Origin of the sequence: Rhodopirellula halodulae, from assembly GCF_020966775.1 — a bacterium.
Lineage (GTDB): Bacteria > Planctomycetota > Planctomycetia > Pirellulales > Pirellulaceae > Rhodopirellula > Rhodopirellula halodulae.
The window spans coordinates 299,023-529,708 of sequence record NZ_JAJKFV010000011.1; the positions used below are offsets into that span (position 1 = coordinate 299,023).

179 protein-coding genes, 1 tRNA gene and 1 pseudogene (1 of these 181 cut by a window edge) are annotated in these 230,686 nt (G+C 55.6%); 70 read left to right on the plus strand and 111 right to left on the minus strand.

Annotated elements, in window-relative coordinates; translation table 11 throughout:
• Positions 1-368: 368 nt before the first annotated feature.
• Complete coding sequence (locus tag LOC70_RS09695; RefSeq protein WP_230253407.1) at positions 369-1,436, minus strand: acyltransferase family protein; 1,068 nt, start codon at positions 1,434-1,436, stop codon at positions 369-371.
• Between the two features lie 534 nt (positions 1,437-1,970).
• On the opposite strand from LOC70_RS09695, the gene LOC70_RS09700 reads away from it, so the two are divergent.
• Positions 1,971-2,795, plus strand: a complete 825-nt coding sequence (locus LOC70_RS09700) for an IS5 family transposase (RefSeq protein ID WP_230253408.1) — start codon at positions 1,971-1,973, stop codon at positions 2,793-2,795.
• Between the two features lie 181 nt (positions 2,796-2,976).
• Here LOC70_RS09700 and LOC70_RS09705 read toward each other — a convergent pair whose 3' ends face one another.
• The 6 genes from LOC70_RS09705 to LOC70_RS24250 all read right to left on the minus strand — a co-directional run bounded on the left by LOC70_RS09705 (position 2,977) and on the right by LOC70_RS24250 (position 7,022).
• Entirely contained in the window at positions 2,977-3,786 is an 810-nt protein-coding gene (locus LOC70_RS09705; protein WP_230253409.1) for a glycosyltransferase family 2 protein, read from the minus strand.
• 14 nt (positions 3,787-3,800) lie between these two features.
• Positions 3,801-4,304 carry a putative colanic acid biosynthesis acetyltransferase gene (locus LOC70_RS09710; protein ID WP_230253410.1) on the minus strand — a complete coding sequence of 168 codons (504 nt, stop codon included), beginning with the start codon at positions 4,302-4,304 and terminating at the stop codon, positions 3,801-3,803.
• Positions 4,305-4,424: 120 nt separating this feature from the next.
• On the minus strand, positions 4,425-4,667 hold the full coding sequence (locus LOC70_RS24465; RefSeq protein WP_315857232.1) for a hypothetical protein: 243 nt from the start codon (positions 4,665-4,667) through the stop codon (positions 4,425-4,427).
• Complete coding sequence (locus LOC70_RS09715) at positions 4,664-5,362, minus strand: NAD-dependent epimerase/dehydratase family protein (protein WP_315857233.1); 699 nt, start codon at positions 5,360-5,362, stop codon at positions 4,664-4,666. The genes LOC70_RS24465 and LOC70_RS09715 overlap by 4 nt, the downstream gene beginning before the upstream one ends.
• A 250-nt stretch (positions 5,363-5,612) precedes the next feature.
• Positions 5,613-6,731: a glycosyltransferase gene (locus tag LOC70_RS09720; protein ID WP_230253411.1), complete on the minus strand. Its 1,119-nt coding sequence runs from the start codon at positions 6,729-6,731 to the stop codon at positions 5,613-5,615.
• A 156-nt stretch (positions 6,732-6,887) separates the two neighbouring features.
• Entirely contained in the window at positions 6,888-7,022 is a 135-nt protein-coding gene (locus LOC70_RS24250) for a hypothetical protein (RefSeq protein ID WP_255715860.1), read from the minus strand.
• Here LOC70_RS24250 and LOC70_RS09725 point away from each other — a divergent pair.
• Positions 7,021-8,313, plus strand: coding sequence for an IS701 family transposase (locus LOC70_RS09725; RefSeq protein ID WP_230253412.1), 1,293 nt, complete (start codon positions 7,021-7,023; stop codon positions 8,311-8,313). The two genes, LOC70_RS24250 and LOC70_RS09725, sit on opposite strands and share 2 nt — an antisense overlap.
• Before the next feature lie 92 nt (positions 8,314-8,405).
• Here the strand turns inward: LOC70_RS09725 and LOC70_RS24255 are convergent.
• The 11 genes and pseudogenes from LOC70_RS24255 to LOC70_RS09780 form a co-directional block, all read right to left on the minus strand.
• A pseudogene (locus LOC70_RS24255) lies at positions 8,406-8,576 on the minus strand (DapH/DapD/GlmU-related protein); the annotation flags it as partial.
• Positions 8,577-9,000: 424 nt separating this feature from the next.
• Positions 9,001-9,618, minus strand: a complete 618-nt coding sequence (locus tag LOC70_RS24470) for an acyltransferase (protein WP_315857234.1) — start codon at positions 9,616-9,618, stop codon at positions 9,001-9,003.
• Positions 9,615-10,823: a glycosyltransferase family 4 protein gene (locus LOC70_RS09740; protein WP_230253414.1), complete on the minus strand. Its 1,209-nt coding sequence runs from the start codon at positions 10,821-10,823 to the stop codon at positions 9,615-9,617. The genes LOC70_RS24470 and LOC70_RS09740 overlap by 4 nt, the downstream gene beginning before the upstream one ends.
• Complete coding sequence (locus tag LOC70_RS09745) at positions 10,823-12,163, minus strand: hypothetical protein (RefSeq protein ID WP_230253415.1); 1,341 nt, start codon at positions 12,161-12,163, stop codon at positions 10,823-10,825. The genes LOC70_RS09740 and LOC70_RS09745 overlap by 1 nt, the downstream gene beginning before the upstream one ends.
• A gap of 245 nt (positions 12,164-12,408) precedes the next feature.
• Positions 12,409-13,740: a lipopolysaccharide biosynthesis protein gene (locus LOC70_RS09750; protein ID WP_230253416.1), complete on the minus strand. Its 1,332-nt coding sequence runs from the start codon at positions 13,738-13,740 to the stop codon at positions 12,409-12,411.
• 59 nt (positions 13,741-13,799) lie between these two features.
• Positions 13,800-14,741, minus strand: coding sequence for an NAD-dependent epimerase/dehydratase family protein (locus LOC70_RS09755; protein ID WP_230253417.1), 942 nt, complete (start codon positions 14,739-14,741; stop codon positions 13,800-13,802).
• Positions 14,738-15,835 (minus strand): glycosyltransferase family 4 protein, encoded by a 1,098-nt coding sequence (locus LOC70_RS09760; RefSeq protein ID WP_230253418.1) that lies wholly within the window; start codon positions 15,833-15,835, stop codon positions 14,738-14,740. The genes LOC70_RS09755 and LOC70_RS09760 overlap by 4 nt, the downstream gene beginning before the upstream one ends.
• A 208-nt stretch (positions 15,836-16,043) precedes the next feature.
• On the minus strand, positions 16,044-17,180 hold the full coding sequence (gmd, locus tag LOC70_RS09765) for a GDP-mannose 4,6-dehydratase (RefSeq protein ID WP_230253419.1): 1,137 nt from the start codon (positions 17,178-17,180) through the stop codon (positions 16,044-16,046).
• A gap of 179 nt (positions 17,181-17,359) precedes the next feature.
• A complete protein-coding gene (locus LOC70_RS09770; protein WP_230253420.1) occupies positions 17,360-17,704 on the minus strand; it encodes a four helix bundle protein in 345 nt (114 codons plus the stop codon).
• A gap of 198 nt (positions 17,705-17,902) precedes the next feature.
• Positions 17,903-19,591 (minus strand): exopolysaccharide biosynthesis polyprenyl glycosylphosphotransferase, encoded by a 1,689-nt coding sequence (locus LOC70_RS09775; RefSeq protein ID WP_230253421.1) that lies wholly within the window; start codon positions 19,589-19,591, stop codon positions 17,903-17,905.
• Between the two features lie 674 nt (positions 19,592-20,265).
• Complete coding sequence (locus tag LOC70_RS09780; protein ID WP_230253422.1) at positions 20,266-22,758, minus strand: polysaccharide biosynthesis tyrosine autokinase; 2,493 nt, start codon at positions 22,756-22,758, stop codon at positions 20,266-20,268.
• 1,720 nt (positions 22,759-24,478) lie between these two features.
• On the opposite strand from LOC70_RS09780, the gene LOC70_RS09785 reads away from it, so the two are divergent.
• Both LOC70_RS09785 and LOC70_RS09790 read left to right on the plus strand, forming a co-directional pair.
• The gene (locus LOC70_RS09785) at positions 24,479-25,945 is read left to right on the plus strand and encodes a Gfo/Idh/MocA family protein (RefSeq protein WP_315857235.1); all 1,467 of its coding nucleotides are present in this window, start codon (positions 24,479-24,481) and stop codon (positions 25,943-25,945) included.
• A gap of 596 nt (positions 25,946-26,541) precedes the next feature.
• Positions 26,542-27,372 carry a putative RNA methyltransferase gene (locus tag LOC70_RS09790; RefSeq protein ID WP_230253424.1) on the plus strand — a complete coding sequence of 277 codons (831 nt, stop codon included), beginning with the start codon at positions 26,542-26,544 and terminating at the stop codon, positions 27,370-27,372.
• Positions 27,373-27,477: 105 nt separating this feature from the next.
• On the opposite strand, the gene LOC70_RS09795 is transcribed toward LOC70_RS09790, so the two are convergent.
• From LOC70_RS09795 to LOC70_RS09810, 4 genes are all read right to left on the minus strand, one after another.
• On the minus strand, positions 27,478-29,250 hold the full coding sequence (locus LOC70_RS09795; protein WP_230253646.1) for a DEAD/DEAH box helicase: 1,773 nt from the start codon (positions 29,248-29,250) through the stop codon (positions 27,478-27,480).
• Positions 29,251-29,414: 164 nt separating this feature from the next.
• Positions 29,415-29,945: a hypothetical protein gene (locus LOC70_RS09800; RefSeq protein ID WP_230253425.1), complete on the minus strand. Its 531-nt coding sequence runs from the start codon at positions 29,943-29,945 to the stop codon at positions 29,415-29,417.
• A 333-nt stretch (positions 29,946-30,278) separates the two neighbouring features.
• Positions 30,279-31,721, minus strand: a complete 1,443-nt coding sequence (locus LOC70_RS09805; protein ID WP_315857243.1) for a S1C family serine protease — start codon at positions 31,719-31,721, stop codon at positions 30,279-30,281.
• A 578-nt stretch (positions 31,722-32,299) separates the two neighbouring features.
• Complete coding sequence (locus LOC70_RS09810) at positions 32,300-34,591, minus strand: tetratricopeptide repeat protein (protein ID WP_230253427.1); 2,292 nt, start codon at positions 34,589-34,591, stop codon at positions 32,300-32,302.
• A gap of 402 nt (positions 34,592-34,993) precedes the next feature.
• Between LOC70_RS09810 and LOC70_RS09815 the strand changes: the two genes are divergently transcribed.
• From LOC70_RS09815 to LOC70_RS09835, 4 genes are all read left to right on the plus strand, one after another.
• Positions 34,994-35,776 carry a hypothetical protein gene (locus LOC70_RS09815; RefSeq protein ID WP_230253428.1) on the plus strand — a complete coding sequence of 261 codons (783 nt, stop codon included), beginning with the start codon at positions 34,994-34,996 and terminating at the stop codon, positions 35,774-35,776.
• Between the two features lie 315 nt (positions 35,777-36,091).
• The gene (locus LOC70_RS09820; RefSeq protein ID WP_230253429.1) at positions 36,092-36,955 is read left to right on the plus strand and encodes a Nif3-like dinuclear metal center hexameric protein; all 864 of its coding nucleotides are present in this window, start codon (positions 36,092-36,094) and stop codon (positions 36,953-36,955) included.
• A gap of 69 nt (positions 36,956-37,024) precedes the next feature.
• Positions 37,025-40,744 carry a preprotein translocase subunit SecA gene (locus tag LOC70_RS24475; protein WP_315857236.1) on the plus strand — a complete coding sequence of 1,240 codons (3,720 nt, stop codon included), beginning with the start codon at positions 37,025-37,027 and terminating at the stop codon, positions 40,742-40,744.
• Positions 40,745-40,936: 192 nt separating this feature from the next.
• Positions 40,937-42,250, plus strand: coding sequence for a 3-deoxy-D-manno-octulosonic acid transferase (locus tag LOC70_RS09835; protein WP_230253430.1), 1,314 nt, complete (start codon positions 40,937-40,939; stop codon positions 42,248-42,250).
• 136 nt (positions 42,251-42,386) lie between these two features.
• On the opposite strand, the gene LOC70_RS09840 is transcribed toward LOC70_RS09835, so the two are convergent.
• Genes LOC70_RS09840 through LOC70_RS09850 form a run of 3 tightly spaced genes read right to left on the minus strand, consistent with a single transcriptional unit; the run spans position 42,387 to position 45,263 of the window.
• Positions 42,387-43,517 carry a DNA polymerase III subunit gene (locus LOC70_RS09840; protein ID WP_230253431.1) on the minus strand — a complete coding sequence of 377 codons (1,131 nt, stop codon included), beginning with the start codon at positions 43,515-43,517 and terminating at the stop codon, positions 42,387-42,389.
• A 3-nt stretch (positions 43,518-43,520) separates the two neighbouring features.
• Positions 43,521-43,994, minus strand: a complete 474-nt coding sequence (rpiB, locus tag LOC70_RS09845) for a ribose 5-phosphate isomerase B (protein ID WP_230253432.1) — start codon at positions 43,992-43,994, stop codon at positions 43,521-43,523.
• A 3-nt stretch (positions 43,995-43,997) separates the two neighbouring features.
• Positions 43,998-45,263, minus strand: coding sequence for an arsenate reductase/protein-tyrosine-phosphatase family protein (locus LOC70_RS09850; RefSeq protein WP_230253433.1), 1,266 nt, complete (start codon positions 45,261-45,263; stop codon positions 43,998-44,000).
• Positions 45,264-45,460: 197 nt separating this feature from the next.
• Here LOC70_RS09850 and LOC70_RS09855 point away from each other — a divergent pair, with 197 nt between their 5' ends.
• A complete protein-coding gene (locus LOC70_RS09855) occupies positions 45,461-46,423 on the plus strand; it encodes an NHL repeat-containing protein (protein ID WP_315857244.1) in 963 nt (320 codons plus the stop codon).
• An 86-nt stretch (positions 46,424-46,509) separates the two neighbouring features.
• Here LOC70_RS09855 and LOC70_RS09860 read toward each other — a convergent pair whose 3' ends face one another.
• Positions 46,510-47,373 carry an SGNH/GDSL hydrolase family protein gene (locus LOC70_RS09860; RefSeq protein ID WP_230253435.1) on the minus strand — a complete coding sequence of 288 codons (864 nt, stop codon included), beginning with the start codon at positions 47,371-47,373 and terminating at the stop codon, positions 46,510-46,512.
• A gap of 365 nt (positions 47,374-47,738) precedes the next feature.
• Between LOC70_RS09860 and LOC70_RS09865 the strand changes: the two genes are divergently transcribed.
• The 3 genes from LOC70_RS09865 to LOC70_RS09875 all read left to right on the plus strand — a co-directional run bounded on the left by LOC70_RS09865 (position 47,739) and on the right by LOC70_RS09875 (position 49,153).
• The gene (locus tag LOC70_RS09865; RefSeq protein ID WP_230253648.1) at positions 47,739-48,356 is read left to right on the plus strand and encodes a ClpP family protease; all 618 of its coding nucleotides are present in this window, start codon (positions 47,739-47,741) and stop codon (positions 48,354-48,356) included.
• A 58-nt stretch (positions 48,357-48,414) separates the two neighbouring features.
• The gene (clpP, locus tag LOC70_RS09870; RefSeq protein ID WP_230253436.1) at positions 48,415-49,002 is read left to right on the plus strand and encodes an ATP-dependent Clp endopeptidase proteolytic subunit ClpP; all 588 of its coding nucleotides are present in this window, start codon (positions 48,415-48,417) and stop codon (positions 49,000-49,002) included.
• Between the two features lie 76 nt (positions 49,003-49,078).
• A tRNA-Tyr gene (locus LOC70_RS09875) sits at positions 49,079-49,153 on the plus strand.
• A 93-nt stretch (positions 49,154-49,246) separates the two neighbouring features.
• On the opposite strand, the gene argH is transcribed toward LOC70_RS09875, so the two are convergent.
• Positions 49,247-50,629: an argininosuccinate lyase gene (argH, locus tag LOC70_RS09880; protein ID WP_230253437.1), complete on the minus strand. Its 1,383-nt coding sequence runs from the start codon at positions 50,627-50,629 to the stop codon at positions 49,247-49,249.
• A 125-nt stretch (positions 50,630-50,754) separates the two neighbouring features.
• Between argH and LOC70_RS09885 the strand changes: the two genes are divergently transcribed.
• The gene (locus LOC70_RS09885; protein WP_230253438.1) at positions 50,755-53,736 is read left to right on the plus strand and encodes a hypothetical protein; all 2,982 of its coding nucleotides are present in this window, start codon (positions 50,755-50,757) and stop codon (positions 53,734-53,736) included.
• A 71-nt stretch (positions 53,737-53,807) separates the two neighbouring features.
• Here LOC70_RS09885 and LOC70_RS09890 read toward each other — a convergent pair whose 3' ends face one another.
• Complete coding sequence (locus LOC70_RS09890; protein WP_230253439.1) at positions 53,808-55,157, minus strand: outer membrane protein assembly factor BamB family protein; 1,350 nt, start codon at positions 55,155-55,157, stop codon at positions 53,808-53,810.
• 147 nt (positions 55,158-55,304) lie between these two features.
• On the opposite strand from LOC70_RS09890, the gene LOC70_RS09895 reads away from it, so the two are divergent.
• Both LOC70_RS09895 and LOC70_RS09900 read left to right on the plus strand, forming a co-directional pair.
• Positions 55,305-56,642, plus strand: coding sequence for a GNAT family N-acetyltransferase (locus tag LOC70_RS09895; protein ID WP_230253440.1), 1,338 nt, complete (start codon positions 55,305-55,307; stop codon positions 56,640-56,642).
• Between the two features lie 12 nt (positions 56,643-56,654).
• Entirely contained in the window at positions 56,655-57,374 is a 720-nt protein-coding gene (locus LOC70_RS09900) for a GNAT family N-acetyltransferase (protein ID WP_230253441.1), read from the plus strand.
• 31 nt (positions 57,375-57,405) lie between these two features.
• Here the strand turns inward: LOC70_RS09900 and LOC70_RS09905 are convergent, their stop codons facing one another.
• From LOC70_RS09905 to rimO, 11 genes are all read right to left on the minus strand, one after another.
• On the minus strand, positions 57,406-58,080 hold the full coding sequence (locus tag LOC70_RS09905) for an alpha/beta hydrolase (RefSeq protein WP_230253442.1): 675 nt from the start codon (positions 58,078-58,080) through the stop codon (positions 57,406-57,408).
• Between the two features lie 245 nt (positions 58,081-58,325).
• Positions 58,326-59,189: a hypothetical protein gene (locus LOC70_RS09910; protein ID WP_230253443.1), complete on the minus strand. Its 864-nt coding sequence runs from the start codon at positions 59,187-59,189 to the stop codon at positions 58,326-58,328.
• A gap of 44 nt (positions 59,190-59,233) precedes the next feature.
• Entirely contained in the window at positions 59,234-59,758 is a 525-nt protein-coding gene (locus LOC70_RS09915) for a hypothetical protein (RefSeq protein ID WP_230253444.1), read from the minus strand.
• 213 nt (positions 59,759-59,971) lie between these two features.
• Positions 59,972-61,465 (minus strand): Asp-tRNA(Asn)/Glu-tRNA(Gln) amidotransferase subunit GatB, encoded by a 1,494-nt coding sequence (gene gatB, locus LOC70_RS09920; protein ID WP_230253445.1) that lies wholly within the window; start codon positions 61,463-61,465, stop codon positions 59,972-59,974.
• 66 nt (positions 61,466-61,531) lie between these two features.
• The gene (locus LOC70_RS09925; protein ID WP_230253446.1) at positions 61,532-62,395 is read right to left on the minus strand and encodes an alpha/beta fold hydrolase; all 864 of its coding nucleotides are present in this window, start codon (positions 62,393-62,395) and stop codon (positions 61,532-61,534) included.
• Positions 62,392-63,579 (minus strand): dipeptide epimerase, encoded by a 1,188-nt coding sequence (locus LOC70_RS09930; RefSeq protein ID WP_230253447.1) that lies wholly within the window; start codon positions 63,577-63,579, stop codon positions 62,392-62,394. The genes LOC70_RS09925 and LOC70_RS09930 overlap by 4 nt, the downstream gene beginning before the upstream one ends.
• Positions 63,566-64,573: an NAD-dependent epimerase/dehydratase family protein gene (locus LOC70_RS09935; RefSeq protein ID WP_230253448.1), complete on the minus strand. Its 1,008-nt coding sequence runs from the start codon at positions 64,571-64,573 to the stop codon at positions 63,566-63,568. Before LOC70_RS09935 ends, LOC70_RS09930 begins: the two co-directional genes overlap by 14 nt.
• Positions 64,574-64,704: 131 nt before the next feature.
• Positions 64,705-67,224 (minus strand): excinuclease ABC subunit UvrA, encoded by a 2,520-nt coding sequence (gene uvrA, locus LOC70_RS09940; RefSeq protein ID WP_230253449.1) that lies wholly within the window; start codon positions 67,222-67,224, stop codon positions 64,705-64,707.
• Positions 67,221-68,498, minus strand: a complete 1,278-nt coding sequence (locus LOC70_RS09945) for a CPBP family intramembrane glutamic endopeptidase (protein WP_390889030.1) — start codon at positions 68,496-68,498, stop codon at positions 67,221-67,223. Before LOC70_RS09945 ends, uvrA begins: the two co-directional genes overlap by 4 nt.
• A gap of 29 nt (positions 68,499-68,527) precedes the next feature.
• A complete protein-coding gene (gene pgsA / locus LOC70_RS09950) occupies positions 68,528-69,250 on the minus strand; it encodes a CDP-diacylglycerol--glycerol-3-phosphate 3-phosphatidyltransferase (RefSeq protein WP_230253451.1) in 723 nt (240 codons plus the stop codon).
• Between the two features lie 46 nt (positions 69,251-69,296).
• On the minus strand, positions 69,297-70,727 hold the full coding sequence (gene rimO, locus LOC70_RS09955) for a 30S ribosomal protein S12 methylthiotransferase RimO (protein WP_230253452.1): 1,431 nt from the start codon (positions 70,725-70,727) through the stop codon (positions 69,297-69,299).
• Between the two features lie 403 nt (positions 70,728-71,130).
• Between rimO and lysS the strand changes: the two genes are divergently transcribed.
• Complete coding sequence (lysS, locus tag LOC70_RS09960) at positions 71,131-72,702, plus strand: lysine--tRNA ligase (protein WP_230253453.1); 1,572 nt, start codon at positions 71,131-71,133, stop codon at positions 72,700-72,702.
• A 250-nt stretch (positions 72,703-72,952) separates the two neighbouring features.
• Positions 72,953-75,589, plus strand: a complete 2,637-nt coding sequence (amt, locus tag LOC70_RS09965) for an ammonium transporter (RefSeq protein ID WP_230253454.1) — start codon at positions 72,953-72,955, stop codon at positions 75,587-75,589.
• 41 nt (positions 75,590-75,630) lie between these two features.
• Here the strand turns inward: amt and LOC70_RS09970 are convergent, their stop codons facing one another.
• From LOC70_RS09970 to LOC70_RS09990, 6 genes are all read right to left on the minus strand, one after another.
• A complete protein-coding gene (locus LOC70_RS09970; protein WP_230253455.1) occupies positions 75,631-75,849 on the minus strand; it encodes a DUF5989 family protein in 219 nt (72 codons plus the stop codon).
• A 7-nt stretch (positions 75,850-75,856) separates the two neighbouring features.
• Positions 75,857-76,264, minus strand: a complete 408-nt coding sequence (locus LOC70_RS09975) for an SxtJ family membrane protein (RefSeq protein ID WP_230253456.1) — start codon at positions 76,262-76,264, stop codon at positions 75,857-75,859.
• Between the two features lie 9 nt (positions 76,265-76,273).
• The gene (locus tag LOC70_RS09980; RefSeq protein WP_230253457.1) at positions 76,274-78,100 is read right to left on the minus strand and encodes a carbamoyltransferase family protein; all 1,827 of its coding nucleotides are present in this window, start codon (positions 78,098-78,100) and stop codon (positions 76,274-76,276) included.
• Complete coding sequence (locus LOC70_RS24265) at positions 78,097-78,225, minus strand: hypothetical protein (RefSeq protein WP_255715867.1); 129 nt, start codon at positions 78,223-78,225, stop codon at positions 78,097-78,099. The genes LOC70_RS09980 and LOC70_RS24265 overlap by 4 nt, the downstream gene beginning before the upstream one ends.
• Before the next feature lie 40 nt (positions 78,226-78,265).
• On the minus strand, positions 78,266-79,636 hold the full coding sequence (thrC, locus tag LOC70_RS09985; protein WP_230253458.1) for a threonine synthase: 1,371 nt from the start codon (positions 79,634-79,636) through the stop codon (positions 78,266-78,268).
• A gap of 174 nt (positions 79,637-79,810) precedes the next feature.
• The gene (locus LOC70_RS09990; RefSeq protein ID WP_230253459.1) at positions 79,811-80,290 is read right to left on the minus strand and encodes a hypothetical protein; all 480 of its coding nucleotides are present in this window, start codon (positions 80,288-80,290) and stop codon (positions 79,811-79,813) included.
• Positions 80,291-80,640: 350 nt separating this feature from the next.
• On the opposite strand from LOC70_RS09990, the gene LOC70_RS09995 reads away from it, so the two are divergent.
• Both LOC70_RS09995 and LOC70_RS10000 read left to right on the plus strand, forming a co-directional pair.
• Complete coding sequence (locus LOC70_RS09995; protein ID WP_230253460.1) at positions 80,641-81,732, plus strand: substrate-binding domain-containing protein; 1,092 nt, start codon at positions 80,641-80,643, stop codon at positions 81,730-81,732.
• 207 nt (positions 81,733-81,939) lie between these two features.
• A complete protein-coding gene (locus tag LOC70_RS10000) occupies positions 81,940-82,137 on the plus strand; it encodes a hypothetical protein (RefSeq protein WP_230253461.1) in 198 nt (65 codons plus the stop codon).
• A gap of 80 nt (positions 82,138-82,217) precedes the next feature.
• Here LOC70_RS10000 and LOC70_RS10005 read toward each other — a convergent pair whose 3' ends face one another.
• Positions 82,218-82,976 carry a metallophosphoesterase family protein gene (locus LOC70_RS10005; protein WP_230253462.1) on the minus strand — a complete coding sequence of 253 codons (759 nt, stop codon included), beginning with the start codon at positions 82,974-82,976 and terminating at the stop codon, positions 82,218-82,220.
• 4 nt (positions 82,977-82,980) lie between these two features.
• On the minus strand, positions 82,981-83,739 hold the full coding sequence (locus LOC70_RS10010; protein WP_230253463.1) for a metallophosphoesterase family protein: 759 nt from the start codon (positions 83,737-83,739) through the stop codon (positions 82,981-82,983).
• Positions 83,740-83,848: 109 nt separating this feature from the next.
• Here LOC70_RS10010 and tsaB point away from each other — a divergent pair, with 109 nt between their 5' ends.
• On the plus strand, positions 83,849-84,685 hold the full coding sequence (gene tsaB / locus LOC70_RS10015; protein WP_230253464.1) for a tRNA (adenosine(37)-N6)-threonylcarbamoyltransferase complex dimerization subunit type 1 TsaB: 837 nt from the start codon (positions 83,849-83,851) through the stop codon (positions 84,683-84,685).
• Between the two features lie 25 nt (positions 84,686-84,710).
• On the opposite strand, the gene LOC70_RS10020 is transcribed toward tsaB, so the two are convergent.
• The 7 genes from LOC70_RS10020 to LOC70_RS10050 form a co-directional block, all read right to left on the minus strand.
• The gene (locus LOC70_RS10020; RefSeq protein ID WP_230253465.1) at positions 84,711-86,420 is read right to left on the minus strand and encodes a BamA/OMP85 family outer membrane protein; all 1,710 of its coding nucleotides are present in this window, start codon (positions 86,418-86,420) and stop codon (positions 84,711-84,713) included.
• A complete protein-coding gene (locus LOC70_RS10025; protein ID WP_230253466.1) occupies positions 86,417-87,865 on the minus strand; it encodes a BamA/OMP85 family outer membrane protein in 1,449 nt (482 codons plus the stop codon). Before LOC70_RS10025 ends, LOC70_RS10020 begins: the two co-directional genes overlap by 4 nt.
• Before the next feature lie 202 nt (positions 87,866-88,067).
• Positions 88,068-88,907 carry a hypothetical protein gene (locus LOC70_RS10030; protein ID WP_230253467.1) on the minus strand — a complete coding sequence of 280 codons (840 nt, stop codon included), beginning with the start codon at positions 88,905-88,907 and terminating at the stop codon, positions 88,068-88,070.
• Between the two features lie 119 nt (positions 88,908-89,026).
• Complete coding sequence (locus tag LOC70_RS10035; protein ID WP_230253468.1) at positions 89,027-89,857, minus strand: phosphoenolpyruvate hydrolase family protein; 831 nt, start codon at positions 89,855-89,857, stop codon at positions 89,027-89,029.
• Positions 89,858-90,081: 224 nt separating this feature from the next.
• Complete coding sequence (locus tag LOC70_RS10040) at positions 90,082-92,826, minus strand: PAS domain-containing hybrid sensor histidine kinase/response regulator (RefSeq protein ID WP_230253469.1); 2,745 nt, start codon at positions 92,824-92,826, stop codon at positions 90,082-90,084.
• A complete protein-coding gene (locus tag LOC70_RS10045) occupies positions 92,823-98,042 on the minus strand; it encodes a PAS domain S-box protein (protein ID WP_230253470.1) in 5,220 nt (1,739 codons plus the stop codon). Before LOC70_RS10045 ends, LOC70_RS10040 begins: the two co-directional genes overlap by 4 nt.
• Positions 98,043-98,142: 100 nt before the next feature.
• A complete protein-coding gene (locus LOC70_RS10050) occupies positions 98,143-98,391 on the minus strand; it encodes a MerR family DNA-binding transcriptional regulator (RefSeq protein ID WP_230253471.1) in 249 nt (82 codons plus the stop codon).
• Between the two features lie 314 nt (positions 98,392-98,705).
• On the opposite strand from LOC70_RS10050, the gene LOC70_RS10055 reads away from it, so the two are divergent.
• The gene (locus LOC70_RS10055; RefSeq protein WP_230253472.1) at positions 98,706-98,918 is read left to right on the plus strand and encodes a hypothetical protein; all 213 of its coding nucleotides are present in this window, start codon (positions 98,706-98,708) and stop codon (positions 98,916-98,918) included.
• Between the two features lie 65 nt (positions 98,919-98,983).
• Positions 98,984-99,319 carry a cupin domain-containing protein gene (locus tag LOC70_RS10060; RefSeq protein ID WP_230253473.1) on the plus strand — a complete coding sequence of 112 codons (336 nt, stop codon included), beginning with the start codon at positions 98,984-98,986 and terminating at the stop codon, positions 99,317-99,319.
• Positions 99,320-99,377: 58 nt separating this feature from the next.
• Here the strand turns inward: LOC70_RS10060 and LOC70_RS10065 are convergent, their stop codons facing one another.
• The gene (locus LOC70_RS10065) at positions 99,378-100,946 is read right to left on the minus strand and encodes a tetratricopeptide repeat protein (protein ID WP_449314295.1); all 1,569 of its coding nucleotides are present in this window, start codon (positions 100,944-100,946) and stop codon (positions 99,378-99,380) included.
• Positions 100,947-101,271: 325 nt separating this feature from the next.
• Between LOC70_RS10065 and LOC70_RS10070 the strand changes: the two genes are divergently transcribed.
• The 8 genes from LOC70_RS10070 (at position 101,272) to LOC70_RS10105 (ending at position 106,612) form a co-directional block, all read left to right on the plus strand.
• Positions 101,272-102,432: a hypothetical protein gene (locus LOC70_RS10070; RefSeq protein ID WP_230253475.1), complete on the plus strand. Its 1,161-nt coding sequence runs from the start codon at positions 101,272-101,274 to the stop codon at positions 102,430-102,432.
• Between the two features lie 270 nt (positions 102,433-102,702).
• The gene (locus LOC70_RS10075; protein ID WP_230253476.1) at positions 102,703-103,089 is read left to right on the plus strand and encodes a hypothetical protein; all 387 of its coding nucleotides are present in this window, start codon (positions 102,703-102,705) and stop codon (positions 103,087-103,089) included.
• Positions 103,090-103,177: 88 nt separating this feature from the next.
• Positions 103,178-103,870, plus strand: coding sequence for a hypothetical protein (locus tag LOC70_RS10080; RefSeq protein ID WP_230253477.1), 693 nt, complete (start codon positions 103,178-103,180; stop codon positions 103,868-103,870).
• Between the two features lie 331 nt (positions 103,871-104,201).
• Positions 104,202-104,369: a DUF1328 domain-containing protein gene (locus LOC70_RS10085; protein WP_230253478.1), complete on the plus strand. Its 168-nt coding sequence runs from the start codon at positions 104,202-104,204 to the stop codon at positions 104,367-104,369.
• Positions 104,370-104,423: 54 nt separating this feature from the next.
• Positions 104,424-104,777: a hypothetical protein gene (locus LOC70_RS10090; protein WP_230253479.1), complete on the plus strand. Its 354-nt coding sequence runs from the start codon at positions 104,424-104,426 to the stop codon at positions 104,775-104,777.
• Between the two features lie 123 nt (positions 104,778-104,900).
• Complete coding sequence (locus LOC70_RS10095) at positions 104,901-105,197, plus strand: Rho termination factor N-terminal domain-containing protein (protein WP_230253480.1); 297 nt, start codon at positions 104,901-104,903, stop codon at positions 105,195-105,197.
• 44 nt (positions 105,198-105,241) lie between these two features.
• Complete coding sequence (locus LOC70_RS10100) at positions 105,242-105,682, plus strand: hypothetical protein (RefSeq protein ID WP_230253481.1); 441 nt, start codon at positions 105,242-105,244, stop codon at positions 105,680-105,682.
• 216 nt (positions 105,683-105,898) lie between these two features.
• A complete protein-coding gene (locus LOC70_RS10105) occupies positions 105,899-106,612 on the plus strand; it encodes a ZIP family metal transporter (protein WP_230253482.1) in 714 nt (237 codons plus the stop codon).
• Positions 106,613-106,693: 81 nt separating this feature from the next.
• Here the strand turns inward: LOC70_RS10105 and LOC70_RS10110 are convergent, their stop codons facing one another.
• The 3 genes from LOC70_RS10110 to LOC70_RS10120 all read right to left on the minus strand — a co-directional run bounded on the left by LOC70_RS10110 (position 106,694) and on the right by LOC70_RS10120 (position 110,068).
• Entirely contained in the window at positions 106,694-107,719 is a 1,026-nt protein-coding gene (locus tag LOC70_RS10110; protein WP_230253483.1) for an NADP-dependent oxidoreductase, read from the minus strand.
• On the minus strand, positions 107,716-109,095 hold the full coding sequence (locus LOC70_RS10115) for an NAD-dependent succinate-semialdehyde dehydrogenase (RefSeq protein WP_230253484.1): 1,380 nt from the start codon (positions 109,093-109,095) through the stop codon (positions 107,716-107,718). Before LOC70_RS10115 ends, LOC70_RS10110 begins: the two co-directional genes overlap by 4 nt.
• An 82-nt stretch (positions 109,096-109,177) precedes the next feature.
• Positions 109,178-110,068: an SDR family NAD(P)-dependent oxidoreductase gene (locus LOC70_RS10120; RefSeq protein WP_255715869.1), complete on the minus strand. Its 891-nt coding sequence runs from the start codon at positions 110,066-110,068 to the stop codon at positions 109,178-109,180.
• 181 nt (positions 110,069-110,249) lie between these two features.
• Here LOC70_RS10120 and LOC70_RS10125 point away from each other — a divergent pair, with 181 nt between their 5' ends.
• The gene (locus tag LOC70_RS10125; protein ID WP_230253485.1) at positions 110,250-110,942 is read left to right on the plus strand and encodes a hypothetical protein; all 693 of its coding nucleotides are present in this window, start codon (positions 110,250-110,252) and stop codon (positions 110,940-110,942) included.
• A 222-nt stretch (positions 110,943-111,164) separates the two neighbouring features.
• Positions 111,165-111,533, plus strand: coding sequence for a quaternary ammonium compound efflux SMR transporter SugE (gene sugE, locus LOC70_RS10130; protein WP_230253486.1), 369 nt, complete (start codon positions 111,165-111,167; stop codon positions 111,531-111,533).
• A gap of 37 nt (positions 111,534-111,570) precedes the next feature.
• Here sugE and LOC70_RS10135 read toward each other — a convergent pair whose 3' ends face one another.
• On the minus strand, positions 111,571-112,044 hold the full coding sequence (locus LOC70_RS10135) for a DUF1569 domain-containing protein (protein WP_230253650.1): 474 nt from the start codon (positions 112,042-112,044) through the stop codon (positions 111,571-111,573).
• A gap of 532 nt (positions 112,045-112,576) precedes the next feature.
• Here LOC70_RS10135 and LOC70_RS10140 point away from each other — a divergent pair.
• Together LOC70_RS10140 and LOC70_RS10145 are read left to right on the plus strand one after the other, a co-directional pair.
• A complete protein-coding gene (locus tag LOC70_RS10140) occupies positions 112,577-114,379 on the plus strand; it encodes an efflux RND transporter periplasmic adaptor subunit (protein ID WP_230253487.1) in 1,803 nt (600 codons plus the stop codon).
• Complete coding sequence (locus tag LOC70_RS10145) at positions 114,376-117,723, plus strand: efflux RND transporter permease subunit (RefSeq protein WP_230253488.1); 3,348 nt, start codon at positions 114,376-114,378, stop codon at positions 117,721-117,723. The genes LOC70_RS10140 and LOC70_RS10145 overlap by 4 nt, the downstream gene beginning before the upstream one ends.
• Before the next feature lie 26 nt (positions 117,724-117,749).
• Here the strand turns inward: LOC70_RS10145 and LOC70_RS10150 are convergent, their stop codons facing one another.
• Positions 117,750-118,373, minus strand: coding sequence for an HD domain-containing protein (locus LOC70_RS10150; RefSeq protein WP_230253489.1), 624 nt, complete (start codon positions 118,371-118,373; stop codon positions 117,750-117,752).
• Positions 118,374-118,536: 163 nt separating this feature from the next.
• Here LOC70_RS10150 and LOC70_RS10155 point away from each other — a divergent pair, with 163 nt between their 5' ends.
• The 6 genes from LOC70_RS10155 (at position 118,537) to LOC70_RS10180 (ending at position 125,807) form a co-directional block, all read left to right on the plus strand.
• Complete coding sequence (locus LOC70_RS10155) at positions 118,537-119,385, plus strand: PhzF family phenazine biosynthesis protein (RefSeq protein ID WP_230253490.1); 849 nt, start codon at positions 118,537-118,539, stop codon at positions 119,383-119,385.
• 9 nt (positions 119,386-119,394) lie between these two features.
• Positions 119,395-119,955, plus strand: a complete 561-nt coding sequence (locus tag LOC70_RS10160; protein ID WP_230253491.1) for a GNAT family N-acetyltransferase — start codon at positions 119,395-119,397, stop codon at positions 119,953-119,955.
• 253 nt (positions 119,956-120,208) lie between these two features.
• Positions 120,209-120,715 (plus strand): MarR family winged helix-turn-helix transcriptional regulator, encoded by a 507-nt coding sequence (locus LOC70_RS10165; protein ID WP_230253492.1) that lies wholly within the window; start codon positions 120,209-120,211, stop codon positions 120,713-120,715.
• Between the two features lie 144 nt (positions 120,716-120,859).
• A complete protein-coding gene (locus tag LOC70_RS10170) occupies positions 120,860-121,483 on the plus strand; it encodes a sigma-70 family RNA polymerase sigma factor (protein ID WP_230253493.1) in 624 nt (207 codons plus the stop codon).
• Between the two features lie 51 nt (positions 121,484-121,534).
• Positions 121,535-123,844 (plus strand): serine/threonine protein kinase, encoded by a 2,310-nt coding sequence (locus LOC70_RS10175; RefSeq protein ID WP_230253494.1) that lies wholly within the window; start codon positions 121,535-121,537, stop codon positions 123,842-123,844.
• Positions 123,845-124,016: 172 nt separating this feature from the next.
• Complete coding sequence (locus tag LOC70_RS10180; RefSeq protein ID WP_230253495.1) at positions 124,017-125,807, plus strand: LamG-like jellyroll fold domain-containing protein; 1,791 nt, start codon at positions 124,017-124,019, stop codon at positions 125,805-125,807.
• A 38-nt stretch (positions 125,808-125,845) separates the two neighbouring features.
• Here the strand turns inward: LOC70_RS10180 and LOC70_RS10185 are convergent, their stop codons facing one another.
• The 3 genes from LOC70_RS10185 to LOC70_RS10195 are packed head-to-tail and all read right to left on the minus strand — an operon-like array spanning position 125,846 to position 129,331.
• Positions 125,846-126,520, minus strand: a complete 675-nt coding sequence (locus LOC70_RS10185; RefSeq protein ID WP_230253496.1) for a DUF4956 domain-containing protein — start codon at positions 126,518-126,520, stop codon at positions 125,846-125,848.
• On the minus strand, positions 126,513-127,403 hold the full coding sequence (locus LOC70_RS10190; protein WP_230253497.1) for a polyphosphate polymerase domain-containing protein: 891 nt from the start codon (positions 127,401-127,403) through the stop codon (positions 126,513-126,515). Before LOC70_RS10190 ends, LOC70_RS10185 begins: the two co-directional genes overlap by 8 nt.
• Before the next feature lie 20 nt (positions 127,404-127,423).
• Positions 127,424-129,331 carry a CotH kinase family protein gene (locus LOC70_RS10195; protein WP_230253498.1) on the minus strand — a complete coding sequence of 636 codons (1,908 nt, stop codon included), beginning with the start codon at positions 129,329-129,331 and terminating at the stop codon, positions 127,424-127,426.
• A gap of 339 nt (positions 129,332-129,670) precedes the next feature.
• Between LOC70_RS10195 and LOC70_RS10200 the strand changes: the two genes are divergently transcribed.
• A complete protein-coding gene (locus LOC70_RS10200; RefSeq protein WP_230253499.1) occupies positions 129,671-130,798 on the plus strand; it encodes a prenyltransferase/squalene oxidase repeat-containing protein in 1,128 nt (375 codons plus the stop codon).
• 63 nt (positions 130,799-130,861) lie between these two features.
• Positions 130,862-131,662, plus strand: coding sequence for a hypothetical protein (locus tag LOC70_RS10205; protein WP_230253500.1), 801 nt, complete (start codon positions 130,862-130,864; stop codon positions 131,660-131,662).
• 22 nt (positions 131,663-131,684) lie between these two features.
• Here the strand turns inward: LOC70_RS10205 and LOC70_RS10210 are convergent, their stop codons facing one another.
• The 6 genes from LOC70_RS10210 to LOC70_RS10235 all read right to left on the minus strand — a co-directional run bounded on the left by LOC70_RS10210 (position 131,685) and on the right by LOC70_RS10235 (position 137,013).
• Positions 131,685-132,413, minus strand: a complete 729-nt coding sequence (locus LOC70_RS10210; RefSeq protein ID WP_230253501.1) for a flavodoxin domain-containing protein — start codon at positions 132,411-132,413, stop codon at positions 131,685-131,687.
• Positions 132,410-133,216, minus strand: a complete 807-nt coding sequence (locus LOC70_RS10215; RefSeq protein ID WP_230253651.1) for a DUF4198 domain-containing protein — start codon at positions 133,214-133,216, stop codon at positions 132,410-132,412. Before LOC70_RS10215 ends, LOC70_RS10210 begins: the two co-directional genes overlap by 4 nt.
• 50 nt (positions 133,217-133,266) lie before the next feature.
• On the minus strand, positions 133,267-133,809 hold the full coding sequence (locus LOC70_RS10220) for a DUF2271 domain-containing protein (RefSeq protein ID WP_230253502.1): 543 nt from the start codon (positions 133,807-133,809) through the stop codon (positions 133,267-133,269).
• Between the two features lie 31 nt (positions 133,810-133,840).
• The gene (locus LOC70_RS10225) at positions 133,841-134,497 is read right to left on the minus strand and encodes a PepSY-associated TM helix domain-containing protein (RefSeq protein ID WP_230253503.1); all 657 of its coding nucleotides are present in this window, start codon (positions 134,495-134,497) and stop codon (positions 133,841-133,843) included.
• 21 nt (positions 134,498-134,518) lie between these two features.
• A complete protein-coding gene (locus LOC70_RS10230) occupies positions 134,519-135,565 on the minus strand; it encodes a DUF1559 domain-containing protein (RefSeq protein WP_230253652.1) in 1,047 nt (348 codons plus the stop codon).
• A gap of 656 nt (positions 135,566-136,221) precedes the next feature.
• Positions 136,222-137,013 carry an ABC transporter ATP-binding protein gene (locus LOC70_RS10235; RefSeq protein WP_230253504.1) on the minus strand — a complete coding sequence of 264 codons (792 nt, stop codon included), beginning with the start codon at positions 137,011-137,013 and terminating at the stop codon, positions 136,222-136,224.
• A gap of 341 nt (positions 137,014-137,354) precedes the next feature.
• Here LOC70_RS10235 and LOC70_RS10240 point away from each other — a divergent pair, with 341 nt between their 5' ends.
• Together LOC70_RS10240 and LOC70_RS10245 are read left to right on the plus strand one after the other, a co-directional pair.
• Positions 137,355-139,040, plus strand: coding sequence for an alpha/beta hydrolase (locus LOC70_RS10240; RefSeq protein WP_230253505.1), 1,686 nt, complete (start codon positions 137,355-137,357; stop codon positions 139,038-139,040).
• A 246-nt stretch (positions 139,041-139,286) separates the two neighbouring features.
• Complete coding sequence (locus LOC70_RS10245) at positions 139,287-142,229, plus strand: ABC transporter permease (protein ID WP_230253506.1); 2,943 nt, start codon at positions 139,287-139,289, stop codon at positions 142,227-142,229.
• A 47-nt stretch (positions 142,230-142,276) separates the two neighbouring features.
• Here the strand turns inward: LOC70_RS10245 and LOC70_RS10250 are convergent, their stop codons facing one another.
• A complete protein-coding gene (locus tag LOC70_RS10250) occupies positions 142,277-143,707 on the minus strand; it encodes a sigma-54-dependent transcriptional regulator (protein ID WP_230253507.1) in 1,431 nt (476 codons plus the stop codon).
• Between the two features lie 10 nt (positions 143,708-143,717).
• The gene (locus LOC70_RS10255; protein ID WP_255715959.1) at positions 143,718-145,049 is read right to left on the minus strand and encodes a sensor histidine kinase; all 1,332 of its coding nucleotides are present in this window, start codon (positions 145,047-145,049) and stop codon (positions 143,718-143,720) included.
• A 355-nt stretch (positions 145,050-145,404) separates the two neighbouring features.
• Here LOC70_RS10255 and LOC70_RS10260 point away from each other — a divergent pair, with 355 nt between their 5' ends.
• From LOC70_RS10260 to LOC70_RS10270, 3 genes are all read left to right on the plus strand, one after another.
• A complete protein-coding gene (locus LOC70_RS10260) occupies positions 145,405-146,415 on the plus strand; it encodes a DUF1559 domain-containing protein (RefSeq protein ID WP_230253509.1) in 1,011 nt (336 codons plus the stop codon).
• A 358-nt stretch (positions 146,416-146,773) separates the two neighbouring features.
• Positions 146,774-147,298 (plus strand): hypothetical protein, encoded by a 525-nt coding sequence (locus LOC70_RS10265; protein ID WP_230253510.1) that lies wholly within the window; start codon positions 146,774-146,776, stop codon positions 147,296-147,298.
• Positions 147,289-147,528: a hypothetical protein gene (locus tag LOC70_RS10270; RefSeq protein WP_230253511.1), complete on the plus strand. Its 240-nt coding sequence runs from the start codon at positions 147,289-147,291 to the stop codon at positions 147,526-147,528. The genes LOC70_RS10265 and LOC70_RS10270 overlap by 10 nt, the downstream gene beginning before the upstream one ends.
• 43 nt (positions 147,529-147,571) lie before the next feature.
• Here the strand turns inward: LOC70_RS10270 and ppk2 are convergent, their stop codons facing one another.
• The 13 genes from ppk2 to LOC70_RS10335 all read right to left on the minus strand — a co-directional run bounded on the left by ppk2 (position 147,572) and on the right by LOC70_RS10335 (position 163,184).
• Positions 147,572-148,483: a polyphosphate kinase 2 gene (gene ppk2, locus LOC70_RS10275; protein ID WP_230253512.1), complete on the minus strand. Its 912-nt coding sequence runs from the start codon at positions 148,481-148,483 to the stop codon at positions 147,572-147,574.
• Positions 148,480-148,710, minus strand: coding sequence for a hypothetical protein (locus LOC70_RS10280; RefSeq protein WP_230253513.1), 231 nt, complete (start codon positions 148,708-148,710; stop codon positions 148,480-148,482). The genes ppk2 and LOC70_RS10280 overlap by 4 nt, the downstream gene beginning before the upstream one ends.
• A gap of 11 nt (positions 148,711-148,721) precedes the next feature.
• On the minus strand, positions 148,722-149,882 hold the full coding sequence (locus LOC70_RS10285; RefSeq protein ID WP_315857245.1) for a Na/Pi symporter: 1,161 nt from the start codon (positions 149,880-149,882) through the stop codon (positions 148,722-148,724).
• A gap of 471 nt (positions 149,883-150,353) precedes the next feature.
• Positions 150,354-151,001: a DUF3124 domain-containing protein gene (locus LOC70_RS10290; RefSeq protein ID WP_230253515.1), complete on the minus strand. Its 648-nt coding sequence runs from the start codon at positions 150,999-151,001 to the stop codon at positions 150,354-150,356.
• 110 nt (positions 151,002-151,111) lie between these two features.
• Positions 151,112-153,430, minus strand: coding sequence for a SulP family inorganic anion transporter (locus LOC70_RS10295; protein WP_230253516.1), 2,319 nt, complete (start codon positions 153,428-153,430; stop codon positions 151,112-151,114).
• 267 nt (positions 153,431-153,697) lie between these two features.
• Positions 153,698-154,009, minus strand: coding sequence for a hypothetical protein (locus tag LOC70_RS10300; RefSeq protein ID WP_230253517.1), 312 nt, complete (start codon positions 154,007-154,009; stop codon positions 153,698-153,700).
• A 123-nt stretch (positions 154,010-154,132) separates the two neighbouring features.
• Complete coding sequence (locus tag LOC70_RS10305) at positions 154,133-155,890, minus strand: potassium/proton antiporter (RefSeq protein WP_230253518.1); 1,758 nt, start codon at positions 155,888-155,890, stop codon at positions 154,133-154,135.
• A gap of 178 nt (positions 155,891-156,068) precedes the next feature.
• On the minus strand, positions 156,069-159,239 hold the full coding sequence (locus LOC70_RS10310) for an efflux RND transporter permease subunit (RefSeq protein ID WP_230253519.1): 3,171 nt from the start codon (positions 159,237-159,239) through the stop codon (positions 156,069-156,071).
• Positions 159,236-160,663, minus strand: a complete 1,428-nt coding sequence (locus tag LOC70_RS10315) for an efflux RND transporter periplasmic adaptor subunit (protein WP_390889023.1) — start codon at positions 160,661-160,663, stop codon at positions 159,236-159,238. The genes LOC70_RS10310 and LOC70_RS10315 overlap by 4 nt, the downstream gene beginning before the upstream one ends.
• Positions 160,660-161,121, minus strand: a complete 462-nt coding sequence (locus LOC70_RS10320) for a DoxX family protein (protein ID WP_230253520.1) — start codon at positions 161,119-161,121, stop codon at positions 160,660-160,662. The genes LOC70_RS10315 and LOC70_RS10320 overlap by 4 nt, the downstream gene beginning before the upstream one ends.
• Before the next feature lie 147 nt (positions 161,122-161,268).
• Positions 161,269-161,754: a MarR family winged helix-turn-helix transcriptional regulator gene (locus LOC70_RS10325; RefSeq protein ID WP_230253521.1), complete on the minus strand. Its 486-nt coding sequence runs from the start codon at positions 161,752-161,754 to the stop codon at positions 161,269-161,271.
• A gap of 223 nt (positions 161,755-161,977) precedes the next feature.
• Complete coding sequence (locus tag LOC70_RS10330) at positions 161,978-162,394, minus strand: RrF2 family transcriptional regulator (protein WP_230253522.1); 417 nt, start codon at positions 162,392-162,394, stop codon at positions 161,978-161,980.
• 505 nt (positions 162,395-162,899) lie between these two features.
• Positions 162,900-163,184 carry a hypothetical protein gene (locus tag LOC70_RS10335; protein ID WP_230253523.1) on the minus strand — a complete coding sequence of 95 codons (285 nt, stop codon included), beginning with the start codon at positions 163,182-163,184 and terminating at the stop codon, positions 162,900-162,902.
• Between the two features lie 104 nt (positions 163,185-163,288).
• Between LOC70_RS10335 and LOC70_RS10340 the strand changes: the two genes are divergently transcribed.
• Together LOC70_RS10340 and LOC70_RS10345 are read left to right on the plus strand one after the other, a co-directional pair.
• Positions 163,289-166,183, plus strand: a complete 2,895-nt coding sequence (locus tag LOC70_RS10340) for a multiheme c-type cytochrome (protein ID WP_230253524.1) — start codon at positions 163,289-163,291, stop codon at positions 166,181-166,183.
• Complete coding sequence (locus LOC70_RS10345) at positions 166,173-168,044, plus strand: CRTAC1 family protein (protein WP_230253525.1); 1,872 nt, start codon at positions 166,173-166,175, stop codon at positions 168,042-168,044. The genes LOC70_RS10340 and LOC70_RS10345 overlap by 11 nt, the downstream gene beginning before the upstream one ends.
• 40 nt (positions 168,045-168,084) lie before the next feature.
• Here LOC70_RS10345 and LOC70_RS10350 read toward each other — a convergent pair whose 3' ends face one another.
• Genes LOC70_RS10350 through LOC70_RS10360 form a run of 3 tightly spaced genes read right to left on the minus strand, consistent with a single transcriptional unit; the run spans position 168,085 to position 172,218 of the window.
• On the minus strand, positions 168,085-169,218 hold the full coding sequence (locus tag LOC70_RS10350) for a response regulator (RefSeq protein WP_230253526.1): 1,134 nt from the start codon (positions 169,216-169,218) through the stop codon (positions 168,085-168,087).
• 39 nt (positions 169,219-169,257) lie between these two features.
• On the minus strand, positions 169,258-171,564 hold the full coding sequence (locus LOC70_RS10355) for a PAS domain-containing sensor histidine kinase (protein ID WP_230253527.1): 2,307 nt from the start codon (positions 171,562-171,564) through the stop codon (positions 169,258-169,260).
• 18 nt (positions 171,565-171,582) lie between these two features.
• Entirely contained in the window at positions 171,583-172,218 is a 636-nt protein-coding gene (locus LOC70_RS10360) for a RedB (protein ID WP_230253528.1), read from the minus strand.
• Positions 172,219-172,581: 363 nt separating this feature from the next.
• On the opposite strand from LOC70_RS10360, the gene LOC70_RS10365 reads away from it, so the two are divergent.
• Positions 172,582-173,826, plus strand: a complete 1,245-nt coding sequence (locus LOC70_RS10365) for a threonine/serine exporter family protein (RefSeq protein ID WP_230253529.1) — start codon at positions 172,582-172,584, stop codon at positions 173,824-173,826.
• Positions 173,827-173,868: 42 nt separating this feature from the next.
• Here LOC70_RS10365 and mntR read toward each other — a convergent pair whose 3' ends face one another.
• Positions 173,869-174,282, minus strand: a complete 414-nt coding sequence (mntR, locus tag LOC70_RS10370; protein WP_230253530.1) for a manganese-binding transcriptional regulator MntR — start codon at positions 174,280-174,282, stop codon at positions 173,869-173,871.
• A 299-nt stretch (positions 174,283-174,581) separates the two neighbouring features.
• Here mntR and LOC70_RS10375 point away from each other — a divergent pair, with 299 nt between their 5' ends.
• Both LOC70_RS10375 and LOC70_RS10380 read left to right on the plus strand, forming a co-directional pair.
• On the plus strand, positions 174,582-175,727 hold the full coding sequence (locus LOC70_RS10375) for a DUF1559 domain-containing protein (RefSeq protein ID WP_230253531.1): 1,146 nt from the start codon (positions 174,582-174,584) through the stop codon (positions 175,725-175,727).
• On the plus strand, positions 175,727-176,089 hold the full coding sequence (locus tag LOC70_RS10380) for a hypothetical protein (RefSeq protein WP_230253532.1): 363 nt from the start codon (positions 175,727-175,729) through the stop codon (positions 176,087-176,089). The genes LOC70_RS10375 and LOC70_RS10380 overlap by 1 nt, the downstream gene beginning before the upstream one ends.
• 60 nt (positions 176,090-176,149) lie before the next feature.
• Here the strand turns inward: LOC70_RS10380 and LOC70_RS10385 are convergent, their stop codons facing one another.
• On the minus strand, positions 176,150-176,992 hold the full coding sequence (locus tag LOC70_RS10385) for an endonuclease/exonuclease/phosphatase family protein (protein ID WP_230253533.1): 843 nt from the start codon (positions 176,990-176,992) through the stop codon (positions 176,150-176,152).
• Between the two features lie 463 nt (positions 176,993-177,455).
• On the opposite strand from LOC70_RS10385, the gene LOC70_RS10390 reads away from it, so the two are divergent.
• Together LOC70_RS10390 and LOC70_RS10395 are read left to right on the plus strand one after the other, a co-directional pair.
• Positions 177,456-178,151, plus strand: a complete 696-nt coding sequence (locus LOC70_RS10390; protein ID WP_230253534.1) for a DUF4142 domain-containing protein — start codon at positions 177,456-177,458, stop codon at positions 178,149-178,151.
• Between the two features lie 277 nt (positions 178,152-178,428).
• On the plus strand, positions 178,429-180,069 hold the full coding sequence (locus LOC70_RS10395) for an arylsulfatase (protein ID WP_230253535.1): 1,641 nt from the start codon (positions 178,429-178,431) through the stop codon (positions 180,067-180,069).
• Positions 180,070-180,124: 55 nt separating this feature from the next.
• Here the strand turns inward: LOC70_RS10395 and LOC70_RS10400 are convergent, their stop codons facing one another.
• On the minus strand, positions 180,125-180,457 hold the full coding sequence (locus LOC70_RS10400; protein ID WP_230253536.1) for a tRNA-binding protein: 333 nt from the start codon (positions 180,455-180,457) through the stop codon (positions 180,125-180,127).
• Between the two features lie 191 nt (positions 180,458-180,648).
• Between LOC70_RS10400 and LOC70_RS10405 the strand changes: the two genes are divergently transcribed.
• Positions 180,649-181,104, plus strand: a complete 456-nt coding sequence (locus LOC70_RS10405) for a DUF1569 domain-containing protein (protein ID WP_230253537.1) — start codon at positions 180,649-180,651, stop codon at positions 181,102-181,104.
• A gap of 80 nt (positions 181,105-181,184) precedes the next feature.
• On the opposite strand, the gene LOC70_RS10410 is transcribed toward LOC70_RS10405, so the two are convergent.
• Entirely contained in the window at positions 181,185-182,732 is a 1,548-nt protein-coding gene (locus tag LOC70_RS10410; RefSeq protein ID WP_230253538.1) for an arylsulfatase, read from the minus strand.
• A 16-nt stretch (positions 182,733-182,748) separates the two neighbouring features.
• The gene (locus tag LOC70_RS10415; RefSeq protein WP_230253539.1) at positions 182,749-184,260 is read right to left on the minus strand and encodes a sulfatase; all 1,512 of its coding nucleotides are present in this window, start codon (positions 184,258-184,260) and stop codon (positions 182,749-182,751) included.
• Between the two features lie 534 nt (positions 184,261-184,794).
• On the opposite strand from LOC70_RS10415, the gene LOC70_RS10420 reads away from it, so the two are divergent.
• The 10 genes from LOC70_RS10420 to ahr all read left to right on the plus strand — a co-directional run bounded on the left by LOC70_RS10420 (position 184,795) and on the right by ahr (position 199,921).
• The gene (locus LOC70_RS10420) at positions 184,795-186,858 is read left to right on the plus strand and encodes a peroxidase family protein (RefSeq protein ID WP_390889024.1); all 2,064 of its coding nucleotides are present in this window, start codon (positions 184,795-184,797) and stop codon (positions 186,856-186,858) included.
• Between the two features lie 70 nt (positions 186,859-186,928).
• The gene (locus tag LOC70_RS10425) at positions 186,929-188,860 is read left to right on the plus strand and encodes a matrixin family metalloprotease (protein ID WP_230253541.1); all 1,932 of its coding nucleotides are present in this window, start codon (positions 186,929-186,931) and stop codon (positions 188,858-188,860) included.
• A gap of 337 nt (positions 188,861-189,197) precedes the next feature.
• Entirely contained in the window at positions 189,198-189,872 is a 675-nt protein-coding gene (locus LOC70_RS10430) for a sigma-70 family RNA polymerase sigma factor (RefSeq protein ID WP_230253542.1), read from the plus strand.
• Positions 189,872-192,514 carry a serine/threonine-protein kinase gene (locus tag LOC70_RS10435; protein ID WP_230253654.1) on the plus strand — a complete coding sequence of 881 codons (2,643 nt, stop codon included), beginning with the start codon at positions 189,872-189,874 and terminating at the stop codon, positions 192,512-192,514. The genes LOC70_RS10430 and LOC70_RS10435 overlap by 1 nt, the downstream gene beginning before the upstream one ends.
• Positions 192,511-194,028: a hypothetical protein gene (locus LOC70_RS10440; protein ID WP_230253543.1), complete on the plus strand. Its 1,518-nt coding sequence runs from the start codon at positions 192,511-192,513 to the stop codon at positions 194,026-194,028. The genes LOC70_RS10435 and LOC70_RS10440 overlap by 4 nt, the downstream gene beginning before the upstream one ends.
• Positions 194,029-194,317: 289 nt before the next feature.
• Positions 194,318-195,733 carry an outer membrane protein assembly factor BamB family protein gene (locus LOC70_RS10445; protein ID WP_230253655.1) on the plus strand — a complete coding sequence of 472 codons (1,416 nt, stop codon included), beginning with the start codon at positions 194,318-194,320 and terminating at the stop codon, positions 195,731-195,733.
• A 129-nt stretch (positions 195,734-195,862) separates the two neighbouring features.
• On the plus strand, positions 195,863-196,711 hold the full coding sequence (locus LOC70_RS10450; protein WP_230253544.1) for a dienelactone hydrolase family protein: 849 nt from the start codon (positions 195,863-195,865) through the stop codon (positions 196,709-196,711).
• A 116-nt stretch (positions 196,712-196,827) separates the two neighbouring features.
• Positions 196,828-197,463 carry a protein-tyrosine-phosphatase gene (locus LOC70_RS10455; protein WP_230253545.1) on the plus strand — a complete coding sequence of 212 codons (636 nt, stop codon included), beginning with the start codon at positions 196,828-196,830 and terminating at the stop codon, positions 197,461-197,463.
• A gap of 246 nt (positions 197,464-197,709) precedes the next feature.
• Complete coding sequence (locus LOC70_RS10460; protein WP_230253546.1) at positions 197,710-198,828, plus strand: alkene reductase; 1,119 nt, start codon at positions 197,710-197,712, stop codon at positions 198,826-198,828.
• A gap of 82 nt (positions 198,829-198,910) precedes the next feature.
• Positions 198,911-199,921: an NADPH-dependent aldehyde reductase Ahr gene (ahr, locus tag LOC70_RS10465; RefSeq protein ID WP_230253547.1), complete on the plus strand. Its 1,011-nt coding sequence runs from the start codon at positions 198,911-198,913 to the stop codon at positions 199,919-199,921.
• 27 nt (positions 199,922-199,948) lie between these two features.
• Here the strand turns inward: ahr and LOC70_RS10470 are convergent, their stop codons facing one another.
• The 11 genes from LOC70_RS10470 to LOC70_RS10520 form a co-directional block, all read right to left on the minus strand.
• Positions 199,949-203,065, minus strand: a complete 3,117-nt coding sequence (locus LOC70_RS10470) for an efflux RND transporter permease subunit (RefSeq protein WP_230253548.1) — start codon at positions 203,063-203,065, stop codon at positions 199,949-199,951.
• Positions 203,062-204,387 (minus strand): efflux RND transporter periplasmic adaptor subunit, encoded by a 1,326-nt coding sequence (locus LOC70_RS10475; protein WP_230253549.1) that lies wholly within the window; start codon positions 204,385-204,387, stop codon positions 203,062-203,064. The genes LOC70_RS10470 and LOC70_RS10475 overlap by 4 nt, the downstream gene beginning before the upstream one ends.
• Positions 204,380-205,813, minus strand: a complete 1,434-nt coding sequence (locus LOC70_RS10480) for a TolC family protein (protein WP_230253550.1) — start codon at positions 205,811-205,813, stop codon at positions 204,380-204,382. Before LOC70_RS10480 ends, LOC70_RS10475 begins: the two co-directional genes overlap by 8 nt.
• Before the next feature lie 70 nt (positions 205,814-205,883).
• Positions 205,884-206,933, minus strand: coding sequence for a prenyltransferase/squalene oxidase repeat-containing protein (locus LOC70_RS10485; RefSeq protein WP_230253551.1), 1,050 nt, complete (start codon positions 206,931-206,933; stop codon positions 205,884-205,886).
• Between the two features lie 43 nt (positions 206,934-206,976).
• Positions 206,977-207,462, minus strand: coding sequence for a magnesium-dependent phosphatase-1 (locus LOC70_RS10490; protein ID WP_230253552.1), 486 nt, complete (start codon positions 207,460-207,462; stop codon positions 206,977-206,979).
• A gap of 11 nt (positions 207,463-207,473) precedes the next feature.
• Complete coding sequence (gene arsC, locus LOC70_RS10495) at positions 207,474-207,824, minus strand: arsenate reductase (glutaredoxin) (protein WP_230253656.1); 351 nt, start codon at positions 207,822-207,824, stop codon at positions 207,474-207,476.
• An 86-nt stretch (positions 207,825-207,910) separates the two neighbouring features.
• Complete coding sequence (locus tag LOC70_RS10500) at positions 207,911-208,642, minus strand: NAD(P)-dependent oxidoreductase (RefSeq protein WP_230253553.1); 732 nt, start codon at positions 208,640-208,642, stop codon at positions 207,911-207,913.
• A gap of 79 nt (positions 208,643-208,721) precedes the next feature.
• A complete protein-coding gene (locus tag LOC70_RS10505) occupies positions 208,722-210,494 on the minus strand; it encodes an NPCBM/NEW2 domain-containing protein (RefSeq protein WP_230253554.1) in 1,773 nt (590 codons plus the stop codon).
• Positions 210,495-210,647: 153 nt separating this feature from the next.
• Positions 210,648-212,258, minus strand: coding sequence for an ammonia-forming cytochrome c nitrite reductase subunit c552 (locus LOC70_RS10510; RefSeq protein WP_230253555.1), 1,611 nt, complete (start codon positions 212,256-212,258; stop codon positions 210,648-210,650).
• A gap of 55 nt (positions 212,259-212,313) precedes the next feature.
• Complete coding sequence (gene nrfH, locus LOC70_RS10515; protein ID WP_306796881.1) at positions 212,314-212,799, minus strand: cytochrome c nitrite reductase small subunit; 486 nt, start codon at positions 212,797-212,799, stop codon at positions 212,314-212,316.
• Positions 212,800-213,045: 246 nt separating this feature from the next.
• Positions 213,046-213,528 (minus strand): rhodanese-like domain-containing protein, encoded by a 483-nt coding sequence (locus LOC70_RS10520; RefSeq protein WP_230253557.1) that lies wholly within the window; start codon positions 213,526-213,528, stop codon positions 213,046-213,048.
• A gap of 104 nt (positions 213,529-213,632) precedes the next feature.
• Between LOC70_RS10520 and LOC70_RS10525 the strand changes: the two genes are divergently transcribed.
• The 3 genes from LOC70_RS10525 (at position 213,633) to LOC70_RS10535 (ending at position 216,071) form a co-directional block, all read left to right on the plus strand.
• The gene (locus LOC70_RS10525) at positions 213,633-214,460 is read left to right on the plus strand and encodes a MerR family transcriptional regulator (protein ID WP_230253558.1); all 828 of its coding nucleotides are present in this window, start codon (positions 213,633-213,635) and stop codon (positions 214,458-214,460) included.
• A 75-nt stretch (positions 214,461-214,535) separates the two neighbouring features.
• Entirely contained in the window at positions 214,536-214,928 is a 393-nt protein-coding gene (locus LOC70_RS10530; RefSeq protein WP_230253559.1) for a CoA-binding protein, read from the plus strand.
• Between the two features lie 231 nt (positions 214,929-215,159).
• Complete coding sequence (locus LOC70_RS10535) at positions 215,160-216,071, plus strand: universal stress protein (RefSeq protein ID WP_230253560.1); 912 nt, start codon at positions 215,160-215,162, stop codon at positions 216,069-216,071.
• 148 nt (positions 216,072-216,219) lie between these two features.
• Here the strand turns inward: LOC70_RS10535 and LOC70_RS10540 are convergent, their stop codons facing one another.
• The 4 genes from LOC70_RS10540 to LOC70_RS10555 all read right to left on the minus strand — a co-directional run bounded on the left by LOC70_RS10540 (position 216,220) and on the right by LOC70_RS10555 (position 220,067).
• Entirely contained in the window at positions 216,220-217,167 is a 948-nt protein-coding gene (locus LOC70_RS10540) for a universal stress protein (protein ID WP_230253561.1), read from the minus strand.
• A 195-nt stretch (positions 217,168-217,362) separates the two neighbouring features.
• Entirely contained in the window at positions 217,363-218,277 is a 915-nt protein-coding gene (locus LOC70_RS10545; RefSeq protein WP_230253562.1) for a universal stress protein, read from the minus strand.
• Positions 218,277-219,731, minus strand: a complete 1,455-nt coding sequence (locus LOC70_RS10550) for a sigma-54-dependent transcriptional regulator (RefSeq protein ID WP_230253563.1) — start codon at positions 219,729-219,731, stop codon at positions 218,277-218,279. Before LOC70_RS10550 ends, LOC70_RS10545 begins: the two co-directional genes overlap by 1 nt.
• 162 nt (positions 219,732-219,893) lie before the next feature.
• Positions 219,894-220,067 carry a hypothetical protein gene (locus tag LOC70_RS10555; RefSeq protein WP_230253564.1) on the minus strand — a complete coding sequence of 58 codons (174 nt, stop codon included), beginning with the start codon at positions 220,065-220,067 and terminating at the stop codon, positions 219,894-219,896.
• A gap of 1 nt (position 220,068) precedes the next feature.
• Between LOC70_RS10555 and LOC70_RS10560 the strand changes: the two genes are divergently transcribed.
• Both LOC70_RS10560 and LOC70_RS10565 read left to right on the plus strand, forming a co-directional pair.
• Positions 220,069-221,595, plus strand: coding sequence for an ATP-binding protein (locus tag LOC70_RS10560; RefSeq protein ID WP_230253565.1), 1,527 nt, complete (start codon positions 220,069-220,071; stop codon positions 221,593-221,595).
• Positions 221,596-221,619: 24 nt separating this feature from the next.
• The gene (locus LOC70_RS10565) at positions 221,620-222,753 is read left to right on the plus strand and encodes a two-component system sensor histidine kinase NtrB (RefSeq protein WP_230253566.1); all 1,134 of its coding nucleotides are present in this window, start codon (positions 221,620-221,622) and stop codon (positions 222,751-222,753) included.
• Positions 222,754-222,762: 9 nt separating this feature from the next.
• Here LOC70_RS10565 and LOC70_RS10570 read toward each other — a convergent pair whose 3' ends face one another.
• The 4 genes in view from LOC70_RS10570 to LOC70_RS10585 are tightly spaced (at most 52 nt apart) and all read right to left on the minus strand, a layout consistent with a single transcriptional unit that may run on beyond the window.
• Positions 222,763-225,300: a chemotaxis protein CheB gene (locus LOC70_RS10570; protein ID WP_230253567.1), complete on the minus strand. Its 2,538-nt coding sequence runs from the start codon at positions 225,298-225,300 to the stop codon at positions 222,763-222,765.
• Positions 225,293-228,562: a chemotaxis protein CheB gene (locus tag LOC70_RS10575; protein ID WP_230253568.1), complete on the minus strand. Its 3,270-nt coding sequence runs from the start codon at positions 228,560-228,562 to the stop codon at positions 225,293-225,295. The genes LOC70_RS10570 and LOC70_RS10575 overlap by 8 nt, the downstream gene beginning before the upstream one ends.
• 52 nt (positions 228,563-228,614) lie before the next feature.
• Complete coding sequence (locus LOC70_RS10580; RefSeq protein ID WP_230253569.1) at positions 228,615-229,055, minus strand: response regulator; 441 nt, start codon at positions 229,053-229,055, stop codon at positions 228,615-228,617.
• A protein-coding gene (locus LOC70_RS10585; RefSeq protein ID WP_230253570.1) for a sensor histidine kinase crosses the window boundary here: on the minus strand, positions 229,006-230,686 show its 3' portion. Its footprint extends 17 nt past the window's final position; only the last 1,681 of its 1,698 coding nucleotides appear in the window; the start codon falls outside the window, past its right edge; the stop codon is at positions 229,006-229,008. The genes LOC70_RS10580 and LOC70_RS10585 overlap by 50 nt, the downstream gene beginning before the upstream one ends.

Consider the following 230,686-nt stretch of genomic DNA (forward strand, 5'->3'; position numbering starts at 1 on the left):
ACGACTGACGACTGACGACTGACGACTGACGACTGACGACTGACGACTGACGACTGACGACTGACGACTGACGACTGACGACTCGCCTCTCGTTCACCCGGCATCCATAGGCGTCGCTACAGCGCCACTTCAAAAAAGCACTTATCCTCGCCAATCAAACACTGATCCCAAGCTAGTTCGCTGCCGCGGCGAACCATACCAGTCCCCGGAATCGCCAGCAGTCGCATAAAAAGACTACCCGACCAGCGCAAGCAACTTTCAACAGCCGCAAGCTTGAAACATAAGCCCAAAGCCACGAAGCAAGTCGACGAAGAAAACACTGCAGCGTTATAGAATCCAGTGCCTACAGTCATCAGAAATTCAAAAGGTTATGAGGAACTCTTCACTGGAACCGTCTTCCCAGCTAACCACCTGCGAACACGGGGATACACAACGATTTCCGCAAACACGCAAAAAGCAACTGTGATGGTCACATAAGCCAAGAGTTCTAACACTGGCGACCCCAGAAAGCTCAAGTACGTTGCGTGTACGATGCTGTTGTAGTGCAAAACATAAAGCGAGAATGAAATCGGCGCGACCGCCGAAAATGCACTAATCGTCCAACCAAAACCAAACCAATTGCTTTGCCGCCATGCAAAAGCCAAAAGGACCAGAACAATTGCACCGATTAAGTGCCGTGTCTCAAGCACCGGATGAATCCCCAAGAACAACGAATCACCTCGCCGAAATGCAGCTACACAAAGGACGATCATTGGAACTGATGCAAGAGCAACGTAGCACAAAGGCGTAACAATCTCCTTCACCCGCACCTGCCCCAAATTTCGCATAACCGCCGCGGCATGCGCTCCAATCCACCAAATCCCGAAGTAGAGAAATATTCGGCTAAGTGGATTGGGCTGCAACGCATAAGTTATCCCTCCAAGAACACAGATAGATCCGACAACGTGCGAACGCACACGCCAGTCTTTTACCAAGAAGACCAACGGAAACAACATGTAGAACCACCACTCGTAATGCAGTGACCATAGCGGACTATTGCCATACAAAGGACCACAGATCGTAGCGGGCTTCGCACTCACAAAATCTTGCAACATAAAAGCATTGCCCAAAAGACGCCTAGGTGTTTCGAAAACCAAACGCCCAGCGGCAATCGATGCCATTGTGAACATTGCAACCACCGCCAATGCCCATACCGAGTAGATACGCGTGAAACGTTTCGCGAAGTACGTCCGAAACTTCTCGATTGGCATATTGGGCTTGGAAGTGGCCCAAAAAATGACAAAACCGGACAGCACGAAAAACACCATAACCGCCTCCTGCCCCAACTTAAAAGCGTGAGCCACCTTCCCCAGTGATGGGTTCGCAAGCACCCAATGCCCAACGCAGACGTAAACGGCAGCAAAACCACGGGCTGCTTCAAGTCGATGAAACTTCATTATTCACTTTAAAAAAACAAGCCGGAACCAACCCCGTCGAGGGGATAAAGCGGTAAGAGCAATTGCCAAGATGCTAGTCGAATTGCACTTCCACAACCATCAAGTTGCCATATAGACAGAACACCGGGATAAAAACCTGCGTTCATATCCTAGTACTCAAAGGCCAACTGTCGCGATTCAAGCTTCAAAGACGCCTCCAATTATTGTACTAGGGGTGACTAGAAGGCTCGACAACTTGCTATCGTGCTTCCCGGATTTTGCAGTAGACCTGCGTAAAGTAGGACATCTTCAACAAAGCGAACACGAACCCGCGTGATCCATCCAGGAAGCCACGTATAAAGAGACAGGCGCCGACGAAATAACTGGCCCGGCGAGCGGTGACGTTACGATTCGGTACTTCAGCTTTTGCTTCCACGTCATCGACGCTCGATCTTCCTCCGGCCTAGGCACTGCCTCGCAATTGATCTTTGAACAGAAAAACACATTTGGCAACCTCCTAGGTGTCTTACCACAGATACCCACGGAGGAAGCCAAATGTCACGCCATGATCTCACGGATGAGGAGTGGAACGCAATCCAAAATTGTTTGCCGAGTCGATCGCGTGGAAGGCCCTGGGCCGACCATCGTCGTGTCATCAACGGAATCCTCTGGGTGCTTCATACAGGCAGCCCTTGGCGAGATCTTCCGGCTGAGTTCGGGTGCTGGCAGATTGTTTACAACCGCTTTCGTCGCTGGATCTACGAGAACGTCTGGGATCGTATGTATGAACGACTGATCAAGCGGGCTGATGCACTCGATCAAATAGATCGCTCTCTGTGGTGTGCTGATGGCAGCGTGGTTCGAGCTCATCGAGCGGCCTCCGGAATGTTGCCGCAGAGCGATGAAAACGACGAATTGAATGCACTCGGACGGTCTCGCGGTGGATATTCAACGAAGCTCCACCTGTTGACCGATGCCAACGGAATCGTTCTGGCCTGCACGGCGACACCAGGTCAGCGCCATGATTCGACAGAGTTTGAATGCTTGATGGCAAATAGCGTCTTGTCGATTCATCGCACCGACAAAAGGCCTCAAGGAATCTCAGGTGACAAGGGCTACAGTTCTCACGCGATCCGCGAAGCGATCACCAAGCTCGGAATCCAACCCATCACACCCACCAAAAGCAATGAGCATCCAAACCCGAATTTTGACAAAGAGCAGCACCGCAGACGCAATATCGTCGAGCGTGCAATTGGATGGCTCAAGGAATCGCGACGAGTGGCAACCCGATACGATAAGCTGACGTCTTCCTACCTGACGTTCGTGCAACTCGCAGCGATGCGAAAGCTAATCAAACTATGCTTACGAGACAGTGCCTAGCTAGGAACCGCGCCGCTTCCCAAGAGGAATACTCGTTGTGTTTGGCAATGTAGTGGTGCAGCGGACGAAAGTCCCGGTGATCGATCTCGGATCGAATGGTCCCCAAGGTGCCATCGAAAATCGGATAGTCATGGATCCGAAAATCCATGTGACTCGTACCGCAGCGCCTGCAGAACGTCATTCATGACGCTTTCTCTGCGTCTTGATGCACTTGCATTTCTCGCATTTTAATTTTGATCAAGAACTCGTAGTACGCAATATTAACGCAATAAATGAAGCCTGGTGCTCCCTCTAGAAAGCCCAACTTAATAATATAAGCGTGCAAGAAACGAATCAGTGGCCAACCGGGAACTCCAGTTAAAGCAAGCTTGATCGCTGGATTGCGAACAGATGGAGCCCTGTCAAACATCGCACTAAGGGATTTTTCACTGGAAAAACGAGCCATAGCCTCATCGGTGGAATAGCGGTTGTGACGCGATATCCAATTCGACCACCCTTTCGAGAAGCCAAAGTGCAAGTAGGGTTCCCTTATATACCCAACTTCGCCCCGAAGATCGCACTCTTTCTGCCCATGCCCGAAATCTGTGAACCTAGCCATACCTTTCCGCAGCAGCCGAAACTGCCATTTTGGGAAACTGTCACAGCGTTTTAGCCACCGTGACTCCAGCATCATCTTCCAACAGCAATAAAACCCAGCCGTCTCAGTCCCGGCTGATTCAACGGCATCCAGAATGCTTAAAGAAAACTCTTTCGTTGCAACTTCATCGGCATCAAGAAACAGAATCCAATCATGCTTGAGTGCAAGTTCATCGAGTGCGTGGTTGCGTTGCTTCCCAAAAGATGCGAACGGATGATAGCTCACCTGGGCACCGGATTCCTCAGCAATGGCAATGGTCCTGTCTGAACTGCCAGAGTCTAGAACATGGACGTCATCGCACCAATCCAACGCAGCGAGACACGCCGGAAGATCCCTTTCTTCGTCTTTTGTCAAGATAATTACCGATATCATGACGTTGACCTGCCAGCTTTTTGAAGTCGACGTTTGCGGATCTCTCTCGCTGGATTGCCAACATAAATGCCGTTGGCATCCGCGTCCTTGAACAAGCACGCTCGTGCGCCAACGACAGCGCCATTCGCGACAGTCACTCCGGGACCGATGAACGCTTCCGCCGCCACCCAGGCACCACGGCCAATTTCAATGGGTGCCACCGTCAATTGGAAATGTTGATCGCCCACGTCATGGCTGGCGGCACACAAAGAAGCGTCTTGCGAAACGATGGCACCTTCACGCAGCGTGATCTTGCCCATGCAATAGCAATTGGATCTTGGCCCCAAACAACTTCGAGACTCCATCCTTAAGTTGCTGGGCAACCAAATACGAGCGTTCCCGTAGATGTTCGCATCCCAGGCAATATCCCCACCAAACAAACGAACGATCGCGACTCGGTAGTACCGAAGCGGCGGCGGCGTCCAAGAAGCGAGCAGTTTCCATGCAACCGTCCACAACACGCGAAACAAACGATTGGACAGAGAGTAGCTGGGGCCACCTTCCAACGGTCTCGTAGAACTAGCATCGAGGAGTTCAGACTGACTCAAGTTATTCTCCTAATACGCTCCAAGTAGGACAGTTCACAAGGTGGCGAACCAGGCTGTTTCACATATACCGGGTAATTTTTGCCACCACTCGCAGTTGCTCTTGTACCAATCCACGCATTTCCGCAGGCCATCTTCTAAACCAACTTTCGGCTCCCAGTCTAGCAAGGCTTTCGCTTTCGCTATGTCGGCCCAAGTCGACTTCATATCCGCCACATGCGCGTCTTGATAATTCACGACCGCAGTTTTCCCAAGCATCTCCTCAAGACTCTTGATCACATGGTTGATTGAGATGGGCGTATTCCCTCCACCCAAGTTGATAATTTCATAGCCCACTTGTTTAGTCGCCAGAATAGCCCCCTGGCAATATCGTCAACGAAGGTGAAGTCACGCGAGTGTTCACCATCTCCATAGACGGAGATTGGCGTACCCATCTCAATAGCGTGGATAAATCGAAAGCAACTCATATCAGGCCGTCCGGCAGGTCCGTACACCGTGAAATATCTCACCACCGAAACATCGACCCCATAAAGATGGCGGTAAGCATACGCCATCGATTCAGCAGCTTTTTTCGTAGCCGCATATGGCGAAATAGGAGCATTTACAGGAAGCGATTCCAAGAACGGCATCGCCTGACCTGCGTAAAGCGATGAAGTGGATGCCAGGACAAACTTCTTGACACCTTGAAGGCGCCCTTTCTCAAGCAGATGTAAGCTACCCGTTGAATTTGTCTGCATATAGACATGCTGGTTGGCCATGCTGAAGCGGACTCCAGCTCGTGCTGCAAGATTCAAGACGACATCGAACTTGTCGTCTAGGAACACAGCGGAAACTGCATTGCGATCTCCGATATCGACGCACCGAAACTGAAAATGCTTAGACCGCCTCAATGATTCCCAGCGATGAAACTTCAAGGCCACGTCGTAGTAGTCATTAAGATTGTCAATCCCGACGACCTCGACCCCCTGGTCCAATAGTTGCTGGGCGACGCAAGACCCAATAAACCCTGCGAACCGGTTACGAGCATTTTTCTCACAGACTTATCACCATGCATCATGCACCTTCATGGCTACATCGACTCTCGGATATCCAAGCCGAGACAAGCTTGGCAATTGCGATTGCGTATTAAACAGCGTTGAACAGATGGACGGTCAAATCCTACTAAGGAAGGTCAAATCGCTTGTCCCAGATTGAACCCAATTTATTGGGATACGCTGAAGGCATTTAGCCGGCCCCAAGTTCCTCATATTGGTTAACAACTCGCTCCAGCGTGAAGCGTTCTTCAACCAAGCGTCTAGCTTGCTTCCCTGCCTCTACCAGATCGGTACGCAAGCAGAACTCTTCGAGTGTCTGGTACAGTTCATCGGGATCCAGAGTGGTCTGGAGCCCCGCGCCCGTCTCGGCAACTTCGGGAAAATTACAGCCTGGAGTGACAATTGCAGGCACCTGCCAAGACAAGGCTTCGACAACTGCGTTAGGGAACCCCTCGCTGTGACTCGGAAGAACGAACCCATCAGCAATTTGGAAGCACGCATTTTTGCGAGATCCGCTGACTTCACCTAGAAAGTGAACGTTCCCCTCATTCCCGCGTAGCAGCGTTTCGATACGCTCTCGATATGCATCATCGCCATAAGAACCAGCTACAACTAGGTGCCAGCGGGGCTGACGCTTGCTAAGTTTGAAAAATTGCGGAAGGAAGCGGTCGAGTCCCTTCTTGGGGTCAATTCGTCCTAGATACAGGAGTACCCGAGCATCACTGGGAACCTTGACACCTAGATTTCGGTAGGCTAAGTCCTGATCAAACTGCTCAACATTCGGCAAAACGACTCCGTTAGGTACTACCTTGACATTGGCTGTAGGATACATCGCTTGGATGTATCCCTGCTCAATGGACGTGTTCGCCAAAATGGACGCTGCGCGATTCAGGTTTCGATTGACGTAACCAACTTTTGCGAGCCGTTTTTTCCACGGTGACTTGGATAAGATATAATTTTCAAGCATGCCGCAAGATCGAATATGCAGTTTGCCCGAGTCGACACCAGACAGCCTTAAAGCCAATCCGTCGATTGCCCCCCAAATCCCACTAACGATGATCGCATCAACCTTCTCGGCCAACTGATGTATTCGGCGACTCGCCCCAACCGCGGAGCGAACGCCAGCATCACCAGCAACATGTTCAAGTTTTATGTCACGTGATAATGCAACAGCTTCGGACTCAATTGGCACCGACGCAATCGTGACCTGATGCCCACGTTTGACCAGCTGATTCGCGATAGCTGCCGCCACGCGCGGAGGACCACCCGACTTGACAGCGATTCCCTCAACAATAAACAGAAATTGCATTCTTTACCTAATTGCACTTTAGGCGATCGGATGTGACCAGGAAATTGATGTAGCCACGAAAATGGCCCGCGTGGAAAATGGAGGTTCTCATACACTCCCAAGTACCACGGGGCCAAGGATGGCGAAGCGTAAGCACAGCGGCAGACCGCCACAAGCTCAATCTGGTTCGAAGTCCAAACCGTCCCAGCACGACAAGCGAAGCCGACTGGGCAGACCCAATGCCGATCGCAGACGGACCACCGAGGCGGCCGTGCCGCTGACCGGAGGCATCGCCACATTGGCTACCGCCATGAGTGGAATGCTGGATGCTCGGATCGGTTTTCGATTGCCGATCGTCGTCGCCGGTGCAATGCTCGCCGGTGGTGGCCGCACCGCGGCAAGCTGGTTTCGCCGAGCCAGTGTGAAGGACGACTGGGATCGGTTTTACTTGCTGTTGCGGTCGGTCGGCAAAGACGCCGCTTCGTTGATACTGCCGATCTTGATGTTCATCCTCAGGAAGTTCGATCCTGCCGAGGGAGGCTACTGGACGGTGGCGATTGATGACTCCCCGACCAAGCGGTTCGGCCCACAAGTTGAAGCGGCCAACATTCACCACAATCCGACACCTGGACCGGGTGATGGCGACTGGCTTTACGGTCACAACTGGGTCTGTTTGGCGATCGTACCTTCGCATCCGCTCTTCGGAGTGATTGCCTTGCCGTTGCTTTCGCGTTTGTACGTCCGGAAAGTGGACATCGATGCCTTGGTGGATCGCTATGTTTGGGAACTTCGCACCAAACACCAACTCGCGTTGGACCTTTGCCGGCAAGTGATCCGGCATCTCCGCGCCCTCGGCAGCAAAGCCGCCTTTGTAGTTGTTTTCGATGGTGCGTACGCAGCCAAGACGCTGGTGCGTCCGCTCTTGGATGAGGGTGCAACCGTGGTAACGAGGCTTCGTCGTGATGCCAAGCTGTTTGACCTTCCGGTGAACAAAGCGGGTCAGCGTGGGCGTCCTCGCAAGTATGGGAAGAACCGAATTCGTCTGAGCAATCGTGCTAGGAATCGACAAGGATGGAAGACGATCACCTACGCGTGTCGCGGCGTGATGGTCGCAGGCCGATACAAGACGTTCTTGGCGACCAGTCACATCACCGGCTGCCCGATCCGTGTGGTGTTGCTTGAGCCTGCCAGCGGAAACTGGGCGGCGTACATCAGCACTGACACGTCGATGGAAGTGGCAACGATCCTGAAGATCGTATCGGACCGGTGGACTATCGAAGAACACTTCCACGACGTCAAAGAGATCTGGGGTGCCGGTGAACAACAGGTTCGCAATGCCTGGTCGAGCATCGGATGCTGGCACTTGTGCGGATGGCTGTACGCGATGGTCGAACTGGAATGCTGGGACGAGTCTTCGGACGAATTGGTCGACCGCAGCGACCGACCATGGGACAAGCCCGATCGTCGCCCGTCCCATCAAGACCGTCGGCGTCGAATCGCCCGCAAAATGCTGCACAAATCATTTTTGAGCGATCTGGAACCCGGCGCCGACCCATCGAAAATCAGGCAGCGACTCGATCAGTTGCTGGCCTTGGCCGCATGAGACAACACCACGTTACAAGCAATCACCTAAAGTGCAGTTACCTAAACTGCCTGAAAAATAAGCGGCTGTAACTTCAGCAACACAAACCAGGGTTATGCATGATCTCGAAAGCGGATCAGCTTTGCGGGGTTACCACCAACAATAGACCACGCTTCAACGTCTTTAGTAACGATTGCCCCAGCACCAACAATTGCATGGTCACCGATAGTAACACCCGGCAGGATAACGGCGCGTGTTCCAATCCAAACATCATTTCCGATAACAACAGGTCGTCGCACAGTTTCGCCTTGCTCTCGCATCGAGATATCCGAACGGCGAAACTCGTGGCTTGACGAGAGGACTGTAACCTCTGGCCCCAACATTACATCATCACCAATTTTCGTATCACACGCGATTCGGCAGTGAATATTAATTGACGAATAGTCGCCAATCTCAATATCTTGACCGGCTCCTAAATGCACCAACTTATGAACTTTAACATCCGTACCCATGCCCTTAAAAAACTGCCTCGCCAATGTTTTCCGAACCCACATACTTAGACTTCCTAACGGAAGTGGTGGGTCGGGAAGAAAGTTCGCGAACGCATAGAAAAGGAAAAGCGAAAGCGTGCTTCTAACACTCAAGCGTTTGCGTTTTAACAAAGATTGGCTGGAATCGTGAAATTGCTGTTTCATGAGCTCATCTCGATCACCTTGTCCTCAATACTCTAGCTGGTGAACCAACTGCCACTGAATATTCCGGTATGTCCTTTGTGACAACTGAGTTTGCTCCGATTACAGCTCCATCACCTATTTCAACACCACCAACGACCATGCACCCGCGACCAATCCACACATTTTTGCCGATCAGAATACTGCTGCCTGTGTAGCCCTGCTCCTTTATAGGCGTGCAACGATCTGAGAACGCATGGTTGTAGTCCCTTATACTAGTGTATTCTCCAATTGACGTACCTTCACCAACAGTGATCCCATACAAGGCAGTTAGAACACAACCATCATTGATCGTCACGTTCTCTTCGAGACGTATTGGAGCAGTCTTGCCGCCCTGAAAAACGCAACGTTTTCCGATCCGCACAAAATCATGCAAAACGATTGGACAGCAAGGAACGACGAACGATGGTAAACCGTCAATCCTAACCCCCCTTCCGATCTGGGAGAAGCCGTAGCGGCCGATCGTCTTGAAGTAATACAGCCAGAATCGTTGGCGAACGAACCGAGACGCATACCACAGCAACGCGAATGGAAGCCTAACGCCATAACGACCCACCAAGTACTCAAGGTCCTGAGCAATTTGCCGCCCCCTCATAGGTTTGCTTCCACATTCTTTTCGTTAACCACATCGCGAAGAGCCGCTTCATAGTTTGCAAACTGGAAATCGCGAATTGAATTAAGTGAATTCGAGGCAATAGTATTTCGATACTCATCATCCGATGCCAGACGTCCAATCGCACCAACAAACCCATCAACATCGCCTGCTTCAAACTCAAACCCATTGAAAGAATGTTGAACAACTGAACCCGTTTGCTTTGTAGTCACTACAGGCAAACCGAATGACATCGCCTCATAAGTTGCGACCGAAGAACCTTCCAGATAACTTGGTAGAAAAAACGCTCCAGCCTCAATCAACTTATTTTTCAGAGCGGGGTGCGGCAAAACACCAAGGTACTCAACGTTCGAATTGCCGTACCGGGAAGAATACGCATCAAATTCTTCAGACACTGACCCGGCGACTTGAAATACAATATTGTCAATCCGCCTCAGCACTTTAGCTACCCGAAAGAGATCTTCTAGCCCCTTTCGCCGTGCATCGTTGCCTACGAAAAGCACCTTCATTTTTGAACTTGTCCTAACCGGTAGCGTGGATAGTGGTTTGAAAGGAGTCCAGTAAGGGAGCACCCTGATTTTGTGCGTCGGAACACCGTAGGACCTTAGTTCGTCAAAGACGAATTGCGAGGGAGCAAGAATTAAGTCTGCCAGCTCCCACTCTCTACTTTCCCTTTCACCAAGGCTACGAAAGTGATCCCGCCACAAATCGCAATCGGACGGTTCACCGTACGCGGAGAGTGCTTTCGCCTGACTTTGTCTCGGAGCAACACACTGCTCAAGAACCTTCGTTTTGGCTGAGCAACTTTCAAACACCTCTTTGGCGGCCGTATCTAGGCAATAGACCGTGTCTGGCACGTGATTACTAAGACCAACGGACCTGAGATAGCACTTAGCGAGCGACGCCGCTGCAGCTATTTGCATTTCGTACTTCCGATGCTCTGGCTTGAATCGCAGGTGATACCTCAACTTCAAACCAGCGACGTAATCACAATGCAGCGTACCACATTTGAGATCCACAGCGTAGCGATCAGCAGAAACGCGAGACGGCAAAGCAACCCTACCAAACAGATGGTTGCGAAATGCGATATCTGTGCACAAAACACCTAGTTGCGACGCCTTATCAAATACCTTTGCGACATCAAAAGACCGTCGTGGCGTGAGTTGAACCACATCGACCACAGGCATTATAGAATCTCCTCTGGCGTATGCAGCTTGCTCGCATCCACGGTTCTGTTGCGGACTATTTTGCTACGCGCAACCAGCTTGGGAAACAAATATAGGCAAACATAGACAAGACATGTCCAAGGCAAAGCCAACACCGGGCAAGCTGAAAATGAATCATAAATAGTAAACGGAATAAAAACTGTCAGGACGCAATAAATCAATCGCAACCTTGCGTCGTTGGAAGCAAAGCAGGTGTCATAGAGCTTGGCTACGAGCACACCAAAGGCGACGAAGTAGAACACGCCAAACCAACCAAACGCCAAGAACGCGTCTCCAAAACCGAATCTTGTTAGGTAGAATTTACTATTTGAGTACGCAACATGAGAATCTGAAGCGGTCGCCCTAACCACATCTAAGTCAGGCTGCGGAAACTGAAACGCAGCCTTAACCGCATCACCGAACAGAGTAGAACTCACATACTGAAAAGTTATTTTATTAATAAACTCAACGCCATATGAATAGCTGCCTGTCTTCTCTACGGCAGCCATATCTTTCGATACCTCAATCACTTCATTTGTCCCTTCTCCAGCAATGCCACCTTGCAACTCATCTGAAAAGCTAATACTTGCCACTTCAGAGAACTCAAAATTGCGAGTAAATGCCCTGATCGACGGCAACAAAAAGAAAACAAACAGCACAAAAAGAACCCCTAGCCCAATTTGCCTGGGACTAAGTGTTTTGCCGTTGATAGCCCATAGCGGAACCAGGATTGACAATGGCAGGAACAAGGTATCACTTCGCCGACCGGAAATAAAAATAAACGGCAATGACGATAGCACGCACACAATAAATATCGCCAGGCAATTCCTGTTGCGAGTCAAGAGAAAACCGCCCCAGGCGAGAACTTGTATTGGCCGCAAAAGCCTCGCGAAAAACAGAAAGATAGCAAAGCTTCCACCGAGCACGCTGCCGTATTCGGTCGGGTTGATCTGCGATAGCGACGCGAGTGCAACGAGCAAAAATGGCACCAACGACAAACTCAACAATGAACCCGAAATATTTCGCTTCGGCTTATCGGGTTTACTTCGAAATCGCCTGAATCTTTTATAGAAATGGATTGCTGACACCATGCAAATCAAAGCAAACCATGCGAAACGCAAGAATTCAGCGCTGGCCATCCGATCAGAATTGCCAAGGTTGGCTATGAGCGTCGGCAACACCATTACAGAAAACGTTGCCGAAATCAGGAACGGAAGCTGATACGCGAGAGCGGGGTTCTTCCTCGTGCGTAGCAACTCACCTGTAACAACCCCGGTTAGCAGGAACACCGGTACGCATTTCAATACTGTATCGCTCAACATTAGCTGCACTATCATACTGACAAGAGCACTTCGCATTTTGTCCTAGATGGCAACTCTTCGCTGACATCACATAATCCAAAGCGAATCTGGTTCGACTACATCGCCTGAATCGCATTAACAGCGGTCAACCTGACTATGGAAACACGCATTGAAATCGGCACTGTGTTTTTCTCTTGAGACCTGAAAAACAGCCAGCAGGGGGTAGCTTCGAATACTGGACTGGAACAAAGGAGACCGCCACAGCGCTATGTTATGGAGCGTTCAACCTTAGCCCACCTAGCGTCCCCCAGGATTCTATAGCACTCGTAGGCGGCAAAAGGAATAACCAGGAAATCGAAGAGAATCACTGACATAGCCGCTCCGGGAAGACCATTGGTCATCGTCAACTGATAGCAGATCGGAATGGTAACCAGGCATAACACGAGATACCAAAAAGCAAAACGTTCGTGTTCGTTTGACGCATTAATCAACGTCGTATAACCAAACCAAATCGCACTTGTTGGTATCGTAAGAACGAACAGACGCAGCACGGTTTGATCAAGTTCGACCATCGATCCCGTCCATTGCTGATAGATCATTGGCCCGAAGAGCACTAGCGAAAACGAAGCAATCATTGCGACGACGCCGTTTAATAAGAGAGTGATCCTAAGAAGCCGTCTAACCTTGTCGAATTCCCCTAGCCCAAGCAAAGTGGTGTACTCCGGCCAAACCGATTGCCCTAGCAGGTTAAAGATTTGCTGAGCGGACCGGACAAGCGTCCGGCAAGTACTAAACCCAACCACCGCAAGTGGGCCGAGTGCCGAATTCACAACAAGGACAGTTCCCTGAAGTAAAAATGCATTTCCCAACGGGAACACACAGTAGGCAAGCCCCTTCCGAAAGCAGCGGGTGAAATCGTTGTAATTGCAACCCGCTAGTCCGAGCTTCAATTCTGGGCAAATGCGCAACCCAAAGAATAGACCTGCGGAAGCGAATGCGATATTTGCGAGCAAGAGAGCAGTGGCGGCTGCGGAAACAGACCTAAAAAAGTGCAGTGCAATTACCAGCAGGCATAGAGTCACGAGTGGGCGTGTTGAACGCAACAAGATTGCAAGGTCAGCTCTACCTTTCGAACGAAATAACGCATCGCCAAGTGATCCCTGGAGACCGACGATTGAAGCACAGCAAAGTACAATGAGTATCAATTTCAGTCTATTCTCCGAAATATTCGCCACGCCAAGGAGTCCGCCCCAGTTTACCAATGGAACCCCAACAGCTACGATCGCCATAACAGCAGCAGAGACACTTATGATTCCCACAAGTGCCGAATGAAAGACTCGCTCTGCCGCCTTCCAATCACCTGTTGCGGACTTCAGGGAGATTTCATTTGCAGCAACCGCCCCAAATCCTACGTCCGCCATCGAGAGCCACGCAGGAATCGATGAAAGAACGATCCAAACCGCGTAAGTTCCCGGCCCTAGATAAGCTAAGAAAATCGGAACCTGGGCAACCGTCACCAGGCTGCCTGAGATCTTCCCAAACGAAGACGCCGAAATGTTTGACAATAGTCGTTTTTTTATTGACGTCTTTGAGCTCATCAGCATCCTTCTCTTATGCATAGCAGCGAAAGTCTATCGCTTCCATCGGACACTCGCCACTAACGGTCAAGTTCCTGGACACTACACGCCCAGTCAAAATACCTTTCTATTTCATCACGCAATGTAGCCTCGCATGTAAAACCGATTGTCTTCAATTTTGTGCAGTCTGCTTGCCACTTTGCAGGATCTCCCGTTCTGCTCGCACCTGAAAATTCGAGACCGAGGTTTGTGTTGCTTGCAGCAAGCATGGTAGCGGCAACGTCGCGAACAGTCGTCTGCTTACCGCTGGCTACATTGAACACAGAACTTGAGTTCTCAATATCGCATTGTGCGATATTGAGAGCTGCCCTGGCAATATCTGAAGCATGAACATAGTCCCGTGTCTCCTCTCCGGTCCCAAACAGGCCTATCTTCTCTTGCCCTGACCTGCTCGCCTCATTGATCTTCATCGCAATATCCCAGAGCAGTTGTTTGCGAAGTCCAGTCCCATAGGCAGAGAAAATCCTCATGACACTTACGCGAATGCCGTACAAACGGGCATATTCGGCGGCGAGAGTCTCGACTACCTTTTTGTGGATTCCGTAAGGCGAAATAGGGCAAAGAGGATGTTCTTCAGTTATTGGCAATTCGGTCGGTTCGCCATAGACCGCAGCACTAGAGGCGACAATGCAATGACAGTCGGCTTGATGCTTAGCAAGATACAGAAGCAGGTTAGCCGTCCCCGGCAACGCAGCTAAAAAATCTTGGTATGGGAAGTTAACAGACAAAGGTACGTGACTGGACGCAGCCAAATGAAAACAAAACTTGAACTTGGTGTCAACAAACGCCTCCTCAAGCGAACAAGCCTCAAGGTTCCCGTGGACAAATCTCGCCCAATCAATATTACCCGGATCGTTACTCCTTGCTACGCAATACACACGATAGCCTTGCGCCAAGCAATGTCGGGCAATATATTTCCCCAGGAAGCCATTGCCGCCAGTTATTAGCACAGAATCATTCATTGATTAAAGTAGACCTCTGGGCTTTTGAGCATTTCACGCCATGTATCTTCATGTACGGAGCGGGACTGGTGGCAACTAAACCATGACTTCAAGCGTTGGTTGTTGAAAACCTTCCGCTGGATCCGATCGATAAACCTAATCAAGCCAGCGTTCAACGCAGTTCTCCCCGTTTCTACAACGAGTGCATCGTCGTTCTCAATCAAACAGTCCGCGATTGCGCCAACGTTGCAACTAAGAAACGGCAGGCCAACACTCGCGGACTCTAGCAACACTAGAGGCAAACCTTCGGTTCGTTGGCTGGGGGCGACCAATCCGTGATAACTTGCAAGCAACTTCGAATATTCATCCCCACCAGGGTACACTCCCTTTATAGCAACCGTCTCCGAGAGAAAAGCAGATTCTCCTATAGCGCTCCGAAGAGCACTCTCCTCCGGACCACGCCCCCAAATGTCAAGTGATACATCCTTCCTTCCTAGTTCAGACAAAGCAGCTAAAAGGACAGCTAGACCTTTGTTTGCAGCGAGCCGGCCGAAATACGCTAGTTGAATGTTGCCGGAGTTTTGCCAATTGTTCGCGAGTTGAGTGCTCACGTATATTTGATGGAAGCATGGCAGAGGTTTGAGCGGTCCGTCGTATTGCATTTTCGAGATGATCGGCTCGGACAACTTTTGAGATTGAACCGCAACTGCGTCGTATCCAGCTATCATTTCCTTCAGCAACTTGCTTTTTGGCTGATAGTCATCAGTGACTACCTGAAAAATTTTGTAAGGTCGTTCTCCGAGAGCCCTTCCCATGGCGGCGTATCCGCGCCCGCAAGCGGTACTAATGAGTAAATCTGGATGAAATTTTTTCGCCTTAGCTATAGCGCTATACCAACTCAGTGTTTTAAGGAATTGGCCGGTCAGTTTTCCGTTTTTCCCAACCACACTTGCCGAGTGCTGTACCTTTCCATCTGGGTTTTGGTCTGAGTCGCGAATACAAATCGAAAACACTTCATGGCCTTCGTTTCTAAGAAACTTCACCAATTCATCGAAATGTACCTGGAGTCCTCCGTTAAGACCTCCTGAACCTAACACGCATATTCTTTTTTTCATCTGATTGAAATACGGATCCTGAACGGGTCGATGCGAATGGGCTGCGGGGATGCAAAGTTGAGAAAGAGTAACTTGAGATTTGTTCTTTCGACAGACTGCGGTATCGTAGCTAGAACAGTTGAGCTAACCCAGAAGCGTCGCTCCAAGTACCACAAAGCCCAAATCTAAATGCATTTCAGCTGCGAGCATGGCGGATGCAATTCTACGTTCACTCGACCGCCACGCTGACGCTATGCCCGTGTTTTTTAAGCAAGGCATGTCGCCTCGCAATGTCGAGGTCGCTTTCGACCATCTCGGCGCACATTTCCTCGACGGTGATTTCGGGGACCCAACCAAGACGCTCTTTGGCTTTGGCGGGGTCGCCGAGCAGGGTTTCGACTTCCGCCGGGCGGAAGTAGCGGGGGTCGACTTTGACAATCACGTCGCCGACGGAAATCGCGGGGGCTCTTTCGGAATCGGTGATCTTGGTGACGGTGGCGATCTCGTCGACACCCTCCCCACTGAACTCGACTTCCATTCCGGCCTCTTCCGCGGACATGCGGACGAATTCTCGCACGGTGATCTGCTTGCCGGTCGCGATCACAAAGTCCTCGGCGACTTCCTGCTGCAACATCATCCACTGCATTCGCACGTAGTCTTTGGCGTGCCCCCAATCCCTGAGCGCATCCATGTTGCCGAGGTACAGGCAGGGCTCGAGGCCTTGAGCAATGTTGGCCATCCCTCGGGTGATCTTGCGGGTCACGAAGGTCTCGCCACGACGGGGGCTCTCGTGGTTGAACAGGATCCCGTTGCAGGCATACATCCCATAGGACTCGCGGTAGTTGACCGTGATCCAGTACGCGTACATCTTCGCGGCCGCGTACGGTGAGCGAGGGTAAAACGGCGTGGTTTCCTTCTGCGGGATCTCCTGCACCAGCCCAAACAACTCGGACGTGCTGGCTTGGTAGAATCGGGTCTTCTCCTCCAGCCCTAGGAACCGGATCGCTTCCAGCAATCTCAGCGTGCCCAAGCCGTCGACGTCGGCGGTGTACTCGGGGGATTCAAACGAGACCGCGACGTGGGACTGGGCCCCCAGGTTGTACACCTCGTCGGGCTGGACCTCGGCCATGATCCGGGTCAGGTTGCTGGTGTCGGTCAGGTCGCCGTAGTGCAGCTTGAAGCGAGCGTCTGAGCCATTTTGGGTGCATTGGGCCTGCGGCGACTGGTAGATGTGATCGACACGCTGCGTGTTGAAAGAGGACGCTCGACGCTTGATCCCGTGGACTTCGTAACCTTTTTCCAGCAACAGCTCCGCGAGGTAGGAACCGTCCTGGCCGGTTACGCCGGTGATGAGCGCTTTTTTCATAGTTGCGAGTTGCGAGTTGCGAGTTGCGAGTTGCGAGTTGCGAGTTGCGAGTTGCGAGTTGCGAGTTGCGAGTTGCGAGTTGCGAGTTGCGAGTTGCGAGTTGCGAGGGGCGAGGGGCGAGGGGCGAGGGGCGTTTTTCTCGTGTCTCGCGACTAGCCGCTCGCTACTTTCTCTAACCGCTACTCTCTTCTGTGTCGTTGAATCAATGCACCCAGCATTCGCCCGAGCTGCAAGGCTTCGTCTGCCCATTGCTGACCGTCGGGCTTTTCAATGTAACCGGCTTCGATTCCGATCAAAATCTGCGTCCGAAGTTCGCCCGCCGAACCTTTCGCGTAGGCTAAGAATCTCGCGATCTCTTTTTCGCTGTCTCGCTCGTAACCTTCGGCGATATCGGATGGAATCGAAAGCCCGCTACGAGTGAGCTGGTCTCGAAACCCGAAGTCCCTCAAGGCTTTCGTTTGCTGATAGAGCGTTGCAGAAAGCCGAGCCGAGCGTTTCCAAACTTCGAGGTTTTCGTAGGACACGGGACAGGACTTTGTTTTTTTGGATAGTTGCGAGCGGCGAGTTGGATGTAGCCGGATTCGCCGAGAACTCGGAAGGGAGGACAAAGCGGTTTCTCGTTTCTCGTTTCTCGTTTCTCGTTTCTCGTTTCTCGTTTCTCGTTTCTTTCTAAAAACTGACGACTAAAAACTAGAAACTCTTGCTGTATTTGCTCCGCAAATTCAGCAAGCCCCTTCCCGGAAGAGGGCGGTTTTGATGGTTCGCCAGAGAATGAAGATGTCACCGGTGATGGACCAGTTGTGAAGGTAGAACCGGTCGAAGTGAATTCGCTGCTCGTAGGAGGTGTCGTTGCGGCCGCTGACTTGCCAAAGCCCAGTGATTCCGGGACGAACCATTTGATACATCTCAAAGACCTCAGGATGGCCCTGAATGTATTCCCGGTCGTAGTTGCCACAATCAATGATCGGTCGGGGACCGACCAGGCTCATCTCGCCTTTCAGCACGTTCAGGAGTTGCGGCAGCTCGTCCAGGCTGGTTTTACGGAGGAAGTCGCCGACGCGAGTGATCCGGGGATCGTTTCGCAGTTTGTGCGTGGCCTCCCACTCGGCTTGCATGTCGGGATGGTTGTCGAGGTAGTCACGTAATTTCTCGTCGGCGTTGCAGACCATGCTGCGAAATTTCATCGCCTGAAACGGCCGGCGGTAGCGACCGACTCGGGACTGACTGTAGAAAATCGGTCCAGGATCAAAGACCTTGATCGCGACACCAATGATCAGCATCACGGGCAACCAAAGCGGCAAAGTCCCCAACACCAAGATCAAATCCATCCCACGTTTGAGAAACTGCGCTTTCGGGCAATTCAGTGTGGTCCGACAATGCATTTGCACCTGACCGTCCGCCTCGATCAATCGCACAGATTCAGTGGGATGCTGCTCCAGTTCGGTTGGCACGGCAACGTGCGGAATGCCGTGAAACTGATGAAACGCGTTGCCCGCGAGGCGATTTCGTTCCGCGATCACGATCCGACAAGCGCCCGAATCGTGAAGAACCTCCTCGAGCACTGCGATCGGGCCCATGTGCAATCGCTGCCCTCGACCGATCCGCTCAGCCATGGTTTGGCACCACGCCGCTTCTCGACGGTAGGCTTCTCGCCACGCGTGATCGCCGTCAGGCCGATCGGCCTCGCCTGCGTTGCGAGAGCCTTGCGCTCGCGTTGCCCAATGCGGCAGGGGATCAAAGACGATGCCCACAGGACGCACACCTTCCGTTTGGCAACTGAGCAGGCGATCAAACAAGCGTGCCGCCCGCTCGCCGTTGCCGACAACCAAGACGGGTTGCTTCCACCAATGAAACCGGCAGAACCAACGTCGCACCATCGGACGCACCGCACTGAGGCAGAACGTCAAGGAAGCACACAGCACCAACCAACCCAACCAAGGAAAACGCACCAATCCGGTGGCAAAGAGCATCCCCAGCCCCAATGCGGAACAGACCTGGACGGAGGTTTTCAGAATTTGCCTGAACTCGATCGAGTAGTTGACACCGCACCCCGGGTAGAGCTCATGCATGTGATGCAGTAGCACCGACAGCACCACCACCGCGACGACAAACCACGGTTGCGCCAACGTTCCGGTGCCAATGCCACAAGCGAGTGACAACGTCGCGGCCAAGGCGGCGGCCAGCACATCGGCGACAATCAGCGGAACGGCGGTTTGCAGGTCATACCATGCTTGCCGACGGCCCATCTGAATTGCACCTTCGGTGCTGATCCTTTGGATACCGGCTCCAAAGAATTCGCCCGAACCAGTTTCCGACCTGCGTTCCAGGTGGCGGACCACCCGGTTGCTTGAGATCTCCTCTCCACGGAGGACTCCGGAATCGGTTGCATCGTCTAACGCGATAGCGCTCATACTGTTCTCATCCTTGGATGAAGTGAAAGCGTGTTGACGGAAAGAAGTTGGGGGAGAAAGACAGAAAGTTAAAAGAAGCGAGTTGCGAGCGGCGAGTTGCCAGATTCGCTGAGGGAACTTCGTTGGCAGTTCCCAGCCTTACTGACGCGGCGTGTGTGACGCTTCGTCGCCGGGGTGGGATTGGTAGCCGAACTTTGGTAGCCGGATTCGTCAAGAATTCGGGAGGCTAGTTGCTAGCTAGCAGTCGATTACAGCCTGATTCGCATAGCGTTTCAGAAGCAAATTGACATTTGCCTTGCTAACGCGACGGGTTGTGTCGCTTCGTCACCGGGACGGGTTTGGTAGCCGGATTCGCGGAGAATTCGGAACGGACTTGGTGAGACGTCGCGTTGAATGCTGGTGAGACGGCGACGGAGTTTGCACTGGAGGGGTGGGGAATCACAGGCTGGAAGCCTTTTTCTACCCCACATCTTTACGGAGCCGCTCACGTAAGGAATACAGGCGATACGAAGCCAAGCATCCCTTGATCAAAGAAACGTTAGTGTTCCCTTGGCCGCTCTGGCGGAACACTAATCTCCGCTGATCAGACACTAATCTTCGGTGTTTCGAGATGTGGTGTTTAAAAAGGCTGGAAGCCTATGCCACAGGTGGGGTCCGAATTCTGGCGAATCCAGCTACGGGGTGGGGTGGCCGTTGGAGGATCCGTTGACGACCGAGCCGTTGGTGGCGTGGCCGTTGGTCGAGGCAGCTTCGGGGATGGGGAGCGAACGGGTTGTCGCGGGCGTGGTTCGTTTGCTGGACGAACGTTTGCGACGTGGGGTGGAACCCGTATCGTCGTCATCGTTGGCTTCATAATAGCGCCGATAGCTGGCCACGTACCCGTATTGTTTTTTGCCGTAGTAGTCGTAAGAGCTATAAGCGTAGTGATTGCTCCGTGAATCGCGACTGTTGACGATGATCCCGTCGATCGCGATGCCCTTGTCCGTCAGCACTTCCGTGGCTCGCTCCACCAATGTCCGATTGTTCTTTTCGATCCGCACCGTCAAGAAGACCCCATCGACTTCGTCGGCCACGATCGATGGATCAGCAACCGCCAGAAGCGGCGGGGTGTCAATCAAAACAATGTCATAACGCTCGCGAGCCAATTCAAGAAACGCAACCCATTGCGATGATTCCAACAACTCCGATGGCTCCGATGTTCGTGAACCGGAACTGCATAGGTACAGGTTTTCCTGTTCACATGATTGAATGCATTGATCCGCCACAGACGAATCGATTGCCCCCGAATGACCGAGCGCGTCCGACAATCCAGGAGAACGCTGGACACCAAAATTTGCGGCAACCGTTGGCCGCCTCATGTCGGCATCGATCAACAAAACACGTTTGCCGGTCTGAGCCACCGAGATGGCTAGGTTCGCAATTGTCGTGGACTTCCCGTCCGAAGGACTGGGGCTGGTGATCAGAAAGACCTTCTTTGATTGACTCTTTGCGGCGAAAAGAAGCGAAGTCCGAAGCACGCGAAATGTCTCCGACTCCGTCCCCCGTGGCAGGTGATGGGTCACCAACATCGGCGACATGACCGAACCCTCCGCAACCTTCTTTTTCAGTGACGATTCCTTCAGGCGGGGCACATGAGCCAGAATGGTCGCGCCCACCACGCGTTCCACTTCCGCCGGATCGTGAAAGGTGCGGTCCGTCATCTCCGCGAGCAACGCCAAAGCCAACCCCAACATGCCGCCGGCAAGAATTCCCAAAGCGGCAATTTTCGATTTGGACGGCCAGACCGGAACACTCGCAGGCAGTGGCATCACAATCAAGTCCGTAGCAAAACCGGAGTAATCATTCGTCAGATTGATTTCGTGCAGACGCTGAAACACCTCGTCGTAGCGAGCTTGAGCACGCTCCAAGTTTGCCTTCAGCGAGTTTCCCAGCAGGAAAGTCGTTTCGACTTCTTTGGCAAGCTTCGATTCCTTCTCCGACAACTCCAACAGTTGCTCTTCCCGCTTTTCCAATTCCGTGATGTCGCTTTGAAGCACACGGTAGTAGCTTGCGAGAATCTCGGCGGGCTTTGCCTCAACACGTTTCTCTTCTTCAGGACGAGCGGCACGCGTTTCCTCAACAAACCGACGCATGTTTTCCAGCTCGGTCCGCAAAGCACGGACGCTTGGATGATTTTCGCCGAACTCCGCCGCCATCAACCGTTCTTTGCTCGAAAGAGTCAACAACTGCTGATATTCAGTGCGGGTGGACTCTTGCATCACGGCTCGCGAGAGAAGCTCGTCGTTGGTTTGGTCGTCACGATTGGCGGAGATTGCCAGAAATGCATTGACCCGCGCGATTTCTTCTGAGTCCAGCAGCGACATCACGTGAACATCTGTCAGCGATTCCGGTGCCCTGTCTTTTACGAAATCACGAATCACGACTCGACGGGATCGTGCATGTGACAGTGACTCGCGGATGCCGTCGAGCTGTTGTTCAATGTTGTTGAGACGCAAGCGATGAACATCCTCGAGTGAATCACCGCCATTCTCTCGCGATGAAATCAACGCCGGGACCGATGCGACGAACTCGCGATAGGCTTGGTCCGCTTCACGAAGCGATTTTTCGTTCTGGACCTGTGCTTTGGCAATCAGTTCCGCGGCCTCATTCCCCACGCTGCTTGTCTGATCTTCGATATAAGACTGATAGCTATCAAAGACCGCCTGTAACGTTGTGGCAGCCATGTCCGGATCCGGATTTTGATAGGTTGCTTTCAGCACACTGGCACTCTTTGCCAGTCCATCGCCACCTTTGCTAACCGTCAAATTTCCGGCCAAGTCGCCAACGCCAATATTCAGGCCTGCATTCTGAATCGCTTGTTCGATGATTTTAGGACTCGCAAATAACTCCATATGAGTCGCCAAAACCTCCTCTTGCATGGACGCCATCGACTCAGCGGAATTTCCTGTTCCAGTGCTTGCTAGTTCTCCCGAACGCTGCCCAACGAGCACAGCCAATTTTGACTCGTAGATCGGTACTTGATTCACGAAGTAGATGGTCGCCAATGTTGCGCCGACAAAGATTCCGAGCGCAATCAGGTGATAGCGTCGGCGAACAATTCCGAGCAGATCCAGATCGATGTCTAGATCATCAACTTCGTGATCGTCGTGGGTGTTGCTGCGAATCATGGAAGTACTGACTCGATTGCCTATTGAATGGTGCGGCGGCGAAAACTGCCTAAAACGCAATGCTGGGTTGCTGCGGTCATCTCGCCACACAGTTTTGCGTTTGTGCAGCGAACATGCTTTCGATTGACGTGACGTAGCGAAACTCGCCAAGACTTTCGTTTATCCGCGTCTTTCTAAAGTCACTGAGGAAACCTCGCCCCATGCGAACGATGCAGGTTCGAAACCCTATCCCGTAAAACTGAGCCGGGAAAAAATGAACTCACCCAACCTTTGTACAGGTTACCTGAACCCTCTCCAGAGCAACGCGAAATATTCAATCCTACCCCGCATTTTCGAACCACTTTGGCTTCGTTTTCAAAGCCGCACAACTTCTCACCAAGCCACAACAAACCATTTCAACGGAACCTTCACCGCCCTTGCGGCATCCCCACCTGACCGCGTCACGAATCAAGATGGTGTCAAGCAATGATAGCGTGAAACGCTGTCAAGCCGCTCCAACAGCAGGTCACAAAGAGCGACCTGTGTGACCTGATTCGTCGTGGTGCCAGAGATCAAATGGTAGCTTGCTCTCTTTTTGCGCACACTTCGTGCTCTTGGGTGACCGAACACCCCACCCGAATGGACGGATTCAACAGTCCGCCGTTCCGCGATCAGGATAAACGGGACTCCCCAGTATTCAATAGGCAACCGGTTCCAATTGGGGGATTCAGAAATAACGGACGCCTGAGCGTGTGCATTGAGGGCGAACGGCGACCTTTCCGCCGAAAAGAGTTTCGCCTTCATTGAATTTTAAAGCGTGGCTGTTTGGGCAAAGTGTCCGCCAAGAAAGGTCCGCTACACCGCGGATCGGTCGAGTGACAGCAATTTGTTGCCGCCGGTGTAGCCGGAAATCGAATTTCGTGACATCCGGATATCCAAGTTGCCAAGCCGCCGTCGCGATCCGGCGAGGATCCCCTCATCGTGTCCGATTGAAATGGATGTCGCGGATCACTCCGTGGTCCAGCCTCGAGTGAGTGCAGTGGGAGAGGGCGATTCGTCACTTGGAAAGTGACGGCTACGTTGGCGAATGGCGTGTCGGGAGAGTCTGGAAGAACAACGTCGGGGTTGTTCGGTATTTCAGGGCGTGAGTCCGAATGCTTGACGAATTCAGCTACGGGAGTAATGAACGTCGCGGATCACTCCGTGGTCCAGCGTTGGGTAGGCGGAATCGGAAAGGGAGATTCGTCACTCGGAAAGTGACGGCTACTTTGAGGGTGAACGGCGTGTCGGGATAGCTTGGAAAAGCAACGTTGCGGTTGTTCGGTATCTCAGGGTGTGGGTTCGAATTCTTGACGAATTCCGGCTACGAGGGGTGAGCGAATTCGGCGGCGGGATTGGGGAACCGTGAGGGAACGGGGCGGGTGATGCGCGGCGCGGGTTGGGTTCGGATATGCTGGTGGCCCCGGATTTTTGATCCGGATCCCCTCCCCATCTTTCCCGCCTTTGGAGCCCGCTCGTGACTCAACATGCTTTTCCTGAAAACGTTTCGGATCCTCGTCAGACAACAACGATGGCTGACGGCGCGGTGAGCGCTCGACCGTCGTTGACAGCGAATGATGGGGGCCGAATTCTGGCGAATCCGGCTACGGTAGAAGGAGAGAATCCGGGTACGACAGAAGAAGCAAATTCGGCGACATTCGGAGAGAATTCGGCGACGGTAGAAGAGGATCTAGCGACGACGATGATGAGGATTGAATGTTCGACACCGGACGGCTTGCGCCGTTCCGCTAAGGGTTTCGACGGCGTGCGTCGGTCGGCTAACGGTGATGGAGAGTTGGCACGGCGGAGGTTTTTAAAGTCGGCGGCGGTTGTGGGTGGGGTGGCTGCCGGGGCGACTTTGAATGCTCGGGCGGTGCATGGGCAGGAGACGCCGGATGTGATTCAAGTCGCTTTGGTCGGTGCGGGCGGTCGTGGGACGGGCGCGGCAAATGATGCGTTGCATGCGGACAACGCTCGGTTGAAAGTCGTCGCGGTGGCAGATGTCTTCCCGGAGAACGTGGCTCGCAGTGTCAAAGCCCTCTCGAATGAACACATCGATGCACCGGAGAAAGTGGACGTGCCGGAGGAACGGCAGTTTGTTGGCTTCGATGCCTACAAGCATGCGATGGACACGCTGAATCCCGGCGACATTGTGATCTTGGCAACGCCGCTGGCGTTTCGCTGGGTCCACTTCGAGTACGCGATCGAGAAGGGGCTGAACGTGTTCATGGAGAAACCGCTGACGGCGGATGGTCCTTCCTCCAAACAGATGCTGGAACTGGCGGCCAAGGCGGATGAAAAGAATTTGAAGTGCGGCGTGGGATTGATGGTTCGTCATTGCCGCGGTCGGCAAGAGTTGTTCAAGCGTATTCAAGACGGCCAGATTGGCGACATCATCATGATGCGAGCCTACCGGATGCACGGTCCGATCGCGTCCGCGTTCACCAAACGACGCTCGGATGACATGCCAGAAACGCTGTGGCAGATCAAGAATTTCCATAGTTTCTTGTGGGCCAGCGGGGGTTGCTTCAGCGACTTTTACATCCACCAGATTGACGAGACATCATGGATGAAGGATGCCTGGCCGGTGAAGGCACAGGCGTTGGGTGGCCGGCATTACCGCGGCGATTGGATCGACCAAAACTTTGACACTTACGCGGTCGAGTACACCTATCCCGACGGCAGCAAACTGTTCTTTGACGGCCGCTGCATGAAGGGCTGCCGCAACGACATGTCGAGCACGGTGCACGGCAGCAAAGGGTCAGCGATCGTGAGCACGTCGGGGCACACGCCGGGCAAGGTGCGGATCTTTGAAGGACAAAACCAAAGTCGCCGCGAAGTGGCTTGGGCTTACCCGCAACCGGAGAAGAATCCGTATCGGTTGGAATGGACGGACTTGGTCGACGCGATCATTCACGACAATCCTTACAACGAGGTGCCACGCGGTGTGCAAGCGAGCTTGGTGACCAGCATGGGACGGATGGCGGCACACACGGGCCAAGAGATCACGCTGGATCAAATGCTGAATTGCCCGCACGAGTTCGCACCGGGCGTGGCGGAGTTGACGGTGGATGGACCGGCCCCGGTGATCGCGAATGCGGACGGGTCGTACCCGGTGCCTCAGCCGGGAATCCTGCGTGAGGCGGAGTACGAGTTGTTTGACGTGTGAAGGATGTAGCCGGATTCATTCAAGACGTAGCTGAATTGGTCAAGAATTTGGGCGAGCGATGACGTGCGACATCCGAATTCTGGCGAATCCGGCTACGGGTGAGTGATATCGTCCGGTGGGAACCGGACCTACGAAGTCAGGTCCGTCTTGACCGGATGAGACATTGCCGACAGGTTCACGTGTTTTTGGTAAACGCATTGAGCCGGACCGAATTCTTGACGAATTCGGCTACGAGCGTTGAATGGCATGAATGTCGCGGATCACTCCGTGGTCCAGCGTGGGATGGTGGGACGAGACCTGGAATTAACAGGTCTCGTTTCGAGGGTGATTGGGCTGAGTCCCCATGTCACGCGGGGTGAGTTGGTGTGCGAGATGGCAAGGCATTGCTGGATGCCTCGCTTCTGCGAAGCATCGGCTGGGTGCCATGTGAGACATGGCCTACAGTGGTGTTCCGCTTACCGGGTTGCTGCCGTGTTCACAGAGAATTCGGCGACGGTCGAGTGGCATTGGTGTGGTTGTCCGGTGGAACCGGACCTACGAAGTGAGATCGTCCGGTGGGAACCGGACCTACGAATTTAGGATAGGAAGACACAGGTTTGTTTGAGTTGCGATGCACGGTTCGAAATTGCGGCCGCGTTCTTTCTGAGGTGGAACGTGGACTGAAATGCGAGCAAGGGCACCATTTCGATCGGGCTCGCGAAGGCTATTACAGTCTGTCCCAGCCTCAGGATCGCAAGTCCAAGATCCCCGGCGACGCGGACGCTGCGGTGGAAGCACGGCATCGTTGGTTGCAACGCGGGCATGGAAACGGATTGATCGAGGCACTCAAGCCTTGGGTTGAATCGACCGCAGGACAAAGCACCGATCGAACCGTCGATTTGGGATGCGGGGAAGGATCGTTTGGGCCGGCATTGTTTGCGAACATCCCACAACGCTACTGCGGCATCGACCTGTCGAAAAAGGCGATCAAACTGGCGGCGCGTGGTTGGAAAGAAGCGACTTGGGTGTGGGCCAATGCGGACCGGGCGTTGCCGATTGCGGACCGCAGCGTGTTACGCGTGGTTTCTCTGTTCGGGAGAAGGCCAACGTCCGAGATGGCTCGCATCCTGACCCACGATGGGGTGGCAATCGTCGCGGTGCCAGGAGAAAAGGATTTGATCGAGTTGCGTGAACATGTTCAGCAATCGGGGCAACGACGCAGCCGTTGGCAGAAGGTGGTCGACGAGATGGCGGAAGCCGGCTTGCAACTTCGCGAGCATTGTTTGTGGAAGGACCAAGTTGAATTGGATGGCGATGCGATCGCGGATGCGATGGCCATGACCTATCGCGGCGTCCGGTTTTCGCAGAATGCTCGCGTGCAAACCGCCACCGCGATGCGCGTGACGTTGGCGGCTGATTTGATGTTGTTTGAGAAAGCCGCGACGTAGATTCGGGTGTTGCAGCGGTGCGACGTTCGGTGGAACCGACAGCATCGTTCGGTGGAACCGAACCTACGGGCTTTGTTCGGTGGGACCGAACCTACAGGAAACGAATCAGGCGACTTTTTTGCCGCCGGGGGCTCTTAGGTCGAACAGGCCGAAGATTTCGTCGCGAGTGAGGCCGCCGGTCTTTGCGAGCGGGCCCGATTTGGCTGGTCCTTCGCCCATGGGATTCTTCGTCGGGTCCTTTTGATCCGCGAAAAGCATGTCGAACATTTCGCGTTTCTGATCCAGCACCGCGGCGATGCGTTGCTCAATGGTATTGACTGCCATCATGCGAGTCACGGTCACGCTGCCCGCCGCACCAATCCGGTGAGCCCGGTTGATGGCTTGGTCTTCAATCGCGGGATTCCACCATCGATCAAACAGGAAGACATAACGGCAAAACTGCAGATTCAATCCAACGCTGCCGGCACCGTAGCTCATCAAAATGATGTGGCTGTTGGGATCGTTTTTGAATTGTTCGATCACGCCTTCGCGTTTTTTGTGCGGGACTTTGCCGTGGTATTCCAGTGGTCCGAATCGCTCCAGCGTCGGACGCATTTTTTCAATCGTCTTGGTCCACTGGCTGAACAAGATTGCTTTTTGGCCGCTGGCGGCGACCTCTTCCATGTCGGCTTCCAAACGCTGCAGTTTGGCACTGGAATTGGTCACCGGATCGAAGTTGCAAATCTGTTTCAATCGCAGCACCAATTCAAACACGTGCTGCACGGTCAACGCTTCTTCGAGTTCCTCCAGGTGAACCACGCCTTCCTTTTCGGCGGATTCGTACCGCGACCATTGCTCCGGCGTCAGGTCGACATCCGCATCGCGATACAACTTGGGCGGCATGTCATCGAGCACCATGTCTTTCGTGCGTCGAAGAATGTAGTCCCCCGCCATGCCAGCCATTTGCGACATCGGCATCCCGGTTTGCAGATAGCCGGGCGAGAGAAAATCAAAGATGCCCACCAAATCATCCGGCGAGTTCTCCACCGGAGTTCCCGTGAGCGCCCACGAGCGTGTCCGAGGAATGGCACGAATGATTTCGCTGGTGGTATTGTTGGTGTTTTTGATGCGTTGGGCTTCGTCCAAAGCCACCAAATCAAAATGCAGACCGCTTTCCAGAACAATGTCCTTGTCGCGCATCAGCAATTCGTAGTTGGCAATCTTGACCGGCACATTGGGTTCGCGCCACTGGAACTCACGCTTTGCCGCGTTGCCTTCGATTGCGGCAACGGGAATCTCCGGGGCCCACACGCTGAACTCGCGCAGCCAGTTGCTGACCAAAGGCTTGGGACAGATCAACAGCACACTGCGAAGTTCGCCGCTGCAGAGCAACATTCGCATGGTGCTGACCGCTTGCATCGTTTTGCCCAATCCCATCTCGTCCGCCAACACACAGGCGTACCGCGGAAAGAGAAAGGCGATGCCATCGAGCTGATAGGGAAACGGCTCAAAGGGAAAGTTCAACTGGCCACTACCCACCAACAAATCCAACGGCGGCTGCAGCAGGTAGTACAAACGATCCTGCAACTTCACGATGTCGTTGGGCGGCTTGATACGAGACCGCTTGCCGAGCGATTTGCGTTTCTTGCGAACCGCTTCGGTGACTTCGTTGGTCTCTGCACCAATCGTTCCGGCGACAGCGCCGGCCGGTGGGTCTTGTTTCTTTGGAATCCACGACGCGAACTCGGGGAACAGAAAGCCCGTGGTGCGAGCCCGCAGCGGCGGCAACTTGATCGGCACCCGCATCGGCTGCAGAGCGGGCAACGTCCACTCATGGGCTTCCGATGCAAACGCGGTGGCCAGATCCCAACTGTTGCCCGCATCGATCTCACACTGCATGGCCGGCCGCGAGGAGGCCGGGTGACTCACGCGCGATAGACTTTCGGCCAGAGAGTTTGACTCTGGAAATTTTGACTCCGGAGATTCAATACCAGCGTCGGGCTGTGAGTCAATTTTTCCGGATTCGGATGGAGCGGGGACCGAGGGAGACTTTCGGAACCACACTACGCCGCCCTCGCGATTTGGGATTGAGCTTCTCGGATCGCTTCACGAATCCGTTCGAACGGCTCAATCAAATCAGGAAAGTCGCCCAACTGCTCAGCGACTTGTTCGGCCGCCTCGACTTGTTCCATTGCCACCAAGACCTTTTCATCGCGAATTCGCATCACGCAGTGGCCGGCGTGTTCGCGAGCGATGGTCGCTTTGCCGTCGTTTTCCGGTGTGGCGACGAAGCCCAACGTGCAGTCGGCATCGTTCATGCGAAGCGATTCCGTTTGCTCGCACAACAACATGGAAATCGGCGTGCGGCATTTCTTCAGCAACGTCGGCCCGATCACGTCGCAAATCAAATGCTGACGCAACGTGTTGCCAAACAGGATCTCATGAGCCTTGGTGGGACGCAGTGGCAACGTGCATTGAAATTCCAGTGGTCGCCCGCCTCCATTGAGAACCAGCAATCCACCGGTCCACCCGGTGCGTTCTTGTTGAACGGTCGTGAAGTATCCAAGCGTCGCAGGTGCCAATTTCGACTCCATCGTGGATTCGATTGTGAATGTTTGTGTCAATCTGTTTGTGTTCGTCAAGGTGTGGTGCCGGAGAACGGACTCAACGGACATGCGGGTGTCCATCGAGTCCGCTCGCCAGGCAACAGGACGATCGATCGCGTCCCGGCTGGGTCGACGAACGAGCCTGGTGCGTCCGTGGGGATGCAGCCGGCTCGTTCGTCCCGGGACGAATCGATCGGTTGAGTGGAAACCTTTGACTTGCATCCGTGGGGCAAAACGGATGCAAACCAATGAGTCGCGATGACGGATCAGTCGATTCGCTTCCGGTTGCTCACGAGCTTTGCAGGAAGCGACTGTTTCCGATCAATGACGAGTCAGTTGGCTTCCCTGAGAAGCGAGTTGCAAATGGCCATACAGCGTTTGGTCCTTTCGAACGAGGAAGAACTTTGCTTTGGAACCACGACGGATGTTGGGTTGTTCCAAGATCTCCGCCAAATCTTCCACGGCGGCGGTTTGCCACACGTGGATGCCCAACAAGACGTCGCCTGCCGCGATGCCTTGTTCTGAAGCGGCGGAGCCCGGACGAACATCCGTGACGATCAATCCGCCGCGATAGTTGGTACGAAGTCGTGAGTTCATTCGGCGAACGAACGATTCGCCGGCCGGTCGAACCGAGACACCAATCACTTGCCACGCCAAAGCCGACGCGGGATCACCAAATGCCTGGGCCGAAGCCGCCGTGGCAAGTTCCGTCTGGAAGAAGTCGCCGTCGCGTTCGAACTCCACCTTCAACGGATCGCCCGGTCGCAATTCCAGCACGGACAGTGCGTAGTTCAATGGGTCTTCGATCGATTGTTCGTTCAGTCGCACCAGCCGATCGCCCCGTTGCAAACCGGCTTGGTAAGCCGACCCGCCATCGTCCAATTGTGTGACCTGGATTCCGCCACGCGAGGTGGGTGCCCCCTGCATTCCGATCACCATTCGGCGACTGTTGTGTCGGTCGATCATGTCGGTGACCGTTTCCAACACTTGATCAATCGGAATGGCAAAAGCAATCTGTTGAGCACCGACTCGAACGGCGACGTTGACGCCGATCATCTCGCCATCAATGTTCAGCAGTGGGCCACCCGAGTTGCCCGGGTTGATTCCGGCACTGGTTTGAATCAGGTCACGGTATTGCTGCGTCTCGTTGACCGGTACATCGCGGTGCAGTGCACTGATGATGCCTTCAGTGCTGGTGTGCACATAGCCGAACGCATTCCCGATCGCGATGACCGTCTCGCCGATCATCAAGTCATCGCTGCGACCGCGAGGGATCGTTGGGAACGGGCCATTGCCTCGCAACTTCACCAATGCCAAATCGCTCTGGGGATCCGTCGCGATCAAGTCAGCTCGGGTGGCTTCCCCCGAATGCAAGGTCACGTTGAGATCATTGACGTCTTCCACGACGTGGTAGTTGGTGATCACGTATCCACGCGGGTCGATGACCACACCGGTTCCCATTCCGTTGACTTGCCGGAAAGAATCAGGCGAAGCCCCCGCCATGTTGGCAGCGGTGTTGCGGATCGTCTTTTGACCGTGCAGGTTCACAACCGACGGTGACGCACGACGAATCGCGGTGACCGTGGGCGTTTCACGCATCGAGCGGCTGGACCGAGCGTTGGTTCGCATCTCACGAACGCTGGTCTCGGCGGCGCGATAGCTGGTGGCGGTGACGTTTTGTAGGTCGTCAGCGGTCACCGTACCGACGCCGGCACCACTGGCGGTGAAACCGGCCAGCAATCCCATCGACAACAACACGCCCAGGGATGGGGAACGATGCGCCGACACGTGGCGTGAAGGCGAATGTTTTAGAAACCAACGCATGCAATCCCCGCACTTACGCAATCAAGCGGAAGTCATTGAAACAATGAATCAGCCCTCCACCTTGGTGATGGGTTGACTCGCAAAGGACACAGCCGCGAACCGACAAAGCGGAAGCACGTGATGTGACCGGTACGAGGGTTAGCATCGGACATCGCCGCAAGATCGCTTGATGTGCGCCAGACCGCGCCGCAAGGTTTGCCAATCTTCACAATCGACGAAAAATGAGACTTTTCGGTGAAGTTCAAAGCGGTCGAGAAAACGCAGAGAAACGCCGCTCCGCCAATAAAACCTTCCAATATTGGACGTTTTTTGGCCTGTTTAAGTCAGCTCGATCACCGCGTCCACGTTCACTCTTTGGCGGCGACCACGCGGCAACGCAATAAGGTCTCGTCCAAAGATTAGCTACCGAATCAAATGATAGCGGAAGGGCGCAAGCCCTCCGGTTTCGCGGCACCAGACGGCTTGCAGGCTGTTGTCTTATTTGCAGTTCCACTTGAACGGCAACTTGTTTACGGAAGCTATTGATTCAAGAAACTGAGCGGGCCGTCCGGTGGCACCACTCCCAAGCGACGTTGCCGGTCGGTTCGTTCCTGCGCCGAGCCTTCCGCGATGGGCAGCTCAACCTCGGGAAGTTCATCCAGTGTCTTTCCAGGATTGGCATCCAACCACGATGTCTCGAACAGTTTCAATTGTCTTTGCAATGGAGGCGAATGCGGCGTCAACTGAACCGCACGACGCTGCGTCCGAATGGCGGCGGGCAGATTGCCAGCGGCGTAGTAGCAACGACCGCAGGTATCCAGCAATGCTTCGCTGCCGGGGCTCAACTCCAACGAACGAATGCTGCGCTGCAGAGCCTTTTCGTAGTCGCCCTCCGTATTACTGACCAACCAAGCGTATTGGTTGTAGAAGTTGGCCAATAACAAATCGCGGATCGCAACCTGGCGTCCTGAACGACCGTTGCCTGATTGGCGGAACGTTTCTTGAGTTTCTGCGATGTCTTCATCAATTTCGCTCAAGACGGATTCGATTCGCGCCACCACCGACTCTTTCCAAGGTTCGTCCCATTCCAAACGATACATCGCGATCAGAATGTCAATGTTCTCGGTGTCCATTTCGAACGCCGCCTGCAATCGTTTGCTGGCCGCGGTGGGATCCTGCTTGGCGGCCAAATCCAATCCAGCTTGAAAATCCAACAAGCTTCTCAACGATTGATAGTCAAAATCGTGCGCCATGTAGCGATGGCGAAAACTGTCATCCTTTTCCATCCGTTCCACCAGTGGTTGCAACACCTCGACCACTTCCGCGGGACGTTGCAGCTCAGCCAGATGTTCCGCCAACTCAGTGCGTGCCATGGCGGCCGAGATATTCGCTAGCGGCAACTGATCGACCATCATTCGGTATTCATCTTGTGCCCAGTCGTACAATCCGCGATCCAGCAAATCCGCCGCCGATCGCAGATGGGCTTGCTCGTTGTTCTCAAGCAAAACCGGATGCAGTTGGGGTGCGTCTTCCTCGTCGGCGTTGACCACCGGATTCAACTTCAACGCCATCTCAGCTCGCTGTTCAGCCAACTCCGGTTGGTCCGATCGCAACAAGGCCTCCGCCGAGGCGTACAGCAGCGGTGGCGACTTTTCAAACAGCGACTGATGCTTGGCGTGAGCCGCCGTCACCACATCAAACAGTTGGTGATCGATCGCCCACAAAGCAGCGTCGGTCAATTCGCGGGTTCGTGACGGAATGACATCAATGTGCCGGATAAAGAAACTGGCCGCTTCGTCGGACTGGCCCAGCACGAGGGCTCGTTCGGCATTCAACCATGTCAAATGAAACAGCTCATCGCCTGTCACCACGCCCAGTTGCCACTGGGAATTCTCGGCGGGATCGGTTTGCCAATGAATCTCCATCTGCTCGATCAAGTCCGTCCACGCCTGCGGATCGAAGAGTCCCGATGTCAACTCATTGGCATACTGTTTGAGCCACTGGCTGGAGATGCGTGGGTCTTCTTCGAACACCACGTCCAAGTGTTTGGCCATGAGCGATCGGTCGTGTTCGCTGAGCCCTTTCCAACGAGACTCCTCGTCTTTCGCAATACCATCCGCGTTCGAGTTCGCGGGCAGCCCGTTCTCTCGCCCATCCATTTCGCGAACCGGTTGAGCCAACAACGCCAGCGCCGCGAAACGGCTGAGCGACGATTCCGGTTCGAACCGCGCCACTCGCACCAACGCCGGAAAGGACTCCATGATTGGCAAACTGGCCAATCGACTGATCCGTTGCTTTCGGGCCATCACCGTTCGCGAACTGAACTCATCGAGGATCTCTCGCACTTCGTCGGAGTCCGAGCTGATCGCCCACTGAACCCGTCCGTCGCTGGTGAGCTTTCTGGCAACGATCGCAACTTCGTTGTCGGGGTGGTACCTGGCCCGTCGCAACGCATCAAACGCCGCCAAACCGATCCGAGACAACTGTTGACGGGAACGAACCCGCGTCGCGTAGCTATCGGATCCCAAGCCCTCAATCAACGCGGCGATCTCTTCGTCGTCCGCGATGGGGACCGTGCTCAGCCATTCACTGTCAGCGTTTGCGGATTGGATCCAGCCGCCATTGCTGGCACCGCCGACAAAGCCCCCGACCCCCAAGATCCCAGCATCCCAGATTGCAGCGAGAGGGCTGAACAGACACCCAACCGCGATCAACACCGCCCAGCGTTGATCCGCAATCCAACGTCGATCGGCATCCCACCAAGTGATTCGACGAGTCGTGGGACGAGCAATTCGTTTCGGCTCGCGGGTGGGAGGGGCTTGGATTCGCATCGTTGGATCTTCCGGTGAACGAGAGAATCGATTCAAAATTGGCACTCCGAATTGTAGCAATTTTCGATCTGCAAAATTGAAAATGCCCGTCGATACGGACTGGAACACACCTGGAATGGCCGCGTGATGAACACTCGATGCGTTGCCTCACGCGGTCGGCCAGAGGGATCCCGTCACGAACCGGCAATCCAAACCCCGCGATGAAACAGGCGTATTCGACGACGCGACGCACACGCCCATCAAGAGTTTCGCGGCCCCTCCGCGAGCGGGAATGGCATCGATTTGGATGCTTGGGGGCGAAGTTTGATTCCCCGGATTTGTTTGATTCTGTCGTTGGCGACAACTAAGCTTGGACCGTCTGTTGTTCAACATTCCGCTCTTAGTCACAGGGTCCCCGTCGCGATGAAGATTCGCTTTGCCTCGCCACTTCTCCTTTTCGCCTTGGCGATTGGCTTTTTGACCGCCACCCAGACCAACACTTCGCACGCTCAATCCGCTGTTTTGGCCGAGATCTACGGGCGCGGAGTCCACGCCTACAACGCTGGGAACTACAGCAAGGCGTACGAGTTGCTTTCGATGGCGATCGACAACAACATTCGCGACCCACGTGCCTATTACTTCCGCGGGTTGGCCGCCAACGCCAGCGGCATGGGATACGCCGAAGGCGATTGGCAAATGGGTGCCGATTTGGAAGCCCGCGGTGGTGACAGCCGCTCGATCGGTCAAGCGTTGTCGCGCGTCCAAGGCTCGCAACGTCTGAAACTGGAGTCCATTCGCGAAAAAGCTCGATTGCAAGCCTTGGCATCGGGCGTGGCTCGTTCAAATGTTCGTGCCGGTGAATTGGGCATGTCCGCTCAACCCGCTCCTGTGCGTCCCACTCCAGGAGCTAACCCAGGTTTGCAGCGAACCGCCACCCCGCCACCAACTCCGGGTGCCGACGACAATCCATTCGCTGATGATTTGGCTTCGGAAGATCCCGTCGTCGAGTCAAACGATGCCTTCGAAGGTGCGATGGACAACCCGCTGGCAACCGAAACGGCACCTGCCGACGCAGCCGCCGCTCCCGCCGACGCTGGTGGCAGCCCGTTTGACGGTGGCGGAGCCGACGCATCGAACCCATTCGCCCCATCGGGTGATGCGAATCCATTCGGTGCCGGTGACGACGATCCTTTCAAGGACTTTTAATCCAGTCTCGATTTCACGTGCTGTCAGTTCTGTCTTTGAGCAGGGTCTGTCTGACAGCAGGCAAACATCTGTCGCCTTTCGAAGAGCGAAAGCGGTCTGAACAAAGACTGCTTTCGCGGAACGAAAGGCGATCTCTGTTTTGCCCCCGGCGTTTCGCTCGTTCGAATCGAGTTTCTCGCCCGTTCCTTCCGATGCGTCCCGCTGGTTCAGCCGCGTGAGATTCAACCATCCGCGAACCCGTTTGGCTTGCGGATAGCGATTCGACGTTCGTAAAGTGTGCTTTTCCCGCCACTTTCTCTGTTGAACGCGAATTCAGTGTCTTTGACCATCGAATCCATTTGCCAATCGCTTTCCGCCATCGCTCCATTGAAGTTGGCAGAAGAGTGGGACAACGTGGGGTTGCTGATGGGCGACCGCTCGATGGAAGCCCACCGGATTTTGACTTGCCTGACGATCACCCCCGCCGTGGTGGAGGAAGCGATCGAACTGGCGGCCGATTTGATCATCACGCATCATCCGTTGCCGTTCAAACCGATGGCTCGGATCACGACTGATTCCGCGGCCGGATCGCTGGTTTGGAAACTCTGCCGAGCCGGCATCGCCGTGTATAGCGCCCACACCGCCTATGATTCCGCCGCTGGTGGGATCAACGACCAATGGGCACAGCGTCTGTCGTTGATGCAAATCAAACCGCTCAACCCGTTTCTCGAAGATCCCAGCGTGGGATCAGGTCGCTACGGGGAACTGCCCGAGCCGATGACCGCTCGGGAGTTTTTGGCTTTCGCGGCAAATTCATCTGGATCCACGCGGCCGAGGTTGGTCGGTGATTTTGACCGGCCAGTGCGTCGGATCGGCATTGGCTGTGGCAGCGGAGGCTCGTTTGTCGGAGCCGCCCGTCGTCGCGGTTGCGATCTGCTGCTGACCGGCGAAGCCACGCTGCACACGTGTTTGGAGGCGGAAAACACGGGATTAACGCTGGCCCTGGTCGGTCACCACGCCAGCGAACGATTCGCGATGGAAACGCTGGCGGAACGCCTGCTCCGTGAGATCCAGCCGCTGCACGAAAACTTCGCTGGCCAGACCACCGACACGCCGGCGTCCCCTACGGGCAATTGGGTCCGCAGCAGCCAAAGGGAACGAGATCCGATCGCAGTTGACCCAATTTCCCTGAACCCGTAACGTTGGAAGTTGGCATGGTTTACGTAAGCCGCACGCTTTCACCCCCCAATCGCACTGATTTGATCTTTTATGTCCATCCTGGAACGTCTTTGGGACCTCCTTGGCCTCGTCTTCGGTAGCACGTTTGAACGTGCCGGTAGCCTGGCCACCAGTGTGTTCGGGTCTGCCAACGCGAGGCAGGTTGCCAAATTGCAGGAAGCCGCCGATCGCATCGGCACGATGGAATCGAAGTACGCCGCGTTGTCAGACGAAGAGCTGCGCGAACAAACGTTCTTGTTCCGCAAACGACTTCGCGAAGGCGAAACGCTCGACGACATCATGGAAGAAGCGTTCGCGGTCTGTCGCGAAGGCGGCAAACGTTTCCTCGGCATGCGTCACTACGACGTTCAGTTGATTGGTGGCATGGTGCTGCACTCCGGCGCGATCGCGGAAATGGTCACCGGGGAAGGGAAAACTCTGGTTGCCACATTGCCCGCCTACCTGAACGCATTGGAAGCCAAAGGCGTTCACGTCATCACGGTCAACGATTACTTGGCACGTCGCGATATGGAGTGGATGGCACCGCTTTATATGAACTTGGGTTTGACCGTTGCCGCCATTCAATCGGGAATGTCGACCAGCGAAAAACAAGCCGCCTACCAGTGCGACATCACCTACGGAACCAACAACGAGTTCGGTTTCGATTACTTGCGTGACAACATGCGTCCCGCGGCCAAAGGCGACGATCGATTCCCCAGCGAGGTGCAGCAGTGCCAAGGCCCGTTGAACTACGCCATCATCGACGAAGTGGACAACATTCTGATCGATGAAGCTCGGACACCATTGATCATCAGCGGCCCCGCCGACTTGGATTTGGGACGCTATGGCGAAGCGGATCGCGTCGCACGACAACTTCGCAAAGAAGAACACTTCACCGTCGACGAGAAACAACACAACGTCACGCTCACCGACGAAGGCGTCCGCGCCGCAGAGGAATTGGCGGGAGTGGAAAGTTTCTACACCGCGGGCAACATGGAATGGCCGCACCTGATCGACAACGCTCTGAAAGCACATTACCTGTACAAGCTGGACGTGAACTACGTCATCAAAGACAAGCAAATTGTCATTGTTGATGAGTTCACGGGCCGATTGATGGAAGGCCGCCAATGGAGCGATGGTTTGCACCAAGCCGTGGAAGCCAAAGAAGGCGTGCCGATCAAACAGGAAACGCAAACCTTCGCCACGGCATCGCTGCAGAACATCTTCAAGATGTACAAGAAGCTCTCGGGGATGACCGGTACGGCAATGACCGAGGCCGATGAGTTCTGGAAGATCTACAAGCTCGATGTGGTCGCGATTCCGACTCACCGTGGCTTGCAGCGCATCGAACATCCCGACCTGATCTACCTAACCGAAAAAGACAAGTTTAACGCCATCGCCGACGATGTCGAACGAACCCACAAATGGGACGTCTTGGTGCTGAAAGACGGCAGTGAGACTTGGGGCAAAATCAAGTCCGAGAACGACTCGACGATCGAATTGCAAGGCAAGGGCGAAAAGCAAACCGAAAGCTTCAACCGTGACCAAGTGGTTTCGATCGAGCGTGCCGGACGGCCGGTCTTGGTCGGTACCGTCAGCATCGAAAAGAGCGAACGGTTGTCGGCGTTGCTCGAACGACGCGGCATCAAACACGACGTTCTGAACGCGAAACAGCACGGCCGTGAAGCGGACATCGTTTCACAAGCGGGTCGCATCGGGGCGGTCACCATCGCGACCAATATGGCGGGTCGTGGTACCGACATCATCCTGGGTGGTAACCCGGAAACGCTGGCGTGGGCCCAACTGCAACACAAATACCCCACGCGTCTGGAAGTGCCGGACGACGAATGGAAAGCACTCGTCGATGAGATCGACGAACGCGAAAACATGAGTGCCGAAGGCAAGATCGTTCGTGAGATCGGCGGTCTGTACGTGCTCGGTACTGAGCGTCACGAATCGCGCCGGATCGACTTGCAGCTTCGCGGTCGTTGCGGTCGTCAAGGCGACCCCGGTGGCAGCCGATTCTTCCTGTCGTTGGAAGACGACTTGATGCGAATCTTTGCTGGCGACTTCGTCAAAAGCATGATGGAACGCATGGGCATGAAAGAAGGCGAAGCCATCGAATCTTCGCTGGTCACCCGACGCATCGCCGCGGCTCAAAAGAAAGTTGAAGAACGCAACTTTGAAATTCGAAAGAGCTTGCTCGAATACGACGAAGTGATGGACGAGCAACGCAAACGCGTTTATCGCTATCGCCAAAACTTGTTGGACGGACACAGCTCACGCGAAATGTTGCTGTCTTTGATCCACAACGAAATCCAATCGCACGTGGAAACGTTCCTGGAACCCAACTACGGCGTCGAAACGTTCTCCACGTTTGCCGGTGGGAAGCTGGGTTGCCAATTGGACGCTCGCGATTTCCAGAACATGGATTTCGAAATGGCCAACACTTACGCCAAGGATCAAGCCGAACGTGCGGCCGAAGTCACCGTTGCCGAAGCCGTGGAGGAGAACCTTCCCGAGGCAATGGAAGAGGAGTGGAACTGGAAGGCCATGGCGACTTGGGCGAACACTCGCCTGAGCACCAACTACCAAGACCACCAACTGAAGAACAAAGACCGTGATGAGATGATCGATGAATTGATCTCACACGCTCACCAACAAATCGAAGACACGGATCTGACCGAAGGCGAACCGCTGCTCGAATCCGACTACGGCCTGCGAGTGCTGTGTGCTTGGATGCGACACAAGTTCGGAATCGAAACGACACCGGAAGAGTTCCGCGAAGTCGAGGATCGCCGCAAGGTCACCGAAGAGCTCAACCAACGTGCTGAAGCGGCCTACTCCGAGAAGGAAGCCGAGTACCCAGTCCTCACCGGGATTTCTCGCTTCACAGAAAAACAGGGTGCCCAAGTTTCACTGGACCGCGAAGGTTTGGTGTCCTGGGTTCGCGGACGATTCGATCACGAGCTGAGCATCGATGAAGTCAAGCTAAATCGCGACGATTTGAAGACGCAACTGATTCAGTACAGCAAGCAAACGGCGGGAGCGTCTGGCGAAGTCCAGGCAAAGGCCAACGAAAAGGTCGCGGACCTATTCGGCAAGGCCGACGACGACGTGACCGCATCGCTCGCCAGCGGGCAGACCGGGAAGCTAGAGGCCCTGGCAACTTGGTTGCAGGAAGAACTGGGTCACCGCAGCACGACCGAAGATTTGTCGCGGATGAATCGCCAAGAATTGACGTTGGCGGTCAACGGTGCCGTGGATGACAAGTTCCACCCCGAAATGCGACGCATGGAACGCCAGATCCTACTGAACATCGTCGACGATTCGTGGAAGAACCACTTGTTGACGATGGACCATTTGCGAAGCAGTGTCGGGCTGAAGGGCTACGCTCAGATGGACCCAAAAGTCGAATACAAACGCGAAGGCATGCGTTTGTTTGAATCGATGTGGGATTCAATCGGCGAGCGAGTGACCGACCTGATCTTCCGCATGGAGTCTTTTAACGACGACTTCATTCGAAGCACCTGGGTGGATGCCCGTCCACGGCATGACGACGCTCACGAAGCGGGACGCATCGCGGCTCAGAAGGCAGCTCAAATGGAGTCCAACACCGCCGCACAACGTGCCGCCGCTGCCAGCGAAACGCAAACCGAAGGCAGCGTGGACACCATTCGCGCGGAAGAACCACGCATTGGACGAAACTCCCCCTGCCCGTGCGGTAGTGGCAAGAAGTACAAGAACTGTTGCATGCGTCGCGAAGGCTAGTGCCACACTCTCCGCCCAGCACAACGGTAGGTCCGGTTCCACCGGACAACACCACGTAGGTCCGGTTCCACCGGACAAACCCAACGCAACTCGGTTCCACCGGCCCCGGAAAAACCATCCCGCAGCTTTCGCAAGGGAACCACCTGGTTCCCTCGTCGCACCACAAGGCCCGCATCGCCAAGGAAGGCAACCATGTGGCTCAATCTCGCTTATCTCTTCGCATTGACCGCTGTCTCACCCGTGGTCGTTTACCGGATGCTGCGGCACGGTCGCTATCGACGCGGCATCGGCGAAAAACTGTTCGGCATTTCCGCTGATCGAGGCAACCAATTGCGCGGCGGATCGAATGGCGTGCTTTGGTTGCATGCCGTCAGTGTCGGTGAAGTCAATCTGCTTCCGGAATTAGTCCGCCGATTGCAAAAACGATCACCGCAATCCGCCATTGCAATCAGCTCGTCAACGGACACGGGGTATGACTTGGCTTGCAAGCATTTTGGAACCGAACGAGTCTTCTTCTGTCCCTTGGATTTCAGCTGGGCCGTTCATCGCACGCTGAAACACTTGGGTTGCCAACAATTGGTGCTGGCCGAATTGGAATTGTGGCCCAACTTGATCCACGCCGCTGAATCGCACGGATGTCGAGTCGCCGTGATCAACGGACGACTCAGCGAGACCAGCGCGTCGCGTTACCAACAGTTTTCACGTTGGCTGCGGCCGACGTTTGAACGATTGAACCAAGTTGGTTGCCAAGACACCGCCGCGGCGGAGCGTTTTGTCGCCTGTGGCGTGAATGAGAAAAACGTGGTGGTCACAGGATCCCTGAAGTTTGACAACGCCCCCACGACGCGAGACACGTCCGAGGTCAACGAGCGAATCAATTGGGCCGGCGTCGATCCGTGGCATCGCGTGTGGTGCTTTGGCAGCACGCAGTCCGGTGAGGAGAGCATGGGACTCCGCGTTTACCAACAACTTCGCGAGCGTCATCCTGACCTGAGGTTGATCCTGGTCCCACGTCACAAGGAACGATTCGACGAGGTGGCGTCGCAAATCCAAGACGCCGGCCTGAAGCCGGTGCGTCGCAGTCGAAACGAGAGCCAATACGCGGACCAATGGGATTCCGACGAAGTCATCCTGATCGACACCATCGGCGAACTTCGTCATTGGTGGGGCGTTTGCCACATCGCCACCGTTGGCGGCAGCTTTGGTGACCGAGGAGGTCAAAACATGCTCGAGCCCGCTGGCTACGGGTGTGCTGTGTCGTTCGGCCCCAACACCAAGAACTTCGACACCATAGCCAAGCAGTTGCTCGCGGCTGAGGGTGCTGTTCGGGTGGCCGACGAGTTGGAGCTGACGCAATTCGTCACGAAATGCGTGACCGATGTCGCTTCGGCGGACGCTCTGGGACAGGCCGCGGCGAAGTTGGTTCAACAACATCGTGGGGCGTACAACGAAACCCTGCAGATGCTTCGCGGGGAGGATCTTCGCAGCGTGGTACGAGCTGCCTGAGGTGCCCGTCCGGTGGAACCGGACCTACAACAACCCGTCCGGTGGAACCGGACATACAGTGGATCGTCCGGTGGAACCGGACCTACGTGGTGAGTTGGTGGAACTGGAGGGAGGCTGGATTAAGCGAGCACTCTTGCTAGCCGATGGCTCCGCGATCACCGGTGGTGGCCAGCGTTAGATCGGCGGCGTAGCAATCGACAAGCGTCCCCAGGTTCGCACTTCGATCAATTTCTCGAAATGTTCGCAGCGTGCGGTCCAAACGACGATGCGTGGCGGGATCGTACTCGCCGGACTTGGCATCGTTCCGCAATTGCCTGCGGTAGTGCTGCACGGCAATGGAAAAAACATCTCGCAGTGCGGCACGTCGCTTAGGAACGTCCTTGCTAATCGAATCCAGATGCCCATTGATCAATCGAGCGATCGCGACGGGATCGGGGACGGGAGCGTCCAATTGGTTCCACAACGCTTCGCGAATTTTGTCACCGCCACCGCGAACCAGACGGATCGCAACGTGCATGTCGCCGGCGGACAATTCGATTGCCGCGTCCAATGCCTCGTCCGATACCGAGTCAACCTGCAACTCGTCGTCTTCCGTTGCCGACCACTGCAACTGTTTGCGAAGCAGTTGGCGGCCATGTTCCCCGGTGGGTGATTGGAACCTCAGGACTTGGCAACGCGAACGAATGGTCGGCAGTTGTCGTTGCTCGCTGCTACCAATCAAGATGATCAACGCGTTGGCGGGTGGCTCTTCCAACGTCTTCAGCAAACAGTTGGCACCTTCTTCGTTCAAAAAGTCCGCGTCATGAAGAATCGCGACTTTACGTTTCGCCTGCATCGGTCTCAGGTGCACGTCGTGGCAAAAACCTTCTTGCAAACGCGCGTCCACCGGGCCAATCAACAACTCCAACGGGATCAGAGTTTTGTCGTCGGGCTTGCTGACTTGAATGAAATCAGGATGTGTTCCGGCACGGACCTGAACGCACGCGGGGCAGGTATTGCACGGTGCCATCTGTTCCGGCGAACTGCGTTCACACAGCAAGGTTTGCGTCAGCAAGACCGCGGCGGATGTTTTGCCCACGCCACTGGGTCCCACAAACAGCAGGCTTCCACCCAAGCGACCTTGCTGGATTGCAGCGGACAGTCCAGCGATCAATCGGTCATGACCGATCAAGTCCGACCAAGCATCCAGCGGAGGCGCATCGATCGCGATGGCACGCGTTGTCTTGGCGGCTTTTGATCCGGAACCCGAAGCTTTCTTGGCGGCCACCGATCAGCCGTCGAGGTTGGAGTTGGAGGTTTCGCTACCGTCCAAAGCGGTGATCTTGTCGATGCGTTGCGCGTGACGGCCGCATTCAAACTCCGTCCGCAGCCACATCAACACCAACTCATCGATGGGACGTTCGCCGATCAAATCACCGGGCAAGCACAGCACGTTGACATCGTTGTGACGCCGCGACATTTCGACGATGACTTCGTCGTAACAGGACGCCGCCCGAACACCGTGGAATTTGTTGGCGACAATGGCCATCCCGATTCCGGTACCGCAAATCAAAATCCCGCGGTCCAGCTTGCCGTCTTGAATCTGCTTGGCAACTCGGATCGCGAAGTCCGGGTAGTCCACCGGGTCGGTGGAATCCGTTCCTTCGTCACACACTTCAAAGCCTTCTCGTTGGAGCGTTTGCACCAACCGTGCTTTGATATGCACGCCGCGATGGTCGCTAGCTAAGCCTACTTTGATCGTCATGCCTTACTCCGAACCAACATTATGTGGCATTGGTTCGTCATCCGGGCCTTCGTCGGGACCATCAGACGGAAAAAAATCGGCGGGAAGTTGGCCCAGCCAACCTTCCAGTTCACCCACGATTTGATCCGCACATTGTTCGTAAACATCGACGGGCATGCCCACGGGATCGCTGATATCGCCCCCGTCACGTCGCAGGGTGAACACGCGTTCGGCACGATCCGGCCACGCCGCGACGATTGCTTCGCGGTGGCGGCGGGTCATGGTCAAAACCAAATCCGCCATCGACATCAAGGATTCTTCCAAGGGCTGGCTGGCGTGTCCCGTCAAATCCAACCCGCGTTTGCCCATCACTTGGACCGCCTGAGGACTGGCACCGCTGCCATGTCCCGCGGCAACGCCCGCCGAAACCACTCGGGCCACGTCTTCGCGACCAAACTTGCGACGCAACGCTTCGCGGAGCAGGGTTTCGGCCATGGGGCTGCGACAGGTGTTGCCGGTGCAGACGAGTGCGATGACTGGTTTGACGAATTGATTCATAGCAGCTTGTTGGATGACTCCCGTTCGCTCGACGTGCCACTGATTGCCCGTCACGCGGACCACCGTTCCCTCATCACCATAACGACTGATGCCGTCGTCGAGCAGCAGTGGCAGCGTTTCCCCCGTTCCTTCCGCCAAAGCAGACTGAAGTTTTTCCGCCGTATTGGGGGGCGATTGGTCCGGACGCCCGATTTCGGCCCAAACCAACGGTGCGGATAAATAGCGATGGATGTGGCTCAGCAACCGATGTTCGGACACCCGAAAGGCGACCGCACCACCGCCCGATGCGGATTCGCAACCGGCACCGACTCGAAGCACATTCGCGACGATTTCAGGCAAACAACTCGTCGCGGAAACGGCATCATCGCATTGAGCGATCAACGTCAGCGGACCGGGAAAGCAGCGTTCCGACAACCGTCGAGCCAGCGGGGTCATCGGCATCAAGAAATCTCCCACCGCGTCACCACTGCGGACGGACAAAGCAATCGCCCCGGATTCTTGAGCTGGTGCAACGATCGTCGCCTCGTCATCTGCGTCGCCGTCGACTTTCCAATCGCGGCATGCGGCGGTCCACTTGGCCAATCGGCGCACGGCCGCCGGACAGAGAGAACTGGCCACCAAACCATAGACTGTCTCGCTGGGCACACCGATGACTTGGCCCTCGACCAGCGCTTGCACGCTGCGATGCACGATGTCACGCGGGTCGTCAGTGGTTTGCAGGTCGTAAATCATGAGCTGTGCAAGAAGAGTTCTGCATCCGCGAATGCGATGGACTGTTATGCTAGCGATTTGGGGTCGTGGATGGCAGCCTGCCAGATTGGTGGCAGGTTCGAACGCTCCGCCATCCTGCTACCCACCACGCTTCCGATTCTCGTTTCCATCCCGAGCCACCGCCCTTGGACGAAACATCCGATCGACGAGACACCTGGATGCCGCTGGATCGTCGTGATGCGATCCGGCGAATGTTGCTGGGTGCTGCCGGGGCGTTGGCAATGTCCCCGCTTTCAGGGTGCGTCGCGTCCGCGATGGGCGGAACCCCGGACCTCGTTTGGGGCCGACGTGGGCTGTCCGATGGTCGATTTCTGAAACCGCGTGCGATGGCGATCGATCCGGAGGACCAACTCTACATCGTCGACACGACCGGCCGGATCCAAGTTTTTGATGCTGATGGACAACATTTACGAACCTGGAAGACGCCCGAAACCGCAAACGGGCGGCCTACTGGGATGATCTTTGACGGCCAGCGCAAACGCTTGCTGGTGGCCGACACTCATTACTACCGAATGCTGGCGTTCACCGCAGAAGGCGAGATCGTTCCCGAAGAACAAATTGGCGGAACCTCGGGCGATGGCCCCGGCGAATTTGCCTTTGTCACCGACATCGCGATCGATGCGAGTGGTTGCCGCTACATCGGAGAGTATGGAGCTTCCGACCGGATTCAGCGTTTCGCCCCCGATGGCCAATTCATGACGCAGTGGGGCGGAACGGGCCGCGAAATCCAACGCTTTGTTCGTCCACAAAGCTTGATGGTCGACGGTGATACGCTCTGGATCGCGGACGCCTGCAATCATCGTGTGCAACGATACGACATCTCCCAAACCGAACCGAAATGGATCGGATCCTGGGGCCATGAAGGCAAACAGCTTGGCGAATTCTACTATCCCTACGGCATTGACATCGACGAGGACGGCACCGTGCTGGTTTGCGAATACGGCAACCAACGCGTTCAACGCCTGACCCCCGATGGCGATCCGATCGCGTCATGGGGCGCGCCCGGCCACGGACCGGGTCAGCTCTACCAACCATGGGGTTTGGTCATCGACTCCAAACGCCGCGTGCACGTGCTGGACAGCAACAACCATCGTGTTCAGCGGTTTTATCTACCCGGGTGATTGGACCGTCTCGATCCAACAGGCGGCACTCGAAATCGATGCACTCAATCGACGGCCCGTGCGGAACGACCAATATCGGTGGTCGCTCAGTCGTGGGCTTGCTCACGAAAAACGTCAGTCAATCGCTGGCGGATCAATCCGCCCCAAAGGTCATACCCGGCTTCGTTCAAATGCAATTGATCCTCGACAAACAAGTCTTCACGAGGCTGATTTTCGTGCGTCAAAAACGTTTCGGCGGTGGCCACAAAGTGGACATTGGGTTCGGTGAAGCAAACCTCACGCAACATCGCGTTGAGCTGGCGAATCTTCGGCCAAGCGTCATAGCGAGACCGCGTGGGAGTCACCTCCACGAGCAACACCGGTGCGTCCGGACGATGTTCTCGCGAGATGCGGACGACGTGGCGAACCAAGGGTTCGACTTGCTCCGGCGTGAAATCCGTTTCGCGGCCTGAGATGTCATTGCCAACGAAAATCACCACGCCGCGATAGTCGTGGGGGGTGATCAATCGCTGGGCGAAAACCGCCAAGTCGGAATACTTTGCACCACCGTAGCCGCGTGGAATCACACGAAATGGCGAAAGGTCCTCCGCCGCCGAGTCCCAACGCCGAATGCTGCTGCTGCCGATCAGTAGGATGCCATCGGCGGGATCATCGGTCTGCTCATCGAGCGTTTCATATTTGCGAATCTCCTTTTCCCAGCGTTTGGTGGCGGCTTCCACGTAGGGTGCCAAGACATCACTGGAGGTTGGCTGTGTGACTGACAGCTCTGTATTCGCGGATTCCTTCTCAGCGATGTCACCGCCAGCAATGTCATTGCCAGCCCGGTCCTGAGCCATCGCGGAACAGACCGCACATAACATCAAACCGACTGCCAACGTTTGACGGAAAACGCGTGCGAGCAGGAAACGGTCGGCACCCATTTCGGTGCGAGAGAGATTCAAGGAGGGCATCTTGGCGGGGTTGCTGGGTGGGAAGAATGCAAGGCGGGGAGGGCGAAAAGTTAAGATGCGTAGTTTAGCAGGTTTTGCATCGAGTTTCGCACGCGCCGTGCATGCACGTCACCGCTTGCCGAGACCAAACATTTGCGACGCGGGTCGATAATTTGCTACGGAAGAGCACCGACGAACACCTTCGCCGGTCAACCCGTCTTGTCACCTGGTGTTCAATCGCGAACACTGAACCTTCTTGTCCCGAATGGGCCATTTGTTCATGACGGCAACCCTGTTTTCCACGCCAAAGGCTACCACGAATGTCCGATCCGTTTGGTTCCCCGTTTCCGTCCCTGCATGATCAGAACCTAAACGCGCAACACGCCATGGCTTCGGATCATCTTCGCGCCAGCGCGGCTTCTTATCAAAGCTATCAACGCCAACGTCAGATGACGCTGGGCGATTTGCTGCTTGAAAACCGAATCGTGTTCATGCAAGGCGAGATTCACTACGCCAATGCAAACGAAATCGTGATGAAGCTGTTGTATCTTCAGAGCGAAAACCGTCGCAAAGACATCCACCTTTACATCAATTCGCCCGGCGGCAGCGTCACCGCCACCTTGGCGATCTATGACACCATGCAAATGCTGTCTTGCCCAGTCGCGACCTACTGCGTTGGGGAAGCTTGCAGCGGAGCCGCCGTGTTGTTGATCGGTGGTGCCAAAGGCAAACGCTTCTGCCTGCCCAACAGCCGCGTGATGATGCACCAACCTTTGGGCGGTGTATCTGGACAAGTCAGCGACATCGAAATCCAAGCCGCGGAAATGTTCCGTTACCGCGACAAGCTGAACGAGATCATCGCTAGCCACTGCGATAAATCAGTGGAACAAATCGCGAAAGACACCGATCGCGACTTCTTCTTGGACGCACAACAAGCCAAAGAGTACGGGCTCGTTGACGACATCTTGCTGGGAACTCCCGCAGGCGAAAACGAAGAGGACTGATTCGGTCCCACTTCGGCATTCTCTTTCATCAACGAACTCAACCCATTAGGACATCATCATGCCCGTTATCCCTTACGTGGTCGAAAGCAACGGCCGCGAAGAACGCACCTACGACATCTACAGCCGGTTGCTCAAGGACCGCATCATTTTCTTGGGCCAGCAGGTCGACGACCAAATCAGCAACGCGTTGGTCGCTCAGATGTTGTTTTTGCAAGCGGATGATCCCAAGAAGGACATCCACATGTACATCAACTCACCCGGCGGAAGCATCACCGCAGGCATGGCAATCTACGACACGATGCAGTTCGTTTCGTGCGATGTGGCCACCTACTGCATCGGACAAGCCGCCTCGATGGGCGCCGTGCTGTTGACCGCCGGTGCCAAAGGCAAACGCTTTGCACTGCCCAACGCCCGGATCATGATTCACCAACCGCTGGCCGGCATGCAGGGAACCGCTCGCGAAGTGGAAATTCATGTGGCGGAACTGCGTCGTATCAAGCAACGCATGAACGAAATCATGATCGAGCACACCGGTCACTCGCTCGAGAAGATCGAAGAAGACACCGATCGCGACCGTTTCATGTCGGCTGATGAAGCACGTGAATACGGATTGATTGACAAGGTTGTCAAAAGCATCGACGACTGATCAACGATGATGTAAGGCGGGGCCGAATCCCTCGGCCCCGTCTTCGCATCGGTCGTCCAAGACAGGATGTCTCGCCGCCCCCTTCGTCTAGCGGCCCAGGACATCGGCCCATATCAGGCCGGAAACGCTCGTTCGAATCGGGCAGGGGGTATTCTTGCGATTCTCGCTTCCAGACGCGTTCAGCACGTCGAGATCAATTCCAAAGTGCTGCCCTCGCGAGCCTCGGCCGACAGCGACTCGAGACTCACGCCTTCTCCAAACGCGATGTCCACTGCTGGATCTGCTCGCGAACTCGATCCGGTGCGGTCGAACCTTCGCTGCGGAACGCGGCGATCGCATTGGCGGTCCCCAACACTTCGTAAACCGATTCGTCGATCTGATCGCTGAGGGATCGATACGTTTCGATCGGCAAGTCGGACAACGCGACGCCGGTCTTCATGGCTTCTTGCACGATGGCACCAACCAAGTGATGAGCGGTCCGCTGCGGCATGCCTCGAGCGATCATCCATTCCATCAACGTGGTCGCGTCGAGATAACCCTTTTCGATGCGTGCCGAGATCGATTCACGCTTCAGCTCCGCGCCGCGAACAATCGGTGCGGCCAACTCCAGCATCGCTCGCGTGGTGTCAAACGCGTCGAACAATGGCGGCTTGTCTTCTTGCAAATCACGGTTGTAGGCCAGCGGCAGGTTTTTGATCAGCAACATGAGTGTTTGCAGTGCACCCATCACCCGAGCCGACTTGCCGCGAGTCAACTCCAACGTGTCCGGATTGACCTTTTGTGGCATGATGCTGCTGCCGGTGCAGAAAGCTTGCGGGATTTGAATGAAGTCGTACTCGACGGTGCTCCACAAAATCCACTCTTCCGCCCAACCGCTCAGGTGAGAGGCGATCATCGACATCACAAACGTCGATTCCACCACAAAATCGCGGTCGCTGCTGGTGTCCAAACTATTCGCGGTGATGCCATCAAAATCGAGCGCCGCGGCGGTGTGTCGGCGATCAATCGGCAACGTTGTTCCCGCGACCGCAGCGATCCCCAGCGACGATTGATTCACCCGTCGACGACAATCCGCGATGCGTTGACGATCCCGTTCGAACTTTTCGATATAAGCCAACCAATAGTGCGAGGCGAGCACCGGTTGTGCCCGCTGCAGGTGCGTGTAGGCGGGTAGCACGATGTCAAAGTCATTTTCACATCGCGAAAGAAAAGCGGCTTGCAGATCGACCAGCAACGCATCAATTTCATCGAGGGATTGCCGGATCCACATCCGGGTGTCCGTGCTGACTTGGTCGTTCCGACTGCGCGCCGTATGCAGCTTTCGTCCGGTGTCGCCAATGCGATCAATCAAAGCTTGTTCAACATGCATGTGGATGTCTTCCAGCTCGAACCGCATCGGCAACTCGCCTCGGTCCAGCTCGCCTCGGATGACCTCCAAAGTGTCCTTGATGAGTTTGAATTCCTCTTCCGTCAACAAACCAACTTCTCGCAGCATGTCCGCGTGAGCGATCGATCCGCGAATGTCGTGTTCGTACAACCGCGAGTCGAAACTGATGCTTTCGGCGTAGGCTTCCAGCCGGCTATCGGTTTCAGCTTGGAAGACACCACTTCGAGACGGACTGGCCACGGTTGACTTTCTGGGTGAGAGGTTTCGAATGTTCAAGATTCAGTGCCTGCAACGCGGGCACAAATAGAATGTCGCAAGACACGGCTGGTGAAAACCACGCTGCCGATCCCCACGAGACTCTGATCATGCCTTCCACGTCGGAACAATCCACCCCCGTTGGCTTTTTGTTGCCCACGATTCTCACCGCAGCAGCCAGAGCGATCTCGGTGCTCACGCTGGCCAAACTGGGGGTTCTGTTGGGCGTTTGGTGCGGGTTGGGTGCGGGCCTCAACCAGTCGTTTGCTCAATTTCCGTTTCCCATCGCTCCGGTCCAGCCGCCCCCGATCGCTCCCGTTCCATTTGGTGCTCCAGCCTCGCCACAACCGGGCGGCCCACCACAACCAGGCACCCCAACGATCGGTGTGGACGTTCGCGTCCAAGCGGTCGCGGGCACCCCGTACGGCGTGGCGGTCATCGAAATGCCACTGACCAATCCGGTGGTTGGCCCCGGGCCCGGTCCGCTGACCATCGATGGCGAAGCAGCTCCGGCGAGCACACGCATTTTGTATCCCGTCAGCAATGACGTGCGAGTGACCACCGGCCGACCGCCATCAGAACAGCCCGTGCCCCGCATCGGCCGCGGACGGTTGCTGAACCGCATGGGCAACCTGATTCGCGAATTGGCATCGGGCGACGAAGCCACCGAACAAACGGTCGGCCGACGTGTCATGTTTTTGTTCACCGGCGACCAACCATTTTCCGTTCCTGTTCGAGACCACTTGGGCACGTTGACGATGGTCGATGTCCGCCCCGTTTCCGATCCGGCGTTGGCGGCATCCATGCAAACCGCTTGGTGGGAAGAAACCACCGCCGTCGCGAAAGCTCAGATCGACGCGACTGATACACCTCCATGGATTCCGACCTACATGATTGCCATGTTGTCGGGCCGACTGAACTTGCCACTGCCCGCTTGGTTTGGCCGCGGGAAAGAATCCGAGACCAAGGATCCTTTGTTGAACACGCTGGAATGGATCGGCGGAGCAGCGGGCGTGGCCAATGAAGTCTTCGCCAGTGCGGCAGCAGGTGGGTCACTGCAAGGCACCTTGGACGATCCTTCTCCCACCCAAGTCGCCGCGTTACCGCTACCGCAAGCCCCCGCATGGCAAGTGCCAATGACACCGGCGTTGGAAGAGCCGCCCGCGATGGAAACCATCGCCAGCTTCGTGCCACCGGAGTGCTTTTATTTGCGGTACGGATCCTTCGAAAATTACCTGTGGTTCCGCGATCTCACGCAGGAATACGGCGGCGACATTTCGCGAATGATCACGCTCAGCGGTGTCAGCAACGAATCGGCGCAGCGATTGGAAGAACAACTCGGCGTGCAAACCAATGCAATGAGTCGCTTGCTCGGGCCCAGCGTCATCGAAGACCAAGCTTTGATTGGTCGAGACATGTACCTGGATGACGGAGCCTCGATCGGTGTGCTGTTTCATTCGAAGAATTTGTTTCTTCTGCGAAGCAGCCTGAACAATGACCGCAGCAAACTGGCAAACTCCGATGACTCACTGACGCTCAAGACAATCGATTTGCCACATGGAACCGCGACCGTGATGCGTAGCAGCGATAACCGGGTGCGTTCCTTCATGGTGGAAGCCGACCCGTGCATTTTGGTGACCAACAGCCAAACGGTTGCGGATCGTTTCTTAGAAGTCGCTCAAACGGGGCAGTCACTGGCCGCCACCAATGACTTTCAACTGGCGCGTTCTTACATGCCACTGGAACGCAACGACACCATTTTCGCGTACTTCTCCGCCGAGATGCTGCAGGGCTTGCTAGACCCAGCTTACCTGATTGAACTTCGACGTCGCATGCAGGCGGAAGCGGACATTGCGCTAGTGCGTTTGGCTCGCATGGCCGCCCAATCACACGCGACACAGGATCGACCCGCCGTTCGCGAAATTGACGCTTTGATTGAAAACGGTTTTCTGCCTGAGAACTTTGGCGATCGGGCCGACGGCACCGGGGTGGTCGCCTTCGCCAACCAATTGGTCGACACGCGGCGAGGAGCCCGCGGCACGTTTCTGCCGATCGCGGACAATCCAGTCGAACGCGTGACCGCCAGCGAAGCACGTTGGTACGGTCAGATCGCATCGGCTTATGACGATCAGTTCAGCTCACTGGACCCAATCGTGATTGGCATTCAACGCGAATCGTTCCCGATTGATCCGAACGGACCGAGTAACGGCGAACGAAGAGAACGACTAACGATCCATGCCGAGATTGCTCCGTGGCAACCTGAAAACTACGGAAGCTGGGCCAAGCAATTGGGGCCGCCCACTCAAGTCGCGATGGAGTTTGCGCCGGATGACGTGGTTGCCCTGCAAGCTCACGTGGCATCGGAAACCCTTGGGCCGCCAACACACCTTTTCGCCGCCATCAAGGACTCGACGCCACCAGAACCCGAATCCATCGATGGTTTGCTGAGCAAGTATCGAGCACTGAAAACACTACCGGGATACCTTGGTGCGTGGCCTCAACCCGGGGCTCTGGATCGCTTGCCGCTGGGGCTTGGCCGAGGCCAGCCGGTTGGTCCTGGAATGACTCGTTTGATTGGCGGTCTCTATCGCTACACCGGTGGCGGATTCAGTGTGCTGTCGTTTCAACCGGAAGTGTTGGACACATCCCTTCCGCACCTGTCGGCCAACGAGGTGGACGATCCGGCTCAGGTGCGTGGCCGCATCGACAACCTCAACGGCACTCAGCTGGAAGGCTGGGTGAATCAACAACTCTACGAACGAGCGGCCGCCGCCAGCCGGGCCGGAGCCGATTTTCTCAATTCGTTGATGTCACAGCTTGGCGTTCCCGTCGACGATGTCATCGATGAAGCCGAATTGGTGCTAGGCGGGCGGCCGCAGTGCCCACTCGGCGGCGAGTATCAATTCGATCCGAACCGCCGTCGATTCATCAGCACCGCTTGGTCATCGGACCAATTGGGACCGTCTCCTTACGCTCCCAACGGCTACCAAACTCCACTGCTGACATGGTTCCGCGGTGCGGAGTTCCGATTGACTCAGTACACCAACCGATTGATTGCGGACGCCACGATCGAGATTGCCCGCGCTCAGTAGTTCCCGGCGTCTGCAGTCATGACATTCGCTCACGTGATGCGCCACTCGGAGTCAACCGACTCGGGTGAACATCACTTGGTGTTCAAACAGCAAAGCTGGTCGTTGATTCGCAGGAACAAACGACCATCGGCATAGGCGGGCGTGGCTCCGACGGGGCCGCCCAAGTCAAACTTGCTGATCGATCCCGGCTGATCGCTAGCGGACATCACGTACGCGGTCCCATCCAGCGAGATTGCCAACAACTGATCGCCAACAATGATCGGCGAAGCACCGAAGTTTCCGCCCAAACGCTTGCTCCAAACATTGCTTCCATCTTCCCAGCGGACGCAGGACGCGATCCCATTGTCGGAAATCAAAAACATCCAAGGACCTTTGACGGCTGGGGTGGGGACGTAGGGAGCCGCTTTATCAATTCGGAACACCTCCACCGGCTTTTGCGAATCATCCTGTGGGATTCGGACCGCAGACAAGTAGTTGCCTCCTCCGCCACTGCCGCAGGTTCCAAAGGCCAAATCACCGATGACCAACGGGCAACTGCAGCACCGTTTGTTGAAGACATTCAATGACCACTTCAGTTTTCCAGTATCTGGATCCAATCCAAAGATCCCGTTACCGGTGCTGGCACCAATCAAGTAGCGTCCATCCGTGGTGGGAACACCATAGGAAGGGCGCGTGGAGGTCAGTGGTGACTCCCAGATGGTTGCTCCCGTCGATGGATCAAACGCCAACATGAAACTTTTGCCCGGCGTCTGCCAAGCTTCCAGGCTCTTGGATTGCTGGTCGTTGAACAACAACAGTTTGGAATCGATCACCACGGGGCTTGCGCCAAAACCATGCACACCCGACCAAGGGCCCAGATTTCGGGACCAAATCAGCTCGCCGTTCAGATCGTAAGTGAGCAACTCCGCATGGTTGGCGTCCGCGTAGGCAAAATGGACTCGCCCTTCATGGACCGCCGGAGTGCTCGAAGCAGCGGTGTTGCGACTGTGCCGGTGACGCTCGACGAAGGGATGCGAACGCTTCCAGAGCAACTCACCCGTCTTGGCATCGAGACTCAGCAAATTCAGCGACATCGATTCGGTGTCTTGCTCCGCCGACGTGCTGAGCAAAAACACTTTTCCATCGGCCACCACGGGTGACCCGACATGACGGGCGTTTAAGTCAGCCGTCCATGCATAGTCAGCCTCGGTCCATTCGGACGGCAGCGTGCCCGCACCGGCGTCACCGTGCGATGCCTCGCCGTGAAAACGACTCCAAGAATCTGCCACATTTCGCGGCGAAGACTCCTCGGCCAGCAAGGTTGCCGGAGCGGCCAGGGTGAGTCCCGCGCAGACAGCGAATCCTCGACAGAGGGAGGGCAAACCGAAGCGTTCGGAGACTCGCTGGACTGATTTCAGACGCATATTGACGGTGGTGGGCATATTTTCAGGTGAGAGAAAGGGGATTGCCGCGTCGGGTTATGACGACTTTGCGGGAGGTGGGAGGTGGAGTCGTGAAGACGCTGTGATTGTAAGTCAAAACCACTTGCCCGTCGCAACAAACAGACGGGGGGTGGCCTAGAGTTCGACATGATCCACATTGAAATCTGCAAAGCGCCCGAAGACTTGTTGGCCAACGTGAACGCCTGGGACGGTGTGGCGGGGGGGATCCCCTTTCGTCAATCGTTTTGGCTCCACTCTTGGTGGCAACAATTTGGTGATCCCGCGCGGGCTTACTTCCTGTTGGCTCGCGATGAGGATGACGTTTGCCGTGGCATCCTGCCGCTGGAACGATCGCCTGACGACCTGCGTCGGTTACAAACCATCGCCGCCGGCAACGTCTGTACCGATCACGTTTCGCTGCTTGTCAACGCGAAAGACCGTGATGAGGTGATTCGTGGATTCGCCAACCACTTGCTCGAGGTCGCTGGCGATCGCGAATTCGGTTGGGACCAAATTGATTTCGACGGCACCGTGGCGGGTGACCCGACCATGGAATCGTTTCTACGTTGCCTTCAAGACTTTGGCAACGAACCGTCCGTTCGGACTCGGATGAATGTCTGGTTCAATCGCTGCGAACCGACGTGGGACGATTTGCTGACCAAACGCTCACGCAAATACCGCCATCGAGTGCGGCGTCTGCTGAAGCAGCTGGACGAAAGCGATGGAGAACTGTTCGTACGAGATGTAAGCGATCCGAACCAAGTCCACGAGGGTCTTTCAACGCTCGTGCGTTTGCATCAACAACGCTGGGAAGGCGTTGGTGAACCGGGGACCTACGCTGATCCACGTCTTTTACGGTTTGTTACGAACGCCACACTCGAGATGAGTGAACGCGGTCGCTTGTTGTTGCCGCAACTGGTGTATCGCGGCGAAGTCATCGCAACCGAACTTCACTACATCGGTGATGACCAGCGTCAATATTGCTATAGCACCGGTGTGAACCATGCATTCCCCGAATTGAAGCCGGGCATTCTTTTGAACTCATACATGTTCCGCGAAGCCCATCGTCACGGTCGTGCGGGCATCGACTACATGCGTGGCGATGAGACCTACAAGAGTCGCCTGCATTCTCAGCCGATTCCGTTGCTAGAAATCACACTGTTCGCCAAACACGCCCGTGGTCAAATGCGACGTGCACAGGATCACGCAACACAAATGCTGAAGGTTCAGTGGCGGAAGATGAAAGAGCTGCCGCAATCGTGTGTACTGAACCTGGACGAAGCATTCCGCGACGAATACCGCGAATACTTACCTGACCAATCCGTCGCGAAAATGCCGTTGGGACAGTATCAAACCTCCTCGAAGCTCCCCGTCGCGAAAGCGATGGAAGCCCACGCATCGACGACCAAAGCGATGGATTCGGTGCTGGAGCCGACTTCCGCGGGCGTCTATCCGGCGTTTGGTCTCGCTGCCGAAACGGTTTGAGGCGGCACCAACATGCCCTTCACCCATCTCTACCGAGCGATCCGCCGATTACACGTGATTGACGTCACCTGTTTGCTGCATGCGGATGCGAATACGGTCACGGACGCACCGACCGCGGACAGCCGGCTTCTTGATTCCGAGATAACAATTCAACAGATCGCTCCAGCGGAACTCGCAAACCTGAAAAGCGATGATCGGATCCATCCCGTGGTCGGCTCCGGCATCGCACACACCGACGCTTCCTCCGATCACATCGCCGGAGACCAGTGGCTGGTCGGTGCGTTCGAGAACGAACGTGTGGTCGCGTTTGTCTGGGCCGCAACCGGATACATTCCCGCGTCTGACAACTACAGCCGCAGTGTTCATCTCGGATCGTCTTTGACCATGCCGCCTCACTGCGGTTTTCTGTTCAACGCATGGACGGATCCAAATCATCGTGGTCGCGGTCTGATGGGTGCATTGCTTCGCGAACTCGTTGCGAAAGATCTGCTACAGCTCCGGCTCACCGATTGGTTCGCAACGACCGACTGGACGAACCATGCCTCCCAGCGTGTCTTTGCCAACAGCGGATTCGAAACGATCGGACGTCTCTACCGAATGGGGCGAGGCCAGATGCAAGCAAGCCTGGTGCCCGATTTGGAACGTCGTATGAATCAAAGTCTGACGAGCGACGATCCACGAAGCCGACCCTTGATCGCATCGGACGCACCGGGCCTGCGCCGGGCTTGGTGACCACTCGCCATTGGTTGAAAAAGCCACGAGCTCACACGGGAAATTGACGCCTGATCCAACGGAGAGCGTGTTCGACAACGGGTCGATGGTCTTCATCCAGAATCCCGTCGTGCGGCAACCCTGATAGCTCGACCACATGCTTTTGTCCCACGTAAGCTGCATGAACACCTTGTTGGTACTCGGGCAGAACCAGAGTGTCTTTTTCGGACATCAGAAAGACGGCGGGCAACTTGCATCGCGCCGCCAGGTCCATCGCATCGACGCTCTTTGGCAGAACCGCCGACACGTGTTGCATCGCCGTGGTCGCTCGCCAACGAGCAGAAATATTCAAGATGACGCGGCGTAGGTCAGGTGGATTCCGAACCCACAGCACGGCCGCAGGATGGTCCGCCTTCAGCGTGGCGGCGACGTGCATTGCGGGCAAGCACCCCAAACTGTTGCCGCACAACCACACACGAGTCTGCTTGCCGTCTTCTCGTTTGCCCGCACGCGCCGCCAAGACTCGCTCGGACCAAGCCGCGGCAAACTCGGAGAACGTTTTCAACGACGGCTTCCCGGGACTGTTTCCATACCCCGGCGGATTCCACGTCCAGACTTCCGCAGACCTGTCCGATTCGGCATTCACTTGCAAAGGAAACGGGGACGAGCGTTCAGCACGGCCTCCGGTGCCAGGGAATTTCAGCACCAGATCATCGGGACGTTTCAACGCTTCCCAAGACTCAAGATGTCCCGGTTCCTCAATATCCCACGACGCTGCAGCCCCCAAGCGATGGACAAAACATTCGATCCATGGCGAGTCGCCATGTTTGGAATGCGATGACCTTGCCGCCAAAGGCACGCGGCATCTGATCTGGGGCCTGTAATCAATCGGCTCCGTCGTCGGTCGCAAAACAAAGCGGTTCAGCAAACCGAAACGAATTCTGCGAGACCAATTTCGAATCGGCTGCATGCTCATGCCTCGACCGTCTCCGCGGTCGTAGCATTTCTGAAATCAGTTTCTGATTGCAGTTTGGAAGGGATCCATCCGGCCAGCGACAAACCGATCAGCGGACAAAGCACGGAGAACAGCATGAAATTCGAAAAAAGAGCAATGAACGTGAAGACACACGCACCGATGATGGCTGCCCATCGTGGCGGCAGCAACCAAATCCCCAAACCACCAATCGCCTCCACCAGCACGACTTTCCGGCTGTAGGCTGTGGCGATCGTTCGCAAGGTTTCTGTTTCAAAGGTGCTTCGCAGCCAGTTGAACACCCAAAAATCACGGTCAACGAAGTAGATTTCCCACAAGACTTCGCCGGACCAATATTCAGGCGTCCATTTGCCGGCTGCACCGCCCAGCAACACCACCGAGACAATGACGCGGCTTAGACGACTGGCTTTGCGTTGAAGTTCCCGAGCCGAGTCGACATTCAATCGAGTGCAGTACCAAAAGGCCCACAAACTGCACCACCAAAACGTGACAAATGTCATGTCGTTGTAGCTGCCTTGGTGCCACAGCATCACCGTCGCCGCCAACCAAGTGATCGCCGAGGCAACCTTTCGCTTGAATGCGTCTTCCGTGATCCAAGCCAATACGATTGAGATTGCCGCGATCACATAAGCCGCACGGAGGACCGTCGCGGATTGCAGCCACTGCGGAAAGAACGTGTGCTGGATAGGAATCGCGTGATAAACCCGATCGGCCAACAAGAAGAATGACCACTTCCAAAACAGCCCGAGCATCATGCCCGCCCACGTCAGATGCAGCGGCGTGAGCGATGTCCACTTCACCGTCGCCAGCGGATGGCGATCCATTTGGGCATGAACCGACATGGACCGATTGCTATCGTTTGCTTCCAGTGCGGAGTCCATCGCGTTCATGGCCGGTCCTCTTCGCGGAGCACCATTTGCCAAACGCCCGCTTCATCGCGAGAGAGCTGATAGGTCGACTGCAGAAACTCGCCTCGGTAGTGCGACTCTATCACTAGCCAGCGATCAGCGTCTTCTTGCAGATAACGCACTCGACCGTTTGCGAACGTGAATTCGCGCGTCGGATAATGATTGATTGTTCGTGACGCGACCACGCCGAGTTCATCGGACGTCTCCTCCAGCGGAGTAAGCCAAAATGGATCGACCAACCCGGAAAGTTCATCCTGAGGCGGCAGGTCTCGAACCTCGGTGGTGTTTTTGAAGTTGTACATGGCCGGAATCGGCGTCTGCACCGCCCACTGCACAAACGATGGCGTCCGCAGATGAAATCGGTTCATCGTGGAGTGAATAATGGGTGGGCACCACGGCATCAACAACAACCATCCCGCCACCAAAACCGCGACGCTCATCAGCAGACGATAACCCCAATCGGGTTTCGACGTTGAGCGGCTGGATTCTTCGGAAGACTGCATGGCCCCGACGCCAATTGATGTGGTGCATCGACTTGATCGACTTGGACCGCGAAACGATCTGCTGTCGAAAGATACTGAAACGTACCCTATCCACCATCATCGGCAGTTTTCGCGTCCGATCTGCGACTTCCCACCGCCCCTGAACCCGAGCCCTCCGCCAGCCCAAACCGGTTGTGCGGATTGTAGCGGCGGGCGACTTCCTGCCTCTGCAGGTCACATCTTGGCAATCAGATCCATCAGCAATTGCCGGACTGCCTGCGGCGAAGCGTTGGGATTTTTCTTCTTGGCTTGACCGATCAAGGCCCCCACGGCCTGCTGCTTGCCACCTTTCACGTCCTCAACGACTTGTGGATTGGCCGCCAACAATTCCTGGCACAGCGATTCCAATGCGTCGTCGTCAACGGCTTCGATCCCCAACGATTTGGTCGCTTGCTCGATCGATTCATCGTGTGTCAGCAAATGTTCAAACACATCGCGAGCTCGATTGTTGTCAAGCTTACCGTCGCTGATCATGCGAATCAGTTCGCCCAACTTCTCTGCCGAAACCGGAAATTCGCGAATGTCGACGTCGCGATCTTTCATCGTTCGCATAACGTCTTGCATCATCCAGGAGGATGTCCGACGTCCATCACCACTGACACCCGCCGCGGTTTCAAAATAATCGATCAAGGCAGGCCCTTGATTGACGATCACATCGGCATCGTAAGGTTTGATCCCGTGCTGCGTTTGCAAACGTTCGCGAGTGACCGCCGGCAATTCGCCTAGCGTTTGCGAAATGGAGTCCACGAAATCACGCGGCAATCGCACGGGCAACAAGTCCGGATCGGGGAAGTACCGGTAATCGGCCGACTCTTCCTTCTCACGCTGGGCAAACGTTTGCTCGGCCGAATCATCCCATCCGCGGGTCGTTTTCGGAGCATCGTCGATGGTTTGCCGGTTTTCTTCCCATGCGATCAGTTGACGCTGCACCTCGTAGTCGATCGCCCGCTGGACGTTTCGGAAGCTGTTCAGGTTTTTGATTTCGACGATCGGAGTTGCGATCTTCTTGCCTTCCACATCAACGTGCAAGTTCACGTTGGCGTCGACACGAAGGCTGCCTTCCTGCATCTCGCAGTCCGACACATTCAGGTGCGTCAGCAACAACTTTAGCTCGCCGAGGTAAGCCTTGGCTTCTTCGGCCGAGCGAAGGTCGGGCTGGCTGACAATTTCCAAAAGCGGCGTGCCGCATCGGTTCAGATCGATTTTGGTATCGCTGACTCCGGACGCTTCATCATGCATGCTTTTGCCGGCGTCCTCCTCCAAGTGAGCGCGTACGATCCCGATCCGACGTTCCGTTTCGCCTTCGTCGGTGCTGATCTCCAAATGACCATCGGCACAGATCGGTAAATCAAACTGACTGATCTGATACCCCTTCGGCAAATCGGGATAGAAGTACTGCTTTCGATCCCATTTGGTCAGCGGAGGGATATCGCAGTTGAGCGCCAAACCAGTTTTGACCGACAACGCGATTGCTTCACGGTTCATGACTGGCAACGCACCGGGCATTCCCAAACAAACCGGGCACACCTGCGTGTTGGGAGGAGCCCCGAACTCGGTGGTGCAACCACAGAACAATTTGGTTTGCGTTTTCAGTTGGACGTGGACTTCCAACCCGATGATGGTGGTCACAGGGTATTTCTGGCAGGCCAAAATCGCGGAGGCGGTCATGCGTGAAGCCGATGAATCAGGAAAACGAGTGTTCGTCCGGCAATATCCCGCATCCTTTCGATGGGCTCAATCCCCAGCGGATTCACCGAGCCGCGTCACCCAACCCACGAGATCGCGAAAGTAGGGTCTCGGGTCGGGCTCGAACTCGAAGGTGTGAGCCGCGTTGTCGTAGCAGGTCACCTCACGGTGGACGCCGGCCGTCCGATCGAACCAAGCTCGTGTTTCCTCGTTGTCGACGATTCGATCCTTTCCCGCCAACACCAACCAGCTCGGCACAGAGATCTTCTCCGCGATCGCACGGGCCCTACGGGTCAGCTTGCGATCCTCCAACGCGAAGCGAACCGACACTTTCCGCAGTGTCAGTGAATCCTTTCGAATGAACTCTTGCCAGCGCTGGACGCCCGTGAACAACGACGGGTCCTTAAGCGGAATGGGAACACGCAAGCGGGCCAATCCCGCCCGAGCCAAACCGCCCAAGATCGCGTACTTGGCCGGAGACGGAAACTGAGCGGCATGAATTCCGGGGCAAATCAGAGCCAAACCGTCAAGCAAATCCGGACGCTCCGCCGCCAACACCGCAGCCAGCTTTCCTCCCCAGCTGATCCCGCCCAGGACCAGTGGTACATCGCGTGGTTGTGACTCCAAAAAGTAAACCAGATCATCGATCCACAACCGCCAATCGCTCACATCGCCGCGACGATCTGGGTTTCCCCCAGAGCCTCGCCGATCCAAAAACCGGACGTCTACCGATGCATTCGCCAGCGCGTCACAACTGGCCAAGTACCAACCTGAATGGCTGACGATGCCGTGCACAAACACAACGCGTGCTCGCGGTTTGCCCACGGCCCAACGTCGCGACATCAACAATGCTCCGTCGTCACCATCGACCATTTCGATTCGCCCGCGTTGCGAGTCGGCATGCAGACTCATGTTGCCTCGCCCCGTACGACCAAGTGCGACTTTGAGTTGCTTTGCAGCCAATCTTCGCGAATGGTCACACCCAATCCGGGCTTCGTGATCGCGGGAGCCCGACCACCGTATCGAAACGTGATGTCCTCTTCCGTCGGCAGTGTGCTCAATAGGTGCCGATCGTAGGACCCTTCCATGTAACGTATGTTGGACACGGAACTGGCCCAATGACGACCGGCGGCCGAGAGAACACCGGACTCACCTGGATGGCAACCAAGCTGATATCCCAACCCGGCTCGTTTGGCCAAAGCTGCCAAACGCAGACAACTCAAAAAACCACCGCATTTGGACAAGCGAAGATTGAACAGGTCGCAGGTTTGACTCGCTATCGCATGCTCCGCGTCCACAAGACTGGTGAGTGATTCGTCCAACATCACGGGAACACCAATCGCATCTCGCATCGTCGACAACGCATCGACTTCCGCATGTGCCACTGGCTGTTCGATGCACGTCACACGATACCGCCGAAGCGGCTCCATTTTGCGAACCACCTCTTCCGGCTTCCATGCTTCATTGGCATCCAAACGCAGATCCACCCCGCGACCGATCCAACGTCGGATTCGGGCCACGCGAGAGGGATCGTCTTGGCCTTCCACGCCAACTTTGATTTTGCACTGTGCAAACCCATACGCACGCATCTTCAACGCGGACACACGTTCGCTTTTGGCACCGGAGGAAGTGATGGTGGTGCTGTATCGGACTTGAGACTGAGGCAGATAAATGCCGGCCGCTTCCGGTACATGCTGAACCAAATCACTGATCGGTTGCCCAAAACATTTTCCAAAGGCATCCAGCAAACTCAATTCCACCGCACATCGCAGCGAATTTGATCCACAACCACGTGGGTTGTCGGTCTGCTTGTGAAATTGCAAGGCATCGCAGAGCGTGATCACTTCGTCCCAATTCGACGCCGATAAGTCAAATACAGGATTGAGATTGGAACCTGCCAACTGCTGGAGACATCCTTCGGGCGTTTCGCCGGTGACATACGGTCGCGGAACGCCTTCTCCCCAACCGATCGTTCCGTCCGCTAATCGACATCGAATCAGCAGGTTGATGCTTTCCGTGCGAGTGAACGATGCATGCTTGATTTCGCGTTTGAGCGGTAGCGGCACCAAGTACGCCGTGAGCTCAGCAACTCGCATTTTCGTCCGCCCACTTCAAAGCGTCTTGGATTCCTTCGCGAAAATCGACCTTCGGTTGATAGCCCAACAATCGCTTCGCCTTTTCGATGCTGAAGTCCAAATTGAGCGTCATGAATTTCATGGTCGCTCCGGTCAACAACGGCGGTTCACTGGCACCACGCAGGCGACCGTAGGTTTCCAATACCGGACGAGCCATTTTCGCGAACCACAACGGAACGCGTTTGGGCGGTGGCAGCTCCAAGTAGTCGGCCACCGCGCCGAGAAACTCTTCCCGAGTGACCAAACGCTCATCCCGAATGTTGAACGTTTCGCCCACGGCCTCGTCTCGTTGCATGCACAAGAACAGACCGTCGATCAAGTTGTCGATGCAGGTATTGTTGAGCTTCCGCTGGCCGTCACCGATCATGCGAATCGTTCCGTTTCGGAATCGTCGCATCAATCGCGGCAGAATCCGCCGGTCTCCTTCCCCATAGGTGAATCCCGGACGAGCGATCACGGTGGGCATACCGGTTTCACGATGAGCGGCAGCAATGACGCCTTCGGCGAGAGCCTTGGTGTGCGTGTACCCATCGAACCCTCTCAAGTCGACCGGGGTCGTTTCATCGGTTCCAAAATGATGCGTCGCTTGATAGACCCCGAGCGCGCTCAAATGAACTAGCCGCCGCAGGCGATCCGATCCTGATGCGAAACGCACCAGTTCGCTGACCGCGTCCAGATTGATTGGACGATAGGTCGAGACCGGCCCCCAATCACCGACGTAGGCCGCGGTGTGGACGATCACATCGCTCTTGCGAATCGCGTTTTGATAGTCAGGCCCTGGGTCCGTGAGATCAGCCGTGATCCATTCGACATCGAACCCATCCAACACCGAACGGTCCGATCCGGAACGAACAACCGCACGGACATGATGTCCCTCCGCAATCGCTCGCCGAACCACCGGCGCACCAATCATCCCGGTAGCGCCGGTCACCAAAATGCTTTCGGGTTGAGTCATGGAATCGTTGGCACGAGGTCAGAATACGGTATGGAAGCCGATGCAAGCCTAATCATGTCGCTCGCAGAAGGAACCCGCCTTTACGAACGCAGCCACTGATGGAGTGGCTTCTCGCCTGAGTCCAATCGTTCTTATGAGATTCGCAAATACTTTCCCGTCGCGGATTCGGGGCAGGCGGCGATGGTTTCTGGGGGGCCTTCGGTGATCAGTTGGCCTCCATTGGAACCGCCACCGGGGCCGAGATCGAGCAGCCAATCGCAAGCTGCCAGCAGATCCGATTGGTGTTCGATAACCAGCACTGTATTGCCAGCTTCGACCAAGCGGTCCAGCACGACCAAGAGCCGTTGGACGTCCGCGAAATGCAGACCGGTCGTGGGTTCGTCCAGGACGTAGAAGGTGTTTCCAGTCGCCGGCCGAGCGAGTTCGGTCGCGAGTTTGATCCGTTGAGCTTCACCACCGCTGAGCGTTGTGCTGGACTGTCCCAGCGTCACGTAGCCCAGTCCGACATCGACCAGCGAAGTCAGCAAGTGATGCACCTTGGGAACGTTCTCGAAGAACTGCTGAGCCGACTCGATGGTCATGTTGAGCACGTCCGCGATGGTGGCTCCTTTGAAACGCACTTGCAACGTTTGGCGGTTGAAGCGTTTTCCGCCACAGCGTGAACACTCAATCAACAAGTCGCTGAGGAAGTTCATCTCGATGCGTTCGAAACCATTTCCCTTGCAAACATCACAACGTCCCGCCGGACTATTGAAACTGAAACGGTTCGCTGCAAAGCCAAGCGTCTTGGCTTCACGCGTGCTGGCGTAGACCTGTCGAATCGGATCCAGCACCCCGGCATAAGTGGCCGGACAGCTTCGCGTCGTCCGCCCAATCGGCGTTTGATCAATCGGCACCAACTTATCGATGTGCTGTGCGCCGGAGAGACGTTTGTGAGGTCCGGGCTTGTCCGCAACCAACCCCAGCTTCTCCGCCAAAGCGGGATAGAGCGTGTCAACGATCAGGGAGCTTTTGCCGCTGCCGGAAACGCCACTGACTCCCACCAAGCACCCCAAGGGGATCTTGGCCGTCACGTTCTGCAAATTGTTCAACGTCGCACCGGTCAACGTCAGCTGATGCGACTTTCGTGGTTGTCTGCGCGGACGATCCAGTCCAATGCTCGACTGACCGGACAAGTAATTTCCAGTCGGACTGGTCGGATCAGCGGCAACCTCATCGGCAGTCCCTTGGCTGACTAGTCGTCCGCCATGTTGCCCCGCACCAGGACCAATCTCGATCACGTGATCCGCAGCGCGAATTGTGTCCTCGTCATGTTCGACAATCACGATCGTATTGCCGGCAACTTGCAACTCTTTGATCGCTTCGAGCAAGCGGTGATGATCCGCCGGGTGCAAACCAATCGACGGTTCGTCCAAAACGTAGCAAACACCCACCAGCCCGCTGCCGATGCTGGTCGCCAGGCGAACTCGCTGAAGTTCACCACCACTGAGCGTTTCAGCGGATCGATCCAACGTCAGGTAGTCGACCCCAACTCGTCGCAGGAATTCAATTCGACGGACCACTTCGGACTGGATCGGTGCAGCGACCTTCTGTTGCAAAGCATCCAACGGCTTCGCAATGTTCTCCATCCAGTTTTGTGCCTCGGCCAAAGGCATTCGGCAAAGGGCGTCGATCGCGACATCGTGAATCGTCACCGCTAACGACGAGGCTCGCAGCCGGCCTCCTTCGCATGCGGGGCACGTGACCTGATGCGTTTCGTCATCCGGATCCGCCACCTTGCCCAAACCTTGGCAGGTCGGGCACGCGCCGTAAGGACTGTTGAAGCTAAAGGTTCGCGGCTCGAGTTCCTCGAAGCTTTCACCGCATTCCAAACAGGTCATCGACGTGCTGAACAGCTTCGTTTCCGGTTCGCCGTCGCCATGATCGATCAGCGCCGAACACATGCCTCCCGCCAATCGAAGTGCCAGCCGAGTGGACTCATCCAATCGGGACTCCACGCCGTCTTTGATGACGAGTCGATCGACCACCGCCTCGATGGTGTGGTTCTTGCGCACGGCCAACGGCGGCACGTCCTCCAGCAGATACATCTCGCCATCGACTCGGGCTCGGACCAACCCATGGCCACCGATTTGCTCCAGCACGTCGGCGTGAGCACCTTTGCGTCCGCGAACCATCGGGCTCATCAGAGTCAGCTTGGTACGCTCCGGCAACGCCGACAGCGTGGCGACAATTCGGTCCGGAGTCTGCGTGCTGATTGTGCTGCCACAGGAAACGCAATGCGGAACGCCGACGCGAGCGTACAACAGACGCAGGTAATCGTAGATCTCAGTGATGGTCGCCACGGTGCTGCGAGCCGAATGTGTTCCGCTCTTCTGATCGATGGACAGCGTGGGTGCCAATCCATCGATCCAATCCACGTCGGGACGAGGAATCGCATCCAAATACTGCCGAGCGTAGGTCGACAAACTGTCGATGTATTGACGTTGGCCCTCAGCGAACAAGGTGTCAAACGCGAGTGAGCTTTTGCCGCTTCCTGACACCCCGGAAATCACCGTGATCGCATCACGTGGGATATCAACATCCAAATCGCGCAGGTTGTGAACGCGTGCGCCACGAATCCGAATCAGATTGTCCGCCGCTGCCGAGATCATGTTCGAGACATCTCGATCAACGTCATCACCATCGTCAGTCCGTTGAGAACGAAGTGGACGATGATCGGCGGAACCAAGGATCCGGTTTGGCGATACAAATATCCCAAACCGAGCGACAAAAAGAACAGCGGGATGGGTGCCAAGCCTTGCCCCCAATGCATCAATGCAAAAACGAGACTGGCAATGACGATGGGCCAGACCGCCTTGGGAGTCCAATCGCTCGGATCCATTTCCCGCGGTGCTTCCGGCGTCACGACTTCCGCCTCGGCCGCAACTTCCTCCGCAAACGTGTCGTCAGTTTCTTCGACACCCACGGCGTACGGAGTCGATTCCCCCGTCTGCGAATCGGCGGGAGTAGGACTTCCCGCGAATGCTTGTTGCACGCGTTCAAACCGCCAATCCGCCAATCGCTGCAATCCTCCCTGCAACAATCCTCGAATCCAAAACTCCTCGACCACCGGGGTCACCAACGCCGTCGTCACGAACAACAAACCAAACACGGCATAGTCGGGTCCAGCTTCGGCGTCTTCGGGCTGCAAGGCATCCAACACCGGATGCGAATATTCCTGCAACGCGGAGACGACTCCCATGATCACCATGGTCGGCGGCAAAATCATTAACGCGGAACGAAAGCCCAACCACACATCACCACGTTGAGGAACCAAACCAACTCGCGAAATGGTTTGGCGGTGATTCAACATCAACAGCAGCAACGTGATCAGCGTTGCTGACATCATGCCCATCGAACTCAGTGCCAACTGAGGAACCGAGATGGCGGGTGCTTCGACAGCAGGCGATTCCGTTTCGTCTGCAACCGGACCTTCCACCTCCAACGGTTGCTCACTCGTCTCGTCCGGTTCGGCGGGCAACGTTTCATCGGCGGATTCCGACAGCGGATCGGTCGCGACCAAGGGCTCCGACTGAGGATCCAACAAATCGTCGGCCATCTGAGCGGGCGGATCGATCCAACCAGCAAACAGAAACACACCTTGCAGAAGCGACGCACTGAATAGCAACGCTCCCGCAAACACGAAGAAGTAGATCACCGACCAGAAAGGCAGATGCCGAGGCCGCACCGGCACAAACGCTTTCATACCGAATGGTCGTCGTCCACTGGCCAGCAAGCGAATCCAATTCACCATGGAAGCACCAAACGCCATCAGCAACAGCAACGACACCATGGTGAGTGCCAATTCAGCCGGGCCGATCTCCGTGACCTCGGCAATGTCTTCGGTTGCCTCCGCCAACTCCGCCTGCGCGAATCCAAAGCTCATCCAACCTTGCTCAACCAAGCCCTCCAATTTCATCGTGTGGGCATTTCGGTTGAGGTGACTCGATAGGTGTCTTCGTCGACCAACGATGATGTCTCATCTGGATCGGAAAGGCGATCATTGGTCAGGTGCATGGTGTCAGTTGCTGAATCAGTGCTGGTGTGGACGGAAGGTTCCGCGGGGACTTCCAATCCCGCATCGGACTGCATCACACGTGCCGCAATCATGGTGTAGTCGACGCCGGAGTAAACGGTCAACGCGATGGCGGCCCACAACAGCCCCCAACTGGTCCAATCCAACCAAACGGGAACTGGCGACACGATATAGGTTAGCAGCACGGCAACAACCGCCGCACACTGCAGCACCATCTTCCATTTGCCCAACCAGCTCGCTGAAAAGTCGCCTCCAGCACCCTCGATGATGCCACGCAGACTGGTCACCAACAATTCACGAGCGACAACGATCGTCGCCATCCACGAAGCCACAGGACTATCAGGCACTTCCACCAATGCAATGAACGATCCGCAGATGATGATCTTGTCCACAAAGGGATCAAAGATGCGTCCCAGCTTGGTGACTTGTCCATACTTGCGAGCCCAATAGCCGTCCATCCAATCGGTTGACGCGGCAATCAAGAACACGATCATCGCGGCCAAAGGCATTCCGGATGGAATCAACGCCATCACCGCGATTGCCAACACAAACCGCGCGGTCGTCAAAGCATTGGGGACGTTGTAGATCGAGGGACCAGCCATAAGGCGACCAAAATCAAAGGGGATGAGAAATCATGGAGTCGTGGTCTTAGGTTGCAGCGGCCACCAAGTCATAACCCTGCGAAGCGACAATTTCGCAAGGTCGGATCTGCCCGATTTCAACGGGAGAATCCGGATCAACCTGCGAGACGTAAATCAATCCGTCCACGTCGGGTGCTTCACTGCGAGAGCGTCCAATGAACACGTTTTCTTGTTCAGGCATTTCGGCGTCGATCAAAATTTCCTCGGTTCCACCGACCCGTGAATCGTTCCAATCAAACGCGATTTTTTGTTGCAGCTCCATCAGGTCATCGCGGCGCCGCGCGGCAACCTCGGGATCGACGCGGTTGGGCAATCGGGCCGCGGGTGTGTCTTCTTCGATGCTGTAAGTGAAGACCCCCAAGTTTTCGAAGCGTGACTCCTGCACGAAGTCCATCAATTCCTGGAAGTCCTCTTCGGTTTCACCGGGGAAGCCCGTGATCATGGTGGTTCGCATCACCAACGAATCGATTCGCGAACGGAGCTTCTGCACGATCTCGGTTTGCAACGCCCGCGTGGTTTTACGAGCCATCCGTTTCAGCATCTTGTCACTGGCGTGCTGCAGCGGCATATCGATGTAGGGCACAATTCGTTTCGCCGACGCCAACGTGTCAATCAAGGCGTCATCGATGTACATCGGATAGAAATACATCAAACGAATCCAGTCGATCGAATCGATCTTGTCGAGTTCCTTTAGCAACTGGTTCAAACGTGGTTCGCCGTAACGATCCATGCCGTAGTACGTCGTGTCTTGAGCCACGATCACCACTTCGCGAACACCGCTGTCGCCCAACCGTCGAGCCTCCTCGACGACTTGTTCGATCGGCTTGCTGAAGTGCTTGCCTCGCATCTTGGGAATCGCGCAAAACGTACACAGACGATCGCAGCCCTCGCTGATTTTCAGATAGGCAAAGTGACGCGGCGTCACAGCGGCTCGCATCGCATCGCTGAGTGGGTTGACCGCCGCGGGTTTGAAGATCGTGCGTTGTTCTTGTAGTCCCGAATACAGATCGTCGACCACCGACACAATGTCGTTGCGACCAAACACACCAACCAGTGCATCGATATCGGGGCGAGCCTGCAGCAGCTTGTCTTGCTGGCGTTCGGCCAAGCACCCCGTCACGACAACGTTGCGAAGCTTGCCATCTCGCTTCAGCGTCAACATCTCGTCGATCGCAGCCATCGACTCATCGCGTGCGGAATCAATGAACCCGCAGGTATTGACCACCACAAAGTCGGCTCCTTCGACGGAGTCCACCATCTGGTAGCCGTCGGCATCCAAACGCCCCAGCATCTGCTCGGTATCGACCAAATTCTTGGGACACCCCAACGACACGACTGCGTAACGCCCCCGCGAGGAGCCCGCTTCCGATTCGTTCGCCGGGCTGGTCCCCGGTGATGCGACCGTTACGTTGTTTTGCGGGAGAATGGGAAGTTGCATCAAACGAATTCTGTCGTCGAGGAAAAGGAAGCCAAACGCGGGAAAAAACGGCCCGCAGGATCGTGTGAGAAGCCCTCCATTAGAACACAAACCCGCATTTTCGCAATTTACAAACGAGATCAAACCATCCCCGATCTCGCCGTGGATCGCCGCGGGGAACTCCGCTCAACGCGGGCGAAAATCCCGGCTCGTCGGCGGTGCTGCCTGACCAGTGCCCACCGGCCCGGTGATCCTTCGCGAAATTCCGGACCAAGCACCAGAAAATCTGCTCGGGGCGGTGCTCCTGAAGTCCGAGCGATCAACCGTGACGAAGCACAAAAACCGGCTCCCTTGCGTGAATGATCGGTCAAATTCACAATCGTCGGTCCGTTCGATTTCTTTCACCTTACCGAGCACATTTTCCGTGACCGATACGCCTTCCAACGCTGCTGACCTCGACTTGACCGACCCCCACGCGGCTCGCCGGCACAAATTGGAAGAAATCGCCGCCAAAGGCATTGATCCATGGGGTCAACGTTTTGACGACCGCTTGCTGGTAGGCCAGTGCCGCGACCGTATTGCCGAGATCCAGTGGCAGAAAAAGGACGGCGACACAATCGCATTGCCTGATGTTGAAAGCGAAGACGTCGACTACCGCCAATGGAAGGCTGACAACGGGCCCGGCGAGGAAATCGGCCCGATCGTTCGCGTCGCCGGTCGAATCCTGCTTTCGCGGCCAACGGGCAAACTGATCTTCCTGAACATTCGCGACTGGACAGGCGACATCCAGATCTTCGTTGGCAAGAAGCAAGTCGGCGACGAGAACTTTGACTTGGCCAAACTGTTTGACCTGGGTGACTTGATCGGCGTTCAAGGACGCTTGGGCCGGACCAACACCGGAGAACTGACGGTCTTCGCCGAGGAGCTTTTCCTGTTGACCAAGATGCTGGAAGTCCCGCCCGAAAAGCACGCGGGGATGACCAACCAAGACCTGCGTCAACGCATGCGTTATGCCGATTTGGCGTTCAACGACGGTGTGATGCAAACCTTCCTCGATCGAACCAAGATCATCAAAAGCGTTCGCTCCACGTTGGACGGCGAAGGCTTCTGCGAGGTCGAGGGCCCAACGCTGCACACGGTTCCCGGTGGCGCGGCGGCTCGTCCGTTTGAAACGCATCACAACGCGTTGGACATGAAGCTGACCATGCGGATCGCGCTGGAACTGCACCTCAAGCGATTGATGGTCGGCGGCATGGAACGCGTTTACGAACTGGGCCGCGTGTATCGAAACGAAGGACTGTCGCCGCGGCACAATCCTGAGTTCACCATGCTGGAAACCTATCAGGCTTACGGCAACTACGAGTCCATGATGGACTTGACCGAGAAAATCATTTGCGATGCGATCGACAAGATCGGTGGCGGCTACAAACGCGAATACAACGGCACGATGCTTGACTTCACGCCGCCGTTTGAACGCGCGACGTACGCCGAGTTGTTTCAGAAAGCGACCGGCGTTGACCCGGCCGACGAAGACGCGGTGAAGACCTACGCCAAGAGCTTGAAGCTGGAAACCGAAGGTAAACACCCCGACGTGATCCGCAACGAGATCTTCGAGGAAAAAGTGGAAGACTCGCTGCAGGGCCCAATCTTCGTCACCGATTACCCGGCAAGCATCTGCCCACTGACCAAACGCAAAACGGACAATCCCGAAATCGCCGAACGATTTGAAATGTTCATTTGCGGGATGGAACTGGCCAACGCGTACACCGAACTGAACGATCCGGACCTGCAGGAAGAGTTGTTCAAGACTCAGCTTGAAGGCCAAGACGACGAGGACTCGATGGCCAAGATGGACCACGACTTTGTCCGCGCCCTCCGCTACGGCATGCCTCCCGCAGGCGGCCTGGGAATCGGGATCGATCGCTTGGTGATGGTGCTCACCAACCAGAAGTCCATCCGAGACGTGATCCTGTTCCCGGTCCTTCGGCCGGAATAGCCCCCCCCTCTCCTGGAAGGCCTGCTTGCGCCAAGCGTCCGTCCTCTGTCGCTACAACCCGCACAGTCTCGCGGCCGAGGACGATTTCGATGGATGCATCCGGCGATTCTTGCGCTGTCCCGCCGTTCGTATTGAAGCGTTCGTTGGTCACTTGTGGCGGCGAGGGCGGAGCAGCCTTTGTGTGATCTGAATCCAACAGAGCACAAAGCACGAGCAGAGAACGATGGGGCATTTGTCTTTCCCAAACGCGATGCGCGCTCTCGCGCAAGCCGACTCTTTCAGCAACGAAAACCACCAAGCAGATTGGCTCGTTCTTTGCGCCGCCATCGTGCTGCTGATGCAAGCCGGCTTCATGTGCTTGGAATCAGGGTTGGTGCGAGAAAAGAACTCCATCAATACCGCAGTGAAAAACCTGACGGACCTGCTGGTCTCGGTGTGTTTCTATTGGATCGCCGGATTCGCCTTGATGTTCGGCACAACCTCGTTGGGTTTGGTGGGGACGGGTCAGTGGATGCCTGACTTCTCGTCCACTGAATCTTTGGCCGCTTTTTTTCTGTTCCAAGCGATGTTTTGTGGAACGGCAGCCACGATTGTCTCGGGTGCGGTCGCGGAACGCATGCGTTTCCACGGATACCTGCTGACCTGTGCTTTGATTGCAGTCTTCATCTATCCCGTGGTGGGACACTGGGCATGGGCCAGTGGAGTGGACGGCGTCAACCAAGGCTGGCTAGAGAACATCGGCTTCCGCGACTTCGCTGGCAGTACCGTGGTGCACTCGGTTGGCGGATGGGCAGCCCTCGCAGCTTGCATCGCGATCGGGCCTCGTCTGGGAAGATTTCGCGGGAACGGTCGGGTTCGCGAAATTCAACCCAGCAATTTGACATTGGCATATCTGGGAACGTTCATCCTTTTCTTTGGCTGGTTCGGATTCAACTGCGGCAGCACGCTGCAAGTCAATCGCGACATCGCGCCCATCGCGGTCAACACATTGCTCGGAGGATGTTTCGGAGGCATCTCAGCGGTGTTGATCTCTTCGTTGCGACTCGGAGTGCCAGAACCAAAATCCATTTGCAATGGATTGCTTGGCGGACTCGTGTCCATCACCGCGGCAGGCAACATGATCGACCCCCGATCGGCCGCCATCATCGGCGCCATCGCGGGTGTAATCGTAATTTTGTCAGAGTGGCTACTGCTGAAGTTCAAGATCGACGATGCTGTTGGGGCGATTCCTGTCCATGGTTTTTGTGGAGCCTGGGGCACCATCGCATTGGCGGCTTTCATCCACGAGGAATCCCTTCCCGCACACACGAGCCGCTGGGAATTCTTCTCGATTCAGTCCCTCGGTGTGACGGCAACGTTTGCGTATGTCTTCGGTGGAATCTATGGCTTGCTTCGTTTGCTGCAGTGGTGCTATCCGTTGCGAGTCAAAGCCAAAACGGAACAAATCGGGCTGAACGTGGTCGAACACAATGCCTCCAGTCGCCTGCTGGACCTGGCAGTCAGCATGGATTCAGCGGCCAAATTGAAACGCTTGCATCCGGATTGCAAAATCGCACCGGAGTTCGGCACGGCGGTGGGAGATTTGATCGCAAGCTTCAACCAAATGGTCGACCAGATCTGCAACGATCAATCAGCTCTCGAGGCAGCCACCCAACGAGCGGAATCGCTCACCGTGATCTTGGACGAATCGCCCAACGAGATTGTGATCATTCATGCGGAAACGGGACGAATCGTCAGCATGAACTGCGGTGCCAGAGCGAACATGCAGTGGGACGAAGACGAACTCCCTGAACTCATGTTCGAAGACTTGTTCGAGACGGGTTTTCAAACACTCCAAGAATTCCGCCACTCCGAATTCAACGGCGACCGAGCCTTCACTCAACGGACCGTGAGTGCCCTCCGGAAAGATGGCTCGAACTACCCGGCCTCAATCAGCGTGCAACACGCTGATTTCCTCGACCAGCAAGTCCTCGTCATTTTGACGGTCGACATGACTGACCAAGAACAGATGAAGGAGCGTCTGCATGCGGCGGAGAAGATGGAAGCCATTGGGCTGCTCGCATCAGGAATTGCCCACGAAATCAACACGCCTCTCCAAAGCATCACTGGAAACGTCGAGTTCATTCAAGACTTCCAGTCAAACATCCAACACATTCTGACGGAACTTTCGGCCCCGACCTGCAGCGATGCTCAACGCAAAGAATTGGCATCGCAGATCGGAACTCGGCGTTGGTCGCGATGGATCAACGAAAGCGGGGAGGCTCTCGAAGAAACACAAGATTCCATCGGTCGAATTGTCAGCATCGTCAACGCGATGCGAGTGCTCACTCATCCCGGCGCGAACACAAAGGCCAGCGCGAACCTGAACGAAGTCATCCGCAATGCCGCCGCAATTTCACGTCCCCGCTGGCGAGACGCAGCCGCGATTCACTGGGGCTTGTGTGAATCGGAACCGCTGATCGAATGCCATGCCAACGAACTGGCCCAAGTTTTCTGCAACCTGTTTGTCAACGCTGGGGACGCCATTCGTGAGAAAATGCGTGAACAGAATAGCGATTGCCTCGGTGAAATTCGCGTGGTGACAACCGTCGACAGCAACGGACTGAAAATCGCGATTTCGGACACCGGAAACGGGATGCCCGAATCCGTCCGCCGACGCTGCTTCGAACAGTTCTTCACCACCAAACCCGTGGGACAAGGCACGGGGCAGGGTCTCTCGATCGCCTATCAAATCATCGTGGACCGCCACGGAGGAACCATGGAAGTGACATCGGACGGATCCAACGGGACTCAGTTCGACATCTGGATTCCGGCGGAAGGCATGTCGAGCAACCGGGACGCTCAATCGAACAATCCATCAACGCAATGTGTCGACCAATCGTGCTAACGCTGCCATCCATCGTGACCTGAACGCAAGTTTCGGATGGCTTAAAACAGCGTGTAGATGAATGGGGCGGCACCGCTGGTTGCCATGATGCTGATCACCCCGACCAGCAACAGTGAACCAAGCAACGGGATCAGCCACCACTTCTTGTTCTCCCGCAAAAAGAAGAAGAACTCCTGCACCAATCCCACCTCCTGTTGCTGGGATTCTCGTTCGAAGGCATCGGACGAATTGGATTCAGATGGCGATTCGTTGTCGGTCATGGATTCGTCAGAATTGCTTGAAGTATTGTTCTGCGGCGACGTCTTGTTTTCGGTCTTGCCAGGTGCTCGCGTGGTGTCTCTCACGCAAACGCAACGCATCATGCCCCACCACACGCAGCGCCATTGCCAAAGGTGTCAACACGACGAAGTAGATGGCACCAAACAACAGATGCCCGACCAAAAACGCGAGCGGGAAGGTGAGCCACTGCCAACCGCGAATGATTTTTTCCTGGGTGGCGGGCAGTGCATAGTACACCGAGGTCGTGACCACGGCGCATCCAACCAACAACGCCGAGGGCCAAACACCCAACGACCGCGACAACCAAGCGAATATCAGCAATAGCAACCCCAGCGAAGCTCCAAACCACCGTCGCATGGATGGACTGGGCGCGGCCGATAGATCAATCAAAGGCATGACGAGACCTCAATCCGGGGCAAGATCACTCAGGTAGGTCTGACTGGACTCCACCGCCGCAGTCGGCTGCTCACTCCGGAGCATCAAATGGTTACCAACCACCAAAGCATCCATCTGCGTTGCCAGAAAACAACGATAGGCGTCCGCTGCCGTGCGAACGATCGGCTCGCCACGAACGTTGAAACTGGTGTTGATCAACGCTGGGCAACCGGTCCGATCGTGAAACGCTTTCAACAAGGCATGAAACCTTGGGTGCCGCTGTTGGCTGACCGTTTGGACGCGTGCGGAGTAGTCGAGGTGGGTGATCGCTGGCAAATCACTCCGCACTTGTTTGACTCGTTCGATTCCACTTGCCTCCGCGGTCGACTTTCGACGATCAGGATTCACATCGAACGTGAACAGCATGTAAGGGCTCTCGACATCTTCGGGCACTTCAAAACACTCCGAAGCATGCTCCTTCAACACCGACGGTGCGAATGGACGGAAGGATTCTCGATACTTGATCTTCAAATTCATCGTCGTCTGCATTTCAGAATCGCGGGGATCTCCCAAAATGCTGCGGGCTCCCAAGGACCTCGGACCAAATTCCATCTTTCCTTGAACCCAACCCACCACGTTTCCCGTGGCCAATAGCTCGGCAACTTCACGATCCAAATTCGCGGGATCGTCGAACGATCTCACAACGGCGCCCTGTGACTTCAGTTGCTGGATCTCTTCGTCTTCATCAATGGCGGGTCCCAACAGAGTTCCCCGCTGAGCGTCCGAGGGATTGACGGCACGTTCGTTCCGCAGCAATTCATGCCAGATCAACCAAGCCACGCCTAGCGCGCCACCGGCGTCGCCCGCAGCCGGTTGAACCCAGATCCGGTCGAACGGACCTTCACGAAGCAATCGTCCGTTGGCGACACAATTCAATGCGACACCACCTGCCAAGCACAACGAATGTAACTTGGTTTGTTCGTGGACGTATCTCGCCAATCCAAGCACCAACTCTTCCGTGACCAACTGAATACTCGCGGCGATATCCATGTCGACTTGCCGGACCGGAGCCTCCGGTTCACGACGCTGCACGCTCAGCAAACGTTCCAGTGCAGCACCCGTCATCCGCAGCGTGTGCGGAAACGTGAAGAAGTCCATGTTCAATGAATAGCTGCCATCCTCGTGCTGGCATACCAATCGATCACGAATGACCTCCGCGAATTTTGGCTCGCCGTAAGGTGCCAACCCCATCAGTTTGTATTCGCCGGAGTTGACGCGGAACCCACAGAAATAGGTGAAAGCGGAATACAACAATCCAAGCGAATGCGGAAAGCGAATCTCTTGCTTCAAACGCAAACGCGCCCCTTCACCAACACCCCAACTCGTGGTTGCCCACTCGCCAACACCATCAATCGTCAGCACGGCGGCCCGCTCAAACGGACTGGGATAGTATGCACTCGCCGCGTGCGATTCGTGGTGCTCGCAAAACACGATGCGGCGCTGAGTCTTTCCGCCAAGCTGCTTTCGAATTTCGCGGGGAAGATGAAGTTTGGTCTGCAACCAAGACGGCATGGCTCGCGAAAACGAGCGGTAACCACGTGGAGCGTAGGCCAGATAGGTTTCGAGCAGACGCTCGAACTTCAACAACGGTTTTTCATAGAAACCGACGTAATCGATATCAGAGACGCTGGCCCCAATCTCATTCAGACACCCTTCGAGCGCGAGCGACGGAAAGGCAGCATCATGCTTCTTCCGAGTGAATCGTTCTTCACTTGCGGCCGCCACCACCTTGCCGTCCTCCACCAGCGCCACCGCGGAGTCGTGGTAGAAGGCAGAGATTCCAAGGATAAGTGTCATCGCCACATTGTAGCTGGATACGCTTCATCGAGGGACTCCGCATCCAGGAGTAACAAGGCTCCCGCCCAAGACGCGACGTTGATGAACGAAGGCCCCTGCTTCTCGACACCAGCAAACGGCGGCATCGAGAGTCAGGATTCATTTTTCAGCCGCTGTGCCAGACAACTAGGAAGCGTGGCTTTCTAAACGGCGAGCGATCTCATCTTTCACCGCGTTGGCATCCGCGGGCAGGTGAGTGGCTGGGTTGGCAAGGTTGCAATCGATGCCCTCCAGCTTTGATTCGTGATAACCAACCTTAAAGTCCGTGAACTTCAACCCGTGAGCCGTGCTAATCACCACGGTCTTGTCTTGCGACTTGATCGTTCCACGATCGATCAGCTTCTTCAGCACCGCCAAAGCAACACCGGTATGCGGGCAGGTAAACATGCCGGTCAGGTCCGCTCGAGCACAAGCATCGGCCAATTCACCCTCGCTGGCTTGCTCCACAATCCCGTCGGTTTCTTTGACGGCCTTGACCGCTTTCGCGTAGCTGACCGGATCACCGATTCGAATCGCGTTGGCCAGCGTGTCTTGAGCGGTGACGCTGACCTTTTCTTTGAATCCCTGTTTGTAAGCCTCGTAGAACGGGTTGGCACGTTCGGCCTGAGCCGCGACCAAACGAGGCATCCGATTGATCAGCCCCAGATCCATCATCAACTGGAACCCTTTGTAGAGCGCACTGATATTCCCCAGGTTACCCACGGGAATGATGATCCAATCAGGCACTTCCCATTGAAACTGACGCACCATTTCGATGCCGACGGTCTTCTGACCTTCGATCCGCAGGCTGTTCATCGAGTTTGCCAGGTAGATCGAATTGTCCCTGGTGACTTCTTGCACGATTTTCATGCAACCATCGAAGTCGGTGTCCAGAGCCAACACGTGAGCCCCATTGGCGACCGGCTGAATCAACTGGGCCGTGCTGACTTTTCCCGCGGGCAAGAAGATGACCGCGGGGATTCCGGCATAAGCCGCGTAGGCCGCCAGTGCCGCGCTGGTGTCGCCCGTGCTCGCACATGCCACCGCTTTGACGCTGCTTCCCTGCGCCATCATTTGTTTAACGACGCTGACCAGCACCGTCATGCCCAAGTCCTTGAAGCTGCCCGTGTGGCTGTTGCCACACAATTTGATCCACAGATCGGGTACGCCGAGCTGGTCACCGAGACGCTCCGCCCAGAACAAGTTGGTGTTGCCCTCGAACATGCTGACGACATTCTCGTCGGCCAATGATGGCACCACCCATTCCCGCATTCCCCAAACACCGCTGCCGTACGGCCACTTGGAAGTGCTGGCACGCGAATCAAAGAGTTGCTGCCACTGGTAGGCGTTGCGTTTTTTCAGAGGTTCTCGCTCGTGATAGACCTCCAGCAGACTGCCGCAACTAGGGCAGGTGTAGATCACGTCGTAGATCGAGTGTTTGCCGCTGCAACCTGAAATGCAACGAAAATAGGTGGTTTGGTGATCCACGTTGGGCTGGGACTCGACGGCGAGTGACATGAGGAGATCCTGATGCGATGAAATGAGGGGCCGACATTATGGTCACAGCCCCGCAGCAGGCAAAGGGCGAACGCCTCATTCTCAGCGTTTGAGCCAACCGCTGAAAATGAATCACTTTCGCCCTCAAATCGCGTCGCCTTCACGATCGGTCGGGTGCCCGAATAAGCTGCCTGCTCAAGGGTAGTAATAGGGCCGACCAACGCCGTAATAACCAGGCGCGACATAGTAGGTCCCGGTCCCGAATCCGATCGTGCCTCCGGGCCCCACACGGAATCCAGTCCCACTGACCGATCCAGGTACGTATCCGTATCCATAGCTGCGATACCCGTATCCGCTGTAACCACCGTATCCGTAGGTCGGAATTCGATTCAAAACCCGGCGGGGAATCCGGTTGGTATAGGTGTATCCGCTGCCGGTGGAACGAGGCGTGACCGCGGGACGCTGCACCGTGTAGTTATTCTGCGGCAGCCCTCCTCGCTGAGAAATGATGCTGCTACCGCCACGATCAAATCCGTTGCTCTGAATTCCATATCGATAGCCCTGTGCCGAAGCATCCTGCGACAGAACCACGCTGGCAACGACTGCCACCGCGAGCCCGCCCACCCACGTGAATTTCGAGCTGAAACGCGGCCGCGTTTGTAGAAAAGTGTTCATTGCAAACCTCGACAAAAAGAGAAGAAACAGCAGACATGCCCGTCGCCGTACCGTTCGCCATTTTAGGCGTGACGACCACGACGGTCCTCTTAAGAAATGACCGCAACAACGCATTTCCCCGCCAATTGATACCGAACTCTCGCCTGAAAACCTGAAATCCAGACAGCCAATTTCCACGAAACGGCCGCTTCAACTGCAAGCAATCTCGATCGAGCGACTCTGCTAAACTGAGCGTTTCTCACGATCCATCGGATGAGCATCACCTGAGTCGACCGGGACACGGGCAGTGCGGAATCCCAAAATCGTGGCCAAGCGTTTAACAGACTTTTCCTCTTTTTCGATTGATCGGCATGGTTCGAATTTGGTTGGGATGCGTTGGTTTGATCTTGCTCGTTGGATGCAGCAAATCAAATTCCACTTCGGTGAGCACGGCTGAAGGTGGCGGCGATACCGCGGCGGAAGTGGTGGATGCCGACGGTTTCCCCAAACAATGCGGCAACTACACCGTGCTGGGAATCCTGACGGACAACCAAGACAATTCGAAAGCCAAAGAGAACGCCGAAACCACCTTGCTTCGACATCCCGACGTCGCGTGCATGGTCGGACTCTGGAGCCAGAACACGCCGATGATTTTGGCCGCTTTGCGAAGCAGCGACGCTCTGGGCAAGGTTCAGGTTGTTGGATTTGACGAACACCCCGACACTTTGGCGGGCATTCGAGAACAATCCGTTTATGGAACGGTGGTCCAACAACCTTACGCGTTTGGTTTCCGAAGTGTGCAATGGCTGACGACGCTCGCCACCGGAGGCCAGGTCGAAGTTCCCGACAGCGGAATGATCATCATCCCTCACCGATCCATCACCGCCGACAACGTCAGTGAATTCGCGGCCGACGTCGAGAAGATGAAATCGGGCGAAGGTCCGATCTTGTCGGGTGACGAAACGATCGACGGCAAAGGCATTCGCGTTGCTTACATCACGAACTCACTCGATCCGTTTTGGACTCTCGCCGATGCGGGCTGCAAACGAGCCGCCGAAACCTTTGGCTGCGAGGTCGACGTGCAAATGCCGTCCACTGGGACCATCGAAGAACAAAAACGATTCCTGGAATCCAACGTGGCCGCCAAAGTTGATGGAATTGCAATCAGCCCGATCGACCCCGAAAACCAAGTCGCCATGATCAACGAAGCTTGCCAGGCCACCACGGTGATCTGCCAAGACAGCGACGCCCCAGCATCCCGACGGGAATTTTATTTGGGCACCAGCAATTACCTCGCCGGACGCGCCGCGGGGAAACTGATCCAAGAAGCAATTCCCGAGGGAGGCGAGGTGATGTTGTTCGTTGGAAAAATGGAAGTGCTCAACGCCCAAGAGCGAAGCCAAGGGATCATGGACGAACTGGCGGGCAAACCCATTCCAGCCATTCTTCAAAACGCGAATTGACGCGTCGTTGTTTTGCCAAGGCGGGTACGACCGTTCGTCGGATCGATACAACCGTTGCGATCGGATCGGTCGCCGTGCAAGGGCCACTGTTTTGTTCAGCTCGGCCGGAGCCACACCACCCGAACGTTCGAAACGTGACGTAGGTTTGCTTAGCGAGCCAAAGTGTGTGGCTCATTGCGCCCAGCCAATCTCTTGAAGAGTTTGACCATGAACGCCATTCCTCCCGCGGTCCAGCAAGTCTTGCAGGCACGCCAGGACGCGACTCAGACGCAAATCGATGTCGCTTTGCTCGGACAGAATCTGGACGTGCAGAAGCAAACCGGCGATGCGATCGTCCAAATGATCAGCGAAGTCGTCGACGTTCAAAAGCAATTGGCCAGCGGCCACATTGACGTCCGAGTCTGAGGACGCGACATCGCGTTGAGCAAGAGGCTCCGCGATTCAGCAAGTCCCTTATCCAGCGGGACATTTCTTCAACCGCGAGCTCAGCGGCCTTCGCGAAGGCGATAGCCCAGGAAGTTATCGAGTTCCGCTTCTGCTTCGATCGCCTGAACCGTTCGCTCGATGTCATATTCGACTCGGCGGAACATCACTACATCCGGTTCAACAACGACGTAGCAACTTCGTGGATCACCGTCGCGCGGCTGCCCGACGCTGCCGACATTGATCATCAACTTCGCATTGGGGTCCGCCAACGAATAACCCGTTCCGGTATCGGCGGGCCGCACAAATCGCTGCTCCATCGTGAACACTCCCGGCACGTGCGTGTGCCCTTGGAAGCAAACTCGCGGCACGAGCGAAAACAGCTTCTCCATCTTCTTTGAGTTCTGGGCGTCTTCCGGAAAGACATATTCGTTCGTGGGCCCACGAGGTGAACCGTGCACGAACAACCAGTGATCCTCACGAACCGTTCGCGGCAACCCACACAGATACTCAACGCGTCGGCGACTGGCACCGGGGTCGTCACCGGGCTCTTCCAATTTGCTGCGGGTCCAAAAAATGGCCTGCTCGGCGGCCACATTGAATCCTTCCGGGTCAAATAGCGAACTGCTGTCGTGGTTGCCCAGCACGCAAAAATCAAACCCCATGACCGTGTCGAGACAAGCACATGGTTCCGGGCCGTAACCCACCACATCGCCCAAACACACGATGCGGTCAACTTTTTGCGTTTCGATATCGGCGAGGACGGCTTCCAGTGCGGACAGGTTGCCGTGAATGTCACTCAGAATGGCGGTACGTGTCACCCGATCAATGCCCTCGTTTCAAACGATCGCCCAAGGCATCGTCCAGATCGGGTTGTGCGTAGATTTTCTTGGCCGTTTGCTCGATGTCGTATTCCACTCGGCGATAGGTGACCGTCTTCTCGTCGGTATCGAGCACCACGTAGCATGAACGATTGTTTTCGTCGCGAGGCTGACCAACACTGCCGACGTTGAACATCAACTTCTGGTTGCCCAACCGAAAGACATGGTCACTCTCATCCGGCGTGATGAATTCACATTCGGTCGTGAACACGCCGGGAAGGTGAGTGTGCCCCATGAAGCAATACTGTTCGACTTTGCCGAACAGAATCTCCATTTTGCGGGCATCATAGACGTATTCCGGGAACACGTATTCGTTGGTTGGATCCCGGGGGGAACCGTGTACAAACTTGTAGTCGCCGTCGTTGAAGTAGCGTGGCAACTCGCCCAAGAAATCCCAACGAGCGTTCATCTGAGCCGGGCCACCTTTGCCGCTATCCAGCTCATCGCGAGTCCAATAAATCGCTCGCAACGCCATCGGATTGAACCCGTCAGGATCAAACAAGGCGGCTTGATCGTGGTTGCCAAGGATGGTGTGCTTGCAGCGACGCATCACCAGATCCAAGCACTCGCACGGGTTGGGGCCGTAGCCGATGATATCGCCCAGGCACACAACTTCCTGAACACCGACCGTGTCGATGTCTTCCAGAACCGCCTGCAGAGCTTCCAGGTTCCCGTGGATGTCGCTGATCAACGCTCGCTTCACAAAATTCCTCGGTCACCTCACCTGGATGCTGGCCTGAACAACGATCATTGTAGTCTGGACTAAATTTGCACGACAATCCCACGCAACCGCTTCCCTTCATTCTCTTCCAATGAATTCTCGCCCCGACGAATCTTCGCCATCCCGCGAGACCTCATCGCACCACAGCGCAGCTTTGGCCGGCGTCGGATTAGCACTCGAAGTCATCGGCCGCGAAGGCTCCGTCGCCCGAATTGAAAGCGGACGCATCACTCATGCGGAGAACCTACCGCCCGAAACGCGCGCGACCGCTTCGTTGACGCCGGCACTGCAACGACTGCTCGATCAACACAGCCATGGAAACGGAGAAAAGGCAGGCAAGAGCAGCGACGAGTCGCCGCCCGTGGACTTCGTCGCCGTGGCGAATGGCCCGGGTTCTTTCACGGGACTGCGGATCGCCGCAGCCACAGCCAAAACGCTGGCTTATGCCTGGGGCATCCCCGTCGTGACCATCGACTCGCTTTCCGTTTTGGCCAACGCGATCGAATCATCCGAACTGGAACCGGAAACCGCCCCCGAGTTGCTCGTTGGCTTGGATGCCTACCGCGGACAAACGTTCGCAGCTTCATTCCGGTTGACGCTGGCGAAATCGTCTCGCCCCATTTGGAAGTTGAACGGACCCATCGAACTTCTCAGCCGACCAGCCTGGCTGGACCGTCTGAAAGCGACTCCAACCAAAAGCCTGATCACCGGGGACGCTGTCAAAGAAGACCTTCCGATCGATCACCTGAAACATTTTCCACCGACCGAGATCTACGCCGAAACATTGGCTCGAATCGCCGAACCCAAGTTCCAGGCGGGCGATGTCACGGATCCCATGTCCGTTTTGCCGGAGTACTTTCGCCCCAGCGCCGCGGAAGAGAAAGCTTCCGCGAATCAAGCGACCAACCCATCGCCCACCAAACCGTGAAGCGTCACGTTGCCCGCTGGCAAGATTATCGAATCGCACTCATGTAGAAGCTGAACATTCGCTCGTCGTCGAATTCGGATTTGGCGACGGGGAACGCGAAGTCAAACGCCAAAGGTGCCGGCCCCAACATCGGAATTGCGACGCGGAAACCAAAACCAGGTGCGACTCGGAAATTGTCCGCATCGATTTCGATGTCTTGCTCCACCGTGCCAAAGTCCACAAAGGCGACTCCGCGAAATGCATCGTCTGCCGTCAGCGGGAACATGTACTCGACCGTGTTCAGCCATTGGAACCGACCACCGACTTCGACGCCGTTGATGACGGGACTGGCACCACGGAAATCGAAACCACGAATCGTTGAATAACCACCGGCGAAATAGTTTTCGAAGATAGGCGTTTCATCGCCGCTGAACCCGAGTTGAGTTCCAAACGACAAGGTTTGTTTTCCCGAACCATCCGCCCGCTCTCTCAGCAAGAAGTATTTGCGATACTCCGCTTCAAAAGTCGAGTAGTCGAAATCACCGAACGTTTGTTCGAAGCTCAATTCAAAGTAGTGGCCGCGACTGGGTTGCAGCGGACTATTGCGAGTGTCATGGATCAGCGACGCCATGCCCGAATACAGAGCGTTGTCGCCGACCACATCGTTCAGTTGCTGAACTGTATTCACGCGAGGATCGCTGATCTCGACATTTTGCCCGCTGAAGCCGACTGATACCGAAAGGTCAGGCGTCACACGATACCCAAAGCTGGCACGACCACCCAAGCGGTTCTCGTCCCAATCGTTGAAGTTTCGGTCGTAGAGAAAACCACTGAGCGACATGCTGATGGGCAAGTAACCCAACAAGTTCGGATCTGCGAACTGCAAGGTGTACCGTTGAAAGTCGCTACCGGGTGCCGCTTCCAATCGGAACGTTTGGCCGGCACCACGAAATGCGGTGCCGCTGAACATGTCGCTGAACGAACGCGGCCAACGACTGATGTCGAAGTTGCGTTCGTCAATGGTGATCTGGCCGGTGACACCGGCGTCGCTGTTGACGGCACCACCAAACATCAAACGTCCGGTGCGAGCCGGATAACCTTGGATGATCAAGTCCGCTTCACGAACCGTGGGCTGCGTGACAACTGGTGGAGCCAAATTGGGCGAAGACGGGAACGAATCCTGGAGCGGCCCGGACAACGTCCCTCCGCCTTGGTAGGTCGTGCCTCCGGAATAGGTCGGTGCCGCGTAGGGATTGGACGCACCTGGTTGTGCAGCACCGTAGCTGGGTTGTGCCGCACCGTAACCCGGTTGTGCCGCACCATAGCTAGGCTGAGCTTCACCGTAACTTTGCTGAGGAGCCCCGTAGGTGGGCTGAGTCCCATAGGCCGATTGACCGTAAGCGGATTGGCCGTAGGTACTGGCCCCAGCGGATCCTTGCAGCGATGGCGGGGCCGCGTAGGACGATGGCGGAGCTGGAGCCGGATAACTGGTTTGTGCGTTGGCGTCATTGACCGGTGAGATCACACCCTGCGAAAAAACCATGATTGTCGCAAGGAATGCAATCACGCCACGTCGTCTCGCGAAAGCTTCCGTTTTGGCAAACGGCGTGCTGGCGGAGATCAACGTCTGGGCCAATGACGGATTGTCGTTGACCGAGTCGGAGGCGTCTGATTCATTCGGTGGGGTCACAGCACGCATCCATGACATGAAGCGGAACTTGAATGGTCGGTGAAACGGGTTGGTCTTCGGGTTCATCGCAGCGATCCCTCCAACGGCTTCACAATGATGTCCGGGGGAGCAGCGATCGATGGGTTGGTTTCCAACAGGTTGCTACGTTCGATTCGGTTTCGCCCCGTTTCCAATTCGCGTCGATCAATGAGGTCGCCTTCTCGCAACTCCAGCAAGTTCAGCATGGTGGTCTCTTTCATCAAATGGGGTTCGCCATCGATTTCGACGCGGATGCTGCCAACCTTCCATTGATCGCCTTCGGTGATTTCGTAGACCAGATCCACAATCCCGCTCTCATCACGCATGATGGTCTTGGGATCGACTTCGGCGTAGATGAAGCCCAACTCGCCATAGCCATAAACGATCTCGCCGATATCTTTTCGCATTGCGGTGCCGCTGAAGACGTCTCCGGCCTTCAACTCCATTCTTCGCCGCAATGATTCTTCGGTGATGTATTCATTCCCAACGATTTGAACGTCGCCGATGCTGAAACGAGGTCCTTCGTTGACGACATAGACCACCGTCAACCATTTGCCGGTGTCGTCGTACTCGAAACGTCGTCCCACCGTGGCGGTCAAAAAGCCAAGGTTGTGGTAGTAGGATGCCAACACATCCACGTCGCCGTCGATCTTTTTGATGTCCGCGACGTTACCGAGATAGCTCATGAATCCGAGCATCGGACCCCGGCTTTGAATGACTTTCTTCAGCCGTGATTCGCTGACGATCGAACAACCTTCGATCTTGATGTCCGCGATGCGTTCTTTGGGGCCTTCATTGATTCGAAAGACCACCGCGTTGGCGTCGTCGGGCAAACCCACCGACGCCACGATGGATGCTTGGTTGAAACCTTCTTCGTGGTAGTAATCCATCAATCGACGCTTGCCGGTTTCGATGGAAAACTGGCTCAGCGGATCGCCATCATTGATTCCAGAACGCCCCGACAATTCGCGATCATTCATGCGATAGTTGCCGTGGTAAATCACTTGGGAAACCAGTGCTCGTTCACGCAAGTAGAACGTCACCAAGACGCCTTTTTGCGGGGCCGGGTTTGATCCGTTGGATTGCGTGTGCCGTTCTTCGATCTCGAACGTGACGTTGTCGAAGGATCCCATGTCGTTCAATCGACCGACATCGGACAACACCGTTTCTTCGCTGTAGAACCGACCTTTGCGAGTTTGCAGCTCAGCAAGAATGGTGGTCGTGCTGATGACTTGGTTGCCGATCACTCGAACGTCGGCCACGATCGCATCACCATCTTCACGACGCAGGGCCATGCCGTCGCGGTTGTGGATGTGGTCGCGAAATTTGGGTTTGGTTTCCGCTGCGGGAGCTTGAGCTTGTCCACCGCCCATACCGCCGCCACCGAATTGGGCATGCAGCGTCTTGGGTGAGCAGGCGATGGCCACGCAGCACACAAAACCCGCGATGAGACGGCCTTTTGCGAAGTTGCAGCAAGAGAGTCGAGACGGCATGAGCAGCCAGTTCCGTGGCACGAGAAACGAGTATCTCCCCGTCTCTACCAATGGTTCCTGGCGTGCCACAAGGCGAATACGCCCACTCGCATGAACTTCAATCAAGTTTGCAGGAAGAAATTTCGTCGTGAAACTGATTCGTGAATTTCACGACACAGCGGTGTGAAACTCATTCCGACAACGTCGCACCCTCAGTCCCGTTTCACGCCGCTCCGTGCTTCACCAGCTTGTCCTTGAAAGACTGGAAAAAGCTTCGGTCCTTCGCGTACTGATCCGGATCCATTTGATTCTTGAAATAGTCCAGATAGTCGATCCAGCCCTGAGCCTCATCGACGTACGAGTACCCTGGATCGGTCATCGGATTGACCCAATCAGGATCGCCGGGTTCACGTTGTCCCACGATCTGGCCGTCACCATTGGTGATGAAATTCGCCGTCAGCACCGGCAGCTTCATTCGCAATTCATAGATCGCCCGCTCACCCCACGACATGCCCTCCGTGGCCTCGTCCCAAGCCGCCGTGACCTCCGGTGATGTCGTGCTGTCCGGGAACCGGATCGAGTTGGCAATTCCGGACTGAGTGATGCCATCGCGATTCAAGTCAACTTGAGCCGCCGGCGGCACCAGCAGGTTCAATGCGCCCTCTTCACTCAACGAGTTCACTTGAATCGGGTCGACCAATCCATGAATTGCCTGCACGGTCTCGAGCGATTCCTGATCGAGACCGCCGAGGAACTTCTTTGGCGCCGCGTACCCACCTTGTTCATAGGCGTCCGACAGGACACCGGCGAACGAAACGCCCAATGCATCCGCGTCCTCAGTTGCCTGGTAGCGTCCCAAACGCTCCACGCGATACCAATCCGTCCACGACTGCTCGATCTGGGATTCGAGTGGCACGTCGGAGGACAACGGTTCAGCGTTCGCGTAACCATCTCGTCCGAATTGATTCAGAACCTCGCTGAACACGCTCTGAACGTTTTGGTTTTGAACCCGCCGATGGTCATCCAACGTCACCGGTCCGGTTTGTCGATGGTCGATTCGCACTTGAGATTCCAACTGTCGCGTGAGAAGTGCCCTGCACGTCTATCGACCGAGAATCGGGTTCCGTTTGACGGGATCAATCCAAAGCGACGAATTTTCGCGTCGTCAAATTGCCCACTTTGTCAGGGAGTGAGTTTCAGCTCCACGAATCGTCGAACTTGCTCCGTGATCGCACGCTCGGTCGGCAAGCGTTCCATCGAACTGGCACCGTAGAACCCGTCAATCGGACAGCGATCCATCACGTACTGAGCGTCGTCAGGCTCGGCAATCGGCCCTCCGTGACACAACACATACACATTCGACCGAACGGATCTCGCGGCTTCTGCAATTTCGTTCACCGCTCGAACACTGTCGTCCAACGTCATCGCGGTTTGAGCTCCAATGGTTCCCGAGGTCGTCAGCCCCATGTGAGCGACGATCACATCCGCTCCCACCGAAGTCAGCTCGCGAGCCTGCGAAGCATCAAATGCGTACGGCGTGGTCAGCAAGTCCATGTTGTGCGCCGCCGCGATGCATTCGATCTCCAAAGCGAAACTCATCCCGGTCTCTTCCAAGTTCGCGCGGAAGGTTCCATCGATCAAACCAACGGTCGGGAAGTTCTGCACGCCCGCATAGCCCAGTGATTTCAGCTCATGCAGAAAGTGATCTCGCAACAGAAAAGGATCGGTGCCGCAAACCCCCGCCAAGACCGGCGTGTGCTTCACCGCGGTCAAAACCTCCGGTGCCAACTCCTTCACGATTTCATTCGCGTTTCCGTAAGGCAACAAGCCCGACAAGGATCCCCGTCCCGCCATCCGGTAACGCCCCGAGTTGTAAACGACGATCAAATCGATCCCGGCCGCTTCTTCGCACTTCGCCGAGATCCCCGTTCCAGCTCCGCCGCCGATGATCGGCTGACCGGAGGCACGCTTTTTCTCAAAACCAGCCAGGATGGATGCTCGGGAATGACTCATAGGAAACTGTTCGACACAAAAACGAGACGAGAAGCAGACAAGTTGCGGCAGGCAGCGATGCGGCTCAAAACCTAGAACACGATCGTTCCACGTGTGCAAACCGCAGGGACCGCCGACAGTGAACACGGTAAGCAAACCGGCGCGGTAAGCAAGCCGACAGTTCCAATGAACTGGTTCAGAGCACCTTGCTCAGACAACCAGCGACGCCGCAACGTCGCGGGATCTCAGGAGGTCAGACGCGAAATCATCTGGATCAGCTTTTGTTGATCCAGCGGCTTGGTCGTGTAGTCGGTGCATCCCGCGGCCAGACACTCTTCGCGGTCGCTCTTCATCGCATTGGCCGTCAACGCGATGATCGGCAACTTGCAATCACGACGTCTCAATTCCGCCGTGGCTTCGTAGCCATCCATGACGGGCATTTGCATGTCCATCACGATCAGATCAACCGGCGGAGATTCCTTGGACTCGATGAAGTCAATCGCCTCCTTGCCATTGGTGGCGGTGTAAACCGTGCTACCGGCTTTCTCAATGAAGTGCTGAGCCAGATAGCGAATGTCACGCCGGTCATCGACCACCAACACATTGGCTGTCAATCGAATGTCGGACTTCGGAGCTTTCTTCTCCGGTTGGGTGTTCAGGTTGGGTTGGATCAACTTGTCAGCCGCTTTCACCTTCAAGCTCAGCGTGAATCGACTGCCGCGACCGGGCTGACTGGAAACATCGATCTGGCCGCCCAACGCGTGCGACAATCGACGGCAGATCGTCAGTCCCAATCCGGTCCCGCCATAAGAACGGGTGGAAGTGTTGTCCAACTGCGTGAAGGGCTCGAACAGCGAATCCAACTTCTCCTTTGGAATCCCCACGCCCGTATCGATGATGTCGAAGTACAACAAACTCGAACGTTCGTCGTAACGGACGTGCAAATGCACTTCACCGTCATTGGTGAACTTGATCGCATTGCCAACCAGGTTCAACAAAATTTGCCGCAACCGAATCGCGTCCGTGCGAATGGTTTCGGGGATCGGTCCTGCAAACGTGATCTTCAGCGGCAGATCCTTTTCCGCTGCCCGGACATCCATCAATGATCGAACGTCGCCGACGATCGAATCCGGACGAATCGGTTGTTCTTGCAACTCCATCTTTCCAGCGTCAATCTTCGACAGGTCCAAAATGTCGTTGATGATCGTCAACAAGAAGTTGCCATTGCGCCGGATGGTCTCAACGACCAACAAGTTGTCGGGATCCTTCAGGTGATCAATCAAGATGTCAGCGTGCCCGAGAATCGCGGACATGGGCGTGCGAATTTCGTGCGACATGTTGGCCAAGAATTCACCGCGAGAACGGTTGGCCATCTCGGCGGATTGTTTGGCTTGCTGAAGTGACTGTTCGAATAGTTTTCGATCCGTGATGTCTTGGACCGTGCCCACGCGACGAATGACGCGGCGGTTGTCTGCGTTGCCCTCTCGAAACGTACGGCCGGTGTCGATCAACCAGCGGGTCTCTCCGTCGGGCCGAACAATCCGAAACTCAATCGAGTGTTTTTCGGGACCATCCGCAGCCATGGATTGATCCAGCACTTCTTGAAACGCTTCGCGGTCTTTGGGGTGAATCAGCGAAAGGTAACGGTCCGCACTCGGGTTTCCTTCGGGTGGCAAACCAAGAATGCGAAACAGTTCGTCGGACCAAACACTCAACGCATCGGTTTCGTGAATGTCGTAGGTTCCGAATCCGGTGGTCTCGGCTGCCAAACGCAATCGACTTTCACTTGCTTCAATATCGGCAGCACGCTGACGCAGCGATTCTTCGGCGACGTGGCGGTCGTGTACATCGATCACGCTGCCGATGTAGCCTTCGAAGTTGCCTTTGGCATCAAACTTTGGCCGCCCCGCATCGATCGCCCATCGATAGGTCCCTTTGGAAGTGCGAAGGCGATAATCGTGCTCAAACGGTCGACGGCTATTCAAGGACGACATGATGATCTCACGAGTTTCCTCGCGGTCATCGGGATGCACCATGTCCAACCATCCGGTCCCCAGGCCATCCATCTGCGATTGACCGGTGTAGTCCTGCCAACCTCGCGAAAGAAAAGTGCAGGCGTGGTTCACGTCGGTCACCCACAACATCGCCGGCGCCGCGTCGGTCATTTCGCGAAAATACTGTTCGCGTCGGCGGATTGATTCAGCGATCTGCTCATGCTCCGTCGCGTCGTAGAAGTAACACACGACACCGTGACTGCCGTCCGGCAAAGTTGTGCGTTCAATTTCCCATTCGTACGCTTCGATTTCAGAGGTGTCGTTACGATGCTCGACAAAACCCGGTGCCTGATATCGCTCTCCGGTCTTCAACGTGTGTTGAAAATGCTCGACGATCTCCGCAGCGAAATCCGAACGCCATAACGTGTGCATGATGGTTTTGAAGTCGTAACCCTCAATCGGCTGAAACTGGCGAAAGACCTCTTTTGTTCCGTTGCTGACATATCGCATCTTTAAATTGGAATCGACAACGTAAATCCCAAAGGGGCTGTTCTGAACCAAGCTCTCAAAAGTCTCCTGGGAACGCTTCAGCACCTCCTCCGCGTTCTTCTGTGGCGTGATGTCGACCGCCGCCAAGAGGGACGAAACTGGTTTGCGTTCGCCCCCCGTTTCTTCAAACACAATCCTCTTACGAATACTTAACCAGCGGACTTCGCCTGAGCGATGAATGATCCGATGCTCCATCGAGAATTCACCGACTCCCTTCGGGTCCATCGAATCCGCCAAACAGGCTTCGATCTCGGCACGGTCGTCCGGGTGAAACTTCGAATGCACATCGTCACGGCTGATCTTTTCGCCGTAGGGCAGGTCGAACAGTTTGGCAGCATGTTCGTCCGCCGACGCCAATTGCGTGGCGTAGTCGATGTGAATGACACCGATCGATGACATCGAAAGTGCCAACCGAAGTTGTTGTTCTGAGGTGGTAAGTTCACTCATGTCAGTTTGTTTACCAATTGAATGAGTTTTGCTGCGTCAATCGGTTTACTCAGGTAGTCGTTGCATCCCGCTTCCAGGCACAGGTTCATGTCGCCCTGCATCGCATCCGCCGTCAGCGCGATGATGGGACCTTCAAACCCGAGTTCACGTAATTTTTTGGCGGTGGCATATCCGTCCAACGTTGGCATTTGCATGTCCAGCACGATCACGTCCGGACAGTTGTCCTCTTCCATGCATCGGATCACCGTGTCCACCGCTTGTTGACCGTCTTCACATTCATCGACCGTGGCCCCCGCCTTGGTCAAAATTCGTTTACTCAGAAACCGAATGTCTCGGCGATCGTCCACGATCAAAGCGTAGCAGTCCAAGCTGATGGTGGCGTCCGATGATCCCGCAAGTGCCGCGACAGCTTCATGGTGATCATCCCGATGATCCACCAATTCGACGTCCGTCAAATCGCCGGTCGACACACAGAGCGTGAACGTGCTGCCTTCTCCCAGCTGGCTGCGGAACGAAATCTCGCCCCCCAGCATTTCCGCCAATCGTTGACTGATCGTCAGCCCCAAACCCGTGCCGCCAAAGGTGCGGCTGACACTGCTATCGCCCTGCGAAAACGGCTGGAACAACTGCGATTGCTGGTCGTCTGAGATACCAATGCCCGTGTCGATCACGTCCATGCACAACCGATCGGGCGACGACTTCATGCGTACCGCCAAAGTCACGCTTCCCGACGGTGTGAACTTGATTGCATTGCCGACCAAGTTGATCAGAACCTGTTTCAATCGCTTTGAATCGGATTGGATGAATTGTGGCAACTGATCGTCGTATTGGACCGTCAGTTCCAAACCGGCTTCCTTCGCACGGACCTCCATGATGCTGCGAACGTCTTCGATCAAACGACAGGGATCAAACCGCTCTTGCTCGACGTCCAACTTGCCTGCTTCGATCTTCGAAAGATCCAAGATGTCGTTGATGATGTCCAGCAAGTAATCCCCATTGCGACGAATGGTTTGCAGGTGATGCGACGCCTCTTCGTCATGAATGAATTCCTGCAGCAACTCGGCATACCCCAAGATGGCCGTCATCGGCGTGCGAATTTCGTGAGACATGTTGGCCAAGAAGGCACTTTTGGATGCGCTGGCCTCGTTCGCACGTCGTTCACTTTCCCGAAGCGTCTCGGCTTGGACATGTTCCTGCGTGCTATCCCAGTTCACGCCGTACATGCGAGTCACCTTGCCCGATTTTCCTCGGACAATTTCGCCCATGCCGGTGATCCATCGCAACTCACCATCCGGCTTCACAATCCGAAACTCAAACTCGTAATCGCATTCGCCTTGGGTTGCTTCCTCCCAGTGTTCTTTCAGTCCTGCGAGATCCTCGGGGTGCACCAGTGAGAACAGCAGGTCGGGATTGGCTCCGTCTTCCGGCTGCAGCCCAAGCAACTCGTACAGTTCCTTGGTCCAATAGCTTTTCTTCGGAGTCCATTCCCACGCCGCCATGCCGCCGGCTCGCAACGCCATTTGCATTCGACGCGACGCGTTCTTTTTGGCCTGTTCGGACTTCACGCGATCCGTCACATCACGAACGATTCCGACGTACTTGTGTTCGCCGGACAAGGACGTTTCGCTGACCGACAAATCCAAATCGAACGTGGAACCGTCTTTGCGACGACCGATGACCTGTCGTTGATGGCCAATGATGTGCTGCTGCCCGGTTCGGTCGTAAGTCTTTAAATAGCCGTCGTGTTCGCTGTGTTCGGGCTCGGGCATCAGCATGTTGATGTTTTTGCCGATCAATTCATCCAACTCGAACCCAAATATCTTGGTCGCCGCGACATTGACTGAGTTGATGATTCCGCGTCGATCGATGGTGATGATCCCATCGACCGCCGTGTTGAAGATTGCTTCCAAACGCACCGCAATTTCGCGATTTTCAAGCTCGGCCTTCTTTCGGTCTCGAATGTCCACACCGGAGGGGATCAGATATTCAATCTCGCCCTGATCATCGAAGACGGGTGCGATCATGAAATCAATCAACACCCCTTCCTCACCAGCCGAGAACAGTGACACGTCAAAGCGTACCGGTTCGCCCTCAAACGCCTTCTGCATTGCATCTTGCATTTGCTTCTGCACCGCGGCGTCGTAGCTCCACCAAGGTGCTTCCGCGAACGGTTTTCCGATGACGTCGTCTCGCTGCACTTTCGCGATCGCCAGTGACCGATCGTCCACCTCCACCAACAACCCGTCCCGATCGATCACGCCGACCAGCCCCAATTGATTGTTGATCACGCGTCGAAGGTGAGCCTCGCGTCCAGCCAACTCGATACGACTTTGCTTTTGATCGTGAACATCAATGTTCATCCCGACCCAACGCGCGACGCTGCCGTCCGGTCCCCGCTGCGGCGCGGTTCGGACTTGGAACCATCGGTAATCACCGAAACGACTGAGCAGCCGATACTCCATGACCAAAGGACTGCCTTTCGCCACGGCATCGGTCCAAAGTTTCCATGTCAATTCGCGATCGTCTGGATGAATCGCATTCAACCAACCATCGCCTATCCACTGTTCATAAGTTTGGCCGGTGTATTCCCGCCAACTGGGCGAATCCGATTGCACCGTGCCGGCCGCATCCGTGATCCAAACGATCTGTGCCGAGGCACGGACCAACGTTTGGAACAGTTCTTCGCTTTCACTGAGCTGCGTCACATCCGTGAAGGTCAAAACGATCCCGTCGAGATTGCCCGTGTGGGATCGGTACGGCAGCACTCGGCGAATGAATGCTTTTCCTGAGTTTGCCACGATGGTGTCTTCCATCCCATCGGATTTCACCAGCTCATCCCAGGCCGGCAGGGCAGGCATGTCGTGAACATTGGGCACAATTTGCGTCAGCGGACGTCCGATGTCCGTGGCGATCAATCCATAAATTTCCGTCGCCGCGGGAGTGAAACTACGGATCGACAAGTCATCGTCCAAGAAAATGGTGGCGATGCGAGTGCTCCGCAATAGATTCTCCAGGTCCGAATTGGCTCGGGCGACCGCTTCGCTGGTGGTGCGGATTTCCTCTTTTGAGTTTTCCAGTTTTTCATTCGCGGCTTGCAGCCCGCGGTTCATGGCCAGTAACTCGTCGTAGGAAGACTTCAACTCCTCGTTGGTCGCTTCCATCTCCTGCATCGAGCGTTCCAGGTCATCTCGCGTGGTCGCAAGCTCCTGTTCCAATTGTTCGATCAGGTGTTGAGCTTCCTCGTTGGAAAACTCTCGTGGTGGCAGACCTTCGCTCGTGTCGGTGGAACCATCTTTTTCCAACACCGGCACACCGATGTCCTGGAAGACGACCATGAACAATTCCGATTCGTGGCCCAATTGCATCATGGGCTGAATCGTCAGCTTGACTCGTTGGTGGCCTTTGTCGGTGGCCAGATACAGGTCCTCACGAACCACACGCCGCCGATTGACCTTGGCTTCCGCGAACGCACTCCGCAAACCGATCCGCAGACCACGACTGGCCATCTTAATGAGATTGTTCTGAAACAGTCCCTCACCGCTGGAAAGATAAGGACTGGTGTCTGCCAACGAGCACACCACTTGGCCTTCGAGGTCGACCACCACCGACTTCGGTGCGAACTCATCCAAGACAATTCGCTGCAAGACCTGATGGATTTCTTGGCTGTCATCACCCGATGGCAAAATTGCTGCGGGACGCGCCGCTTCCACCGCACTCAAGAAACCTCGTGAATCGCTGCTGGATTCCAACGTTGCACTGCCGCGGCGCTGGTTGATTCGATGGGTCGAATTCACGCTGCGAAATAGCTCGCCATGCGACGAAATCGTCTCGCTGGGTCCGAGGAACAAAAAGCCATTGGGGCGTAGTGCGTAGTGGAACAGCGGGATGAGCTTCTTCTGCAGATGAGGCCCCAAGTAAATCAACAGATTTCGGCAGGAAATCAGATCCTGTCGAGAGAACGGAGCGTCACTGATCAGGTTGTGCAATGAAAACAGAATCGACTCACGCAAATCACGTTTAACGTGATAGCGTTTTCCTCGCTTCACAAAGAAACGCTTCAGCCGCTCGTCGGACACATGTTCGGCGATCCCCAGTGAGTAAACGCCCTGCCGCGCCGTCGCCAACGCTCGCTCGTCAATGTCACTGGCGATGATTTGAAAGGTAGGCAGTTCAATCTCATCGTTTGATTCGCTTCGCTGCGTCTGCCATCGATCTAAATGCTCGTAGCACAACATGGCCAAGGTGTAGGCCTCCTCTCCCGTCGCGCATCCAGGAACCCAAATTCGTACGGGATCCGCCGGCGAACGACCTTGAAAGATCCGCGGCAGCACATTCTCCGCCAGACGCTCGAACGACTCTGGGTCGCGAAAGAATGTCGTGACGCCAATCAGCAATTCTCGAAACAGATTCTGTGCTTCTTCTTGGTCATCCCTCATTCGCGTGAGGTAATCCGCCACGCTGGGAATTTGCAGCACCTGCATCCGCCGCAGGATGCGACGAGTCAACGTCCCGACTTTGTAATGCCGAAAGTTGTGCTTCGTCGCCGCATACAACACGTCAGCGACTTCCGGGATCGCATGCTCGATTTGTTGCAGGATCGTTCCGTCACCAATCTCTTCGGACTGATGGGTCAAGTAGCGAACATAGTCTTTCAGTTCATGTGCAATGCTCTCCGGTGTCAGCACGTGATCGGCAACACCGGTGGTGGCGGCGTTCCGGGGCATCGAATCAAATCGAGCGGAGCTGGATGTTTGCGCGAAAGTCATCCCGCCCGCGTCGCTGATTGACTTCAGCCCCAGCGTTCCATCCGTTCCCATCCCCGAAAGGATCACGCCAACCCCCATGTCACCTTGGGTTTCGGCAATCGAATGGAAGAAGTAATCGATCGGCGTCGCGGTTGACTCGTTCGTCGCCTGCTTGACCACCAATCGAGACGTGCGACTGATCGACAACAAACTGTTCGGTGGACATAGATAAACGTGGTTGGGCTTCAACAATTTACGAGAGTTCACCTCCACCAGGTGCAGAGACGTTGTCTCGGCCAAGCGAAGAGCCAACGGGGACTGCAACTCCGATTGATCCTGCGCGACGAATACCACCGACAAATTGGGCGAATCACCCAACGCCGCCAAAAACTCTTGCAGAGCTTCCAGTCCACCGGCGCCGGCTCCCACACCGACCACCAGTGATTTCGATCGTGTTTGTGGTTCGCTCAAGGAAGTTGACTCTGTCCCTCAGCGGGAGCAACAAGAGAAAGCTCACGGAAGATCGCGAGCGGGGCGGACTCAATTTTGATGGCGACGGCGCGGCGGATGATCATGATTGTCGCTCGGCAATTGCCTGTTCCAAGAACAACTCCAGATCTTCCGGGCGGTAATAGCGATAGCCGGTCAAACGGTTCTTCTGCGGGACCAAACGCCCTGATTTGTCCCAGTTCCGAAGCGTCTCTTTGCTAACGCCGAGAAACGCGGCCGCTTCACCGACTCGATACCAACCATCGAAGCAGGGAGCACAGTGCTCAGTGCGAGTCTCTGTGAAAGTCTCTGTGCGATGCTGTGTGCTCATGGAAACGCTCCAAAGAATCAAACCTTACAAACGACCAAGGACGGAGATTGGACGCCAGAAGGACTTGGTGGTCAATCGACGCGTCGTTGCAAACACTTCGTCAATCTCAGATTGCCACCGCGACTGTTCGTTTAGCGTCCAAACCACCCGGTCTTCGGTCGCTGAGCAACCAACTCAGTCACATCGCCGAGCGACGACCGCGTCGGCATGCTCGCAATCGGATTTGTGGTCCCGGCTCAGACTCGTACCGAACGGCTTTGGCACCTGATTCGCTTCTCTGTGGCTTTTGCGATCGCCACGAACGTCGTCGCGAGATGCAATTCCAGTTCCCATCGTTAGGCAATCCCATGCGCCAAACTCGAGACCTCATTCACTTTTTGCTGCTGACCGCAGCCATGGTTGCCGGCTTCATCGTTTCCGGTTGCGACAACAAAGAAACCGTGCTCGACGTTGACACACCGGACGGCGGTGTGGAAGTCAATCGTGACATCGACGACGGATCGCTTTCTGTTGACGTGCAGGACTGACTCTCGCGTCCCATTGCACGTCGATTCCGAACGCCGCACGTCAATCCAAAAGGTCACACATCATCATGGACATCCCTCAAATCACTCCCAAGGCCACCGCAGAGAAAGGGGCAATGGGACAAATCTATTTGGCAACCGGAAAGCAAGTCGCGTTGCGGCAATGGCAAGAAGCTCCCGGAGGATTCGGTCCGCCCACCAATCGCGAATATGAAACCGTGGGCTATCTGCTGAGCGGCGTATTGGAAATTGAATTTGATGGTGGCATCGCGACGATGAACTCCGGCGACTCTTGGTTGGTGCCGGCCGGCGCCAACCATCGCTATCGGGTTCTCGAACCCATCATGGCAATCGAAGCCACCGCACCGCCCGCCCGCTTCGCTGATCGCGATCATCCCGTCTAAGCGGCGAACACGATCGCCAATGGTTGCTCGTTTATTGGTCGATCGCGGGAACGCTTCTTCAGCGTTTGAATCCAACAAAGAATCCAACTTCGGATCGCTCCGTGTCGAAACTCTCGTTGTCGGATGCGAACCGATCATGTCCGGCCACAGTGGAAACGGACCACTGCTCTGTCCACTGATAGGTTAGCTTTCCGTGCACCCGCCAAAAAATCTCATCACGGCCAATCGGATCCGTGAAGTCAGGGTAGTTTCGATAGCCAACGCCCCAGGTGGGAGTGAATGTCCAGCGGTCCCAGAACGACCAATCGGTTGATCCGTGCAAGTTGACTGACAGATAACGGTAGTCGTCTCCCTTGGTATTGGCATATTCCAAGTCCGTGCCCAACACGAGCATGGGCAACGATTCCCAAGCGGTCCGTTTGAAATGGCTTCCGCCGAAAGTAATCGTTGTCCCGTCCAAGGAAGTCTGGTCCGGCGTCACCCCGTCGTCCTCGAAGTCTGACTGAGCCACCGTGGTGTAGCCGTACCAGGCATTCAAGTCTGGACGGATCACGGTGACGGAAGCGGTTCCCGCGTGCCGATTGCCGACCTGGTTTCCGTCGAAGAAGTCATTCGAGAAAACGTATTCCATTCTTCCGATGACCTCGTTGCCACCGAAGGTGAAGTCTCGTTCTGCGAACGCACCGGGTTGAAAGCTCGCGAGATTGAATTCTTGAAATTGGCTTTCGTTGGCGGTGAAGTAACCTCGAAACAGGACGCCCGCACGCGAAGTTTCATTGCGAAACAGTTTCCAGTCCATATCAGGGCTGGCGTACCACTGGAAACTGGCTTGCTCGTCCTGCGCCAAGTCTCGGCTGATGGGTGTCAACGTGACGTTGGTGTTGTAAAGCAATCCTGTTTCCAAATAGATGCGAAACGCATTGCCGGGTGCCTCTGCTTCCTCTTCCAACTGCCTCAATCGATTCTCGAGATCATCCGATCCGTCGAACGTTTGGATCTCGTAGCCGACGGTCTGCGTGAGCGGATTGGCGGTCGGTGATTGCGAAAACGGGTCGTACGCGGGCAATGGATCCGCTTGCATCGCAGTGTCGGGCAGCCCGCTGGACATCGGCAAGCTTGCAGGTGAACCGGTTGAGATCACGGGTGAACCGGGCAAGATCGCGGGAGCCGATCCATCGGTCGTTGGCATTCCCAGTTGCGCAACCGCATGCGACGGAACCGACACGTTCTCCGGAATCTCCAAACCCATCGCTCGAACTTGGTCCGCATAGGTGCTCTCGGGTGCGATCGCCAACACCTCTTGAAAATGTTGCTTCGCTGCTTCACCACGAGACACCTGTTGGAGCAAGGTTCCCAAGTCGAAGTGAGCCGCCGCGTTGTATGGATCCAACTCAAGGGCTTTGCGAGTCGACGTCACCGCCTCGTCCGTTTGCCCCAACGCTTTTTGCATTCGCCCCAAGCTTCGCCATGAATCGGAATGCCCTGGATTGCTTTGCACCTTCGCCAGCAACATTTCCAACATGCGTAGCTGAGCGTCAGACGGCGCGGCGGGCGATGCTGGCACGCTCGGCAATGCCTGCTCGGCTGCGATTGCCTCGGCTGCGACGGCCTCGATTTGTGTGCCCATCCAAAAACATGTTCCCACGCACACGGCGATTAACCATTGCCGAGTCGTGCGAGCTTTCATCAGGACCTTCCAATCAAGCATTGGGGCAGCAATAGGCAGTGTTTTCAGTGGAGACATCAAACGGACGACGCTTTGGCGAAGTCAGCAATTCCTCTGGCAACGCGGCGAATGGTTTGCTTAGTGTGCCGCTGATCCGAGGGTGAACGTCCGTTCGCTCGCGATTTGTAAACACTGATGCTCAACGGTCGCCACCCCGAAATACGACGGTCGTGTGGAAGGGCCCCAGTCGCCGGCATCGAGAAACTCAAATGGAGTCGATTCACGGATGAAACGTCACACCACCAAAGCTTTGGCCTTCGCATGCATCGTGAGCGCAGGGTCGGTGCAAGCCCAAGGTCTGGACGGAGCTCTTTCGCGAGTTCAATCTCAAGTTCAGCAAAACGTTCAAAGCCAAGTGCAACAACGCGTTCAGGCTCGCGTTCAAAACCAAGTCCAAGCCAACGTCCAAAGCCAGGTTCAGCAGCGGATCCAAGCCAACGTTGCCAATGGCATCCAAGCTCGCGTCGGAAACCAGATCCAAGCTTCCGTTCAAACGGCCGCCGGTCTGGCAGCTCGTGCACAAGCCCAGGCTCGCGCAACAACAAACCAAGCTTCACGAACCAACGTGAATGCAAACGCCAACATCAATGTGCAGGCCAACGCCAACGCAAACGTTGCTGGCAACCGAGCCAACAGCAACACCGCCCTGGGTACCTCGCTGGGCACCTCCGCTCGCTTCGCGGCACCCATCCAAATCAGCAACGCGGAAGTGCAAGCCTACGATTCGGTCTTCGGACAATTCAATCCGCTCCGTTCGTCCGCCGTCTTGCAAGCCGCTGCCAACGCACGGCAGTCAACCGTCGCGCGAAGCGAAGCCCCCACTTCGCCTTCGTCGCCATCCAATCCTGCACCCGAGCAACCTTCCGCTCCCGAAACGACCGGCCCTCAGTCACCCGAGACTCCTGAATTCGCCGGTGGCTCTTTGCTGGGCAATGCCAACGCCCGTGCTCGCGGCGTCGCAGCGGTTGCTTCGCAAGCCAACGGCAACTTTGGCGTCGCCGGTGTGCTGGCTTCGGACGTCGACTTCTCGTCGTTGATTCGTGTCGCCGCTCGCCAACGTCGTGCTGAAATCGCTCAAATGCGTGATCAAGCTTTGGCATCAGCCAACGCGGAATTGCTCGCCCAGGCCGATGCGATGGAAGCACAACTGGACGCCTTCGCGACCGCGCAACAAGAGGCACTCGTCTCCGCACAATCGACTTCACAAGAATTGCAAGCGACCACCCAAGAGCAATTGAGCGCCGCTTCCTCGGTGAACGGTTCGGTTCAAGCCAATGGACAACTCAACACTCAAGCGGCAACCACGGGAACCGCCAACACCGCCGCTGGCGCAGCAGGTCAAGCGGAAGCATCCGCGGCAAGCGCTGCCGGTGGAACCATCCGCTGATTGCCATCACGACAACCCACTAGCTGAGAAGGCGGGAGTTTCGACTTCCGCCTTTTTTCGTGGACCAATGGCTGCTGGTCCCAACAGCCAAAACGTCCATTAGCCCCCTAACTTTTCCTTGACACAAATTCGCATTTTCGGCCAAAACCAGTTCGTTGAATTGGTATGCGAATTGCCATTTGAGCCCCACTGCAAAGCTCGCTTTTGCGAACGCTGGAACACCTCCCCACTGTGGGCCCATCTCTCCTTCTCTCACTCGAGGAACAAACCATGAAATCAATCACCTCTTTGATGTTGGCCGCGTGCATGATGTTTGCCATCGGCTGCGACGAGTCCGCTTTCGACCAGGAAGCCGACGCCCTTCGTGACGCCACCCAAGAACAGGCCGAAGACATCCGGGACCAATCCCAGGCCGCCGCTGAACAAACACGTGAACAAGCTCAGCAAAAGGCAGAAGCCATCCGAAACCAAGCTGAAAATGCTCCCGAAAACGCGGAGGATGCAGCGGAAAACCGAGCTGATAAGATTGAGGAGCGAGGCGAGACCAAGGCTGACCAAACGGAAAGTCAAGGCGAGCAAAAAGCCGACGCGTTGGAAGACGCTGGTGAACAGAAAGCAGATCGTCTCGAAGAAATCGACGAAGTCGAAGCCGAATGATCCCGCTGTCGTTCTGATAGTTCAACCTTGCAAATGCTTGGTGGTCGTTGGGCTGCCAAGCATTTTTTCTTTTGGATCGAGTTGTTCGATGCGTCATCCCCTCGGAATATCCACGCGCCTCGTGGTCGCTCTGGCTGCGATCGTTCTTTTGGCGGTCGCCGCCACCATTGGTTTTCTTTCGCTCAGCTCGATCGAACATCTCGCGAAAGGCTCAGCGACGCACACCGTGTTGCTGGACTGCGAGTACGAAAAGTTTCGGCAGATCATGGTTCGCAAAAACGCAACCGCGGCGATCGTTGAACAAACCGGAATGAAGCTACTGGAAGAAAAACTAGAAGACCTTCAACTGGACACACAACAAGACGACCGACCACTCCTGAACGCCATTCGCGGCCAATCCAAAGCGGAAGTGCAAGCTGTCAAACGATTGCGAGTTTCTTTGGATGACCCTCACATCGAAGCCGACGAACTGATGCTCCGCCAACGAGCGGACATTCAAAACACCTCGATGGAAGTGATCACTCAGTCGGTTGCCGCTGCTGAGAATCTGGAATCCTACGCAACAACTTTGCGTGCGACGCCCAGCGGGCAAAAGACCAACGTGGAACTAAGCGTGTCTTTGGAAGTCCGCGTCACTGTTCCCAAAGCCTTCACCGGGCGAGCCGACCGTGAAGTTCAAAAGTCAGCAGAAGAAGGTGTTCAAGAACAAGCCAAAGGTCTGCAGCGTTTCGTTGGTGAACACGCGGGCAAACGCTTCATCCTGCCTGACCTGGGCGGTTGATCATCCACCAACGCGGTCAATCGCATGATTGACGACCGCGCCGCGGCCGAGCTCCGGTCTTCTCTCACCGTCAATCACTGCGACCTGCGGTCGAAAAACAAACGAATTGAGTGCCCAGCAATCAACTCAGTGGTTTATCTTCGTTGGAACGTGCGTTTGCAATTGGCGAACTCGGACGGGCTCGTGGTCCAGCATCGATTTCTCAGCGATTTCGTCTGCATCGACCGATTCTGAAATGCTTCGGCACGGGAATCGCTTTCTCCTCAGGTAACAACGCGTCAAGCACGATGCACGTGCTTCGCGTCAACAAACTAAAACCTGGAGAAAGATCATGTTGGGTTGGGCTTTGACGTTTTTGGTAATCGCACTCATCGCAGCCGCGTTGGGATTCGGTGGCTTGGCTGGAACCGCCGCCAGTGTCGCGAAAATTTTGTTCATCGTCTTCCTCGTGCTGTTCGTCATTGGATTGGTGATGGGACGTCGCGGACCAACGGTCTAAGCGACGTTGGGACTTTCGGAACGGTCCATAGCAAACCTCCATCAAGGAACTGAGATGAGTCAGGAACTCAACCCGCAATCGGAACAAGCGTTGGACGAACTGGCCGATCTTGTTTGCCAATCATTGAAAAATGAAGGCGATGATTTAGTTCATCGACAAGACGGACTTCTGAAGACGCTTCTGATGAGCGGACATCATTGGAAATCGGATGAAACGGTGATGACCGAAGTCGAGCGGCGAGTGAAAGATCGCTGCGGCGACACGGCCATGCACCGTGGCGGCGAATTGACCGCTTTAACATCGCGATTGAGCCAGAAGTTTGGATCGTTGCAGCGTTGGGAAAGCAAGTCTCCTTCGGATGACTCGCCAGCCAAACCAGCCAACATCAGCTCGGCCACCGATGCCTGAACAGGACTGCTGACGGGCGAGCAAAACTCTCTCCGTCAGCGATCGCATTTCAGCAAGCTGGCTGATCGACTTACTTCACGCCGGATTTCTTTACCAAACATCAATTGGCAATGCAGGAGTCACATGGCCACGTGGACAGACAAAGACGAACGTCAGTACGAACACATCAAGGAAAATGAGCTTGATCGTGGGAAAGACGAAGAGTCCGCGGAAGAAATCGCCGCTCGGACCGTCAACAAGCAACGACGGAAAGAGGGTCGTACTCCCAATCAAATAACACAGGGGACGGGCAATCCACACACCTCCCTGGAAGACCGAACGGTGGATGAACTTCACAACTTGGCCTCGGAGTTGAAAGTCGAAGGCCGAAGCAAGATGAACAAATCGGAATTGATCGAAGCCATACGCCGAAAACGTTGATTCAAAACGTCGGCGGATCGGAAGCACTCAGAAAGAAAGGAAAGATGATGTCGACGGAGTTAAAAGAAGTGGAAGGGTTGCAGTGGGTTCGCGTTCGTGACGCGATTCAGAAACGTTGGCCCGAGATCAACAAGCAGGAGTTGGCTCAATGCCCCAACAACCTGGATCACCTGACGGACTTCGTGAGCAAGCGAGTCAGTGATTCCCAGGAGGAGATTGAGTCGGTCGTGCGTGAGTTCGCTCCGCATGAATCGCTCATCGATCGAATCAGCCACAACGCAACGGATCAGGTGGGACGAGCAAGCGAATCAGCCCGTTTCGCTGTGATGCGTGCCGACGAATGCATCGCGGAACGTCCCACTCAATCGGTGCTGGCTAGCTTTGCAGCCGGCTTGATTCTCGGCGTCACGGTCACCGCCTTGTGGTTGCACCAGAAACCCGAGCCCTCACGCTGGGAACGATTGAAAAGCCAGTCTTGGAACTGATCGCAGAACGCAAATTGGGTGTCGCTGATATTTCTTCTTGCAGCCAGCCCTTTGCGAATTGAGACGAATCACAGAAAGCCGGTCGATGTCCCAGCAGAGGACGTCGGCCGGCTTTTTTTGATGTCCAAAACGTTAGACTGTTGCCCGAGGCGAAAACGTTAGACTGACCTTCGCATCTCACGCAGTGAATCATGACTTCAGCCGCCGAGAATCCAATTGACTGAACTCATTCAAGTCTTGTCGCTCACAACGCTGGCAGGTGCGGCGATTCCCGTCGGCGGTCTGATTGCCATGATCGAACGCATCTCGCCGGAGTGGCTGGAGAACGAATTTCGCCACAGCGTGATCGCCTTTGGCGGAGGCGTGCTCGTGTCTGCCGTGGCGTTGGTGCTCGTTCCGGATGGAATCAAGGAACTATCGCTACCTTGGATCGTAACGGCGTTCGTACTGGGCGGACTTCTGTTCTGGGGGCTGGAAACTCTGCTCGCCCAAATGAAGGGCTCAATGTCTCAATTGATCGCGATGTTGTCTGATTTCATTCCGGAAGCAATCGCCTTGGGCGCCGCCTTCGCAACGGGAGAAAGTGCGGGCCTTCTGCTCGCCGTGCTCATCGGATTGCAAAACCTACCGGAAGGGTTCAACGCATTCCGAGAACTTGAAGCCTCCTCCAAGATCCCGAGGAAGAAAATCGTGGCGTACCTGGCAGCCTGCGTTCCGCTTGGCCCTTTCTCAGGATGGCTCGGATACGAATACCTGTCGAACTACCCGCGTGCGGTCGACTTCATCATGCTGCTCGCCGCCAGCGGTATTCTCTATCTCACGTTTCAAGACCTGGCACCACAAGCCAAAACGGATAATCAGCGGGCTCCAGCGATCGGAGCCGTGTTCGGTTTCCTGCTTGGCTTGATCGGCCACGTGCTACTGAAGTAGGCATTGGAAAAAAGGAGCCGATTTCGACCGGATGACATGACTTGAATCATCTCATCCGGCCACAACAACGGCCCCTTCGAATCAGTTGATCTTGACCAACTGCTTACCAAGATTGTCTCCGTCGAAAAGTCCCATGAATGCGTCTGGGGCGTTTTCAATTCCTTCGGTGACGGTCTCTTCCCAGACGACCTTGTCGTCCTGAATCAACCCTGACATGTCACTCACAAATTCGTCCTTCGCATCCATGTGATCGCGAACGATGAAGCCTTCCAATCGCAGACGTTTGGCGATGACCTTGAACAAATTGCGGGGAGCCGATGGTGCTTCGGTGGCGTTGTAAGTCGCGATCATTCCGCACTCCACGCAAACACCATTGTCGTTCATGTTGTCGATAGCGGCTTCGAGGTGTTCCGCTCCAACGTTGTCGAAGTAAACATCCACACCATCGGGAGCATGTTCCGACAGCGTCTGACTGAGGTCATCGACTTCCTTGTAGTTGATCACCGCATCGATGCCTGTCTTAGCTTTCAACCAGTCGATCTTTTCCGACTTGCCGGCACTGCCGATCACGCGACAGCCCATGGCTTTGGCGAGCTGGCAAACGATCGAACCAACCGCACCTGATGCGGCGGAAACAAACACGGTTTGCCCCTTCTGCAGCTTCGCAATATGGTGCAACCCCACCCAGGCGGTCATGCCGGTCATGCCCAACGCACCGAGATATGCTTGCACGGGAGCGAGCTCTGGATCGACCGTGGTGACATTCTCACCGCCCGACACCCAATACTCCCGCCAACCCAAATTGCCGAGCACCGTGTCGCCTTCTTGAAAGTCCGGATTCCGCGATTGAATCACCTCACCGATGCAACCGCCTTCCAGTGGTTCGTCAATTTGGAACGGAGGAACATAGCTATCGGTGTCTTTCATACGTCCTCGCATGTAAGGGTCCACCGACATCCAGTGATTTCGCACCAGAATTTCGCCCTCTTCGATTGGCCCAACCTTCACTGTCCGCAAGGCAAAATTGTCTCGGGTCGGACGGCCGCTCGGTCGCGAAACCAATTCGATCTGTTTGGATTCGACTTGTTGGGTGGTTGCAGTGCTCATGACGTTTCCTTTTCACCGAGGTGGATCAGTTTTTTGTTAACGAATTCCAAAATCCCAAGGTGCGACAATTCGCGACCGTAGCCGGAATTTTTGATGCCACCGAATGGCAACTCCGCTTGGGAATTGGTGGGCTGGTTCAAGAACATCATTCCCGTTTCAATCTGCTCCGCGACGCGGCGACCTCGCTCGACGTCTCGCGTGTAGACACTTCCTCCCAGCCCATAGGAGGAATCATTCGCAAGCTCAATGGCGGCCTGCTCATCCGGGACGATGTAGACAGTTGCGACAGGGCCAAACAGCTCTTGGTCGAACGTTGGCATGTCAGGAGTGACTTCCGTCAAAATGGTCGGATTGAAGAAGGCTCCGTCACGGTCGGGACGATCGCCACCAAGAATGACTTTCGCGCCCGCATCAATCGAAGACTGGACCTGCACCAACAACTTTTTTGCGGCGTCTTCCGTCGACAAGGGAGCAAGCGTCGTCTCCTCGTCCATAGGATCGCCCATCTTCAGTTCCTGGAATTGTTTTCTCAGACCATCCACGAAGGTGTCCGCGACAGATTTCAGAACGATGAATCGCTTGGAAGCCACACAGGACTGTCCCGCGTTGACCATGCGTCCCTTGACCGCCTGTTCCAACACCAAATCCATGTCGGCGTCATCCAGAACGATGAAAGGATCGTTGCCACCCAGCTCCAAGACGCTGCGTTTCAGATTCTTTCCTGCCGATGCCGCGACCGCACGTCCCGCGGGTTCGCTGCCGGTTAACGACACGCCTTGAACTCGGGAATCTGCAACGATTGGATCCACGAACTCGGAAGGGATGAAAAGGTTTTGATAGACACCGTCCGGCAGCCCGCACTCTTCAAACAACTCTTCAATCGCCGCGGCACATTGGGGAACGTTGCTAGCGTGTTTCACCATCACGGTGTTGCCCGCCATGATGTTTGGCGTCGCGAAGCGAACGACTTGATAGAACGGGAAATTCCAGGGCATCACACCCATCAAGACGCCGATTGGCTCCAAGTGCAAATACGCGTTGGCGTCGACTCGTTCCATCGGCTGATCAGCCAGAAATTCCTCCGCCCCGTTGGCATAGAACTCAGCGATGTCGGCACAGTAGTCGATCTCGTATTTACTCTCAGAGATCCGTTTTCCCATGTCCAACGTGATTGTACGAGCGAACTCGTCGGCATCTTCGCGAAGCAACTTGGCAAACTTCAGTAGACACCTCTTGCGTTCATCGAACGACGTCTTTCGCCACGCCCCAAACGCCTTGTGAGCTTTCTCGATGGCGTCCATCGCCGCTTCTTTATGCAGCGGTTCGTATTCACGGATGGTTTGGTTGTTGGCTGGATTGACACTGACAATTGACATGGGGAAACCTTCATTGAGTTCATTGATAGAGAAGCGAAAACGTGCCGTTCACGTTCCCGGTAAGGCGAGGCGAGCGATGCTCTCAGGCGGATTGCATCTTGCCGACCAACTTCCGTGTCGCACTTCGAGGCAAGAAGCCGGTGGAGGTGACCATCAAACGGTTCATCCAACCGGGGATCACCACGTCCTCGTTTTTCAGATAGCCACGCACCCCGGCGCGAGCCACATCCTCAGCGGACATGGCTGCGGAAGAGAACATGTCCAACTTGCCCATTCCGGAATCTTCGCCGAAGCCTGTTTCGGTGGGCCCGGGTTCCAAACAAGTCACGTGGACGGCCGTACCCGACAGTTCCTCACGCAAGCCTTCCGTGAATGACAAGACATAGGCCTTCGTCGCGTAGTAAACCGCCATGTTGGGACCGGCCTGATGAGCCGCGATCGAGCCGACATTCAGGACGCCGCCGCGATTGCGTTGGATCATGGACGGAAGCAACATGCGAGTTAGCCGCGTCAGCGCCACCACATTGACCATTACCATGTCCGTTTGCCGATCCGCCGACAGTTCCGAAAACCGTCCCAGCGCACCAAAGCCCGCGTTGTTCACTAGCGTGTCGACTTGCAGCGATTGCTGCTGCAGTTGATCGCAGAGCCCGTCGACCGCTTGGGGTTGCGACAAATCGCAGGTCAAGACCGTCGCGTTTCTCGCGTGGATGGATTCGATTTCCGAAGCCAATTCACGCAGTTTTTCTTCACGACGAGCCACCAGGATCAGGTCGTAGCCTTCGCTGGCAAACTGTTTCGCAATTTCGCGGCCGATTCCGGAGGAGGCTCCCGTGACGAGGGCGTTGGGATGAGTGTCCATGTTTCTTCTCTGGTTCACCTGAGGTGTAAACGGGTCCCGTTTGGCCTTCATCATTTCGCGAAAACCAGACGCTCGAATGATCGAGTGAATGCCAAGCGACGCAGATTCCATGCCGAACTATCGCTAGCAGACTCGCCTCGGCATCCACGGGCTTGTTGCTTCCCGCCCTTCGGCGGCATGGAAGATGCGATAGTGGTGCTTCGTTTCGACGCTCGACTCCGTTGAGAAGCGAGCCCGAAACATTCGCTACCCAATTTCAACCACACAGCCTCTCTTGCCAGAACGACCTCTCATGAATTGGCTCTTGCACCAATGGATTGTCGCGGGACTTGTTTCCTCGGCGGCACGCTTTGTCCCGATCCCGTTCGTCGATGATGTGATCCAAGATCAATGTCGCCGTTACGTCGTCGCCCGGACCTTGGAAGCGCACGACCGTTCGGATCTGAAGAAAGAACTGCGTGCCTACCACTCGAGCGATGCGGGCTGCGTGGCGGGCTGTCTTGGCATGCTCGCCAAGGCTCCCCTGAAGCTGATTCTGTTTCCAATTCGGAAAATTGTCGCGCTGTTCACTTCTGTGCGTGGCGTCCCTTTGGAAGTGATCCGAACCATTTTGCTCGGCCGCACTCTGGATCGCATGCTTCGCGACGAGGTATTGGGAAAAACGGTTTCAACCCAACAGGTGCTGGCAATGAGGGAGTCCTTCAACATCGCGTTTGCAAGAATGGATTTTCGCGTGGCCCGCGCGGCCATGTCCGACGCACTCGCCAACGTCCAGGACTGGAAAGAATCGGCCAAGGACATGGCCACCAGTTTGTCCGGCGACCAATCCCACACACCTTCCGAAGATCAATTGCAAGGCGACAAAGCCATCAACGAATCCGCCGAACGTGTCGAAGAGGCACTCCGCCAACCCGAACTGGTGAAACTGTTCGCCGAGTTCGACCAACGATTCGACGAAGCCTACCAGGACCGATCGATCGCTTGATAGCTGGTCACCATCGTCACGGGATCAACGGATTCCCTCGAACCGTCGGTTTTGGTAACCAAAGACCACTGAGTCATTCCGAAAACGGGCATCCAATTCAGCATGCCTGTTCGGACTCGTCGCTCCTTTGAACATTGCTGTCCTTCGGAGTTGCTGTTGCAACGGGGACACGCCAAAGGAACGCGTGGACTACCAATGGGCAGACTTCATCAAGGAATCAGAATGGCTTGGTTGTTTTTGTTGGTTGCGGGATTGTTGGAGATTGGCTGGGCGGTCGGCCTGAAGTACACCGAGGGTTTTTCTCGTCCGGTGCCAACCTTGATCACGGTTGTGATCATGATCGCAAGCTTCTTCACGCTGTCGCTGGCCCTGCGTGAGATTCCGCTGGGGACTGGCTACGCCGTTTGGACTGGCATCGGAGCGGTCGGGACTGCCATCGCGGGCATCGTGCTATTCAACGAACCCAAGGATGTGGTTCGCTTGCTATGCATCGGGTTGATTGTGGCGGGAATCGTCGGTCTGAAACTCGCATCACCGCACACGGGCGACAATGCGTCGACGACGGTGGACCAAACAACCTCCCGCCCATGATCCTTTCACCCAAGATGATGAGAAGCTTGAGTTCGGATCAGCGGTCCGCTTCAGCTTTTCGGGGTCGCAAAAACCTTAGATGATGAGCAGCGTGCAAACGATGAATCTCTTCGAATTCGGAACGGCTCAAACGCCCAAACGCCGGATGCGGTGAGTAATCACCTGGGTGTGAAAGAAACTGCTCCACGCTCTCCGCAAATGCGTCGATGGCTTGGTCATCGTCAACATCCTGCGGCGGAACAAACATGCCCGCCGTTTTTATTCCGCGCGGCGAATCGGGACGTCGGATCTTCGGCAACAGCCAACGCCTCATGGCTGGTCGCAGAAATGCGAACAACGACATCCAGCCTGGGTAGCCGTGCACGCTGGGGTCTTGGACCAGTTTCAGATGGAGGCAGATTTGCCCCAACGACCAATTGCCCATCGGCTCGTAGCCGGTTTCCAACAAAGACCGAGCGTCCACGACGGCGTCACGCAAGTGAGCGAACTGGATCGTACGAAGTTCAGACATCATTCTGCACTGCTGAGCTTTGCCATCGGATAGCGTTGCGTGGGAGTGACGAAATCATCCACTGGATGGTCCGTTTCTTGAGAAGCGATTCCAATCGAGTCGATGACTCCATTTTCGACCGAAACCCATGGACTCGACAGAGCTTTCTTCGGTGGCGGATTGTCACATGGGCACGAGACCAAGTGAGTCCCCCACTCTTTAACCCGGACGGGCACCAAGTGTCGCACCTGACATTTCAACGCATTGGCGGATGGGGACTTCGGATGAACATCGTGGCTGGACGCGTCAAACCACACCTGCGCGGCCTCCAATGACTCTTCGGCATGTGATTACACTTCGCCAACTCGTTTCGCGATTGATCCGCCCAAGAACGACCGCGACGAACAACTGACTTTGACGGTCGCTCGGGCCATCTGCCAGCACCCCGTTTGACGCTTTGATGAATTTCAAAACGTGGTAAAACCGCGCCGCTAACGCTTGATCTCCGTTCCCATTTCAGCGTCCCTCTTCAGCTCCTTTATCGATGGATTCCATGGCAACTCGGTTCTTGCATTCGCGACTTCGCACAGTCCCGCTCTTGGTTTGGATCGCCTTCGGTTGCCTGCCCGGATGCCAATCGGATGAGGAAGTCTCTTTTGAGAAATCACCCCGTCCGGTCGAAGCAATGACGCTGACGAGATCCATCCCGGTCTCGTCCTACACCGCTTCCGGGAGTGTTCAATCATGGAAAACCGAGGACCTCGGGTTTGAGGTCAGCGGCAAAGTCCTGTGGGTGCTGGAACCCGGCGAGAACATCGACGGTCGGATCGTTGACGCCGACGGTGACTTGATTCAGTCCGGCACGCCGCTGGCTCAGATCGAACCGGACCGCTACGAGATTGCGGTGCAATCCGCCGAAGCCGATCTCGAGGTGGCGCAGCTGAATCAAGAGAGCATCCAAATTCGGTTGGAAGAATCCATGCCAGCGGAACTCGAATCCGCCCGCGCCAACCTAGCGCTCGCCGAGATGGAGTTCGCTCGCATCAGCAACCTTAAAGAACAGAACGCGGCCTCCAAAAGCGAGTACGACCAAGCGAGAAACCAAGTCCAAACTCGCTTGGCAGCATTGAATGGATTGATCGCCACCGAAAAGCAAACGCGAGCCGAACTGAAGTCAGCCGAATCACAAATCCGTCGGGCTCAGCAAACTCTGCGTGATGCTCGTCGCGACCTGGAACACACCACGCTCTACGCGTCCTACCAGGGCCAGGTCTCCGCCGTGAACGTCGTCCCAGGCAGCGTGATCGACGCGGGCGATCCCGTGCTGACCCTACAGATGACCAATCCGATCAAGGTCGAAGTTGAACTTTCCGCCAAACAATCTCGGTCGATGCGGCAACGCCATCAAATGCCGGTGACCCATTCGTTGCCCGATGGAACGAAACGACACACCAATGGCTATGTGTACAACGTCGATGCCAGTGCGGATCCTGACACGCGCACATTCACCATGACTTTGCTGCTATTGAACGAACAACTGCAAGACCGACTGCCGAATGGATTGCCAGAAGACAAAATCGCTCGCACAAGCGACCTTTGGCCGCTTCGTTTGAATCGCATGATGGGCACGCCCGAGGATGTGTTGTTGGTGGAAGAGGAATCCATCCATCGCGACAACCAAGGTGCCTACATCTATTTGGTCACCAATGGCAAACTGCGAGACAAGCTGCCGCCAATCATCAAGGTTCGTCGTCAACGCATCGTCGAACAAGACATGCGAGTCCCTTTTCTTGGAAACTGGACGTTCTGCAGCGTGACCATGTTGGACGACAACGGCCAACCCACCGACATTGATCTGGACAGCATCTACACGGGAAAATGGATCAGCTCGTCAACCGTTACCTCCGAAGATCCCACGCCCGGTGGAACAGCGCCGGCAAATTGGGATGGTAAATCCGTCGTCGTCGCACCGGGTTCCGAATGGATGCTGCGCCCCGGCGAGTTGGTGACGGTTGACTTGGCGGACCAAGACACCAGCGAAGGCTTTTTCGTTCCATTTGACGCTTTGGATGAAGAAGCCGACCAGATCTTTCTCTACATCGTTTCCGAAGGTGTTGCCAAGCAGATTCCGGTTCAAGTGATGGACCGAGACAACCTGGACACGGGCTCGATGATCGAAGTCAAATCGCCTGAATTGCAAGAAGGCATGCAGGTCGTCATTCGCGGCGTGCATTATCTCACCGATGGCGAAAACGTTCGCGTGGTGGGCGAGGCGCAACGATTGGACGAAATGGAAGAAGGCCATCTGCCCGGCAATCCCATGCCACCAATGGTGGTGGAGGGAGTCCAAGAATGAATTTGCCCGCTTTGGCGGTGAAGTACCGCCCGATCGTCTTTTCCCTCGCAATCCTCGCGATGGCTTGGGGTGCGATTACCTATGTGACCATTCCGCGACGCGAAGACCCTGAGTTCACGATCCGCGTGTGTGTGGTCTCCACGACTTGGCCGGGGGCTCCCGCCGAAACGGTCGAGGAACTGATCACGGACAAGATCGAACAAAACCTGACCAGCATCGAAGAGGTCAAACTCACGCGATCCACCACACTCACCGGCCAATCGACGGTATTCGTTGAGTTGGAAGACAACATCGCGCCACAAGACATCCAAAATGTCTGGGACAAGGTCCGCGCTCGTGTCGATTTGGTTCCCATGCCGGCGGAGAACGTTCGTCCGATCGTCAATGACGAGTTCGGTGACACGGCGGTTCTGCTACTGGGGATCCATCAAACGCCAGCCAAAGGTCGTGAAACGATCCGAGAACGGGACCGGTACACTCTTCGCGAATTGGAACAGTACGCGGAGGACGTCCAGGACACGCTGCGATTGCTACCCGGTGTCGCCAAAGTGGACATGTTCGGGCAACGATCCGAAGCAATCTACATCGAAACCGATCTGGGAAACTGGGCCCAACTCGAGCTGACCACCAACCAATTGGAATCGTTGGCGGATGATCGCAACATCATTCAAGCCGGTGGTGAAATCGATACCGACGCGGGTCACTTTTCCGTCAAAACCGAAGGCGAGTTCAACGCGGTTGACGAGATCACTCAAATCGCCAGCACCGTTCGGACTCAAAGCGGCGACAACAGCGTCACGCTGGCGGAACTTGGATTGACCGTCACCCGCGATTACGAAGACCCCGCGAACTACATCTGCCGAGTCGGCGACGCGGAAGGCAGCACGCCCGCGGTGATGCTGGGCATCACCATGAAGTCGGGTTCCAACATCATCGATGTCTGCGAAGCCGCGAAAAACCGAGTTCGTGAAATGTCCGATGTCGAGCAACGCTTGCCACCGGACATTGCCGTCACCGCGGTGTCCGATCAAAGCGAAAGCGTGGCCAACAAAATCCGTGATGTGATCATCAACGTGGTCGAGGCGGTTTTGATTGTCGTCGTCGTGGTTTACTTGGTGGTCGGGTTCCGCACGTCGTTTGTCATGGCAGCCAACATTCCAATCGTGGTGGTGGTGAGCGTTGGAATGATCGCAGTGTTCGGTGTGCAGCTTGAACAAATTTCCTTGGCCGCTCTGATCATCTCGCTGGGGTTGCTGGTCGACAACGCAGTCCAAGTTTGCGATCAAGCTCGATCGAATCAAATCGCGGGGATGACACCGTTCCAAGCCGCGATTGAAGGTGCGAACACGTTGGCGGTTCCCATGTTGGTTGGAACCTTGACCACCATGGCGGCCTTCGTGCCCATGTTGTTCAGCCTGGAAGGTGGTGGCAAAGAGTATGTTTACAGCTTGCCCGTGACGGTTTCGACCACATTGGCATTGAGCTGGGTGTTGGCGATGACTCTGTGTGTGATCCTGGCCGGCATGTTCATACGAGGCCCCAAAGCGGATCAATCCGGTTCGCCCGTGGTCGGCGTCTGGAACCGAATTGCGGGATGGTTGCCACGCAGAAAACGAAACGCGGCTTCCACCAATGCCACGACGAACCCCAAACGAAGCGAGAACCTTGCGTTTCGTCTTTACGGTGTCTTCGGCGGCATGGCGGTGAAGTTCAAATGGTTGACCGCTTTGGCGACGTTGGCATTGATGGTTGGTATCTTGTCGCTGCCGGTCAGCTCGGAATTCTTCCCCGACGCCGCGGGAACTCAGTTCGCGGTGAAGGTGATCCTTCCCGAAACCGCCACCATCGAACAAACCGATCAAGTCACCCGGCAAGTCGAAACAATCCTGCGGCGACTCGCCAAAGATTCCTCCGAGGACAGCGGTTTCTCACAACCACCTTTGCGTGTGTATCGAAGTCTGATCGGCGGTGGTGGTTCCCGATGGCATTTGGGTTGGGAGCCCGAACCCAAATCACGATTTTTCGCGGAGGTCTTGGTCCGCACAACGGACACATCGGTGACACGACACTACGCCCAACGCGTTCGAGAAATTGCGGAAAAAGGCGACGCCGATTTGGGGCTGGAACCAATCGTGGGTGCACGGATCATTCCCGTTCGCTTGGCCTTGGGACCGCCTGCGGATCCGTTGGTGTTTCGAATTTCCGGGAACGGTTTTGCCGATCCTCGTGTGCTGCGACAGACCGCCGACAAAGTCAAACGTCTCGTTGCCGCTCAGCCGGAAACTTGGGACGTCAATGATTCTTGGGGTGTCGATGGCTATCAAATTCAAGTCGATGTTCAACAAGATCGTGCGGTGCTCGCCGGAGTCACCAACTCACAAATCGCCCGAACACTGAACTCGTATTACTCCGGTTTGCAACTGACAACCTTTCGGGAAGGCGACCATCAGGTGCCAATCTACTTCCGCTTGAAAGCCAGTGAACGCAAATCGATTCGTGGTTTTCAAGAAGCTTTTGTGGAGGGCGACCGCGGTAAGATCCCGCTCTCGTCAATCGCGGTGCTGCAACCACGTTTTGAGATTGCCAAGATCGAACGTCGCAAAATGAATCGCACCATCGAAGTCAGCTCTCAAATGGAACCGGGCGTGACGGGCAACGATGTGGTCGCTCGCGTATTGAAGTCAGACGAGATGCAGCAGATCCAATCGGAGTTGCCGACGGGCTACTGGATCGAACCCGGTGGAGCGTATGAAGAAAGTGCCAAAGCTGGTGGGCAGATGATGAAATCGTTCGCGACCTCGTTTCTGTTGATCATTTTGTGTCTAATCTTTCAATACAACAATTGGTCCAAACCTCTGATCATTCTTTCCACCTTGCCATTGGCATTGGTGGGTGCATGGCTGGGCCTGTTTTTGTCGGACAAATCACTCGGGTTCATGCCGCAGCTCGGAATTTTGGCGTTGTTTGGGATCGTGCTGAACACAGCGATCATCTTCATCGAATTCGCTGACATCTTGATCGCCGAACGTGCGAATCAGAAAACACCGGAGGAACAAACCGAAGGGCATCTCGCCGGTCTAACGCGAGAAGAATTTCGTGATTGTTTGATCGAAGCAGGCAAGCAACGCATGCTGCCGATCTTTTTGACCACCGCGACAACGGTGGGCGGTTTGATTCCATTGGCACTCAGCGGCGGGCCACTTTGGGAAGGCTTGGCCTGGTGCATGATCGTTGGCTTGTTGCTGACCACCACGCTCACGCTGTTCATCGTTCCAGCGTTCTACGCGATCCTGGTCGAAACCTTTCGTGTCGCGCCGGTTCCGCATCCGACGCAGAACCCATGATGCAGGCAACGCGAATCGCGAGAATCTCAACCTTCAGATTCGCGTCGAAATTGGTCCACGAACGAATGCATGAACTGCTCTCGCTGTTCCGCGATTTGTTTTGCCGCGTCGGTGTTCAGCAAGCCTTTCAGTCGAAACAGCTTGTCGTAGAAATGTCTCATTCCGGTCTTGGGTGAATTGGGGTCCGTCGGATCCGCCCCGCTGAGATGAAAAGGCTGTCCAAACGCGGCGCCGAATTCAATCGTTCGCACAATCCCGATGGCTCCTATGGCATCCAATCGATCGGCATCCTGGACGATCTGGCCTTCCAACGACAGAGGTTCCGCTGAGTCACGTTTGCGAAACGAAAGATTGTCGACGATGTGCACCACGTGCTGAACAATCGCCGGCTCCACCCCCAGTTGGCAAAGAATCTCTTCGGAGAACTCGCCGCTACGCTCAACCCCGTCGTGAAATTTGGCATCTCCCACGTCGTGCAGCCACGCAGCCAATTCCACCACGAATCGGTCTCCTCCCGAGGCGGCCTGTATCTCGCAAGCATTCCGATGAACACGTCGCACGTGGTCGACACCGTGCCCCGCTTGCTGCCCCGCCATTCGCTGGTGAACGATGGATGCGACTTCGTCGACAATTTCCAATGATGTTTTCATGGTCGAATCGTAGTCGTTTCGCCTCCTCTCGCGGAGACCTCGTTCACTCTTAGTTTTATGCCAGCCTGAACCTTTCCGAACGAAATCACCTCGCTACAAGAAAATTGTTTAAACCCCAACAGCACGCTTCCCCGATTCCAATTTTCTTCTATCGACCATTCCAATGAAACCTAACCTGTGGCAAGTCGACGCTTTCGCCTCCCGTCCATTTGAAGGCAATCCGGCCGCGATTTGTGTGTTGGAAGATTTCCCCTGTGACGACTGGATGCAGAGCCTGGCGGGTGAAATCAATTTGTCGGAAACGGCGTATGTTGTGCCGGGTGAAACCGCGACTCGCTTCCAACTGCGTTGGTTCACTCCCAACACGGAAGTCGACCTTTGCGGGCACGCAACGCTCGCAGCCGCTCACGTCTTGAACGAACAAGGACGTTGGAATCTGACCGAACCCCTGGTATTCGAAACGCGAAGCGGTGACCTGACATGCCTTGGCGGTGAACACGGCATCACGTTGGATTTTCCAGTCAGCTCTCTCCGAAAGCTGGACGATGCCAATCAAGAGCTACGAGAACAACTTGCAGCGGCGTTTCCGAGCCATTCAGACGAGGTGCAGCGAGCAGCAATCCACGAAACGGAGTTCGATTTGATGCTCGTTTTCGACCGAGCATCTTCTGTGCACGAACTGGTTCCTAACTTGGCTTTGTTGCAAACCATCCCAACTCGCGGGGTGATGGTCACGGCACCGGCTGAGTCGAGCCAGTCTGATTTTGTGTCTCGTTTTTTTGCTCCGCAGTGCGGCATCGCTGAAGACCCCGTCACTGGTTCGGCTCATTGCGCATTGGCTCCCTATTGGTCGCAGCGGCTTCAGAAAGATGAGTTGATTGGATACCAAGCATCCCAACGCGGCGGGTACGTCCGATGCGAAGTTCAATCCGATCGAGTCTTGTTGACGGGATCCGCAGTCACGGTCCTTGAATCTCGCATGCGTATCCCGATTCAAACCGCATTGTCGTAATGGGTAATCATGTCCGGACATCTGAATTCGCAAAGCTCTCCCGCCGTGCAATACCAGATCCGAGAATGGTCGGGCAAGGACGCCTCAGCCTGCTGGCAACTGTTTCACGACACGGTGCATCGAGTGAACATTCGCGACTACGACGAGCGAGCCGTCAACGCGTGGGCTCCGCGTCAAACGGATCTGACTCAATGGACCGACCGTTTTCGAGGCAACATCGCTTTGGTAGCTGAATGGTCTTCGCCGGACGCGACTCCGGCGACGGCCACCAACTCAATCGTCGGTTTCGTCGATCTTCGACCGGATGGCTATCTGGACCGTCTCTTTGTCTCGGCCGACCACCAACGTGTTGGCATCGCTCGTTCGCTTTGGATCGAGATGCGCCGGCGTGCTGCCGCTGCAGGTTGCACGCGAATCGAAACGGAAGCCAGCATCACCGCCAAGCCATTCTTTGAGTCGCAAGGTTTTCAATGCGTTGCCACGCAAACGGTTTGCTGCCGCGGCGTGGACTTAACGAACTACCGGATGCGATATCAAATGCCGTTAGATCTTTTGTCAGGCCTGCCCTGAGTTTCAAATTGTACCTCCATCTTTGAACCGATTTACAATCGATGGACGTGCAAGATGTCAGATGCAGCATTTCCCGAATGACTGGTCGCACTCCATCGAAGTTGGTGTGATCCGTTCGTTTGAGATCATGATCCGGACGCTGCAACTCCGAACGAGGCTCTGTTCCGCTTCCCCCCTTGATTGACGGGGACTCCATGGGAGCGGGACTCAAGTGTCTTGGTCAATCGAATGCCCTTAAGATCGATCCCGGCTGATGAGTTCTCTTCGAGAAGAACTGAAGAAAAGAGGTCCATTTGAATCGCTTGAACAAGAAGCGATGCTGGCGATCCTGCGCACCAGCGACTTGCTGGAAAATCGATTGGCACGTTTGCTTCGTGAATTCAATCTCACTCCGTCGCAATACAATGCCATGCGGATCATGCGGGGCGAGGGCAAACCCATGCCGTGTTTGGAAGTCGCCCAGCGGATGATTCAGGTTGCTCCCGCGATCACGCGAGTCGTCGATCAGTTGCAAAGTCGTGATCTGATTGTGAAGCAGCAATCCAGCACGGATCGCCGCGTCCACTTGGTCACGGTCACGAGTCAGGGGCTCGAGTTGCTGTCCGAGCTGGACGAGCCGATTCAAACGCTGCATCGATCCTTGTTGGGCGAAGTCGCTGCCGAAGATTTGCAATCGTTGAACCGCATTCTGCTGGCGGCTCGTCAGAACATTGCAAACGCGGAATCGAAAAATTCGAGCGTGAACGGCACATCGAAATGAACCGCGAGCATCCTTCCTTCGGGGTGGCTCTGATAAAGTGAGATTTTTCGCGGCGGTTTCATCCTTGCGCGGCAACTCTTCCTTTGGCATCCACGGGTGCATCGCGGCACAACCTCACGCCGAGCGTTCCCGCGGGCAATGACCATGAATGAAAATCCCCCCGGAAACTCGACTCAGACGCACATCGCGAATCTGATCTCCGAAGCACAAGGCGGCAATCAAGACGCCTTGGGTGAGCTGCTGGAAAATTACCGCAAGTTCGTGGTCTTTTTGGCTCGATCCGGGCTGCACAATCACTTGCAGGGCAAAGCCGATCCTTCGGATTTGGCACAGGAAGTTTGCATTGCGGCGCAGGGGAACATTGGCGAGTTCCGAGGCAATTCCCCCGAAGAGTTCGCAGGGTGGTTGCGAGGAATTCTGTCCAACATCTTGGCGATGCACCTTCGAAAGTACTTGGGCACGCAAAAACGGGATCCTCGTATGGAACAGCATCTCAATGCCACGCTCGCCAACGCTTCGGGTTTTCTGCAATCCAAATTGGCGGCGGACATGACCTCGCCCAGCCAGCAATTTGCTCGCAACGAAGCTTTTCTGCAGCTCGCCGCATCGCTCGAGTCGCTACCGGAACATTACCGACAAGTCATCGTGCTACGACACGTCGAGGGACTTCCCTTCGCGGAAGTTGCCAACGCCATGGGCAAGAGTGTCGACAGCGTAGAAAAACTTTGGGTTCGAGCATTGGCCAAACTACGAACCATGATGACGTGATCGAATGCACTGCATTGAGCCGATTGCTCACAACGCAACAGGGAGTCGTCCATGACCACGTTCGATGATACCAACGACAATGGCGTCGTTGCTGCGGTCAAAGACTACATGCGTTTGCTTGAACAAGGAAACGCTCCGACCATCGAAGCCTTTCTCTCACAACATGCATCGATCCAGGACGAGTTGCGTCCCGCCTTGGAAGGACTGGCGATGTTGCACGGTGCGGGTGCCTCCTCGGACAAAGCATCCGCCGCGGTTGCACCGGACGACGAATTCACAGCCAAGCCCATCGGCGACTTTCAAATCGTGGGCGAGATTGGTCGCGGGGGTATGGGAGTTGTCTACGAAGCCGTGCAGCTCTCGCTCGGACGGAAGGTTGCGCTGAAAGTCCTTCCGTTTGCGAGCGGTTTGGACGAAGTCCGTTTGCAACGTTTTCGCAACGAGGCTCATGCCGCGGCGGCATTGCACCACACCAACATCGTTCCGGTATACGCGGTCGGCAGCGATCGAGGTGTGCACTACTACGCCATGCAGTTGATCGACGGCAGAACCCTGGCGGATCTGATTGAGGAAATGCGTCGCGATCATGCGTTGACCAAAGCGGACGACACACCGGCGGTTGCTTCGTCTCGTAGCCCAAACACACGTTTGAATAACACAACGGCACTCGGGACCACCGCCGGCCGAAGGCGTCACTACGAAACGCTCGTGCGGATGGCCCACGAAGCCGCCGTCGCGATCGAACATGCTCATCAATACGGAGTCATCCATCGCGATATCAAACCGGGAAATCTGCTGATCGATCGTGCGGGAAAAGTTTGGGTCACCGACTTTGGCTTGGCTCACATCGAATCCGACACCAACAACTTGACGCGAACCGGCGACCCGATGGGCACGTTGCGTTACGCCTCGCCGGAACAGGCATCAGGAAACCGAATGGTGATGGACCATCGCACCGATGTGTATTCCTTCGGTGTGACGCTGTACGAACTGCTGACGCTGCGTCCCGCGATCCAAGGCAATGGCTTTCGCGATTTGCTCAATGCGGTCATCGAAGTCGAGCCACCTTCCCCCATTTCGATCATCCCCAGTCTTCCCGCGGAACTGGACACCATCGTTCGTAAAGCGATCGCCAAGCAGCCTTCGGAACGCTACGCATCGATGAAAGCTCTGGCGGATGATTTGCAATGCTGGCTCGATGACAAACCGATCCAAGCCAAGCCACCAACGACGTTGGAAAGGCTTGCGAAATGGCGTCGCCGAAACAGCGGACTGGTCGCGGCCGCCTTTGGAATGTTGCTTGTCGCCTCAGCGGCGTTGCTGGTGACCGTGTTCTTGGTTTGGCGAGCACAACAACGCACGCAGTTGGCACTCGACCGAGAAACGAACCAAAGGGAATTGGCGGAAGAAAGCTTTCAACAGGCCCGCGCGGCCGTCGATGCTTTCAGCACACTCAGCGAAAGCGAACTCGCCTATCGCGGTGACATGCAGGATTTACGTCGTAGTTTCCTGGAAACATCGTTGTCCTTCTATCGCGACTTCCTCGAATTGCGAGCGGACGATCCCGACTTGAAGACCGAATTGGCCGCCACGTCGGCGCGGGTCGAATCCATGGTCGAGGAACTGCAATTGCTAGAGGACATCGGTCCGTTGATGCAACTCGCCGAGCCCCCGGTGCAGGCGGAACTTGGAATCGATTCGGAGCGTGCCGAACAGATCACGCGAGCGATCCAAAAACTGCAAACCGAACGACAACTCATCGCACGCCAGACGCCGGGATCCGAAACCGCCAGCAGCGAACAACTGACGACGCTGCTGAGCGATTTCGATGCGTATTTGACGGACCAACTGAGCCCGCCTCAACTGGAGCGTTTGCGTCAAATCGCAAGACAACGACGCCTGCCGTTCACGTTTAAATCCGCCGAGGTGGTCACGGCTTTGAACCTGAGCCGAGAACAACGTACCGCCATCAACCGAATCATCCAGGAAACACGACCGTTCCGTGGCGGCCCGATGCATCATGAACGTGGGGATCGTGAACGTCGGCGAGACGACGACCGGCGAGACAAACCCGGACCAGGTTTCGACTTTGGTTTCTTCGAGCAATTTCGCATGGACGGTCCCGGTCGTGAGGGGCCCGGTCGCGAGGGGCCCGGTCGCGAGGGGCCCGGTCGCGAGGGGCCGCCGTCAGAACGAGGCGGCTTTCCCGGCATGGGCGGCGGACGTCCAGACTTTCGCGGCCCGAGTGACATGTGGCGATCCGACGCGACTCGATACACCGTCGAAAAAATCATGGAGATCCTGACGCCTCAGCAACGACGGATCTGGAACGAATTGATCGGCGAACCTTTCACGCGATGACTCGTCCGGTTGACTGATGCCGGAACGCGAAGCGATCCGCGGTGGTGCCTCTGAACCAACCAGACAGCCCAGATTGTTGCCCCCGAATCGTTGCACCACGTGTCGACAGCGACGATGCTGTGGCGTGAGATCATTCTTTGCCCCACGCTCGTTACGCTTGATAAAAACCTCGATGCATCTGTTTGGAACGCCACTCCGTGCTTTGTTGTTGGTTGTCATTGGCAACGTTTCGATCACATTCGCCGAGGACACGGCACGCTGGTCGATGGATTCATCCTCACCGAACACGCTTTTGGTTGGCAAAACGCCTGCGTATCGAGACGGTGTCGAAGGGCACTGCTCTGCGTTTGATGGCAACACTGTTTTGGAACTTGACGGCGCAAGCGGTCTTCCTGACAGCAAGCATTTCACCCTGGTTGTCTGGGTCAATCCACACACGCTGAATCGAAATCAACAGGCGATCGCCGCTAAGAATCGGTATTCGCTTGGTGAACGCGAATGGACACTGATGCTGGATACCGATCGTCGATTCCGCCTGTACGTCCGAGAAGAAGGCTGGCGTACGATCTCGGGTCCCGACGCTCGCCCAGGCAGCTGGCACCAACTGATCTTTGTTCGGAATGCGAATGAGATCACGTTTTACGTCGATGGTGAGAAACAGGGGGAGCTTTCCATCAACGCTCTCGCAACCACCAACGCTCCCGTGACCGTCGGAGGAGTGAATGACAATGGCAACCTGCGGCAGACCCTCGTCGGTGCCATTGATGAAGTCCAATTGCTGCCAAAGTCATTGACCGAAGCCGACGTGAAACAGTTCTACCGCCCCGTCACCTCGAAGCACGCTCTTCCCGAACCACCGCAACTGGAAACATTGTGGGACGAGTCCGAAGCACTTCCGACGGCGAGCAATTTGACACCGGCTGACGATGTGAAATTCCACGTCATTCAAACTTGGAATGAACCCGTGGATGGGTATCGGTTTTTGCACGGTGTTGCGTTGCAATTTCATCGCGGTCGTCTGTTCGCATCCTTCGGTCACAACCAAGGCGACGAGAACACGGTCACCGAAGAGGCTCACTACCGAATCAGTGACGATCAAGGAATGAGCTGGGGGCCACTTCACATCATCGATCATGGAGAAGAAGAAAATCTGGCCGTCAGCCATGGTGTCTTTCTATCGGAAGGAAATTCGCTCTGGGCGTTTCACGGTTCCTACTACGGACGCATGGAAGACATCCACACGCGAGCGTACCGATACGACGAGAACAGTGATCAATGGACTCCATTGGGACGTGTGATCGGCGAGGGGTTCTGGCCGATGAACCAACCCGTGCGGATGGAGGATGGAAACTGGATCATGCCCGGACTGCTCGGCAAACGTTACGACAGCAACCAAGCCTTTCCGGCGGCGGTCGCAATCAGTCACGGCAACCATTTTGAAAAGTGGGACCTCGTTCGAATCCCGGTCGACAAAAACATCCATCAAATGTGGGGCGAATCCAGTCTGTGGGTATCAGGCGAGAACGTCTTCAACGTCTCACGTTTTGGTGACGACGCGAAAGCGTTGCTGGCAACCAGCGATGATTACGGCAGGACTTGGTCCCCATCGAAGATCAGCAACCTTCCCATGGCGACATCCAAACCCGCCGCAGGAGTCTTGAGCACGGGGCAGCGTTATCTGGTCTGCACAACGGCCGCTGAGAATGGTGGAAGACGCATGCCCCTGACCATCGCGATCTCACGCCCAGGTGAGAACGTGTTTTCGAAAGTGCTGGTCCTTCGCCGTGCCATGCAGCCCAATGCCCCGGGTGAGTCCGCCAAACGACTCAGCCTGTCTTACCCGTATGCAATCGAACATGACGGGCATTTGTATGTTGGCTACTCCAACAACGGAGGTCGCTCGGCCAACTTGAACAGCGCGGAGATGGCGGTGGTCCCCATCGAATCGCTCCGCACCGATTGAACTTTCGCTCGGAAACCAATTGCTCAGCAGCAAGGTTCTCAAAGCGGCTTGGTGGCCAGCGATTCAACGGTTGGAATTGCATTGAGCGCCGCAATCAGTTGGCTCGCATCCGAGCCTTCCAATGGTTCATAGCGATACACCAACTCCAACGATCCACCACGACGAGCGGTTTCAGCCGAAACGATTTCGTAGCTCTTGGTCAGCCGTTTCAATTCGTCTTCCCATCCACCAATCGAGTGCAGACCAACCTTCATCGTCAACCGCCACTGGTTCTTCGTCTTGGTGGTTGATTCGCTCGCCTTGTTCGCAGGACGCTCTCCATTGAACTGAGTCGCCCAGGTCAGGGTGATCAATCCAAGGAACGCGACCCAGTACTGACCGGCGCCGATGGCCATGCCGACCACGACGGCTGCCAGTACAAACGCAACGTCCCGAGTGGAAGACACCGCGGCACGGAAGCGAACGATCGACAGCGCGCCCACGAGACTGAAGGCGCGAGCAATGTTGTCGCCGATGATCTGTGTCGCCATCGCGATCAGCACACTCATCAAAACCAACGTCAGCGTGAGATGCTGCCCGGAATCCGGAGCGGACTTGATCCGCGCGATCAACGCAACGCACCAACCGCACAACCATGACAGAACCAAACGCAGCGCCAGCACCGAAAGATCGGCGTCCACCTGGGTCGAGATCGGAGGTAACCAATCAGGCATACAACAAACGCTCCGATCGCGAAGACAATTCGGTGGGAGCTTCGCACACCGGGACCTCTTGATCCAAGTTCCAGCAACGCACCGCCGCCCGGTACTTCGAGAAACCAGTCACCGGGATCGGAAACGTTCGAAGCAGCTCTTTGAAAACGTGCGGCATGTAGCGATGAAACTTCAGTTCCAAAATCTCATACTCCGTCGCCTGCACTCGATGAGCTCGCTCATGTGCGTCGTCTTCCCTGGCCACCTGCCAACCGCGAGCCGGGCTGGCGTGCAGATGGCTGTCGATGGTCAAACGAATGTTTTGGCCCGAGGCATCCGCCATCCGAGCAAACCGTTGGTAGTGGACTTGCGTCGTGGGCTGCAATCGATGCAACTGCGTTTTGGTGATGAACCAATCACCAAACCATTCTTCCGACGATGAATCCTCGATCGACAACAGACGGCATGGCCGCTCGGTGTTCAATCGATGCTCCAACTGATTTCGAATTTCCGTTTCATCACCGACCACTCGAGTCTTGTTGACTTCGCACTTCTTTTTGCGTTTGCTCTCCAGCCAAAGCTTCGACTCGCTGCCATAGCGGCGGATGCGATACTTCTTCTTCCCCACCACTCCGGTCTCGTGAAAGAGATCCAAGTCAGGCGAATCCAGATACAACGTGTTCACGTCATAGGTGTCACCTGAATCGCAATGTGGATCTGCCGCCAAATGTTCGCGAGCCCACTGTTTGACATCCGCTGCCAAACAAGGCTCCAGTTGATACTTCAGTTCGATTCGCTTGTCTTTCATGACGCTGCTTGCAAGATGGTTGATACAAACAAACGCCTCGGCACTGCCGGCGGATGGAGCACCGTGTGGATGCAGCACCAAGGCGTTTGACTTCAAAGGAGAATTCGAGGGACGTCCTACTTCAGCAAAAATTCGCGTCGTCCGTCGGCGAATTGCTTGATGTTCATCGAGCCATGGCCTCGTCCCTGTGGTTCATGTGCGACGTCGCTCTCACCAGTCATCGCTTGGAACGATTCAAAAGTCCCCAGCTTACGGGTATCGACTTTCAGCAACGGCTCGATTTTCGAGGCTTGCGATTGAACGAACGGTCCGATCGTTTTCCAGTCCAACGACTCTTCCGCGATTTGTCTTACCTTCGACAAGTAGGCTTCCTTGTACGCAGGCACTGCCAACACTTTGCTGCGAAGCGGTTTGCTCGGATCGTTCAATCCAATCAATGGATCCAAGCCCAACGGAGACGACGATGCGCTGTCATCGGGACGCCCACCGCCTCGAGCGTTGTCACGCTGCGGTCCTGCAAATCCGCCTCGATCGAAGCCACCCCGATCGAAACCACCCCGATCAAAACCTCCACGTCCACCGCGACCGCCCGGGCCACCACGACCGCCGGGTCCTCCCGGTCCTCCCGCAGCACGGAATGCCTCGTTCATATCGTGTGGCACAAAGTGGAACACGTTGTCCTTGTCCAACACGATGCTGTAGTCACTCGCTCGAATCCAATATCCATCCGAGTTCATGAGCACGTTGTCGAGCGCCAAGAACCAAAGCAGATTGTCGATGTCGACCATGGGTTCCAAAGCGGCGGGCAGTTGCTCCGTTGGTGTTTCGTTCAACACGCGGCACAAGTCGACCAAACGCCGCAGGTCTTCATCGTCACCTTTCTTTTGTTCGAACGGGTGACGGTATTGTTCCAAGTCTTCCCCGTGGTACTCGAGCCCGCCTCCACCGCGAGGTGAGCCGGCAACTTTCCAACGGGCTCCCTTGCCGCTTCCGAAGTTCCGCTTGACGAAGTCTTTGTTGAACTGCTCCACGTTGGTGAACACGCCCCAATCTTCTCCGTTGACGACCACCCGAACAAAGTTGGCTCGCGGTGCAGGGATGTATTGGTTGGCGATGTGCGAGTAGAGCACGGTGCTCATCATCGAATCATCACTGGAACCGTTGAGCAGGTTCAGTGTTTTGTATCCACCGATGGTTTGATCGTCGTCCGCCAAATCGACCGAGATGTTGAACGATCGTTTGTAGCCGCGTGGCACCATGCCATATGAACTCGCACCACGGAAACTGATACCACAATTTGGATAGGCAACACCGTCGATCGTGATCGTCGCGGGAACCTCGATGTCCGTCCGGTGAAAGGTTTCCAGTTCGTCTTCCCAGTCCTGAACGGTGAAGTCCATGAACAAGGTCCGAACGACACCGGTGTCATACAGATCACCTTCGGCTGGCTGAACCGAATCTTTGGAAACCTGCTGTCCCGGTTTTGCCTCGGGTCGATTTCGGTTCATCCCCGGAGGGCCACCACGTCCCGGTCCACCTCGTCGGCCACGATCGGCTTCCGGTGGACCGCCACCTTCCGGCGGACCGAATCCTCCGGGCGGTCCAAAACCGGGACCTCCCGGTGGCGGGCCTTCACCAGGTCCTGGACCAAATCCGCCGGGACCAAATCCACCCGGGCCAAATCCGTCTTCGCCACCGCCGGGCGGAGGTCCAAATCCGCCACCGAACCCAGGGCCAGGACGATCACCACCTCGACGGCCACCGCGGCCTTCTTCAGCCGAGCGATTGGTCTTGAGAAACTCACGTGCTTCCACACGTTCCTCGTCATTCAACCAGCCGTTGTCATCACGATCGAACTTGTCGACCAATTCTTGATCCTGGCCACCAAATCCACCTGGCCCACCCCCGGGTGGTTGAGCCTGAAGATTCGGCGAACAACCGGGGCCGCATGCCAAGGCGGTCAAAGCAGACAGAACGATCGACCGCCGAACGATTCGCGAGCGATGACGGGAAGGTACAGACATAGTGTTCTCAATCAGGGCAACGAATGGGTTTGTATTGGCTTTCAACACCATCGTTGCGGGCATGATTCGAAACCGCCGCGAAAAAACCTTCATTTTTTCTTCACATGCAAAATACGGCGTCACGACGCTGCGTCGGTGCGGCATGAGGCTTGCGAAACAAAGCTTTCGAGGAATCTGCTTCGGGCGTTGCTTCGTAGAAAACCGCTGCTGACACGCATCGAAATTGCGTGTGAACAGTGTTTCTTGCCCGCATCACACACCACCAAAGAGCGACTGATGAGCTTGATCCAACCACGAATCGAACGTCGGAATTTCCGTCGGGACCGGCGAATTTTTGTCATGGCGTGTGCTGCGTCACTCGCCATCTCGCCGTTGCAATCCAACCAACTTTTCTCGCAAGAGACCCCATCCACCACGACGGCGGAATCGAAGGATTCCAAGACCGACGAGTTGCGGCGGCAAATCGTGAACAAGGGGTTGGCCTTCCTCGCCAAAGAGGGCCAATCCGATCAAGGCACGTTCTCTGACCGCGTCGGTCCCGGCGTGACCGCGTTGGCACTCACGTCGGCCCTTCGCAATGGAAAGGGTGTCGACGACCCAATGGTGGCCGAAGGACTTCGCGCGTTGGAAGGTTATGTCAAACCGGACGGCGGCATCTATGGAAATGGCCGTCTGAAGAACTACGAAACCTGCGTCGCCATGGTGTGCTTTGCGGAAGCCAACGCGTCCGGCAAATACAACACGCTGCTTCAACGAGCCAAAGCGTTTGTCACCGGCATTCAATACGGCGAAGGTGCTCGCGACCCCAGTGACCCTTGGTACGGTGGCGTTGGCTACGGTGGTGCCGGCCGCCCCGACTTGTCCAACACGGCTTACATGGTCGAGGCTCTGCGTGCCGTTGAGACTCCTGCCAACGACCCCGCCATTCAGCGTGCTTTGGTCTTCATCTCCAGATGCCAAAACCTCGACAGCCAATTCAACGACACGCAGTTCGCGGACAAGGTCGACGATGGTGGTTTCTACTACGAGATCCCCACCACAAAGATCGACCCGAGCACCTCGGAAGAACGCTTCACCCCCAACGGCGGACTTCGAAGCTACGGCAGCATGGGCTACACGGGACTGAAAAGCATGATCTTTGCCGGTCTGACGAAAGATGACCCGCGAGTGAAAGCTGCATTGCAGTGGATCACCGATCACTACAGCGTGGAGAAGAATCCGGGCATGGGTTCGGCGGGTCTATATTACTACTACCACACCTTTGCCGCCGCGTTGGATGCCGCCGGACTGACGGAAGTCGTCGATGCGGACGGCAAGACGCACGATTGGAAAGCCGACCTAATCACGGAGTTGGCCGAACGGCAAAATGACGATGGTTCTTGGAGCAATGACAATCAGCGTTGGTTTGAGAATGACAAAAACCTCGCGACCAGCTTCGCTTTGATGGCGTTGGGCCATTGCGATTGAGACAAACGGGATCGCCGGAAAGCAACATCGCGGTGATCCGTGATAGCGAGGCAAAGGAACTGAATGAGCACCTGCGTGAACACGGCTGGAATGAGCGAACCAAGCGACGCTCGTTCAAACCCAACGACCAAACGGCGTCATCAGCGTCGTGCCGGGTGGTCGTGGCTATGGCTCGCGCAGGCCATCTCGCTGTTGGGATTGGCCATCTGGGCCGCGTTGGATCCTTTGTTTTCAAAGGTTTCCCGTTTGTCAGCGTGGCAGACCTGGCAGGTCGGTCTCAACCATTGGCGTGTTCCACTTCTTGTCCTCATCGCAGCACTCGCCATCGGCAGTTTGCTACTTTTGTTGGTCCGCTTCCTAGCACGATCCAACCAGCGAATGCGGAGCCGATCGTTGGCACAACTGCTCGCCATCACAACCTTGGCCGCCGCCTGGTGCGGCATGTTGATTCATTTGGATTCAATCGCCTGGCAGGGCAAACGCATTCGCTTTGTCGCACGAGTCGACCAATTGGAAGCCATCGCGGCGCCTCTGCGAACGGACTGGCCACAACAAGACGGCGAGGTCTCACAAGTTGGCCCGTTCATGGCTTATCCGTTTGGCCGCCCCAAGACGTTGGTGCTGTTACAAGCCCCGAGGGTCACTGAACGGGCGGTTTACGTCAGTTCGATCGAACGAGGTGACGATGGCTCGATCAAACTCCAATTGACCGGAACCGATGGTGGCGACTGGGCAGAATGGCACCCCGAAGGCAGCAGGCCGAAATCCTTCGTCGACGGTCTCTTTGAATTGCACCGATTGGATTTCGCCACGCCGATCGGCCGCGGTTGGTACTTGGTTCGGTATCAAAGCGGCCCCCGCTGATCGCGGCCGCTTTCGACGTTCATCAAGAAGCGACCAACTCGCCGTGGACGGTTGCTTCCACGGAGGCTTGCCAATTGGCCAATGCAATGGGATCCGCATCATCGACCTCGATGCGATCGGAACTGGTCACCGCACCACATCGCTGCAGCCAAGCGTCAACGGATCGTCCGAAAGCGCAGTATTCGTCGTAGCTGCTGTCGCCCAACGCGAGCACGGCGTAACGCAAACCAGACAGCGACCAAACCGACTGCATCATGGTGTCATGGAATTCGCAGGCATGTCCCGGCGGCTCACCTTCGCCCGCCGTGCTGGCGAGAAAAAACGCCTGGGATGTTTGCTGCAACTTTACTTCGGTCACCTCTTCCAGCGGCAACAGCTCAACAGATCGATTCAAAGTCTGCAAAAGATCCACCGTTTGCTGTGCCAACTCTTCGGCAAAACCTGTTTCGCTGGCGTAAACCACCAAGACGGGAGCGATTGGTCGGGCGGGTTGCCCGATCGACTTGCCCGCATCCGTTTGTTCGTGCGAACCGGCAACGCCGTCAATCGCGACAACGGTTGGCAGATTCCTCAGCACGTCACGAAAGCACCAAACACACAACACGGCATACGCCACCGAACCACCCGTGGCGACCCACCACCGCTGGACACGCGGAGGAGCCACCCACCACGTGCCATCGGTCCACAGAGCACATCCCCAAGCCGCGAGCATCAGACTCGCGATGCAAAGGGCGTTGACGACTTTCGTCATTGAGGCAGAACTTCCAGCGTGCCCGCGTAACTCATGCGACGAGACGAAGCACGTTCGATCTTGGTCTGTTCGTCTTGGTGACTGGTTTCGATCCAGTACATTCCCGCGTCACCAAAGGCGACTTCAAATTCACCATTCTCATTGGTCTTCAACTGCTGTTCTTCTTGCGAATTGCGATAGCGCGTGCCGCCTTGAACAACGCTGATTTCCAAATCTTTCGCTGGCTTTCCGTTGACCAGGAAACGGAACGTGGCGGTCTCACCCGCGTACAGATCGTTAGGATGAGTGACCGGCAACAACTCGATGCCAACACCGGTTGGCTGCAGCGATTCTTCTGTTGGTGCGCCGTTGGTCACAAACGTTTCCACGCGACCGACGCTTTCTGAGATTCGAAGGTTCGACGCGTCCGCGGGAATTTCACTGGCGATCGCATCAGCACTTCCGCGCCAACGGCGACGTTTGCCATTTTCTTCCCAGCTCGCAAACGCACCATTGTTCACGACGGCCACGCGATAGGTGCCTTGCTGCGTCAAAGGCAAATCAAAGACGCTGCGATACTTGCCGGTGGATTTGTTTTCCGCTTCGACCTGCGTTCCATCTGGAGCGACGACGACAAGGTTGTCCAACCCGAGCGGAAAGTGATTGAAATAAAACAGATCGTTCGAAACCGCAGCGTCCACGGTCAACCATGGCTCAGGTCCCGAGAACACCGTCTGCGATGGCAACAGCCAAACCTTGTGCGCAAAACTGGTCGACGGAACGGCAACCAACAACATCAAGAACGAAAAGACCAAACGATTCATAGCAACTTTTCTCATGGAACGGGGTGATTTGTCGTGAGCTTCAAGTGAATTTAATTTTGCGAAAGCGATTCTGTGGCGGGGATCACGAAGGTGATTTCCCCCAACTCTTCTTTGCCGGATGCGGACAGTTTTTGTGGCTTGTCCGAGGGCCAGGTGAATGGCAGTTCGATCAGTTCTCGACCGCCCACTTCACGAGACGCTTCCACCACAACGGAGTACTTTCCGGCGGATAAGCCCGAGAAGCGATTGTCCTGATCATCAAACGTCAGTTCGTGTTTTCCGGCCGGACGGGTGGCACCTGAAATCCCATCCACCGGCATTTGAAGCGAGCGTCCCGAACGTCGCCACCATTGACGAAGGTCCGGCAACCACTTGGTTCCTTCGCCTTCTCCGGAGCGTGTTTGCTGATACCAAACCGCAAGGTTCGCAACGCACTTGCGTTTCTCATCTTGGATCCACATCGCGACGTAGGGTCGGTGATATTCCGACACGCTCAATCGTGGAATTTCGACGGATGCTTGCCAATCTTCGGATCTGGCACGACCGACGCTGAACAAGGCAACGCCGACGATCAATAAAATGCGTTTCAACATAAGGAATGACACCAACAAGAAAACGAAACGATCAATGAATGAACAATACAGCGACAAGAAACGGCAACAGCAGCCCTAAGCCCACCAACGGCCATGTCATCTTGCGACGCCGTGCGTGCTCCACCAGCAACAACAAGCCGGTGATGCAAAACACGAGCGTCGCGATGGCAAACAAATCCAAAAACCACTTCCACGCGGCTCCCGTGTTGCGGCCCTTGTGAAGATCATTGGCATAGGAAATCCATCCACGTTGAGTGGACTCGAATTCAAATTCACCGGTCTCGCGATCAATCGCCAACCAAGCATCCGAACCCGGGCCCGGCATCGAAAGATAGATTTCAAACTCCGACCAATCGGCCTGTCGTCCACCGATGGATTTCCCGACTCGCTGACTCAGCCAATCCGCCAACTCACGAGGCAATGGTGCTCGTTCCGTTTGCTCGGATGCGGCAAGTCGCTCGACCCATTCATCCGGCAACGTTTCAACCAACGATTCGCGATCGGGTTCCGTTTCAATCTGGGAAGCATGATTGAGCGTGATTCCCGTGATCGCAAACCCCAACATACCAATCAAGCAAACCGCCGAACTGGTCCAGTGCCACAGCACCACCATCCGCAACATCGCGGAAGAAAAACCGCTCTTTCGGATGGTGGCCGTGCTGCTGGACGACGCGGATGACTGATTCATACGAAACGTTGGTTGTTGGGACTATCGATCAGACGCAATCGTCTCGACCTCACGTCCCATTCGGGTCCAACTGGCGTACCAGATTTCTTGGTTCACGGAGTCAGTCACGTTTTGCACGCTGCCGTCCGCCAACAACACCTTCACCAATCCGGTGTGATAGCTACGCGGTCCGGTGATTTTCGCGGACCGGAAACTCAAATCGGGAATCTGGCTGTTCGGCGTGAGGTAGCCGTTCATGACCGCGCCGTCTGGCACCGAACCTCGCAGCCAGTAGTGATTGCGGCTGCCGTCCCAGGAGTTCGTGACGGCTTCGACCGGTGGGTATTCGCTGCGCTGAGCGGCTTCGAGAACAGTCGTCGCGATGGAGCTGACGGACGCGCGGTAACCTCGAAGATCGGGCTTGGGGTCGACGGTTGCGATGTCAATTCCGGAACCGATCGTCGTCTCCGCGAACAAGATCGTGTTGGAGGTGCCATCCAGGATGTCGCGAAATTTCAGCTTGGCGTTGACCCAACACATCCCATCCGAAGGCGTTCCATTTCCGGGGTGAAAGACACCGTCCTGGCCGCTGCCTTGGTTCATCGAATAACTGGTGCCGGCAATTTGAATGCTATCACCCGATGGCATCGTCAGGCTATGCAGTTCCGCACCAACATCGCTGGGGCACTCATAGGTGGGGACCCGAGTCGCCGCAGCCTCACGCAGTTCCACCGGCAAATCGTGCCGAGCAGGGTGGCCCATAGGGATACTGAAATCGATCAAGTCCTGCAGTTGAGCTTGCTCGAGAAAGGGCAGAATCTTGGCTTGCGGCGAAAAGTCGTTGGGATAATTCGGGCCGCTGAAACCGTTGTTAGGAAACGCTTCGGCATAGGTCGATGCGTAGTTGTGAACGGCCAACCCGATCTGCTTCATGTTGTTGCTGCACTGCATCGAGCGAGCCGCCTCGCGAGCGGCCTGGACGGCGGGTAGCAAGAGCCCGACCAAGACCCCGATGATCGCGATGACAACCAACAATTCGACCAAGGTGAATGCACGCTTGGACGCGGACGACTTCGGGGATGGCACCATCAACGTGGGATGGGCGGGGGTGTTGTGCGAGCCAGCTTGGATGGCAAAACGCATCGGTTACTCCTAAAAGTAGCGTATCGATTAACGAATTCGCTCCGACGGTTGGCTGGCTGAGGAACAAGGTCCGTCGCTGGCTAGGTCAAAGACTGAGTTGTGAAAAAGAGGCTCCTGCACCGTGCGGGAACCAAACGTCAACGTGTTTTCATTGACGGCGTGGTTGAGATTGCAAGCGATGCGTCATCGCTCGAGTTGTGTTCATGGTTGATGGCAGCTCATCTGGATCTTTCGATCTTTGTGAGTCCAGTCACGATGCGACACAAGGACGTTGTTCGCGGATGCCAGAGCGGCGAAAGGCAGGACGCAAATCGGGGTGAGAGATTCCGCCAGCGGAATCGCATTGAATCAAGCATCGACTACTCCAGCGAAAGGGCAAACATGAGGACGGACCGACCCATCGACAGCCGCGGCAAACAAGGCCGGGAAATCGAGGAGCAATACGAACGTGGCTTGCTAGAGGAATTCAAACCTCTCGGCTGGCTGCGTCGAAAAACCTGCTACTGCGAGTCATTCGCAATATAGTGCTGACTTCACCGGTCTCAATCAAGGGGTAAAACGAGTTCAAATATGAATTTTGAGCCCTGGCGGGTTCCTGACGGTTATCCGACCGTTTCGGCGAGTTTGGCGGCCACTCCAGTCAGAATTTCTTGGTATTTCGCGGCTAAGGACTGTGCGTCGCCGCAGATTTGGGTCGGGAATTGGTCGACGATCGCCCCATCTTTTAGCACCACCACCGAGTCCGCCCAGATCGCGACGGATGGTTCGTGGGTGACCATCACGATGGTTCGTTTTTGCTGATCACAGAGCGTTCGCAGCAGGCGGCAGATCGATTCGCCGGTCGCCGAATCCAAACTTCCCGTCGGCTCATCCGCGAAAACGATGGCGGGATCGGTGATCAAGGAACGGGCGATCGCCACACGTTGCTGCTCGCCGCTACTGAGTGCGTCGGGCAAATGGTGCAGACGATCAGCGATCCCAAGCTGCTCGGCAAGTTCTCTGAGCACATCTTCGCTTTCCAAAGACCGACCGGCCGCGTAAAGCGGAAACAGAATGTTGTCACGGGCGGACAGAGACGACACCAAATTGAATGCCTGGAACACCAAACCAATGCGGCTTCGGCGGAAACAGGTCAGTTGCTGATCCGACAAACTCGCAATGCTTTGGCCATCGACCTGCACCTCGCCGGAACTGGGGCGTGTCAACCCGCTCATCAAGTGCAACAGCGTGCTCTTGCCTGAGCCACTGGCACCCATCACGGCAACAAACCGGCCTCGAGGGACATCCAGCGACACATTGCGCAGTGCATCCACACTTCGACTTCCTTGACGGTAAGTCTTTGACACAGATGCAACGCTTGCAGCCGAAATCGAATCGGGTTCGGAAGAAGTCATCAACAACAAATTTGATATTGAGAACGAAACAGTGAAGACAAATGACCATGGCATTGTTCTCTGACGAAGCCGTCTCGTCCTAAAGCAGCGGTCGTGCCACAAGCTCGCCACAGCCGGAAGTTCATCCCAAGCTTTCCCAAAACGCCCGTCTTTTTCGCGGTCGATTCCCCCCGTGATTCAACAAGCATGCAGCAACGAAGGAGCTTGCCTTGCGTCTCGACGATGAAATGGCCATCGCCGCCGAATGAAATTCCATCGAGCTTGACGCCTTCCGCCAGGCGAACAGAATCAGCCGGTGTTGTCACAATCTTCCCCCGTGAACCACTCCATGCTGCTAGGTCATGCTGCCAGACCATCCACTTCGTTGTCACGCCACACTTTGTTGCTTGCTCGGCTTCACGATCGTTTGTTCATTGAATGCAGTGGCCGGCACAGAGGAGTCGAAGCCAATCGTCCTCCGCGAAGGCATGCCTCATGAATCGCGACACCCGGCGGACGAATCCACTGGAATCCCTGCTGCCACCCTTAAGACTCACTTTGCCTTGCCAGCATCCGCCACCACCGGAGCGTACGTGCGTGGGTCCATCCGTGGTGCAGGCAGTCTGGTTTGGTTGACCAATCCCAATGGCGAACCGATTCGGCAACTCGCTCGGGGAGAAGGCATCCTGCAAACATTTCACTTTGTGGTGGACGATCCGGCTTGTCGGCTGAGTGTTTCTGGACCGCCTTCGTCCGAGTACGCTCTGTCGGTTGATTCAATCATTCCGCTGTCGGATCAACGGCCACCATCACCAAGTTTGCAAAGTCCACGTCTGGCGGAATTGCGATCGCATCTTCAACGAGGCAAATCCACCGACGCGTTTTGGCGTTCACTTCGTGATGGCGGCACGCCACTGATCGAAGAACAAAACACTGACGGATCGCTTTCTGAACACGAGGTGCTGGTCACGTTCTTATATCGCGGTGCCAAACGGAACGTTCGTCTCTTTGGAGCTCCCTCGGGTGACCACGATGAATTGACACGACTCGGCGACAGCGACGTTTGGTACGGCAGCTATGTCGTCTCGAAGCAAGCTCGCATCGACTACCGATTGGCACCGGATGTTCCCGTCTTTGATGCAGACTATCGCCAACGACGGCGAGCGATTCTGGCAACGGCCCAGCGTGACCCGCTGAACCCGAATCACGAACCCGCCAATCCGACCGACATCTACGACGGCGTGTCCGTCGTGACTTTGCCCGATGCACCGTCATCACACTGGAGCCAAGCCTCGGCCTCCACGCCGAATAACACTTTGCTAAAGGGTTCGGTGCAAACCATTCAAGTGCACAGCGACATTCTCAACAATGATCGCGAAGTTCACCTCTATCGTCCGGTGTCGTACCAACCAAACGCCGCCGACAACGCAATGCTGATCGTTTTTGATGGCAACCGGTATCTCGAAGATGTCCGCCTTCCCACGATCTTGGACAACCTGATTGCGGCCAACAAAATCCCACCCACCGCGGCGGTGCTTGTGACAAACCCCGATCCCAAACAACGCGGTATCGAACTTCCTTGCAACGAGGATTTTGTCCGATTCCTGACGGACGAATTGATGCCCGTCGTCCATGCCCGGTCGCTGCATGCCTCCCGCGAACGAACGGTTCTTGTGGGTGCGAGTTATGGCGGGTTGGCGTCGTCCTTTGCCGCATTGAAAGCTCCGGAAAAATTCGGCAACGTTCTCAGCCAATCGGGCTCGTATTGGTGGTCACCCGGAGGCGAATTCGGACGAAACGAATCAAGCGAACCCAACTGGTTGATCCGGCAATACGTGCAGTCGAAACGCCAGCCCGTGCGGTTTGTTCTGCAAGCGGGAACGTTTGAATTGCCAAGCAACATCCTTCCCGACAACCGCCACTTCCGAAACTGTTTGGAAGCGAAGGGCTACGACGTTCAGTACTCCGAGTTTGTCGGTGGGCACGGCTACTTCCATTGGCGCCACGCACTTCCTGATGGATTGATGCGTGTTCTGCCGACACCGTAAACCTCTCTCAACAATCCACGTCGTCGCGGCACGAGCAACCGAACCAGCGATGCGCAGACCATCTTCGGCGGTGAAAAACCCGCCGCGAAAGTTTCGCCGAACTCGATCTTCGCGAATCGATCGCCGCAGAAAGACAACATTGAACGCTGTTTTGGCGGTTGGTCCACAGCTTGCATTGAGCGTCACACGATGACGTCCACGCATGGTTGCGTTTCACTCCTCCGCCCACTTGCGAACACTCTGTCCATGAACCAGCTCCGCTTTCTTGCTCGCTTTGTCATTTCGCAAATGCGGCTCAATCCGGGGCGTGCCCTCATCACGATGCTTGGCATCGTCGCCTCCACCTGTGCGGTGATTTGGGTTGTCAGTGGATACGATGCCTTGGTTGGCCAGTTCGATGAGAACAGCAAAAAGTATTTGGGCCGATACGATTTGCTGATCGCTCCCAAATCTGGTCCCCCGGGATCCGAACCACGTTTCGTTCAACAGGACTTGATCGACGAATTGAAAGCCGATACCGGCGTGTTGGAGGTGAATCCCATTAGCCAGGCTCGCGTCACGGTTCATCGCGTGGTGACAGAAGGCGAGATTGCCGACAAAGCACCCACTTCACTGGGCCTCGTCGTTGGTGCTCGACCGCCGGTCAATGGTGCGCCGCCCATCGACCCCACGTTGATCAGCACGCCTGCCGCTGAATCACCCTACGAAGTCGTGGATGGTCGATGGCTCAGCGAAAGCCACCAAGCACGTGAGATCGTCGTCGGGGAACTCGTTGCAAAGGAGAAACAACTCAAGGTGGGTGACGAGCTGCGTCTCATCTCGCTTGCCAACGATGTGCGGCTAAGCGTGGTTGGAATTGTTGAGCAAGCTCCTCAAGCCCCGTCGCTTTCACAACGTGGGCGTGGTGGCCCGCCACGCGGTGGAAAGGGAGAACGGCTCAGCAAGGGACCGCCTGGAGAACGTGCGACAAACCGACGAGCCGATCCAGCCGCGAAGGAAGACCTCTCGCCGAAAACCGTTCTGGGGATGCCCAAGAACTTCAGCGAAGGGATCGCTGCCAACGCCATTTACGTTCGCCCGAATCTAGCTGCCGAAATCAACGGCTACGTTTCGCAACCAAACGTTTTGCAGATTGCCATCCGCGACACCATCGACGCGTCCGAGTTTGCTGACGTGTGGGCGTCACGCTTGGCCGAGCGACACCCTCCGATGCAGTTGATTGACTTCGATACGGTTCGGGAAGGCATGGAAACCACGCGCAGTGTTTCCAGCCAACGCTCGCAAGCTTGGGCGGCAACGGGCATGGCAACGCTGGCGGCCATCTTCATCATTTTCTCCACGCTCAGCATGGGAGTCAGCGAACGAACCCGAGAATTCGCGATGCTTCGCGCGGTGGCCATGACGAAAAAACAAATCGCCGCCATCATCACCATCGAAAGTATGTTGCTCGCGGTCATCGGTTGGGTCGGCGGCTTGGTTGCGGAATGGGGCGTCCTGTCGATTGGCCGTTGGTTCGTTCCGGGCTGGTTTACCGGCGATGCCGTCTTGGGCTGGGGATGTGTCATGCTCTCTGGGTTCACGGTTCTGATCGGCTCGCTGGCCGCTGCCTTCGTTCCGGCTTGGCGAGCCACGCGAATTGAACCATTGGCTGCCATGTCGACGCGAATCCAACCGCCCCAGCGTCGAGCCTGGGTCCCCATGGCCGTCGGCGGTGCGTTGCTGTCCGCATTCACTCCGCTCGTCGTATTCGCCTTGCCCATGTCCGACGAATGGCGAACTTGGATTTTCAGTTTCCTCGCCTACCCGGTCTTGCTGGTCGGCATGATTGGGTTGGCGCCCGCAATCATTGTGTTTTGTGAACAAACCGTTGGACCATGGATCACGCGAGCACTGGGCATCGACACTCGTCTGATGAAAACGCAGCTTTCGACTCACCTGTGGCGGACGGCGGGTGCCACGCTGACGCTGTCCATCGGACTGGGGTTGTACGCCTCCACCCAGACCTGGGGCTATTCCATGTTAAGGCCTTTCACACCGGGCGATTGGCTGCCTGATGCCCTGGTGGCCTTTCACCCGGGAGGCGTCGATGAAGCGGGCATCGATCAAGTCCGTGAATTGGAGGGTGTCGATTCGCAACGCGTGATGCCGCTGGCGATCGAGCAGTCCCGGTTTGACTGGGGCGACGCGGATGCCCCTTCGCGGGTCACACGCGACAACGCGGTTCTGTTCGGAGTCGATCCGTCGTTCGCGTTTGGCAGTGATGCTCCACTAGTCGACGTCGACTTTGTCCGAGGTGACCGTGAATCGGCGATGGAGGCGTTGCTGGATGGCGGAAGCTGCCTGATCTCAGAAGACTTCCACATGAGTTCGGGGCTGGACGTTGGTGATGAGATGAGCTTCACGCCACCAACGGCTGAAAACGAGCAAGTCACCTATCGAGTTGCCGGCATCGTTTCGCTGCCCGGTTGGCATTGGGTCACCAAGTTTTCAGGCGTGCGACGACACTTTGTTCGAACCGCGACGATGGTGTTTGCAAACCGCAACGATGTGCAGCGAGATTTTCATCTTCCCAAAACAGAGTTCTTGTGGATGGACCTGCAACCGGGCGCGGACGTGGCCTCGGTGGAGTCCAGCCTGCAACCCATCGCCCAACGGGCTTCGGGGGAAACCTTTGTCGCCAGTGGGTTGGGCGACGTCAAAGCCTATCGTCCGTACGCCAGATTGACCGCTACCGAAACGGTTCGACAAGCCATTCGGATTCGCGCCGACGACATGATTTGGGGCATGAGCTATTTGCCGCTGATCACTCTCGCGATCATGTCGCTCGCAATCGCGAATACCGTGATTGCATCGGTTCGTTCCAGGACTCGTGAATTTGGCATCATGCGATCGATTGGCGTGACCCGCGGACAACTGGTGAGGCTGGTCATCACGGAAACCGTTTTGATCGGCCTTTCCGCCTGCGTGTTGAGTCTGGTCTTTGGGCTGATCGCAGGTTGGTGCGGTGTCGGCATGGCGCGGTACGGTGGATGGTTTGCCGGGCCACCTAATTTCGTCATCCCTTGGTCGCACCTGTCTCTCGGATTCGCGATGACGATTGGGTTGTGCTTGTTGGCCAGCGTTTGGCCCGCGTTTCGCATCGGCCGCATGGAACCGCTCAGCCTATTGCGTGCGGGGCGCGTTGGCTGAGCGGATTGGCTGGCCGGATTGGCTGACCAGCGACGTAGTGGTCGCTGTTACGAATTGGAATTCGCGGACGGATCGTCCAAGTGATAAGCACGCATCCGATCGCGAAGCGTGCCTCGATGGATGCCAAGCATTTCAGCCGCTTTCGCCCGGTTCCCACCGGTATGTTTCATCACCGTGCGAAGCAACGTCGGCTCGGTTGCTGCTAGAAAATCACTGTGCAAATCCATCGTGTCGGGTGACTCTTCGATCGCCTTTTCCGTCCAAGCTCGGATGGCTTTCTCAACGCCCTGAACCGGCGAGACACCCGCGTTTTCGCGACCGGGTTTGGGTTCCGGAAAATCATCGATCGTCAGCTTCCGACCGCGTGCCACCACGGCGGCGTGTCCGATCGCATTCTTCAATTCGCGGATGTTGCCGTGCCACGGTCGTGCTTTCAATTGCTCCAGCAACTCATCGTCCAATGCCGTGTCGACGTCGCGATACTTCATGGACGCTAGAAAGTGTCGACAAAGCGGCAGCACGTCTTCCAAGCGATCGCGAAGCGGCGGCAGATGGATCTGCACCCCAGTCAAACGATGAAACAAATCTTCGCGAAACTTGTTGCTCGCGACATCTTCGTGCAGATCACTGTTGGTTGCCGCGAGAATGCGAACGTTCGCCGTTCGCGGCTTCACATCGCCCACGCGGCAATACTGGCCTTGCTCCAAAACACGCAGCAATTTGACCTGCGTTCCCAGCGGTAAATCACCGATTTCATCCAGCAACACCGTGCCGCCTTCGGCACGTTCAAACAATCCCGCTCGGTCGTCACTGGCTCCCGTGAATGCACCTTTGACATGACCAAAAAGCTCGCTTTCGATCAAATCCGGATTCAATGCGACGGGCGCGATCGGGATGTACGGCCCATCGCTTCGGCGACTGTGACGATGAATGGCGGCGGACACCAATTCTTTTCCGGTGCCGGTTTCCCCCGTGATCAGCACAGACAAATCACTATCCGCAACCAAAGCAATTTGCCGAAACACCTGCTGCATCGCGGGTGATGTTCCGACCAACACGGAAGGATCCAAATCCATCGGTTGAGTCGCGGCCGGTGCCGTCCGACGAGAGGACTTTTGCAAAGCGGTTCGGCAAGTCTGCAACGCGTCTTCCAGCTTGAACGGCTTGGTCAAGTAGTCCGTCGCACCATTGCGAACCGCGGCGACCGCCGTTTCCAAATCCCCAAAAGCGGTGATGATGATCACCGGTGCGTTGTCGGTGACTTCGAGAAATCGCGGCAAGGCCGAGATGCCATCTTGCTTGGGAAGACGCACGTCAAGGATCACCATCGAAAGTTCGTTTTCCGCCGCCAGTCGCAGCCCTTCCTCAGCACTGGAACCTGTGATGACATCGTGGCCTTCTCCCGTGAGCATTTTCTCCAATGCCCAACAGATCGAAGGCTCGTCATCAACGACAAGAATTTTATGTTGGTCTGTCATGAATTGGTTTTCAGTTTTGCAGCAGTGTGTCCAGCTCAAAGACCGTCATGTCGTTTTCACGTCGCCAACGAACCGACCCGCCAAGGTACTCCGCCGAACGCTGCACCACCGGCAATCCTAATCCCATTCCTTCAGGTTTGGAGGTGACAAACGGTTCGAACAGGCTCTCGGCGATGTCATCGGGAACGCCAGGCCCATTGTCCGTGACGGTGACCCGAAGCATTTCTTGCTGAGGTGATCGCACCTTCACCGTGACGTGATCGCTCACCTGAATGGCGTTGTGAATCAGATTCGTCACGGCTGCCACCCAAGTCGGTCCATCCTGGATCATGGATTCGGACAAGGATTCATCCAGCTCCCAAGTTAGGTCGATTCGCAAGTGTTTGGCAATCGGTGAAAGGCTGGTTCGAACATCGTCCAAACAAGTCCGCACACTTGCCGGGCGATCCTTGTCTTGCCGTCCCGACGCCACCAACAGCAGTCGCCGAACATAGTCTTCTGACAATTCGATTTGGTGAATCGCGACGCGGATGCCTTCGTCGTCTTCGATTCCGCGTTCCTGAGCATGAAGTTCGATGGCCATCCGCGCACCGGTCAAACTGTTGCGAAGCTGGTGTGCCATTCCGCCGGCAATTTGATGCAACAATTTCTGGCTTTGTTGCCGATTGATCTGTTTCCAAAGCTGCTGAAGCTGATCCGCCATGGACTCGACGGCATCTCCTAACACGCCGATCTCATCCGCCACGTCGTCGGACACGTCGTCGGACAGGGGCGAATCAAAATCACCTCCCGCCACGGCCTCAACTCGTCGCTGCAACTTGCCAATGCGACGAACCAACCGTGTGGTCAACCACAACGTCAGCGAACTCAACGCCACGATCGTCGACAATCCCGTTGCCAAGGGAAGCAGCGCCGCATTGCGACGACTGGCTTCAACCTGTTCCTCAGCAAAGAGCACCACAACCGACGCCACACGATCTTGCCGGAGTCGACTTTCCACGGTGTCAAAGGACCACGCTCGATAATGCTGGGCGTTTTCATCGGGTGCAAACAGGACGGGGGTGCCGTCCGCTTCGGATCCACCACGCGACACCAACACTGACAACTGCTCTCTCGCCCCGGTCGCCAGCGACACCGTGGAGGTGGTCACGTTTCCTGTTTCCGTGAGGCCAATCAATTCAGTTTGAGTGAGCTCAGCGAGTGATTCGAGCACCATCGAATTGAGGGGGAAATTGGAGTCCGACAACGTCGATTCGATGGCGTCAAATCGAGACCGCAAATCCTTCATCGCTCGTCGCGAGCCCAATTCGTACGACGCGACCGCAACCAAGATCGCCGCCATCAACGCCGTGGCGAGAATGGGGGCGAGCAGACGCAGGCGAAGCGAACGAAATGGCGGAGATTGGGTCACGAAATCAGTCTAATCCGTCGTTCGCGACGGGAATTTCACCAGCTTCGGTGGAAGTCCCGTCGGCAAATGGAGTCAAAACGAGGGTTTGGATCATGATACGCAGGCCTTAGACGATCAATGCGAGATGGCACGGCGGATGCTATGCAATTGCCGTCACACTTTTCTGAATCACCGATGTCGACGAGAAACACCGCGAACGAACAATCTGTTCCGTTTCCTGGTCCTATCCTATTTCCGTCGCTCGCGACCGCTGGACCGGTCGCACCCCGCGAAAGAATCGAAACTCATGAACCAACGACGCTCTGCATTTACTTTGGTCGAACTCCTGGTCGTCATCGCGATCATTGGAGTCTTGGTGGGTCTGCTTCTTCCCGCCGTTCAAGCCGCCCGCGAGGCTGCTCGCCGCATGCAGTGTGGCAACAACCTCAAGCAAATTGGACTCGCGTGCCACAACTACCAAAGTGCCTACAAACGATTTCCACCCTCGGCGATTGTTGATCTCAGCGTTAACTCGACCGGCAATAATGGATCGTGGGGAGTGCACGGTCGGATCTTGCCGTTCCTGGAACAAGGCAACGTGTACGAGAACGTCGATCTGTCGTTGGGCTGGGACAACCAAGACGTCATCCATGAACTGAAGATTCCGGTTTACGCCTGCCCCAGCGATCCTGGTACGGACCAAGAGCGAGTCTTCTCGGACAACCGCCCGACGCTCTATCCCACCACTTATGGATTCAATTTTGGACGCTGGTTCGTTTTCGATCCCACCACGCGGAAAGCCGGTGACGGCATGTTTGCTCCCAACCAGTTCTATGACTTCCGTGACTGCTTGGACGGCAGCAGCAACACCTTGTTGACCGGCGAAGTCAAAGCGTGGACGCCGTATCAACGCAACGGCGGGCCGTCGACCACAACCATGCCCGTGACCCAAGTGGATGCCGAAGCCATCGTTGCCAGCGGTGCACAGTTCAAAAACACCGGTCATACGGAATGGCCAGACGGTCGCGTCCATCACACGGGGTTCACGGTCGCCATGCCTCCCAACAGTGCGGTGCACTACGAGACCGGCGGACAACTGTACGAGGAAATGGACTTCAACAGTTGGCAAGAAGGCAAAAACGGACAAAGCGGCAGCCCCACCTACGCGATCATCACTTCCCGAAGTCACCACATCGGGATGGTGCATGTCGCCCGAGTCGATGGCAGCGTCACGTCCATCACCGATTCGGTGAATCGCGAAATTTGGCACGCTTTGGGCACCCGTGCCGGACGCGAAGTGATCGATGGGGACTATTGAGCGAAGGCCGTCACTCGATCAAAGATTATTCGATTTTCAAACGGCGGATTGAGAGACGTTGAGCAACCAGTGGTGTGGCGACCGGCAATCCATGTCGAATGGCCGGACGAACAATCCCCACACCAGGAGGCCTCTTCGATGAAGGCAATCACCCATCTCTCTTTCGCTTTGTTCACCAGCATTGGCCTTGGCACGGTTTACGCTCAACCGCCCGGCCGCCCCGGGGATCGTGACCGTCCAGGCTTGCCCGTCGATCGGCTGATGCGTCTGGATCAGAACGAAGACGGCAAGTTGTCGGCTGACGAAGTCGAGGAAACTCGCGTCCGTGCAATGATCGAACGCGCCGACCAGGACAACGATGCCCTGGTCACTCGAGAAGAGCTGGAAGCATTCGTTCCTGATCGCTCCGCCGAAGGTCGATCCGGCGATCGCGAAGCACGCCCCCGTGAAGATCGGCCCCGTGAAGATCGGCCCCGTGAGGCACGGCCTCATGATGACCGCCCTGAGGCCCGGGGCGATCGTCCCGAGCATCGCAAAAGTCGCCGCGATGCACCGCGTGCTGAACGACGATCGGGCGAAGATCGTGACTTCGGAAAAGGACCTCGCGGTCGGCGTGGTCCCCAGCATCAACGTCCCGATGACCGAGGCTTCGGGCGACCAGACCACGGATCCCATCGCCCGCACGGCAAAATGGATCCAGGACGCCGCGAAGGTGATCGAAACCACTCGCATGGCCCCCAAAGTCATGGCCCCCAAAGTCATGGTCCCCAGGATCGTGGTCCTCAGAATCGTGGCCCCATACATCGCGAACCACGTGCCGCCGGCGGTCCACCCGCCGCGGGCCAAGTGTTGCCAGAATTTGTTCAAGACCGCATGGATCTGAACGAAGAGCAACGCGACGCTCTGCGAAAACTGCAAGCGACCGTGGACAGCGAGCTGAAGGAAATCCTCACCGAGGATCAACTGCAATCGATGAAACAGGACCCAAGAAATCGCCCGCAACCACCGGAAGGTGCCGAGCGTGGACCGCGTCGAGGCCCACCTCGTGAGTTCGACCGGGATGATTCACGACGCGAAAATCGTCGCGAGCGTCCCGAGTCCGTCGACGCGTGAGTCGCCCCCGCACCTTCGCATAACGCAATGCGACCTCGGGCAATCAATACACCATCGGAACGATCACGTCCGGTGGTATTTGTTTGCGCTGGTATTCGTCGCTGTGCAATCGTTCAGGCAATTCCACCGGATCCTGTTGCACTTCCGTGTAAGGAATCTGCGACAGCAAGTGGTGGATGCAGTTCAACCGAGCACGCTTCTTGTCGTTGCCTTCGATCACCCACCACTGAGCCTCGGGAATGTTGGATCGCTCCAACATGACTTCCTTGGCTTTGGTGTACTGTTCCCAGCGACGACGTGATTCCAAATCCATCGGACTCAACTTCCACTGCTTCAGCGGATCGTTGATTCGGCATTGGAACCGGAACTCTTGCTCGTCGTCCGTGATTGAAAACCAATACTTCAGCAGGATTGTTCCTGAAGCGACAATCATGCGTTCGAAATCAGGAACGGTCCGAAAGAACTGCTCGTACTCTTCGTCGGTGCAAAACCCCATCACGCGTTCAACCCCCGCGCGGTTGTACCAACTCCGATCGAACAGAACGATCTCGCCGCCCGCCGGCAAGTGCTGAGCATAGCGTTGAAAGTACCACTGTGTCTTTTCACGTTCGTTGGGTGCCGGCAACGCCACCACACGGCACACCCGCGGATTCAATCGCTGGGTGATCCGCTTGATGGCTCCACCTTTTCCGGCCGCATCGCGACCTTCAAAAAGGACAGCCACCTTGACCTTGTTGGTCACGACCCATTCCTGCAACTTGACCAGTTCCAACTGCAGCTTCAGCAAGTTGCGAAAGTACTCGTGTCGTCCCATCTTGCCTTCGCGAGTCCGATGAGGATCGCCTTCGCGTTCCATCAACGCGTCCCCAATTTCCGCTTCGATCTCTTCATCGATCGAATCCAAAATCTCCTCACGGATTCGTTCGTAGTCGTCGGGAAGTTGTGCGTCACTCACGACGGTTTCTCCTTGCGATACTCCTCGATCAAGAACGCCAAAAATTCGCGGATCGATTTAAGCGAAAACTCGGCGCTCTTCATGTGGTTTTCCAGACCTTCGATTTGCACTTCCTGGGCCATCGCCTCACGACGTTGCATCTCGGCTTTCAATTGTGCGAGCGTCGTCTCGGTGTCCGAGATGAGGTTGGCAATGGTGCTGGTGGAATAATGTTTGAAGTCACTCACGGATTGATCTTTCAAAGAATGCTGGAAATGCCCAGGCAGAGCCCAGGAATGAGGAAGAAGACTCCGATGATGTAGGCCAGGGCAACCAGTTTGTTTTCAGCAGCGGTGGCTCCCAGCCATTCGGCTGCCTTGACCGGTAGAAAACGAAGGAACGGAATCCCGTAAATCACCAACACACCCAACACGTTGTAGGTCAGGTGAATGAATGCGATCTGCAAGGCCGCCGCTTGGTTCCCATCCGCCGCCGTCGCCGCCAACAACGCCGTGATGCAGGTCCCGATGTTTGCCCCCAACGTGAACGGGTAAATCTGCTTCAAACCGAATGCCCCGGATCCTGCCAACGGAACCATCAGCGAGGTCGTGGTCGAGGACGATTGCACCAGCACCGTGACCAGCGTGCCAGAGAAAATGCCCGACACTGGACCTTTGCCGATCGCCGCATGCATGATGTCTTTTGCCCGACCGACCATCAATTGTTTCAGCAATTTGCCGACGTAGTGGATCGTGATAAAGATCATCACGATTCCGACCAAGATCAGAAGGCTTCCGCCCAAACCATCCGGCAGCCCTTCGACGGAGTGTTTGGCTGTGTTGACCACCGGGGCCGTGGCCGCTTTGACAAAGTTCATGCCTTTAATCGAGGCGTCTTCCACCACGAAGATGCCCGCCAGCATCTTTCCCAGATGCTCCAGCAGCCCGAACATCATCTCCAAGGGCAAAAAGATCACGACAGACAACAAGTTAAAAAAGTCGTGCACCGTCGCGGCGGAGAATGCACGGGCGAACTCTTTCTTTTCGCGAACGTGCCCCAGCGAGACAATGGTGTTGGTGATCGATGTTCCAATGTTTGCTCCCATGACCATGGGAACCGCTACCGAAACCGGCAAACCACCGGCCACCAATCCAACGATGATGGACGTCACCGTCGATGAAGACTGGATCAACGCCGTCGCGACCGTTCCCACCACCAAACCCGCGAATGGATTGGTTGCAAATTCGAACATTTCCTTGGCTTCATCGCCGGTCGCCGTTTTGAAGCCCGAGCCTATCAACCCGACCGCACAGATCAAAAAGTAAACCAGCGCAGCAACGGAAACCCACTGCAGAATTTGGTTTCCTGTGTCTTCCTTTGCCATGACTTCGTTTGCTGCGTCGTCAAGAACGTCGTCCACAATGCTCTCGGTGGTTTCAGTCATGATGGAACCGTTCGGGATAGGAGCTTAAAGTTTGCAACCATTTCAGAAGCCACGAGGTACCGATTGCGAACCAATGTCGCTTCGACACCTTTACCAGGCATTCCGCACGCGTGAGCCCGGCCACGCTTGAAATGATCCATGGGGAGAAAAGATCTCACGGCAACCAAAGCCCAACCAAGTGACGTCCCAGGGAACGTGCATTGATTCGCGACCATCTTCGCCGTGAGCGGACTTTTATGAGAGAGCGATTGAAATCAATCAACCACTTTGAACCACTGTGTCAGAAACGACACAAAAACCGGCCAACTGCAATCGGCCAGCTTTTAACGGGTGAAAATTGAAACCTGAGACGCTTTCACCGGCAAAAGCGACCGAAAGTTCACCAGATCTTCATCTGCCAAACGCGGCAACTTGCCCACATCAGGATTCGAGTGACCAGCCGACGGCTCAATCGATGGAAGCATCCAAGCTCAAATCGTCATCGACCATTTCGTCATCGTCGATCTTCGTTTCCCGAATGGCGACGGCCGGTGCGGTGAACGAGATGCCTTGCGTGTTGCTTGTGTCCACCATCACGGTTTCCACAATCGGTTGATTGACTTCCGTTCCCGCTTTCCATTCGACCAAGAACGACGCACCACTTCCGCCGGATTTGTCATCTCGCTCAATCACAAACTCGGTTGCCGCCAAAGGTGCCAACTGAAGCGGCTTTTGCAGCAGAGATCGGATCTCTTTCCCACTGGTGTCGAAGTACCGCACCGACGTGATGACAATCTCGTTATCCACGTCGGTGTTGCGAACGTTCAACGTCACCGTCAACAGATACGGCTCGCCCTTTTGGTGGTAAACATGCGAATAGGCGGGCACATACAGTCGTTGTCCGGTGACGGGCCGCCATGGCATGGAGTCCAGTTCCATCCGAGCCTCATCGCGAACGCTGGGCGAACGCGATGGAAAACTATCTTCGATCGATCGGAATCGAAACTCGATGAAGATCACCAACAAAACGATCGGCACAACCACAAACAAAAACGTCAACAGCTTCAGGTGCCGAGCCACTTGCTCAGCACGGTCTTCACGTGAGTTCGTCGACATGATGTGCCGTGTGATGGGTGGAACCGACAGGAACCGGTCACTCACATTGAGTGAACGACCGGCATGTCGGGCGAAAGGCAGGATGGTTCGATCCAGCGGTCCTCAACTCATCAACCAGTCGTTTCGGCGGGTTCTTGCGAGGACGACGCTGGTTCCGGAGCAAGCTGGGGAATGTTCTCACCCAAGAACTTGGTGTGCCCGGTTTTCACATCATACAACGCTCCGATCACCTTCACACGTCCCGCTTCCACGGCCTCGCGAATGATCCGGCTGCGTTTCAAGATTTCATCGACCGTGTGAATCACATTTTGTTCCGCGATCCGATCAACGAACGCCTCCTTCTCATCGTCCGAAAGTGTTTCCATCGCCTTCGCGGAATCATCCGGAACGCAAGGGGCAATTTCATCAACAATCGACTGCAAGTGCTGACAACCGGTGGCTGATTCCGCCCCTTGATTCGCGGCAACCAACTGCACCGACGAGGTCACCGCTCCGCACCGGGTGTGACCGAGTACCGCCACCAATTTAACGCCCGCGACACCGACGGCGTATTCCAAACTGCCAAGCGATTTTGTGCCCACCACGTTCCCGGCAACTCGGACACTGAATATGTCACCAACGCCCAAATCAAACACCAGCTCAGTTGGCACGCGCGAATCGATGCAACTGAGAACGGCCGCCAACGGGCTTTGACCGGCCGCCGTCGCGTTGACCTGACGCCCCAAGTCTCGATTCAAGCGATCACCGCGGACAAATCGATTGTTGCCATCGTGAAGGATCTTGATGACCTGGTCCGATGTGACCATTTCCTGTTTTTCGCGAGACGTGAAATCCGAGAACTCGCTGGCGTCACTGAGTTGGTATTTCTGGCGAAAACCGGTGAGATTGACCGACACACCACGAGCCGGCGCCACGTTGCTTTTGAAGTCACGAAGCAAACTCAACACGTCCGGATCGATGTAATCCGAACGCGACGCATCAATGACGACCTTGCTGCCGGATTTGGCTTCATTCAGAACCGAATCCAAGGCTGCTCGGTTGAGGAAACTGACTTGGTTGGACAGCTCGATGTGTGTCACATCACCGTCGACCTGAGTCTCTTTGATACGTCGAATTGGACGACGAAGGTTGCTGTTAAGGATGAACAAAATGCTGATGGCCAAACCGATCAGAATCCCAATCAACAAGTCGGTCACAACAATTGCCACCACCGTGACAATGAACGGTGTGAACTGGTAACGGCCTTCGCTCCACATCTGATGAAAGATCTTTGGGCTGGCCAATTTGAAACCGGTCACCAACAAAATTGCCGCCAGAGCCGATAGCGGGATCAAGTTCATAATCCCCGGCAGCAAGGCGACGCTGATCAACAGCAACGCACCGTGGAAGATCGCCGACAACTTGGTCTTCGCTCCGGCACCTACGTTGACCGAACCTCGCACAATCACGGAAGTGACCGGCAATCCACCGATCAAACCACAAACCATGTTGCCGCAACCCTGCGCCACCAATTCACGGCTGGCGGGTGAATTTCGCTTGGCCTTGTCCAACTTGTCGACCGCTTCCAAGTTCAACAGTGTTTCCAGCGAAGCGACCACCGCGATGGTGATCGCACCGACGTAGATCGCGGGATCCAACGCGCGGGTGAAATCAGGCAGACGCAAGAAACCTAAGAACTCTGAAAAGCTTTGAGCGATCGGAATCTGAACCAAGTGAGATTCACCGACTTTCCAATCATCGCTCATGCCTTGAAAGCCCATGTTGATCAGCACGCCCATCACCACAACGACCAACGGAGCCGGCATCAGCGACTTCTTCAATGCGGGGATGCGATCCCAGACGACCAAGACCGCGATCGACAACAAACCGATGCACATGGCACCAAAATGGATTTCGCCGTCAAAAATGGTCAGCAACTCAGAGAACGTGTTCTTTTCATCCGGTTGCTGAAAAGACATCTCGCCCTCCGGGTCCGTGTCGTGACCAAACACGTGGGGGATCTGCTTCAAAATCAGAATCACCCCAATCGCAACCAACAACCCTTTGATCACGCTGGAGGGAAAGAAGGCAGACAGGGCACCACCGCGGGCGATGCCAAATCCAATTTGAATGATCCCCGCGATAAAGACCGCCAACAGGAATGCTTCAAAGGATCCCAGCGAAGCAATCTGGGCTGCCACAATCGCGGTCAAACCTGCTGCGGGACCGCTAACACTGGTATGAGAACCACTGACCGCGGCGACCACCAAGCCGCCGACGATCCCCGCCAACAACCCGGAGAACAGGTCCGCTCCCGATGCCAGGGCAATCCCCAGACACAACGGCAGGGCAACGAGAAAAACGACCAAGCCGGAAATCAAATCCCGAAGAATCGTGCTGGGTGAAAACAAGGAGGTGCTATCGGGTGAAGGAGCTTCTGCAGTCGACATGGGAATATCCTTGGCAATACGAATCAGTCGCAGTGCAAGTGAGTGATGATGAAAGAAGAAATCGAAGATTGCTCGAAAGGATGCATTCCGCTCGCGCCATCATGGAATCAATTCAACGAAAGCTGATTGACCGGGGATACCACAACACCGCGCGAGTGCTGCACGCTCGGAACGGAACATCGCCCAGGGCGCACGGGAACTTCAATTGGAAGCAATTCGAGTTTGAAGAGACAAACCGAGAACAAATCGTGAAGACAGACCGGTGGCCTAGCAGCGCATCGGTGCAAGCGATTCGTATTGGAAGCGGTGCCCACTGGGAAGCGGATGATCATCGGACGCGATCATCAACGCTCGCACCACCAGCGCCGCATGCGTTTCAGCTCGCAAACAACCGACCATCGTCAGACGGCCATTGGGCGAACGAAGCTTTCGCACACGCCGCTGCGAAGAACAGTGGACTCGTTCTTCGTTTTCTTCCGTTTCTGCTTGGCGGACGTTTCCCAGCACAGAACGGGAAACGACCGAGGTGACTCCGAACCCTGGCAACGCCAATAGCAACAACATGATGAGAGACATCATGCGTTGGCTGCGGCCATGCGACATTGGTTGGAAGAAAATATTCAAAGCTCTCGAATCTCAATCCGAATGGACGATTCAGTGACGGAGACCACACGCGAAACGGCGTTTTTTTGATTCTAATGGTCAGCGATCGACCGGCAAAGACGATTCCGACTCAACTTCCGGTTGCGGGAGGATCGACATACCGACGTACTGAATGGTTCCATCGGTCGAGATTTCTCGCAAATGCAGCACAATTTGGTCGATTTGCAACGCCGCACCGATCTGAATGTGATCTTCGTGAAGTTTGCTTCGCACCAGTTCCTCGAGCGTCATTTCACCGTTGTCGGACAATCGCAAGTCGTAAAACTGCTCCAACTCCGCCACGCGAATGGAACCTCGCAGCGGAAACTCCAACTCCGTTGGCAATTGCTCCGGCTGAGATCGACGCGGAGCAAACACTCGGTCCACCGCACTACGAATGCTGGGCCGCAACACAACCACCACGTGATCACCGGGCTGCAGCATGGAACGTCCTTGGGGCAGAACCGTTTGTTCCTCGCGAACGATCAATGCGATCACAACGCCTTCGGGAAGTGCCAAATCCTTGATCATGCAACCGGCCGCGCGAGTTCCCTCTTCGATGTAGTAATCGACGATGTCGCCGTCCACCGTTTGCAAGGAACTGATTTCCAAAGTCACCGGTGGCGGTTGATTGGCGGGCACTTCCAATCGCAGCGTCTTCGCCACGGCGGGCAACGTCCACCCTTGCACCAGCGCCGACACCAACACGACAAAGAACACGGTGTCGAAGATTACCGACGCGGCCGGAAGCCCCGCGAGCATGGGAAACGTCGCGAGCGTGATCGGGACGGCTCCCTTCAATCCCACCCAAGACAAAAACGTTAGCTCACGAACCGAGAACCGAAACGGAATTCCGCACAAAAACACAGCCACCGGACGAGCGATGAAGATCAACACGGAAGCGATCAACAACGCCGGAACGGCCACTTCCATCAATCGACTTGGGAACGAAAGAATCCCAAGCGCGGTGAACATCAAAATCTGACACATCCACGCCAAAGCATCGTGGAAAAGCAAAATGCCCCGGTGAAAGACCGGACGTCTGTTCCCGATCACCACACCGGTCAAATAGACCGCCAAGAAACCACTGCCGCCCAGCTCCGCCGCCATCCCGAACGAAAACAATCCCAACGCGGTGGCCATCACGGGATAGAGTCCCGCAGCCTCCAAGCGAATGTGCTGCAGCACCCAAGCACCCGCCCAACCCACCGCCAATCCCATCGCGGTACCGACGACGGCTTGATTGAGAAACAAAACCACCAATCCAAAGCCAAACGGTGTTTGCTGAGTCAGCACCTCGATCAAACCGACCGTCAGAAAAATCGCCATCGGATCGTTCGATCCACTTTCGACTTCCAACGTGTTTGCCAATCGCGGCCGGATGTGGACACCGCCGCCTCGCAAGACGGAAAACACAACGGACGCATCGGTGGACCCAACGATGCTGCCCAGCAGCAATCCCTGCATCCAACTCAGTCCCAAGATCCACGACGCCGCCACGCCTGTGATGGCGGCGGTGACCACCACCCCGACGGTCGCCAGCATCGAAGCCGGTTTCCAGGCCGATCGAAACGCGGAATAGGGCGTGCCGATGCCGCCATTGAAAAGGATCAAACACAACGCCGTCGTCGCGAAACCATGTGCCAGCGTGTAGTCCTCGAACTCGATGCCACCAATGCCTTCTGAACCGGCCAACATGCCGATGGCCAGAAAGACCACCAAGACCGGCACGCCCATTCGCGCCGAAAACTTGTTCGACGCGATTCCCAGCAGGAGCAAGCTTCCCGCAATCAGAATGAGAGTGTCGATGGTGAACATGAAATTCGCGACTCGAAGAACAAAGAAGGATCCAACCGTTCGTTGACGCTCATCATGACGTTGGCACGGGGTTGCGTTCCAGGCCACCAACGGAAAAAGGCCTCGTCCGTTTTACGGCGACGAGACCTTCAGAGAGTTCAGTGCGGGACCCACCGCAGGCGCGGCCGGAAAAGGTGGTTTAGGCAGCCTCGGATGACACCTGAGTTTCGACCGCTTCCTGATCCTTTTTCGCGAATCGCCGAAGCAGCACATAGAACACCGGCGTCAGGAACAAACCAAACAAGGTTACGCCCAACATCCCGCTGAACACCGCGGTGCCCAACACGCGACGCATCTCAAATCCGGCCCCCGTCGCAACCAGCAATGGCACCACACCCAAGATGAACGAGAACGCGGTCATCAAGATCGGACGCAAACGCAGACGACATGCGGCGACCGCAGCATCAAAGCGATTCTTGCCCGCGTCCTCTTCGGCCTTGGCAAACTCGACGATCAAAATCGCGTTCTTACACGCCAATCCGATCAAAACGATGAAGCCGATCTGCGTCAAAACATTGTTGTCCATGCCACGCATCCAGACACCGGTCAGTGCGAACAGCAAACACAAGGGAACAATCAGAATGATTGCCAGTGGCAGCAGCCAGCTTTCGTACTGCGCCGCAAGAGCCAAGAACACGAACAGCACGGCCAATGGGAACAGGAACACAATCGTGTTGCCAGCTTGCTTTTCCTGGAACGCGATCTCGGTCCATTCATAACCGAATCCCGGCGGCAAATTCTTGCTCGCCAATTGTTCCATGGTCGCCAACGACTGCCCAGTGCTGAATCCTGGCACCGTGGTGCCATTCAAGTCCGCCGCCGGAAACAAATTGAATCGCACAATTCGGTCTGGCCCGGCGGTCTGCTTCACATTCACAACGGAACCCAACGCCACCGAAGCCCCGCGATCGCTTCGGGTTCGAATACGAGTGATGTCGGTCGCATCGTCCCGGAACATCGGTTCGGCTTGGGCGGTGACTCGGTACGTCCGCCCCAGGAAGTTAAAATCGTTGATGTAAACCGATCCCAGGTAAACCTGCAAAGCCTCAAACACTCGGTTGACAGGGATGTCCAACATCTGAGCCTTCGTTCGGTCAACGTCGGCATACACCTGCGGCACGTTCATTCGAAGGTTGGTGAAGACCTGCATCAGTCCGGGTTGTTGGTTCGCTTCCGCTAACATGCTTTGGGCAACCTCGTTCAGCGCATCCATCCCCGCTCCACTGCGGTCCTGGACATACATTTTGAATCCGCCACCACGACCGATCCCGCGGATCGGTGGCGGGGGGATGATCAAAATCTGGGCTTCGTTGATCGACGCAACCTCGCGCCGCATGTCTGCGACGATTTCGTTGACGCCTCGATCACGTGCGGCACGTTCTTTCGCGTCTTCCAATGGCAAAAACGTCACCGCGGCGTTGGGTTTGATCGTGAACGTTGCCCCGGACAATCCCGCGATCCCAACCGCGTGTGCCACGCCGTCGATCTGCTGACCGATTTCGGCGACCTCGCGAACAACACGGTCCGTTCGCGCGAGCGAAGCACCATCGGGTAGGTTGATCGCAACAATCACGTACCCTTGGTCTTGATCCGGAATGAACCCGGTCGGCACCATCCCAAAACTGAAACCCGTCGCCACGAGCAAAGCAACATAAAGCACGACCGAGAAACCGGCCTTCTTCACCAAGCGACCAATCACGGAAGCATAAATATTGCTGGTGACATCGAACGTGCGATTGAACAAACGGAAGAACCATCCGAATAGCAAATCAACGATTCGTCCGATCCAGTTCTTCGGCGCATCTTTGGGACGCAACAACAACGCGCACAGTGCGGGACTGAGCGTCAGCGAAACGAACGTGGAGATCGCGGTGGAGATCGAAATCGTCAGGGCAAACTGCTGATAGAACTGACCGCTGATCCCCGGAACGAACACCGTGGGAACAAACACGGCAATCAACACCAACGTGGTTGCCACCAATGCAGAACCAACTTCGTCCATCGCCTTGTGAGTCGCCTCTCGGGCCGAATAGCCTTCCGCGATCAAACGTTCGACGTTCTCGACCACCACAATCGCGTCATCCACCACGATCCCGATGGCGAGCACCAGCCCAAACAATGACAACGTGTTCAGCGTGACACCCAAGAACTGCATCACCGCGAACGTTCCCACCAGCGAAATCGGAATCGCGATCACCGGGATGATCGTGGGCCGCCAACCGTGCAGGAACAAGAACACCGTCAGCACCACAAAAATCGTGGTGATGAAGAGTGTTTCAAACACCTCCGCGATCGAATCTTCCACGTAGTCCGTCGGGTTGTATGCGATCTCGTAACCGAGCCCTTGCGGGAAGTCGGCTTCCAACTCTCGCATCACCCGTTTGACTTCGTCGGCTGTGTCGACGGCGTTGGTGCCAGGCCGCTGGTAGACCAAAACGGCAATGGCCGATTTGCCATCCAAGTAACTTTGACGCGAATAGTCTTGAGCACCCAACTCAATCCGCGCGACATCTCGCAAACGAGTGATCCGTCCGTCCTCGCCGCGTTTGACGATGATGTCACTGAACTCGTCTTCACGGATCAATCGACCTTGAGTGGTCACGTTCAATTGAAAGTCACCAACCTCGTCCGTGGGTGGCTGACCGATGACACCGGCTGCGACCTGCATGTTCTGCGCACGAATCGCCTCGACGACCTCACCGGCGGTGAGATCCACGTGGGTCATCTTTTCGATGTCCAACCAGATTCGCATTGCGTATTCGTTGCCACCAGCGATCCGGATTTCACCGACACCGTCCAAACGCATCAATGCGTCGCGCACACGTAAGAATGCGTAGTTGCTGATGTAGAGGTTGTCCCGACTTCCATCAGGCGAGTTCAGGTGAACCACCATCAGCATGTCAGGAATCTGTTTGGTGGTGGTCACACCAATTTGGCGGACCTGTTCGGGCAAACGTGACTCCGCAATCGCGACTCGGTTTTGCACCAGCACCTGGGCGTCATCCAAATCGGTGCCCAGCTTGAACGTCACCGTCAATTGCATGGTGCCATCGGAACTCGATGATGACTCCATGTACAACATGTCATCGACGCCGTTCATCTCTTGTTCGATCGGCGTGGCGACGGTATCCGCAATCACTTCCGGCGTCGCACCGGGATAGCTTGCTCGCACCAAAACCGTGGGCGGTGCCACGTTGGGATACTGCGAAACGGGCAACGTGAAATAGACGATCCCCCCGACCAAAACGATCAGAAAGGACAGCACCGACGCGAAAATTGGTCGTTCAATAAAGAAGTGTGGAAACTTCATGACGGCACCTCCGGACTGCGTGCCTCATTCATGCGATCCGCGACGGGCACTTCGGCGGGTGCGGGGGAAATCCATTCCTCTTTTGGGACGGGTTTGTACTCATCCGGCAGCCCGTCTTCGACCACTTCGATGGTGCCGTCTTTGACATTGACCTCCGCGTCAACGCGAGCTTGCATCAAACCTTCGATGACAAGACTCTCGGTGCCATCGAGTCCTTCACGAATGACACGAAGACCATCAATGATCGGTCCGGTCTCTACACTGCGTCGCTGGATCTTTCCATCGACGACAACATAGACATATTGCGAAGACTGGTCGGTCCCGATCGCGGAATCCGGAATCAAAACCGCGTCGTGGGCTGCACTGCCGGGAATCCGCACGCGAGCGAACATGCCGGGAAACAGCATTTGGTCTTCATTGGCAAACACCGCTCGAGCACGCATGCTGGCGGTGTTCGCATCGAAGCTGTTGTCGACGAAGTCCATATGGCCATGGTGAGGAAATCCTTGTTCGTCAACCAACCCCAAGAACACTGGGTTCTTCGCCACGCGAGAGCTTTCACGTTCACCGGATCGAGCCAAACGCTCGTACTTCAAAACGTCTTGTTCGGTCGCATCAAACACGGCATAGATGGGCTGGACCGACGTGATCGTTGTCAGCAACGACGAGGTTGAACTGCCGCCGGCGATCAAGTTGCCTTCGGTCACGTACTTGCGACTGATGCGTCCGGTGATCGGTGCGCGAATCCGGGTGTATTGCAAATTCAGTTTTGCAGTTTCGACACCCGCGCGAGCCACCTCAATCTCCGCTTCCGCCGTCGCAATCGCCGACTCCGCCGAGTTCAGGCTGGCTTTCACACCTTCGATGTCCGCCTTGGCTTTCAAGAACTCCGCTTCGCGATCATCCAACTCGTCTTGCGAAGACGCATTCTGTTGAACCAACCGCTGCACACGGCGATAGCGAACTTGGGCCAGATTCAACTGGGCCTCGGACTGCAACAGATTCGCTTTGGCGACTTCGGTCAACGCCTTCGCTTGCTGCAATTGTGACTCAGATTGCTGAAGCTTCGCTTGAGCCGCACTCAGCTCGGCTTCAAACGGCCGTGGGTCGATGATGAATAGCAAGTCGTCTTTGTCGACGATCTGTCCTTCATCGAAGTGGACCGATTGCAGGTAGCCGCTCACGCGAGCTCGCACCTCGACCAAGTCGACCGCTTCCAATCGACCGGTGAAGGCATCCCATTCCACGATTTTCTTGGTCACCGGCTTGGCGGTGGTGACCGTCGCGGGAGGCATTTCAGGTGGCCCACTGGCGTTGGGATTGCATCCGGCAACCATTACTAAGGTCGCTGAGATCAAAGCCCCGGCGGTCAGTGCCGAGGCGTTCCGACGCCTGAGCGGCATCTTCAAATCGTTCCAAATCATGTTGCATTCTCAGGTTGGTTGGCTGGTTCGGAGTTTCCACCGAAGAAAAGTCGATCGAGTGCGAAACGACCTGGGCCTAGCAAAGCAATTGAGGCGTAGACCAAGAGGTAGACGATGGCGAGTTCTTTCTTCTGCCAAGGATCGTCCGCGTGCACGACAAAGGCGGCGACCACCATCGTGAACGCCAAAGGCAAAGCGGCCAAACGGGTGAACAAACCCGCGATCAACAACAAAGAGCATCCCACTTCGGATGCGATCGCCATGATCAAACTGGTTTGGTGCCCCATCCCCAACGGATCGGGAAAACCTTCTGACATCTCGCTGAAGCCCTTCACTTTCGCGATGCCGTGCACCAGCATCAAAACGCTGATCCCCACGCGAAGCAGAAGCAATCCGATCGACATTGGCAACGGCGCTTCCTCGCGTGAAGCGTGAGAGGACTCTGTGGGATGTGACATGGGAAAATCAAGTTCGAGAGAGGCGAGAAGCCCGGTTCAACGCTCACGGAGTGAGGCTTTATCCAAGGCTTGATGGAGGTGGGAAGGAAATGTCTTTTGAAAGGTTCAGCCTGACGCTCTAAACGTTGCGCCGGCATAATTTCGTGATCAGCTTTGGCAAGCGTCATCGCACTGGGCGATGGATTCCCGCGTGCGATTGAGCAATTGCAATAACTGCTCCTTTTCCGCATCGTTCAACTGCTTGAGCATCCGGTCCTCCAGTTCATAGAGAGGCTCCATCGTTTGCTCGACCAGCTTGCGACCCTTCTCGGTGATGCTGACATGGACCACCCGACGATCCTCGGTGCATCGTTTCCGTTCGGCCAGTTCCTGAGAGCAAAGGTGATCGACCAGCGAGGTCACGGCGGGAACCACTTGAATCATCTGCTGACCAATCTCACCGCAGGTCAATGGCCGACTGGCCAGAGCGAGGCTTCGCAAGATGTTGAAACGCGAAAGCGTCAATCCGTGCTCGCGAAAGAGACGCGACATGCGATTGTCGAGCTGGTCTCCGATGCGAAGAAAATTCAACAACACTTCTTGGTCCTGGCTTCGGAATGGAACGGGACGATTGAGTTCTTGCTGCAGATTCATCGCGACTTGTTCGACTGGACGGCGTTTCACTGCTGAATAGGTTATTAGTGAAATATCTTTTGTCGAATCGTTTCCGCCGGTAAAACATTCCGGGCAAGAGATCGCCATCAGGAGGCACGTAAGGATCTCTAAACGCCGCTAGAACGACTGGCTCACTGAACAGATGAGCCCTAAGCGTCCTAATTCGGAACGCAAGGCCAGAACGTTGCCAGGAAGTTCCGGATCAGAGCTTGTCCAACTGCGGCCGTGACGGCACGACATCGGCCAACGTCACGCTCTTCAGATATTCCATCTGAACGCGTTCGGCTTCGGCCAAAACGCCCTTGAGCTTGCAGAAAGAATGAATGGCACAGCTATCGTCCGTGCCCACGCATGAAAGCAGATTGGTGTCCTGCTCCACGGTTGCGACCACTTGGCCAACCGAGATTTCTTCGGGTGGAATGGCTAACTCGATGCCACCACCCACTCCACGAATGCTCCGCACGTAGCCTTCTCGTGCGAGGAGATTGACCACTTTGGCGACGTGATTCACCGAGATGTTGAACAGCGAGGCCACACTGGCGACGTTGGCTCGAGTATCTCGCGTTGCCAAATACATCAACGTTCGCAACGCGTAATCGGTCTGAGTGGTCAGTTTCATGGCGTCTTCAGATTAAACCAGTGCAAGCAAAATATCGTACTGACTTTTGAATATCGCCGTGGCTGGTTAACAAATCGAGTTCGCTTCGGTCCCTTATCTGCCCTAGTTTGATTGACTTCGGAAGATTCTCCGCCTAGTCTCAGGACGAGGCCGTTGAAGTTTTTTCAAGCTTCCTCGTCTTTTCGGCCCGCATCGCTCGGTTTTTGACTGATCCATGTCGCGTGTTCTTCTCCTCTTGCTAGCTCTTTTTGCACTGGTGGGCGTTCTGACGCCGCGTTCAGCGGAGGCGAGTTGTGGAGATTGGCTGCAACACCCGACGTCTCCATCCGAACCGTCCATTTCGGCGAGTGCGGCTGGCGGTCACGTTGCGAATGCCGACGATGACGCAGCGTCCGAAGCGTTTTCGAGCCAAGGGCATTCGCAGCCGAATCGCCCCGTTCCGCCGTGCAGCGGACCTCTGTGCAGCAAGCTGCCTTCGCTGCCGCTGCCTGCTCCCATGCCACCCTTACCGGTGCGTTCTCATCAGGAAGCTGCCTGGTTGGAACTGCGGCCCGCCGAGATTTTGCGAAGCTTCGCCCTGCGAGACGCAGAGGCACCTCTCGCGCTTCGAGAGGGTTTCCAGCAAGGAATTGATCGCCCCCCGCAATCGCCCAAGCCTTTCGGTTTGGAGCCGCTGCTCGGTTGAATCGATGATTAATGGCGTGATTGCGCCGTGACAGCGATCCACCTTCATTTGCTCTGACTTGCCAGTCACGTTTCGATTTCGATTCGTGACATCGACGGTGATCATGCGTCTGCGCAATTCGTGCCAACGCGGATCACATCGCCGCTTTGGATCCTCACGGACGAAGTGGCCGTTCCCGTCAGTCCATCCGATCTGCTGGAAGGATCATCATGTCGCCTGTTGAAAAAACCGGTGCGACGACCGCCAAACCTCGCAAGAAATACGTCCGGGCGGTCGGACCACGTTTGAAGAAACTGCTCTACCTCATCTTCGTTCTCTTCGCGTTGTTGCTGGCCAATTCGGGCTACCTCGCGACGTTCACGTTCTTGGAATGGTTCAAGAACCAGACCTACCAGGATTACTTTTATCAATACATGTTCCTCGCCCATTTGGTGATGGGACTGATCCTGATTCTGCCCGTTGTCATTTTCGGATTCATTCACCTTTGGAACACCAAAGACCGCCGCAACCGTCGAGCTGTGCGAATCGGGTATGCGTTGTTCGTCGTCAGCTTGGGCATTCTGGCAACGGGAATTCTGCTGGTCCGCATCGGTGGTTTTGATTTGAAACAACCGTTGGCACGCAACACGGTTTACTGGTTGCACGTCGCGTTTCCACTGGCGGCGATCTGGCTGTACTGGCTGCATCGCTTGGCGGGCCCGCGAATCAAATGGCGAATCGGAATGAGCTTTGCCGGTGTCGCGGTGGCTTCCATTGCCATCATGGTCATTTTGCAGATGCAGGATCCTCGTCAATGGAACGCGATCGGCCCCGATTCTGGCGTGCAATACTTCGAACCTTCGTTGGCTCGAACATCCAGCGGCAACTTCATTCCATCCGATGCCTTGATGAATGATGAGTATTGCCTTAAATGTCACGCCGACATCCACAAGGATTGGCAGGACAGCGTTCATCGCTTCAGTTCGTTCAACAACGCGCCGTACTTCGCCAGCGTTAGCGAAACGCGAGCTAAATCGCTCGAGCGTGATGGTTCGGTGCAGGCATCACGTTGGTGCGCCGGTTGCCACGATCCAGTGCCGTTCTTTTCGGGCGCTTTTGATGATCCTGAGTTCGACATGCGAGAGCACCCCACAGCAAAAGCGGGGATCACTTGCACGGTCTGCCACGCGATCACCAATGTGAACAGCGTTCGTGGCAATGCGGACTACACGATCGAGGAACCTTTGCACTACCCATTCGCAAGTAGCGACAACAAAGTCCTGCAGTGGGTGAACAACCAATTGGTCAAAGCCAAGCCATCGTTCCACAAAAAGACGTTCCTCAAACCGTTTCACAAGACTGCGGAGTTCTGCTCCACCTGCCACAAGGTGCACCTGCCGGCTGCACTGACGGGCTACAAAGAGTTCCTACGTGGGCAGAACCACTACGACCCGTATTTGTTCAGTGGTGTTTCGGGACACGGTGCGAGAAGTTTTTACTACCCGCCCAAAGCGGTCGACAATTGCAGCAAGTGTCACATGCCATTGGTCGCCTCCGATGACTTTGGCGCCCAACTGTTCGACGGTGCATCGGAACTCAGTGTCCACGACCACATGTTTCCGTCGGCCAACACGGGCATCGCGTGGCTGCGGAATCGTGATGACGTGATCGCGGCTCACCAAGAGTTCCTGCAAGACGTGATGCGAGTGGACATTTTCGGACTGCGTGACGGCGGTGAAATCGATGGCAAACTGACCGCACCACTCCGGCCGGAAGTCCCCGCGGTCCGCCCTGGCGAAAAGTACTTGATGGAAACCGTCATCCGCACCATGAAGATGGGGCACTTGTTTTCGCAAGGCACGGTCGACAGCAACGAAATTTGGTTGCAGGTCAAAGTGACCAGCGGCGATCGACTGATCGGACATAGCGGACTGATCAACGAGAACGAACACAATGCGGTCGACCCTTGGTCGCACTTCGTCAACGTGTTCATGCTCGACAAAGACGGCAACCGCATCAACCGACGCAATGCGGAGGACATTTTCACGCCGCTTTACAACCACCAAATTCCACCGGGCGCCGGGCAAACGGTTCACTATGAATTGCAGATCCCGGACGACGTGACCGAACCGGTTCAGGTCGAATTGAAATTGCTGTATCGCAAGTTTGACACGGAGTACATGGACTTCGTTGCCAAACAAAACGAGGCTCACGGCGACCTGATCCGAGGCCATGAACCTGGTCAGGATTACACAAACGAGCTGCCCATCACGACACTCGCGACCGACAGCATTGTCTTTCCGGTTGACGGAATGAACCATGAGGTCGACAACGCCCCACGCGAAATTCCGCAGTGGCAGCGTTGGAACGACTACGGCATTGGTTTGTTGCTCAAGGGCAAAGCGGAACTTCGACAAGCGGAAGCCGCGTTCACCGAAGTCGAAAAGCTGGACCGTTGGGACGGACCAATGAATCTCGCTCGTGTTCTGAACACCGAAGGCCGGTTGGACGAAGCCGTGGAAGCATTGCAACGCGCCGACACGTTCCGTGATGAGGAGGGTTACCCTCGTTGGACCTGGGCATGGCTTTCGGGTGTGATCAATGCCCAGCAAGGACGTTTGGAAGCGGCGGAGCAAAACCTTCGCAGCGTGCTCGAGGACAACACGGAAGACATGCAAAAGCGAGGTTTCGACTTCAGCCTGGACATTGAAGTCATCAACGAACTTGGGCGGACGCTATTCGACCTTGGCAACGTTCGCGAGCGGCAGCGTCGTGAAGAAGAAAGCGTCGAGTACTTCCACGAAGCCGTGGCCCAATACAAAAAGACGCTGATGATCGATCCCGAGAACGTGTCCGCGCATCACAACTTGCAGTTGTTGTACGAACGCCTCGGTGAACAAGAGCTCGCCGAAAAGCATCGACAACGGCATTTGATTTACAAACCCGATGACAACGCGCAGGGCCGGGCGATTCGACTGGCTCGCGAAAAATATCCGGCCGCCAATCATGCTGCGGAAGCGGTGGTGAAGTACTCGCTGCATCGACCGCTTCCCGAGCCTCCATCGGACGAGCCCGATCCGAACGCTGTGGCGACGCAAACCAAGGAGATTCGTGATGAGCAATAAGCCCAAGATCAAAGAGCCTGAAATGAACGAAGTCGACGAAAGCGAACTTCGTGACGAGGCCGACATTGGTCGCGCCATGCGAAACTCCGTGGTCGCGGTTGCTTTGCTGGCAATTGCCGGGGGCAGCCTGGCTTACTTGCTCAGTCGCCCGGAGCCACCGCCCCCGGTCCGAGAATCGAAGTTGGCCGAAGTCGCGATCCGCGAACAACCCAAGGTTGCCATCCCGACGGTTCCATTTCGAGACATCACGGACGAAGCGGGCATTGAGTTTGTCCACAACAATGGCGCAACCGGCAACAAGCTGTTGCCCGAAACCATGGGAGGCGGCAACGCATTCTTCGACTTTGACAACGATGGGGATGCGGACTTGCTGCTGGTGAATTCCAAAGATTGGGAGTGGGATTCACCGAGCGGTAAGAGCAACGTTTCCGCCTTGTACCGCAACGATGGTGGCCAGTTTGTGGATGTCACCGAAGGGTCCGGTTTAGACGTTGCCCTGTACGGGATGGGCGCCGCCGTGGGCGATTTTGATCAAGACGGCTTGGTCGACGTGTTCCTTTCGGCGGTGGGTGAAAACAAACTCTTCCGCAACCTGGGTGAAGGCAAGTTTAAGGATGTCACGGAGCTGGCCGGTGTTGGCGGCGAGCAGGATCGCTGGAGCACCAGCTCGGGTTTCTTCGACTATGACAATGATGGCGACTTGGATTTGTTCGTCTGCAACTACGTCGTTTGGAGCCGCCAGTACGATCAATCCCAGGGCTTTCAATTGGTGGGCGGGGGGCGTGCCTATGGTCGCCCGCAAAACTTCGAAGGCACGTTCCCTTATCTCTACCGCAACGATGGCGAAGGAAAATTCACGGACGTTTCGGAAGCATCAGGCATCCAGATCCGCAACGTATCGACGGGGGTCCCACAATCCAAATCGCTGGGACTTGCGTTTTGCGACTTTGACCAAGACGGCCATCAAGACATCGTTGTCGCCAACGATACGGTTCAGAACTGCCTGCTTCGCAACACCGGCGATGGCAAATTCGTTGAGATGGGAGCCATCTGCGGGATCGCGTTCGACTCCACCGGAAACGCTCGCGGTGCCATGGGAATCGACATCACGCCGTTTCGCGAACGGACGAGCATGGCCGTTGCCATTGGGAACTTTTCCAACGAGATGACGGCTCTGTATGTCACCAAGACGGGTCGCATGCAGTTCTACGACGAAGCGGTCTCCACGGGGCTCGGCCCCAGCACGCGACTGCTTTTGACCTTTGGATTGGCCTACGTGGATTTCGATCTGGACGGACGATTGGATTTGTTTTGTGCCAATGGGCACTTGGAAGAAGACATCAACCGTGTCCAACCAAGCCAGCACTACGAGCAACCACCGCAGATGTTTTGGAACGCGGGTTTTGAATTCGATACCGAGTTCTTGCCGATGGGTGAAGAACAGGTCGGCGCGGAGTTCCTACAACCCATGGTGGGCCGAGGTGCTTCCTACGCGGACATCGACCTCGATGGAGACCTGGATTTGCTCATCACCTCCACCGGGCAAAAGCCGAGGCTTCTTCGCAATGACCAGGACTTAGACCATCACTGGATCCGTCTGAAATTGGTCGGCGATGGCGAGCGTTGCAATCGCGATGCGATCGGTAGCTGGGTCGACATCGAAGTGGGCGACCAGGTTCTGACACAGCAAATCATGCCGACGCGGAGTTACCTATCGCAGGTCGAACTGCCCTTGTCAGTTGGTTTGGGTGAGCACGATGAAATCAAGCAGGTCACGGTCCGTTGGCCGGATGGATCGGTCAGCGAACATGGGTCCCTAGAAGTCGACCGCGAACACGTGATCGAGTATTCGGGTACCTAGTCAGCCCTGCTCAGTTGAATGCGACTTGACGGCGTGTGCCTCAAGTCGCAGCCAACTCGGCTTCGCGTTGCTGCACTTCGACGGCAACGGTTTCCAACCCGACCATGTTCCGCAATCGCGTCACCATCGGCGGCGACAGTTTCCGACCGGAAGCGATCAACAGCAGGCCATTGGGTGCACGAACGTCTTCTGCAACGGTCATGCCGGTCAACAATTCCGAGGTGGAGATGTTTTCGATCGTTTTCGGCGGCAGACTGTCGACGGATTGCTGCAATCGATCGGACACTTCCGCGTCCAGATTGGGAAAGAGTTCTTCCAGCTCGGCGATTGCCGTGGAAGCGTCTTCGCCTCGTCGCTTGAGCAAGCTCTGGTAATAGGACAACAACAGGCTCTGCGCGATTCGGTCTTCGTCATTGGCACAGGAACCTGCTTCCACGTCCAGTGTCGTCATCCGATCCAACAATTCCGCAACGGGTTCCAAGCGAGGGATTTGCTTGATCAGTTGACTCGAAACCGAGAACACTTGATTAACAACTGCACGATGTTCGTCGGAAGCGATGGGCGTGCTGGCCAGTTTTTCTCGCTGATCGATGCTGAGCAATGGAATGCCAGCGACCATCAAACGTGACGTCAGCGGTACCCGCCAATCGGATCCAAGCTTCGTGTCCGATAACATCTCGACCACCGAGGCTTGAATGTCATCTGTGTCCACCATCGGGTCGTCAACGTACTCGATGATCTCAACCAAAACACTGATCGCGCCAGCAAAGGTTTTCTTCAGCAATTCATCTTTGCTCGTGACCAAATCATATTGTTTGATCCCCGCTTCAATCGCCGTTTTGATGTCACTCATTTGACACGGCTTGTTGAGGAATCGGAACACTTGACCTTCGTTCACGGCGTTCATCGCTGTCGTGAGGTCTTGGTTGCCAGTCAGCATCAAGAAAACGCTGTTGGGGGTCAACGGCCGAGCCTTTTGGATCACCTCGATCCCTTCCATCCCCGGCATCCGCATGTCGACCATGATCACGGAGAACGGCTCGGATTTCTGAATCAGCGCCAGTGCCTCAGGCCCCGATTCACACGTGGACACCTCAAAGTCAAACGCTAAGTTGCGTTTGAGAGTGTTCAGTAGGCTGCAGTCGTCATCGACGAGTAGGATACGGTCATTCATTTGATTTGCCCCCAAGTGAATGAAACGGAAAAAGTGAGCTCAATTCAGGACTGGAACCTGACAGGTGTCAGGACGATCCGATGAATCGTCCGTCATGACTGGCTGGTCGCAATCCAAGGGCAAGGTCAACACGAAAGCGCTTCCTTGACCAGGCTCCGATTCAACGTGAATGGAGCCATTGTGTTTGGTGGTAACAATGTTGTAAGTCAGCGAGAGGCCCAAGCCGGTTCCTTTGCCAACGTCTTTGGTGGTGAAGAACTGGTGAAAGACTTTTGACCGCACGTCCTCGGACATTCCGGTCCCATTGTCTTGCACACGGATCTCCACCTGGTTTTCATCGTGACTGGTTGAGATCGTGATTTGACCTTCCAAGTCATCCTCTGACTCTTTGCGTTCCGCGATCGCGTCGGCGGCGTTGACGATCAGGTTGATGAACACCTGACTCATTTCTGCGGCGAACGCGGGAACCATCGGTAATTCATCACATAGTTCCAAGTTCAGGTTCGCGATGAATTTATAGCGATTGCGGCAGATGATCGTTGCTTGGCGAACCAACGTGTTGATGTCAACTTCGCTCATCTCCTGTTTGCCAGGATGCGACATCGCTTTCATCGCTCGAACAATCTCAATGACTCGCATCACGGCATTGGATGCTTCGTCGATGGCATCCGGCGTTTGTTGTCGCAACACGTCGTAGCGATACTGCTGGCACAATTTGTCGAGGTCATCCGTGGCGAACGAACCGCTCGGCGATGCCTTGATCATGTCAAACAGAGCGTCATTGAAGTTGAACAATCGTTCGTAACTCACGGTCAGGAACTCAACGTTCCCGCTGACACACTGCATCGGCGTGTTGATCTCATGAGCGATTCCCGCTGCGAGCTGTCCCATCGACTCCAGTTTCTGAGCCTGTGCGAGTTGCCGTTCCATGGCCTGCGAATCACTCAAATCCGTACAGAATGCAACATAGACTGGCCGGTTTTCAAAGGTCGACCGGTGATAGTCAACGTGCACAGGAAACGTGGAACCATCTTTGCGGACATGCACCGTGTTGAAAGCGCATCTCCCCAATGGATCGGTCATCGCAACCGCAATTCGTTGCCGCAGATCCTGGTTGGACATCTCCTTCAGAAAGTCTTCGGGAGAAGTCGTGGCCAATCGCGATTCATCCAGGCCAATGCTCGCCAAGAACCCTTGATTGGCCTCCACCAGACGCAGCGTTTCCGCATCAATGATGTACAGCTCATTGGGAGACTCCTGGATCAGATGCGCCAACGACTTGGCTCTTGATTCCGCGTGTTTCAACGACGTGACGTCCAGAAAACTCCCCAGTGTCCCAAAGCAATTGTGCTCATGGTCATGCAGCGAGGTGGCTCCGGCGAGCACGGTGCGTCGTTCCCCGTGAGCATTGTGAAGTTGTTCTTCGACATTGACCAACTCCACATTTTCATCAGGCGCGTCGCAGAAACTGGACAGACGGTTGTTGGTTTGATCACAGGGAAGAATGATGTCGTTCATTCGTTTCCCAATGATCTCACCGGGTGATTTCAACCCGAAGAAATCGCTGAACATTTCGTTGCATCCGATGAACACCCCATCCGTATCACGCCAAAAGACGGCGGCGGGGATTCGTTGCAGAATGGTTTCTTGAATGCGTTTTTGTTGCTCGATCTCTGCGGTGCGTTGACGGACCCGCTGTTCAAGCAAGTCTCGCTGCTGGGTGAGCGAGGATTGGTTCTTCGCCAATTCCCACAGCGAGAGTCGATTCTGACGCACGCCCATGATGAGAAAGAATGTTTCAAACAACACCCATCCCGCGTGCTCGAGCGCCCGCAACGGCGACGGCGACAACACACCAAACACCGACTCGGGCCAGAACATCGCGCGAACCAAATGATCCAACGAGATTACGGACACCGCGGGCAAGTAAACCCATGGGTCTTTGTAGAACGCCAAAAACGCCAACGATCCAAACACGTGGAAATGCGATTCGATTCGTCCGCCCATCAGATGAATCAGCAACGACGAGTACTGGACCTGCGCCAAAGCCATGATGATTCGTGTCAACCGATGCCCCGGAAGGTAATAGGCCAGAAAGACGGGAAACACCGTCAGTAGCCCACCGCCAATCACGGCACTCCACACGTGCATGTGAACCAATTTGTTCGCACCGTCCCATGTGTAGGGCGAGATGCAAACAGCGCACAAGATCGCGAACGCCCACTGCAACACCAGCAAGACGGCCAACGCGCGGTCCGCGTTGACTTGTCGTCGTTGCAAGTGTTCAGCGAATAGTTTGTCCGCCGTTTTGGGCGGGCTCGCTGGTTCCGTTTCGTGATCAATCATGACTGGTTATTCCGGCAATTACATCCGACACCCAAAGACGGATGTCTCGTGCACAGGAGGTTCTTCTCCTCGCAACAACATCAACACGGCTCGCGAACCGATGTTGTCGCCTTCGTGATTTCGGGAAACCGTGATGCCACCGTGGAATCGCGTGCGTCCTTCAGGATCGAATACGGTCACGGCACCGGAGGTCCGCATTCCCATCTGCCCTGCGAGCAATCCGTTTTCATCGAACCGGACAATCGAATCAGGAACCTTTCGAAGGTGCTGATGAAGCCTAGCTTGGTCCCAGGTGACTTCTTCACCGGGTGGGTGGTAATACAAGAATTGGCATCGAACGGGCGATGAGGCCGATTCAGACGCGTGTTGATGCAAGATTTTGCGCAGCTCCGTCACCGAAGCGACTGTGCAAGGACATTGCGGATGCACCGCCATCACAATTTGCCAAGGCGGTTGTTGGCCTGACAGAGCGGTTTGACCTTCGACTTTCGTCGAGATTGCCTCCGGAGCTTGTTCCGGAGGAGGGCCTGAAGGTCCCGGCGAATTGCCGTAGACAAACAACCCTGTGAACAGTGCTGCAAGCGTGAGCCCCCAAATGATGGCCAGACGCTGCAGAAAAACGGGTGTTCGTTCGGTGTCAGAACGAACATCCAACGGGTCTGTTCCCAGGTCGAAACCCGAGACAGATTTTCGGCTTAACATGTCACGTGCCCCGCGATCAATGTTGGTAAAGATACACTTCCACACCCGAAATGCTCGGATGTATCAAACGCTACAACGGAATCAGTGGGTGGCTGCAGACGAATGACTATTCGGGTGAGAGAAAACCGCTACCTTGTCCTGGTTAGTAGCGACCTTGGCGGTGATAGCGATTGCGACGTTTGGCTTGATTGCAGGCTGGATGACGTCGCCTTCACTTCATCTGGTCCACTCTAAAAATTCACATCTCTCGCGATACGCGGTTTAAAAAGCTCCGCCTCCCAGTCGATTCGCCTCGCATTCACCTGTTAGTCTTCCGTGAACTCTGATGTTTCCTCCAAACAGCTCGTCCTCGAATTGGCTCGCAGCCTGCATGCTTGTGGCTCGCCCGCGTACGAGTTGGATCTTGAAATGGAACAAGTTTCCGCGTCGCTCGGCCACGAGGCTTCGTTCTTCTCGACTCCGACGGCGTTGTTCGTCACCTTCGGCGGCGATGACACCCGGCTGATTCGGGTCTATCCCAGCGACACAAATCTGGGTCGCTACGCAGCTTTGTTTGAACTTCAGCGAGAGATCCAGGAAAACCAACTCAACACCCCGGCCGCCTGGCAACGGCTGTCGGAGATCAACGCCATGAGCGAAGGGTACGGCACCGTCACCCAGATCCTGTCGCATGGCGGGGTGGCCGCCTGCATCAGCGTGCTGGTTGGCGGAGACATTCGCACCACCCTTTCCGCGGGCGTGGTTGGATTGATGGTTGGAATTTTGGTGACTTGGCTGACCGCACAACGTCACCAAGTCCACCTGATCAATGTGGCAGCCGGCTTTCTCGCCAGTTCGGTCGCTTGCAGTATTCAGGCCTATTTCGGCACCGGCAACTTCGAGATCACTTCATTAGCAGCGTTGATCTTGCTCGTTCCCGGATTGCACCTGACCATCAGCATCAACGAATTGGCCACGCAGAACCTGGCGTCGGGCTCGGCAAGATTCTCGGGAGCGATGACCACGTTGCTAACCATCGTCTTCGGCGTTTCCATGGGTTACGGATTGGTGGATGCGCTGATCCCGATTCCTCCTTCGGTGCAACTGGACTCACCGGACTGGTTCGCGTCCTCATTGGTCCTGGTGCCCATCGGTCTGTGCGTCGCCGTGACCTTCCGCACACGTTATCGCGACATCCCATGGTTACTGGCGTCAACGCTGCTTGGCTACGGAGTCCTACGGTTAGCAGGAACCGTGTTTGGTCCCTTTGCCTCGGTGGGCATCGCCGCGTTTGTCACGGGCGTGACCAGCCATCACGCGTCAGCGCGACTTGGGTTGCCAACCGCTGTGATGCTGCTTCCCGCATTGTTGTTGCTCGTTCCCGGCAGCCTGGGATTTTCGGGCTTGTCCCAAATCATGTTGAAAGAGGATCTGCCGTCTGGCATTCACCTGACCGCGACCATGATGTTGACCGCCGTTTCCATCGTCGCAGGGTTGCTGCTGACGGATGTCGTGGTCTCACGTAGCGACAAGCAATCGCTGGAATCGCCAACCACGAACACTTCTGAATCCTCCGACTGAATTCCAGAAACCCAGCAGCGTCCATTTGAACGCGTATCCCATTCAAGAAGCCGGCGGCAAACCATTATTCAGAATCCGCTTCATCGCTTTCAGCGTTTCATCGCTGACGTGATGCTCGATGCCTTCACTGTCGATCGTGGCGGTGTTTTCGCTGACGCCCAGCCGCAACAAGAACTCACGCACGATCTCGTGCCGTTGCCGAGCCTTGGTTGCCATCCGCTTCCCCTTGGGGGTCAAACTGATGGGCTGATAGGGTTCCGTCAGCACCAATCCATCCCGCTGCAAACGGCTGATGGTGTTGTTCACGGTGGCATGGGTCACATCGAATTGCCGCACCAAGTCCACCGCCCGACAGATTCCATTTTCAGAAATGGATTCCGCGATGGCTTCGACGTAATCCTCGGCCACTTCGCTGGCGTGGTCCGATCGAGTCCGGTGATGCGAATGGGATGGCAAAGGATCCGCCCTTCGGTGCCAGAGAGGGAAAATAAAGAAATGGAGAAGCATTTTAACAAGCAAAAGGGGTTCAGAAACCCTCTTGCAATCCGCTTGCATCAAAGATAGCCTCAGCTAAAGTTGTTAGCACGCGCTAACTGTCAAAAAAGCCGCTGCCGACAAATTGGATGCGTTTTGGCGACGCCGATAACGGTCCAGCCTCCGGCAAACACGCTTTTTCGATTTGACATCTCGTCCTGATTCTTCTCTTTTTTTGCACACAAACTTAGCACAGACTAAGAATGAGGCCACGCGAAAATATGCGATATACAACCTCAAAGGCGTTAGCGATCGGCGATCGTGCCCGGCTCGCGTCGGAAACCACAGCCACTGGCCATCGTCGTGACGCAGGTTTCACTCTGGTGGAATTGCTGGTGGTGATTGCCATCATTGGTGTCTTGGTCGGATTGCTTTTGCCCGCGGTGCAAGCCGCTCGAGAGGCCGCCCGCCGCATGTCATGCAGCAACAACTTGCGGCAAATTGGGCTGGCCGCGCAGAACTACCACTCCGCCTACCAGCGTTTTCCAGCCGGCTACGTTTCCTACGCCACCAATTCAGGAAACTCTCCCGCATCCGTCGCGATGGATCCCGTGACCTGGGATGCTGGCCCCGGATGGGGGTGGGGCGCGGGATTGCTTCCATTCGCAGAAGCCACCGCGGTCAACGACAGCCTCCGTTTTGACCAGCCGCTTTGGTCGCCCGCGAACGAAGCCGGTATCTCGGCCACGCTGCCGTTCTTTTTGTGCCCAAGTGCGGCAGGAGGCGATGAACCCTTTCCAGTTCAGAACGAGACGGGCGGCCAACTTCAAATCAATGGCCGGACGATCGAACTCGGACGAACACACTACGTTGCCAGTCACGGCCAAGAGAGTTGCTGGGGTGAATGCGGATCGGCTGCCACGGGCGTTGTCTTCACCAACATCTACACCTCGGAGACCAAAACCATCACGATCGACGGGGATACTGGACGCGTGGCAGATGGTCCTTTCTATCGCAATTCCAAGACTCGTTTCCGAGACGTATTGGATGGGACCAGCAACACCATCTTCTTTGGCGAGCACACCTCCACGCTCAGCGATAAAACCTGGGTCGGCGTCGTTCCCGGCGCGTTCACACACCCTCGCTTTGAATCCCCTGAGAACGGCCCCGATGCCGCCGCCACGCTGACCTTGGTCCACGCGGGTCCATCAGGCGGCGAATTGGACATCACCGGGTTCCCGATCATTCACCCCGTCAATTTCCCAACCTATCACGTGGGGCAAATGGTTTCTGACCATCCCGGCGGCGGGTTTGTCTGCCTTGGCGATGGATCCGTTCGCTTTATCACTGACTTCGTGGATCTCTACGTCTGGGCGGAAATGTCCAGCATGAACGAAGGCGAAACCATCGACTGGGAAAAACTGTGATGCAAGCCCGAAAGCACATGAGCAAAGGCGACGAAACTGCCAGCTTGGCTCGCCGTTTTGGTTGGATCGGAATCCTGGCGTTGATCGTTGCGATCGGGGTGTTCCTTTTCCCTCGCACCAAGGTCGAACTGGATGACCAAGGTTATGGAGCAGCCACCGCTTTGTTTCGTATTTGCAATCAACGTGATTCGGAATCTCTTGCCAAGATGGAGTCCGAAATTCAAACGTGGCGATCCGAAGGCAAGCTCTCGGACAAGTCATTCGATGCATTGACCGACGTCATCGACCTCGCCAAGTCCGGTGATTGGCGAGACGCGAATCAGGCATGCCGAACGATCATGGAAGATCAAGTCAAACGATGAGGCCATGCCCAATGCCCGGTACGGCCAACCATCCCCGCGTTTTGTAGCACGCTTGCGTGCTTACTGTTTCGTCTGCAAACGCAGCACAGACAAAACGGGTCGATGGTCGGAAGCAACCGGTTCATCAATGACTTCGACGTGATCGATCTGCCAAGCAAACGATCCTGAAGACGCCTTTCCGGTTGACTCGCCCGCGGCGGGATAGGCGAACAGAAAGTCGATCTCGCGTTTGGGGTCGTCCGATGCATACGTCAAACGATTGCCCTCCGGTTTCTTGGCTTCAACGAACGCCTCTTCAAAGAGCCCCAACGTTCGCGAATGGGGTTGATCATTGAAATCGCCCAATAGGATTGCCGGATCGCTTCCCGAGACAATCGCATCGCGGACCTTTTTCGCTTGCTCAAACCGAACTTGGTCATCGGAGATGTAGTCGAAGTGCACGTTGATCATCTTCAACGTTTGCTCACCCGGCAATTCCATCGTGGCAACCAACGCCACGCGGGGTTCTCTTCCTTCGGGCAGTGGTAGTGCGTCAACAGCCGTGATCGGAAACCGCGACAACACCGCCATTCCATAGCGTCCACCGTCGTAGTCCATGAACGGAACAAAGGCATGATGCATTGAGAGCTTCTCACCAAACCAACGTGCCTGATCGACACCGCCACTCCGCCTGCAATTTTCGTCCACCTCTTGCAAGGCGACCAAGTCGGGACGCGAAGCCTCAATCACTTTCGCTGTTCGAGCCAAATCCGTTACCCGGTCGTTTCCGTAGCCGCGTTTGATGTTGTAGGTCAGAACCCGCAGCGTGGTTTTGTCCGAACTGGTGTCTTGCGCACATGAGGCACTCGCAAACAACACCGAAACACTCAACGCAAAGACAGCAGCCAAAACTGTCCGTCTCATCGATCGGGCTTGGGCTACAAACGGAGAGCCAGAAAACGTTCGCAACGGAGAGGGCATAGCAAGCAGCATCATGGAGGCAATTGGACAAACAACTTCTTTGCAGACCTTCCCATCATAGAAGATTTTGCTCGCCACGCTCGTGTCGAATGCGAATCAATTGTTCATGTGCTAGCAATCTAACTGCACCCGGGTTGGTCATTCTTCGATCGAGTCAGTCAGTGCTGGTTGATCGATTCGGATCCACCACTTGTGAACTTCGTTTCAAGCTTCGACGGGAATCACGCATTCCCATGAAGGCCATTTGCGTCAATCACGTGCATTCGCTCATCAACATGAACGCGAGATGAATATTCGGCGGAAGATCAATCGCGACGCTCCCCATCGGAACACGAGATGCACGATCGGTTGTCGCCGGAACCGACGTTGAGTTCCGGAACATCCCCCGGTTTGAAAGGATTTCCCTATGTCGAAAATGCGATTCACATTGGCTGTTGCCGCCTTGACCGCTGTCAGTGGACTCCCCCAAGCACAAGCACAACAAAACGACAATGGTTTGAACAACGGCATCAATCAGTTGCCGCCGCAAACGACGGAACTGGACAACCAGCGTTACGAAGCAAGACGAGCTCCCACCAGCTCGAGCCGACAACAACAACTTTCCGTTACCGAGGCCATCGTTCAGAAACTGCAAAAGGCCAACGAAAACGAAATTGAGCTGGCAAAGTTGGCAATGGAGAAAACAGACCATCAGGAACTCAAGCAGTTGACTGAAACGATCGTTCGCGATCATGAGGCCATCAACCAGAAGCTTCGCCAATTCAGCCAACAATACCAGACCGGCAACCAAGGCCCACGTGTTCCGCAACAGCTCTGCCAAATCGCTGATCAAGCGTGCGACAACGCGATGCGGATGACTCGCGACATGCTCAATCGCTATGAAGGTCAGGACTTCCAAATGGCTTTCCTCGGACAACAGTGTGTCGCGCACACGATGATGCTGGCCGAATTGAAGGCGATCGAAAGCACGGGTCCACAAGAGCTTCAACCGTTGGCTCAAGAAGCGATTTCGAAAGTTGAAAGTCACCTTGAAAAAGCCAAACAGCTCGCCAAGAAGCTGGAAGATAAAGAGGATGGAGGCAGCCGAACCAACCGTTCCTAGTTCAAACACTTTTGATTGATCTCGAATCGCATTGGCAGTCGATCATCTCGACTGCCAGTGCGTTTCTTCATGCGCATCGATCCATGCCACCGCCACATACCTGGCAAAATACATTATCCATTTGACGCCGAGTCTCAGGGTTCTTGCCCGCGCAACCGCTACCATTGTGACGGCAGCATCGCACGCAGACTTCAACGTCGGCATTGCAATTTGACGAGATTTGTCAAAGCGGCTGCATCGCTTCATGGCATCCGTGCGCAGGTCTCTCATGTTTCGAATGGCTCTTCCCTCGACGCTCGTGTTTTCTCGGTTTTCCAAGAATTCTCGAACCGCATCCGCTTGGTTAGCCGGTGCCGCCATCCTGGTTTCGCTGCAAATCGCGGACACATCGATCGCGGATGATCGTCCCAACATCGTTGTCATTATGGTGGATGACATGGGTTTTTCGGACATCGGTCCTTACGGGAGCGAGATCCCGACACCGCACTTGGATCAGCTGGCAGAAAACGGTGCCAAATTTTCTCAGTTCTACAACACGGGTCGTTGTTGTCCGACGCGAGCCTCGTTGCTGACAGGACTCTATTCCCACCAAACTGGCATCGGCTGGATGACGACTGACCAGGAGGTTGCCGGGTATCGCGGTCGACTGAACGATCAATGCGTCACGATTGCGGAGGTGCTGGGGGAATCCGGCTACTTCACCGCCATGACGGGAAAATGGCATGTCGGATTTCAACAGGGCGTGACACCACACAGCCGCGGATTCGATCGCAGTTTGAACCTCCCGGCGGGAGGATTGCACTTCTCAGACCAAACCGGATCCAAAGGCGGGGCCAAGCTGTATCTGAACGGCGAACAAGTTGACCGTGACGATCCTCAGTTTTCTCCACCGTGGTACGGAAGCGATCTTTGGACTGATCAAGGCATCCGATTCATCGACGAAGCCATTGCTGACGAACAGCCTTTCTTCTGGTACCTCGCCCACGTCGCCCCGCATTTCCCATGCATGGCCCCGGAGGCCACCATCGCGAAATTTCGGGGGCGTTACATGGACGGTTGGGACCGCTTACGGGAAGAACGTTATGCTCGCCAAATCGAATCAGGATTGATTGACGAGCACTGGCAAATGGAACCTCGCCCGGAACAGATTCCGGCATGGGAGTCGTTGGAGCCGTCCGAACAAAAACGCTACGACGACATGATGGCGATCTACGCAGCGATGATTGTCGAAATCGACAAAAACATCGGAAAGCTGGTCGCCGCCCTGAAGCAACGCGGCCAGCTAGACAACACCTTGATCCTTTTCTTGTCGGACAACGGCGGCAATGCCGAGGCAGGTGTCAGTGGTCGGTACGAAGGCGACTCACCGGGTGACCCGCACTCCAATGTGTTCATCGGTCGATGCTGGGCCCACTTGAACAACACGCCCTTTCGCAAGTACAAGCACTACAACCACGAGGGCGGCACCGCCACGCCTTTGATCGCGCACTGGCCAGCTCGATTGAATCCGTCCACCGATGCAAATGGATGGATCAATACGCCGACACACGTCATCGACATCATGGCCACCTGCGTCGATCTCGCCGAAGCAACTTACCCCAGCGACTTTCGTGGCCAGACCATTCATGGACTCGAGGGGCAAAGCCTTCAACCGCTGCTCACGGGCCAAGGCGAATTCGCGAAACGGCCTTTGTATTGGGAGCACGAAGGCAACGCTGCGATCCGAGTGGGTGACCGCAAACTTGTTCGGCAAGGAGTCCGCGGGACTTGGGAGCTATTCGACCTTGCCGCGGACAGAACGGAGCAGGTTGACCTGGCGAGCGAACATCCCGATGAAGTCGCGCAGTTGAAGAAGCAATGGCGACAATGGGCACAAAGCCATCAGGTCGTTCCTCGTCCGAACAAAAAAAAGAAGTAACACCAAGAAACGTCCAATGAATGCGTGGTGAAGCGGACTGCTCGCCAGCAAAGAACTAGGCCAACTTGACACCGTTTGGGACGGCTTGGTCGGGCACGGCGAGAATGACTGAACCATCATCACGATGGAGCCCGGTCAGCAGAAACTCCGACATGAACGGGCCAATTTGTTTCGGCGGAAAGTTCACGACACCGATCACCTGACGCCCCAGTAGTTCATCAGGTGAATAGTGGTCCGTGATCTGTGCACTGGTTCGCTTGACGCCAACCTCTTCCCCAAAGTCCACCGTCACTTTGTAGGCAGGCTTGCGGGCTTCCGGGAATTCCTCGACGCGGACGACCGTTCCGACACGCAGGTCCACCTGCTCGAATTCTTGCCAAGTGATCATGGTGAAAGTTACTTTTCTTGAAAAGAAGAGGGACGCTGCATTCGCGTTTTCACTCGCGTGTGAACGAGACACGCTCACGCGCGTGCGGTTCAGTGTCGCGAGACAATGTTTCCGGAAGTGTTTGTCGATGGTCGCCGATAAATTGACAAGCTCAACCATGCCTCGTCCCTTCTCTTCTGGAATTCGCTCCGATGGCATCGAAACGACAATTGGACTTTCACAGCGGCGAAGAAGTCATCGCCGAAATTGAACGCCTACAAGGGACGCAATACGACAAGCTCAAGAACTGGAACCTGACTCAAATCTGCGAGCACTTGGACGTGATCATGCGAGGCGGCATGGAAGGCTTCGGGTTTCGGATGCCCAAACTACTGCGGGCGACGGTTTTGAAATGGGTCTTCGGACGGATGCTCCGTCAACGGAAAATGTCAAGTGCGCCAACCCTGGATCGACTCAAACCCAAGTCGCCCGGTGATGCCGAAGACGAGCAGATCATTCAACGATGCATTGCAACCATTCGCGAAGCGTCAACGTTTGAGGGCAGCATGGACCAATATCCATTTCTTGATGATCTGACACCGGAGCAATGGCGTCAGTTCATGTGGATCCACGCCGCCCACCACCTGGGTTTCTTGCTGCCTAAGTGAGAACATTTGATCGCAGCAGAGCAAAGCACTCTGCTTCGAATGCATGTTGAACGCGGACAGCAACGCAACGAACGGCCGAGTTACTTCTTCGGTGCTTTTCCGCGAGCCTGCCAATTGGGATGCGGCACATGGGCTTCGGCCATGGCGTTTTCCATCCGTTTCACAATTTCCGGATGCTGCTTCGCCAAGTTCTTGGTCTCACCCAGATCGCTTTCGAGGTCGTAGAGCTCGATGGGGCCGTTCATCCACGGTTGGCGAATGGCTTTCCATTTGCCAGCACGCACCGCCTGTCGACCTCCCTGTTCGTAAAACTCCCAGTAGAGATAGTCATGTGATTGCTGGGCTTCGGGGCGTCCAACGATACTTGGTGCAAAACTGATCGAATCCGCGTCCTCGGGAAATTCCGTTCCGGCCAACTCAGCGGTGGTGGCCATCAAATCGCCGAAGTAGCCAATGTGATCGGACACCGTGCCGGGCGGAGTCGTTCCGGGCCAGCGGACAATCAACGGAACTCGGATGCCGCCCTCGGTCAACGCTCGCTTCATCCCACGAAGAGGCCCAGCGGGATCGAAACGTTCGGGGTTGTGGCCTCCTTCGTTGTGAGGACCGTTGTCGCTGGAGAACATCACGACGGTGTCTTGGTCGATTTTGAGTTCGGCCAACAGATCCAAGATTCGACCGACATCTGAATCCATCCGAGTGATCATCGCGGCTTGGCCTTTATCCTGATCACTCCAATCCTTGTCCGAGTACATGCCGTAATCAGGAACCTCCTGCCCGTTGCCGGACATGCCCGTGCCTTCGTTGTTGGCATGGGGAATGGTCAACGAGAGATACAAAAAGAACGGCTGCTCGCGAGACTTCTCCGCCTTTTCACGAATGAAGTCGAGGGCGTCTTCGGCGATCAAGTCATGGGAATAGTCCACACGCTGAATTGCCATGCCTCCTGTGAAACCACCGTAGGATCGATCACGTCGCTCCACGACGTTCCGAAGCGGCTCTTTGGTTTCGTTCCGCCACAGGAACTCGGGGTAGTAATTGTGGGCATGAACCTGATTGAGGTAACCGTAGAAATGATCAAATCCTTGTTTGCGTGGCAGCCCTTCGCGGCCACCGGGAGCATCGTCACCGAGCCCCCATTTGCCGCACAAAGCGGTCGTGTATCCAGCCGCTTTCAAGACTTCCGCCACGGTCACGTCTTCGTCACGCAGCGATTGCTTGGACATGTCAGGCCCACTCGCATTTCCGCGAACGTGAGTGTGCCCCATGTGCATGCCAGTCATCAAAACACTTCGTGACGGCGCGCAAACAGTGTTGCCGGCATAGAAGTCAGTGAACCGCATGCCTTCGGCTGCCATCTGATCCAAACGAGGAGTCTGGATCAATTCCTGTCCGTAACAGCCCAGGTCGGCATAGCCCAAATCGTCCGCCAAGATGAACACGATGTTGGGACGTTTGGCATCATCCGCGAACACAGACGAGCTGGCGAGAGCAAACGAGACAAATGCGATGGCGAGCCACACAACACGAAGCGTTGCGTGGGCGGTCGAGATCTTTGGCATAAGAGAGCAGGCGGGGATGGTGGTGGGGGTGGGGAGTGAACAGGCAAGCATGCAACGGGCAAGCATGCCTTGCCGCATCGGATCAGCCGCCGCGTTTCATCGGGGCTGGGTAGGTTTGCAATATCTTACTCAAACGCTCGACCACTTCGGGTTGCCGCGCCGCCAAGTTTTCCCGCTCCAAAGGATCCGCTTCGTAGTCGTACAGTTCGTAGGCGATGTCGCCGCCACCGTCGTAGGGCATCCACTGCACCAATCGATAGCGATCGGTACGAATGGCGCGGCCCAATTTGCGTTTCGGGTAAGCATGAAACGCATGGTCACGTACACGTGCCGATCCATCTTGAAGGACTGGAACCAAGCTGACTCCATCGACTGACTGCGGCCCTTGAGGTGCGGGCAGGCCGGCCAATTCCGCCAACGTGGGAAACAGGTCGACACTTTCGGCCAATTGTTTGGTCGATGAACCGGCGGCGGTCACCCCCGGGGCAACAATCAAAATTGGAATCCGATTGGCTTGTTCGTAGTTCGTGTGTTTGGTCCAAATGCCCAAGTCTCCCAAGTGAAAACCATGGTCCCCCCAAAGCACCACGATCGTGTTGTCGGCGAGGCTCGAACGATCCAGCTCATCGATCACCTTTCCAATTTGAGCATCGACGTAGCTCATGCTGGCGTAGTAGCCATGAATCAAATCGCATTTCAGCTCTTCGCTGAACTCAGCATTGGCCTTCTCGGGCACAGGTTTGTAGTTTGTGATCTCTCCACCGCGTTTCCCCGCGACCGGTGGTGCATCCTTGGGCAACTGTTCGTGCTGTGGCATCGGCAACGTTTGTGGGTCGTACAAGTCCCAGTACTTTTTGGGAGCACTGAACGGCAGGTGGGGCCTCGCGAAACCGGCAGCGATGAAGAACGGTGTTCCCTCGGAATCCAACCGTGACTTGGCTGCTCTCAAGCGACGGATCGTCTCTTCCGCCACACGTCCATCGGCATAGGCGCTGTCATCCACCTCGGGAGACTCATACGCGGCACCACGAGGGAGACTGCGAATCTGTCCGAGTTTCTGGTTGGTGAAGAAAGCCTCCTCGCGCGTTAGCTTGCCTCCATCCGTGCTGGCGGGTTCGACGTACTCAATCACCTTCTCTTTGAAATGAGGAACCGAAAACGACTCGGGATCACCATGATTTCCATGTCCAATGTGAAAGATCTTGCCCAGAGACTCGGTGCGATAGCCACCATGCTTCGCGAAATGCTGCGGCATGGTCACCGCGTTGGGCATCACTTGTCGCAACTGGCTTCCGAGGCCGTACAGTCCCGTCGAAGTTGAATGGGATCCAAGCATCAACGTGAAACGCGAAGGCGCACAAACAGCTTGGTTGCAATACGCCGCATCGAAACGCATCCCACGAGCCGACAGCGCGTCCATGTGAGGTGTCTTGGCGTGCGGGTCGCCATAACACCCCATCGCAGGTTTCAAATCGTCAACCAGAATCAACAACACGTTGGGCTTCTCGGCAGCACCGGTTTCCGTTGAACCAACGGTAACGAGGCAAATCAGCGAGAGAACGAAGGCAAGCGAGGCAAGGAGCTGTTTGGTCATAAAAGATCGGAAGGGGGATGATGGAAGAAGCCGATTGGGCACCATGCCCCAAGCGTCGCAGTCGAGACGCGACTCGAGAAGCACCGCCATTGACGGAGACACATTTCGATCATTTGTCACTCAAGCACTTTAAACGAGCCGCTGACCGAGTTGCGTGGCTCATTCTGCACAACAGCCACCATCCAAGCAAGTTTGCGGGACAAATTCTTTCGACCCACCAAGGTCGGCAAACACCGCCGCAAAAAAACGCCCGCTAGCCTCGTGAGCAACCAGCACCACAACTGAGATAAATTGTCCCACCCAAAACGTCCGCGAATCGAGATTGGATCGGGCTTCTCAAGCTCTCTTGAACTAGAATCTCCGGTTTGCTTGACTGCCGCTCAGAATTCGCCCCTCGTGTGAAATCGCATTGTCGCGATCGAGTTCACGCGTCACTTGATTTGCTCGCCGTCCCAGCCCATGTCGTTCTTTCACGATTCCTATCGCCGCAATCGCAAGCACCGACGATGCCGATCGCGATTCCGGCGACCGCAGATGGAATCTCTGGAGACGCGACAGTTGTTGGCCGCGGATGGGATTGCCTGTCGGCACAACGTCTACGACGCCGAAGACGTCAATGACGACGGTCGAGTATCCGCTCTGGACGCTCTGCTGGTCATCAACGCCTTGTCCGACGATCGGTCGGACGATGCTTCGGTTTTCACCGACGTCACCAACGATGGAAACCGAAGCGCGCTGGACGCGTTGCGAGTCATCAATCGCATCGGCAATGACAACGAAGTGACTTCGATTCCTTCCGTCAGACCGGGGCCGCTGATCCCCAACGCACCCGAGGTCGTCTCATCCATTGACGGACGTGGCAACAATCTGACTCACACGAATTGGGGTGCCACAGGGCAGACGCTGCTTCGAATCGCACCCGCAGCCTATGCCGACGGTGTGTCCGCGCCCGCCGGAGCCAATCGGCCCAGCCCACGAGTGATCAGCAATTTGTTGTCGACAAACTCATTCGATTCACCCATCAACCAACATGGATTATCCGCATTCGTTTATGCGTGGGGGCAATTCATCGATCACGACCTCGGTCTCAGTGAAACGGAACAACAGGGCGAATCATTCAATATCGTCGTGCCAACCGGAGACCCACATTTTGATCCCGACCAAACGGGAACGAAAACCATCCCCTTTCACCGCAATGAATTTGCCTTGGGTACGGGAACATCGACCGACAACCCGGCACAGCAAATCAATCTGATCACCGCCTTCATCGATGGATCGATGGTCTACGGCAGTGACGAGACCACGGCGGCATCACTTCGCACGTTCGTGGGAGGCCGAATGAAAGTCACATCGAATGACTTGCTGCCGCTGGACGAACATGGAATGGCGATCGCCGGTGACAGTCGTGCTAGTGAGAACATTGGTCTGACCGCGATGCACACGTTGTTCATCCGCGAACACAATCGATTGGCCGACGCGATTCAAATCATCGACCCGGCGGCCGACGACGAAACCGTCTACCAGCGTGCTCGTGCGGTGGTCACCGCCATTGTTCAGTCCATCACCTACAACGAGTTTCTGCCCGCGTTGTTGGGTCGTGGCTTCATGACCGAATACGCCGGCTACAACTCGACGGTGAATCCAGGCATCGCCACTGAGTTTTCGACAGCGGCTTTCCGGTTGGGACACAGCACGCTACGGGAAGAGATCGATTTTCTAGACAACGACGGCAAAGCCCTGCGAGACGAAGTTGCTTTGAAAGATGCTTACTTCCGAGCTTCGATGCTGGAGGAAACCGGAATCGACGGGCTGTTGAAGTTTGACGCTTCCGCAGCGGCAAACGAAATTGACCTGGGCGTGGTGGACGCCCTGCGAAACTTCCTGTTCGGGCCTCCCGGTGCCGGCGGGATGGACTTGGTGGCGATGAACATTCAACGCGGTCGAGACCATGGACTCAGCGACTACAACGCTACGCGCGAAGCTTACGGGCTTCCGCCAGTCAGCACGTTTGCCGACATCACCGGCGACGTGACGCTCCAAAGCAGACTGGCATCGCTTTATGGTTCCGTGGATGACATCGATTTATGGGTGGGCTTGATGGCGGAAGACCATCTGCTGGACGCATCCGTTGGAGAATTGACCGCAACCATCATTGCCGATCAATTCCAACGAACTCGGGATGGAGACCGCTTCTTCTATCGAAACCTGTGGGAAGGACAAGCTCTGCAAACACTTGAGCGAACGCGACTCAAAGACGTTATCGAACGCAACACTTCGGTGGATGGTCTGCAAGACAACGTGTTTTTCATGCGGACTGAACTTCGCGGACAAGTCTATGCCGATACTTCGCCCAGTTCGGAACCCAACGACCGCCGCGGCATCGAGGATTGCTTGATCGAATTGATGGATCAGGATTCCAAAGTGGTCGCGACGACGCGAACCGACCGGTTTGGCAACTATCGATTTCGCGGTCTATCTCTTACCGGTGACTATCAAGTCCGTTTTGTAGATTCGGGCGAAACCCTGACCGCCAGCATCACCAACGGCGATTCGCGAATTCGTCATTTGGATTTCATCGTGGCGGACATCAACGCCTAGCGCAGGCGTGCAGTGAAATCGTCGCGAGAGTGATCTGGCGAAAAACTTCGCGGCAGAGTGACATCCGTCCATGCGTTTTCCCCTTTTCGGGAACAGCCAAGCCCGCAACCGCTTTCGACCAGCGTTTGCATCGCGAATCAAAGCGAATTTGGCGGTGGCAATGGATTGTTTCTCTTCTCTCGCAGCGTCTTTCGTCATGCCCCAACGTCGCAAGCTCTCCCGTCGGTTGTCCATTCAGTCTCTCGAAAACCGTCGTGTTCTGGCGGCGAGTTTGGGTTGGGATGGGCCGGGGCTCGGAAGTGCGGACCTGACCTACACAATCAACGGATCGCCTGATTCTCTAAGCCAAGAAGAGACGAATGCGGCGATTCGTACTGCACTCGATGCCTGGGCTGACGTCGTGGACATCAGTTTCACGCAGACAGACCAAGTTGGCTTGAACGACTCGCTGGATATTTCGTTCACTCAACTGGATGGAACCGCAGGCACGTTGGCTCAGGCCTACTTTCCGGACGACGTGAATCCGGCTCGCATCGCCGGCGACATTCAGTTTGATTTGGCTGAAAACTGGGAAGTCGGCAACTCACAGGGAGGCTCCGCGTTCGACCTCGTCTGGGTCGCCGTCCATGAAATCGGTCACGCTCTCGGACTGGATCACTTGGAAGAACAGGAGAGCATCCTAGCGTCCTTTGTTTCCGCCAATCAGTTCTTCACCGAACTGGACAGCAGTGACGTTGCGGCAATCACTCAGCTCTACGCGGAAGCCGATCCAACGCTGGTCGAAACCGACGACACGCTGGACACCACGACACCGGACGATGAACTCGACAACAGTGAACCTGATAACGATGAACTCGACGACAGCGATTCCGACGACGGTGATTCGGACCCCGTCGACGATGTCGACGATGACACACCGCTACCCGACGATTCTTCGGATAGCGACGAGCCCACCAATCAACGCCGCCGTTTCTATTGGAGCTGGTGGACGAACAACCGATTCCGTGGACGATTCGCAGGTCGGTTGGATGCCGAATGGAGCTTCACCAATTACGTTTCACCGACCGATGTGAATCAAGACAACTCCACGTCAGCGCTCGACGCATTGATGATCATCAATGTGCTGAACCAAACTTCCGGTGAAGACCTGACGAACGAAGACTTTTCGGGCCTTTGCGATGTCAACGGCGATGGGGACATCAGTTCCATTGACGCTCTGATGGTCATCAACGCCATGAACGAGTCGAGTGTAGAAACCGCGACGAACTCGGCTGAGGAAAATGGCGATGAGACAGACGCATCCGATGAAACGATGGTCGACGAACCATCGGACGCCGTCGACGAAGAAGCCAGCATCGATGAAGGTGGTTTGCTCGACGAAGACGCGGACGAAGAAGACACCGTTGTTATCGAACTGGACGATCCAGAACTCGATGACCCAGAACTCGATGAAGCGGATGATCCGATCGCAGAAGATCCCGCAGATGAAGACGACGCTCAGGAAGAACAAAAGTTTCAACGACATCGTCACGGGCTGTTTCGAGCGGGCATCTTCCGAGGCGATGCGGAAAGTCTGCTGGAACGTTTGGACGACAATGACGATGGTTCGCTGACGGAAGACGAGACTCCCGAACATTTGTGGAACAAGCTGATCGAAGCTGACGCGGACCTGGATGCAGACGGCGTTTTGACGACGACGGAACTGGCCGAAACGTTCCTTGGATTCCGCCAAGAGAAATTCGACCGACACGATGCGGACGGTGACGGGCTGATCAACGAGTCCGAAGTTCGCGATCGCATTTGGGCAAAGATTTCGGAGGCGGACGCGGACGAAGACGGCGGAGTCTCGTTCGAAGAACTGGAGGCATTTCGACAGGAACGATTGGCGACGGAGGACACTTCCACGGACACCATCGCCGCCACGTTTCAACGCATCGATTCGGTATTCGCATCTATGGGACGCCCTACGAATCGCGGCCAAGCACCTCGCCTGAGGCGTTAGACGTCCCCGGCGAGTAGGCTCGAACTCCTCGCCCACCGTGAGATTTTGACTCCACCAGAATCGATTGTTCGAGCACCGGTCGAGGTAATTCCCGGTCGCCAGGCAATTTCGCTGGTGTCATCGAATGCGGCGAATCCTGGCAGAGAACGAAGCCGCATCAAAATAATCGTCCATTTGGAAAAAAATGCCGGCGGTTTCCGGCTGACCTCGCAACGATGTCTTTGCGAGCGAAGAAGTCCCCGCATGGTGGCTTCCGTTTGCTGATGACCGCCTGACGCATCATTCCTCCTTCTCCACAGTTCTTGCTTCTTCTCAACCCTTTTCGAAAGACAACGGGATGGTTGCGACCGATACCTGGACCCATTCCAACGACTCGTCGGCAGACTCATCGCCCTGGAATGGGGGCGATGGGTTTGTTGCGTTACTCGAGCAAGCGCGGGCGGGCGACCGCGAAGCGCTCGGCCAAATGCTGCAGTGGTATGCAAATTATCTGACGATCTTGGCCAGCACCCAATTGGATCGCCGGTTGCGAAAACGGGTCAGTCCCTCTGACATCGTGCAGGAAGCGATGCTGGAGGCCCACCAGGATTTTGATGATTTCCGAGGCGTCAGCCAGGGCGAGTTTCTATGCTGGTTGCGTACGATTCTGATTCACACGCTGCACCGCAGTTTCAAACGAAATGTCCAAGTTCAAAAGCGTGACATCCGTCGCGAAATTTCGCTGGAGACGGTGAACAATCGCATGGAGGAGTCCGGTCTGAATTGGGCGGGACTGCTAGCCGGACGCGAACCTTCGCCCAGCACCCCCATGCGGCAAGAAGAAGGAGCCATCGAACTGGCAAACCAACTCAGCACACTCAAACCTCATCACCGTGAGGTCATCGTCTTGCGAGTCCTGCATGGACTGTCGTTCGATGAGATCGCGGAAAGAATGGATCGAAAGAGCGGTGCCGTCCGTATGCTTTGGCTGAGAGCACTGGAGAGCTTCAAAGCTTCCGAAAGAAAAACTTGATGGTCGCATTCGAGATTCCAAACGATTTATCCCAGTCGACTGACCCGTCTTTGCTACGGGGACTGGATGAGGAACAGCAATCTCAATTGACCAAACTGCTCGACGAATATCTGGTTGGGTTGGAACAAGGTGAACGCCTGGATGAGGACGAAATCGTTCGTTCCAATCCTGACCTGGAATCGGTGTTCCGAGCCTACCTGGAAAAGCTGCGGGCGTTGTACGGCATCGCCGCCGGCATGAATCCGTCGATGGATGCCTCTGCCACACCGCTGCCCGCCGACAAACGCCTCGGCGATTTTGTGCTGCAACGCGAAATCGGTCGCGGTGGGATGGGCGTCGTCTACGAAGCCAGCCAAGAGTCGCTTGACCGACGCGTCGCGATCAAACTGCTGCCGTTGGCTTCCATGCTGGACTCCAACCAAATCGCCCGCTTCAAGAACGAAGCTCACGCCGCCGGTTTGCTGCAACACCCCAACATCGTTCCGATCCACAATGTGGGAAGCCATCAAGGCGTCCACTACTACGCGATGGCATACATCGACGGCGTGTCCCTTGATGCATGGGTCGCGACGCACAAGGAACACTCATCCGCCGTCAATTGGCGAGAGGTCGTTCGTTGGGGTGTCGACGTCGCCGACGCATTGCACGAGGCTCATGAAAACGGGGTCGTGCACCGAGACATCAAACCATCGAACTTGATGCTTGATGGCCACGGAAAAATCTGGGTCACAGACTTTGGTTTGGCTCGCTGTCAAACCGAGTTGTCGCTGACTCGTTCCGGCGATGTCATCGGCACGATGCGGTACATGAGCCCCGAGCAGTCTCGTGGACAAACGGCTCTGATCGACGGGCGAGCCGATGTGTATTCATTGGCCGTAACGCTGTACGAATGCCTGACGCTTCGACGAGCCCACGAAGGAGAAGACGCGGCGACCATTCTGAAACAAATCGATGATGGTGAAGTCCAGCCGCTGCGTGCGACACGTCCCGATCTGCCGCTGGATTTGGAAACGGTGATTCGCAAAGCGATGTCCAAAAGTCGCGAAGATCGCTACGACACCGCGATGACGTTTGCCGAGGATCTGCAACGCGTGCTGCGTGACGAACCCACGCTCGCTCGGCCGCCTTCGATCATCGACCGATGCAGCCGGCTGGCTTCCAAACACCGCAAATTGGCGTTCGTCGCGACCATGGTGATCTTGATTGCCTTCGTCGGCTCCGCCATCGCCAACGCGAAATTGGCGGCTGCGAAATCAGAATCCGATCTGAATGCGGAGCGTGCCACGAAGGTCGAAACGCTGACCCGGGGTGCCTTGGACGAACTGGGAGCGGAAATCGCGGAACGTTTGGACGATGTCCCCGCCGCGGAACCAGTCCGACGCCAATTGCTGCTGACAATGCTCGAGTATTACGAACGTTTCGCGTCGGAAGTCAAAGACGATCCGGAGCTACGCGAAGACCTGGCCATGACGCTTGCGAAGGTGGGTGATCTGCAATCCGAACTCGGCGACAGCGAACAAGCCATCGCGGCACTTCGCCGGAGTGATGTGATCTACAAAGAACTCGCCGCGTCCAGCAGCACCTCCGATTCCATTCGACTCGCTTGGTCCAATTGCCAAAACAACCTGGCGCAGGCTCTGATGCGAGACGGGCAAATGGAAGAGGCTGCGAGGTTATTGGTCCGTGCCATGGACGCTCAGAAAGACTTGGCGAATTCGTCGGGACTCGTTTCGACACGAACCGAATCAAAAATCGCATTGGCGACATCACTTAACAACATGGGTTTGTTGCTGATGCAGTCCGGGATCAACAACCAGGCGGAGGACGCCTTCCGCGACGCCATCGACCGCCTGAAACCGCTCGCTCTCGCCACATCGGACGACGATTCGAAAATCTCCACCAACCGCTTGCGAGTTCAGAAGAAACTGGCTGCGATCCGATCCAACCTTGCCGGTCTCTTAACCGCCGAGCACCCGGAAAGGGCGATCGAACAAGCCCAATTGGCACTGAAAATTCAGCTCAGCATTTTGGAAGCCGATCCAAGCAATGTGGATGTGGCCAGCCAGACCATCGTCGCCCTGAACACTCTGGGTGCGGCTCAGTCGGAAGCAGGCCAACCGGCGGAAGCCATCGCGACGTTGCACCAAGCCATCTCGATTGGCGAACCCATGGTTGAACGCTGGCCTCATCGCCCCAATCATCGACGTGATGTCACGCTCAGCTACAACCAACTGGGGCTACTTCATTCCAAACAAGGCATGCTCGAGGACGCCAAAATCGCATTTGAGCAAGCACTGCGACTTGGACGTCCTTTGGTGGAACAGTTCTCCAACGACGCAGAAACCCTGAGCATGCTTGGGGGAGTCCTCAATAACTACGGTTTCCTACAGCAACAGCGACAGGATTCCGATAGTGCAAACACGGCTTACGCGGAAGCCATCCAGTTGCAGACGGCTGCGGTGAACTTGGCCCCCGAGGTTCAACGCTACAATGAGTACCTGCAAAAACACCGAGCCAATCAGCAAAGCATTCAGCCGGTCCAGTCTGTTGGCAGCAGGAAGACCAGCGGGAAACTCAAAGCCGAAAAACCGGTAAGCCGCGACGATCAAGCGTCCATCGATTCGCAGGGGAACACACCATGAGCAACTCAAACATGCTCCCACGCAACGATTCGCGAATTTTGCTTTTGGAACGACTGGAAACGCGCAGCCTGCTCGCGGCCAGTTTGGGATTGGACCTGGACTTCGGTGAGTTCACTCGCGGTGGTTCCAATTACCAAACGTTCCATGAAGCTTCTACTCAACGGGAAGTGTCCAGCTTCTCGGAAAATTCGCAAAAGATTCGTTCAGGTGAACGACTGCAGTTGCCTTCTCAGGGTCACCGACACGCCGAGTTGGATCGATTGGCGGCTGACCTGCATCGTGTTTCGCATCACGGCGCCGAACGAGTTCGCAACACCCCGGAACGACCTCGCGATCTTTCATCCAGCCCACTGGAAAGTCGCAACCAGAACCAACCATCCCAATCCCAAAGTGGACCGAAGTCGAACGAACTCACAACCGTCGCGGACAACGTGCTGGAAGTGACTTGGGTGCTGGAGCTTTCCTACATCCCAACATACTCGGCGAGTGGCACAGACATTGAAGTGTTCCAAGCCAACATTCCTCATGCGACGGAGCACCAGAACCATTCAACCGCCCATTTGTTCACGGGTGCGTCGAACTGGTTGGGAAGTGCGGCAGCGGGAAGCGAACGGGCGTCTTCCAACGAGACATCTCGCGATACCTCTTCGAACAACCCAAGCCCCACCAGAAACTCTGCGAATGCAACGGCTGCGCCCGCGTCATCCGATCGAGGCGGCGTCCAAAGAAACGTTGGCCCGTCATCCGTGATGGAGCGAAACACTGCGAGCTTGTCGAACATGATGCTTCCCGGCTCCGATGTTGCCGGAACGATCCACGCCTCGACAACTTCACCAAACGAAGTTTACGACACAAACATGTTGAACGCGGCGTCGTTGTTCCAGTCGGCTGCGACGGAAACGGCAGCCGGCCAAAACGGAACGATCGACTGGCTGCCTCCTTGGAACGCGTCTTCTGCGGATTTCTCGGAGACGGCGTTGGAGGAAACTTGGGAGTTGGACGAAGAAACTCTTCGCCAGCTTCGCAAATTGGCGGACACTGCTTCCCCATCCCAAACCGGCGATTCGTCGAATTCGCCTGGTCAGCCTTTGGCAGATTCCGCGACCGAGTCGGAAACGCTCGACGCCATCATCGCGAATTGGTTTGGTTCGAAAACGGGACTGATCGACAACATTCGTGTCCAATCCAGTCTGCCAACCATTTCGCCCGCCGGCATGGCGACCCTGTCGCCGCAAATGGTCGACATCGCGTTGGATGCGACCGTCGGCGTGCATCGCACCATCGGCGTCTTGGCGGTGGAAGATGACAGCGAATCGGGGCTCGACACGGACCAAATTCGAGAAGCCGTCTTGGCGGCGATCGAGCTGGAAACACAGTTGCTCGCTCAACCCGCTTTGGACACACGCCCCCTGCGTTTCTCTGGATTGACGGCTCCGGGCATCGCCATTGTGGCCGGTACCTTGGCGATCCAGGCACGCCGACGTCGCCCCGACATGTTGCTGGCGAGCCGCTGAAGCCATCGGCGATTGGACGGCGGCACAACCAAGAACGTGCCAATCACCGACGAATCGTTCGTTTCGGGCTTGAATTCGTTTGACGCGCATGAATTCCCGGGAACATCCGCGCTGTTCGGCGGAACCTGTGAGAATGGATCGGGTTGAACCCTTCAAGGGGGACGTTCTGCGCGTCCTCCGTCACGCCCACTGAGGATACGGAGCCAATATTTTGCGACACATTCAATCCCCCCGCCGCCGCACGTCCGTGAGTCGTTTCTTGAGGTCTTCCTCTCTGCTCGCGGTGACCATGATGGCCGGCGGATCAACATCTTTGGTCCCGACCGCACCGGCCGCCGACATCAATCGAGATTGGCCGCAGTGGCGTGGTCCCGATGGATCCGGAGTCGCCGAGGATTCCAATCCTCCGATCACCTGGAGTGAGTCTGAGAACATCCGATGGAAAATCGATGTCCCCGGTGTCGGAAGCAGCACACCGATCGTGCTGGGTGATCGAGTCTATGTCAGCACCGCCGTCAAAACGGATCGCGTTGCGGAGAAACCCGCCGGCGAAGAATCAGCCGCCGAAGAAACACCTCAACCAGAGGCTCCCCCACGACGATCCGCCGAGCCGGGATCCGATGATGATCGACGTGGGCCCGGTCGCGGTGGAAGAGGCCGGGGTCGTGGTCGAGGACGCGGTGGGTTTGGTGGCGGAGCCCAGCCAACAAACTACTACGACTTCATGGTCATCGCGTACAACCGATCCAACGGCGAAGAAGTGTGGCGCACCTCGGTCACGCAACAGGTTCCTCACGAAGCCGGACACAACACAAACAACTTCGCCTCGTCGTCACCCGTCACCGATGGAAAACGACTCTACATGTCCTTCGGTTCGCGAGGTGTGTTTTGCCTTGATCTTGAAGGAAAGCAACTCTGGGATGTGAACCTTGGCCAGATGCAAACCCGCGCCCAATTCGGCGAAGGAAGCTCTCCCTCCATTCACAACGACGTTTTGGTTGTGCCGTGGGATCATGAAGGCGAATCCTTCATCGTTGCACTGGACGCTCAAACGGGTGAAGAGAAATGGCGTCAATCCCGCGACGAACAAACGACTTGGTCCACACCACTGATCACCGAATACGACGGACGAACCCAAGTCATCACCAATGGTTCCAAGCGAGTCCGCAGTTACGACCTGATGACCGGTGAATTGATTTGGGAGTGCGGTGGCCAAGCGGGCAACCCCATCCCGTCGCCGGTTCGTTTCGAAGACAACGTGATCGTGATGACCGGTTTTCGTGGCTACGCGATCTACTCGATTCCATTGAATTCCAAAGGCGACATCACGGATAGCGATCAAATCACCTGGTACGAAGAAGACGCCGCTCCTTACGTGCCTTCGCCGGTGCTTTACAAAGGCCAACTGTACTTTGTGAAGTCCAACAACGGCGTGTTGGTTTCGCGATCAGCGAAGACGGGTGAATTGTTGATCGACCAAACACGCTTGCCCGACATTTCGTCGGTCTACGCGTCGCCCGTCGCGGCGGCGGACCACATCTACTTCACCGGCCGCGACGGAACCACGTTGGTTCTGAAACATGGAAACGAATTTCAAACCGTCGCCACCAATGAATTGGAAGAAGAAATCGACGCGTCCCCCGCGATCGTGGGTGACGAAATTTTCCTGCGTGGAAAGTCGCATCTCTACTGCATCGCCAAGTAAACACAGCAATCGATACAGTTGATTCACACGATCCGCATCATGAACCACTATGATGCGGATCGTTTTTTATAGGTCCCGACCTTCGGATCCAAACGACCTCCATCGCCCCCTTCAAAGACGTTGCCAATCATGTGTGATCAGGATCATTTCGAAGAAGATTTGAAGAAGTATTCACGACGCGACTTGGGAACACTGGCCGCCGCCGGACTGGGAGCGGCCATGATGTTGCCTCGCGTTGCCAATGCGGCCGAGGTGAACGAACAAGACGTTTCCATCACGACCCCCGATGGGACTTGCGATGCTTACTTTGTGGCACCACAGTCCGGTGCCCACGCAGCGGTTTTGATTTGGCCAGACATCTTTGGACTGCGTCCCGCGTTTCGCGAAATGGGAAAGCGGCTCGCGGAGTCAGGTTACAGCGTTTTGGTCGTGAACCCGTTTTACCGCCAACAAGCCGCTCCCACGGCCAAGGATGGTGCCAACACGTCCATCTCGGATGTTCGATCGCTGGCCCGCGCGTTGACCCCTGAAACTCACATGACGGACGCGAAAGCGTTTGTGGGTTGGTTGGATCGACAACCACAAGTCGACACGAACAAGAAGGTGGGAACCACTGGCTACTGCATGGGCGGCCCCATCGTGTTCCGCACGGCCGCTGCCGTCGCGGATCGCATCGGAGCCGCGGCCACCTTCCACGGCGGCGGTCTGGTCAAAGACGGCGATGACAGCCCGCACCTGTTGATCCCTCAAATGAAAGCGGACTTTTTGATCGCCATCGCGGAAAACGATGACGCTCGCGATGCGGAAGCGAAAACGGTTTTGAAGAAGTCTTTCGCGGACGCAGGACTCGATGCTGAGATTGAGGTCTATCCCGCCGGCCATGGTTGGTGCCCACCGGACACTCGCGTCCACAACCCGGAACAAGCGGAAAAAGCTTGGGCGCGCATGTTGGCTTTGTTCGAGAAGGCTCTGGCGTAACGCCGTATTGCTCGAATGCGGTTCGTCGCTTACACCACCGGCTTATCGTCCAAGTGCTTCATGAATCGAGGACGATATCGCATTGCTCTATCTCTCCTTTGACTACGAGTCGCTTCATGACGTCGACTACAATTGAGTTGTATGAATCACTCAACGAATTCGCGAAACAACGCGAAGGCGAATGGGATCAAATCCTGGATACTCGTCGCGATGAACTCAAACAGATGGCTGGATACATCCGGGATTCCATCTCGAAATCGGGATCCGTTCAGCTGACGTTCATCTGCACTCACAATTCCAGACGCAGTCACTTGACTCAAATTTGGGCGAAGGCGGCTGCGGACCGGATGGGTTTGACCGGCGTGCAGACATTCTCCGGTGGTACTGAAACAACCGCGATGAACTCACGCATCGCTTCCGCTTTGAAGCGATGTGGTTTTCAGATCACGCAAGAAAAGGAAGACGCGACCAATCCGGTTTACGCCGTTCGCTACTCCGACGATGCCGACCCATTGCTGTGCTTTTCGAAAGTCTTCCACGAAGCCCCGAATCCCAAGTCAGATTTCGCGGCCGTGATGACTTGCTCCAGCGCGGATGAAGCATGTCCGATTGTCCCTGGATGCGATCTTCGACTGCCTATCCAATACGAAGACCCCAAGGTGTCGGATGGAACGGACGTCGAGTCCGCCACCTACGACGAGCGGAACCGACAGATTGCTCGTGAAATGCTCTACGCGATCTCTCTCGTCTGAGTTTCCCGCCTCGAACGTGGCCGTTTTGACGTCAGAGTTCGCCCGGGAAACCGGATTTCATCGACGCTCATCTGCAACGAAAACCGGACTTTGATCTGGTTTTCGTTTTTTTATGCGCCGTCGCGACCATCGCCTTCGTGCGGACGACCGCCGTAGCCGGACATCTACAGTGCGATGTCTCGAAAGCGACATTCGACATTAACGAACCGAAAACCAGACAAACTCATCACATCCAAGACCACTGTCATGAACACTCCTGAAACCAAATCTGCTCTGCTGCAACCTTTTCAAATTGGCGATTTGACGCTTCCGAACCGCGTGATCATGGCGCCGCTCACTCGCGCTCGAGCGGGTGAGGAACGCCTGCCCAATGCGTTGATGGCGGAGTACTACACCCAGCGTGCTTCGGCTGGATTGATCATCAGTGAGGCCACGGTGGTTTCGGAACAGGGCATCGGCTGGCCGCAAACACCCGGCATTTACAACGAAACCATGGCGGACCACTGGAAACAGGTGGTGAATTCGGTGCATGAGGCGGGCGGCCGAATTTTCCTTCAACTGTGGCACACTGGCCGAGCCTCGCACAGCGATTTTCATAACGGCGACCTGCCCGTCGCACCTTCGGCGATCAAGATTGAAGGGGACGGCGTTCACACCCCTTCTGGGAAAAAACCTTACGAAACGCCACGTGCACTGGAAACTTCTGAACTGCCCGGCGTTGTCGAGGATTACCGCCGCGCGGCCGAATTCGCCAAGCAAGCTGGATTCGACGGGGTCGAAATTCACTCCGCCAATGGGTATTTGCTCGACGAGTTCTTGCAATCAAAAACCAACCACCGGGAAGACAATTACGGTGGTAGCATCGAGAACCGCTATCGATTGCTGGGTGAAGTCGTCGAAGCGGTGACCAGTGTTTGGCAAAACGACCGCGTCGGAGTTCGTCTGTCACCCAACGGTGCGTTCAACGACATGGGATCGCCGGACTACATCGAACAATTCACTTATGTTGCTCGACAACTGGATGCCTTTGGACTGGCCTACCTGCATGTGATGGATGGAACTGGTTTCGGCTTTCACGAGCTTGGCCCCGTGATGACGCTGCGAGACATCCGCAAGGTCTTTTCCGGCCCCTTGATGGGCAATGTTGGCTACACAAGAGAGTCGGCCGAAGAAGCGATCGTGGATGGTGCTGCTGACCTGATCGCCTTCGGACGTCCGTACATCAGCAACCCCGATCTGGTTGAACGATTTCAAAACGGTTGGCCGTTGGCTGAGGACGCGGATATGTCGGTATGGTATTCGCATGGACCTGAGGGCTACACGGACTTCCCTGCCTATCAAGAGGAAGCATGCAGTGTGGACTGAACCGGTTTGAATCGTGCAGTCTGAGTCACACTGCGACGTGTTTTGTGTTTCCAACTGACGACCAATGACCCCAAACGTTCCAATGAAAACCGTCCATGCTTACGCCGTCAACGAACCCAAAGGCAGCTTTGAACCCTACGAATATGAACTAGGTGATCTGCAACCGGATGAAGTTGACATTGACGTCGAAACTTGTGGAATTTGCCACAGCGACCTGAGCATGGTCGACAACGATTGGGACATGAGTGAGTACCCGTTGGTTCCCGGGCACGAAGTGATCGGCAAGGTCTCCGCGATTGGAGACCATGTGACTCACTTGTCCGTGGGAGACCGCGTGGGACTTGGTTGGCATGCGGGATACTGCATGGTGTGTGATCAATGCATGAGCGGCGATCACAATCTATGTGCCGATGCCAGCTCGACCATCGTTGGACGTCACGGTGGTTTTGCGGATGTTGTGCGAGCCAAATCGGCGAGCGTCGTCAAAGTTCCTGACGGCTTGGCAGCACAGGAAGCCGGTCCATTGCTCTGCGGTGGGATCACGGTATTCAATCCGTTTGTTCAGTTGGATCTGTCTCCAACATCGTCGGTCGGCGTGATCGGTATCGGCGGACTGGGGCACATGGCATTGAAATTTGCCAATGCCTGGGGATGCGAGGTGACGGCGTTCACATCAGAAAGCAAACAAGAAGAAGCGCTGGAGATGGGTGCTCATCACACGATCAATTCGAGAGACATGGATGCGATCGCCAGCACCGATCTGCGTTTTGATTTGGTGCTGTCGACGATCAACGTGCCGCTGGATTGGAACAAAGTCCTCGGCACGCTGAAGACGCATGGTCGACTGCACATGGTGGGTGCGTTGACGGAGCCCATGGAGATCGGCCTTCTACCTGACATGCTTTTCAAGCAACTCAGTGTGGGTGCATCGCCCGTTGGGCCGCCGGTCATCATTCGCCGCATGCTGGATTTCGCGGCGAGACATAAGATCGCTCCGGTGACAGAACACTTCCCGATGAGCAAAGTCAACGACGCGTTCGAGCGACTCCGCAGCGGTGACGCTCGCTATCGCATTATCTTGGATCGCGACTGATTCTGAGCTGCCTCGCTGACGCCACCGTCAAGGCGTCTCAGTCTTGGCGGTGAACATTCCCTGAATGTCTTCCAAGATGAGATACAGACAGGGCACCAACACCAGAATGATCGCGGTCGCGAAAAGAATTCCGAAGCCCAACGAAATGGCCATTGGAATGATGTATTGGGCCTGCAGTGAATCCTCAAAGATCAGTGGCATCAAACCGCCGAACGTGGTCAATGTGGTCAGCATGATTGGGCGGAAACGTCGCAACCCGGCTTGCGAGATCGCATCGAACGCGGACTGTGATCCGCGTTGTCGATTGGCGTAATCAATCATGATCAACGAGTCGTTGATCACGACACCAGACAACGCGATGACGCCCATCAGGCTCACCAACGACAGATCATAGCCCAACATGATGTGGCCGATGATGGCGCCCACCACTCCAAACGGAATCGCAACCAAAACGATCAAGGGTTGCACATATCCACGGAAGGCGATCGCCAACAACGAGTAAATGACCGCGAGTGCCAACCCGAACGATCCCCACAGAGACGACGTCGCGGCCCGCATTTCCGCATCACTTCCCTCGAAGGTCCATGTGATCCCGGGGTAGTCCTCACGCAGTCTCGGTAGCTCCTGCGATTTCAGTGCTTCAATGACCTGGGTCACGGCACGCTTGGGCTCGACATCCATCGACACATTGATTGCGCGTCGTCCGTCGCGGCGATTGATGGACCGAAACGCGAGCGTTTCCTCCACTTCCGCAACGTCGAGCAGTGGCACCTCCGATCCGTTCGGGGTGCGAATGATCAGATCTTCCAAGTTGTGAATGTCTTCTCGCTGGTCTTCCGGAAGCTTGACCCGCACCTCCGTTTCGTTGGTGCCGCGAATCAGTCGCAGTGCCAACGAACCAAAGAAGGCGCCACGTAGTTGCTCGCCGAGATCTTCGTCCGTCAATCCGAGCGAGCGTCCTTCCGGTCGCAGCTTGAAATCGTATTGAGTCTTGCCCTTGTTGTAGTTGTCGCTCACGTCTCGCACGTTGGCGTAGCTTTCAACGCGTTCGACAAACGCCGACGCTGCGGACTCCAACACGGAGATGTCGCTATGACTGAGGTCGATGCTGATCGCGCGACGATGACCGCCGGGGCCGCGTTCCGCTTCGAAGGTCACCTGATTCACACCAGGCAAATCACCGATGGATTCTCGCCAAAGTTCGATGACTTCATTCGCGGTCATGTCACGCTGATCCGGCGGCTTCATCACGATTTCCACATCAATGAAGCTTTGCCCGCGAACGTTTGTTTTGATTCCCTCGGCCACCTCGTAGAGGTTGTGTTCCTCGAACATCTTGATGCTGGCTTCGGTCACCGTTTCGGCAATCTTGGCAGCCTGATCCTGCGTGGTTCCCACTGGCATTCGAACCCCCGCTTCGATCTCATCCGCCGATACCTCAGGCATCAGGATCAGTCCCATGTGGGCGCTCGTCGCATAGCCACCGATGACGACAAACAGTGCCAGCGCCAACGACGCGGTGACGTAACGAAAACGGAGCGTCAGCATCAGTATCGGTCGATAGAAAAACTCGACCAGACGATTGAACGCTTGGCTGAACCGCTGTTGGCCGTGATGAAGCTTGGCACCGATGCTATTGGGATTGCGTCCGGCATCGCGAGCATGAGCGAGGTGGGCAGGCAGGATGAACAGCGACTCGATCAACGAAAGCGCGAGCACGATGATCACAACGACGGGCAACGGCCCCCAAAATTTGCCGGTTTCTCCTGGGATGAACAGCAGAGGCACAAACGCCACGATGTTGGTCAGAATGCTGAACGTCACCGGCCCCGAAACCTCTTGCGTTCCCTCAACCGCAGCATTTTCGTGATCCTTCAGCGATTGACGTTTCTCATAAACGTTCTCGCCAACGACCACGGCGTCATCGACAACGATCCCCAACACCACCAAGAAACCAAACAAGGAAATCATGTTGATGCTGACACCGGTCACCGGCAGCAGCAGCACGCCGCCGATGAATGAGACCGCCATCCCCATCATGACCCAAAACGCCAAACGGAATTCCAAGAACAACGACAAGATCACCAGCACGATCACCACCGCCATCGCAGCGTTTTCCGCGACCAACATCAATCGCCGACGAAACTCTTCCGCGTTGTTGCTGTCGATTCGCCATTTCACACCGGGCGGCAAAACGGATTCGAACTCGGCCATGGTTTCTTCGACCGCTTCGGCGACATCCATCGGCGACTGATTGCCAACGCGATAGATATCAAGTTCGACGGACGGTGTTTGGCTGAACTGTGAGTGAAACCCGACTTCCTCAAACCCATCACGAATGATGGCGATGTCACCCAAGGTGACCATCGGCCCATCTCGTCCCGCCACGATTTCGATTCCGGCGAATTCTTCCGCCCATTGCTTACGAGCCTTGACCCGCAACAGGATCTCACCCGAAGTCGTCTGAACCGAGCCGGCCGCTACGTCTTGGCTGGATTGCCGAATGATGCCCGCGACATCGGGCAGCGTCAGCCCATACTCTCGGAGTTTTTGCCGAGGAATCTCAACGTGGGTGACGTATGCTGGGACGCGACGAAGTTCGACTTGTGTGATCTGTTCTTTGGATTGCAGTTGGTCGCGAAGTTGCTCGGCTAGCTTTCTCAACGCCCAGATATCAATCGGACCATAGATCGCGACTTGCATCACTTCTTGCTGACGTGACTGCAGACGCACTTCGGGTTGTTCGATCTGATCCGGAAACGTGCGAATGCGACTGACCGCTTGGTCGACATCCTGCAGGACCTTCATGCGGTCTTCGCCACCGACCAACTCGATCAGCACTTCACCGCGTCCTTCACGAGCTTCACTGGTGATTTCGCGAATGCCTTCGACACCTCGGACGGCTTCTTCGATTGGCCGCAGGATCCCCTGTTCAACCTCCTCCGGAGCCGCACCCGGATAGCCGACGGCGACCTCGACAATGTCGAGCTGGAATTGTGGAAAGACTTCTTTTTGGATTGTCAGGGCGGACCAGATTCCACCGCCAAGTAGCAAGATCATCAGCAGGTTGGCCGCAATCGAATTGCGTGCCATCCAAGCGATCGGACCGCCCTCGGGAACCAACTTCTGCGACAACGAGGTCACTCCGTTGTCTCCTCTGACTCGGCGTCTTTCGCGTCGTCATCATCTTCGGCATCGTTGGTGATTTTTCTGAGCCCGACACCCGTTGCGACCGTCGCCAACGTGGTTGTGACAATCTCATCCCCCGCGTCGACACCGGACCGGATGTAGGCATATTCCGCATCGCGAAAAATCACTTCCGTGTCTCGGATCTCGAGTTTCTCGTCTTTCATGACCCACACGGTGTCTTTGTCGCGAACGAACTCCCGAGGCAAACGCACCACGTCCTCGATCATGCGTCCTTCGATTCGGGTTTCAATCAAGGTGTCCAGGATCAACGGCGGTAGGTCGCTTTCTCGGCCCAATGGATCATTGACCGTGATCAAGACCCGAGCCAAACGAGTTTGTTGATCCAACGTTCCGATCATTCTCTCGACGCGTCCTTCCCGCGTCACGTCGGGCCCCCACGCATCCGGATCACGCAACAGCACACGCGATCCTTCCACCATCCCATCTTGGAAACCGTTCGCATCTTCAGCGAAGGTATCGCTGCCCAAATCTTCACCATCGACCATGCGTTCTTCTTCCGCGGCTTCAGGGAATTGAACCCAACGAAGATTGCGAACCGGCACCGCAGCCATGATCCAGTATTCGTCCAAACCGATCAGACGCCCGAGTTCGTCTCCGGGGCCGACTTGCGAACCGATGTTCACCGATCGGGAAAGAATCTGCGCGTCGAATGGAGCGATGACTTCAGTGCGATCCAAATCCAATTGGGCACGCGCCAAGGCGGCTTTGGCAGCAGCAATCTCCGCTTTGATCGATGCGATCTGCGGTTCGCGAAGCACCAAGGATCGGTTCGTGTTCTTGATGGTGCTCTCGAGCATCTCGAGTTCTTTGACCGCCAATCGCTGACGAGCCTGCTCGATTTCCCAGGTGGCTTCTTTTTGCAGAAGTTCACTGTTGCTGATGGACACCGCATTCTCAAAATCCGCCGGATCAATCCGCAGCAGCAGTTCCCCTTCGCGAACCATGCCTCCAGGCAAAAAGTCCTTGGAGAGTTCGACGACTTGGCCACTAACACGTGGACTGAGTGTGATATCACGGGCCGCTTCCACGGTCCCCAGCACCACCAGTTGGGGCGCGTAAGAACCACGTTCGGCGACGATGGTGTTCACCAAAGCCGACGACTTGCGAGTGGCGTTGATCTGTTGAGCGGTGGGTTCGGTTTTGTTGATCACCACGACCGCTGCGGCCGATGCTCCCAAGATTGCCAAGCAGGTGATCGCGGTGCCAAGAATGCGAAGCCAGCGCCATTTGGGTCGCTGATTCGACGCATTATTCATCAACAACGGTCTCCGAGACAATTTCCACGGTCGATTCCAATAATTCAAAGTCTTGCGGTCGCGTGTCGAAACCACCCGCCAGTGCCAGGTAGAGCGAAACGCGAATGAGCACCAAGTCTAGTTGAGCCGATAGCGTTTCGCGCTGCAATCTTTGCTGGCCGGTGATGGCACTGAGCACATCCAGGTAATCCGCGTCGCCGATCAGGTACTGCTCCCGCAATTGCTCGGACGATTGCCGCGCCAACTCGACCTGATTCTCCAGATGTTCAATGCGTTCGAGCTGGTAGCGTTCTTGGGCCAAGGCGTCTTCCACCTCGCCGAACGCTTCCAGCATCGTTTGACCATAGAAGTTGAACAACTCTCGCTTGACCGCCGCGGTGCGATCGACCTCCGCCCGACGCTGCCCCCCATCAAACAAGGGTGCGATCATGGATGCGCCGATGGAAACAAACCAGTCGCGGAAAATGGTTTCCGGAGACTCCGAAACATTCAACAGCGACCCCGACAGATTGATGCGCGGGTACTGAGCACTGATCGCCGACGCCAGGTCTCGGTCCGCGGCACGAAACGCCAAGTAGTCACGACGCACATCCGGCCGACGCTGCAGCAATTCCGACGGCAGCCCCGTGGCGGGAAGCGGCGGCAAACCGGGAAGCTCCGTTCCGGGATCGTACTCCGCGGCCTGAGGCATCTCGCCCAGCAAGACCGCGAGCTGGTGCTCCAGCACGGCGATGCGAGACTTCACGATGACTCGCTGTTCCAAGGTGGCTTCTAACAGTTGTCGTTGACGCAGGACGTCCGGGCTGAGGATCAAACCAGATGCAAAACGAGCTTCCTGCAGTGCCAGCCCCATTTCGTTGGAATCGATTTGTTCGTCCAACAAGGCGACCTGCGCGTGGGCTTCGATCAGCGAAAACCACGTCCGCGAAATTTCGGCGGAAAGCGTCAACGCGATCGCGTGATAGTCTTCGCGAGTCGCCGAGGTCCGCAAGCGTTCCGCGTCCACCCGTGATTCGATCTCACCCCACAAGTCGACTTGGTAACCCGCGTCCAAGCCCCATATGAAACTCGACCGATCGTCACCGGGTCCCATCGTGGCACCATAATCAGCGACGCCGTTTAGGTCCGGCCACAAATCCGATGCTTCGCGTCGAGTGAGAGCCCGCGCCGCATACAATCGCTGCAAAGCCGCCGCGAGCGTGAAGTTGCCGCTCATCGCTTGATCGACACGAGCATTCAACTGGATGTCGTTGAACGAGGTCCACCAACGATCGGGCGCGACGATTTCACCATCGGTCGAAAAAGGAGGTGGGGTCTCCGTGCGAAACGTCCAGGTTCGGTCCGGATTGGCGCACCCGTTCCCAACCAGCAGCATCACAATCAGCCACCGTTTGGAAAAACGCCCGACAACGCGTAAGGGGTACATGATGGCGGATCTACGAGAATCCACCGCCTCAAATCCAGGCCAATCCAGGACTTGTTACAGATCTCTCGGATCAGCCATCGTGTTTCACGGTCGTTGAAAGTGCAATCACCGCCCATGCACTTCCCCAATCATTCGCGGTCGCTGTTGGACGTCCTTTCGCCGATGCTTTCGTGCCGGGAACTTTCCAGCGTCCGCTGGCCTCCTGCGTGCTGACCAAATGATCTGTTGCAGCCTGTAGCACGGACGCATCGGCGCCGGCAATTGCGAGAGCATACAGGGCGTAACCGGTGCCGAGCGCGTCGCTGGACTCTCCCGCCTTCCATCCCCAACCACCGTCGTCATTCTGCATCTCGATCAATCGTTCTCGCCAAAGCGATAGCTCCTCAACGCCTTTTTCGCGAATGGAGATGTCACCGGTCGTTGCCAGTTGTTTCGTCAGCAAGAGCCTTGCCGCAAGGAACTCGGTCGATTGCGCGTTCTCAATGGCATCGATCACCTCCAACGCCGATTGCAAATTAAACACGACGCCTTCGCGAAGCAGAGCCAGGGATGTCCAGGCGGTCGTGGTCGCGGTGGTTTCCGGTTGCGGACGTCGCTGAGCGGGAAGCTGCCCGCAGGCTCGCCACGAACCATCCGGAGCCTGTTCGTCTTTCAAATGGTTCGCAAATTTCGTTCGCCATGCGGAGTCCGTACTAGGTCTGGCCGACGTGTTGGTTGGTGGCTCGGGGATCGCCAGCAACAACTGAGTCATTGTGTCGATGTTCGCCGACATCGTGGCGTCATGATCGACGTCGGCCTTTTGTTCTGGTTTGACAAAGTTGACGACGTTCGTTGACCACTCGCTCCATTGTCGAAGCTTGTCGCGCGCCCCGGGGGCATCCAAATCAACCGCGGCTTGATGGCTCCAAATCAGAGTTGGAACCTGATGACAGGACACACAACCTCGCTTTTCGATCCAACGCTCTCCGGCGGACGCGACGTAACGCAGCCCTTTTTCGATGGCCTGAGCCTTCAGGGAAACGGAAGTTGCTTCCTGCGAAGCGGCTTTTTCCCCACCGGCAAAGAGCGACAAGCCGACGGTGAGGCAACAAATTGCCGTGCGGATCAACTGGATATTCATCGCTCGCCTCTGCGAAGTTCAAAACCGACGCCCCGGTTTCAGTTTATCGCGCCGCGAAACGTGAGAGGCCATCTTCAAATAATTCGCGAGACATTCCGTCCTCAACGAACACGCTGGTCACCCCCAACGAGCCCACCTCGCGGATGTTTCGCATCTCATCGTCAAAAAACAGCATCTGATCGAACGCCACTCCACTTTCGCGGCTCAACGCATCGAAATGCTTTCGCTTTGACGACGGGTAGATCTCGGCATGACGAAACCGAGAAGTGATTCCCAACATTTCCACCAATTCGCGAGCCCACGGAGGACGCTCCGTCCGTGACGCGAGCGCCATTGGCACATTGTGCTCATCACAACGGTCCAAGATGGCGTGAACATCGTCGTACAAACGAATGTGTCGATCGCCTCGATCCAGCAACCGCGTATCCGATCGACGAAAGGGCGGCGTCAAGCAATCGCACCAAGTGCCACCACAATCCCACAGCGTGAAATCGAGGTCGAAGACAATCAAACCAGGCAGCGTTTTCATTGTCCGCCAACCTACGCGTCCAAAATCTCAGCGATGTTCTCGGTCGGACGCCCAATGGCGGCTTTGCCGTTGTGGATCACGATGGGCCGCTCGATCAGCTTGGGATGCTCCAACATGGTGGCGATCCATTCTTGCTTGGTCAGCTTCTTCTCGCCCAGACCAAGCTCTTTGTAGAGAGCTTCTTTCTTCCGCACCAATGCTTCAGCAGGCACATTCAATAGCTTGATGATCTCCGTCAACTCTTTCTTTGTCGGCGGGGTTTCCAAGTATTTGATGACTTCCGCTTCCACGCCGCGATCCTGCAACAACTGCAACGCTTGACGTGATTTGGTGCATCGTGGGTTGTGATAGATCTTGGTCATCGCTGGTGAAAAACAGGGCGGAACGAATAGGACAGAAACACATGTCAAAAGGTGGAAGCACATCAGAAACGCTGACTTCCAAGTCATCAATCCCGGTCATACAGCACCGGTGTCTGGGAACGCCATGCAGCCCATGTCTTGTCATCAGTGATCAGTTCCGCGATGAAGTGAGCAACATTCCGGCGACTGGACCTGCCGGAGTTGAATAGTGGACTTCGTATCGGTGACGGTTCTAATCGATATTCAGTCACCCGCTCCGGATCATGCAGTGTGTCAGGACGCACCGTCGCCCAGTGGATCAACGGATCGTCATCACCAATTTCCGTTTGCAAAACCTTCGCGGCAAGCTCATTGTCGACGTGAGGCGGAACCAACGTTCGCAGCATTCCAAACGCGGCGCGTTCCGCGAGTGTGCGTTTTTCATTCAAATTTGCATTGCGAACACCGGACGAACTCATCAGCACGAATCGAACCGGTGACTCGGGACGAAGCTCGCGGACCGTCTGACACAAACGCCGCACCGCGTCGGTAACCAGACGACGTGGATGACCGTACATGCCGCGAAACGTCAGGTTGTGTCCCAGGCACGATGCAATGGCATCGCAACCTTGAACATGGTCTCGCAATCGTTCGGCCGGCAGATCCAGCAAACTGCCTTTAACGATCGTGCAACGACTCTCGTCGAAGTCACCAAGACGCTCTCGAAGACGCTCGACCGAACGCACCACCGTGACCACTCGATGTCCGCGTGAAAGCAATTCCCCCAGGAGCAGGTGCCCCGTGTTGCCGGTGCCTCCCGCGACAAAAACTTGCGCCATCGATACGCCGTGTTGAAAGTGGTTGAAAACAGAATGTGAACTGGACAGAAAGAATGTGAGCTGGATAGGAAACGATGACTCAACGAGTCAATGTGGGCTCGATCCAGACACCCCAATCTCCGCCCAGCCCGTTTCCACCGTCGGTCACCTTCAACGTCAAGACTTTCACCTTCGATACATCCAAATCAAGGGTCTTGCCATGACCCGCCGTGACGCGTTTCGCGGCCCAAAGAGATTGACCGTCACCGAGAATCTGAAAGTCCACTTGCCCAAACCGATCGCCTTGAACACCACACCGGCCTTTCAATCGTTTCCATTGGCGACCCAGTTCATAAACATGCTTCGCGGGAGCATGAGCGTAGATTCCGCGAGCAAAGTAGTCGCCGCCCAGGGACAGCAGACGCTCCTTCGCGGGAACCGAGTCATAAGTCGGTTGCAGCCAGCCGACTTCCGCTTGTTTGGGAAGCAAAACAGATAGCGGCATGGAAGAGACATCGCCGGCAACCTCTTTCGCAGCCACACTCAATGGGCGAGGAGAACCCGTCGAGGACGCCGACTGAAAACGATCCAAGACTTTCCGGCCGATATTGATCAGTCCCGCATCTTCCCCCGCAATGTCTTGCAAGCGTGCCTCCGCCAACGCCAGATCGTCTGTTCGAAGTGCGTCGATCATGGGTTGCAACTGCAGTTCCATCCGAGCAATCGACAGATCAGGTCGGCCTTCGCGATCGATGTCATACCTCACCGACCGACTGCTGGTGGTTCCGTTGACATGGCAGGCGACAATGCGAAGCTCACCGGAGACGTTTGTCCCCAATGGACCGCTGCGAAAGGCGAATCGGCCTTGGCTCGACGGGACGGTCGATGCCGTGGTCGCGTCGTAGTCACCACCTCCATCAGGATCGAAATAAGCAATGACCGCATGCGTCGGAATGTTGCTTCGAACAACACCGGATACCTGAATGGAATTCGAATCGCTGGCATGGACAGAAAGTTGTTTAAAATCGGTGCTGACACGTTGGTGAACGGACTTGGGAACTTGCCGATTGAACACCGGATGTGCCGCCAAACGAAACGCATGAGCCTGAGTAAGGAACGTGCCTTTTCCTTCGCCACGCAATTGCTGTGCGTACGTGCGATTGCCTGATCCCATCAACGCCGTTCCACGCTGAGCTTCGTCGGGACGTTGACGACAATGTGGAAGCGACAATGCGTGGCCCAATTCATGAATCACGCCGCCGATGAAGATCGAGTTATGACGACCAATCGTGATGCGGCCGTACTCAGCATCCGTGAGCGGCGTGGCATCTCGAAACCGTTTCGGATCCAGGATCTCGGAATCACACTGCCATGCCGTCCCCGACAAGTGAGTTCCGCCACCGTAGTAGGGACTGTGGTGAGAGATCTTGCTGGCCACCGGATCGTAGTCCATCAAATTGCAAAACAACAGCAACACGGAAGCGTCCGCGTCGATGCCTCGTTGGCGAAGCACGGGAACGACTTCGTCGCGGATCCGCTGACCATCCGGTGAATGGTAGTCCGACTCATGTCCTACAACATCGATGACCTCCACTTGCCCGCGAGCATCTCGCAGGACATGCATCGATCGATTTGGAAATCCGTGGCGTTTCAGTTCGGATTCATAGAACTTCGCCGTTTCTTCAACAATTCGGCGAATGCGTCCGACGTGTTTGGCCGCCGGCAATCGGCCCTGAGGCGTGAAGTAAACCACCACCACTCGCCCGGGTGATTCAATTCGATCCGTTTGAATGGATTGGCTGATGAGCTTTCGAGCAGCGGTCACCGCCGAAGAAGATGCCTGCATTCGCACGTCGGCTGTGGCTTGAGCCACCAATCGCGGAGTGCCACAAAACGCAGCCAACGCGGCAAAGACAAGGACGAGACGACAGCTACTCTGCATGGTGAGGCCAAAAACAACGCGGGTCGATCATGATTGGAACCCATCATGATCGATCACCCGCACCGCGGCCATCAAGGGGCTGCGTCACTCACCGTTTGATGCTTCTGATTCCTCGGCGGACTCGGACTCCTCCGCATCGGCATCCGTTTCGGTCGACTGCGAATCCGCCGGCTTTGCTTCCTCATCTTTCAATTCCAAGCGATAGGCCATCGCAATCGCTTGGCGGCTGTAGTCGATCGATTCGCCCAAAATCCGCGCGGCCTCTTGGCTAGCGTGGAAGCCTTTGCTGTTTTCGCTGGCGATGTAGTCCAATCGCCACATCGCTTTGCGTTGCAAGTCGCGAATGGGTTCGAGCTGATCTTCGGACGCCCCGTTCTCCTGGACCTCAATGATGGCATCGAGCATTTCCGTCATCGCGGCGGCGGCTCGATCGATCAAAGCTTTCGTGCGGTCTTGGATCACATCCACCCGTGCTTTGATTTCGTCCTCGGGGACCTTGTGACAAGTTTGACATGCCTTGTTGATGTTCAGCATGGGACTGCGAACCCAGTGGCTGCTGACTTTGGTGGCCCCCACTTTTTCAAACGGCATGTGGCAATCGCTACAGCTCACCCCCGCCCGCGCGTGAATGCCTTGGCTCCACAATTCGAACTCGGGATGCTGAGCCTTGTAGACCTTCGTCCCGGTGGTCTTGTGGACGTAGTCGTAAAACTCGCCGCCGTCCGGGAAGGTGGTCGAATCCCATTCGGCTTCCAAGTCCTCCATCTTCAGGCCGTTGCTCCACGGATACGTCAAAGTCATTTTGTTCGCACAGTAGTACTCAACGTGACATTGACCGCAGACGAACGAACGCATCTCCTGTCGCGAGGCCATCGTGTTGGGATCGTAGTTGCCTTTTTTCCCGGCCTCTCGCCACGCTCGCACGCTGGGCAAATGCGGAACTTCCGCGTCGCTCTTGGCAAGCTTGTCGATTCCCAAAATGAATCCAGGACGTGTGACACGAATCGCCATCGTTTCGGGTTCGTGACAATCGACACAAGAAACCGGATGGGCGCCGCCCATGTGAGGATCCCCGGAAGCGACGTCCATTCCGTCCGGCGTCTTTTCGACTTCCGCGTGCACTTCTTCATACTTTTTGGTGCTAACTTCGCGGAATCCCGCCATCACCGCCTCTTGCTGGAACCCATTGGCGAGTGCTTTTGCATCGGCGTTTTCACCTTCTTTTTCCAAACCAATTCGGCGATAGGTGGCAACGATCGACGCGTGACAATGCAAGCACGCACCGGATTGCTGCACTTCCGTCACACGCTTGGTGACTTCCTGGTCAGCCAACATGTGCGCGTGTCCACGAGCCTCTCGGTAGTCGATGCTGAACGCGTAACCATTGAACAATCGTTTCAACCATGGTGACTCTTCCAGCTTGCTCGGCGGCAACGCGTGATTCCCGCCGTAGTCGGTGTACTCATCATCGACCGTCTTCAGATAGTCCTCGTACTGTTGAGGGAAGTTCAGTCCCCAAGGCTTTGGATCCGTACTGACTTCCGTGACCTCCACCACACGAGTGAAAGGAGCCCTCGCTTCTTGCTTGCGTTCAAAGATGTTGACCAGCAAAGCCACCACGCCAAAGGTCGCAAGCGCCGTCAAGGCTGTCAGCAGCACCAGCCATCCAAAACTGCTCGATCGCGAATTGGACATCACACACCTTTGCAAGAAAACGTGAAGAGGTTCGAAAAAGAAATGAATTCAACAGTTAGCGATTGCGTGTCGCGTCGACGCGGCCATGACCGGCATGCCCCACGTCCGAATGACAGTGCACGCAATTTTGCATGTCGCCGTTGCTTGTCGCTGGCAACATGGAGTGAACGAAGTCTCGGTGACAATCAACGCAAGTGCTCTGTGTCACTCGGCGATTGCGGGCTTTGATTTCGATGGGATCTGAGTAGCCACCCAATGTGAAGGCCAACGAGTGGAAGAACCCGTTTTCGCCCTTGACCACCCACTTTCCGATTTTGTCATGTGGCAGGTGGCAGTCGTTGCAAACAGCGACGTGGTGATGCGAACTCTGCTGCCATGAATCCAAATGGGACTGCATCACGTGACAGTTCACACACGTGTTGGGATCGTTGCTGAGATAGCTCGCCCCTTTGCCATAACCAAACGTGAACGTTCCCAAACCCGCTAACAATCCCAACACGACACAAAACACGGCCACCGCCTTCGGATAGCGGTGTCGCATGGGTCCAGAGACGGACGTTTGTTCGGCTTCATCGTCGTCGCGAAAAGTGGATTGCATGATTTGCCGTCCGCGAAGAGTGCCATCGAATCGAAGAAAATGATTCATGGTTTGCGTTTCGTCTGACAAGCAGGAATGTAACAACACTCGCCGATGCAATTTCCACCTTGAGCGTGAATTTCCATCACGATTCCGGAAAAGATTCCCGCAAGCTTTGACGCGGGACTGCTCTGCATCAGAAAAGCGCGCTCATTCGCCCACTCTGTGCCCAGAGTCACACTTTCTGTTGACTTGTTGATAACCAGTGGGCGCACCGAACCATCGGTTGTGCGTGTGAACGTTGTGAGTGACCTCCCCGGTCGGCGATTCCAATTCGAGCCCCGACTCACACCACCCCAAAATGCCGTCTTGATGGTTCACCGCGTTCATTCCCTGACGGATGCAGCGGTGTGCAAAGAACCAACTGCGGCCGCCCACGGTGCAGGACGCCACGACGCAGCGTTCGCCAAACTCGGTGGATCGACGTTGAAACTCATCCACCGAAATCGCACCAGGAATTCGTGAGACACTTCGTTCGGCATCCGACCTCGCGTCCACCAAAATCAACGATGGGTCTCGGGCGCGAATCCGATGTGCCAACTCTTCAGTGCTGATCACGGGGACCCGATGTCCGCCGCCCCATGGAGCGATCCTGTTTAGCCAAAAGACAAATTGCTTGGAAAGCCATTTCATCGCTTGTTGCTCCACCCATCGAACATCGGCGTTTTGACGTGCAAAATACGCTTCGATTTTCTGGCAATTTTGCGTTTGACTCTCCCCTTGGAGGAGGCCGTAGCATGACTGACATGTTCAGCATCGGCGAATTTTCGAAGATTACCGGACTGACGATCAAGTCACTACGGTTCTATCACGAGCAAGGTGTTTTGAATCCGACCCACGTGGAAGCCGGCAGCGGCTATCGCTACTACTCGGAGTCGCAAATTGATCTTGCTCGGGTGATCGCGCAACTGCGTGCACTCGAATTCACCGTCGCTGAAGTTCGAAAAATGGTCAGCGAACACGACGATGACGCGGACATCCTGGAACGACTCGCCTCGCAACGAAGTGCGATCAAGTCGCGAATGAAAAGGGACCGCGAAATCGCTGGGTTGCTTGACCGCATCATCACCCATGAAACCGAGGCCACACGCACGATGAACCAGTCCACCTATGCCGTCGAAGAAAAAGAATTCGCTCCATGTTTAATCGCCAGCATTCGAATGAAGGGGGCCTACCACGAATGCGGCAAAGGATTCGCGAAAATTGGCCGCAAGCTGGGACGCTTCATCCAAGGCAAACCGATGTTGCTGCATCACGACAGCGAATACAAAGAACATGACGCGGATTTCGAAGCCTGCATGCCGATCAAGAAAGGCGATTCCACGGATGAAATCACGGTCAAAGAACTTCCGGGTGGACGGGCACTCTCGCTGATGCACCTGGGACCGTACGAAGACCTCGGCCGATCGTACGAACGCATCATCTCTCACGCCAAAGAACACAACCTTCGCTATCAATCGCCCACTCGAGAGATCTACCACAAGGGTCCTGGGATGATTTTCAAAGGTAACCCGAAAAAGTATCTGACCGAGATCGTGTTCTTGATCGACAACAAATCTACCTAGAGCGGATGATCGACTTGGACGATCATTTCCTTGGTGAATCGTCTCTTTGGAACAATCCTGGCCGGACCGGCAATCATGCAAAACGCCATCTCTGATTTTCTATCCTCATCGACCTACGCCGTCGCGGGGGCTTCGGCTCGTCAGCACAAATACGGCAACAAGGTTTTTCGAGCCCTGCTGGGGTCCGGTCGAACCGCGTTTCCATTGAATCCGGTCACCGAAGAAATCGAAGGCCATCGTGCGTACCCGCGACTTCAGGATCTTCCGGAAGTCCCGGAGGCGGTGTCGATCATCACACCGCCGGAGGTGACACGGCGGGTTGTTGACGACGCGATCGCGGCAGGCGTGAAGCATTTATGGATGCAGCCAGGTGCGGAACACGAAGAAGCCAGCCAAGCTGCTCGCGATGCGGGTTTGACCGTCATCGACGACGGCAGCTGCATTCTTGTGCTTCTCGCCCGCGAATGAACCTTGGTCACCCCCAAAAACGCGCTCCCGCGACACACAAAAGCCTCGAGCAATGTGTCGCAATCACGTTGCAATCCGCTCTGTCGTGCACACCCGCACGCAAAGGCACCCAAACACACGACCAATGTGATTGGCATCAGCGTTGCATCACTCAAATCCGAGAACGCCGCTGGGTGCGATCAAGCGACGCCTCTGAGTTTGAGTGATCGCGGTATTTGAGGAGTGAGTGCCATGCGCAACGTACTACTAGCGGTTGATGGATCCAACCCATCCGAGCAAGCTGCCAAATTCTTAGCTCGGATCCCCCATTTCGATCCAGTCAAACTCACCATCGTCACGGTGGTTCAACCACGATTCGTTCATTCAAGCTATGCCACGAATGAACTGATTCAAAAAGCCTACGAACAAGATCGTCAAAACGCAGAGAAGATGCTGGCCAAGATCGAACCATTGTTCGACGGTGCCGATGTCGACGTTCAGTGTGAATTGCTGGAAGGCGTGGTCGGCGAATCGATCGTTCAAAAGGCCAAGGAGTTGAACGCCGACTTGGTGGTGGTTGGTGCCACGGGGCATTCGCAAATCAGCCGCATGCTCTTGGGCAGCGTCAGCGATTTTGTCGCCACCCATGCTCCCTGCAGCGTGTTGGTCGTCCGCCCGGACTTGCTTCCCAAACCAGGATCGCCTCTGCGAGTCTGCTTGGCATACGAGGGCACGGGCCCCTGCCAAGCTGCTTTGGAGGAGTTCCAAGAGTGTCCTTGGCACGGCAACACAGAACTGCACGTGGTTTCAATTGCCACTTGCTTGAATGATTTGTACAGCGACACGTCGTTCATCCAACACTACAAAGACGATCTCGCCAAAGCCCAAGAACAACTCGAGGAAGTTTCCGATCATGTGATCACTCACTTCCTGGAAGACGTTCACTACGGCGAAGGGATCACGCGATTCACCGAAGCCAACGAGATGAATCTGGTCGTGCTGGGCGAAACGCCAAGGTCGCAGTTCAGTCGGTTTCTGCTCGGCAGCACCTCGCAGTATGTCCTGCGACACGTTCCTTGCAGTGTTTGGATCACTCGCAATCGCATGATCAAAAACCTGAAGCAAGGCACTCAAGAGCAGTCCAAGGTGACCGCAAACGGTTGATCTCGAACGAGTGTCGTTCGTGCCACCAAACAACGTTACCGACGCTTTTTGTTGGCAACGTTGTTTCTTTTCTGTCTGGCGTGAACCAATCACCACTTCAGCCAAAACACAAAAGGGGCACGCGAAATCACGTGCCCCTCGTCCGCGTTCAGGCTCCCACAACCGATTGCTGTTGCTGATTGGGTTCGGATTCAGTCTGCCCCTCGTCGGCTCGGACGATCAACGTGCTGCACTCAGCGTGACGCAGCACATACCGCGACGTGCTTCCCAACAACATTCGCGTTAGCATTCCGCTGTCGCTATCGCCCGTGACGGTCAGGTCGCATCCATGTTGTCGAGCGTACTCGACCAAGGCATCGCCCACGTGGTCGGCTTCCACAAGATGCGTCTCCGTGTTCAAGCCCAAGGCTTGCAACTGCGTTTCAAAATCAAGGATCTGCGATTGAGCGTGCTCGTACTGCGAATCCCAAACGTCGGAAGCATGTTGACGTAGGTCCTGACGATAAAATGTGAAACGATCCAACACGCGAACCAAGTGAACCTCCACGCTGGGTTTTAACTTCATCTCTCGCAACCAGGCCAGCATCCGTTCGTCTTCTTTCTGACCAGACAACGCAAGCATGATCTTGTTCAATTCCACCGGCACATTGCCACTGCCGGGTGACCGGACGATCAACGCACTGCAGCTCGCATGCGTCGCGACGTAGTCCGAAACACTTCCCAGCAGCACTCGTTCCATCGCGGAATGACCGATTGCCCCAACGACCACAAGATCCGCCTGGGTACGCTCGGCGACACTCACAATCGTCGAGGCGGGCGGGCCCGTTGGCACATGCTGGTGAACCGAGTGCACGTGGTCCAGCGTCTCCAACTTCGCCGCCACCTCTTCCATCGCTTCTTTCGAACGCTCCGTTTCAACGTCGAGAAACGCTCCCAGATCCAGAGGCATGCTCATTGAGCCGGTGTCCACCATCATGGGCGGCGCGACCACGGAAACGATATCAAAATCGATGGGTTTCCGGATCGGCAGATTCGAAGCGAATTCGACCGCTCTCTGAGCGTAGGTGGAAGAATCAATCGCCAGCAGAATTCTCATCGTTCTGTCCTCAACCGGGGGAAAAGAAATGGCGGACACGCGTCAACGCCACAGGTGACGCATCCGCACGTACGAAATTCCTTGCAAGAGATAGACCAATCCAAACGATTGCCTAGCAGCTTCATTCGTGTGACACACACGCACGCTCAGTCACCGCGGAGACCTGCAAACCACCTGCGGCCGTGACATATTGGCTCACTTTCGAGCGATCAGAACGGACTGCTTTGCATGCCGAACCACATAACGGCTGACGCTGCCCAACAGCACACGTTCCAACAATGGTTGGTCGTGATCGCCCACGATGATCAAATCGCTGTTGTGTTTTTCGGCGTGTTCCACCACCGCCTGCCCCACATGAGGCGACTCCAATAGCGTGACGTGGGCGTCCATTCCTTTCATTCGCAGTTGCTCACGAGTGGCTTCCATCTGCTTCCAAGCCACCGAGCGAACCTCCTGCATGTAGGCTGAGATCTTTTTCAGAAGATCCAGGTCGTACTCCGCATGCGTTTCCATGACGTGAATCAACTGAATGTCACAATTGCCTCGAAAGCCAAGCCGACTGATCCACTGCGGCAATAGGCTGTCGTGCATGTTGTTGCTCAAAGCAATCGTGACGCGTGAGAAGAACGGTTGACCGCTCACGTCCAATCGATGTGATGGACGATGCACCAAACAACTGCACGCAGCATGATTGGCAACGTAGTCCGAGGTGCTACCCAGGAACACACGTTCCATCGCCGTGCGTCCCACCGATCCGACCAGCACCCAATCTGCGTTCATGTCAGCGGCCTGTTCCACCAAACCTCGCCCCGGATGCCCTTGTGAAAGCAGTGTTCGGCACCCCGCGAAACGATCTTTGTATTCGTCTCGGATCCGGGACAAAGACGCCTCTTCCGCATCGGCTTGCATTTGAAAAATGTCCGTCGGAATCCACGGAGTGACGGCGTCGTCGACGGTGTAGACAGGTGGCGATGGCATGAACCGCATCAGCGTTACGTCGCAGTCTTCCGCGATGGACGACAACGCAAAGGACTCCAGTGCTTGACGCGATGGTTCCGATCCATCCATTCCGACCAAGGTGGTGAGTTTCTGTTTGTTGTTAGCCGACATCAGCAATCCTCCAGTGGGGCGTTTGCTTCGAAACGTTCGAGCATGCGGTACAGCTTGCGACGATGAATTCCCAGTTGCCTGGCGGTCTTGGCTTTGTTTCCACCAAGTTGTTCCAAGACCTCGGTCACGTGGCGTTTGATCAGTTCATCCAGTGGCAAATGACAATCCCCAATCGCAGGCACAGGCGTGACAGAAACGATTTCTTCACTCACGAGATCCACGGAGTCTTGAATCGGTTCTGCGTTGGGCAGCCCATTCGATGACGTCGCCACGGCACTGGTGTCTTCGTGATCAGTGGCGTGCACGATTTCTCTTGGTAGGTCATCCATTGTGATCGTCTGATGATCGGCGAGGATGGTTGCTCGCTCGACCACGTTGATCAATTGCCGAACATTTCCGGGCCAATGGTAAGCTTTCAAAACCGCCATGGTTTCAGCATCCAGCGACCAACCTCGCGGCAGGAAGTGCTCCAGCAAACATTCGATGTCGCCACAACGCTCCCGCAGCGGCGGCAGCGAGATCGCCAGGACGTTGATTCGATAGAACAGATCTTCGCGAAATCTTCCGGCCTTCACCTCTTCCACCAAGTCTCGATTCGTCGCGGCAATCAAACGAACTTTGACCTTTCGTTCGCGGTGGCAACCGATGCGACGCAGCGAGCCATCTTCCAACACTCGCAACAGCTTGGGCTGCAACGCCAAAGGCAATTCGCCAACTTCATCGATGAACAGGGTTCCCCCGTCGGCAACCTCAAACAATCCAGGCTTGTCCGACGTCGCACCCGTGAAAGAACCCTTCAGATGTCCGAACAACTCGGACTCCACCAATTGTTCTGGCAACGCCGCGCAATTGATCGTCACAAAAGGTCGCTCGGCCAAGTCGCTTTGCTGCTGAATCAACTGGGCAACTACTTCTTTGCCCGTTCCGCTTTCGCCCTCGATCAGAACCGTCTTTTTTGTGGGAGCGACTTTGGAAATCATTCGCGACAACTCGGCCACCGCAGCCGATTTCCCGACCAGTTTGGGAGCCGGACGATTGCGTGTGACCAAATTTTTGAGCTGTTGGTTTTCCTTCTTCAGCAATCGCCGTTGGCGTGCTAGTTGAAGACGATGTTCCAAATCCATCAGTGAACAGGGCTTGGTCAAAAAGTCGCTGGCCCCCATCTGCATCGCCTGCACGCAGGTTTCAATGGTGCCTTTCCCGGTCAAGAACACGACTTCAACATCCATCCCGTCTTCTTGGACACGCTGCATCAACTCCAAGCCGTTCATGCCGGGCATATCGATATCGAACACAGCCACATCGAAATCCTCCCGATTCAAAATCGTCACCGCTTCGGCGCCGCTTGCCGCGGAGCGCACCGTGTGCCCCAGACGTTCCATGAACTTGCCGCAACTACGGCGGTAGTCATCTTCGTCGTCGACGAGCAGCAGTTTGATTCCAGATGAATCCATGAAATTTTTCGATGTGAGAAACGCGGACGAACACCGAGCAAGCGATCATCGTTCCGCAACGCTTGCGACGCCAGAAATGCAATTTGTCGAGTCAATTCGTGCGGCAGAGGACACAAGCCGTGCATTATGACACACTCTTGATGATCCAAAACGGCGCGCTCGTCACAAGAAGTCACACCATTTGAGCCAATTGGAATCGCCAACCGGATCGGTGCGTGCTTTGCGTTGCTCGCCCAAACCGCCGCCGAATTTTTCACTGGCTTGGACATTCACCCTGGTGCGCCCGCCTTGCAACGCGGGCACTCGCCACGGCGCACCCTTTCGAGCAGGACGCACGATGAACCGCATCCCACCGATTACTCCCGTTCCCATTCAGACTCCCAATCGTTCCATGCCGTCGCTTCAGAACATTTTGGTCATCGAAGATGATCCCGATGCTGCGGAGTCACTGTCCGACGTTCTTTCGGTCGAAGGTTACAACGTCACGACAACCGCGTGCGTGCAAGAAGCTCTAAACGTTTTGGGCAGCCAAGCATTCGGTTTGATACTGACTGACCGCCGTTTGCCGGATGGGATGATCGAGGACCGACTGCCGGAGATCAAATCCGGTTGCCCAGAAACACCCATCATCGTGGTGACGGGTTACAGCGATCTTCAGGCTGCAATCGTTGCCTTTCGGCATGGAATCTCGGACTACGTGATCAAGCCCATCATTCCCGAGGACCTGATCCAAACCGTTCGCCGAATCATCGAAAAGCAGGAACTCGAGTACCAATTCCAGCAAGAGCACGCCTTCGCAGAACGACTTCAATCCACCGCGGAAGCCATCATTCTTGTCCTGGACCCCGATGGCCAAATTGTTCACTTCAATCGCTTCTTCACCGAACTGACCGGCTGGTTTCAACAAGATTTGATCGGTGAGAACTGGTTCGACCGCTGCATTTTCGAAGATGACCTCTCACGCCTGCATCACGTCCATTCATCGATCATTCGATCCGGTGGGCATCGAGGGATCACCAATCGGATCCGCTGCAAGAACGGCGAAGCTCGAGAGATACGCTGGTCCAACGCGAAGCTGGATGGTGATGAATCCGAGTCCGACTACGTCCTGTCCGTCGGCATCGACGTTTCAGATTTGGCCGAGGTCACCAAACGGGCGGTGAGAGCCGAACGCTTGGCCGCCATCGGCGAAACCGTGGCTGCGTTGGCCCACGAAAGTCGCAACGCGATTCAACGCATGCAAGCCGCCGCGGAAGTTCTGGCACTCGACATCCGTGGCAATCACGATTCGGAAGAAGAACTGGCGGTGATCCAACGTGCCGCTTCGGACCTATCGACGTTGCTCGAAAGCGTCCGCGCATTTGCCGCTCCCATCCACGCCAATTTGGAATGCGCCAACCTGGGCGAAATCATGCAGAGAGCCTGGTCCGATCTGCAGAACAAACGACAGGGACGTGACGCAACGTTGACGGTTCCCAGCGATCATTGCCAACATGTGATGGAGGTCGACATCAGTCGGATGGAGCAGGTGTTTCGAAACCTGTTCACGAATTCGCTGGAGGCTTGCGAAGACCCAGTGGATATCCAGATCAAATGTCAGTGCACCGACGATGACATCCGGCTGTCAGTCATCGACAACGGGCCCGGACTGAACCAAGATCAAGCGACCCATTTGTTCGAGCCGTTCTACACCACCAAATCGACCGGCACCGGTTTGGGCATGCCCATTTGTCAACGAATTATCGAAGCCCACGGTGGTGACATTCATGCTGAATCCCATCCCGGACAAACCACCATCAACATCTGTTTGCCGCGAACGCTTCCAGCTTCACATGATCCGTCTTTTGGTCCGAACGATGCGTGACATGATCCTTGCCGGTTCTTTGCCATGATTCAAGACCACGATCACTCACTGCTTGCTGCGATTCTGGCGACTGCGGTCGATGCCATCATTGTCATCGACGATGGCGGGATCGTTCGTGTGATCAACGATGCCACCGTTCGCATGTTCGGTTACAGCGAATCGGAGATCGTTGGTCAGAACATCTCCATGCTGATGCCATCGCCCTATCGAGACGAACACGATGGCTACCTTCGCGATTATCAGCGAACCGGAATCGCGAAGATCATTGGAATCGGACGAGAAGTTCAAGCTCGACGCAAAGACGGCACGGTGTTCCCCATCAATTTGGCGGTCAGTGAAGTCAAGATGAAAGAGGGACGTTGGTTCGCCGGCATCATCCACGACGTCACGGAAACCAAGCGAACGCGAGACGAATTGGCAGTACTCAATGACCAGTTGGAGGAACGCGTCCGGGAGAAAACGCGTGAATTAGAAGCGGCACAGGCTGACTTGGTCAAAGCGGAACGCTTCGCAACGTTGGGCAAGGTTGCCGGCGGAATCGCTCATGAGATTCGAAACCCTCTGAGCGTCATCCGAACATCCACCTATTTTCTTCGGCACGCGAATGATCAACCCGAAGCCAAACGGCAATCACATCTGGATCGGATTGAACGTCAAGTTACCATGATCGACAACGTGGTCACCGCCTTGGTGGATGTGGCTCGATTGCCGGAACCGTCCGTGGTCCGCTGCGACGTGGCGTCGGTCGTGGTAGCCGTGAACCAAAGCCTGGAAACACCGGACTCCTTCAAGATCGATCAGCGTCACCCGGAAACGCTGCCGCCAGCCAAGATTGACCCGAATCAAGTTTCGATCGTTTTTCAAAACCTGCTGCGCAACGCCATGGATGCCATGCCCGACGGTGGATTGGTGCAAATTTCTTCCCGCGAGGAGAATGGATTTGTCGTGGTGCGAGTGACGGACCACGGACCAGGAATCCCACCTGAAAACATGGACCGCATTCTGGAGCCGCTGTACTCCACCAAGACACGAGGCATGGGCTTGGGACTGGCAATTTGCATGGTCATTCTGCAGAAAAACGACGGTCACCTAACCGTCCACAATCAACCCAACGCAGGAGCCGCCTTCGAAGTCCATCTGCCGATATTCGGTGAATGAAGTCTTCCCTCATTCGGCCGACTGGGCTTCGTCTCGAAAGGCATTCAGGTCGAGGATGTTGATGATGGCGCCTTTGCGTGAACTTCCGCTGATGTAAGGCACAACTCGCAACAGGATGCGTTCCCCGTTAATCGTATCCACCTCGCGAATGAACTTTTTACCCGAACGAAGAACAATCTCGAGTTGCTCCGGCAAGTCTTCAATCACCATCGAGTGAGTGAAACTCGATAGCGAGCGGCCAATGTCGTGGTCCACCAAATTGAAATAACGCGTCGCTGCGGGCGTGAACCGACGAATGTAAAGATTTTCGTCGACGAACAGGGTTCCAATGTCCGTGCTGCTGAGCAGGTTTTCGATATCCTCGGTGACTTCTTGAAGCTCGGTGATCTTGCGGTGGTTTTCCGCATTCACAGAGTACAACTCTTCATTGACGCTATGCAATTCTTGGTTGGTGCTTTGAAGTTCCTCGTTGGATGCAATCAACTCTTCGTTGGTGGATTGCAATTCTTCATTGCTGGTTTCCAGCTCTTCGATGGTGGCACTCAAGCTTTCCTTGGCAAATGCCAACTCCGCTTCCAACGCGTCGTATTGGTCCCCCGGCCGCGCGACGCGAACCTCGGTTTCGACCACATTGTGCTTTGTGTCGGGCACCCCCAGTTCAACGAACCACACAAACGCCGATTGAACGGCGCTGTGCAGCATCCGCACGGTGACATCGGTATCCGCGATCTTTCCGTTGACGAAAAACGGCACGTCACGGATCACGATCTTTGACTCGGGCTCCCGAGCCGAACGAACCAACGCCGCGCCCAACGTCGTGCGGGCCTCTCCTTCAATCATCCTCAGCAAATTGCCACTGAAACGGCCGGCGGTGTTTTGCAGGTACTTGCTGGCGTCGCCGAACACGTGCAGCACATTGCGTTGTTCATCCAGCAGCAACCCACACTCGACAAATTCACCCAACAACAAGTCATAAGCGTCTAGCAGACCAGTGAAGCTCAGTTGCTCTGGCTTGTCCCGATTCAGGATATTGACCAATCGTCGAGGCGCTTGCTCTTTCGCCCTCAGTTGTTCGTACGACTTGATGGCCACCGGCAATGATCGAAGTTTGCGATAGATTCGCCACGTCGGGTCCAACGTTTCAAACTCGTCTTGCAGCTTGCCGGGCGTCTCGCTGCTTCCGAGCATCATCAGGCCATCTTTTTCCAACGAGAAATGCAACGAAGCGATCGCAGCATTCTGGGCCTGAGGCTTGAAATAGATCAGCATGTTTCGACACGTCACCACATGAATTTTGGTGAACGGCGGATCGACGATTAGGTTGTGCTGTGCGAACACAATCTGCCGCCGGATCTCGGGCGTGACCTTGTATCGCGTTTTGCTGACCGGAGTGAAGAATCGGTTCTGTCGTTGTCGCGAAACGAATTCCAAGGATTCGGCGGAGAACATCCCGCTGGCCGCTCGGTCCAAAGCTCCTTGATGTGCGTCGGTGGCCAAGACTTTGAAACGCGGCTCTTTGCCCAATCGCTCAAAGGCTTCCGTCCCGATCATCGCCATCGTGTAGGCTTCTTCGCCCGACGCACAACCCGCCACCCAGATCCGAAACTCTTCGTCCGGTTTCAGGTGAGCAACCATTCGGTTGATTCGCGACTGAAGTGAGAAGAACGCTTCCGTATCACGAAAGAACTTGGTCACACCGATCAACAAATCGTGATAGAGCGTGTCGACCTCTGCTTTATCCGAACGCAATAGCTCGGCGTACTGCTGGATGCTTTTACAGTGACGTGAATGCAGTCGGCGTTCCAGCCGTCGCGCCACGGTGGACTCTTTGTAGCCACTGAAGTCAATGCTGTGACGATCTGACAACAGCGAAAAGACGAGGCGAATCCCAGACAGGTCTTCAGAGGTCAATTCTTCCCGACGCGATGGACCATCGGGTTCATTCAGATGTTCCCAAAGTGAGACCGCGATCTCTGATGGCGACAAAATATAATTGATGCAATCCGTTGCGATGGCGTTCTTTGGCATCCCGTCGAACTGCGCAGTGTCCGGAAGCTGCGCGTAGGTGATGCCTCCACTTTCGTAGATAGCACGCACTCCCGCCGTTCCATCGGACCCGGTGCCCGACAAAACAACGCCGAACGCATTGGCACCAAAACTCTTCGCAATGGACTGGAACAACAAATCCACCGGACGTTGAATTTGTTCCCGATCCATGTCGCTGGTCACGAAATGACCATCCACGACCGTCAGGTTCTTTTTCGGCTGAATCAGGTAAACCGTGTTTGGTTCGAGTATGGTTCCGTTCTCGGTATTGACCACATTCATGTTGGTGAATCGCGAAAGGATTTCATCCATTAAACTCTTGAAGTCCGGCGACAGATGCTGAACAACGATGAACGTCATTCCCGTATCACTCGGCAATTTGCCGAAGAACTCCTCCAACGCTTTCAGCCCACCAGCGGACGCGCCGATCCCCGCCACCGCCCGAATGCGTTGAACGGGTACGTCGACCGCGTCGGGATTTTCCGAGTGAGTGCTATGCATGGTCACCGGAGCCTTGCTCCGAGAGGTTTCCTGAACTGAATGGTTTGTATTCACGCAGCGTTAGACAGACGACCGTTCCACCACTTGGACTTCTCTCCAACCAGATTCGCCCACCGTGCCGAATCACAATGCGTTTGCAAATCGCCAGCCCCACGCCGATCCCTGGCACGTCGGGTTTGAACCCCAAACGCTTGAAAATCGTGAACACACGATTCGCGTGACGTTCGTCCACACCGATCCCGTTGTCCGCAACGTTGATCTGAACGAAACCGTCCACCGCGGTGTTGGACAGATGAATTCGCGGCGGCTGGTCGGAACGATACTTGATCGCGTTATCGATCAAATGGAAGAACAACAACTGAAGTTGCTCTCGATCACCTGCCACCACGGCCAGCTCATCCATTTCAACTTCGGCACCGTAAAAGTCCAATGTCGTCGATAAGTTGGCCAGGGCATCGCCGATCGCGTCCGTCAACGGAACTCGGTCCAGTGGGCGTCCCAAAGTGTTGATTCGTGAATACGTCAACAGAGCTTCGATCATCATGCTCAAGTTCGACGCACTGTCGCGAATCACCTTGCCCGACTTCAAAATCTTCTGCGAGTCATTTTCTTTGGTCGCCGCGTCGAGCATCTCCGCATACTGCGAAATGTGACGCAGAGGCGCTTGCAAATCGTGCGACACCGCATAGGCAAAATCGGGCAACTCCTCACCCACCTGAGCCAGCGTCATCAACGTCCGTTGAGCCTGCTCGGCCTGCTTGAGTGCCGTGATGTCTGTCGTGGTCAACACGATCCCCCGGACCACACCCTCCTCCGTGCGGTACGGTTGCATGCGTTGCAGGTAGACGCGGCCGTCTGAGTTCTGCACTTCGATTTCACGAGATTCGGCAGACGCCAAAACAGCCGCGGCATCAGAAAGCAGGTTTGGGCTATCCAACTTGTACGCGATGTGATTGATCGGACGACCGATGTCCTGTTCCATCACATTGAACGCGGCAGAAATTGCCGGGGTGAACATGCGGATGCATAACTCATTGTCGAGAAAGATCGTTCCGATGTCCGTGCTCTTCAAAAGATTGTCCATGTCACTGGTGAGCTGTGTCAGCTCTTCAATCTTTTGCTTGTGCTCGGAATTGACCGTGTACAACTCCTCGTTGACGCTGTGTAATTCTTCGTTGGTGCTCTGCAGCTCCTCGTTTGATGCGATCAACTCTTGGTTGGTGGCCTGCAATTCTTCGTTGCTGGACTCCAATTCTTCCACCGTCGCCTGCAACGTCTCTCGTGTGTAGGAAAGCTCCAGTTCAAGGTTGCTGATGCGTTCACTGGACAAATCGTCGGATCGAAAACGCTCGGCCTCCTCATCGTCCGACACCTCATCGTGCATTTCTTCAATGCAAATCAGATAGAGGCTTTGACTTGACTTCTTGTACGGCTCGACGGTGATTTTGTAGATCCGGTCCGGAGTGGACTCGTCCCCGGCAACGCGAATTCCGTCAAAGATCGCCGGCACACCTTTTTGCTTGGCTCGATGCAATGCGGCACTGGTGGCCGTTCTCAATTCCAGGCATAGCATTTTCAAAACATCGAGACTCGGCCGCCCTTCCGGCTGCACCAGCAGTTTTCGCGCGTCGCCGAAGGTATGAATCACCTCGTTGAATTCGTTGACCATCAAGCTCGGAGGAACATGCTTGGTCAGCAAGTCTTCCATGGCGGTCGACACCCACGCTTGCCGATCGCCCTGCGGTGCAACCGCAACAAACCCATGTTGTTTTTCTCGAATGACGGTGCTGAGAATGGGCGTCATTGGTAACCGAGCCGCGTCGGGCAACCGAACATCCCTTCGCTTAGAATACAGACGCCAGTGCCGGTCGAGTGTTTCAAACTCAGGCGCCAAATCGCCGACGGTTTCACTGGGACCGAGGAAGAGAATTCCTCCCGTCCGCAATCCAAAATGGAACAGCGACAGAATCCGCTTCTGAATCTTTGGTTCCAAATAAATCAGAACGTTTCGACAACTAATGAAATCCAGTCGAGTGAACGGGGGGTCATTGGTGAGATCATTTGCAGCAAAGATCACGCGCTGTCTCACATCGCGTTTGATGTGACACAGGCCACCGGATTGAGTGAAGTATTTGACCTGAAAATCGGTCGGCACGGTGTCCAATGCCGATGTCGGGTAAACACCGGTACTAGCCGTTTCCAAAGACGTCCGGTGAACGTCCGTTGCAAACACCTTGTAGTCGCAGGTGCGACCTTCTTTTTCCATCGCTTCGTGAAAGAGCATGGCGATGGAATAGGCCTCTTCTCCCGTTGCACACCCTGGGACCCAAATCCGCAGCTCATCGCCAACCGCAGCGTTCTCCACAATCTTGGGAATGATTTCATTCCGCAGACGGACGAAGGCCGCTTCGTCACGGAAGAACTGAGTGACCTCAACCAACAGGTCCCGGTAGAGGGCCTCCACTTCTTCTTCGTCATTCTCAAGCAACGCCGCGTACTCGTTGGCGTCCTTGAATCCGCCCATCTGCATCCGGCGTTCGAGGCGTCGGGTGATGGTGGCCGGTTTGTACAATGCGAAATCCAGACCATGCCGCAGACGAAACATTCGCAGGATACTGAACAGGGCCGAATCACCGGTGCCCTCACTGATCTCGTCTTGATTCTTGAGCACGTCCCGATCGCGACCCTTGGCGTATTCGATCAATCGCGAAGGCATCTCCTCGGGCGTGCAAACGACGTCCACCGCATTGGACTGAATGGCAGCACGCGGCATCCCGTCAAAGCCAGCCGACGCTTCCGTCTGCACCATCACAACGCCGCCCAATTCGCGAACGTCTTTGATCCCACGCGAACCGTCGCTACCGGTGCCTGACAAAACGATCGCCACCGCGCGAGGTCCCGCATCTTGTGCCAATGAGCGAAAGAAGATGTCGATGGGCAAGTTCAAACCGCGGGCATGGTCTTGCTGAGTTAGCAACAATTTGCCGGCTGACAAAGCCATGTTCTTTTCAGGTGGGATCAAGTAGATCGTGTCAGGCTCCACCGTCATTCCATCGGTCACCTTGCGGATCGTCATCTTGGTGTGACGAGCCAACAGCTCATCCATCAAACTCTTAAAGTCTGGCGAAAGGTGCTGAATAATGACAAACGCCATACCAGAATCGGCTGGCATGTGATCAAAGAAGTCCTCAATCGGCGCAAGCCCACCGGCGGACGCCCCGATTCCGATGACGAGTAGTGGTTGGTCTTCAGAATCGCTCATGGGGACTTTTCAAGGATGCGTGGCGGGGGTGAGTCAAAGGATGGTGAAAGATTCACTTCTGCGGCAGTTTGACCACGTTGACCCAGAAGTCCTGGACGCTCTGAATCACGGAAAAGAACTGCGTCAAATCCACCGGCTTCACGATGTAGTTGTTGGCTGCTAATCCATACGACTCATGAATGTCACGTTCTTGACTGGACGTGGTCAGCACGACAACAGGAATGGCCTTGAGCGCAACATCGGAACGAATCTCTTTGAGCACCGATCGGCCATCCAACTTCGGCATATTCAGATCGAGCAGAATCAAATCAGGACGCACGGCGCCCTCGTACTTGCCCTGTTTGCGCAAAAACTGCATCACCTCCTCACCATCCCAAACGTGATGGATGTTGTTGCGGATCTTTCCCTGTTGCAGTGCATCGATGGTCAATTCCGCGTCGGTTTCACTGTCTTCCGCCAGCAAGATATCGATCGGCTTCGGCTGATTTTGCATATTCGAATTCGGTAATGGATGAAATGTTGGACGACGGAACGGAAGCACTTGCCACCGGCAACGAAATACGGAATGAAGCACCTCGTCCCAAGGATGACACGAGAGTCATGGATCCGTTGTGGCGGTCGACGATGCGTTTACAGAGCGCCAAACCGATTCCCGTCCCGGGAATCTGTTCACGGCGGTGAAGCCGTTTGAAGAGTTCAAAAATTTGCGAGTGATGACTTTGGTCGATCCCGATGCCTTCATCGGAAACATCAACGACCAATCGACCGTCTTCACGGATTTGATCGATCGTGACTTTGGCCCGCTGACCTGGCTTTCGAAATTTGATCGCGTTGTTGATCAAGTTCTGAAACAACTCGACCAACAACCCTTCATGACCTTCGACGACATCGAGATCAGCGACTTGAATGTCAGCGTTGGTTTCCTGGATCAAATGCGACAAGTTTTGCATCGCGGTTTGGACGCAATCGTTCAAATCAACCGGAGCGATCTCCAACTCGGATCGTCCGACTCGCGACAGCGCCAGCAGATCATCAATCAATGCTTTCATGCGTCCGGCGCCATCCACGATGTGCTTCAGGTAGCTCTGACCTTTGTCATCCAGATCTCCCGCATATCGCTGCTGCAGCAATTGGCTGAAACCGATGATCGCCCGAAGAGGCTCCTGAAGATCATGTGACGCGGCGAAGGCAAACCGCTGAAGTTCTTGGTTACTTTGCTGCAAGTCGTGCTCGTACTGCTTGCTATCTTCGATATTGAAGATCATCCCGGCAGTCCGAACCGGTGTCCCGACTCCGTTGAACAAGGTGTGTGCGTGCGTTCGAAACCAACGGTAGTCTCCATCGTGATGCAGCATCCGAAACTCGGCACTGAATGGCTTCTTGCTTTCCCGCTGCTGAACGAGCTGCTCATCGAAGCTTGCTAGGTCCTCTGGATGGATCCGGTCGCGGCTGGCTTGGATCGTGTTGGGAATGGACTTCGTGTCATCACCTTCGAACCCCAGCAAACGCCGAAACTTTGGCGCGTACTCAACCTCGTCGTTTTGACGATTCCAATTCCAAATCCCACCGCTTTCACCCAACAAACGGATGTAGACCACTCGATTTCGCAGATCGTTTAGATGCTGACGGACGCTGAGCGTCGCCAACAGAATCGCAGTTGCAATCGCGACCGCCACATTCACCAGCATCAGCATTCGGGCTTGCGATTGAAGTTCCTCCGCTTCCAGCCAACATTGGTCCGTGAACGATTCAATTCGCCGCTCAAGCTCGTCCAAGGTCGGTTGGTCGTCAAATCGAACCTTCGCATCGATCTCACGGGCGCTGGCACCGTTTTCAGCCATCGCGTGCACGACGGCCAACTGCGAGGTGTAAGCCGTGATCATTGCCGACGTTTCCGGCAATTCAGGTCCCTGGATCTCACCAAATTGAATTTGCCGCAGCTCCTTGATCTTCTGACGAGCCTTGCGTGCGTTCTCTTGAGCGGCGGCGTAGTACTTCGACTCGTCGGGACGCAGAACGTAGTTCTTGAAGTTGTGGATTAGCCCGCCGTAACCAAGTTCGCGATCCAATTGCTCCGATGCATTCACAGCTTGCGACGAAAGCAAGATCACTTCGTGTCGACGT

Coding starts and splice junctions, on each gene's coding strand:
- LOC70_RS10395 (WP_230253535.1), top strand. CDS start 178,429: ATGGCTCTTCCCTCGACGCTCGTGTTTTCTCGGTTTTCCAAGAATTCT.
- LOC70_RS10060 (WP_230253473.1), top strand. CDS start 98,984: ATGGACATCCCTCAAATCACTCCCAAGGCCACCGCAGAGAAAGGGGCA.
- LOC70_RS10100 (WP_230253481.1), top strand. CDS start 105,242: ATGATGTCGACGGAGTTAAAAGAAGTGGAAGGGTTGCAGTGGGTTCGC.
- LOC70_RS10150 (WP_230253489.1), bottom strand. CDS start 118,373: ATGAAAACATCATTGGAAATTGTCGACGAAGTCGCATCCATCGTTCAC.
- ahr (WP_230253547.1), top strand. CDS start 198,911: ATGAAAACCGTCCATGCTTACGCCGTCAACGAACCCAAAGGCAGCTTT.
- LOC70_RS09695 (WP_230253407.1), bottom strand. CDS start 1,436: ATGAAGTTTCATCGACTTGAAGCAGCCCGTGGTTTTGCTGCCGTTTAC.
- rimO (WP_230253452.1), bottom strand. CDS start 70,727: ATGCAACTTCCCATTCTCCCGCAAAACAACGTAACGGTCGCATCACCG.
- LOC70_RS10165 (WP_230253492.1), top strand. CDS start 120,209: ATGAGTTCTCTTCGAGAAGAACTGAAGAAAAGAGGTCCATTTGAATCG.
- LOC70_RS10305 (WP_230253518.1), bottom strand. CDS start 155,890: ATGTTCACCATCGACACTCTCATTCTGATTGCGGGAAGCTTGCTCCTG.
- LOC70_RS09930 (WP_230253447.1), bottom strand. CDS start 63,579: ATGCGAGTTGCTGAGCTCACGGCGTACTTGGTGCCGCTACCGCTCAAA.
- uvrA (WP_230253449.1), bottom strand. CDS start 67,224: ATGATCTCGGCAGCGGCGGACAATCTGATTCGGATTCGTGGCGCACGC.
- LOC70_RS09795 (WP_230253646.1), bottom strand. CDS start 29,250: ATGCAGTGTGAGATCGATGCGGGCAACAGTTGGGATCTGGCCACCGCG.
- LOC70_RS10320 (WP_230253520.1), bottom strand. CDS start 161,121: ATGTCACATCCCACAGAGTCCTCTCACGCTTCACGCGAGGAAGCGCCG.
- LOC70_RS10310 (WP_230253519.1), bottom strand. CDS start 159,239: ATGAAGTTTCCACACTTCTTTATTGAACGACCAATTTTCGCGTCGGTG.
- thrC (WP_230253458.1), bottom strand. CDS start 79,636: ATGTCACTCGCCGTCGAGTCCCAGCCCAACGTGGATCACCAAACCACC.
- LOC70_RS10185 (WP_230253496.1), bottom strand. CDS start 126,520: ATGCCTGATTGGTTACCTCCGATCTCGACCCAGGTGGACGCCGATCTT.
- LOC70_RS10390 (WP_230253534.1), top strand. CDS start 177,456: ATGTCGAAAATGCGATTCACATTGGCTGTTGCCGCCTTGACCGCTGTC.
- LOC70_RS09835 (WP_230253430.1), top strand. CDS start 40,937: ATGTGGCTCAATCTCGCTTATCTCTTCGCATTGACCGCTGTCTCACCC.
- LOC70_RS09775 (WP_230253421.1), bottom strand. CDS start 19,591: ATGAGCGCTATCGCGTTAGACGATGCAACCGATTCCGGAGTCCTCCGT.
- LOC70_RS10545 (WP_230253562.1), bottom strand. CDS start 218,277: ATGTCGGCTAACAACAAACAGAAACTCACCACCTTGGTCGGAATGGAT.
- LOC70_RS10435 (WP_230253654.1), top strand. CDS start 189,872: ATGGTCGCATTCGAGATTCCAAACGATTTATCCCAGTCGACTGACCCG.
- LOC70_RS10375 (WP_230253531.1), top strand. CDS start 174,582: ATGCGATATACAACCTCAAAGGCGTTAGCGATCGGCGATCGTGCCCGG.
- amt (WP_230253454.1), top strand. CDS start 72,953: ATGCGCGCTCTCGCGCAAGCCGACTCTTTCAGCAACGAAAACCACCAA.
- LOC70_RS10345 (WP_230253525.1), top strand. CDS start 166,173: ATGAGCAATAAGCCCAAGATCAAAGAGCCTGAAATGAACGAAGTCGAC.
- LOC70_RS10075 (WP_230253476.1), top strand. CDS start 102,703: ATGAAATCAATCACCTCTTTGATGTTGGCCGCGTGCATGATGTTTGCC.
- LOC70_RS10200 (WP_230253499.1), top strand. CDS start 129,671: ATGGCGTGTGCTGCGTCACTCGCCATCTCGCCGTTGCAATCCAACCAA.
- LOC70_RS10055 (WP_230253472.1), top strand. CDS start 98,706: ATGCAATTCCAGTTCCCATCGTTAGGCAATCCCATGCGCCAAACTCGA.
- LOC70_RS10235 (WP_230253504.1), bottom strand. CDS start 137,013: ATGACTTCTTCCGAACCCGATTCGATTTCGGCTGCAAGCGTTGCATCT.
- LOC70_RS09855 (WP_315857244.1), top strand. CDS start 45,461: ATGCCGCTGGATCGTCGTGATGCGATCCGGCGAATGTTGCTGGGTGCT.
- LOC70_RS09925 (WP_230253446.1), bottom strand. CDS start 62,395: ATGAGTCTGCATGCCGACTCGCAACGCGGGCGAATCGAAATGGTCGAT.
- LOC70_RS09745 (WP_230253415.1), bottom strand. CDS start 12,163: ATGTTGAGCGATACAGTATTGAAATGCGTACCGGTGTTCCTGCTAACC.
- LOC70_RS24475 (WP_315857236.1), top strand. CDS start 37,025: ATGTCCATCCTGGAACGTCTTTGGGACCTCCTTGGCCTCGTCTTCGGT.
- LOC70_RS10000 (WP_230253461.1), top strand. CDS start 81,940: ATGAACGCCATTCCTCCCGCGGTCCAGCAAGTCTTGCAGGCACGCCAG.
- LOC70_RS09980 (WP_230253457.1), bottom strand. CDS start 78,100: ATGACACTTATCCTTGGAATCTCTGCCTTCTACCACGACTCCGCGGTG.
- LOC70_RS10020 (WP_230253465.1), bottom strand. CDS start 86,420: ATGAACCCGAAGACCAACCCGTTTCACCGACCATTCAAGTTCCGCTTC.
- LOC70_RS09850 (WP_230253433.1), bottom strand. CDS start 45,263: ATGATTTACGACCTGCAAACCACTGACGACCCGCGTGACATCGTGCAT.
- gatB (WP_230253445.1), bottom strand. CDS start 61,465: ATGACCGCCTCCGCGATTTTGGCCTGCCAGAAATACCCTGTGACCACC.
- LOC70_RS10230 (WP_230253652.1), bottom strand. CDS start 135,565: ATGGTGCCATCCCCGAAGTCGTCCGCGTCCAAGCGTGCATTCACCTTG.
- LOC70_RS10140 (WP_230253487.1), top strand. CDS start 112,577: ATGGCAACTCGGTTCTTGCATTCGCGACTTCGCACAGTCCCGCTCTTG.
- LOC70_RS09810 (WP_230253427.1), bottom strand. CDS start 34,591: ATGCGAATCCAAGCCCCTCCCACCCGCGAGCCGAAACGAATTGCTCGT.
- LOC70_RS10025 (WP_230253466.1), bottom strand. CDS start 87,865: ATGCCGTCTCGACTCTCTTGCTGCAACTTCGCAAAAGGCCGTCTCATC.
- LOC70_RS10270 (WP_230253511.1), top strand. CDS start 147,289: ATGGATCTGAACGAAGAGCAACGCGACGCTCTGCGAAAACTGCAAGCG.
- LOC70_RS10115 (WP_230253484.1), bottom strand. CDS start 109,095: ATGTCAATTGTCAGTGTCAATCCAGCCAACAACCAAACCATCCGTGAA.
- LOC70_RS09915 (WP_230253444.1), bottom strand. CDS start 59,758: ATGCAGTCTTCCGAAGAATCCAGCCGCTCAACGTCGAAACCCGATTGG.
- LOC70_RS09750 (WP_230253416.1), bottom strand. CDS start 13,740: ATGAGCTCAAAGACGTCAATAAAAAAACGACTATTGTCAAACATTTCG.
- LOC70_RS10455 (WP_230253545.1), top strand. CDS start 196,828: ATGACGTCGACTACAATTGAGTTGTATGAATCACTCAACGAATTCGCG.
- LOC70_RS10560 (WP_230253565.1), top strand. CDS start 220,069: ATGAACCGCATCCCACCGATTACTCCCGTTCCCATTCAGACTCCCAAT.
- gmd (WP_230253419.1), bottom strand. CDS start 17,180: ATGAAAAAAGCGCTCATCACCGGCGTAACCGGCCAGGACGGTTCCTAC.
- LOC70_RS09815 (WP_230253428.1), top strand. CDS start 34,994: ATGAAGATTCGCTTTGCCTCGCCACTTCTCCTTTTCGCCTTGGCGATT.
- LOC70_RS10145 (WP_230253488.1), top strand. CDS start 114,376: ATGAATTTGCCCGCTTTGGCGGTGAAGTACCGCCCGATCGTCTTTTCC.
- LOC70_RS10035 (WP_230253468.1), bottom strand. CDS start 89,857: ATGAGTCATTCCCGAGCATCCATCCTGGCTGGTTTTGAGAAAAAGCGT.
- LOC70_RS10450 (WP_230253544.1), top strand. CDS start 195,863: ATGTGTGATCAGGATCATTTCGAAGAAGATTTGAAGAAGTATTCACGA.
- LOC70_RS10095 (WP_230253480.1), top strand. CDS start 104,901: ATGGCCACGTGGACAGACAAAGACGAACGTCAGTACGAACACATCAAG.
- LOC70_RS10335 (WP_230253523.1), bottom strand. CDS start 163,184: ATGATCACCGTCGATGTCACGAATCGAAATCGAAACGTGACTGGCAAG.
- LOC70_RS09785 (WP_315857235.1), top strand. CDS start 24,479: ATGATGAGGATTGAATGTTCGACACCGGACGGCTTGCGCCGTTCCGCT.
- LOC70_RS10350 (WP_230253526.1), bottom strand. CDS start 169,218: ATGAATGACCGTATCCTACTCGTCGATGACGACTGCAGCCTACTGAAC.
- LOC70_RS09885 (WP_230253438.1), top strand. CDS start 50,755: ATGCCTTCCACGTCGGAACAATCCACCCCCGTTGGCTTTTTGTTGCCC.
- LOC70_RS10430 (WP_230253542.1), top strand. CDS start 189,198: ATGGTTGCGACCGATACCTGGACCCATTCCAACGACTCGTCGGCAGAC.
- rpiB (WP_230253432.1), bottom strand. CDS start 43,994: ATGACGATCAAAGTAGGCTTAGCTAGCGACCATCGCGGCGTGCATATC.
- LOC70_RS10580 (WP_230253569.1), bottom strand. CDS start 229,055: ATGCAAAATCAGCCGAAGCCGATCGATATCTTGCTGGCGGAAGACAGT.
- LOC70_RS10070 (WP_230253475.1), top strand. CDS start 101,272: ATGAAACGTCACACCACCAAAGCTTTGGCCTTCGCATGCATCGTGAGC.
- nrfH (WP_306796881.1), bottom strand. CDS start 212,799: ATGCGACACCGCTATCCGAAGGCGGTGGCCGTGTTTTGTGTCGTGTTG.
- LOC70_RS10445 (WP_230253655.1), top strand. CDS start 194,318: ATGATGGCCGGCGGATCAACATCTTTGGTCCCGACCGCACCGGCCGCC.
- arsC (WP_230253656.1), bottom strand. CDS start 207,824: ATGACCAAGATCTATCACAACCCACGATGCACCAAATCACGTCAAGCG.
- LOC70_RS24470 (WP_315857234.1), bottom strand. CDS start 9,618: ATGAGGGGGCGGCAAATTGCTCAGGACCTTGAGTACTTGGTGGGTCGT.
- LOC70_RS09780 (WP_230253422.1), bottom strand. CDS start 22,758: ATGATTCGCAGCAACACCCACGACGATCACGAAGTTGATGATCTAGAC.
- LOC70_RS10250 (WP_230253507.1), bottom strand. CDS start 143,707: ATGACAGACCAACATAAAATTCTTGTCGTTGATGACGAGCCTTCGATC.
- LOC70_RS10575 (WP_230253568.1), bottom strand. CDS start 228,562: ATGAGCGATTCTGAAGACCAACCACTACTCGTCATCGGAATCGGGGCG.
- tsaB (WP_230253464.1), top strand. CDS start 83,849: ATGAATTCTCGCCCCGACGAATCTTCGCCATCCCGCGAGACCTCATCG.
- LOC70_RS10550 (WP_230253563.1), bottom strand. CDS start 219,731: ATGGATTCATCTGGAATCAAACTGCTGCTCGTCGACGACGAAGATGAC.
- LOC70_RS10420 (WP_390889024.1), top strand. CDS start 184,795: ATGGAATCTCTGGAGACGCGACAGTTGTTGGCCGCGGATGGGATTGCC.
- LOC70_RS10125 (WP_230253485.1), top strand. CDS start 110,250: ATGAATTGGCTCTTGCACCAATGGATTGTCGCGGGACTTGTTTCCTCG.
- LOC70_RS10180 (WP_230253495.1), top strand. CDS start 124,017: ATGCATCTGTTTGGAACGCCACTCCGTGCTTTGTTGTTGGTTGTCATT.
- LOC70_RS09740 (WP_230253414.1), bottom strand. CDS start 10,823: ATGCCTGTGGTCGATGTGGTTCAACTCACGCCACGACGGTCTTTTGAT.
- LOC70_RS10520 (WP_230253557.1), bottom strand. CDS start 213,528: ATGAAATGGCTTTCCAAGCAATTTGTCTTTTGGCTAAACAGGATCGCT.
- LOC70_RS10300 (WP_230253517.1), bottom strand. CDS start 154,009: ATGATGTCTCTCATCATGTTGTTGCTATTGGCGTTGCCAGGGTTCGGA.
- LOC70_RS09720 (WP_230253411.1), bottom strand. CDS start 6,731: ATGCAATTTCTGTTTATTGTTGAGGGAATCGCTGTCAAGTCGGGTGGT.
- LOC70_RS09910 (WP_230253443.1), bottom strand. CDS start 59,189: ATGTCGGTTCATGCCCAAATGGATCGCCATCCGCTGGCGACGGTGAAG.
- LOC70_RS10380 (WP_230253532.1), top strand. CDS start 175,727: ATGCAAGCCCGAAAGCACATGAGCAAAGGCGACGAAACTGCCAGCTTG.
- LOC70_RS10265 (WP_230253510.1), top strand. CDS start 146,774: ATGCCCTGGTCACTCGAGAAGAGCTGGAAGCATTCGTTCCTGATCGCT.
- LOC70_RS10110 (WP_230253483.1), bottom strand. CDS start 107,719: ATGAGCACTGCAACCACCCAACAAGTCGAATCCAAACAGATCGAATTG.
- LOC70_RS09800 (WP_230253425.1), bottom strand. CDS start 29,945: ATGGAGTCGAAATTGGCACCTGCGACGCTTGGATACTTCACGACCGTT.
- LOC70_RS10485 (WP_230253551.1), bottom strand. CDS start 206,933: ATGAATATCCAGTTGATCCGCACGGCAATTTGTTGCCTCACCGTCGGC.
- LOC70_RS10245 (WP_230253506.1), top strand. CDS start 139,287: ATGAACCAGCTCCGCTTTCTTGCTCGCTTTGTCATTTCGCAAATGCGG.
- LOC70_RS10215 (WP_230253651.1), bottom strand. CDS start 133,216: ATGAATCGTTTGGTCTTTTCGTTCTTGATGTTGTTGGTTGCCGTTCCG.
- LOC70_RS10050 (WP_230253471.1), bottom strand. CDS start 98,391: ATGAGCACACAGCATCGCACAGAGACTTTCACAGAGACTCGCACTGAG.
- LOC70_RS10525 (WP_230253558.1), top strand. CDS start 213,633: ATGACTGACATGTTCAGCATCGGCGAATTTTCGAAGATTACCGGACTG.
- LOC70_RS09860 (WP_230253435.1), bottom strand. CDS start 47,373: ATGCCCTCCTTGAATCTCTCTCGCACCGAAATGGGTGCCGACCGTTTC.
- LOC70_RS10195 (WP_230253498.1), bottom strand. CDS start 129,331: ATGTCTGTACCTTCCCGTCATCGCTCGCGAATCGTTCGGCGGTCGATC.
- LOC70_RS10315 (WP_390889023.1), bottom strand. CDS start 160,663: ATGATTTGGAACGATTTGAAGATGCCGCTCAGGCGTCGGAACGCCTCG.
- LOC70_RS10090 (WP_230253479.1), top strand. CDS start 104,424: ATGAGTCAGGAACTCAACCCGCAATCGGAACAAGCGTTGGACGAACTG.
- LOC70_RS10400 (WP_230253536.1), bottom strand. CDS start 180,457: ATGATCACTTGGCAAGAATTCGAGCAGGTGGACCTGCGTGTCGGAACG.
- LOC70_RS09890 (WP_230253439.1), bottom strand. CDS start 55,157: ATGCCCACCACCGTCAATATGCGTCTGAAATCAGTCCAGCGAGTCTCC.
- LOC70_RS10410 (WP_230253538.1), bottom strand. CDS start 182,732: ATGCTTGCCCGTTGCATGCTTGCCTGTTCACTCCCCACCCCCACCACC.
- LOC70_RS10565 (WP_230253566.1), top strand. CDS start 221,620: ATGATTCAAGACCACGATCACTCACTGCTTGCTGCGATTCTGGCGACT.
- LOC70_RS10240 (WP_230253505.1), top strand. CDS start 137,355: ATGCTGCCAGACCATCCACTTCGTTGTCACGCCACACTTTGTTGCTTG.
- LOC70_RS10120 (WP_255715869.1), bottom strand. CDS start 110,068: ATGGAATCTGCGTCGCTTGGCATTCACTCGATCATTCGAGCGTCTGGT.
- LOC70_RS09895 (WP_230253440.1), top strand. CDS start 55,305: ATGATCCACATTGAAATCTGCAAAGCGCCCGAAGACTTGTTGGCCAAC.
- LOC70_RS10295 (WP_230253516.1), bottom strand. CDS start 153,430: ATGTCGACTGCAGAAGCTCCTTCACCCGATAGCACCTCCTTGTTTTCA.
- LOC70_RS10480 (WP_230253550.1), bottom strand. CDS start 205,813: ATGTACCCCTTACGCGTTGTCGGGCGTTTTTCCAAACGGTGGCTGATT.
- LOC70_RS09945 (WP_390889030.1), bottom strand. CDS start 68,498: ATGAGCTTTGGATTCGCGCAGGCGGAGTTGGCGGAGGCAACCGAAGAC.
- LOC70_RS24250 (WP_255715860.1), bottom strand. CDS start 7,022: ATGGCGGTAGCCAATGTGGCGATGCCTCCGGTCAGCGGCACGGCCGCC.
- LOC70_RS10440 (WP_230253543.1), top strand. CDS start 192,511: ATGAGCAACTCAAACATGCTCCCACGCAACGATTCGCGAATTTTGCTT.
- LOC70_RS09725 (WP_230253412.1), top strand. CDS start 7,021: ATGAGTGGAATGCTGGATGCTCGGATCGGTTTTCGATTGCCGATCGTC.
- LOC70_RS10325 (WP_230253521.1), bottom strand. CDS start 161,754: ATGAATCTGCAGCAAGAACTCAATCGTCCCGTTCCATTCCGAAGCCAG.
- LOC70_RS10040 (WP_230253469.1), bottom strand. CDS start 92,826: ATGAGTGAACTTACCACCTCAGAACAACAACTTCGGTTGGCACTTTCG.
- LOC70_RS10080 (WP_230253477.1), top strand. CDS start 103,178: ATGCGTCATCCCCTCGGAATATCCACGCGCCTCGTGGTCGCTCTGGCT.
- LOC70_RS10530 (WP_230253559.1), top strand. CDS start 214,536: ATGCAAAACGCCATCTCTGATTTTCTATCCTCATCGACCTACGCCGTC.
- LOC70_RS10290 (WP_230253515.1), bottom strand. CDS start 151,001: ATGTCGACGAACTCACGTGAAGACCGTGCTGAGCAAGTGGCTCGGCAC.
- LOC70_RS10330 (WP_230253522.1), bottom strand. CDS start 162,394: ATGAAACTGACCACTCAGACCGATTACGCGTTGCGAACGTTGATGTAT.
- sugE (WP_230253486.1), top strand. CDS start 111,165: ATGGCTTGGTTGTTTTTGTTGGTTGCGGGATTGTTGGAGATTGGCTGG.
- LOC70_RS09755 (WP_230253417.1), bottom strand. CDS start 14,741: ATGAATGATTCTGTGCTAATAACTGGCGGCAATGGCTTCCTGGGGAAA.
- clpP (WP_230253436.1), top strand. CDS start 48,415: ATGCCCGTTATCCCTTACGTGGTCGAAAGCAACGGCCGCGAAGAACGC.
- LOC70_RS10475 (WP_230253549.1), bottom strand. CDS start 204,387: ATGAATAATGCGTCGAATCAGCGACCCAAATGGCGCTGGCTTCGCATT.
- LOC70_RS10385 (WP_230253533.1), bottom strand. CDS start 176,992: ATGAGACGGACAGTTTTGGCTGCTGTCTTTGCGTTGAGTGTTTCGGTG.
- LOC70_RS10415 (WP_230253539.1), bottom strand. CDS start 184,260: ATGACCAAACAGCTCCTTGCCTCGCTTGCCTTCGTTCTCTCGCTGATT.
- LOC70_RS10260 (WP_230253509.1), top strand. CDS start 145,405: ATGAACCAACGACGCTCTGCATTTACTTTGGTCGAACTCCTGGTCGTC.
- LOC70_RS10155 (WP_230253490.1), top strand. CDS start 118,537: ATGAAACCTAACCTGTGGCAAGTCGACGCTTTCGCCTCCCGTCCATTT.
- LOC70_RS09760 (WP_230253418.1), bottom strand. CDS start 15,835: ATGAAAAAAAGAATATGCGTGTTAGGTTCAGGAGGTCTTAACGGAGGA.
- LOC70_RS10490 (WP_230253552.1), bottom strand. CDS start 207,462: ATGAAAACGCTGCCTGGTTTGATTGTCTTCGACCTCGATTTCACGCTG.
- LOC70_RS09700 (WP_230253408.1), top strand. CDS start 1,971: ATGTCACGCCATGATCTCACGGATGAGGAGTGGAACGCAATCCAAAAT.
- LOC70_RS10065 (WP_449314295.1), bottom strand. CDS start 100,946: ATGGGCACACAAATCGAGGCCGTCGCAGCCGAGGCAATCGCAGCCGAG.
- LOC70_RS10205 (WP_230253500.1), top strand. CDS start 130,862: ATGAGCACCTGCGTGAACACGGCTGGAATGAGCGAACCAAGCGACGCT.
- LOC70_RS10085 (WP_230253478.1), top strand. CDS start 104,202: ATGTTGGGTTGGGCTTTGACGTTTTTGGTAATCGCACTCATCGCAGCC.
- LOC70_RS10225 (WP_230253503.1), bottom strand. CDS start 134,497: ATGAATCAGTCATCCGCGTCGTCCAGCAGCACGGCCACCATCCGAAAG.
- LOC70_RS09900 (WP_230253441.1), top strand. CDS start 56,655: ATGCCCTTCACCCATCTCTACCGAGCGATCCGCCGATTACACGTGATT.
- LOC70_RS10460 (WP_230253546.1), top strand. CDS start 197,710: ATGAACACTCCTGAAACCAAATCTGCTCTGCTGCAACCTTTTCAAATT.
- LOC70_RS10500 (WP_230253553.1), bottom strand. CDS start 208,642: ATGGCGCAAGTTTTTGTCGCGGGAGGCACCGGCAACACGGGGCACCTG.
- LOC70_RS09990 (WP_230253459.1), bottom strand. CDS start 80,290: ATGAACACTTTTCTACAAACGCGGCCGCGTTTCAGCTCGAAATTCACG.
- pgsA (WP_230253451.1), bottom strand. CDS start 69,250: ATGGCTGGTCCCTCGATCTACAACGTCCCCAATGCTTTGACGACCGCG.
- LOC70_RS24265 (WP_255715867.1), bottom strand. CDS start 78,225: ATGCCGCCGTTTGCTGGTGTCGAGAAGCAGGGGCCTTCGTTCATCAAC.
- LOC70_RS10210 (WP_230253501.1), bottom strand. CDS start 132,413: ATGACGAAAGTCGTCAACGCCCTTTGCATCGCGAGTCTGATGCTCGCG.
- LOC70_RS10355 (WP_230253527.1), bottom strand. CDS start 171,564: ATGATTGATCACGAAACGGAACCAGCGAGCCCGCCCAAAACGGCGGAC.
- LOC70_RS10570 (WP_230253567.1), bottom strand. CDS start 225,300: ATGCATAGCACTCACTCGGAAAATCCCGACGCGGTCGACGTACCCGTT.
- LOC70_RS10220 (WP_230253502.1), bottom strand. CDS start 133,809: ATGTTGAAACGCATTTTATTGATCGTCGGCGTTGCCTTGTTCAGCGTC.
- LOC70_RS10175 (WP_230253494.1), top strand. CDS start 121,535: ATGACCACGTTCGATGATACCAACGACAATGGCGTCGTTGCTGCGGTC.
- LOC70_RS09935 (WP_230253448.1), bottom strand. CDS start 64,573: ATGACTCAACCCGAAAGCATTTTGGTGACCGGCGCTACCGGGATGATT.
- LOC70_RS10535 (WP_230253560.1), top strand. CDS start 215,160: ATGCGCAACGTACTACTAGCGGTTGATGGATCCAACCCATCCGAGCAA.
- LOC70_RS10135 (WP_230253650.1), bottom strand. CDS start 112,044: ATGTCTGAACTTCGTACGATCCAGTTCGCTCACTTGCGTGACGCCGTC.
- LOC70_RS10255 (WP_255715959.1), bottom strand. CDS start 145,049: ATGGCGGCGATCTTGGTTGCGGTCGCGTCGTACGAATTGGGCTCGCGA.
- LOC70_RS09995 (WP_230253460.1), top strand. CDS start 80,641: ATGGTTCGAATTTGGTTGGGATGCGTTGGTTTGATCTTGCTCGTTGGA.
- LOC70_RS09865 (WP_230253648.1), top strand. CDS start 47,739: ATGGCTTCGGATCATCTTCGCGCCAGCGCGGCTTCTTATCAAAGCTAT.
- LOC70_RS10425 (WP_230253541.1), top strand. CDS start 186,929: ATGCGTTTTCCCCTTTTCGGGAACAGCCAAGCCCGCAACCGCTTTCGA.
- LOC70_RS10340 (WP_230253524.1), top strand. CDS start 163,289: ATGTCGCCTGTTGAAAAAACCGGTGCGACGACCGCCAAACCTCGCAAG.
- LOC70_RS10160 (WP_230253491.1), top strand. CDS start 119,395: ATGTCCGGACATCTGAATTCGCAAAGCTCTCCCGCCGTGCAATACCAG.
- LOC70_RS10405 (WP_230253537.1), top strand. CDS start 180,649: ATGGCATCGAAACGACAATTGGACTTTCACAGCGGCGAAGAAGTCATC.
- LOC70_RS10510 (WP_230253555.1), bottom strand. CDS start 212,258: ATGTCCAATTCGCGATCGAGCAGTTTTGGATGGCTGGTGCTGCTGACA.
- LOC70_RS10540 (WP_230253561.1), bottom strand. CDS start 217,167: ATGAGAATTCTGCTGGCGATTGATTCTTCCACCTACGCTCAGAGAGCG.
- LOC70_RS09970 (WP_230253455.1), bottom strand. CDS start 75,849: ATGACCGACAACGAATCGCCATCTGAATCCAATTCGTCCGATGCCTTC.
- LOC70_RS10170 (WP_230253493.1), top strand. CDS start 120,860: ATGAATGAAAATCCCCCCGGAAACTCGACTCAGACGCACATCGCGAAT.
- LOC70_RS09975 (WP_230253456.1), bottom strand. CDS start 76,264: ATGCCTTTGATTGATCTATCGGCCGCGCCCAGTCCATCCATGCGACGG.